Source organism: Hymenobacter cyanobacteriorum, from assembly GCF_022631375.1.
GTDB classification, from domain to species: domain Bacteria; phylum Bacteroidota; class Bacteroidia; order Cytophagales; family Hymenobacteraceae; genus Hymenobacter; species Hymenobacter cyanobacteriorum.
In genome coordinates this window covers 1-228617 of sequence record NZ_JALBGC010000001.1, presented here as the reverse complement: position 1 = coordinate 228617, position 228617 = coordinate 1, and the positions used below count along the sequence as shown (strand labels likewise).

Here is a 228617-nt window from a genome sequence, read left to right as displayed (position 1 = left end):
CCTCGGCCAGGTACAGCTCGTTTTTGCGCTCCTTCAAATCGTAGCGGTGCAGGCGCTGGGTGGGAGCGGCCTGGGGCGCGTCGGGGCCGGCGGCCACGCTGGCGGGCATCTGCTCGAGGCAGAAGATTTTGTCGCCATCGGCCGCCTGCACGTTGCTGAGTTCACCCACCGCCGAGCCGGGCAGGGCCAGAATGCGCTGGCCCAGGCCCACGGTGTCAATCACCACTTTGGCCACCGCTTCGGGCTTTTTGGGCTTTAAATCCTTCACGGCCACCTTGGGCGCGGGGCGGTTGCCCACCGGCTTGCCCACGATAATCGAGTCGGGCTTGGTAATAGCTTCCTTTTCCTCATCACTCTGCGGCGCGAACGGCGAAGCATCGCGCTGGTTGAGCACGGCCACGTACAACGTGCGCTTGCTGTTGCGGTCGTACGACGTCATATCGAGCCAGGTGGCGCGCAGGGCCACGTCATTGCTGGCCGTGAAAAACAGGTACTTGCCGTCGCGGCTGAACGCGGGCGCGGTGGCGTCGCTGCGGCCGTCGCTCACGCGCACACGGCGGCCGCTGGGCAGGTGGTACACCCACACGGTGCGCATGTGGTTGGGCATCTGCTGGGCGTAGGCCAGCCACTGCCCGTCGGGCGACCAGGCGGGGTCGAGGGCCGGCTCACCCAGCAACGGGCCGTAGGTATCGGCCGCCACGCGGGTGGTTTTTTTCGAGCCCAGGTCGAGGTACCACAGGTTCAGTTTCTTGTCGGTGTAGGCAATTTTCCTGCTGTCCGGCGACCACAGCGGCCGGAAGTAGAACGAGTTAGGCCCCAGCGAGTAAGCCTGCGCCGGTTTCAGCCCGCGCTGGTCCTGCACCATCAGCTGGTACTCGCCCGACGCATCGGAGAGGTAGGCGATGTGCGCGCCGTCGGGGGCCCAGGCCGGGTACCGCTCGTGCGAGGTGTCGGAGTGCGTCAGGTTGCGGCTTTCGCCCTTTTTGGCGGGCACCGTGAACACGTCGCCGCGCGCCTCCACCACGGCGCGCACGCCGGTGGGCGAGATGGCCGCCCCGCGCAGCATGCCGGCCACGCTGCGGTACTGCGGCCGCAGGGCCAGCACCTCGGGCGAGATGCTGATTTTGAGGCCAGTTGTCTGGCCCGAGCCGGTGTTCAGCACGTGCAGCCGGCCGGCCTGCTCGTACACCAAATCGGTGCCCTGGCCGCTTAGCGCTTTCACGTCGTAGTCGTTGTGGCGGGTCAGCTGCTCCACTTTTTTGGTGGCCGGGTCGTACACGAACACGTTGTTGGTGCGGGCCCGGTCGCTCAGGAAATACACCTTGCCGCCCAGCCACAGCGGGCTGGTGTCGGTGGCGTTTTCGTGCGGAATCTCCTCGGTGGCCAGCGTCTGCAAATCGGTCAGCCAGATGGGGCCGGTCTGGCCACCGCGGTAGTGCTTCCAGGTGGTGGTGGCATTGGTGATGTGCGTATGAGCCAGGGTTTTGCCATCGGGCGAGTAGCTGCCTTTCTCGCCCATCAATAGCGGCAGGCGCGTGGGCAGCCCGCCGCTCATCGGCACTGTGAAAAGCTGCAACGAGCGCGCGTATGCCTCCTGCGAGCCGCTGAACAGAATGCGCTGGCCATCGGGTGTCCAGTCGCGCACCACTTCGGCCGAAGGATGCCAGGTGAGGCGGCGCGGCTGCCCACCGCTCACGGCTACCACGTACACGTCGGCGTTGCGGTCGTAGTCGCCGGTGAAGGCCAGCCACTGGCCGTCGGGCGAAAAGTGCGGGCTGGTTTCCACGCCCGGCCCCACGGTGAGGCGCTGCGGGTTCGAGCCGTCGCGGTTGGCCAGCCAGATGTCGCCGGCGTAGCTGAAGGCCAGCTTGTCGCGGCTCAGGGCCGGCTCGCGCAGCAACAGGGTTTCGGCGGGGGCGGGCGGAGCGGTTTGGGCGCGCAGGCCCAGGCTGAACAAGGAATTCAGCGCCAATAAGTAAGCGGGTTTAAGCATGGGCTTGCAGAAAAAAAGACGTGTAAAGCTAACCGAAATATCAGCCAAAGCCCGGACATTTAGCCGTTTTTCCGACTGTTAAGTCCTTATTGTTTAATTATTTCGACGTGAAACTTCAACAGCTCGTCTATCAGAGCAAATCCACCATTCCCTTTTCGGCCGAGCAGCTCGAAACCCTGCTGCGGCCCTGGCGCATGCACAACCATGCCCAGCGCATCAGCGGCCTGCTGCTATACGGCGACGATGATATCATCCAGGTCATCGAAGGCCCGGTCGAAAACGTGCACGCCCTCTACCAAACCATTGCCGCCGATGCCCGGCACTACGATGTCATCACCTTGGCCGATGGTCCAATTCCCGAACGCGCCTTCGCCGAATGGAGCATGGGGTTCAGCGCCCTCGATGAATCGCGCCGCGAGCAACTGGCCGGTTACGTTGGCCCAAACCTGGCTGGCCCCGGCACGCCCGTGCACCCCGGCCAGTGGCCCGAGCTCACCGCGTTGCTGCGCGAGTTTGCCGCGCATCAGCTGAGCTGAAAAACGGAAAAATAAAACGTCATGCAGAGCGCCTGCGAAGTATCTCGCCTGCCACCACTAATCCTTTCGATTGGATTGCGTTGTGCAGGTGAGATGCTTCTCAGGCGCTCTGCATGATGTTCTTCTAACTCCTCAAACCCCTACGCCTCCAGCCGCAGCACCGCTCGGCTGTGCTCGCGCACGGCAGCCGCCAGCGCCGGCTTATTGGCCAGCTTCTGCCCGAACGAAGGTACCAGTTGCCGGAACCGGGCCTGCCACTCAAGCGAGGCCGCCCGCTCCGGAAAGCACTTCTGCACCAGCTCCAGCATGATGGCCACGGCCGTGCTGGCGCCCGGCGAAGCGCCCAGCAGCGCGGCAATGGAGCCGTCGGCGGCCGTCACCATCTCGGTGCCAAATTCGAGTACTCCACCCTCTTTCTTATCCTTTTTGATGACCTGCACGCGCTGGCCGGCCACTTCGAGCTGCCAGTCGGCGGGGTTGGCTTCGGGGTAGTATTCGCGCAGGGCGGCGGTGCGCTCCTGCGGCGTTTGCAGCACCTGGCCGATGAGGTATTTCGTCAGGCCCAGGTTGCGCGCCCCGGCGTAGAGCAACGGCCGGATGTTGCCCAACTCGATGGATTTAAACAAGTCGGTGTACGAGCCCTTCTTCAAAAACTTGGTGCTGAAACCGGCGTAGGGCCCGAACAGCAACTCCTTGCGGCCGTTTATCTGGCGCGTGTCGAGGTGGGGCATCGACATGGGCGGCGCGCCCAGCGCGGGTTTGCCGTACACTTTAGCCTCGTGCCGGGCAATCACGGCGGGGTTCTGGCACTTTAGCCACTGCCCGCTCACGGGAAAGCCGCCAAAGCCTTTGGCCTCCGGAATCCCCGACTTTTCGAGCAGCGGCAGCGAGCCCCCACCGGCCCCGATGAACACGAAGCGCCCGCGCGCGATGCGGCTCTGGCCGGTGGCCAAATCCTTCACCTTCACGCGCCAGATGCCGTCGTCCTTGTGCCGGAAGTCCTCCACTTCGTGGCCCAGGTGCAAATCCACGCCCGGCAGGCTTTTCAGGTAATCGGACAGCGCCCGGGTGAGGGCCCCAAAGTTTACGTCGGTGCCCACGGCCATGCGGGTGGCGGCCACGGGCTGGGCCGGGTCGCGGCCGTCCATCACCAGCGGAATCCACTCGGCAATCTGGGCAGGGTCGGTGCTGAATTCCATGCCCTGAAACAGCGGCGAGTGCAGCAGCGCGGCGTGGCGCTTGCGCAGGTAATCCACGTTGGCCGCACCCCACACGAAGCTCATGTGCGGGATGCTGTGGATAAAGGCCGTAGGGTCGGGCAGCGGACCTTCCTGCACCAGCGAGGCCCAGAACTGCTTGCTCAGCTCAAACTGCTCGGCGATTTTATCGGCTTTGCTGATGTCAATGGAGCCATCGGGCCGCTCGGGCGTGTAGTTCAGCTCGCAGAAGGCCGAGTGGCCGGTGCCGGCGTTGTTCCAGGCGTCGGAACTTTCGGCGGCCACGGCATCGAGGCGCTCGTAGCCGCTGATGGTGAGGCTGGGGGCGAGGGCTTTGAGCAGTACGCCGAGCGTGGCGCTCATGATGCCCGCGCCAATGATGATGACGTCGGAAACGGGTTTGACAGGAGAGGAGTCGGTCGAATTCATGAAAATAGGGAAGAGTGCCGCTGGCAATACGGCGGACCGGGAAGCGGGGCTGTTTGTTGCCGAAAAAATCAGGCGCCCTACCTTCGCCACCCCGTATTGCCTCCCTACGCGGGCTTCCCGCTTCCCACCCCCATGCCCGACCTCGACCTGCCGCTGCTGCCCCTGCCCACCCGCGCCGATGCGGCCGATGCCACCGCCCCGCGCCTGCTCATCATCTACACCGGCGGCACCGTGGGCATGGCCCTGAACCGCAAGGGCGGCCTCGTGCCCATGCAGTTCGGCCGGCTCGACCGCAAGATGCCCGAGCTCACCCGCCTGCCCTTCCGGCTGGAGCTGCTGAGCCTGCCCGAACCCATCGACAGCAGCAACGTCACGCCCGCCGACTGGTTATATCTTGCCCAGCTCATCGGCCGGCACTACGCCGACTTTGATGGGTTTGTGGTGTTGCACGGCACCGATACCATGGCCTATTCGGCAGCCGCGCTCAGCTACATTCTCGAGCATCTGGGCAAGCCGGTGGTGTTCACCGGGGCGCAGGTGCCGGTGGGCGCCAACCGCTCCGACGCCCAGCGCAACCTTATTACCGCCCTCGAAATTGCAGCCGCCCGCCACGCCCGGGCCGGCACCGTGCGCGTGCCCGAAGTCTGCGTGTTCTTCAACGATATTCTCATCCGCGGCACCCGGGCCAAAAAGGTCGAAAGCCAGCAGTTTGCCGCCTTCAAAAGCGAAAACTACCCGCCGCTGGCCCGCGCCGGCATCGGGCTGGAATTCGATGATAAAAGCATTCGCCTGCTGCCCGGCGCGCATCTGAAAGTGCACACCCACTTCGAAACTGCCGTGGCCGTGCTTCCGCTGTTCCCGGGCATTACCGAGGCCGTGGTTTCGGCGGTGCTGGGCGTGCCCGGCCTACGTGGCTGCGTGCTCGAAACCTACGGCTCGGGCAACGCGCCCACCGCCGAGTGGTTCCTCAATTGCCTGGCCGAGGCCCGCCGGCGCGGCGTGTGGCTCCTGAACGTGAGCCAGTGCGAGGAAGGCCGCGTGGTGCAGGGCAAGTACGAAACCAGCGCCCGCTTCGCCGAAATGGGCATCGTGGGCGGCGAAGACATCACCACCGAAGCGGCCGTCACCAAGCTCATGTTCGTGCTGGGCCTGGGCCTGGGCGAGGCCCGCACCCGCGAGCTGCTGGCCACCGACTTACGCGGCGAAATCACGCTGTGAAAAGAGTTAAGAGTTAGGAGTTAAGAGTGAAAAGTTGCCGTTTTGAAAGCTCATAACTCCTAACTCTTAACTTTTAACTCTTTTCTCCCCCTATCTTTGCCTCACAAACCACAGCCTTGAGGGGTGTCCGAGTGGTCGAAGGAGCACGCCTGGAAAGTGTGTATGGGTCTCAAGCTCATCGTGGGTTCGAATCCCATCCCCTCAGCGAAAAGCCCGTTTCCAATATGGAAACGGGCTTTTTTTATGTTCTCGCGGGTGGTGCGCGTGGGTGTGCGCTTACCGGTGCAGCAGCCGGCGCAGCTTGGCGTACAGCTCCGGTTCCTCGAAGGGCTTGGCCAGGCAGTCGTTGAGGCCGGCGGCGAGGTAGCGTTCGTGGTCGCTGCGGAAAGCGTTGGCGGTGAGGGCCAGGATGGGCACGCTGGCGCGCACCGGGTCGGGGTGCTGCCGCAGGTGCGCCGACGCCTCCACGCCGCTCATGCCGGGCATCTGAATGTCCATGAGCACAGCGTCGAAGGGGCCGCCGGTTTCGAAAAGCTGCAGGCCGTCGGGGCCGGTTTCGGCTTCCAGCACTTCGATGCCCCAGTTTTGCATCGTCCAGGCCGCCACCATGCGGTTGATTTCGTTGTCTTCGATGAGCAGCACACGGGCCCCCTGCAGCACGCCGGTATCAAAATTATCGGCCGGAATGGGCTCGGGCGCGTGCTGGTCGGCCTTGGGCAGGGTGAGGGTGAAAGCGAAGGTGCTGCCCTGGCCGGGCGTGCTATCGACGGTCAGATTTCCGTTCATCTGTTCAACTAAAGCGCGGCTGATGCTCAGGCCCAGCCCGGTGCCGCCAAATTGCCGGGCGGTATCGGCATAGGCCTGGGTGAAACTCTCAAAAATGCGGGCCACTACTTCGGGAGCCATGCCCACGCCGGTGTCGCTCACCTCAAAGCGCAGGGTCAGCGCGTCGGTGGTTTCGGCCACGGCCTCGCTCGTCACCAGCACCTGTCCGCCGGCGGGCGTGAATTTGATGGCGTTGCTCACCAGGTTGAGCAGCACCTGGTTGAGGCGGTGCGCGTCGCCCACCACGGTCGGGTAGGGGGCGGCGGGCCGGTGCATCACGCAGGCAATGCCTTTCTCGATGGCTTGCAGCGACAGCGGCTTCACGGCTTCCTGAATCGAGGCGCTCACGTCGAAGGGTTCGGGGTTCAGCTCGAGCTTGCCGGAGGTGATTTTGGCCATGTCGAGCACGTCGTTCAGCACCGTGAGCAGGTGCTGGCCCGAACCCCGAATGATGCGGATGTACTCGCGCTGCTCGGGCGTGAGCGAGGTTTTGGCCAGCAGGTTGGCCACGCCCAGCACGCCGTTCATGGGCGTGCGGATTTCGTGGCTCATGTTGGCCAGGAAGTTTTCACGGGCGCGCACGGCGGCCTCGGCGGCTTCCTTGGCACGCTTCATCTCTTTGCTGGCCAACACTCGTTCGGTGATGTCGTGGCCGTGCGACACGATGTAGGGCTCCTGGCCGGGCTCGCGCACCACGTAGTTGTGGTAGTGCAGGTAGCGCAGTTCATGGCTGCCGCGCGGGAACACCGGCAGCACACCCTCGGCCTCGCCGGTGCGCGAAATGTGCTCGAGGTAGTAGGGGAAGCCTTCGCGGTCCTCCGCCGTCATGTGAGCCGTGACGGAGGTGCCCACCATGGCGGCGGCATCTTCGCGCAGCAGGCGGGCCAGGGCCGGATTCACGGTGATGACCGTGCCCTGCATGTCGCACACCCCGATGAGGGCCTGGCCATAAGTCATCAGGTCGCGGTACTGCTTTTCGCTGCGCTCCAGCGTGTGCTGCACAAGTTTCAGCGGCGTAATGTCGGTGCTCACGGCCAGAACCTGCACCGTGCCATCGGGGCGGTGCAGCGGGCGGCGCACGGCGTAAAACCAGCGCACGCTGCCATCGTTGAGCGTGAGCGACTCTTCGAGCGTTACCTCTGCGCCGGTGGCCAGCACCTGCTTATCAAGCTCGGCCGAGCGTTTGAATTCGGCCAGGGTTTGCGGGGGTAAGGGGCGCGGGCCGTTGAAGGGCGACATCTCCCAGTAAGCATGCATGGCCTGGTTGCCGAAAACCAGCCGCTGGTCAGCATCGCGCACCATCACTGCCGACGGGATGGTATCGAGCACCTGCTCCATAAACTGCTGGTTTTCGCGCAGCTGCAAGCGGGCCGCCTCCCGCTCGCTCACGTCGGCAAAGTAGAGGTTGGCGTAGCGCTGCCCCGGCAGCGGCATCACCGATACATCGAAGGTGTAAGCGCCCACCTGAATGGCCAGCAGCTCGGGCGTACCCTGCGCCAGGGCCCTTTGGGTGCCGGCCCGTAGCAGGTGCTGCACCCGCACCCGCTCGGCCCGCGTGAGGTGGCGGCCCAATTCCCGCGCCGCCGAGTTGGCATAAAGCTGCTGCTGGTTGGCCCCGATGCGGACCACCGGGCTGGGGTTTTCGTCGGGCAGATAGGCCAGCGCCTGCACGGCCTGCTCGTTGGCCTGGGCGTAGGCCAGCGCCGCCGTCAGCTCGTTGATGCGCTGCTCGGCGGCGGCCAGCGCGCGCGGGTAATCAATGCCAACAGATGAAGCAGCAGAAGTAGTCATATTCGGCACGGCGGCAATGGGCCGGCTAAATGTACTACCACCACACGATGGTTGCGCTATCCGATGCTAAGTGAAGTAGGGGCGGGGCTCGCTCCCGCCCGTCGTTGAACGGAGGTATTGCAACGAAGCGACAGCCCGGGCGGGGGCAAGCCCCGCCCCTACATCGGTCATCAGGTGCAGCGACTCTGAAACCCGTTCTAGCTCGGCAGCAAATCAATCCAGCCGTCTTCGCTCACCACCACGGCCAGCACCGGGTACTTGCTGCTGTTCACGTAGCGCAGGGCCGAATTGAAGCGCGAGCCTCGTGAGGAATCGCCTTTTTCCGTGGCCAGGCCATCGAGAATGGCCCCGATGGCGTGGCAGATGCCGTTGGGCTCGACGAATACGGCACCGTCGATGTTGGTGACGAGGCGCAGCACGGTGGGCGTCATAATGCGTGGCACCACCCGGAAGCATTGCCGCGTGAGGCGCTGGGCTTCCTGCGCGGCCCCGGCGCTGATTACCAGAATGGTACCGTTGGGCTGCGTGGTGGCTTTCTGGGCCAGGTCCCAGAGGTAGTCGGTGCTGTCCACGCTCAGGTCGGGGAATACGATGCGGATGACGCGCGCGAAATTGTCGGCCGCCACCTGGCCCTGCGGCAGGCGCGGCGTGTTGCTCACCACCCGCATCAGCACGTGGCCGGCGTGGCTCACCTCCCAACTGTAGTGGTTGGTGAAGTGCACCGTCACCAGCGGCTCAAACTGCGCGTCGGACTGCGGCACCAGCTGGCCCAGGCCAAACACGTGCGAGGCGTCCGAAATCAGGGCCGTGTGGCCTTCGCTCAGCTCCAGTAGCTTGCGAATGGAGCGGTGGTCGCGCATGGGCACCGGCGTTTCGAGGGTGAGCACGGGCACCACGGCCGGGTGCAGCCGCCGGCTCACCAGCATGGTGCCAATGGCCTCGTCGCCCTCGTGGCGCAGGGCGGCCACGCCGTTGCAGGCGTCGTACAGGCCGTGGGTACCGGCCGGGGCCACGCGCAGCATCAGGCGGCGGCCGGCCGAGCGCAGCAGCTCGTTGTAGTCGCGGTCGAGCACCGGTTGGTCGTTGTCGGCGGTGTCGGCCTCGCGCAGGGCGCGGGCGCAGTCGTGCATAAACTCGAGCACCGCCGCGTGGGGCAGGTTGATGGGCCGGCCGCCGCCGGGCTTGGGCAGGGCGTAGTAGCCGTCGTAGCAGTCGGCCGCCAGTTGCAGCACCACCGTCACAAGGTAGCCCTGCAGGCTCACCGGACCCGAGCAGAACGAGCGACGGTTTTCGCCCCGGCTGCTCGTCAGTTCGTTCAGCGTGCTCTCGGTGGCCTGGCACACCAGTTCGTACCAGTGCTGTTTTTCGGAGCGGTCGTGGTCGTTGGGGTGCAGGTGGTACACCGAGCCCTGGGGTCCGGCATTGGCTTCCAGCGCGGCAGCGCGGGTTTTTACGTGGCGGAATTCGGCGGGCGCGTAGCGGTGCGAAGCCGGTTCGAGCACCACGGCTTCGGGCGCTTCGGACTCGCGTCCGGCGGCAAAGCCCAGCAAAAAGACCTCGGGCCGCAGGCTGCGGTCGAGCAAATTAAAAACCCCCTCGGCGAAGAGCTGGGCCGAGACGCGAAACAAGCTTTGGTGCTCCCACATGGACGATAACCGAACGGCCGCCCCCCGTTGCGGGCACGACTTCGCCCCGAACTACGGGAAAATCCCATTAATAGTGGCGTTTCCGAACAAATTTCCTTTCTCGGCGCTTCTTTGCCCGCCGCAACCGCCGTATCTTCGGGATACTACCGGCCGCCGTCGGCACCTCACGTTCACCTCCTCACCCCGCCCGCCTATGCTGTTTGTCGACATGCTGTTCGTGATGGCGGTGGCCATTTCGTTTATTCCGATTCTGACGGGCTACTGCGCCCAGAGCCGGGGCCGCTCGTTCTGGCTGTGGTTTGCGCTGGGCTGGCTGCTCCCTTTCGCCTCGTTCTTCCTGCTCTTCGCCCTCATCGCCCGCGACGAGCTTAACCCCGGCCGCCGCCTGCTCGGCGAAGCCCGCCAGATTCTGCGCGAAGCCGAGGAGAAAAGCCGCGTCCGCACGGAATCGTAGAACGGGTTGCAGCGAATTGGTAAAACAGTCATGCAGAGCGCAGCGAAGCATCTCGCGTGCCATCACTAATCCTGTCGATTGGATTGCATTGCGCACGCGAGATGCTTCGCTGCGCTCTGCATGACGTTTTTTGCCTGCAACTAGCCCAGCCCCTCCGCAATGCCCCGCGCCACCCACGCCCCGGTGCTAAAGCAGCCCTGCAGCAGATAGCCGCCCGTCGGCGCTTCCCAATCGAGCATCTCGCCCGCCACGTAAGTGCCCGGGCGCTGCCGTAGCATCAGGTGCTCATCCACCGCCGAAAAGGAAATGCCGCCCGCCGTTGAAATGGCCTCGTCAAGCGGCCGCAGGCCACTAACCGGGATAGGCAGGGCCGTGAGCAACCCGGCCAGCGCCTCGGCATTCAGGTTTGCGCAGTCGGGCCGCAGCTCGCGCAACAGCGTGGGCACTGGCGCGGCCAGGTGCAGCGTGCGTTTCAGAAAATCGGCAAACGAGGCTTTGCCGCGCGGCTGGCGCAGCTTTTGGAGCAGTGCGGCGGGCGGCAGGTCGGGCTTGAGGTTGAGGTGCAGCACGGCCGGGCCACCCGCCGACAGGGCCGCCCGCACGGCCGGCGTGAGGGCGTATACGGGCGTGCCCTCCACTCCGTATTCGGTCAGCAGCAGCTCGCCGCGCACGGCTGGGCCGTCGTTCACGCGCAGGGCAATGTTTTTGAGCGGGACCCGGCCCACTTTCTCCCGGAAGAATTCCGACCACGCGATTTCAGCCCCGCAGTTGGCGGGCGCAAAGGGTACCACAGGCACCCCAATTTCCTGCACCAGCGGCACCCACGCGCCATCGGAACCGGTTTTGGCCCAGCTCGCGCCGCCCAGCGCCAGTACCGTAGCGGTGGGCTTGATAACAAATTCCCGGCCCGTGCCCGGCCCGCTGTTTTCGTCGCGCAGCCGCAGCCCGGCGGCTCCGGCAAAGCCCAGCCAGCGGTGGCGGGTGAAAATTTCTACGCCCAGCGCCCGCAGCCGACCCAGCCAGGCGCGCAGCAAATCGGCCGGCTTGTGGGCCGCTACCGGAAAGATGCGCCCGCTGGTGCCCACAAAGGTTTCGATGCCCAAATCGGCTGCCCAGGCCCGCAAATCATCCGGCGAGAAATGACTCAGCAGCTCCGCAAAACGCGGCTGCTCGGCGCCGTAGCGGCTGGCGAAACCGGCCAGCTCGTCGCTGTTGCTCAGGTTGAAGCCACCGTGCCCGGCCACCAGAAACTTGCGCCCTACGGTAGCCTGCGCCTCAAAAAGCTGCACGCGGTGGCCAGCTTCGGCGAGGCGCTGCGCCGCCATGAGCCCGGCCGGCCCGCCGCCGATGATTACAATGGACAATTAATAACGAGCAATGAGCAGTGAACGATATGCCAAAGAACGTCATGCTGAGCTTGTCGAAGCATCTCTACCGCTTTGTTGCGACGGTCCGAACTGCGTTGCGCGGTAGAGATGCTTCGGCTGCGCTCAGCATGACGTTCTATTATTCAGGCCTATGCCTCATAAGCCCCAAGCATTACGCTTCGCTTTCCTGGATGAGCTGGCGGCGGTAGCGCACCAGAATGGTGGATTTCAGGATGAAGCCGAGGTAGCGGCCATCTTCCTCGCACACGGGCAGGGCCCAAGCCCCGTAGCGGTCCAGCAGGGCCAGGGTGTGCTCCAGGTCGTCGGTGGGGCCAACTACGGCGGGGGCTGGTTTCATCAGCTCGCCCACGGTGGTTGTGGCATAGTGGGCATCGTCGAACAGTGCGTCGCGCACCGAATCGAGCGACACCACGCCCAGCAGCCGCCCGCCCGCCGCCACTACCGGAAACAAGTTGCGCGAGGCGTGCCGGAATACGTCGACCAATTCGCCCAGCGTGGTGGTGGGTCGTACTGGAATGAAGTCGGTTTCGAGCAGCTTGCGCGGGTCGAGCTGGGCCAGCAGGCCGCGGTCGCGGTTGGCATACACATCTACGCCCCGGGCCGTGAGCTTGCGGGTATACACCGAATAAGGCTCGAAGTACTTGGTAATGAGGTAAGAGGAAGAGCTCACCAGCATCAACGGCACGAACAACGCGTAGCCGCCCGTGATTTCGGCAATGAGGAAGATGGCCGTGAGCGGTGCGTGAATGACGCCCGCCAGCGTGCCGGCCATGCCCAGCACCACAAAATGCACCTCCGGAATGTGAATGACGCCGCTCAGGTTGATGAGCCGGGCGAAGAAAAACCCCGCCAGCGCGCCCGCAAACAACGACGAGCCGAACATGCCGCCGTTGCCGCCGCCGCCCACCGTGATGCTCGTCGCCACCACCTTCAGCATCATGCTGAACAGCACCAGCACCAGCAGCAGCCAGGGGTTATTGTCCTGATACACCGAGAAAATGCTGCCGTCGGTGATGTGCTCGGCGTGGCCGCGTAGCAGCAGTTCCACGGTATTGTAACCCTCGCCGTAGAGCGTCGGAAACAGGAAAATCAGCCCGCCCAGCAGGGCGCCGGCTACCAGCACTTTGCGCCAGTTCAGGCCCGGCCAACGCTCGAAAAAATGGTCGAACCAATGGTAGGTCCGAATCATGTACACCGAGAAAAAGGCCGTAAACAAGCCCAGCAATACGTAAAACGGCACCGCATCCACCGGCCAGCTCGTGGTGATGAGCACAAAGGGCTGGCCCGCGTACAGCGCCTTCGATACCACCGTGGCCGTGGCCGACGAAATGAGCAGCGGAATAAAATACTGCGCCGGCAGCTCCAGCAAAATGGTTTCGACCGCAAACAACACCCCCGCGATGGGCGAGTTGAAGATGGCCGCCACGCCCGCTGCCGCCCCGCACCCCGTAAGCAGGCGCCGCCGCCGCCGGTCCAGGTGCAGCACGCGGCCCGCATTGGAGCCCAGCGCCGCGCCCGTCACCGAAATCGGGGCCTCGGTGCCGGCCGAGCCGCCAAACGTAACCGTCAGAAAGGCCGTGACGAGCTGCGAGTAGAGCTTGGAGCGCGGCACCACGCTGCCCTCGCGGGCCGTGTTGTAGATGATGGGCGCAATGCCGCGCCCCAGCTGCCCGCCCAGAAACAGCTTGGTAAACAGCGCCGTGAGCCCAATGCCAATCACCGGATATATCGAGAGGGCAAATACCCGGTTGGGCTCTGTAATACCATCGCGCAGCAATTGCTGGCCCCAGCGCACCGAAGTTTTCAGCGCCACGGCCGCCAGGCCCGCCGAAGCGCCCACCAGAATGCTCAGAATGAGCATGTACATCCGTTCGCTGATGTGGCGCGCGCGCCATACCAGCAGCGGGCGCAACAGGCGGTGAACGGCGTTCTGGGGCATAAGCAGCAGCGGCGGAAAGTGGGCGCATCAACAGCAACGCAAATTTCAGGCCGGCAGATGCGCGCCGGCCCGCTTGTGCTTTCGGTACCTTAGCCCGCGGCCGGCCGGCCCAGGCCGTAGCTATCCTTCAGGTGCCGGGCCAGGTGGGGCAGGTTGGCATCGTGCGGGTAGAGCAGGTTGCGCCACAGGCTCTGAATGAGCAGCAACAGCTGCAGCGTGGTGAGCTCGGGGCTGGGCGCGCCCACTTCGATGAAGGCCTGCTTCAGCAGGTTGTCGATGGGGCTCATGAAGCGCTGAAAATATTTCTGCACCAGCGGCCGGTTAAATTCCTTGTCCTGCACTTTCCAGAAGTCGGGCTCGTCGTGCACCAGCTTGTAGGGCAGGTCGATGACGTTTTCGATGAGCACGCGCGGGTCTTTCTCGGCCAGAATGCCGCGGTTGGCCTCCACGATGCGGCGGAAACCCTGCTTGATGAGGTATTCGAAAAGCTTTTCCTTGCTCAGGAAGTACTTGAACAGCAGAGCCTCCGATACGCCCGCCTGCCGCGCAATCAGGGCCGTGGAGGTATTGTCGTAGCCTTTTTCGCCGAAAAGCTGCAGGGCTGCCTGCTCGATTTTGGAATGACTGGTCATGGCCGGGCCCGGGTAAATGAATCGGCAAATAACGGCCTGGTCGCGCAAAAACAGCATTGCCGGAAGCAAAACCGACCCAGGTGCCCACAGAAGCCCGCTTCAACAACCGCCCGAAAGCGAGACAGCCGGCTGAACCGACGCGGGGTCGACTCAGCCGGCTGTAACACGTTGAAACCCGGGTAACGTAGCTTTCTGCGGACAGAAAGACCGAACGGCTTTCAACAAATATTCTCCGGATGGGGTGGGAGGCACCCGGAAAAAAGAGTAGGAATTATTGGGAATTAGAAACCACCAGTGAACTGGTTTCCGGTACTGCGAGCAAAGGTAGGGCAGGGAAGGCCCGGTCGCGATGAGCACAGCCTCACTTTTAAGTAAGTGCGCACTCACTGTGCTTACGGCCAATACAATAATTTACTGCAATCGTTGGCGGAAGACCTACAGTTCCATGATATCCTCGTTCCAGAGCGTGGGCTCGGCTTCGATGAATTCGTTCATCATGTCCACGCATTCCTGCAAATCGCAGTCGACTACTTCCACGCCGTGGCTTTCGAGGAAAGCGCGCGACTCGCCAAAGGTGCGGCTTTCGCCCACCATCACCTTCGGGATTTTGAACTGGACGATGGTGCCGGCGCACATGTAGCAGGGCATGAGCGTGGTGTAGATGACGGTGTCGCGGTAGCTGCGCTGGCGGCCGGCATTCGTCAAACAGTCCATCTCGCCATGTTTGATGGCGGAGTCTTCCTGCACGCGCTTGTTGTGGCCCTGGCCGATGATTTTACCGTCGCGCACGAGTACCGAGCCGATGGGGATACCGCCCTGCGAGCGGCCCAGGCGGGCTTCGTCGATGGCGGCTTGCATGAATTCGTCTTTGTTGGGGTGGTTTTGCATGGATGTGTGGAGTTAGTTGATTTAAGCTGTCATCCTGAGCGGAGCGAAGGACCTGCTCACGCTGAAGAAAATGCTGCAAGCGTGAACAGGTCCTTCGCTCCGCTCAGGATGACAGACAGGATTAGCGTGCGCAAATGCCTTTATAGGGGCAGTACTCGCACTTGGTGAAGTCGTCGGTTTTGCGGATGGGTTCGGCGGGGTCCAGAATCCGGAGGGCAATTTTACGCACCAGTTCTTCGGAAACCTGCACAAAGTCCTCGCCGCCTTCGGTGAGGAAGCTGAGGTCGGCGGCGAGCAGGCCTTCGTCGATGTTGCGGAGGGAGAGAATGGACGTATCGGCGGTTTCGCGGTTAGCGGTGTGGGCCAGCATGAGGCGGTAGAGCCAGAGTTGGCGCACTTTGTCGGCGCTGCTGCTGGCTTCGTGCAGCAGGCGGTCGACGGCTTCAGCGGGGCTGAGCTTGTCGCGGTAGCCGCGCAGCTGCAGGTCGGCGCGCTTCACGAGGCCCGATTTGTAGTCGACCACGCGCAGGCGACCATCGGGCAACTCGTCCACGCGGTCGGCGAAGCCGAACAGGCGCACGGCCAGTTGCTCGGGCTGGCCCGGCACGTCGACGAAAACGGTGGCGGCCAGCTCTTTTTCGAGGCCGAACAAGCGGATGGGCAGCAGGCCGGGCTGCTCGGTGAGGCTTTCGAGCAACCGCACCACGAGGCGGGTGGCCACCTGGCCGTACACGTGGTTCAGGCCCTCGTCGGCGCGGGCGTGCTTTTCGGTTTCTTCCTGGCGCAGGGCCTTCTGCACCTCGCCGGGGGCTTGGCGAATGAGCTCCGGGATGTCAGCGGACGTAATCGGGCGGGCATCCTGCTCGAAGGGCAGCATCAGGTTCTCCAGCGCCTCGTGCACCATCGTGCCGAAGCTGCTGGCTTCGAGGGTTTCTTCCACCGCGTCGTTTTCGTGGAAGCGGGCCACTTTTGAGAAGTAGAAGCGCAGCGAGCAGGCCAGGAAATCGTTGAGGCGGGAGGGCGAAATGTTGCGTTCGAGCACTCCGCGCAGGGCCGCCAGCATTTCGGGGTCTTTTTCGAGAATCAAATCCCCTTCATAATGATTCACGCCAACTTCCACTTCCGGGCCGGCGACCGAAACGGTGAGGTCTTCCAGCACTAGCTGCGGGTTTTGCGGCAGCAGGTCGTTCTGTAACTGCAGCAGGAAGCGGCTGCGCTCGCCGCTTTTCATGCCTTCGGCGCCGGGCAGCACGTGCACCAAGTCCACGCGTTGGGCGCGTTGCAGCAGGCGCCAGAAGTTGTAGGCCGTGATGGCCTCGGCATCGGCGTAGGTGGGGAGGCCGGCGGTGGTGAGCACGTCATAGGGAAACAGCGACTGCTGGCGCTTGGGGGCAGGCAGCACGCCTTCGTTGCAGCTAAGGATGATGAGGTGGTCGAAATCAAGGGCGCGGGTTTCGAGCAGGCCCATTACCTGCACGTCGGCCAGCGGCTCGCCGGAGAAGGGCAGGCGGGTGCGGCCCATCTGCTCGTAGAGGAAACGGCGGAACGAGCGCACCGACAGGCGCTGCTCGCGACAGTCGAAAGCCGAATCGAGCTGCTTGACGAGGGTGTAGAACAGGTACAGGTATTCGGCCCCAATGCTGGTTTCGCGGTCCGAATCGGCCACTTCAGCGGAGTAAACCTGCCGCAGCAGGTCAATCAGCGTATGGCAGGCCCGAATGATGTCGTCGCAGTTGTCCCAGGTTTTGAACAGCGCTTCGATGAGCGGATGATGCGCACCCATTTTCAGCAACTCCTCGGCGGGCAGCAGCACGGCATTCACGCGCACGATTTCGCGGCAAATCTGGTCCAGAATGCCGTGGTATTGCGGCTGGTCGGCTTGCTGGTCCTGCCACTGCTGGTAACGACGCAGAAAAGGGTGGCTCAGCAGCTTCGTCACGGCCAGGTGGTGGTAGCGGGGCACGCCGTAGCCGGTTTCCCGGCTGCCTTCGCGGATGCCGGTGAGGTGCACCTCGAACAGCAAATCGACCAGGTTGAACAGGGGCGTGGCCTGGAAGCTCAGGCCCATGGTCACGTTGTAGTCGGGCACCTCGTTGGGCGGCAGGCCGTGCAGCACGGGCAGCAGCAGGGTTTCGTCGGGCAGCACCACGGCCACGGTGGCATCGGGGTAGCGCTGGCGGGCTTCGGCCAGCAGCTGGCCGGCCAGCTTGCCCTGCATGCTGGGGTTGGCCACGCCGAGGTAGCGCACGTGGTGGGGCTGGCCGCGCAGGTATTCCACGCCGCCGCCGAAGTTGTCGAGCGGCAGCTTCCACTTCTCGAAGTAGCGGCGCAGGTGCTGGCCGGCGCGGTTGGGCGAGTCTTTTTCGAGGTAGAAGGGGTCGGCGTCGAAGCGGATTTCGGCCCGGCCCACGTTCAGCAGCAGGCGAATGAGCTTTTCTTCCGACTTCGACAAATTGCCCAGCCCCACGAATACGTGCACGGCCGGCGTGGGCGCGGCCGGGTCTTTCAGTTGCTTTTCCAGCTGCTCCACGGCGCGGCGGTAGGCCAGGCCGGGGTAAGCCAGATGGTTGGCCAGCATGCGCTTTTTCAGCTGGTGGTACACCCGTTCCAGCTGGTTCCAGAAGCCGAAGGAGTGGGCGGCGGCCTGGCTTTTGGGCGGCAGCTCGGCCAGGTCCCAGCGCTCCAAGGCCTTGGCTTCGCTCAGGTATTCGAACACCTTGTGGGTGTCGGCCAGGTTCTGGTCGAGGTTGGAGAAGTCGCTCAGCAGCAGCCCGGCCCAGCCCACGAACTTGTCGAAATCGAGCCCGGTGTCGATGCCTTTCAGAATGTCGTAGAGCAGCAGCTGCAGGGCAATGGGCTCTTCGACCTGCACGCCGGCCAGCTCCACCATGTAGTCTTCCATGGCGGCCACGCGCGGGGCCCACAGCGGCGCGCCCATCGGCAGGTTCATCGCCAATTCGTTCTTCAGATACACCACGGCGCGGCGCGTGGGCACAATCACCACGATGTCGGACAGCTCATCGAGCGGGCCCGAGCCGTAGCGGTCGAGCAGCTCACGGGCAGTGGCGGCCAGGAAAGTGCCCGGCGCAACGGGCGGCGCGGCCGAGGCCGCGAAAGGAGCAGGGATGGCAGAAGCAGGCATTGGGGTAAAGATACCGGGCCATAGCGCGAACTTTTAGCTAGCGCCGCTGGGCCCGCGCAGGTTTTGCCGCTGCCCATCCTGCTGCATGCGAACGGAACGTTCGCGCTACAGCCCCACCGGCTCGCCGTGCCGCATGAATTCGAGCAGCAGCTCCACCAGCTCGGGCCGGGTGTGGGGGCGGGGCACGAGCAGGGCCGCCCCGGGCACCGGCACGGGGGCCAGCAGGCGGCGCAGGTCCTGGGCCTGGGCCGGAAAAAACTCCATGGGGCAGCCCGCAAAGCTGGCCACTTCGCTGGGACCTTCGCTCAGTACCTGGCAGTGGTAATGGCGCGGGTCGTGGACCAAGTGCTGGTTATACAGCTCGCGCACGGCCTCGCGCGCACCTTCGAGGAGTTGCAGAAAGCGGCCATCAGGGGTGTAGAGGAGAATGCTGTTGAGGCCGCGCTGCTGGTTGCGGGTGCGGGCGCTGGCCAGCAGCGCATCGAGCTCGCGCGGCTCGAAGGGAATGAGGGAATAGCTTTGGTAAAGGAGTTGGTATGTGCTCATGGGCGGCAACGAAGGGGAAAATGCAGCTGCGTGACGAACAAGAAACCGGTAGCCGACCCTGGGAAAGCAATTGGGCCGGGCTCGGACCACTCCGAGGGTAGCAATATTACCTTAAAATGGTAAGAAGTCAATATCAACCTGCAATAATTTCAGGTGTGCTGGCTGTTACCGGGTCCGGTCGGTATATCGCGGCGAGCGACGCGTACATTTCCGCAGTAATTCTGCTTCTCTTTTTTCCTTTCCGCTATGAAACGCCTTGCCCTGGCCCTGCTGCTGGCTGCGCCCGCCGCCGTGGCCCAAACCACGCCCGCCGTTATTCCGGCCCCCGCGCCGCCCGCGCCCGTGCCCGACCCGGCCTGGCACAAGTCCGTCAAAACCGGCCTGGGCCTGAACGAGTCGGTGCTGAGCTCGAATTGGCAGGGCGGCGGCGTGAACACCATTGGCTTCAATGCGTTGTTCAATGCCAAGGCCAACCGCAAAGTCGGCCCGCACAATTTCGACAACGAAGCCGATTTCCTGTTTGCCTTCTCCCAAACCAAGGGCCTGGGCTACCGCAAGGGGCAGGACCGGCTCTACCTCGATACCAAATACGGCCGCGCCCTCACCGAGCGCTGGGACATGTTTTTGTCCTTGAACCTGCTCACCCAGTTCGCGCCCGGCTACAAGTACGACACCGACGCGGCCGGCAACGCCCGCGCCACGCTCACCTCCGATTTCTTCGCCCCGGCCTTCGTCACGGCCGCCTATGGCTTCGAATACCACCCGGCCACCTACTTCCACGTGCGCCTGTCGCCCTTTGCCCCCCGCCTCACGGTGGTGAACCGCGTCGAGCGCTTCATCCAGAACCCCGGCGACACGCCCTACGGCGTGAACCCCGGCCACAGCACCCGCTTCGAGGTGCTGGCGGCCCAGATTCTGGCCGAGTTCGACAAAAAACTCAGCCCCAACGTTAACCTGAAGGCGCGCTACCTGCTGTTTGCCAACTACCGCAACCTCAACTTTCAGGAAATCGACCACCGCCTCGACGTGGCCCTCACCGCCAAAGTGGGCAAGTACGTGAACGTGGCCCTCAACGGTATCGCCCTCTACGACTACGACCAGGACCATAGCATCCAGTACTCGCAGGGCCTCACGCTGGGCGTGGCCTACGCCTTCCAGAACTACGTGGACGCGAAGAAGTAGCACTGGGTCTGAAGCCGCCTAAGTGACGTCGGCGCGCTCCCCGGAATGCGGCGCTACAGGCTACAGAAAGAAGTTTTCGTCAAGTAACCAAGTGCCTGGTTTGACGAAGGTGTCGAGGGTTTTGGGCACAGGCAGCGCCAAGGTCCTGGTGAGGGTTGGGTCGGCGTCTTCACCCAGGGGGCCCGTGGTGAAGACGCCTTTTCGGGTCAGGAAATTATAGCTGTACTTCTGGAAAGTAAAACTCATGCGGCCCGTAATGGAAATGTCGGCACCAATGAGGACGAACTGGCGGCCATTGTACCGGAATTTGTACGCGCTGGTGGACAGGTCATCGTGAGAATCACTGCGGTTGTATTGGAAGTCGATTTTCAGTACCCCCCGGGTGATGGAAATGCCGGCCAAGGGTTCATCCGTTTCGGGGTCGTCGTGGGTTAAAATGAACGAATTACTTTGTGCGCTCAGGGTATATCCTTGGTTGGCTGGAAGTTTAAATAGCACCACCAGCATTCGGGGCAGCACCGAGTCGGGCTTTCCTTTCCTGGCCGAACGCTCCAACACCAGCGCTTCATCGGCCAGGCCGTCTTTGTTCAGGTCGCCGGTTGCTCCGTCGCGTATTTCCCAGCCCGGTGGTACAAAACCGCCGACCTGTTGCGCTTTGGGTTTGACAGCGGGGTACTGCGCTTGTTGGGCGCAGGCAGCGCTGGCCAAAAAACCGATGGCAAGGGCAAAACCAAGCTTTATAAGCGGCTGATAGGGCTGCGCAACAGCAGTTTGCATGGGAGAAACAGAAAGGTGCCTGGTACTGGTAGCGTCGCTTGCCGCTGCGGGCGCAAGGTTTCCGGATGGTTAATCGACACTACCGCAGCGCGTAAATCCGCTCAATTATTTCTACCACTTTCAGCCCTTCCGCGGCATTGGTGGTGGCGTGACTGCGTTGCTGCACGGTGTCCACCACGTTTTCAATAACCTGCACGTGATTGGCGGCCGAGCCCTGGAACGCGCCGTAATTGTTGGCCGGGTTGGTAGGGGCCAGCTCCGGCATCTGGTAATTTTCCAGATGACAATACTCCACCTTGTCCATATACTGGCCGGCGATGCGCAGGCTGCCGCGCTCGGCCACCACGGTGAGTGAGCTTTCGAGGTTGCGGTCCCACACGGCGGTGCTGTAGCTAAGCGTGCCGCTGCCGCCGCGTACGAGGTCGAAGGTCACGAGGCCGCTGTCCTCGAACTCGGTGAGGCCCTCGTGGGTGAAGTCGCGGAAGCGGCCCGAGATGTTGCTGATGTCGCCAAACACCCAGTACAGCAAATCGACGAAATGACTGAACTGGGTGAAGAGCGTGCCCCCGTCCAGGGCCTGGGTGCCCTTCCAGCCGCCGGGCTGGTAATAGCGCGCGTCGCGGTTCCAGAAGCAGTTCAACTGCACCAGAAACACCCGGCCCAGGCGGCCTTCGTCCACTACCTGCTTCAGCCAGGCGGCCGGGGGCGAGTAGCGGTTCTGCATCACCCCAAAGGCCAGCCGACCGGTTTCGCGGGCCGTGGCCACAATTGCTTCGGCATCAGCCGTGTGCAGGGCAATGGGTTTTTCGATGACGACGTGCAGGCCCGCGCGCAGGCCGGCCACCGCCTGCGCCGCGTGCAGGCCGTTGGGCGTGGCCACGGTGAGGACATCAGCCGCCGGGCCGGCTTGCAGGTAGTCTTCCAGCGAAAGAAAAAACGGCACGCCCGGAAACTCGGCGGCGAGGTCGGCCTGCAGCTCGGAGCGAATGTCAATCAGGGCCACTAGCGCTGCGCCTTGCTGGCGCACTACCATCGCAGCGTGGCGGCGGCCAATGTGGCCCACGCCGCAGATAGCGAAACGAACTTCGGGCGCACTACTCATGCCGACCACACGCAATAGAAGGGGTTGTAGAAAGCAATAAACTCATGTGGTAATATTCAGAATTAGCACCAAAAAGCAGCGATGTAATGCCATTCCAGCCAAGCCAGCCAGCATAATGCGAGGCAGCATAGCAGATAGACTAAATACAATAACTTATATTTTTGCATTGCCTACTCTAACGCCTGAAAGGACTGTACACCAGCCGTAATATACTCCTGCTGCTCGCGCGTCAGCAGCGGATGAATTGGGAGCGACAGCACCGCGCCGCACAGCCGCTCGGCCACCGGGAACTGGCCCGCCTGGTGGCCCAGGTAGGCGTAGGCGGGCTGGGCGTGTACCGGCAGCGGGTAGTAAATCATCGTAGGCACGCCCAGGCGGCGCAGGTGGCCTTGCAGGTCATCGCGCCGGCTGGCGTCTGCCAGCCGGATGGTGTACTGATGGAAGACGTGGCTGCTGCGCGGGTCGCGGGCTGGGATGGTGAGGCCGGGCACGGTGGCCAGGGCTGCATCGTAGCGGGCGGCCACGGCCTGGCGAGCGGCGGTGTTGGCCGGCAGCTGCCGCAGCTTCACGCGCAGCAGGGCGGCTTGCAGGGTATCGAGGCGTGAGTTGAGGCCGATGCGCTGGTGGTGGTATTTCCGGCTCTGGCCGTGGTTGGCGAGCTGGTGCAGCAGGGCGGCCCGGTCGCTGTCGCGGGTGAGGAGCGCGCCGCCGTCGCCGAGGCAGCCGAGGTTTTTGGAGGGGAAAAACGACGTGGTACCTACGTCGCCCACCGCGCCGGCAAAGACGATTTCGCCGCTGGAAAACCGGAACGTGGCCCCGATGGCCTGCGCGTTGTCCTCAATCAACGGAATGCCATGCTGGGTGGAAATCGTGCGCAAGGCCTCCAAATCGGCGCATTGCCCAAACAGGTGCACGGCGATAATGGCCCCGGTGCGCGGCGTTATCGCCGACTCTACGGCGGCGGGGGCGAGGTTGAAAGTATCGGGGTGCACGTCGGCCAGCACCGGGCGCAGGCCCAGCAGGGCGGCGGCTTCCAGCGTGGCCACGTAGGTGAAGGCCGGCACGATGACTTCGGCCCCGTCCGGCAGGTTCAGGCTCATCAGCGCCAGCGTGAGGGCATCGGTGCCGTTGGCGCAGGGGGCAACGTGCGTGCCGCCCAGGTATTCACCCAGCTCGGCGGCAAACTGGCCCACGGCCGGGCCCTGAATGAAGGCTGCCGATTCCAGTACTTCCTGCATGGCCTCGTTCAGGGCTGGTTGCAGCAACGCGTGCTCGGCGGCCAAATCGAGCAGCTGAATGGGGGAGGGCGGAACAGGAAGAATCAAAACAGCGGGGAAGTAGGGCCGCCAAAGATACCGGCCAAACCCGGCCGGCTAAACTACCCTGACCCTTCAAAGAAAAGGAGTTTGCCAAAAAATCAGCCGGCCAGTTCGCGCAGCAGCCAGTGCAGCTTCAGCAAATCGAAAGCACGCAGCTTCGGCTGCGGCGAAAGCAGCTGCCGCCGAAGGGCCGGGGCCGCCGCGCCCAGCGCCAGCCGCGCCGCCGGGGCCGCACCTAGCCGCTGCAGCCGCCGCGCCATTTGCAGCAGCCGCGAATCGGTGCCCAGTCCGTTTTCGCGGTACACGTGGGCCAGGTTGCGCACCGCCTGCTCGCTCTTGGCCAGGAAAATGGCCGCCGGCTCCAGCCCGTCGTGAATGACCGGGTTATCCAGATGCAACACCGAAATGCCCGCCGTTGCCAGCTCAGCGCCGAATTTCGTGTCTTCGTGGCCGTAGCCACTCAGTCGCTCATCAAGCGGAAAGCGCCGGAAAACGTCGGACCGAATCAGCGCGTTGTTAATGGTAAGCTGGGCGTAGGGCGTGGCCTGACGTACGGCGGCGGCCCGCGCCTCGCGGGCCCAGCCGTAGTGCCAGCGCAGGTATAGGCCGGGGTCGGCGGGCGGGGCAGCTTCGTAGGCGGTGCCCCCAATGAGGACTGCCGCCTGGCTGCGGGCTGCTGCGTAACGGGCCAGAAACTGATGGTCGGGCAGTTGGCTGTCGTTGTCGAGCAGCAGCAGCCACTCGTGCCGCGCGGCGGCGGCCAGCTGGTTGCGAATGGCCGCGCGGCCAACATTGTGCGGCAGCTCGCGGTAATGCACACCGGGCAGCGAGCCCAGTGGACGGTTTAATTGGCGAACATCTTCACCAGAAAAATCGTCCAGCAGCAGGATTTCAACCGGGCCGGGCCAGTGCGCAGACTGGTCGAGCAGTGCCCGTATCAATTCCCCAACAGCGCAATTATACACCGGAATCAGAATGGATAATCCGGATGTCATTCAGCTAGAAAAAGTGGGTGACGATACCAATCTCTTCGGCTTATTCTTTTAACTTCGATTCAATCAATTGGATGACTTCTTGATTTTTGCTTTCCTGCGCTGCAGATAGCACCGAGTTACCTTTCCCATCATGTGCTTTCACATCAGCTCCTTTAGAAATCAGGTAGGAAACCAGCTTCTTATTTCCACTATGAGCTGCAAACATCAACGCAGTCATGTTGAAAGCATCTCTAAAATCGACCTCGGCCTGATGGTCGAGCAAAAGCTTAACCGTTGCAAAATCGTTTTTCTGAACGGCCAGAATCAGCAGGCTCATTTCAAAAAAGCCCGCTTTTACCCGAAAATTTGGGTTGGCACCTTTATCTAGCGCAGCCTGCACCTGCGTGGTGTCTTTCGCTGAGACAGCCTCGTAGAGCTTTTTATCTTGCCCTTTACCAGTATTGAAATCTATGCCCTGTCCATGGCCCGCTACGGCAGTTACAGTTAATAGCAAGGACAAAATAGCTACTGCCTTTCGGATGGAAACGATGGTCATATTTGGCAGCTAAGTAGAAGAGCTTTGCTATCAGAACCGTTACCCGCGCGCCGAATCGAGCAATTCCCCGTCCTTGCACGTTAGCACGCGGTGCGGGTACTGCTCGATGAGCTGGAAATTGTGCGTGGCCATCAGAATAGCGGTGCCGGTGTTATTGATTTCGCCAAACAGCTGCATGATGCTCGCTGACACGTCGGGGTCGAGGTTGCCGGTGGGTTCGTCGGCCAGCATCAGCACGGGCTCGTTGAGCATGGCGCGGGCGATGACCACGCGCTGCTGCTCGCCGCCCGAGAGGCGGTGGGGCATGCGGTTGGCGGCCCCGCTCAGGCCCACGCGCACCAGAACATCCGAAATGCGCTGCTGCTTCTGCGACTTGCCTTTCCAGCCGGTGGCGTTGAGCACAAACATCAGGTTTTCGGCCACCGTGCGGTCGCCCAGCAGCTGGAAATCCTGAAACACGATGCCCAGCTTGCGGCGCAAAAACGGGACTTTGCTGGCCGACAGCTTCGGTAGCGAATAGCCGGCCACGGTGCCCATGCCGCTTTGCAGCGGCAGGTCGGCGTACAAAGTCTTCAGCAGCGACGACTTGCCCGAGCCGGTGCGGCCCACCAGGTAAGCAAACGCGCCCTTTTCCAGCGCAAACGACACGCCCTGCAGCACGGCCTGCTGCTCCTGCATTATCGTGGCATCGTGCAGCTCAATAACGTTCTCAACCATACAATTACAGATTCAGCGGCTGCAGCTTGCCAAATTCCAGGCCCGAAATCACGCCAGCCAGTTCGGTTTCCTTGCCCTCGAGGCCGTAGCGGTGCAGGTCCTTCAGCGGCCGGTCGGCCCGGAAATAGGCGATGAGGACAAACGCCTCATCCCGCAGCTGGATGTAGTCCGGAATTTTGGCCTTGCCTTTTACTTTGATGATGTACATGGAACAGTTAAAAGTTAGGAGTTAAAAGTTAGGAGTTAGAGTTTGGCCAGATGGACAACTCTTAACTTTTAACTCTTAACTAAGCGTTTACGCGCTTGTGGTCAGCCAGGAACGTGGCCAGGCCCTTGTCCGTGAGCGGGTGGCTGAGCAAGCCGTTGATGACGCTGAGCGGGCAGGTCACTACGTCGGCCCCGATTTCGGCGCACTGAATGAGGTGCGGCACGTGGCGCACCGAGGCGGCCAGGACTTCGGTGGGGTAGCCGTAGTTGCTGAAAATCTGCACAATCTGTTCTACTAGCTGCAGGCCGTCGGCCCCGATGTCGTCCAGACGACCCACGAAGGGCGACACGTAGGTCGCACCGGCTTTGGCCGCCAGCAAGGCCTGGCCGGCCGTGAAAATCAGGGTGCAGTTGGTTTTGATGCCCTTGTCGGCGAAGTACTTGATGGCCTTCACGCCGTCCTTAATCATGGGCACTTTCACCACGATGTTGGGGTGGAGGTCGGCCAGGGCCTCGCCCTCGCGCACCATGCCGTCGAAATCAGTGGCAATCACTTCGGCCGACACGTCGCCGTCGACCAGCTCGCAAATCTGGCGGTAGTGGGCCATCACGGCGTCGAGGCCTTTGATGCCTTCCTTGGCCATGAGCGAGGGGTTGGTAGTCACGCCGTCGAGGACGCCCAACTCTACGGCTTCGCGGATTTCGGCCAGGTTGGCGGTGTCGATGAAGAATTTCATGCGTTAGCTATTAGCTGATGGCTATTAGCTGCTAGCTGCTTTTTCAAGTCGGCCACCAAGGTAACAGCTAACAGCTAACCGCTATCAGCTAACAGCTAATACAAAAAGAATCGGCCCCAAAGCTACTCAATGGCCCGCCAACATTGCGGAATTGAAGCAGCATCGGGGCCGACGCGAAAGGACAAAAAAAAGCAAGCCAAAATCGCACCGCTACAACCACCTACCCTTGCTACCTTCCGGTCCTGGGGGAGTTCAGCAGGAGCTGGTCGTTCTGACTTGCCGATGCAAAGGTAATCACGGATTCGTCGGATTCGACACGGATTTCCTGGATTTTGTGAACGACGCTTGGCGTTGGCCGGAAGCGCGAGCAGGTAAGGGGCTGATTGTATTCGAAATGCCCCTTGCGGCAACTGCCTGAAAAATATTTTGCCCCTCGGCTAATCGTCCACAAAATCCGGGAAATCCGCAAAATCTGCTTAAATCCGTGGTTAGCTTTGCGGCATGGAACGACTTATCATCCTTGATTTCGGCTCGCAGTACACGCAATTGATAGCCCGGCGCATTCGCGAATTGCACGTGTTCTGCGAAATTCACCCTTACACCTACGCCTCGAAACTCGTTCTCAGCGACGATATTCGGGGCGTTATTCTTTCCGGCTCGCCGTGCTCGGTGCGCGACGCGGACTCGCCCAACCCTGACCTGAGCCATATTCTGGGCCGGGTACCGGTGCTGGGCGTGTGCTACGGCGCGCAGCTGCTGGCCCAGCAGGGCGGGGGCGAAGTGACGCCGGCCACCATTCGCGAGTATGGCCGGGCGCGGCTGTCGTCGCTCGACGCGGCCTCGCCGCTGCTCGATGAAATGCACGTGGATTCGCAGGTTTGGATGTCGCACGGCGATACCATTCAGCGCCTGCCGGCCGGCTACAACATCATTGCCAGCACGCCCGAAGTGGCGGTGGCCGCCTTCAAAATTGAAGGCCAGGAAACCTACGGCATCCAGTTTCATCCCGAAGTAACGCACTCGACCGAGGGCAAGCTGCTGCTGCGCAATTTTGTGGTCGACATCTGCCAGTGCGCCCAAACCTGGACGCCCGACCATTTTGTGGATTCGACCGTGGAGGCCCTGCAAGCCACCATTGGCCCCGACGACCAGGTGATTCTGGGCCTGTCGGGCGGCGTGGACAGCAGCGTGGCGGCCCTGCTGCTGCACCGCGCCATTGGCCCGCGCCTGCACGGCATCTTCGTGGATAACGGCCTGCTGCGGCAGGACGAATTTGCCACCGTGCTTAAAGCCTACGAGGGCCTGGGCCTGAACGTGACCGGCGTGAACGCCGCGCCGGAATTCTACGCCGCGCTGGCGGGCATCAGCGACCCGGAGGGCAAGCGCAAGGCCATTGGCCGCACGTTTATTGAGGTGTTCGACCGCGAGGCGCAGAAAGTGCAGGGCGCGCGCTGGCTGGCCCAGGGCACGATTTACCCCGACGTGATTGAATCGGTGTCCATTCACGGCTCGTCGGTCACCATCAAAAGCCACCACAACGTGGGCGGCCTGCCCGAAAAGATGAACCTGAAAATTGTGGAGCCGCTGCGCATGCTCTTCAAAGACGAGGTGCGCGAGGTGGGCGCGGCGTTGGAACTGCCCGCCGAAATCCTCAACCGGCACCCATTTCCCGGCCCCGGCCTGGGCATCCGCATCCTCGGCGACATCACGCCCGAGAAAGTGGCGCTGCTGCAGCGCGCCGATGGCGTGTTCATTAACCTGCTGAAAGAGCACGGCCTGTACGAGCACGTATGGCAAGCCGGTGCCATGCTACTGCCCGTGCAAAGCGTGGGCGTGATGGGCGACGAGCGCACCTACGAGCGAGTAGTGGCCCTGCGCGCGGTAACCAGCGTGGATGGCATGACGGCCGACTGGGCGCATTTGCCCTACGATTTCCTGGCCGAGGTGAGCAACAAGATTATCAACCAGGTGCGCGGGATTAACCGCGTGGTGTACGATATTTCGAGCAAGCCGCCGGCGACAATTGAGTGGGAGTAAGCACGATGCTTGACGAATAATAGAACGTCATGCTGAGCGCAGCCGAAGCATCTCTACCGCAACAGTAAACAAAATGATTGCGCGGCAGAGATGCTTCGGCTGCGCTCAGCATGACGTTCTTAATTTTTCCTTTAACGAATCAAAAATGCGCTTTCACTGCCTGCAACACCTGCCTCACGAAGGCCCCGGCCACGCGGCCGACTGGCTGGCGGCGCACGGTCACGCGCTCACGTTCACGAAGCTGTTTGAGCCGAACCCGGTTTTTCCGATGCTAGCCGATTTTGATGGGTTGCTGATTCTGGGCGGGGCCATGAGCGTGCACGACACGGACCGGCTGCCCTGGTTGCGGGATGAAAAAGCCTTTATCAACAAAGCGCTGCGGGCGGGCAAGATTACTCTGGCTATTTGCTTAGGGGCGCAGCTGGTGGCCGAGGCGCTGGGCGGCCAGGTGCAGCCCAACCACGCGCCGGAAATCGGCTTCTGGACGGTGCGGTTTTCGGCCAAGTCGCTGGAGCATCCGCTGCTGCGTGGCTGGCCCGAGAAAGCGGCCGTGTTGCACTGGCACCTGGATACATTTACAGTGCCGCCGGGCGCGGTGCGGGTGGGCATGTCGGCCGCCACGGCCACCCAGGGCTTTGTGTGGGGCGATGGCGTAATTGGGCTCCAGTTTCACCCCGAAATGACCGTGCCGATGGTGGAGCAACTCATGGCCGATGAAGAACATGAGCAGGCCACAGAGCAGGAATTTGTGCAGACGGCGGCGCAGATTCGGACCAAGCTGAAATCAGTCTGGAAGGGCCGCAAGCTGCTGGAGACGCTGCTGGAGAATCTGGTGGCGCTGCACGAGAGAGAAACTACCAGCAATTAAGCCCCAGCGGGGCGACCTATCGGTAAAAACGAACTGTGTGGAGAATAGCTAAAAGCCCCAGCGGGGCGACACTCGTTGCAACAAGTGTCGCCCCGCTGGGGCTCATTTTCGCGAAGCAGTATGAATGATTCGCTAAAACCCCTTCGGCAGCTCAATACCCTTGATGGTCTTGTACAAACTCAGTGCGTTCTGGTCAGTCATGCCGGCCACGAAATCGGTGAGCAGCAAGATTTTCTCGTAGGCCGAAACGTGGGCCTGGTGGCCTTCGGCGCGGAATTGTTCGGGGAGCAGCAGGAGTAGCTTGCGGCTGCGGTGGCCCTGGCTTTGGTCGAACACGGCGGCGAGGAAAGCATCGAGCAGGCCGCCGAGGACTTCGAAGCCGGCGGCTTCGATTTCGAGCACCGGGCGGCTGCGGTAAAGCTGGTTGATGCTCAGGCGCTGCACCTCCTGCAAATCGGCCCAGCAGCCGAGCTCTTTGATGAGGGGCTGGTCGTAGGCACCGCGCAGGATGGCGGGGGCGTGCTGCGCAAACAGCCCGGCCAGCTCGTTCACCAGCTTGCCGATGAGGCGGGCGCGGATGTAGCCCAGCTCCTCGCGCCAGTCGTGCCATGAGACGGTGGATTGGCGGGTTGGTGAGTCGTTGAGCATGCGCTTGAGCAGGGGCAGACCGGTTTCGGGCGCGATGAGGCCAAGCTTGAGGCCGTCCTCAAAGTCGATGATGCGGTAGCAGAGGTCGTCGGCGGCTTCGACCAGAAAGGCCAGCGGGTGGCGGTGGTAGAAGCCGGCTTCGGCATCTTTGGGCAGCAGGCCCAGCTCAGCGGCCACGTGCTGGAAGCGCGCGCTTTCGGTTTGGAAATGGCCGTATTTCTTTTCCGATGCGCCCCCCTTTTTCGACGCTTCTGGCACCAGGCTGGGGCGCGGGTACTTGGTGAACGCGCCCAGCGTGGCGTAGGTGAGGCCCAGGCCGGCGGTGCCGGTGCTGTGCGCCGCGTAGGTGTGCGTAAGGATGCGGAAGCCGGCGGCGTTGCCCTCGAAGTGCTGCAAGTCGGCTACTTCGGCGGAAGTGAGCTGCTGCAGGTACGGGGCGGCGGCGGGGCTGAGGAAGTAGCTGCTGATGGCATCTTCGCCGGAATGGCCGAAGGGCGGGTTACCGATGTCGTGGGCCAGGCAGGCGGCGGCCACGATGTCGCCGCAGTCCTGGTCGAGGTTGGGCAGCTGGGCGGCCAGCCCGGCATCGGCCTCCAGGAGGTGGCGGGCGGCGAGGCGGCCCAGGGAGCGGCCCACCACGGCGGTTTCGAGCGAGTGGGTGAGGCGGGTGTGCACGAAATCGGTTTCGGGCAGGGGCATTACCTGGGTTTTGCGCTGCAGGCGGCGGAAGGCCGAGCTGAACACCACGCGGTCGTAGTCCTGCACGAAAGCCCCGCGCACGGGGGCAGTGCTAAGCGGCGGCAGCTGCTGGTCGGGAAAGCGCCGCTGCGAGAGCAGGCGCGGCCAGTGCATCGGCTGAGACTCGGGGGGAGTTGACATTAGAAAGAGAAAGGACCGACATGCTCATCTGGCATTCGCGCAGCCGAAGTATCTTCACCGCAATAGTAAACCCAAGCGGTTGGATTACTCACGCGGCAGAAACGCTTCGACTACGCGGGCCGGATGAGCACGCCGTTCAGACGGCTACTTATTCACCCCTTCATCCAACAGCTTGAAGGGGTTGAGCTTTTCAAAGTGAAGCTGGAAGCGGATACCGTCGGTGAACGCCTGGCGGCTTTCGGGCGTGCCGCTGCTAAACTGCGAACCCACGACCGGGATGTAGAACTGCAGGATTTCGCCAAAGAAGGGCACGGTGAGGCCGGCATCGTAGAACAGGCGCTGGCCCTGGGCGCGGCCGGCTACAAACTGCGTTTCGCCGGTGGCGCCGAAGTCGGCAAATACCGCGAGCTTGGTGATGGGTAGGTCGGCCTGCAGGTTGAGGGTGCTGAGCCAGGAAGTGCTGGCGACGGGCAGGAAGGCTTTAAAAGCGCCGTCGCGGCCGTCGGTCTGGTGCACCTGGGCCGTCAGAGCGGATGAAATCTGCTGGCGGTCGAAGAAGGGCGTTTGGCGGCGGTAGTCGGGGCTGCCGCTCAGGCCGAGCACGAAATCGGACTGCGTCTCGCCCTGCAAAAAGCGCCCGCCGAACAGGCGCGCCTGCACCCGCTTGGTGCGCGAGTAATAGCGCAGATAGCGCGCCTCGGCGCGCAAGAGAATGGCCGAATTTGAGCTGTTGAAAGCGGCCTGCAGCTGGTTCAGCTCGACGTGGGCGCTCCAGTGGTTAAGCGCGTCCTGGTGGTGTGCGCCGTACTCGACGGAGTAGATGCTGCTGGTGCGGGCGCGGTCCTGGTCGCGCACGGAGGTAAGGGCTACGCTGGCCTGCTGCTGCACCGAAGCGCCGGGGCGGTGAGGCAGGTAGAAGGTGAAGGCGGGTTCCAGCTTGAGGTAGCGCTCGAAGCGCTGCACCGTGAAACTGGTGACAAAGCGGCGGACGCGGGAATGCGGCAGGTCGTTGAGCTGGATGCGCCCAATGCCGTTCAGCTCGTTGCGGTTGAAGCTGTACATGGGCATGGCTAGGTACTGCAGCGGCCGGGGAGCGAGCGGATTGTTGTAGAAGGCCGCGCCGAGCATGAACTTATCGGAGGTATTGGCCCCGACTACCGGCAGCCAGCTGATGGTTTTCCGGTCCCAGCGCTCGATGCTGAAGAGCGGGCGCAGGCGCAGGGACTCGGCGCGGGCCAGCGGGCCTTCGAGCTGGAGGCGGTCGTTGCGGCGGTTGAGCTGGGGCGTGAGGTAGCCGGCATCGACGGTGAGTGCGACGACGTTGGCCCGCCTGAAGTTGAGCTGGCTGGTGGCTTCTTCTTCAGCATTGGCGTCGAGGTTGCCGAAGGGCGTGGTCCAGAGGGTTTCGAGCACGTTGCCCTGGGCATCGAGGCTGGAAACGGGCACCGCCCAAGGCACTTCCGAATCGGTGCGCACCAGCACCTTCACTACGTCGTTGAAGAGGGCCACGGCGCTCAGGTCGGCGTCGTAGTGGTGGGTGCCGCCCAGCATGTCGCCGAAAAACCAGCCCAGCTTCTGGCCGGTGCTTTCCTCGAACACGGCCTGCATGTCTTCGGGGTAGGGGTGGCGGAACTGCCAGCGCGTGTAATAGAGGCGCATGGCGTCGTCGAACCTCTCCTGGCCCAGGTAGCCGGCCAGGTAGCGCAGCAGCGAGGCGGTTTTGAAGTACACGCCGCCGTTGTAGTTGAACTGCGTAAAATCGGCCGACGAGGGCCCCTGCACCGGTTGGTCGGCGCCGTGGCTGGCCAGTATCTGGTAGGGCAGCTGGTTGAAGGCCGGGGCGGGCAGGCCGTCGAGGCCAAAGGTTTTCAGCCGCGCCGGCGTGAGGCCCTGGCCCGACATTTCGGGCAGCAGGCCGGCCATCGGGTTGGTCAGGGCCTCGGTGCGGGTGTGCTCGTAGGTGTTCACGCCCTCGTCCATCCACGGAAAGTCGCGCTCATTCGAGCCCAGAATGCCGTAGAACCAGTTGTGGCCCACCTCGTGAATGATGGCCCCGGGTTCGGTCACGGTCACCATCGGGTACTCCATGCCGCTGCCGGCCGTCAGGGCCCCGTCCACGGCCGTCACGGCCGAATAAGGGTACTCGCCCACCCAGCGCGAGTAGCTGCGCAAGGCAGTGTTTACTTCCTCCAAGCCCTGAATCCAGCGCACGGGCTGGCGGTTGGTGAAGAGCACCGTCGTCTGCACGGTGCGGCCCGAGGGCAGGCGCACGGTGTCCTGCAGCACGTTGAAACGCTTATCGGCAAACCAGGCGAAATCGTGCACGCGGTCCTGCACGTAGCGCAGGGTTTTGGTGGTGGGGGCCGAAGCCGGGAATTTCAGGTCGTGGCCGAAGTCGTCGGCGGTTTTTTTGGCGGCCGTGGCGGTGGCCAGCTCGGCCAGGCGGGCGCGCTCGTCGGGGTTCTGCAGCTCGCCGGTGGCGCCCACCACGTAGTTGCTGGGCAGGGTGATGCTGACATCAAACGAGCCATATTCCGAGTAAAACTCGCCCTGGCTGAGGTAGGGGATGGGGTGCCAGCCGCGCCGGTCGAGCACCGCCGGCTTCGGAAACCACTGGCTCACCTGGTAGCTCTGCCCCACGTGGCCCATGCGCGAAAACGAGCCCGGCAGCTTCACCCGAAACGGCGTGGCAATGGTGGCAGCCGCGCCCGGGGCCAGCGGCTGCGGCAGCAGCAGTTTGGCGATATCGGGGTTTTCGGGGTCGTATTCGAGCTTGGCCGCCTGCCCGTTCACCACAAAGCTCAGGCTATCGATAAAGCCGCGCGCCTCGGGTTTGGCAAACAGAAACTCGCGGTTGCCCTGGCGCTGCTGCTCGCGGCCGAAGGCCGTATGGTTGTCGCGGTAGGCATTGGGCCACAGGTGAAACCAGATAAATGGCAGCGCCTGCGGCGAGTTATTGGTGTAGGTCAGCTCTTCCTTGCCGCGCAGAACGTGGGCTTTGTCATCAAGCCGCACGTCAATCGAATACTTCACTTCCTGCTGGAAATAAGGGCTAGCGGAAATTTTGGCGGCGGGCTTGGCTTTGGGCTTGGGGTGGCGCTGGGCCAGCGTGAGGCCAGGCAGCAGGGCCAGCGCGAGGCCGAGAAGTAGGGGTTTGTGCATGGGTAGGCTGTTGGTTGCCGCGAAGCTACGGTGTTGGTGGAAGATGCTTTAAGCTAGAGCAGTTAATTGCTTCTCCAAAACAACCCTAGTTACCAATGTGTGCACGGCTAAAACTAGACTACATTGCTGTTGATTGCCAAAGGCTGGTTGCCGAATAATTACTGCTGTTGGCCAAAATAATATTCCCTATTCGGAGGCAAGCCACCCAATAGTTAGAATACACCATGAAGAAATTATTGCTGTTCTTACTCTTCATTGCTTCATGCCAGAAGATGAAGTCTGGCCAACACGTAGCTCCCGAAACAATTCAATTGGTGGAGTCGATTGGGCTATTGAGTAAGGATGAACACATTGTGCTGTATTACTCGAATTTTCGAGAAAGTAGCACAGGAAGTTTCGTGACCGACAAACGCATTGCACACTACTGGTTAGAAAAAAAGGTGACTAATAATCGAATAGAGTCGGCGTATTATTCAGATATTATTTCAATAATTCCAAGGTATAAAGTGCCCGACTTTGATAGTCCATACATCGAAATCACGAAAAGAAACGGAGACAAGTTTAGGGCCTATATGGAAGGAAGTGATGAAGAGAAATACCTGTTTTATGAGCAGGCACTTGCGCTATGGCATAAGCGCCACGCTGCTGGAGTACAGCCTTAATGCAGGTATTGACGCTTAATTTCCGCATTAATGCCCCAAGCTTATGAAAACCAGTCTCACCCGATTCCTCGAAGCGCAAACCAGCAGCTACCCGGCTGCCCTGGCCGAAATCAAAAACGGCCGCAAGCGCAGCCATTGGATGTGGTTCATCTTTCCGCAAATTCAGGGATTAGGCCTGAGCGAAACGGCCCGCTTTTACGCGATTCAGGATTTACGCGAGGCGGAAGAGTACGCCCGGCACCCGGTGCTGGGGGCGCGGCTGGTTGAAATCAGTACGGCCCTGCTGGGATTGAAATCGAACGACGCGCACGCTATTATGGGCAGCCCGGATGATTTGAAACTGAAATCGTCGATGACGCTATTCGCGGCCGTGCCCGGGGCCGACCCAGTGTTTCAGGCGGTGCTGGCGAAGTTTTTTGGCGGAGCGCAGGACGAGAAGACGATGCGCATTATTGGCCAGAACCGATAAAAACCTTGCTGAATCAATAGCTGCGGCAGTTATTCTCCCTGCGCCCGGCCCAGCACGCGCACCGTGCCGTAGCCCAGCAGCAGAAACAGCCCGAACACCAGCGTCACGCCCCAGGTGCCGGGAAATGAGAACGGGTGCAGCACCCGGTTCATGATGTCAAAAAACAGCGCAATCGGGTTGGTCAGAATGTTCCAGGAGTTGAAGCGCAGGTAGCGGCCCAGGTAGATGCCGAACCCACTAAGCAGCAGCGCCACCGCCGCAAACAGCCAGCCCGGCCAGAAGCCCAGCCGCTGCTGCACCAAGCGCTGCATGTCGGACAGCGAGGCGTAAGCCAGCATCAGGCCGTTCCAGGCGCAGCTTACTATCAGCACCAAATCGTACCAGAGCGGCACGCCGGGCCGCGCTTCGAGGTGGTAAAAATCGGTGAGAATGTAGGGCGCGTTGGGAAAAAACAGCAGCCACGCCGCCCCGGCCGGCACCAGCAGGCGCGCCCGCAGCGGCCCCCGCGCCGCCGTCAGCATCGTGCTGATGGCGTAGGGAACTATGGCCAGCAGCAGGTTCCAGAGCATGAACAGGAAGAACAGGCGGCCGGTGAGGGCCACCCGCCCCGCCACCAGCAGCACGCTCAAGGCCAGCGAAGCTGCCAGCACGAACGTGAGCGCCAGCCGGGCGCGGCTGAAGGGCAGGGACGGAGCAAAGGAGACAGGCATAGGCATAAAGTTAGCGCAGGTTTGGCGCCGGTAAGTCCGTGGCGCGCACCTTACAGTCCGCGGCCCGTTGCGGAGTTCGGGTTTTCGGCCGGGGCGCGAACTGCAAAGTCCGGGCTGCATGTAACGACAACGCAACGACGGCCCGGCTGCGTATGGCCCCGGCTATTTATGGCTAATTTTGCCCCGCCGGCCACGAAGGCCGGTGCGAGTTTCGGTTCCATGACGTTTTCATCTTCGCGGCAGCGGCCGTTGCATTGGCTGTTTGCCGGCCTGCTGCTTAGCGGCAGTGCCCTGGCCCAAACGCCCGCCCGGCCTCAGCCGAACAAACCGGCTGCTACCAGCCCGGCTACACCTGCGCCGGCCGCCAGGCCCATAGCCAAACCGGCCGTTGCGCCAGCGGCCAAACCGGCTGCTACTCCGGCCGCTGCGGTTGCCAAGCCAAAACCTGCGCCCGCGCCGGCCCGCCCAACCGCCATTCCGCCGGCCGAGGCCGCCGTGCGCTACCGGGCCGGTAAAAACCAGCTCGACCAGGGCAACTACGCCGCCGCGCTGGCCCAACTGGAGCCGCTGGCCCAGCCCACCGCCCGCTTCGCCCGCGCCGCCGATGCCGCTTACCTGGCCGCCGTGGCCGAAACCCGCCTCAAGCAGTGGCCCGAGGCCGAGCAGCTGCTCAACCTGCTGCGCACCGAGTACCCCACGTACCCGAACATGCCCGACGTGCTGCTGCTGCAAGGGCAGGTGTCGTTCGAGCTGGAGGATTTCGACACGGCCCTCAAAACCCTGACGATGCTGCCGCCCGACAAGCTGGCAACTGAGCGCGAAAACCTGAAGGCCGCCTACCTGCCCCGCATCCAGGACCGCAACACCTGGCTGCGCAACCTGCGCCGCTACCCCGCCGATGCTACCCTGGGCCGCGCCTACGCCGACCGCCTCGTGCTGGGCGGGGCCTACACCGACGCCGACCGCCCGCAACTCGACGACCTCATCACCCGCTTCAGCCTCGACCGCGCCCGCTACACGCCGCGCCCCCGGCCGGTATCCGTCAAGAAAAGCAGCTACAACGTGGCCGTGCTGCTGCCCTTCGAGCTGGCGGACCCCAGCTGGCAGACCCAGCGCAAAAACCAGTTCGTAACCGACCTCTACGCCGGCCTGCGCCTGGCCCAGGACAGCCTGCAGCGCGCCGGCCGCACCATCCAGCTGTTCGCCTACGACACCGGCGCCGACACGCTGACGCTCAAGCAAACCCTGGCCCTGCCCGAGTTGGCCGGCATGGACATGCTCATCGGCCCGGTGTATAAATCGGGAGCCAAGCTGCTGAGCCGCTACGCCCAGGAGCACCAAATTGTGTGCGTGAATCCACTTTCGCAGGACGGCGACCTCGTGCTCGACAACCCCTGGCACTACCTCTACGCGCCCAGCGCCGCCACCCAGGGCCGCACCGCTGCGCAGTTTGCCGCCGGTGCATTCGGCACCGGTCGCCCGGCCCTGGTGCTTTACGAAGACAGTAAGGACGACGCCGCTTTCGCCGCTGCCTACAAAGCCGCGCTCGAAGAACAGGGCGGCAAAGTCAGCGGCCTGCGCCGCTTCAATCCTGACATCGACGCCAGCCTGGCCACCGCCTTCGCTGGTCCCGATTTGGCCGCCGCCGGCCACGTCGTCGTGGTTTCCGACGACAAGCGCGTGGGCCCGTACGCGCTGCGCCTCGTGCAGCAGCAGCCCGCCGCCACCCGGCCCGGCCTGCTGGCCCCCGGCTCCTGGCTCGATAATCCGCGCCTCGACGTGAGCCAGCTGAACGGCGCCGGCACCTACTTCATCCAGCCCAAGTATTACGACGAGCAAAGCCTTGGCTTCCGCCGTTTCCGCTCGCTGTACTTGCAGCGCCAGCACCTGCCGCCCTCGGTATTTGCCAACCAGGGCTTCGAATTGCTGTTGTATTTCGGCAACGCGCTGTTTCAGTATGGCCCTGCGTTTCAGACCGGCCTGGCCGGAGCCAGCCAAACGCCCGGGGCCATTTTTGAAGGCGCGAGCTACCTCGGCGGCGCGCACGACAACCAGGTGGTGCCCATCATCAAACTCAGCGGCCTGGAGTACCAGGTGCTGCGCTAGAGGGAGCGTGTAGCTCCATCCGTCATCCTGAGCTTGCGAAGGACCTTATCACGTCTGCGCCATCTGATTTTGCTGCAAACCTTTCTTCGGTAATAAGGTCCTTCGCAAGCTCAGGATGACAGACAAGTAACCTGCTAAATTCAATTCCCAGTTTCATGCTCAACCTCACCACTTCCGCTGCCCTTTTCGAACGCGCCAAAACCCTCATTCCCGGCGGCGTCAACTCGCCCGTGCGGGCCTTCCGCTCGGTGGGCGGCTCGCCGGTGTTCATGGCCAGCGCCGAGGGTGCCTGGCTCACCGACGTGGATGGCAACCGCTACGTCGACTTCATCAACTCCTGGGGCCCGATGATTCTGGGCCACGCGCCGGCCGTGGTGCTCGACGCCGTGCGCGAGGCCCTGCCGCATTCGCTCAGTTTCGGGGCGCCCACGCACCGCGAAGTCGAAATGGCTGAGTTGATTCGCCAGATGGTGCCCAGCATCGAGAAAGTGCGCCTCGTGAACTCCGGCACCGAAGCCTGCATGTCGGCCATTCGCGCGGCCCGCGGCTACACCGGCCGCGCCAAAATCATCAAATTTGAAGGCTGCTACCACGGCCACGGCGATGCATTTCTGATTGCCGCCGGCAGCGGCGCGCTCACCGCCGGCGAGCCCGACTCGGCCGGCGTCACCCAGGGCGTAGCCCAGGACACCCTCACCGCGCCCTACAACGACCTGCCCGCTGTGGAAGCCCTCATCGCCGCCAACCCGGGCCAGATTGCGGCCCTCATCCTGGAGCCCGTGGTGGGCAACATGGGCCTCGTGGAACCCGCCAAAAACTTCCTGCAGTCCCTGCGCGACCTGTGCACCCAGCACGGCATCGTGCTCATTTTTGATGAGGTAATGACCGGCTTCCGCCTCGCCCAGGGCGGCGCGCAGGAGCTCTACGGCATCAAAGCCGACATGACGACGCTGGGCAAAATCATCGGCGGCGGCCTGCCTGTGGGCGCTTACGGCGGCCGCGAAGACATTATGAACTGCGTAGCCCCCGCCGGCAAAGTGTACCAGGCGGGCACGCTCTCGGGCAACCCCATGGCCACCGCCGCCGGCATGGCCCAGCTGCGCTACCTGCACGAGCACCCCGAACTCTACACCGCCCTCGAAGCCACCAGCGCCCGCCTCGCCGACGGCACCCGCCAGATTGCCGCCGAACTGGGCCTGAACTACACCGTGAACCGCGTAGGCTCGATGTTCAGCCTGTTCTTCACCAACAAGCCGGTGAACAACCTCGATGATGCCAAGCACTGCGATACCGCCGCGTTCGGCCGCTATTTCCATGCCATGCTGAACCGCGGCATCTACCTCGCACCCTCGCAGTTCGAGGCCCTGTTCGTGTCCACGGCCATCAGCGACGAGCTGGTGGAGAAATACCTCACGGCCTGCCGCGAGTCGTTGGTAGAAGCTCATAAGTTGTAGGTCCCGTTTGTCATGCTGAACGCAGGGAAGCACCTTATCACGCTTGAACATTCCGTTCGGACGTGGTAGGGTGCTTCCCTGCGTTCAGCATGACAGACGAAAACCTTGCGAAACCTTTTTTCGCATCGCGCAACCTTGCGCTTTACCTTTGCCCGATGTTGAAACTCCGTCTGCTTGCCCTTTTTCTGCTGTTTACAACGCTGGCCCACGCCGAAACCCCGGCCCAGGCCAACAAGCGCCTCTTCGATAAAACCATTGATGAGCTGAACTTCCGCACCATGGAAACGGTGTACGACAAGTCGTTCACCCGGGGCAAGTTTCCACTCACGTTGCGCACCGCCGCCGCCCGCCGCAGCTTCGACGGCTTCGGGAGCAATACTGCACTCAAGCAGCTGTTTCTGAACTATAACGGCATTGCCGAGCGCTACAAAAACCGTTTCGGCAATGGCTCGCTCACGCTGGCCGAGTTCGACAAGCAGCTGAAATCGGTACTGCTGGATAAGAACTTCGAGTTCTTCATCCACAACCTGCCGCGCGACGAGCGGGTGGCCCTCATCCGGGCCGAGCAGCGGCTCATTCAGCAGGCCAGCGCCCAGTTCAACGACTCCGGTGCGCCCGCCGATGCCTTGCCCGCCGCCACCAACGAGGCCCAGCCCGAGGCGCCCGTGACGGCCCCGCTCACTACCAACGGCAACGATGGCAGCGACGGCTCCGCCGCCCCCGAGCCCGCCGCCACGGCCGACAACGAAGAAGCGCCCCTCACCAGTGCGCCCGCCGAGCCCGTCGGCCCTGCGCCACGCCACGACTGGGTCGACTATCTCACGCTGCTGCTGAGCCTGGGCAGCGCCGGCCTGCTTTTTTATTTGGTTACCAACGTTCTGCCCGGTTTAAGCCGCCGCATCAACAACCTCGCGCCCGACCCCGAGCCGGAGCCCGAACCCCGCAGCCTCGCCAGCCGTCTGCGCCCCACGCGCCGCCCCGGCCTGCGCGAGGACCGCTACGAAGACGACGAGGATGAGGACGAAGCCGACGGCGAGCCCGCCGCGCCCTACCGCCACGACGACGACTAAACGGGCGGTCATGCAGAGCGCAGCGGAGCATCTCGCGTGCCACCACTAATTCTTACGATTGATTTACTACCACACGCGAGATGCTTCGTTGCGCACCCGCTGGCCGCAGTTTAGCGCGCAGCGCATAACTGCAGGCCCTTCGTAACGCGAGTTTGCAACTCGCTGCCGCAAAGCAGTAATCTCAACTTGGCTGCCAATCGGCGAGTTGCAAACTCGCCTCACCCAAGGCCAGCAGTTACGCGCTGCGCGCTAAACTGCGGCCAGCACTACCCGCTTCGCATTATCAAAATCACCACTCCAACTACATGATTCTCACCGACCAGCAAATCCTCGCGGAAATCGAGAAAGGCACCATCGTTATCGAGCCTTACGACCGCAGCTGCCTGGGCACCAATTCCTACGACGTGCACCTCGGCCCGTATCTGGCCACCTACCGCGACGCGGTGCTGGACGCGCGCAAGCACAACGAAATCGACCATTTCGAAATCCCCGAAGAAGGCTTTGTGCTGCAGCCCGGCAAGCTTTACCTGGGTGTAACGCAGGAGTATACCGAAACCCACGCTACCGTACCCTTCCTCGAAGGCAAGAGCAGCGTGGGCCGGCTCGGCATCGACATTCACGCCACCGCCGGCAAGGGCGATGTGGGATTTTGCAACTACTGGACACTGGAAATCAGCGTGTCGATGCCCGTGCGCGTGTACCGTCACATGCCCATTGGCCAGCTCATCTACTTCACCGTGCAGGGCGACGTGAACAACTACTACAACCGCAAGCAGAACGCCAAATACAACGACCGCACCGACCGCCCGGTGGAGTCGATGATGTGGAAAAACCAGTGGTAGGGTATAGCCAACGCGCTATACTGCAAAGCTGAACCCGAACCGCAGCAAGCTTTTCTACGTTATCCGAGCGTTACCGGGCTGCCGCTGGCTGGCCCGGTCCTTGCGTAAGTGTCCTACCAAAACCCTACGACCATGACGACGAAAACAGCTTTTGCTTCTTTGGTGCTGGCGCTGCTGGCTGGCGCCGCCTCGGCTCAGCAGGCCCCCAACTCCCCGGTTGCCGTGCAGGACAAAACCCAGCCCAGCAACCGCCTCAACCCCACGGCCTCGCGCGCCGACCAGCTCAGCAACCAAATGGTGCGCGACCTGCGCCTCAACGGCTACCAGGCTGCCAAAGTCCGCGCCATCAACGCCGACAAGGTGGCGAAAATGGCCGCTATCCAGCGCAAAAACGCGGGTAACCAGCAGTTGATTGACGAGCAGTGCAACGGCGTGTGCAAGGAACGTGACAAGGAATTCCAGGATTTCCTCAGCACCGACCAGTACAGCACGTACTACGGTGCCCGCAACGCCTACAACAGAATGGGCCGCGACTATGCCGCCAGCGCCTCCAGCATCCTGCTGACCGATGCGGTGCAAAATCCGGCTCCCTCGCGGGCCAATGATGCCTCAGTGGGCCCGGCCGCTGCCAAGCCTGCTAACCGCCCCGCTGGCAACTTAGGCCGCAACGCTCGATAGGTTTATAGCGCACAATTCAGCCTGCGTCCCGCATATAAAAAGCCCCACTGGATATTTCCAGCGGGGCTTTTCTATGTTACTCAATTCAGCCAATGCACCATATGAAGCATGTACAATATGCTTACTGGCCTTGTTCCTGCTTGTCGAGGTAGTCCGACAACTCCTTGCACAGCGCGCGCATCTTGGCGGCCATTTCCTTGTCGTCAGTCGCCGTGACGATGTTCTCGGCCATCGAGCCAATGTTGTCGACCACGAAGCGCTTCATCTCGTCCACGGGCATGTCCTTGGTCCAGAGGTCGATTTTCATGGTGCCGGCCTGCTCCCGGTCCCACAGCGCGATGTTGATAGCCTTGGCGAAGTGAATATCTGGCCCCGCATCGGTGGCCGACCAGCTGATGGCCTCCGGCACTTTCTTGTCGTCGAGGGCAATGCTGAAGCGAATTTCTGATTTTTTCATATTTGGGTAAAAATGTGTCATCCTGAGCGTAGCGAAGGACCTTATCCAGTCAGAACGTTTGTCGTTCAGCGGTTATAAGGTCCTTCGCTGCGCTCAGGATGACAGTTTTGGAGGCAAAAAGTTAAACGTAGTTGTTCAGCATCACCGGCATCACCAGCATCAGGATGCTTTCGTTGTCGTCGGGGGTGGTGGGCATCAGCAGGCCAGCGCGGTTGGGCGTGCTCAACTCCAGGGTGATTTCCTCAGAGTCGATGTTCGACAGCATTTCGAGCAGAAAGCGGGCGTTGAAGCCGATTTCCATGTCCTCGCCGTCGTACTGGCAGGTGAGGGTTTCCTTGGCTTCGTTGCTGAAGTCCAGGTCTTCGGCCGAAACCACCAGCTCGGAGCCGGCCAGGCGCAGGCGTACCTGGTGGGTGGTTTTGTTGGAGTAGATGCTGATGCGGCGCACCGAATTCAGTAGCTCGGCGCGGTTGATGATGAGCTTGTTGGGGTTGCTCACCGGAATTACATTCTCGTAGTCCGGGTACCGCTCGTCAATCAGGCGGCACACGAGGCGCATCTGGTTGAAGGAAAAGAAGGCGTTGCTCTGGTTGAACTCCATCTTCACTGGCGTGGCCTCCGAAGGCAACGTGCCTTTCAGCAGGTTGAAGGCTTTGCGTGGGATAATGAGGTTGGCGGTTTGGCCGGCGCCCACGTCCTGGCGGCGGTAGCGGAGCAGGCGGTGCCCGTCGGTAGCCACGAAGGTCACCTGCGAGTCGGCCAGTTGCACGAGGATGCCGGTCATGGCGGGGCGTAGCTCGTCGGTGCTCACCGCGAAAATGGTTTTGTTGATGGCGCGGGCCAGCGACGACGAGGGCATCTCAATCGGGGCCGAGCCCTTCACCACCGGCACGCGGGGGAAGTCGGCGGCATTCTCGCCGGCCAGCTTGTAGCGGCCGTTGGCCGAGCTGATTTCGATGGTGTAGGTTTCCTCATCCAGCGTGAAGGTCACGGGCTGGTCGGGCAGGTTTTTGAGGGTGTCGAGTAGGATGCGGGCGGGCGCGGCAATGCGGCCGGTGTCGCGCGCCTCTACGGGCAGCTCGGTAATCATGCTCGTCTCCAGGTCGGAGGCAGTGATGGTGAGCTTACCGGCCTCAATCTCGAAGAGAAAATTCTCCAGAATGGGCACCACGGGGTTGTTCGTGACCACGCCGTTGATGCTTTGCAGCTGCTTGAGCAGCGCGGAGGAGGATACGATGAATTTCATGGTGCGAGGCTAGGGCTGGGATTAAGGGAGGGCAAAGATAGGGGGTGCGGTTGGGCTTTGGAAGGGCGGCCGGGATTTGTGAACGGCTATTCCGGCAATGCCGTTTCTTTGAAGGCAGACTGTATATTTAACCAATTAAATAGCCTTCATCATGACCAGAGAAGAAGTAATCGAAGCAATGAATACCCTGCCCGAAAAATTCGACCTTGATGCCTTGGTTGAACGCCTTATTCACGTTGAGAAAGTGGAAGAAGGCTTCGCGGCAATTGAGCGCGGAGAATTCAAGACGCACGAAGAAGTAAAAGATTTAGTGAAGTCATGGCGCAAATAATCTGGTCGAATCCGGCGATTGAGGATTTGCACCAGCTGCGCGAATTTTACTCGCAGTTCTCTGAGGGCTATGCCGACCGGCTTATCGACAAGCTGATTGCGCGAGTGGACATTTTGATAAATTTCCCGCAGAGCGGCCGCATGGCTCCGCAATTCAGGGACGGACTTACGCGGGAATTGGTAAGCGGGGACTACAGCATCATTTACCGTATTCAGAATGCCGATACGGTCACTATTTCCCGGATTCAGAATAATTCTAAGCCGCTTACGAGGCTGAATTAGCCGTGTAGCCACTCCCTTATCTGTACTACAACAGCGAGAATTATTAAACTGGATACCGCCAATGCTCCCAACGCTGCTATCGTATTCGCCAATATAGCACTGCCTGCATTGGCGTAGCTGTCCTCATATTCTTGAGCGAGGGCTTGTGCTACTCGTATTCGGTGGCGAAAGCGTAGCCACAAATACACAAAGCCTATCGGGACAAGTAGCAAACTGGCAAACAGCTGCTCGATGATTCCGGTCAAAAAGTCTTCCATTTTGCTGCGTTTGGTTATGCAGATGGTGAAGCCCGGCTATATCCGTTAGCTCGCAAATCCCGCATACCGCCGCTTGCGCCGCCACGCCCGCACGGCCCCGAAAGCCCCCAGCAGCAGCAGCGGCGCGCCGAGGTTCAGCAGCTGCCAGCGGCGGCGCTGCTCGGCGAGCTTCACTTTGTCGAGGGGGCGGAGGGTGATTTGCTTGCCGCGCACGGCGATGAGGCCGGTTTCGTCGAGCAGGTAGTCGGTGGCGTTGAGGACCAACTCGCGGTTGGCGAATTCGGTGTTGGCGAGGCGGTCGAAGCCCAGGCGGTAGGGGTTGCCGGTTTTGGGGTCGACTTCGGAGCGAATGAAGTCACCGTCGGACACGACCAGAATTTTGCTGGGCTTGGCGTTGGCCGGCTTTTCGGGCTGGAATTGCAGGGTGCCGGGCCGGGCGCGGTTGGCGAAGAGCGAGGTGAACTGCCCTTCGAGCAGGTAGCCCACTGGCTGGAAACCCTTCTGGTAGAGCTTGGGGTTGGGCTCGAGGCGGGCGTCGTTGAAGTTGATGGGCACCGGCGCGGGCAGCACACGAGTGTAGCGCGAGGTGGTCATCAGCGCGGTTTTGCGGATGCCGGTGGCCTTCACCGTGTCAAGGTTGCCCACGAATTTCAGGTACACCGCGTCGAGGTTGCGGGTGATGGGGTGGGGGCTGAACCGGTTGATGAGCGGGTAGAGCTGCCAGGGCATGGGCTCGATTTTGGGCTTGTTGCCGTCCATGCCCGTCACGAGCGGAATCTGGCCGCTGTTCAGGTCGAGGAGCAAGTTCTGGTTCAGGCGCAGGCCGTATTTGAAGAAGAGGTCGTCGAGGTTGAGATTGTAGGGCGTCGCCAGCGAGGCGCCGTTGCGGCTCACGCTGTCGAGGTCGACGCGCAGGGCATCGACGAAGAACATGGCCCGGCCGCCCTGGGTGATGAACTGGTCGAGTTTGAACTTGTCGTCTTCGGAGTAGGGCGTTTTGGGCTGGGCCACCACGATGGCATCGAGGGCGCTTAGGTCCTTCACTTTGCTCAGCGTCACGCGGAACACGTCGTACTGCTGTTGCCAGCTGCCGAGCATGTCGCCGGCCTGCACGTTATCGAGCTCGCCGTGGCCTTCGACCACGCCGATGCGCTTGCGCATGCTCGGCACCAGTCCGCGGATGGTGCTGGCCAGCTCATATTCCAGCCCTTCGATGCTTTGGTTGAGGCGCACTTCGGCTGGGGCGGCCTGGTTGCCGCGCAGCAGCAGTACGTTTTTATCGTGCCCGCCCGAGCTCACCACGGCGTAGGGGAAAATGATTTTCTCGACGCGCTTGCCGTTTTCGGTGGCCCCGAGGTTGGTGGGTTTCAGGCCCTTTTTGAAGAGGGTTTGATAGAAGGCATTGCGGGCGGCTTCGGTGCTGCCGGCGCTGGGGTCGATGAAAATGTAGTTCAGGTTGGCCCCGCCGTACACCTGGAATTCGGTGAGCGTTTCGCGTACGCCCTGCTCCAGGCGGCGGAAGGCGGGCGGGAAGTCGCCGGTGAGGTACACCGTCACGGTGACTGGCTGCTTGAGGTCGCGCAGCAGCTTTTTGGTTGCGTCCGACATGGTGTAGCGCTTTTCTTCCGTCATATCAATGCGGAAGAAGAAGCGCTGGGCAATGAAATTGAACAGCAATAGCCCGCCGATGATGGCGGCGAAGGTGAGCAGGTCGCGCTGCTTGCGCGAGGATGGGGCAGGAACCGCAGCCGGAGTAGTAGTCAACGTATTTTCCATTACCAATTACGACTCCGTAAAGCCAGGCGCGTGGCTTGCAGCGCCACCGCCACCACGCTGAAGAAATAAACCAAGTCCCGCGAGTCAACCAGTCCCTTGCTCAGGTCGCGGTAGTGCGCTGCAATGCCCAGCTGGCTCACATAGTAAGCCGAGCTGCCCTGTAGCACCGAGGCCAGCGAATCGAACCCCGAATACACCAGAAAGCAGCCCACCACGGCCACCAGAAAGGCGATAATCTGGTCGCGCGTGAGGGCCGAGGCCAGCACGCCAATGGCCGCGAACACCGCCGCCAGCAGCGCCAGCCCCAGGTAGGAGCCCACCGTGGCGGCCGAGTCGATGTTGCCCTCGGGACTGCCCAACTGGTACACCGAGTAGTAGTAGAGCAGCGTGGGGACCAGCGCCAGCAGGGCCAGCAGCAGGCAGGCCAGGTACTTGCCGCCGATAATCTGCCCATCCGTCAGCGGCCGGGTGAGCAGCAGTTCGATGGTGCCGGCCTTTTTCTCCTCAGCAAACGTGCGCATGGTGAGGGCCGGAATCAGGAACAGGAAAATCCACGGAGCCAGGTTGAACAGCGTCTGCAGGTCGGCGTAGCCGTAGTCGAGCACGCTGCTATCGGGGAAAACCCAGACGAACAGGCCCGTCGCAATCAGGAATACCCCCAGCACCACGTAGGCTACGGGGGAGTTCAGGAAGGCGTTGAATTCTTTTTGAAGGATGGTGAGCATTCTGGTTTTTTGAACGTCATGCTGAGCGCAGCCGAAGCATCTCTACTGCGCAAGTAATTAATTAGTATTGAGGTAGAGATGCTTCGGCTGCGCGGACGCTAGATGAAGCATGACGTTCCTCTTTGTCGGCTCAGATATCAGTTCATTACTTCGTCAGTTCCCCAAACACCTCCTCCAGGCTCTGCTGCTCCTGCCGCAGCCCCAGCAGAATCCACCCTTCCTGCCCGGCCAGGCGCGACACGGCGGCGCGCACATCGGTGCCCGGCGCGGTGCGCAGCAATACCGCGCCATCGGGGGCCAGCTCAACGTGGCGCACGTTGGGTAGTTTAGCTAACTTGGCAGTGTCTACCGCGCCTTCGAATTCTGCGCGCACCACGGTTTCGCCGGCGGCGCGGGCGGCCAGCTCAGCCACCGGGCTGTCGGCCACCAGCTTGCCCCGGCTGATGATGAGTACGCGGGAGCACAGGGCGGTGACTTCGGGCAGAATGTGGGTGCTGAAAATGACCGTTTTATCCTCGCCCACCTCGCGAATGAGCTGGCGGATTTCCAGAATCTGGTTGGGGTCAAGGCCGGTGGTGGGCTCGTCGAGAATGAGCACGTCGGGGTCGTGGATGAGGGCCTGGGCCAAGCCCACGCGCTGCCGGTAGCCCTTGCTAAGCGCCCCGATTTGCTTGTTCTGCTCGCGGCTAAGGCCCACGCGGCGCACCAGCTCGGCCACGCGGGTACGCAGGCCGGCGCCGCGCAGCCCGTGCACCGAGCCAATGAATTCGAGGTACTCGTGCACGTACATGTCGAGGTAGAGCGGGTTGTGCTCGGGCAGGTAGCCCACGTGGCGGCGCACTTCCAGGCTGTCGGCGAGCACGTCGTAGCCGGCCACGCGCACGGTGCCGGCAGTGGGAGGGAGGTAACCGGTGGCAATTTTCATAGTTGTGCTCTTGCCCGCGCCATTCGGCCCGAGGAAGCCCACGATTTCACCCTTACCCGCCGTGAAGCTGATGTTGTCCACGGCGTTTTGGGTGCCGTAGGTTTTGGTCAGGTGTTCGATTTCTACCATTGGTTAGTTGTCAGTTGTTGGTTGTCAATTGTTAGAGTTTTCGATTGTCAAATTATCAGCGCCTGACAACTGACAACGAGCAACTGACAACTCATTTCACATTCGCCGGCCGCAGCTGAATCTCCGAAATCATCGTCGTGTCCGGTGCTTCAATTGCGTGCACAATGGCGGCCGCAATGTCTTCGGGCTGCATCTTGTGCGGGTCGGGGGTAACACCGGGTTCTTTGCCGTTAAAATTGGTTTCGACCGAGCCGGGCATCACGCACGTTACACGAATACCTGCCGGCCGCAGTTCCTTAAATAACGCATCCGAAAAGCCGCGCACGGCAAACTTGGTGGCGCAGTAGCCCGACATGCCGGCCGTGCCCGCGGTGCCGGCCAGCGAAGCCACGTTCACAATGTGCCCTTGTTTCTGCTGCTTCATTTGCTGCAGCACGGCGCGGGTGCAGAGGAAGGTGCCCAACACGTTGGTGTCGAACATCGTTTTCCAGTCCTCGGTTTTGAAGCCGTCGACATCGCCCATAATGCCCAGGCCGGCGTTGTTCACCAGCACGTGGATTTCGGGGCCCAGCTCGCGCAGGGTGTTAGTGAAGGCTTCGGTGATGGAATGCTCGTCCTGCACGTCGCACTCGAAAAACTGGAACCGGTCGTGCGTCAGGCCCTCGGGCGCGGTGCGGGCCCAGCCGGCCACGGCGGCACCGCGTGCCAGCAGCACTTCCACGGTGGCGCGGCCAATTCCTTTGCTCGCGCCGGTTACGATGGCGACTTTACCGGTGAGGTCCATTTATCTTTGGGAAAAGTAAGAGGGATTATGTGCAATACGAATTTGCGGCCGCAAGTTAGCGGCTTGGGAGGGTTTGGGGTACTGCGCACGATGGGCCGCATCGGTTTCGGCCTCTCATTGAGCCTCGGTTTCAGTACCTGCGGCCCGGGCCATGGCACCGACTGCATCAAGAGCACCGGCACCATTATTACCCAACGGCGCGAGGTAGTGGCGGGCCTTGTTACCGTCACCGCCTACGACAACGTGGACCTGCGTCTCGTGCAGGACACTCAAACCTACGCCGAAGTGCGGGCCGGCGAGAACCTGATTGACGATATCGAATTCACCCGCAAAGGCGATGCCCTCGAAATTGCCAACACCAGCCGCTGCAACTGGGCCCGCAGCTACGACACGCCCCGCGAAGTAACCTTGCACCTGCCCAGTATCACTAACCTGTTTCTGCGTGGGCAGGGCAATGTGAGCACCGTGGGGCCTTTTGTGCAGGACCAGGCCTTCTGCCACCTCGTCGGGGCCGGCGATTTCGACCTCGACTTTCGGGCCCGCTACCTCAACATCGACCAGTACGAGCTGGGCGATTTCAACCTGCGCGGCTCGGTCGACGAGCTCAACTTCACCGTCGGCGGCTCGGGCCGGCTCTTCGCCCAGAGCCTGGCGCTGAAACGCTGCTACTTCAAGATGACGCGCGACAGCGACGGCGATGCCCACGTGCGCCCCACCGACGTGCTCGACGGCCTCGTGGCCGGCACCGGTACCCTTTACTACACCGGCAACCCGCCCGGCGGCGGTGTCCGCATCACCGGCACTGGCGGCAAAAAGCAGGAGTAATTATTTCAACAATCCAAGCCGCGCATGTCTGACTTTATCGCTACTTGGGCCGCCACGCCGCTGGCCATTCTGAAATGGGTGCTGCTGGGCCTGTTGCTCACCAGCAGCGGCATCTGGAACAACACCCGGTTGGCAATTGGGCTCGGCCTGGGGCTGGCATTGGTGGGCGTAGGGGCTTTATTTAAGATTGAACATTGGGTGTTTGGCGACCAGTTGCTTATCGGTGGTGCCCTAGCCGTAGCAATTGCCTACAGCCTCTGGTTTCGCACCAAATCGCAGCGTGAGTTGCTTGACTACCTGAAACTCGCCTGGGTGCTGGCCGCCATGAGCGCCGTGGTGGCCATGTCCCTGTTCCGTCCGTGGCTGAAGCCGCTTGCCAGCATTGCCGAAGCCCTGTTCTGGGCCGTAGCGCTGCTGTTCGTTTACCAACGCTGGATTCGCCGGCCTGCGCCGGATTCCGAATAGCTCGCGCCTACAAGTCGCCCAGCTGCGGCCGAATCAGCAGTTCCTCCACCACGGCGTGGGCCGACATCGAGTAGGCCGCTAATACCGCCTTCGCCACGTCTTCGGCTTGCACGAACCGCTCGCGGGGCAGGTCCACGCCCTCCCAGCTAGCCGTGAGGGTGGGGCCGGGCAGCACCGCCGTCACGCGCACGCCGGCCGGCTTCAGCTCCTCGCGGAGGTTGCGGGTGAAGCCCAGCAGCGCGTGCTTGGCAATGCCGTACGAGCCACCGTTGGGGTAAGCCGTGATGCTGGCCGTGGAGCAGATGGTGAAAATGTGGCCGCGCTGCCGCGCAATCAGGCCCGGCAGCAGGGGCAGGGTTACGTCATAGGCGCTGAGCAGATTCACGGCTAGCATCTGGCGCAGCTGCGAGCCGTCGGCGGGCTCGTCCTGCAGGCGGCCGGGTACGAAGGCCCCGGCGTTGTTCACCAGCACTTCTACCGGCAGCCCCAGCGCCAGCACAAAGGCGGCGAAGCGGGCGCAGTCGTCCGGCTGGCTCAGGTCGGCGGGCAGGGTGTGGAGCTGGGCTCCGGGTAGCTCCGCCGTCAACTCGGCGCTGAGCGCGGCCAGGTCGACGGCCGAGCGGGCGCAGGTGGCAACCGGAAATCCGGCGCGCAGGAAGCGCGCCACCACGGCGCGGCCAATACCTTTGCTGCCGCCGGTCACGACGATTAAATTTTCGTTGGTTTGCACTATCGGTTTGCGTTTTTACGTATGGGGGCCAACCGCCCTTCGGCCCGGTTATCATAACCTGCGGCCCCAAACTTCGGTTTTTATTTCCCAACCTTACTCTATGCTCACCACTTTCGGCTCGTTCGTTCTCTTTCTGCGCGGCATGGTCACGCGCACCGAGCGGCTCAGCGTCCTCTGGAACCGCACCATCGACGAAGCCATCCTCATCGGCGTCGACTCCATTGTCATCGTCTCCATCGTGTCGGCCTTCATTGGGGCCGTTACCTGCGTCCAGATTGCCTATAACCTCACCAACCCGCTCATTCCGCAGTCCACCATCGGCTACATGGTGCGCGAAATGACCATTCTCGAGCTTGCGCCCACCATCACCAGCATCGTGCTGGCCGGCAAGGTGGGTTCCAGCATCGCTGGCGGCCTGGGCACCATGCGTATCACCGAGCAGATTTCGGCCCTTGAAGTTATGGGCATCAACTCCACGTCCTACCTCGTGCTGCCCCGCATTCTGGCCGCCCTCCTCATGTTCCCGATGCTGGTAATTCTGGCCATGTTGCTCTCCATTCTGGGCGGCTACTTGGCTGGCACCCTCACCGGCGTGATGACGGCTCAGGACTACATCGAAGGCATCCGCACCGATTTCATCCCCTACAACATCGTTTTCGCCCTCATCAAAGCGGTAGTTTTCGCTTTCCTCGTGTCGGGCATCTCGGCCTTCAAAGGCTACTTCACCACCGGCGGCGCACTCGAAGTAGGTGCGGCCAGCACCGGCGCCGTAACCAACTCCATCATCGCCATCCTCATCGCCGACTTCGCCCTGGCGGCGCTGCTGTTGTAAGCTTTTAGCTAATAGCCGTTAGCTGTTAGCTGCTCAACTTTTGACTTGAAAAAGCTAATAGCTACCAGCTGTTAGCTAACAGCTAAAAATATGATTGAAGTATCCAATATCGAGAAGTCGTTCAACGGCACGCAGGTGCTCAAGGGCATTTCGTGCGTGTTCGAAACCGGCAAGTGCAACCTGCTGCTCGGCGGCTCGGGCACCGGCAAAAGCGTGCTGCTGCAGTGCATTGTGGGCCTGATGAAGCCCGACATGGGCTCCATCACCTTCGACGGTACCGTTTATACGAACAGTAAAATCGACATCCGGCAGGAAATCCGCCGCAAAATTGGTATGCTGTTCCAGGGCTCCGCCCTGTTTGACTCCATGACCGTGGCCCAGAACGTGGAATTTCCGCTCCAGATGCTGACGCCCGAAATGAGCGTGGAGGAGCGCCGCGAGCGAGTCGAATTCTGCCTCAAGCGCGTGGGCCTTGAAAACGCCGGTAAAAAGATGCCCGCCGAAATATCAGGCGGCATGAAAAAGCGTGTCGGCATTGCCCGCGCCATCGCTCCGCAGTGTACTTATCTGTTCTGCGACGAGCCCAACTCGGGCCTCGACCCGCTCACCAGCATCAAAATCGACGAGCTGATTCACGAAATCACCCACGAATACGGCATCACCACCGTCATCGTGACGCACGACATGAACTCGGTCATCGAAATCGGCGAGCACATCATCTTCCTCCACCAGGGCAAAAAACTCTGGGACGGCACCAAGGATGAAATCCTGAACGCCGAAGTTCCCGAGCTCAAAGACTTTATCTTCAGCAGCAGCCTCGTCCGTGCCGCCAAGCGCATCGACGAAGAAACCGAAGGCGGCATGGCCGCTTTTGCCGAAGGCAGCGAATCGGGCGGCGGCATTTAAAGGAGGCATATAGCTTATACGCAGAACGTCATGCTGAGCGCAGTCGAAGCATCTCTACCGCCATACTAATCTTAATTGGTATGGCGGTAGAGATGCTTCGACTGCGCTCAGCATGACGTTCTATTTTATTCTGCCAAGTTTTATTCCTTCGGCAGCAGTAGCTTCAAATGCCCCAGATGGTGCCGCCCATGCCACGCATACAGCGCCAGCGTCTGCTCCAGCGTGGAGTTGCGCTGGTTGCCAGGATGGAAGAAGGTGCGCTGCCACTGCGCATCGGTAAGGTGATGCAGCAGGTTCACCCAGCGGGTATGCAGCGCCTCCAGCAGCGTCAGCGACACGGTGATGGGCGTCGCGGCCACATCGGGCAACTCGGCCCAGGCGCTTTCCTCATAAGGCTTGATGGTAGGGTTGTCCTCCGTCAGGGCCAGCCGGAAGCGCACGTAGGCATTCATGTGCGAGTCGGCCACGTGATGAATGACTTGCCGGCCGTTCCAGCCACCGGGGCGGTAGGGTTGCTCCAAGCCTACGCCGCCCACGGCCTTTGCGACGGCGGTAAGCTGGGCTGGTAGTTCGGCAATTTGTTGGATGAGTGTGGTGCGCTCGGCGCTGCTTAGCGGTTCGCTCGGTAGCTGCGGCCGACCGATGGGGTATTTCAAGGAGTCGTCCATGAAGGAGTTAAAAATTGAGAGTTAAAAGTGAAAAGCGCGAAAAGCAAAAAGTGAAGAGCCAATCGGGACAAGCCCTTTTAACTCTTCACTTTTTGCTTTTAACTTCAAAATCAGCCGTTGCGCTTGTTGAGTTCGTCGCGGATTTTGGCGGCTTTTTCGTAGTCCTCTTTGTCGAGGGCCTGGGCCAGCATTTTGGTCAACTCTTCCACTGGTACCTGGCCGCTGGGCTCGCGGGGCTCTGGCTGAGCCCGCGTGGCGCGGGGCGATTCGGTTTCGGCGTCGTCGTCATCCTCGTCGTCATCGTCCTCGGCGTCGCTTTCTGCTTCGTCAAGGTCGGATAGAATAATGCCGGCTTCACTCAGCACGCTTTCCACGGTGTAGATGGGCACGCCGAAGCGCAGGCCGATGGCAATGGCATCGGAAGGGCGGGCGTCGATGTCGAAGGTCGTCGCGCCATCCGAGCACACGATGCGCGAGTAGAACACGCCTTCCTTCAAGTCCGAAATCACGACTTCCAGAATCACCACGTGCACGTGTTCGGCAAACGATTTGAACAGGTCGTGGGTGAGGGGTCGGTTTGGGCTGATTTTTTCAATTTGAATAGCAATGCTTTGCGCTTCGAACATGCCAATGATAATGGGCAGGCGGCGGTTGCCGCCCTTCTCGCCCAGAATCAGCGCGAAGGAGCCAGACTGCGACTGGCTGGACGACAGGCCCAGGATTTCAAGCTGGATTTTTTTCAAGGTAATACGAGGTGCTAGGTGTCGGGGGAGGGGAAGAGCAGGCCCGGGAAAGGCCCGCCTGGGGTGGTCCATCGGGATGGACGTGCAAATAAAGAAAAGTCCGGGCATCTGCCGCCCGAAACTGCTGCTGAAACCAAGATAGCCCCAAAAAGATTAGGGACCCAGCCGGTAGCTTCCCGAGGAAAGCCGACCGCCTGGGTCCCCAACTCGCCCGCCGGGGCGGGGCTTTTTTGGTTAGTTCAGCGCCTTCACGGCGGCCGTCAGCTTGGGCAGTACGTCAAAAACGTCGCCCACGATGCCATAATCGGCCGCTTTAAAGAAGGGAGCCTCGGGGTCTTTGTTGATGACCACAATCACCTTCGAGCTGTTCACGCCGGCCAGGTGCTGGATAGCCCCCGAAATGCCGCAGGCAATGTACAGGTTCGGCGATACGGTGATGCCCGTCTGACCCACGTGCTCGTGGTGGGGGCGCCAGTCCACGTCCGACACCGGCTTCGAGCAGGCCGTAGCCGCGCCCAAGGCCTTCGCCAGGTCCTCAATCAGGCCCCAGTTCTCGGGGCCCTTCATGCCGCGGCCACCCGATACCACGCGGTCGGCCTCGGGCAGCAGAATGCCGCCGGCTTGGTCCTGCATCACCACCTGCTTGGGCGCATCGGCGAAGTCGGCATCGCCGAGCTGGGCCGAGAAGCTGGCCACTTCGGCCGTTTTGCCGGCTTCGTGCTTGGCTTCGGTCGAGTTTTTCTTCACGGCGATGATTTTGCGGTCGCCGCTCAGCACTACGTCCGAAAACGCCTTGCCCGAGAACGCACCGCGCTTCACCGTGAACTGGTCGCCGCTGATTTTGGGCAACTCCACCACGTTGGTAGCGAGGCTGGTCTTCAGGCGTACCGACAGACGCGAGCCCACGGCCGCGCCGATGTTGCTGTTGGCCAGCACAATAATCTTCGCGCTTTCCTGCTCGGCCGCCGTGGCGATGAGCTTGGTATAGGCGTTGTTCACGAAATCCTTGAGGCGGGGCTCGGCATCGTACAGCACTTTCGTGATGCCCTGCTCGCCCAGCTTGGCCAGGTTGGCCTCGTTGGCTTCGCCCACGGCGATGGCCGTGGCGGTGGTGCCCAGCATGGCGGCCACATCAGCCCCGTAGGAGGCCACTTCTAGCGACGACTTTTTTACTTCGCCGTCGGCGCATTCAACTACAACTAATACAGACATTTCTTTCAGTTAAGAGTTAAAAGTTATGAATTAAGAGTTGCCAGTTGAAGAATCAGAATTGACCAGTAGCCAATTCTTAACTCATAACTTTTAACTCTTAACTCCCTTTAGATGACTTTGGCTTCGTTGCGGAGCAGCTTGATGAGCTCGCCAGCGTTTTCCGCGTCGATGAGCTTCACGCCCTGCTTCTTGGGGGGCAGCGCGTACTCGGCCACGGTGGTGCGGGCGGGCTCGCCCACGGCGGGCACTACTTTCAGGGGCTTGGTGCGGGCCGTCATGATGCCGCGCATGTTGGGGATGCGGGGCTCGCACATGGGCTGCTGGCACGAGGCCACGAAGGGCGTATTCACGCTCACAATCTCCTTGCCGCCTTCAATCTCGCGCTCCAGGGTGGCGGTGTTGCCGCTCATGTCCAGCTTCATGGCCGGGGCCACGGTCGGGATGCCGAGCATTTCGCCCACCATGCCGTGCACCTGAAAACCGTTGTAGTCAATGCTTTCCTTGCCCATCAGAATCACGTCGTAGGCACCTTCCTTGGCGATGGCGGCAATCTGCTCGGCCACGAAGTAGGCGTCCTGCGGCACGGCATCGACGCGGATGGCGTCGTCGGCGCCAATGGCCAGGGCCTTGCGTATGTTGGGCTCGGTGTCGGCCTGGCCCACGTTTAGTACCGTCACGGTGCCGCTGCCGGCGGCTTCCTTCAGCTCGATGGCGCGGGTGAGGGCGTATTCGTCCCAGGGGTTAATCACGAACTGCACCCCGGCCTTGTTGAACTCCTTGTTATCGGGCGTAAAGGCAATTTTGGTGGTCGTGTCGGGCACGTTGGAAATGCAAACCAGAAACTTCATCTAGGCGGGAATAAGGTGGCGAAATCGGAGAAAAAAGGCTGCATGCATAACAACCTTCGAAAAGCGTACGGGTTTTGACAAAAAACAGCGGTTTCAGGCCGGGCCGCGAAAAAGCCGCAATTTTGCCCCAAAGGTAAACAAATCTCCCCGCCGAATGAACACTCCCGCCACCCGATTGCAGCAACTCCTGGCCTTTTACGCCGACGACCCCACCGACGCCTTCACCATTTATGCGCTGGCTACCGAATACCGTGCCCAGGAGCCCGAGCGCGCCTGGGAATTTTATCAAAACCTGCTGAATGAACACGCTGATTACGTGGGTACTTACTACCACGCCGGCAAGTTGCTGGAAGAATTCGGCCGCAAAGACGAAGCCGAGCAGGTGTACCGCAAAGGCCTATTGGTGGCCAAAAAAGCCGGCCAGCAGCACGCCGCCAGCGAAATCCGCCAAGCCCTGAACAGCTGCCTGGGGCTGGATTACGAAGACGAGTAAGAAGACGCGGACTATGCTTCGAAAGCATCATCATGGATACTGCCCTAGTTCGAGGGCTGGAATACCTGATTCGACCGGATGGGAACTTGATTTGTCGTTTTTCAGGAATTAATTGTTCGATAGGGCGCAGTTTTGTATCATTGACGCCTGATTGTGCAGTTTAAACAGTCTGGTGTTCTGGTACTACCGCCATGAAAAACTGCTTACAGGCCATTCGGCAGGCATTTTCCCGAGAACTGGTGCGGCATTTGGCCGCCCGGCTGGGGGAGCGCGAAAAAGCAGTCGGTAAAGCCCTGAAAGGAATGGTACCCATGGTGTTGTGTCAGCTGCTGATTCGGGCCGGCGAAGGGGAGGGGCGCGCCCTGCTTGCGCCGATAATGAAGGACGACTGGCCCGTGATTCGGGAAAGCCGGAACCTGACGGAAGTGCTGGCATTGCTGGGCGGCGGCCCCAACCACAGCGCGGCGTTGGATGCCGGCGAAAACTGGCTGAGCCACCTGTTTGGCGAAAGCCGGCCGGGGCTGGACGCGTTGATGAGCCTCTATGCCGGGCTCCGTCCCGATTCGGCCGTTACGCTGCTGCGGCTGGCGGCGGCCGTGGTGACGGCTGTGCTGGCGCAATATGCCAGGCGGCAGCATCTCACTGCCCTGCGCCTGAGCGAAGAGCTGGCCACTGCCAAAAATCAGATTTATAAATGGCTGCCGGCCGACCTGCCTCGCTGGCCGGGTTTCCGGCGGCGGGGGGCGGTGAAGGCTCCACACGCGGCGTGGGCCGCCGAACTGGCGAGGCCCTATTGGGTGCTGGTGCTGGCAACAGCGGCAGTAGCGGTGGTGGCGCTGCTGGTGCTGAGCGCGCTGGCCGGCCCAGCCCAACGGCCCGCGCCAACCAGGACGCTGCTGGCGGTGGCCCGCCTCGACTCGATGCGGCAAACAATGCCTGAAACGGCTGATTCGACCGCTGTGGCAGGGCCGGAGCCCACCCGGCTTGCGCCAGCCACTTGGTAAACCAGCCCGTTGGCCGAGGAAAAACCCGACTTCAACGCATGAATTTCAGGTTCATTTTATCCTCACGGAAGGCCGCCAACCTTTGTCGGGTAATCCAACTGACCCATGTTCCGCAACGTCCTTTTGCTGGTGCTGGCCCTGGCGGCCACCAGTGCCCAGGCCCAGGTAGCAAGCCCCGCCACCAGCCCGGCCCCCGCAACTACCCTGCCCGTGGCTACGGCCGATACGCTCCGCCTCACGCTGCCGCAGGCCGAGCAGCAGTTCTTTCAGAATAACCTGGCCGTGCTGGCCCAGCAGTACAATGTGACGGTGGCCCAGGCCCAGGCCGTGCAGGCCCGTCTGATTGACAACCCCTCGCTGTATGTGGAGCAAGATGTGCTGCGCCGCCGCATCAGCCGGCCCACGGTACCCGAAGGCACGGTCGGCAGCGAGGCCATCGTGACGGTGCAACAGCTGTTTTCGTTGGCGGGCCGCCGCAAGGCTGCCGGCCTGGCCGCCCAACAGGGCGCGGTGGTGGAGCAGTACAATCTGCAGGACTTGCTGCGCAACCTGCGCTACCAGCTGCGCACCACTTTCTACGACCTGTATTTCAAGCAGCGCACGCTTACCGCCTATGCCACGGAAATTTCGTCGCTGACGCGCACGGTGGGCCTGTACCAGACGCAGTTTGAGAAGGGCAACATTGCGCTGAAAGAGGTGATTCGCCTGCGGGCCTTCCTGTTCACGCTGCAAAGCGAGCGGCAGAACCTGCTGAACGACGTGGCTTCGGACCAGACGGACCTGCACGTGCTGCTGCGCGATGCCACTGGCAGCCAGTATGTGCCCGTGGCCGACCTGGGCCGCACCCGCGACCTCACGCTGAACGGCTACTCCGAGCAGGCCCTGATTGATACAGCATTGGTGCGCCGCACCGACCTCAACGCCCGTCGCGCCACCCTGCAGCAGCAAAACCTGAACCTGAAGCTGCAGCAGAAGCTGGCCGTGCCCGACCTGGCCGTGGGCTACACCTACGACAAAGCCGGTTCCTACATCAACAACTACAATGCCCTGACGCTGGGCATGGCCGTGCCCATCTTCAACCGCAACCAGGGCAACATTCAGGCGGCCAAAGCTCAGATTGCCGGCAGCCAGCTGTTGGTGGACCAGCAGCAGTTGGTGGTACAGAATGAGGTACATCAGGCTTACCAGCTGGCGGCGCGCAACGACGAGTTGTTCCAGAACACCGACCGCGACACGGCCCCGTTTGCCCGGCTGATGGTGGGCATCGAGCAGAGCTACGCCAAGCGCATCCTGAGCGTGGTGGAATACCTCGACTTTTTCGAGTCCTACAAGAACAACCTTGTGCAGCTGAATACTTTGCGGGCCAACCGCGTGCGGGCCTTCGAGCAACTGAATTTTGCCGTGGGCAAGCAGGTGTTCCGCGCCGACCAATAGCTTGTTAAGCCGTTAGCTTCTAGCTGTTAGCTATTAGCTTATCATCCCAAAAACTTCTATCAATCATCAAACGCTAACAGCTATCAGCTGATGGCTAACAGCTCACTACAATGAACCGCTCCTTTCTGGCATTGCTGACCGCCGTAACCTTGGTTGGCTGCTCCAAACCCGAAGTTAAAGAAGAAAAGAAGGAGGGCTTTCGCCTGTCCGACACGATGATGTCGCAGATTGTGCTGGATACCGTGCGCCTGCGCCCGGTGCAGGACGAGCTGGTGCTGACCGGCGAAATCGCCACCGACGGCGACAAAACCGTGAAAGTATACCCGCTGGTGGGCGGCGTGGTGGAGCAGCTGAAGGTGCAGCTCGGCGACAAGGTGACCAAGGGCCAGGTGCTGGCCGTCATCAAATCGGGCGAGATTGCCGACGTGCAGAACCAGACCACCGCCGCCAGCTCCGACCTCGACATTGCCCGCAAGAACCTGGCCGTGGCCGAGGATATGTTCAAAGCCGGCCTAAACTCCGAGCGCGACGTGGTACTGGCTCGCGCCGAAGTGACCAAAGCCCGTGGCACCGTGGGCAAGAACGTGAAGCAGCTCAGCGTCTACGGCATTGGGGCCGATGGCATGTACACGCTGCGGGCGCCCATTTCGGGCTTTATCACGGAAAAGAATGCAACGGACCACGAGCAGTTCAACAACGACAACGTGGGCAACCTGTTCACGGTGAGCGACCTGGACGATGTCTGGATTATGGCCAACGTGTTCGAGTCGGACATTTCGAAAGTGAAGGAAGGCTACTCGGCCGACGTAACCACGCTGAGCTACCCGGACAAGCATTTCCGAGGCAAAATCGACAAGGTGTTCAACGTACTGGACCCCGACAGCAAGGTGATGAAGGTCCGCGTGCGCCTGGAGAACCCCGGCTACCTGCTCAAGCCGGAGATGTACGCCCAGGTGCGCGTCGAGAACACGGAAGGGGCGAAGGCCCTGGCCGTGCCCGCCAAATCGGTGGTGTTTGATAAGGACCGCAACTTCGTGATGGTGTACCGAGACCGCACCCACGTCGAAACCCGGCCCGTCACCATCAGCAAAACGGTAGGCGACTACAGCTACGTGACCTCGGGCCTGAAGCCCGGCGATGTGGTCATTGCCAAAGACCAGCTGCTGGTGTACGACGAGCTGAACGACTAAATCGACAAGGCGGGGATTGACTTCGGGCAATGGCATTTTCGCCTTGCTCCGGGTCGATACTGCCTTTTAATTCTGCCCATAATTCACCGTTTCTTCACTGTTAGAAACTGAAAATGAACAAGTTCATTCAAGGCATTATCGCCTTTTCGCTCAAGAACAAGGGCTTCATCTTCCTCATGACCCTGGTGGTAGTGGTGATGGGCGTGGTGAGCTACCGGAACACGCCCATCGAGGCGTTTCCGGACGTGACGAACACCGAAATTACCATCATCACGCAGTGGCCCGGCCGCTCGGCCGAGGAGATGGAGAAGTTCGTGACCGTGCCCATCGAAATTGCCCTGAACCCAGTGCAGAAAAAGGCTTCGGTACGCAGCACCACGCTGTTTGGGCTGTCGGTGGTGAAGGTGATTTTTGACGATGGCGTGGACGACGCCTTTGCCCGCCCGCAGGTGAACAACCTGCTGCGTGAGGTGGACCTGCCCGATGGCATCACGCCCGACGTGCAGCCGCCCTACGGCCCCACCGGCGAAATCTACCGCTACACGTTGGAAAGCAAAACCAAAACCGTGCGCGAGCTCAAAACCCTGCAGGACTGGGTAATTGAGCGTAACCTGAAGGCCGTGCCCGGCGTGGCCGACGTGAACAGCTTCGGCGGCGAGGTGAAGGACTACGAAATTGCGGTGAACCCCGGCAAGCTGCAGGATTTCGGCCTCACGCCGCTCGACCTGTACAATGCCGTGCAGCGTTCCAACATCAACGTGGGCGGCGACGTGATAAACCAGGGCCAGCAGAACTACGTGGTGCGCGGCATCGGCCTGCTGAACAACATCTCCGACATCACCAACACGGTGATTAAGAATGTGAACGGCGTGCCCATTCTGGTGCGCGACGTGGCCAAAGTGACTGAAAGCGCCCTGCCGCGTTTGGGCCAGGTCGGCCGCGGGTTTGAGGACGACAAGCTGGAAGGCATTGTGGTGATGCGCAAGGGCGAAAACCCCTCGGAAGTTATTGCCCGCCTGCACGATAAAGTGGCCGAGCTGAACTCGAAAATCCTGCCGCCCGACGTGAAGATGAAAACCTTCTACGACCGCCAGCAGCTCATCGATTTTTCCACGGAAACGGTGATTCACAACCTGATGGAAGGCATCGTGCTGGTCACGCTCATTGTCTTCCTGTTCATGGCCGACTGGCGGACGACGGTGATTGTGTCGGTGATTATCCCGCTGGCGCTGCTGTTTGCCTTCATCTGCCTGCGGCTGCGCGGCATGAGTGCCAACCTGCTGAGCATGGGCGCCATCGACTTCGGTATCATCATCGACGGCGCGGTGGTGATGGTGGAAGGCCTGTTCGTGGCCCTCGACCACAAGGCGCACGAGCTGGGCATGGAGCGGTTCAACAAGCTTTCCAAGCTGGGGCTCATCAAGAAGTCGGGCCGCGACATGGGCAAGTCCATCTTCTTTGCCAAAGCCATTATTATCACGGCGTTGCTACCCATTTTCTCCTTCGAGAAAGTGGAGGGCAAGGTGTTCTCACCGCTGGCCTGGACGCTGGGCTTCGCCCTGCTGGGTGCGCTGATTTTCACCCTCACGCTGGTGCCGGTGCTGGTGAGCATCCTGCTGAAAAAGAACGTGAAGGAGAAGGACAACTTCTTCGTGCGCGGCGTGAACAACGGGGCCAACCGCTTCTTTCGCTTCACCTACGCCCGCAAAACGGCCACGCTCATCATCGCCTTCGTGGTAACGGCGCTGGGCCTGTATTCCTTCTCGTTTCTGGGTTCGGAATTCCTGCCGGAGCTGAACGAAGGCTCGATTTACGTACGGGCGCAGTTGCCGCTCAGCATCAGCCTGGAATCATCGAACGAGCTGTGCAACCAGATGCGGCGTGACTTCCTGAGCTTCCCCGAGGTGAGCGACGTAGTGAGCCAGACTGGCCGCCCCAACGACGGCACCGACCCCACGGGCTTCTACAACAACGAGTTTCTGGTGCAGCTCAAGCACACGCCCGAGGTGGAGAAGAAGATGAAGTCCAAGGCTTACCGCGAAGATTTGGTGGAGCGGATGAAGGCCAAGCTCGACAAGTTTACGGGTGTCGATTTCAACTTCTCGCAGCCCATCACCGACAACGTGGAAGAAGCCGCCTCGGGCGTGAAGGGCTCGATTGCGGTGAAAATCTACGGTACCGACCTGGCCACGCTGGAGGCCAAGGCCCGCGAGGTGTACGAGGTGCTGAAAACCGTGAAGGGCATCGATGACCTCGGCGTGCTGCGCAACATCGGCCAGCCCGAGTTCCACGTCGACCTCGACGAGCGCCGCATGGCCAGCTACGGCGTGGATAAATCGGATGCCAACTCGGTGCTCGAAATGGCCGTGGGCGGCAAGGAAGCCACGCAACTGTATGAGGGCGAGCGCAAATTCCCCATTCGGGTGCGCTACGAGCCCCAGTTCCGCCAGACGCCCACCGAAATTGCGGCCCTGATGGTGCCCACCCAGAGCGGCAAAACCATTCCGCTTTCCGAAATCGCCAACATCGGCTCCGTCACCGGCCCCAGCCTGATTTACCGCGACGACAACCGCCGCTTCGCCGCCGTCAAGTTCAGTATTCGCGGCCGCGACATGGGCTCGACCATCGCCGAGGCCCAGGAAAAAGTGAACCGCCACGTGAAGCTGCCCACCGGCTACGAGCAGAAATGGACCGGCGACTTCGAGAACCAGCGCCGCGCCACGCAGCGCCTCTCGCAGGTGGTGCCCATTTCGCTGGGGCTTATCTTTTTCATCCTGTTTATCCTCTTCGGCAACCTGAAAGATGCCGGGCTGGTGCTGCTCAACGTGCCGTTCGCCATCATCGGCGGCATCGCGGCGCTACTCATCACGCACACCAACTTCTCGATTTCGGCCGGTATTGGCTTCATTGCCTTGTTCGGTATTTGTATTCAGAACGGCGTGATTTTGATATCCGTATTCAAGCAGAACTTGGTGAAAAAGCACTCGCTCGACCACAGCATCAACGAAGGGGTGATTTCGCGGGTGCGCCCCGTAGTGATGACGGCCCTCATGGCCACCATCGGCCTGATGCCGGCTGCCATCTCCACGGGCATCGGCTCGGAGACGTCGAAGCCGTTGGCCATCGTAGTAATTGGTGGCCTGATAACGGGTACCATCCTCACGCTCTTCGTGTTCCCGCTGGTGTTCGAGCGCTTCTACCGCGCGGAACACACCAAGTACGTGCCGCTGCCCGGCGAAAAAGGCTACGTGGAGCCGGTGGCCGCGCATTAATGTAGCGTGGACTCTGCGAGTCCGCGTCCGCCCGAATGACTCCCGCCAAGCGTGGACTCGCAGAGTCCACGCTACAGAAAAGCCCGCTGCCTCATCAGGTAGCGGGCTTTTTCGTGCCCGGCTCTTCATAAAACACTCATTGTTTTCTCATCAACTTTTCACCAGATTCTCATTTTACGGCCGGGCCCAACGCCATTTCGCCGGTACCGCTGCCCAACTTCTCACCTCGCACTTGCATGAATAAGTTTATATCCGGTATCGTCGGTTTCTCGCTGAAGAACCGCTTCTTCATCTTTTTCATGACGGCGCTGCTGGTGGCGGGCGGCAGCTACAGCTACCTGCACACGCCCATCGAGGCGTTTCCCGACGTTACGAATACCCAGATGATTATCGTGAGCCTCTGGCCCGGCCGCTCGGCCGAAGAGGTGGAGCGGTTCGTGAGCACGCCAATTGAGGTGGCCATGAACTCGGTGCAGATGAAAAGCAACATGCGGAGCATCAGCATGTTTGGCTTGTCGGTGCTCAAGATAAACTTCGAGGACAACGTGGAGGACTTCTTCGCCCGGCAGCAGGTGAACAACCTGTTGAGCGGCGTGAACCTACCGGCCGGCTGCGACTCGCACGTGCAGCCGCCGTACGGGCCGACGGGCGAGATTTTCCGCTACACGGTGCAGAGCCGGACCCCGCGCACCACCAATGAGTTGCTCGCCATTCAGGACTGGACGGTGGAGCGGCAGCTGAAATCGGTGCCCGGTGTGGCCGACATTGCGGCCTTCGGCGGCACGCGTAAGGTGTACGAAATCAGTGTGAACCCTGCGATGCTGGCCAAGTACGACATGACCCCGCTGGAGGTGTACGACGCCGTGCAGAAATCGAACCTGAACGTGGGCGGCGACGTGATTGAGAAGAACTCGCAGAGCTACGTGGTGCGCGGCATCGGCCTGCTAACCAAGCCGGAGGATATCGGCAACATCATCGTCAAGGACATCAACAACGTGCCCGTGCTGGTGCGCAACGTAGCCCGCGTGACCGAAAGCAACGCCCCGCGCGTGGGCCAGGCCGGCCTCGACGACCAGGGCGACGTGGTGGAGGGCATCGTGATTATGCGCAAGGGCGAGAACCCCGCCGAGGTGCTGGGCCGCGTGAAAGCCAAAATCGCGGAGCTCAACGAGAAAGTGCTGCCCAGCGGCGTCTACCTCAAGACGTTCTACGACCGCGACGTGCTGATGGAGCACTGCACGCACACCGTGATTCACAACCTGATTGAGGGCATTGTGCTGGTGACGCTCATTGTGCTCCTATTTATGGCCGACTGGCGCACCACGCTCATCGTGGGCGTGGTGGTGCCGCTGGCGCTGCTATTCGCCTTCGTATGCCTGCGGCTGAAGGGCATGAGCGCCAACCTGCTCAGTATGGGCGCAATTGACTTCGGCATCATCATCGATGGGGCGGTGGTGATGGTGGAGGGCATTTTCGTAGTGCTCGACCACAAGGCCGAGAAGGTGGGGATGGAGAAGTTCAACAAGCTGGCCAAGCTCGGGCTGATTCGCAAGACCGGCGGCGAGCTGGGCAAGGCCGTGTTCTTCGCCAAGCTCATCATCCTGACCTGTTTGCTGCCGATTTTTGCCTTCGAGAAAGTGGAGGGCAAGATGTTCAGTCCACTAGCCTACACGCTGGGCTTTGCGCTGGTGGGCGCGCTGATTCTGACGCTCACGCTGGTGCCGGTGCTGTGCTCGCTGCTGCTGAACAAGAACGTGAAGGAGAAGCACAACCCGATTGTGAGCTTCTTTGACAATATCGTGACGAGTGCTTTCGGCTTCACTTACCGCCACAAGCTGCTGAGCTTCGGCGTGACGATGGCCGTGGTGGTGGCGGGCTTGTACTCGTTCAATTTCCTGGGTTCGGAGTTTCTGCCGGAGCTGAACGAGGGCGCGCTGTGGGTAGAAACCAAGCTGCCCATGTCATCTTCTTTGACGGAAACGAACAAGATGGCAGCTAACTACCGCCGCATCCTGCGCTCGTTTCCGGAAGTAACGTCGGTGCTGAGCCAGACCGGTCGCTCCAATGATGGCACCGACCCTTCGGGCATCTACTACGTGCAGGCGCAGGTCAACCTCAAGCCCAAGGAGGAGTGGAAGCGTAACATCACCAAGGAGCAGCTGATTGACGAGATGGACAAGAAGTTGAAGGAGTACCCCGGCATCATTTTCAACTATTCGCAGCCCATCATCGACAACGTGGAGGAGGCCGTGGCGGGCATTAATGCGGCGCTGGCCGTAAAGATTTTCGGCAATGACCTGAAGGAACTCGACGGCAAGGCCAACGAGGTGATGAAGGTGCTCGGCGGCGTGCGCGGCGTGAAGGACCTCGGCATTCTGCGCAACTTGGGCCAGCCCGAAATGAGCGTGCGCCTCGACCAGACCCGCATGGCTGCCTACGGGGTGCAAACGGCTGATGCCCAAACGGTAGTGGAGATGGCCGTGGGCGGCAAAGCTGCGACTCAGATTTACGAGGGCGAGCGCAAGTTCGACGTGACGGTGCGCTACCCCAAGCAGGACCGCGACAGCGAAGGCAAAATCGGCGAACTGCGCGTGCCCACCATTCGCGGCAGCAAGGTGGCGCTGAAGGAAATTGCCGACATCGGCACCAGCAACGGCCCGGCCTTCGTGTACCACGACAACGGCCAGCGCTTTATCGCGGTGAAGTTCTCCATCCGCGACCGCGACATGGGCTCTACCATCGCCGAGGCGCAGAAGAAAATGGACCAGACCATCAAGCTCGGCAAGGGATACCGCATTGAGTGGGCCGGCGAATTTGAGAACCAGGTGCGGGCGACCAAGCGCCTTTCGCAGGTAGTGCCGGTGTCGCTGGTCATCATCTTCATCCTGTTATTCATCACCTTCGGCAACGGCAAAGACGCCGCGCTGGTGCTGGCCAACGTGCCCTTTGCCCTCATCGGCGGCATCGCGGCGCTGCACCTCACGGGCGTGAACTTCTCGATTTCGGCTGGCATTGGCTTCATCGCCTTGCTCGGGATATGTATTCAGAACGGCATCGTGCTCATCACCGTGTTCAAGGAAAACCTGCGCAAGAAAATGAGCCTCGCCGACAGCCTGCGCCTGGGCGTGGCCTCCCGCGTGCGCCCCGTGGTGATGACGGCCCTTATGGCGATGATTGGCCTGTTTCCGGCGGCCCTCAGCACCGGCATCGGCTCCGAAACGCAGAAACCGCTGGCCATCGTCGTCATCGGCGGGCTGGTAACGGCCACGGTACTCACGCTGCTGATTTTCCCGCTCATCTTCGCCTTCTTCTACCGCGAGATGAACCAGAACGGGCCGGCCCCGAAACGGCGGAAGCGGGAGGAGCCGGTGCTGGTAGGCGCATAGGCCTGTAGCGCGGACTCTGTAGTCCGCGCTACTGCTTGCGCTAATGAAAGAACTTCGGGCCGCCAAACCAGTTGTTCCCAACGCAACGTATTTTCGGCCTCAACTATCGAATTCCCCTACTACATATGGCTTCTCCCGAAACCCGCGCCCAGGTACAGGACTACTACGGCAACCAGCTGCAAACCAGCCAGGACCTGCTCACCAACGCCTGCTGCACCGATGATATTCCGCTGGCCCACCGCCGCATTCTGTCGCAGTTGGAGCCCGAGGTGCTCGACAAATACTACGGCTGCGGCGTGTGCATTCCCGAAGCCATCGAAGGCATCACGGTGCTGGATTTGGGCTCCGGCTCGGGCCGCGATGCGTACCTGCTCTCGAAGCTGGTGGGGGAAAACGGCTACGTTATCGGCGTTGACATGACCGAGGAGCAACTTGACGTGGCCCGGCGCCACATCGACGCGCACACCGTTACCTTCGGCTATTCGAAGCCCAACGTGGAGTTCCGCCACGGCTACATCGAAGACCTGAAATCGGCCAACATCGCCGACAACAGCGTGGACTTGGTGGTGAGCAATTGCGTGCTCAACCTGAGCACCGATAAGGAAGCCACCTACCGCGAGATTTTTCGGGTGCTGAAGCCCGGCGGCGAGCTGTTCATCGCCGACGTATTTGCCGACCGCCGCGTGCCCGAAACCCTGCGCCAGGACCCCGTACTGTACGGCGAATGCCTGAGCGGCGCGATGTACACCGAAGACTTCCGCCGCCTGCTGCTGCGCTTGGGCATCAACGACTACCGCCTGATGAGCAGCCGTCGCCTCACCATCAACAATCCCGAGATTGAGGCCAAGGTGGGCAATATCGGCTTCTATTCGCTCACGGTGCGCGCCTTCAAACTCGACATCGAAGACAAGTGCGAGGACCACGGCCAGGTGGCTACTTACCTCGGCACTGTGCCCGGCCAGCCCCACCAGTTCGTGCTCGACGACCATCACACCTTCGAAACCGGCCGTCCCATGCTCGTGTGCGGCAATACTGCCGCCATGGTGGCCGATACCCGCTACGCCCCCCACTTCAAAGTGCTGGGTGATACCAGCCAGCACTTCGGCCTGTTCGACTGCGGCCCTTCGCCAGTAGCCGTGGCCGCGGGCGAGGCAGTGAGCGGCAGCTGCTGCTAGATGGAGTTAAAAGTTAAAAGAGAGGAGTTAAAAGTTGAACCAGCCACGGGTTTAATTTTTAACTCCTCTCTTTTAACTTTTAACTGAATACACAGAGCAAGGGGCAAGCTCAACGGCGGCGCACCTTCGTCCATAGCTCCATTGCTTCCGGTGCGGTGCCAGTGAGCAAAACGCCTGCGCCATAAAGCGCTGTGAGCACGCCGCCGCGCATGAGCAGCGTAAGAAAAGCGTTGCCGGTATCGGGCAGCACCCAGGCCACGAAACCAGCGCCGACGGCCACGGCCAGAATGCGGATGGTGCTGCCATCGAAGGGCTGCATGCCGTATTTGCGCCACACAAACCACGTTCGGGCCGTATTGATGCTAACCAGCGCGATGCAGTAGGCCAGCGCCGCGCCGGCCAGTTCCAGGCGCGGAATCAGGAGCCAGTTGAGGGCCACTACTGCGGCGGCGAGTGAGATATTGAAAACCAAATCGAAGCGGTAGCGCGGCGAGGTGGCCACGATAATGCCATTGACGCCAGTGATGCCATCGAACAGCCGGCCGGCCAGCAGCAGGAGCACGGCCGTGGTGCCCACCGCGTATTCGGGCCGATGGATGAGGCCGTAGATGAAGTTAAGATTCAGGCCGATGCCCAGCGCCAGGTAGCAGCCGAGCAGCGTGTTGATGCGGGTGCTGCGGCGGTAGAAGTCGGCCATCCTGGCCATGTTGCCCTCTTTCCAGTATTCAGCAATGAGGGAGTAAGCCGTTTTGTAGAGCGCCCGGAAGGGCAGGACCAGGGCCGTGCTCACGTTGGTGGCAATGAGGTAGATGCCGGCCGCCGCCAGGCTGACTTTAGTGCCCACCATCAAACTGTCGATGTTGAGCAGGACTGTGCCCGAAATGTTGCTCAGCAGCACGAAGCCCCCAAAACCCAGCATCTCGCGCAAGGGCTTGATGCGCAGCGCGGCCCGCGTGGGCCGCAGGTGCAACTCGCCGATGGCGGCCAGGTAAATGGCCAGCAGCACGGCCACCACTGCATATGCCCCCACGTAGGCCAGCACGAAGCCGTGGAAGCTGATAACGCCCTGGCTATAAGCCACGGCCGCGCCCACGAGCATCAGGCGCAGCAGGATTTCCTGGCAGAATGAGGAAAAGGACGTGTGGTAAAGCGCCCGCAGGTAAGCATCCTGCAACGAGCCCAGCATGATGCAGCCTGCCAGCGCAATAGCTGCCAGGTAGTGCGGTGCCAGCAAAGCCGCGTCGCCTTTGGCGTACCATTGCAGCAGCAGCGGCTTACTCAGCAGCAGCGCCAGCGCCACCACCACAAAACCCAGCAGCGGCGGCCCCAGCAACAGCGGCAGGAAGCCTGCATGGTTGCGCCCCTGGTTCCGGAAAAACGGAAAATACCGGATGCCCATGTTGGCAAACCCAAACGAAGCCACCTGCGCCCCAATGGTGGCCAGCGGCAGCAACACGCTGGCCGTGAGGCCAATCTGGGCGGGCGAAAGTAGGCGCGGCAGCACCAGAATGGTGTTAGCAAAGCCGATGGCCAGGCCGACGTAGGAAATCAGGGTGTTGCGGATGCCCTGGCGTTGAACGATGCCCAAACGGTTAGTTGGTAAATGAGTAATTGCGCAAAGGTTGCTTCAGCCTGCCTGCTGGAAATGATGCAAGCGAAAGCAAGCGCTACGCGCCGCAAAGGTCGGCCACAATCTGGCTTCCGGTGAGAAAAGCCGCGCCGCGCTGCTGCAAATAGGCCATAATTTCGGCGAACTGGCGCGGGCCCGTGAGAATATTGGCCGGGTCGAAATGGTCGTTGTGCCAGAGGATGCTGGCTACACCGCCGAACTTCTCAATCTCAGCCAACATCGGCTGAAGCGCGGGTAAAATTTCGTCGGCCCGTAGCTGTAAGTAGTTCGGATGGTGCAAGGTAGCATCCATGACCTGAAGCGGAATTTCAAGAAAGGAGTGGGGCTGCCCTCGGGTAAAATCGAACGGATAGAAGGGGTGACAGTACGAATGCCGAAAGCCGTAGTGCTCGGCAAAGCCTAAGGCCGCATCGTAGCGCAGGCCAGCCATAACCAGCGCTTCTAACTGCATTGGCGTTTGGCGGGGTTCCCACCGCAGGTAGTGGAAGCGGATGCCGGAGGCAGGCTCGGCAAACGTTTCGCTTTGCTCCGACGAAAGGCGGGCAAAGTCCGTGGCGGTACCGATGCTGCCGTGCAACGCCAGTTCGAACCCCTGCGAAGCCAAATGAAGGAAGCGCCGCCACAAGGGTCGGTCAATTCGGTAGTCAGCATTTGGGGTGCCGTCGGCTCCGGGCCGGTGCTCGGGCAGGATGAAGAACGTGGAGCGTGCCCCGTAGCTGGCGACAGTAGCGGCCACGGTTTCCAGGTTGTCCCAGGCATCGGGCTGCGTCAGGTGCCGCCACAGCCGCCGGCCGAAGCGCAGGAGGCGGACGGCTTTCAGGTCGGCTTTGGCCGGCACTTTCCAGGAACTGCGCAGGTTGTCGATGTCGTGGCTGATGAAGGCGGCGACAGGTGCGCCGCCGGCCCAGCGACGGGGCCGCAGCGGTTGGCCGGTTACGTACTCTACGGCTGCCCGCAACACGTCGAAGTAGTAGTTCACCACCGGCAACGCCACGAATCCGTAGCGCTTCTGCACACTAGCTGCGTAGGGGAAGCGCCCGTGTCGGTCGCGGGAATCGGAATAATATTCCTGCCAGCCGCTGAGCAGGTAGAAGGCGGCTGATATCAGGTCCGCATTGATGCGGCAGCGGCCCGGCGCCAACTCAAGCAAGGGTAAAGCCGGTTGAGCGTCGAAGAAAACAGGCACTCGCTGGCCCGCCCACTCCCGGTAATTCGGAGCCGCCGGGTAAGGCTCCTGAGCCTGAAAAAAACCAGCCGCCGCATCCGCAACCGTAATGGATTGTTGAGTATCGGCGTAACCAATCAGTCCTGCAGGCACGGCCTCGTACGCTAGTGCAAAGTGACGCAGCACGTAGTGCAGCCGCGCATCGGCCAACACCGGAGCAGCATTGATGGCGGGCAATAAAGATGCGGAGCTAATAGTTGACATGAAATCAAAAGTAATCGAATGTCAGTTGTTTGGCTTATTCTCGTTCAGCCATTCATTTAACACACTGGCAGTGCGTTCGCGGCTGTGGCCTTCGTCGGGCGTGCCCAGCGTGGCGTTGTAGTAATTGGCGCGCTGGTAAAGGTCGACGGGTTTGTGGTGGGCGTAGCGGCGCAGCGCCTCGGCCAGCTCGGCGGGCGTGTCGGCTCGCTCCACGAGGCCGCGGGTGGCGTAGCCGTAGTAGTCGTCCGTGAGTGGGTTGGCGGCGAAGCGGAAGTAGAGGCTGGCCACGTTCAGCATCACGGCTTCGAGGTGGGTAGAGGTGTCGGCAGCGACCAAGGCGTCCTGCCGCAGCAGGAAGTCGAACACGTTTTCCTGCCGGGCATCCGACCATTGCAAGCCCGGCAGCAGCTGCCGCAGCGGGCCGAAGTCGCGCCCGTCGCTGGGGTGCGGGCGCAGGGTGAACGTCAGCTCCGGCAACTCGCGCGTCAGGTACACCAGTGTCTCGGTGAGGGCCGGCAGCGGGTCGTGGATGTTGCAAGCTAGGCCCACGCGGCGCACGGCCGGGGCGGTGTTGCGGCGGCCGAGGTAGGCATCGGCTTTGGGCATGCCCACCAGCGCCACGCGGCCGGCAATGGGGCCGCACTGCCGGTACTTATCTAGCGCATCCTGGCCTTCGAGCAAACTCAAATCGAAGCCCAGCGGGGGGAAGTTGGTGCTCACGCTGGCGTGCTGCACGTAGGCCGTGGGCACGCCTTCGGCCCGACAGGCCAGCAGCAGCGAGCGGGTGTCGTCGTTGTGGTCGTTGGAAAACACCACCGCCCGCGGCCGGTAGTGGCGCAGGGCTCGCCGGTACACCTCATAATAACCGATGGCGTAAAAAATGAAGTCAAAAAACCGCGTAGCCCGCCCGCCCACCTGCCGCCGTAGCCCCAGGTAGGCCCCCGGAAACCGCCAGTAGTAGAGTAGCTTGCGCCGCAAAGACAGCCGGTTCACTACCGCGTTGTAGCGGCCGATGTGCTTGGCCTGCCCGGCCACCAGCACGGCATCAGTACGCGCCTCGGCCAGGAAGGCCAGGGCGTCGTAGTTGTTGGCGCTCACCACGTACAGCCACACTTTCCCGCGCAGGTCGTCGCGGTTTTTGATAGGCTGGAAGATGTTGCCCACCAGCCGCAGGCCGGCGTAGCCCAGCACCCGCGCCAGCCGCTTCAGCGGGTTAGCTGGCGAAATAGCCGCCAGTGCGGCCGGCGACAGCGCCGCGAAAATATCGGTGAACCGCAACTGCAGAATGTCGCGCAGCCGCGGAATCAAGGGCAATTCCGAGCCCGGCATTACAACGAATTCCAGGTAAGAGGGGTGCCCGGCTTCAGGTCCTTCACCGCTTTGCGGCCCAGTACCGTTTCCCAATGGCGGGGCCAGAGGCCGTCGCCAGGGCGAATGATTTTCAGGTTGTCGGTAGTGAATGCTTCGCCCGCTGCGATGGGCTTAGCCACGTAAATGCTACGCTTGTACATGCGGCTTTTCTCCTCAGCCGCCTGAATGCAGAGCTGCACTGTGCCGAGAGCCAATTGAGCGCGCTCGGTTTCCTCCACCAGCATTTTCAATTCCTGCGGCTCCATCGAAAAGGCCGAGTCGACGCCGCCCTCGGAACGAAGCAGGGTGAAGTGCTTTTCGATAACGCACGCACCGAGGGCCACGGCGGCCACGCTAGCGCCAATGCCCATGGTGTGGTCGCTGAGGCCGATGGGGCAGTTGAAGGTTTCGGCCAGCACCGGTATGGTGCGCAGGTTGGTGTTTTCAGGCGTTGCGGGGTAGGTGCTGGTGCATTTCAGCAGCACCAGCTCGCGGCAGCCGGCGGCGCGCAGCACCCGCACGGCCTCATCAATCTCGGCCAGCGTAGCCGCGCCCGTGCTGATAATGACCGGCTTGCCCGTGGCGGCCACCTTGCGCAGCAGCGGCCAGTGGGCATTCTCAAACGACGCAATTTTATACGCCGGCACGTCCAGCGACTCCAGAAAATCCACCGCCGTCTCATCAAACGGCGTGCTGAAGGCCAGCATGCCGTGCTGCCGGGCCCGGGCAAACAGCTCGGCGTGCCACTCCCAGGGTGTGTGTGCCTCCTGGTAAAGCTGATACAGGTTTTTGCCTTCCCACAGCGAGCGGCCTTCTTCGTCAATCGCGAAGCCGGTGTCCATCGTAATGGTATCGGCGGTATAGGTTTGAAGCTTAAGCGCATCCACGCCGGTGGCAGCAGCGGCATCTACCAAAGCCAGGGCACGCTCTAGGCTCTGGTTGTGGTTGCCCGACATCTCGGCGATGATGAACGGCTTGTGGGCGGGGCCAACCCGGCGGCCGCCAATGGTGATTTCAGTCATGGAAAAGCAAAGCGAAGGCGAAGGCGCAAAGGTACTGTAGCGTGGACTCTGCGAGTCCGCGCATTGGCAGAACGTTCGCCCAGGCGCGGACTCGCAGAGTCCGCGCTACAATTCGTCCAGCGACTGAATAATTCGCGCGGCTTCGTGCGCTTCATCGGCTATGTAATGCGCGTAGTTGCCCCGCGCAACCCGCACCGTGTTAAAGCCCAGCGGCTTAATGCCCACGAAATCCTTTTTGATATTGTCGCCCACGTACGTCACTTCGGCCGGGCTCACGCCTTCGCGCTGGCAAATGAGCTGGAAAACGTGCGGATTAGGCTTGGCACGATGGCGGCCGTAACGGTTGGTGAGGTAGGCGTGGCGTACCCGCCCGGACAGGCTCAGCGCGGTCACTTTGCGGGCCTGCACTTCCTTGTGCCCGTCGGTTACGATGTAAAGCGGTAAGTCGGCGAAGCGAGCAAGGGCACGTTCGGCATCCGGAAACAGGCTGATTTTGGGTCGGTGCTGGCGGTAGGCGCGCAGGCTGGCCGCCACCAAGGCCTTGCTCCAGCGGCCGTGCTGGCGTAGCACATTGTCGAATACCTGGCCCCGGCCGTGGGCGGCTTCCTCGGCAATCATTCCGGCGGCCAGCGCATCGGCCGGCACACTCAGTAGCGGGCTCAGAAAGGCCGCCACGGCCCGGAAGCCGCTGTGCACGTAGCTCAGCTCAGGGTAAAGGGTGTCGTCGAGGTCGAAAACGAGAACGGGCATGGAAGGGGTGTTGGATTAGGTCGAAGCTGCTGGCCGCAGTTTAATTGCCTCCTACCACAAATACATTGTCCGAAGCTACTCGCACTTGGCGTAAGGGAATAGCTGCCGGCACGAATGGAAACGCCTGCAAATCATTCCCGCCGGATTCCTGCAAAAACCAGTAGAACGAATCCACGCCCGCCGCGATGCCCAGCGTGGAAGCCCCGCCGAAACGGCAGTTGCACTCGATGAGGTGCAGGCCATCATCCTCCGTGAGCAGGGCCTGCAGCACGAATGGGCCGTAGAGGCCGAGCTTTTCGACGATGGGCGTGAGGCGGGCCAGCAGCGCTGCATCGAGTAGTGTAGTGGTTACCTGCGACTCGCCGCGCACTACCACGTCGCGGATGCGGGCCACGAGGCCGTGCACCCGGCCCGTGCGGTCCACGTAGCCATCCACACTAATTTCGCGGCCATGAATGAAGGGTTGAAAAACAGGTTCTTGCAGCGTGCGGGCATGGGCCAGCGCGGCGGCGGCGGGTAGGTTCAGGCCCAGGCTAAGCGAGCCCGCACCGTGGCGCTCCTTTACCACAAAGGCCGTGGGCGGCTGGGACTGCCGCTCGGTCAGGCTATCGATGTCGCGGGCAGTGGCAATGATGGGCAGGCCGTGCTGCAGCCCGAAGGCGGTAAATTCCAGTTTGTCGAGGCAGCGGTGCACGGCTTCGGGCGCGCTCACCAGCACGGCCACGCCGGCGGCGGCTAAGGCGGCGCGGTGGCGGCTCCAGAAGGCCAGCTCGCCGTCGCGGGTGGGGATGAGGTAGGCAATGCCGCGCGCCTGCAGGCCGGCCAGCAGCTCTGGCAGCAGCTCGTCGCGCAACGGGGGCATGAGCCAGAAATCGTCGGCCAGCGGGCGGGCCAGCGCTTGCGGATTCAAATCAGCCCCAATGACTTTGGTGGCGTAATGCAGGCGGCGAGCGGCGGCCTGCACGGCGCGCAGCAACGGCGCTTTGCCCGCCAGACTGGTTATCAGCACATGGCCCCGGAAGGCTCCAGTGGGTCGGAAGCAGCTGTGAAATACGGTATCAACCAATTGCCCGGCTACCTGCACGTGGCGCGGCAGGCGTGCTTCCTCGGCAAAGCCCTCGGCTGCGAGCACCTCGGTGAGATAGGGGCGCACGTCGTAGGCTTCGGTGTTAATTTTCTGGAGGTTCAAATCCTCGAAAGCAACCTGGCGCAGCAGGTGGAGGTAGGCGGCAAAGTCGGCCTGGAAGGTGGGAATGTGGGCGTTGCGGCCGGTTTCGAGCAGGAAGGAAATCTCAGCCCGGCCCGCCAGCCAGTCGATGTGCACCAGCCCGCCGTAGCCAATCAGCTCCTCATCGAGCAGCAGCGAAAACAGTAGTTGCCCCGGCTGCTCCGCTTCGAACAGGGGTGCTACCACGTCGTGGAAATATCGGTCCTGGGCCTCAGCCGTGAGGGGCGCGCTCTGGCGCAGAACGTCCAGCTGCGCGTTGCGCCACTGGCGGATATCCTCCCGGTCGTCGGGACGGATGGGCAGCAGGCGGTAGCGGCCGTGGCGGTAGTCGTTCAGGCGCAGAATGCGGTAGGCGGCGGGCATGGTGGCAGCAGGTGAGGTTGAGCAGAATTCACCACGTCATGCCGAGCGCAGCGAAGCATCTTTACCACAGTAGTAAACCAAACGAATGAATTACTTACTGCGGTAAAGATGCTTCGCGGCGCTCGGCATGACGTTCAATCACACAATCAAATACGAAATCAGCGGGTTGAGCGGGCTACGACGCAGGGCGTAGTTGGCCACCCCGAATACTTCGTCGAATGCCAGCGTTTCGCCCGGGAACTCGGGGCAGTTCAGCTCATCGAAGGCCACCACGGCCCCTTTGGTGAGGCGCGGGCGGATGGCTTCGAGGCAGGCTTTGGTGGGGGCGTAGATGTCGAAGTCGAAGTAGGCGAAGGCGATGATGGTTTCGGGATGGTCGCGCAGGTAGCGGGGCACGGTTTCGGTGGCATCGCCGGCCACGAGTTCAAACTTACGCTTGTGCGGAATGGGGCTGTCGGCCTCGTGCAGGGCCAGAATGTCGGTAAGCTGGCGCTGGTAGTCCTCACTCACGCCGTAGTCGCCGGCTTTCACGCGGTCGCCATCCTTCTCATCCACCGATGGGAAGCCGCCGAACGTATCGAACCCGATGATTTTCCGGTTGTAGTTGAACGGCTCGTAGATGCCGCGCAGGGCGTGCAGTAGCGCCAGGTTCTGGCCCCAGCGCACGCCAAATTCCATGGCCACGCCGTGCACCGGAATGATGTGCTGGTAGAGCTCGGCCATGAACAGCAAGCGCGAAAACGTCTGGCGGTTCAGGTACAGGCCCAGGTTGCTCAGCAGCTCGGTATTGGGAATGGGCGACTCGCGCAGGCTTTGGGCGAAGTTTTCGCGGCGCAGTTGCTCGGCGGGCAGCGCGCCGCTGAGCACGGAAATGGGGGAGGACATGGGTGTTATTTGAGTAATCGAACGCAAAAGAACGTCATGCAGAGCGCAGCGAAGCATCTCGCGTGCGCAACGCAATCCATTCAATAGAATTAGTGGTGGCGGGCAAGATGCTTCGCTGCACTCTGCATGACGTTCTTATTAGTCTGCCTGCGGCTGCAAAAACGCCACTACGCTCCGGCCTAAACCCACGCCGGCCATTGCCTCATAGTAGGCCGCCACGGCGGGCAGCGGGGCCTTGCGCAGCAGAAAGTTGTCCTGCTCCAGGCGCGACTGATGGGCACCCTTGCCCGCGCTTTTGTCCATCACGTAGTTGGTGGCGGGGTTGAAGAGGTTGAGGTCAATGGGCTGGTCGCCAAGAATTTTTGCGGTGCGCCAACCGGTGGCGGCAGCTAGGTTGCGCAGGCCCTCGGCCCCGAAATACGAGAGGTGGTCGGGCAGGGCCACCCAGAAGGGGCGGTCGATGTGGCCGGTAGCCAGCAGGTGCTGTTGCAGGGGCGAGAAGTCGTTGGGCACGTCCACCATTAGCACGCCGCCGGGGCGAGTGAGGGTGCGGCAGCGGCGCAGTAACTCGGCGGGGTCGAGCACGTGTTCGAGCACATTATCGAGCCAGAGCACGTCGAACTGCCGGCCTTCAGTTATCAAATCCTGTAGGCCGTCGTAGAGGTCGCCGGCGCGCAGGCGGCCGCGCAAGCCCGGGTGAAACTGCTCCAGACTGAAGCTGCTGAAGTCGAGCCCCAGCACATCCCAACCCTGGCGCTGGAAGTAGTCGAGCGCCCAGCCCTCCCCGCAGCCTACGTCGAGGAAGGTGCGGGCGGGTGCGGTTAGAACAGGAGCATCGGCCGGGACTTGAGCTGCGGCCGATGCAGCGTTATCGGTAGGGCCAGCCGGATTCAGCAGCTGCTCCAATACCCAGTGGCGCAGCCGCAGCTTGCCTTCGATGTGCTCGCGCTCGGCTTCCGAATACGTGGGCTGGTAGCTGCTACGGTTTTCCTGGTAGTAGCGCTGGGCGTAGTAGTCGCGCAGCTCCTCGGGGGTGGGCTTGCGGGTTACTTCGTAGTAACCCAGCTCGTTCAGGTGCACGAGGTCGGCCGGGTTGGGTTGCGGTTGCTCGCTCATGCTCAGGTGGTTTTCTGTTCGACGCTGGCGTTCAGGGCCATGATTTCGGGGTGAGCTTCGAGTAGGGCCAGCAGTGCGGACAGGGCTAGCTGGTCGGCGCGATGCTCCTCAATCAGGCGGCGCAGCACTTTGTAATCCTCCGGCGTGTCGAGCGTGATGCGGAAGCCACTGAAGTCGCCACCGGGCCACACCTCATCCACGTTGCGAAAGCGGTGGGCGGCGGGACCGGTTTTCAGGTAGGGCGTCACGTGCTCGCGCTCGTAGGGCGTGGCGGCGCGCTCGTAAGCTTCGGTCAGCATCGCCATCGAGAAAATCTCGAAATCGAGCCCCCGCGGAAAGCTGCGGATGATGGAATTGGAGCGGAATTCGAGCGGGTCGGCATCGGCCAGGTAGCGGGCCACGGCGGCTCCAATCAGCGGGCCGTCCACCAGCGGGCAGTCGGAAGTGACGCGCACCACCACGTCGAGGCCGAATTTTACGGCCGTTTCGTAGTAGCGGGCCAGCACGTCAGTTTCGGAGCCGCGGTGGTAGGGCAGGCCCTGAGTTTCGGCGTAAGTGGCCAGGGCGTCGTCGGCGGGCTCGGTGGTGGTGGCCAGGTACAGCGGCAGGCCGCTCTGGGCCAGGCGCGCCACGTGGTAGTCGAGCAACGGGCGGCTGGCGGCCGCCAGCAGCACCTTGCCCGGCAGCCGCGTGCTGCCCATGCGCACCTGCGAGATGATTCCGGCCTTCTGCATCAGCTCTGCACCTTTTCAAGCAGGAACATCACGTCCTGGTTGCCCTGCTCGGCATCGTTGATGTAGGGGTAGAGGTGCTGCTTCACCAGCCGCAGCTCGGGGTAGTTTTCCAGAAACACGCGGGCGAAATCGGTCTTCCACAGAAAGCCTTCGTTGCCGCGGTAGTTGATGGCCGTGGTGTCGGGCGCAAAGTATTCGTAGCCCATGATGTAGCGCTTCGAGGTGCGCACCATTTCGCCCATGATGCGCGGCAAATCCTTGGGCGCGATGTGGATGAGCACGCCGTTGGTGCACACCAAATCGAAGTAGTTGTCCTTGAAAGGCAAGTCGAAGCCGCTGCCCTGCAGGATATTTACGCCGCGCACAAACTCGCGGGCTTTCTCCACCGCGTAGTGCTGCAGTTCGATGCCGTACAGGTTCTGGAAACCCATGGCCTGCAGGCCCACCAGTTGCATGCCGGTGTTGCAGCCCACCTCCAGCAGGCGCGCCTCACGCGGCAGCTCGCCGATGAACTCGGCGTTCATTTCCAGCTTGGTGTGGCCGTAGATGCCGCGGTAAAACTCATTCCACTCGTCGAGGGGCCGCGAGTTGCGGTCGGTGTATTCGCGGCCGAAGTCGCCGGCCCAGAAGTCTTCTTGTTGGGTGTGCTGCAAGGGTTGGAAGTGTTGAATGTTGAGGGTTGAGTGTTGAATTGAATGTTCAGCGGCCTACTGTTGAAATGTCAGCCAACTCAACATTCAACCCTCAACACTCACAAATTCCTTGATGCACGCCACCACATATGCCTGTTCCTCGTCCGTCAGCGTCGGGAAAAGCGGGATGCTGAGGCAGTGCGCGTAGTATTCCTCGGCCAGCGGAAAGTCGCCTTCGCGCCAGCCCAGGCCTTCGTAGTAGGGCATGCGATGCACCGGAATGTAGTGTACCTGGGCGAATATCTGCTTGGTTTTGAGGAAGTCGTAGAGGCCCTTGCGGTCAGCTACCTGCACCACGTAGAGGTGGTAGGCGTGCCCGGGGCGGCCGGGGGCCAGCACCGTGAGGCCCGGCAGGTTGGCAAAAGCCGCATCGTATTGCTCAGCCAGCTGGCGGCGGCGGGCGAGGCCCTCGTCGGCGCGGGCGAGCTGGCTCAGGCCGAGGGCGCAGTTGAGGTCGGGCAGGCGGTAGTTGTAGCCGAGCTCCTGCATTTCCATGTACCAGCCGCCGTCGGGCTCGCGCACCAGGTCGGCCGGGTCGCGGGTGATGCCGTGGGTGCGCAGGCGCAGCAAGTGGTGAAACAGGCGCTCGTCGTTGGTGGTAATCATGCCGCCTTCGCCGCAGGCAATGTGCTTCACGGGGTGGAAGCTGAAGATGGCGAGCTCGGCGAAGCGGCCGTTGCCGCAGCGCTGCTCCTGGCCCTGCGAGTCGACAAAAAAGCCGCCCGGCGCGTGGCAGGCATCCTCAATAATCCAAAGGCCATGCGCATCGGCCAACTGGCGGACCTGCTCTAGGTTCACGGCCAGCCCGGCGAAGTCCACCGGAATCAAACCTGTGAAATAGCCCTTGGGGTGCGCTTCGAGCAGGGCCTGAACTTTTGCTAAATCAATCAGCCCGGTTTCCGGGTCGATGTCGGCGAAGTGCACCTCGCCGCCGCAGTAACGCACGCAGTTGGCCGAAGCCGAAAAGGTGATGGGCGTGGTGATGACGCGCTGCCCCGGCTGCACGTTCAGCGCCAGGGCGCAGAGGTGCAGGGCGGCGGTGCCATTGCTCACGGCCACAGCGTATTTGGCCCCCACATACTTCGCAAACTGCTGCTCAAACTCGCCCACGGTGGGGCCTTGGGTGAGGTAGTCGGCGTGCAGGCTGGCCACCACGGCGGCCACGTCGGCCTCCGAGATGAACTGGCGGCCGTAGGGCAGCGGGCGGTTTGGTAAGCTGTTAGCCATTGGCTGTTAGCTGTTAGCTTGGATATGGAAAAGGCTAACAGCTAACAGCTGTCAGCGAATAGCTTAGCGAAAACTAAACTGTAAAGTCAGCATCGACGTGCAGCCGGATTTCCTCGCGAATCTGCTCCGCATCGAGCCACTCCTCGTTGTTGAATGAGTCGTACTGAAAGCCGAGCGGTACGCGTTTGCCGTTGAATTCGGCGATGAACTTATCGACGTTCCAATTCGGAGTGGAGGGCAGGATGACGTAGTAGCGGTCGAGCTCGACGGTGCTCAGCGCGTCGGTTTCGGTAATCATGGCCTCGTGCAGCTTCTCGCCGGGGCGGATGCCCACGATTTTCTGCTCGCACTCGGGACCAATGGCGCGGGCAACTTCCGTGATTTTGTAAGAAGGAATTTTGGGTACAAAAATCTCACCGCCCCAGGCGTGCTCCAGCGCATACAGCACCAAATCAACGCCTTCTTCGAGCGAGATGTTGAAGCGCGTCATGTCGGGGTGGGTGATGGGCAGCACGCCCTTGTGGCGCTCCTGCAAAAAGAAGGGCACCACCGAGCCGCGCGAGCCAATTACGTTGCCGTAGCGCACCACCGAAAAGCGCAAATCGCGCGCGCCCTTCATGTTATTGGCCGCCACGAAGAGCTTGTCGGAGCACAGTTTCGTCGCGCCGTAGAGGTTGATGGGGGCGGCGGCCTTATCGGTGCTCAGCGCCACTACCTCCTTCACACCCGAGTCGAGGGCGGCGTTGATGACGTTCTCGGCCCCGAAAATGTTGGTTTTGATGCACTCCATCGGGTTGTACTCGGCGGCGGGCACCTGCTTGAGGGCAGCGGCGTGAATCACGATGTCGATGCCCTCGCAGGCGCGGTGCAGGCGCTGGGCATCGCGCACATCGCCAATGAAATAGCGGATGGCCGGGTACTTGGCGGGGCTGAATTCCTGGCTCATCTCGTACTGCTTCAGCTCGTCGCGCGAGAACACCACCAGGCGTTTCACCTGCGGAAACAGCTCGAAAACGGTGCGAACGAATTGCTTGCCGAAGGAGCCGGTGCCGCCCGTAACAAGAATGGATTTGTGGTTGAGGTCGAGAGCCATGAAAATAGGTAAGCCGAAAACAGGACTGCAAAAGTAGGGCTTTTGGGGTTGGTTTGGCCTGTGGGAAAACGAGAACGTCATGCTGAGCGCAGCCGAAGCATCTCTACCGCGCAAGCAATTTCATTTACTCTCTCGGTAGAGATGCTTCGGCTGCGCTCAGCATGACGTTCTTTTGAAACCCTGCTGCCCGCAAAGCGCCCGCCACCTCCGACCTTTGCCGGCCGTCGCGCCGCGTATGCTCTTCAATTCGCTTCACTTTCTCGTCTTCTTTCCGCTGGTTGTGGGCCTGTACTACGGCCTGCCGCCGCGTTGGCGCGGGGCCTTGCTGCTGCTGGCCAGCTACTACTTCTACATGAGCTGGCGGGCCGAATACGCCCTACTGCTGCTCGCCACCACCGCCCTCGACTACTACAGCGGCGTGCGCATGAGCCGCCTGCCCGACAAGCGCCAGCGCCGCCCATGGCTGGCCTTGAGCCTGATTAGCAACCTTGGCACGCTGTTCATTTTCAAATATTTCAACTTCTTTCGGGATGCGGCCGTGGCGCTGGCCGGGACGCTGCACCTGCCGGTGGGCGCGGGGCCGGCGCTGGGCCTGCTGCTGCCCGTGGGCGTGTCATTCTACACGTTTCAAAGCGTTGGCTACATCATTGACGTGTACCAGGGCCGGCTGGCGGCAGAGCAGAATTTTGGGCGGTTCGCGTTGTTCGTGGCTTTTTTCCCGCAGCTGGTGGCGGGCCCGATTGAGCGCGGCGGGCACATGCTGCCGCAGTTTCGGCGCGAGCATGACTTTGATTATGGGCGCATCGTGAGCGGGCTGCGGCTCATGGCGTGGGGCTTGTTCAAGAAAGTGGTGGTGGCCGACCGGCTGGCCCTGCTCGTGAACCCGGTGTTCAACAGCCCGCGCCAGCACCCCGAGGGGCCGCTGCTGGTGCTGGCCACGCTGGCCTTTACGTTCCAGATTTACGGCGACTTTTCGGGCTACACCGACCTGGCCCGGGGCGCGGCCCGCGTGCTGGGCTTCGATTTCAACCTGAACTTCCGGCAGCCCTACCAATCGGCTTCGGTGCCCGAGTTCTGGCGGCGCTGGCATATTTCGCTCTCCAGCTGGTTTCGCGATTACGTGTACATCCCGCTGGGCGGTAGCCGCGTGGCCCCGGCCCGGGCCTACTTCAACCTGCTGGCCGTGTTCCTCATCAGCGGGCTCTGGCACGGGGCCAATTTCACGTTTGTGGTGTGGGGCGGTTTGCATGGCCTGTACCTGGTGCTCAGCACCTGGGCGCGGCCGGCCCGCGAGTGGCTGGCGCAACGCACGGGACTGGCGGCGCACCCGGGCCTGCGGCGCGGGTTAGGCGTGGCTATTACGTTTGTACTGGTGGCTTACGCCTGGATTTTCTTCCGGGCCAATACGCTTGATGACGCACTATTTATCAGTAGGCACTTGCTTACCGGCTGGCAGCTGAATGGCCACCAGGTCGCCACACTGTTGCTCGATTTCTCGCAGCACTACCGCCCCGAACTGGCCGTGGCCGCCTTCGCCGTGGGCCTGATGCTGGCCGTGGAATACTTCGGCAGCCGGCACAGCCCGCAGGCCTGGGTAGCGGCGCAACCGTGGGCTACGCGCTGGGTGGGCTACGTGGGGCTGGCACTGCTTATTCTGTATCTGGGTATTTTCAATAGCACCTCGTTCATCTACTTCCAGTTTTGAAAATGCCTGTGCAAGCTGCTGTTTCGAAGTTGCTGATGCGCCTGCTGCTGCTGGCGGTAGCGGGTGCGCTGGGCGCGGCGCTGCTGCTGCCGGTGGTACTGCGCGGCGGCGTCGATGCGTTCTATGGCCGCTTTGCGAGTCCAGCGGCGGGCTCACTCATTTTGGGCACGTCGCGGGCGGCGCAGGGTATCCGGCCGGCGGTGCTGGCGGCGCGGCTGGGGGGGCAGTTTGAGGGGCCGTTGTTGAATTACGCCTTCACCCTCACGCACTCGCCCTACGGTACGGCCTACCTGGCCAGCATCCGGCGTAAGCTGCGGCCGGACGTGCGCCACGGGCTGTTTATCGTGGCCGTCGACCCGTGGTCGCTGTCGGCCGCCGGGCGCGCTGATACGGTGACGAACGAGGTTTTTCCAGAAGAAAAGTCTTTCATCGGTCAGCTGCACGAAGTCAGCCAAAGCCCCAACCTGGCCTACCTCACGCGCTACCAGACCAAACCGCTTTACCGCCTGCCGCTCGACTTCGCTACCGCCACCGAGCGCCTGCACCCTGATGGCTGGCTTGAAGTCAACATTGGCCTTGATAATGCCCAGGTGCGCGCCCGCACCGCCCGCAAGCTACTCGACTACCAGAAGCTGGCTGCCACCCAGCACCTCTCGGCCGGCCGCTTCGCCGCCCTGCGCCAAACCATCGACTTCCTGAAACGCCACGGTCGCGTGGTGCTTGTGCGCCTGCCCGTGGGCCAGGGTCTGCGGGCGCTGGAGCAGCAGTATCAGCCGGATTTTGAGCAGCAGATGCAGCAGTTGAGTACTGATTTTGCGGTTTCTTTCTTTGATTACAGCGCCGGGCCCTACGCCACCACCGACGGCAACCACCTGCAAAAAGCCGCTAGCCAGCAATTCAGCCAGCAACTGGCCAATGATTTAGCGCGGTAGCCGGCGCTTTGCATAAAAGGCTATGGTTTCGTGTGTTTTGCGCGGTCTAAGAAACTGCGGCAGGGGCCACCAGCCTCGCCAGCGCCCCCGTCAGCCCGCGCCGCGAGTATTTCGCGTTACCCAGCGCGGGCAAATCCAGGTTCGGGTGCTGCTGCCAGCGGGCCACCAGTTGCTCCAGCGTCTGGCGCATCAGGGCCGCGTCTTCGTAGGGGAGGGCCTGGCCGGCACCGCACTCGCGCAGCAGGTTGTCGGCATCGCAGCCGTCCGGCCCTACGCACAGGATGGGCTTGCCGGCCGCCAGGTACTCGAACACCTTGCCCGGCAAAATGCCCAGGTTTCGCGGCACGTCGGGAATGGCCATCAGCAGCACCGACGACTGCATTAAATACGCCACTGACTGCTCGTGTGGCACGAAATCAATGTATTCGGTAATATCGCCGAGGCTAGCCGCCGCAATTTGTCCGCGTAGCTGGGCCGATACCTGGCCCACGAAGCGCAGGCGCAGTGGTACCGCCGGGTGCGCCGCCGCGCAGGCCGCTACTGCTTCGAGCAGGCGGTTGATGTGGTAGAGTTCGGTGATGGTGCCGGTGTGCGTGATGCGCAGGCAGTCGACGGGCGGCTGCGAGGGCTGGCGGAAATCCGACTCGTCGTAGCCATTGGGCAGCACGTGGAATTTGGCGGCTGGCAGCGTGGGGTTTTTGGCCGAAAACAGCCGCTTGGTTTCGGGCGAAGTTACCAGCACGGCATCGGCGCGGGCCAGTACCTGGCGCTCGTAGCGCGCATCGAGCCAGGAGGCCAGCGGCGTGTGGTGCAGGTCCTTGTAATAGTAAATGTCCGTCCACGGGTCGCGCAGGTCGGCCAGCCAGCGCAGGCCGTGGCGGCGCTGCAGTTCCAGGCCGATAAGCTGGGTGGAGTGCGGTGGCGACGACGTGAGCACGGCATCGAACTGCTCGCCAGCCGCCAGCAGCCGCTCCACGGCGGCCAGGGCGTGGCGGTTCCATCCCCGGCGCGGGTCCGGAATGAACAGGTTGCCGCGTACGAAGCGCAGCACCTGCTGCACCGGGCCGGGTTTGCCCTCGTTGGCGAAGCCGCCGTAGGGCACGGCACGGCCCGTGAGGCGCTTGTAGCTTTCGAACGGCTCGGTGGTGCCGGTGTGGATGACGCGCACGCCCGGCGGCACCTCGGCCAGCAGGCTTTCGTCGCGCACGGGGTAGCTGGCCTGGGCCGGGTCCACGGTTATCACGGTGGGCTCCACGTTGAAATGGCCGAGGTGCTTCACGAACTTCAGGCAGCGCTGCACGCCGGCCCCGCCCGAAGGCGGCCAGTAGTAAGTAATGACGAGCAGGCGCAGCGGACGGGAAGCAGACACGGAAATCAGGTTCAGAAAGCGGGCCGCGAAGGTACGCCGGCTGCCGGTTTTCGGCCTTTTGTGGTTACTTTTGAGGTCAGTTCACCCCTTGGTGCCGGGCCTGCGGGCCGCGACGGCATCGGTGAAAAACGCTAAATCCGCCAAATCAGCGATACATGTTTGACAATCTCTCCAATAAGCTCGACCGGGCCATCAAAACCCTCAAGGGCCAGGGCAGCATTTCCGAAATCAACGTTGCGGCCACCATCAAGGAAATCCGCCGTGCGCTGGTCGATGCCGACGTTAACTACAAGGTTGCCAAGGATGTAACCGATAAGATTAAGGATGCCGCCATGGGCCGCGACGTGCTCACGGCCGTGTCGCCGGGCCAGCTCATGGTCAAAATCGTCTATGATGAGCTCACCGAGCTCATGGGCGGCGAGAAGAAGGACATCGTCATCAAAGGCGACCCGGCCGTGATTCTGCTTTCGGGCTTGCAGGGCTCGGGCAAAACCACTTTCGCTGGCAAGCTGGCCAACTATGTTAAAAAGCAGGGCCGCAACGTGTTGTTGGTGGCCTGCGACGTGTACCGCCCGGCCGCTATCGACCAGCTGAAGGTGCTCGGCGAGCAGATTGGCGTGGAAGTGTACTCGGAAGTCGAGAACAAGAACCCCGTCGAAATTTCGCGCAACGCCATCGAGCACGCCCGCAAAACGGGTAAGAAAGTCGTCATCATCGACACCGCCGGCCGCCTGGCCGTGGACGAGCAGATGATGCGCGAGATTGAGGCTGTGAAGTCGGCCATCAACCCCAGCGAAACGCTGTTTGTGGTGGACTCGATGACCGGCCAGGACGCCGTGAACACTGCCAAAACCTTCAACGACCGCCTGAATTTCGACGGCGTAGTGCTTACCAAGCTCGACGGCGACTCGCGTGGCGGGGCGGCCCTCTCGATTCGCGCGGTGGTCGAAAAGCCCATCAAGTTCATTTCGACGGGCGAGAAGATGGACGCGCTCGACCTATTCTACCCCGACCGCATGGCCCAGCGCATTCTGGGTATGGGCGACGTGATTTCGCTGGTTGAGCGCGCGCAGCAGCAGTTCGACGAGGACGAAGCCAAGCGCATCGAGAAGAAAATCCGGAAGAACCAGTTCGACTTCAACGACTTCCTCGGCCAACTCGAGCAAATCAAGAAGATGGGCAACATCAAGGATTTGATGGGCATGATTCCGGGCATGAGCAAGGCCATGAAGGACGTGGAAATCGACGACGACGCCTTCAAGCCCGTCGAAGCCATCATCCGGAGCATGACCAAGCAGGAGCGCGCCAACCCCGACCTGCTGAACGCCTCGCGCAAGCGCCGCGTGGCCAAAGGCTCGGGCACCGAGCTGCAGCAGGTGAACGACCTGATGAAGCAGTTCGAGCAGATGCGCAAAATGATGCGCACCATGAACAAGATGAGCCAGACCAAAGGCGGCCTCGCCCAGATGCAGAAAATGATGGGCGGCATGCGCGGCGGTGGCGGCGGCATGATGGGCCGGTAGTCAGGCGGTTATGAATAAAAAGCCAGCCTTGCGGTACTATTTCTGGAAAATCAGGGAGCTAACCCATTCGACTGAAATATTTTGAAAAATTCTGCGGCCTCGCGGAATCTTTTGGTTCAGTTATTGTTGGCTTCCTCGTGAAAGAATAGTTTTTTAAGGTGTTTTGGTATGGAAAGAGGCGCTCCTTTGGGGCGCCCCTTTTTTTTGCCCGGTTGGGGCTGTAAGGTTGGTGTCAGGAAGCCGTCAGGCAGGGTAGGACACAAGGGCCGCAGTACCTTGCGGCGGTTTCCAGCCTCACCCCGAATTCTATGAAACAGCTTGTCGAAAAGCATCCGCTGGCCATTCGCTGGTTTCACTGGGTCAATTTCCCGGTGCTCAGTCTGATGATTTGGAGCGGCCTGTGGATTTACTGGGCCAACGACGTGTACCGCCTCGGCTGGGGCAAAACTACGCTGCTCAAGTTCTTCCCGCAGTCGTTCTACCAGGCCCTTCACCTCGACCACAAGCTGGCCCAGGGCATGAGCTGGCATTTCGTGCTGATGTGGGTGTTTTTCCTGAACGGGCTGCTGTATGTGCTCTACACGATTTTCTCGGGCGAGTGGCGCTACCTGCTGCCCACCCGGCATTCCTTCCGCGAGGCCGTGCTGGTGACGATGCATGACCTCGGGCTGTATAAAAAGCCGCTGCCAATACGCAAATTCAACGGCGCGCAGCAGATTGCCTACACCGCCGTTATTCTGATGGGCTTGGGCTCGCTACTCACGGGGCTGGCCATTTACAAGCCCACGCAATTTGGCTGGCTCACGCAGCTACTCGGTGGATACGAGTTTGCCCGCGTCATCCACTTCGCGCTCACGATTGGCTACGTGCTGTTTTTCATCGTGCACATTGCCCAGGTGGTGCGCGCCGGCTGGAATAATTTCCGGGCCATGGTGGCCGGTTTTGAGATTGTCGAAGTTGACCCCGCCACCCGGCAGGTGGTGGCCGGCCCCACCTCGCTGCCCGCCGCCGATGCTTCGCTCACGCCCAACCCTTCGCTCCGCTCGTGATGACGACTAACCCGAACAACGCGCCCGTTCCTACAGATTCCCCGCTCCGACCCGAAGCCGAGGTGCTGGCCGAAGCCCGCCGCCGCTCGCGCCGCTCGTTCATTGGCTTGGGCTTAGCCGGGCTGGCGGGCTTGGGGACCTGGAAATGGCTGATTTCGCAGCCTGATGACCAAGGCATTCCGCATCCACTGCGTAAGGTGCTGGATGCCAACGGCCGCCTAAGTCAGGCATACCTTAAGGAAACGCGACTGGCCCCCGAGTTTGCCCGCAGCCGTGCGAAGGAGCCGCGCGTAAATGGCCGCGTGGGCCTTGAAGAAGCACTCGACCCGGCCGCATGGCGCCTGCTCGTGCAGGGCTACGGCTCGGGCAAAACGCAGGAGTTTACGCTGGCCGATATTCAGGCCCTGCCCAAAGTGGAAATGACCACCGAACTCAAATGCATTGAGGGCTGGAGCATTGTGGTGCACTGGGCCGGGGCGCGCTTGTCCGATTTTTTGGCGAAGTACCCGTTGGCTACCCGCAGCGGCCAGCCCGCCGACCCGCTGAATCCGCCCGCCGACCTTGCGCCTTACGTTGGGATGGTTACACCCAATGAGAAATATTACGTGGGCCTCGACATTGCCAGCGCGCTGCATCCGCAAACGCTGCTGTGCTATGAGATGAACGGCCAGCCACTCACCGCCGCCCACGGCGCGCCGCTGCGGCTGGTTACGCCCCTCAAATACGGCATCAAGCACCTCAAGCGCATCGGCACCATCGCCTTCGCGGATGCCCGCCCGAAAGATTACTGGGCCGAACTGGGCTACGACTGGGACTCGGGACATTGATTGGATGGATGCATTGTTGAATGGGTGAATTGTTGAAATGGGCAAAACGGTTTGTAACTAACTTGTCCTATTTCAACAATTCACCCATCCACCCATTCAACAATTCACCCATTTAATCAATGCACCACCCGCAACTCGTAACGGGCGGGCTCACTGCCCGTAGCGGGCACCTGCCAGGCCCCGACGCGGCTGGGGCCATAGCCCAGGTTCACCTTCACCCACTCATCCCGGGTAGGAAGCAGGGCAATAATTTCGCTTTCCAGCTGCGCAAGCTGCTGGCGTAGCTGCCCAGGGTCTTCGGAAATTCCGTTGGCGCTGGGCGAATTGGTCTGGGTAGCGTGCCGCAACGATTTTTCGGCTTCGAGGTAAGCGTTTACTTTTTCTTCGAGCGGAAGAAGCGAGGGGTCTAGGTAGTCGAGGTTGGAGGCCATGAGCGGGGAGGGGTAAGCGGAATAAAGGAGAGGCAGCAAAGCCAGCTGTTGGGTTCGCGAACGGCAGATGGTGCCGAAAAGATACAGCGACTGCGGGCGTACCTTATGCTGCCGTGGCAGTAGCCCCACCAGCGGCCGGGCGGTTGCGCTGGCACTTTTCGCCGCAGTACTTCACCTCGTCCCAATTGGCGCGCCACTTTTTGCGGTACTCGAACGGGCGGCCGCAGGTAACGCAGATTTTGGTGGGCAGCTGGCCTTTGCGCAGTTTGGCGGGCAGCATGGCAAGGGTTGGAATGATGAGTAGTAGCCAAACGGCCGCACCCGGCGCGAAGTTTTGGGTAATTTTGCCCGGCCTCGGCCCTGCGGGGCCGTATGAGCAGTGGCAATGTGCTGCTCCGGCCGTACCGGCCCGCTTTCATTCCTCGATTTATGACCACAACTTCCGCTCCCGACATTCTGGGCCAGGCCCTGCTGGATTACCACCACGGCAAAGCCAAAGCCACCGTGACGGTGCACTGCTCGGCCGCCGACGACGAGCCGCTGCCGGCCTCCTATTTCTTCCGCACGCTCATGCAAATGCCTGAGCTGGAGCGCCTGGCCCTCGACGAAAGCCGCGGCCGCGTGCTCGACCTCGGGGCCGGGGCCGGCTGCCACAGCCTGGAGCTGCAAAGCCGCGGCTTCGATTTCGTGAAGGCCGTGGACATATCGGCCGGGGCTGCGCAGGTGATGACCGAGCGCGGCGTGCAGGTAGTAGCCCGCCACGACTTATTTGCCCCGCTGCCCGCCACCGAGCTGCCGTACGACACCATTCTGTTGCTGATGAACGGCTTGGGCCTGACCGGTACCCTCGAAGGCCTCGATAAATTTCTGGCCCACGCCCGCACGCTGCTGGCCCCCGGCGGCCAGATTCTGGCCACGTCTTCCGACGTGCGTTACCTCTACGAAGACGAGGACGGCGCGCTGGTTATCAACCTCAATGGCCCGTATTATGGCGAAGTCGAGTACACCCTCAGCTACCAGGGCAAGTCGGGCGAGCCGTTCCCCTGGCTGTTCGTGGATGCGGCCTTGTTGAACGACGCGGCCGAAACCGCCGGCTACACCGCCGAGTTTCTCAGCGAAGACGAAAACGACCAGTACCTCGTGCGTCTGATGCCCATGGGCGCTTAGTTGTCGGTTGGTTGTTATCAGTAAAAAAACTGCTAATAGGACGCTAACAACTGACAACCTGTAACTAACAACCAAAGAATGACCAACGCCATTACCTACCGCACCCGCTGGGCCGACATGGACCCCAACGGCCACATGCGCCACTCCGCCTACGCCGACTATGCCGCCGACCAGCGCCTCGTGCTGCTGGCTGAATGGGGCTACGACATCAAGGAATTTGCCCGGCTGCGCCTCGGCCCCATTCTGTTCCGTGAAGAAACGGTATTTTTGAAAGAAGTGCACATCGGCGAAGAAATTCGCGTGGATAGCCGCCTACGCAGCGTGAACGACGACGGTACCCGCTGGAGCATAACCCATACCATCTACAAGGCCGATGGCCGTGTGGCCGCCACCGTGGCCGTCGATGGCGCCTGGCTCGACCTTGACAAGCGCAAGCTCACTACCCCACCGGTCGTGCTGGCCGACAGCTTCCGGGCATTGCCGCTATACGAGGCTCCGGTGAAGTAACGCTCGGCTATTTTATAGCCATGCTGAACGCAATGAAGCACCTTATCACGCCTGAACAAACCGTTCAAACGTAGTAAGGTGCTTCACTGCGTTCAGCATGACAACGATTATGCCTGCGCGTCGGCAGTACGTACCGCCCCGGCCGGCCGCAGGGCCTTGGTGATGCGCGACATTTGCTGCTGATGGTGCAGCAGGTGGTCGACCAGATGCTCCATTACCTGATAAATGGTAATGCGGCCCGAGCGGGGGTGCGGAAACACGGCCCGGTTCAGCTGCCGGCTGGGGAATTCGTTGAGCAGGCGTTCGAGCTGGCGGCGCGAGGCTTCCCAGGTTTTGCGCATTTCGGGCAGCGTGGGCACTTCGCCGGTATCGGTGAGGGTGGCTACGCCGCGCGGCGCTTTAAACTTGAGGCCGGGCAGGCGCAGCAGCAGGCGCACAAACTGCACCCGCAGCCGGGTAAAAAGGCTGATTTTGGGCAGCAGTTCCTCCGATTGCATCTTCTTCTGCACGTACTGAACGATGTTGCCTTCGATAAAAAGCAAGTGGTGCACCACCTGCACCGCCGACCATTGGCCGGCCGCCGGGGCCTTGGTTTTATCCGCGCCCAGCGCTTCGGCCGAGGCTAGCAGGCGTTCAGTGGCTCGTTCGAGCTGCTCAAATTTGAGGTGCAGGCGGTGGTTCATGCGGCGAGAAAAGCAGTTGGGCGGCGCGCGGGCCGGGTGGGATGGAAAAGGTACGGCGACAATTCGGTTGCCGGTAGGGGCTGAATAGGACGGGCCGCGGCCGAAACCGTGCCAGCCCCGGCCGGGTAGCTAGTTTTACGGCGCATATGCCCAAATTTTCCTCCTTTTTCCATGCGCCGTGGCCCTGGTACTGGCGGGTGCTGGCCACGCTGGCCCTCTACGCTGCCTACCTGCCCCTGAGCGGCTACGGCCCCGGCCAGTTCCGCTTCGACGCGGCCGAATACTGGGAACTGTCGCTGAAATTCACCCCGCCCGGGGGCTTTTCGTTGCTGGCTTTCGATGAACCCCTGCGCGGCTACCTGGGGCCGCTGCTGGTGCTACCGGCGCGGCTGCTGTGCCACTTCACCGGCTGGAGCATGCTCACCGGGGCGCGGGTGCTGGGCGCGGGCTGGGCGGAGCTGCTTTTCGGCGTCGCCATTCCGGAGCTGTGGGCCCGCACCACCGGTCGGGCAATTAGCGGCGGCCGCTGGCTGGCGCTGCTGGGGCTGGGCTTCGTTTTCTGGCGCGACTATTTTAACTTCACGCTTAGTGATATGCCGGCCCTTGCGCTGCTGCTGCTGGGGCTGGCGGCACTGGGCCGGCGCGGGTGGCTTTGGGCCGGCGCGGCGGGGTTGTTGCTGGCGGCTTCAATCAATATCCGGCCCATTTACGTGGCGTGTTTGCCCGGCGTACTGTGGCTGCTGGCGGATAACGGCAGATTTGTATCGCGCCGGCAATTTGCGAAATCACTGGCTGCCGTAGTGGCGGGCGCGGCGCTGGTGCTGCTGCCGCAGCTGCTTATCAATCAGCGGCATTTCAACCAAAGCAGCCCGTTGGTGCTGGCCCAGCGGCCGGGTAAGGAGCCGTTGTATCTGCGCCAGCTGGCGTGGGGCACAGCGTTTCAGCGCTACGAAACCAGCCTCGTGCCGGGCATTCCCCGTTCGCTTGTTTACGCCGATTCGGTGGGGCAGCGGGCGGTGGCAGCGGTGCCTGGCGGCCGCTTCGGCAGCTACGGCGAGTTTCTGCAGTTTCTGGCCCAGCAGCCGTTCAGCAGCACTGCGCGCTATGCCCGCCACCTGTTCAACGGCCTCGATGTCCGCTACCCCACGCCGTACCCCACGCGCCTGCACCCGCCCGGCCAAGCGGCGTTGCGGCTGCTAAATTATGCTTTGCTGGGGCTGGGCATCTGGCTGGCGTGGGCGCGCTGGCAAACCTCCCGAGCGCAGCCACTGGTTGTTGAGGCCTTCGTTGCTATTGCGCCTGGTGCGGTGTTACTGGCCCTGTTGCTGCCCTGTCTGCTTGTGCTGCCCACGCTGATGGAGTGCCGCTTCCTGCTGCCGCTGCACCTGCTGCTGCTCACGGGCATTGCTGCCACCTGGCAGCCGCTGGCGTGGTGGCGCAGCTTGGGCGGGCCGATGCGGCAATTGGCCGTGCTAGCGTTGGCAGCGGGCTGGCTCTGGGGCTGCTGGCAGCTATCGGAAGCTACCGCCGGGCAGTTGCGGCCGCCGAGCGAGGCACCGCAGTAGTCGCGTTGAGCTTAACGCAGAAGGAGGCGGGAAGAACTGTCCGACCGACAATTCTTCCCGCCTCCTTCTGCGTTAAGCGAGCGAGATGGAGCCTCGCGTTACGCCTTGGCGTAGGTCACTTCCTTCACGGCTTTCACCACGCGGGCCACGTTGGGCAGCGAGGCTTCGATGAGCGTAGGAGCGTAGGGCAGGGGCACGTCGGCGCAGGTGATGCGGATGACGGGCGCATCGAGGTGGTCGAAGGCGCGGCGCTGCACGATGTAGGCCAACTCGCCCGAGATGCTGGCCAGCGGCCAGGCTTCCTCAATCACCACCATGCGGTTGGTTTTCTTCACCGAGTTGATGAGCGTGTCGTAGTCAATCGGGCGCACTGAGCGCAGGTCGATAACTTCGGCTTCGATGCCTTCTTTAAGCAATTCATCGGCGGCGGCGTAAGCTACTTTCATCATCTTGCCGAAGCTCACCAGGGTCACGTGCTTGCCCTGGCGCACGATGTTGGCTTTGCCGATTTCGAGCAGGTACTCTTCCTCGGGCACTTCGCCCTTGTCGCCGTACATCAGCTCCGACTCCATGAAAATCACCGGGTCGGGGTCGCGGATGGCCGATTTCAGCAGGCCTTTGGCGTCGTAGGGGTTCGAGGGAATGACTACTTTCAGGCCGGGCGTGTTGGCGTACCAGTTCTCGAAGTTCTGCGAGTGCTGGCTGCTGAGCATGCCGGCGTTGCCCGTCGGGCCGCGGAACACGATGGGGCAGGAGTACTGGCCGCCCGACATCGAATACAGCTTGGCCGCCGAGTTAATCACCTGGTCGATAGCCACCAGCGAAAAGTTGAAGGTCATGAATTCGATGACCGGAATCAGCCCGTTGGCCGCCGCGCCCACGCCTATGCCGGCGAAGCCGAGCTCGGCAATCGGGGTGTCAATTACGCGCTCGGGGCCGAACTCGTCGAGCATGCCCTGGCTTACTTTGTAGGCACCGTTGTACTGGGCCACTTCTTCGCCCATGAGGAACACCCGCGGGTCGCGGCGCATTTCTTCGGACAGGGCCTCGCGCAAGGCCTCACGAAATTGAATCTGACGCATGTTTTTCGTTTGGGTAAAGCCGCAATTGGGCCGTTTGGCAAAGCTACGACAAGCCGGGGCGTTGGGCCAAGTTTACCGCAACGCTTCCTTGAATACCTTGCCCTGCGCGTAATCCTGAAACTCCAGGTCCTCGACGGCGCGCTGGGCGTAGTTGCGGTCGAGGGCCACGGCTTGCTTGAGCAGGGTGCCGGCGGCGGCTTCGTCCTTCTGGCGGGCGGCCACCACGGCCAGGCCGTAAATGGGCGCGGCGGCCGTGGGGCGCAGCGTTTGGGCCAGGCGGTACTGCTCCTGGGCCAGCTCATAGTGCTCGCGGCCCACTTCGATGAGGGCGCGGTTGAGGGCGTTCTGGTAGCTGGGGCCGGCGTATTGCAGGCTGCGCAGGGCTTCGTCGGGCTGGCCAACTTCGATTTCGAGCGCGGCGCGGTCGGAAAATACTTTGCGCAGCAGCGGCCGCTCGCCGCCGAGCTTGATGGCGTAGTCGTAGTTCTGGAGGGCTTCGAGGCGGTCGCCGGCGCGGTGGTAGGTGGTGGCGGCGTGGTAGAAGAACTCGGCCGTGGGGTGGCGGTGGGCGGCCAGCGTGAAATTGGTAGCCGCGCGGCGGTAATAAGCTTTCTGGATTTTATCGGTAGGCTCCTTTTCGGCGCGTTGCAGCAAGATGACACCGAGGTTATGGAAGGCTTCCCAGCTGTTGGTGTTGGCGGCCGATACTTCGTAGATGCGCTGTTTTTCGGCCAGCAGCGGCGTGAGGTTGGCCGAATAGCGCAGTTCCTCGGGCGTGAGGGCGTCAGCTTCGGTCTGCTTTTCCACAATCTTTTTCGAGAGCAGGTACAGCTCCGAATTGTAGCGCGGCGGCGCGGTGTACGTCACGGCCACGGTGCCGAAGCGTAGGACGGGGTAGATGTACTGCTCGATGTAATCGAAGTAGGAAAGGCGGTGCAGGGCCTTTTCCTTGGTTTCGAAACTACCCTTGGTGTCGTTGATGATGGTGACGACGGAGTCAATCTGGTCGGGCTTGAGGGCTGAGGTCGTCACCTTCTGCAGAAAGGTGTCCCACTTGCGCACGTAGGCCAGGGTGTCGAAACGAATGGCCTCATTCTTATTCAGATACGAGAAATTCTTGACGCGCTGCTTGTAATAATAGAGCAGCATGCGCACGCGCTTGCTGGCCAACAGGCGGTTGTGCGCGTCGGTCGAGTCGGGCGAGTGTCCGGCGATGATAAGTACCTGCCGGGTGTGCTGGTTGGCATCAATGAGGTCCTCCAGCGCCTGCACGTTGGTGCCCAGGTAGCCGCGGATAAACCACGCATTCTCATCGAAAAAGAAGGGCAGCACGCGGGTGCCGCTCATCACGTTGCTGGCTTTTTCGGGCAGCAGGGCCAGCACGGTGTCTTCGCGCGTCACGAGGCGGGCCGGGTCGGCAATGCCGCGGGCCACGCGCACATCGTCGGCGGAGCGCAGGGTTTTGCCGTTTTTCTTCAGCTCGCGCACCTGGCCGTGGGCCAGCAGCTCTCCGGGGTTGCGGCCGGGCGTGTTGGGGATGGTGAAGCGCTGGGTGGCGACGAGTAGCTTCTTGTTCTCGTCGTCGTACACGTAGTTGCCCGGCGTGAAGGTGAGGCGGCCGAGCGTGTCTTCGCGCAGGCCGTGTTCGTAGCGGTAGCGCAGCAGCAACTCGTAGGCCACGCCCTTGCGCAGGTGGGCGGCGGGCACGCGGGCCACTACTTCGAAAGGCACGGCCTCGCCCGAGGCCGTGAGCACCGGCGGGCGGGTGCCAACGGAGCGGCCGGTTTCGGCCTGCTTGAGCACCTTGGGCAGGGGGGAGCAAGCGGCCAGCCCGGCGGTGGCGGCCAGCAGCCCGTGGGCCAGCGGCCGCAAAGAAATACGCATCAAATCGTGCAAACCAGAAAATAAAATCCAGCCCTAACAACGAAAAATCCGTTGAATTAGTCGAAACCGGGCCGGCGAAATTACACTGCCCAGCTTGCCCTGGCCCGGCCAATGCCTTATCTTAGCCCAAGTAAACTGTTTTTCGCTAGCCGATTTTGCTCATGAAACGCTTCACCGACTACCTCGAATCGCAGTCTTTCGGCCTTTGCTCGGCCCTGGCCCAGAAGTGGGGTTTCAGCACCCGCAGCGTGCGGCTGTCGTTCGTGTACGCTTCCTTTTTCACGTTTGGCTCGCCCATTGTGCTCTATTTCGCCGGGGCATTCTGGATGAACGTGCGCCGGGCCATGCGCCAGCAGCGCAGCACCGTGTGGGATTTGTAGTAGCGCGTTACCAACTACTTACGGCGTTGTTTTCTCCAGTTCGGGAGCAGCTTCTGGCTCCTTGGCGGCTGGTTGCAGGCGCGGGCCTTCGGCGCGACGCTTCTCTTGGCGCTTGGCCTCCCTGCGGCGTTGGCGCTCGTCGTGCTTGGGGTTGCGCTTCTTGGTTTTGTGCTTATCGGCGTGCTTGAGGCGCTTGTTGGAGTGCTCCGATTTTTTGGTTTTCGACTTGGCCACGTGGCCGATGCGGTGAAACCACTGCGCCGCTGCCGGGGCCACCGAAGTCAGAATCAGCAAAAGGCTGGCAACGAGCAGGAGGAGTGGTTTTTTCATTTTGAGATTGAAGCGGGATTGGCGGAGGGGCAAATTTAACTTCGGAAAAGGGCTGCTGTCATTCCGACGCAGGAGGAATCTGAGTGAATTTGTGAGAATACCTTTGTTCAGATTCCTTCTGCGTCGGAATGACAGCGGCCCGTAATCTATTTCAGGCGCAGCTCTGAAAACTTGCGTTTGCCCCGGGCAAAATACGCCCACACCAAGCTGCCGTTGTATACCCCGGTCCGGTCGCGCACGCGCAGGTGAGGCCGCGCCGCGGCCCGCCGGGCGCGCCAGTAGCCTAGCTTGCCATAGAAGCTGAAGTGCGCCCGCAGCACCGCCCGAAAGTTTCCAAACTCGCCAGCCAGCAGGAAGCGCAGCCCCGCTACACCATCGAGCACGAGGCGCTGAAACATAGGGCCGAGCAGCTCGCCGGGCGCGGCGTTTTTGTAGAGCAGCGCCAGGCCGTTGCGGAAGTTGAGGTAGGTTTTGCGGGGGTTGGTTTTGGGCAGGGTGCCACCACCCACGTGGTGCACGGCGCTGCCGCCGTGATACCACACTTCGTGGCCTGCGTTCTGCAGGCGCCAGCAGAAGTCAATTTCCTCCATGTGCGCGAAAAAAGCGGGCTCGAAGCCGCCCAGCTCCAGCCAGGCGGCGCGACGCAACAGCACGCAGGCCCCGCTGGCCCAGGCCACCGGGCGCGGGTCGTCGTACTGGCCGAGGTCTTTTTCGAGCGTGTCGAACAGGCGGCCGCGGCAGAAGGGGTAAGCCAGGCGGTCGAGGTAGCCGCCCCCGCCGCCGGCGTGCTCAAACAGCGTGGGGTCGGCGTGAGCTAATACTTTTGGCTGCACCGCGGCGATGCGCGGGTTAGCTTCGAGTAGGCCGCGCAGGGGGCGCAGCCAGCCCAGCGTCACTTCCACATCGGAATTCAGCAGCACGAAAAACGGGCTGTCGACTTGCGCCAGTGCCTGGTTATAGCCTTCGCAGAAGCCGAAATTGCGCTCCAGCAGCAGCAACTCCACGGTAGGAAAGTCACGGGCCAGCAGCTCGATGGAGTCGTCGGTGGACGCATTATCGGCCACGATGACGCGCGCGCCGTCGGCGTGGGCCAGCACGCCCGGCAGGAAGCGGGCCAGAAAGCCCGCTCCGTTCCAGTTCAGAATGACGATGGCCACGTCGGCGCAGGCGCCGCCGGTGGCCGCAGCGTTAGGCCCCAAAACCGCTCAAATCGAGGCCGGGCACGTTGGGCATCAGGCCGCTGGTTTTGCGCTTCAGCTCCTGGGCGGCCAGTTCGGCGGCTTCGTCAAGGGCCTTGTTCACGGCAGCTACCACGAGGTCGGCCAGCATGTCGCGGTCCTGCGGGGTGAGCAGGCTTTCGTCGATTTCGAGCTTGAGAATTTTACGGTGGCCGCTGGCCGTGGCGCGCACCAGGCCGCCGCCGGCTTCGCCCGTAGCGGTGAGGTGCTGGATTTCCTGCTGGGCCTGCTGCATTTTGTCCTGCAGCTCTTTCACTTTGCCCATCATGCCGGTGATATCGAATGCCATATTGCTAGTTGTCAGTTATTGGTTGTCCGTAGCCTGTGAACAGCGGGCAGGCCCAAAAGGATGCCCGGCCCTGTAAATGGATACGGAATTTCCCCACAAAGTTGGTGGGCGGGCCAGATTTTACTTCAAAATCGTGACCGCGCCCGAGCGCACAAACGGTTGACCGTCGTCGGACGGCTGTTGGAAGCGCCACACGTAGCTGCCGAGCACGGGGGCGCGGCCGGCAATGCGGCCGTCCCACACGTCGCTGCGCTGCGTGCCCCGGAAAACCTCCTGCCCATTGCGGTCGACTACCACAAACGTGTAGTTGCCCAGAAAGCGGCCTTTCACTTCGAGCACATCGTTCAGGCCGTCGCCGTTGGGCGTGAAGGCGGTGGGAATGGTGAGGCTCGGCTGCCGCGTCACGCTGGCCACATTGGAATAGCTGAACATGCCGGCTGGCAACCCCGCCCCGCTGATTTGCAGGCGGTAGCGGATGGTTTGGTCGTTGGTGGTGGCGAGGTCGGAATAGGTGCTGCCATTCACGGGCTGGGTGCTGCGCACGGTGCCATCGGGGTTCAGGCGCTGCAGCGTGTATATAGCCGGCTGGCTGGGTTCGGGCCCGCTGAACGGCGTCCAGGTGAGGTCGGCGGCGGTGCCATCGGGGCCGGCGGCGGTGGCCGTAAGCAAGCTGGGGCAGGCTGGCGCACTTACCGGCGAGGCATTGCCGCATACGTCGAGCAGGCGCACGGTGTAGCAGGGCAGGGCAGCACGCAAAACTTCCAGTTCGGCCGAGTCGCGGGGGGCACGCAGGGTAGTAGCGGTGCCGAAATCGGTCGTCGTGATGCCAGTGGTACGGAAGTAGCGCAGGCTGCTGCCGGCCGGTAGGGCCGGGGGCGTGAGCAGCGGCGTCAGTTCCACCACGTTGCGCAGGTTAAAGCTGGCTACCAGCCTGGGCTGCTGCGGCGGCAGTGCCGACACGGTGGTGATAATCACCGGGTTCGAAACAGCATCGCCGCCGCCGGGCTGCCGGGCCGTCACCACGTAGGTGTACTTGCTGCCGCACTGCACGTCGGCATCTTCCAGCCCGCCGAGAATGGGGGTGAGCGTGGTAATAGCCTGCCCGTTGCGCGTCACGGAATACGTGTTGCCCGAGCCGGCATCGGCCAGCAGCAGTTGGTTGCGGTTGTTGCTGGAGGTGCCGCTCAGGCTAAGGGTGCAGATGAGGGGCGAAGCATCGGGGCTGGTGCCGCACAAGTCGGTGCGCGCCAGCCGGTAGCAGCCCGCCGCGGGGGCCGGCAGGCTGAGGCTGGTGCTGCCCGGGGCTACTGGCACCACGTCGCGAAAGCCGCCGGGGGCGCTGCCGTCGGCAATTTGCAGGGTGTATTGGTAATCGGCCGGTAATTGGCTAACGATGAGCGTGGCTGCACCACCAGGCAACGGCCCGGCCAGCGTGAGGCTGCTGAAGACTGGCTTGACCGGCGCGGCGGCCGCCCGAATGGGTTGGGTGTTCACGCCTTCGCACACTTCCGGCACGGCGTAGCGGCCGTTTACGGTGATGGTCGTCGTGCCGGGCGGCAGGGATAAAACAGTTGGCTGATTTCGGGTAATGGCCTGCGGAACGCCGCTGCCCGCCTGTACCAGGTAAGAATCGAATTTAGTATCCGTAACTGTGACCAACGCCGAGCCGGTGGGACAGGGCGCGATGGTGAAGGGCGGCGGCGTGGTGTCGTAGACCCGGAAAGTGCGGATGTAATATTTACTGCCGTTGTCGTTCGTAAGCTCCGACACGGTCACCATGCCTACATCGGCGAGAGTGGGCGTGTAGTAGGCCGGATAAATTTGGTTTGGCGTACAGGTGAGCGGAGTAGAATTGATGAAGGTGGTGCCAACACCGGGAAGGACGCCATAGCGAATATCATTCTTATAAATACGACTGTCGCGACTTGCACAGGGCTGGAATTTGACCCGCTTTCCGACGCATAGGGCATTTACTGACAAGCCATTATCATCAATAAGCTCAAACGTGCATGCGGGTGGGTTGGAGCTGACGCAGGACTGCGCCCGCACGACACCAGTTCCTGCCATCCACAGCAGCATCGTGACGAAAAAGCAATACTTCAAAAGTCTCATAAGCAGCAGTTGCGGCATTAACGCGCCACCGGCCAAAATCGCGTCTCTGGATGGGCGGTAGCGCGCAGTTTGTAGTTCGCGTCTCGAAACGAACTGGCGGCGTGGGGACGCGGACTGCAAAGTTGGCGCTACAGCACCCCCGCCCAGTCAAACTTACGGACGAAGGCGGCGGCTTGGTGCAGGTCGGGATAAAGCACTCGGTCGCGGCCCACAAATTCCACTTCTTGGCGGAAGGCCGCATACACCGCTTCGAGCGCGGCCGAGCTGCGGGCTGGCCGGCGGAAGGCCAGCGCCTGGCAAGCCGTGAGTAGCTCAATGCCCAGCACCTGCTCGGCGTTGTCGAGCACGCGGCGGCTCTTGGTGGCGGCGTTGGCGCCCATGCTCACGTGGTCTTCCTGGCCGTTGCTGCTCACGATACTGTCGACCGACGCCGGCGTGCAGAGCTGCTTGTTCTGGCTCACGATGCCGGCGGCGGTGTACTGCGGAATCATCAGGCCCGAGTTCAGGCCGGGCTCGGCCACCAGGTAGGTGGGCAGGCCGCGCTGGCCCGAAATCAGCTGGTAGGTGCGGCGTTCCGAGATGCTGCCCAGCTCGGCCACGGCCACTGCCAGGTGGTCGAGCGCCAGGGCCAGCGGCTGGCCGTGGAAGTTGCCGCCGCTTAGTATCAGGTCTTCGTCGGGGAAGATGTTGGGGTTGTCGGTCACGGAGTTGCACTCGGTTTCCACCACCTGGGCCACGTAGGCCAGCGCATCGCGCGAGGCCCCGTGCACCTGCGGCTGGCAGCGGAAGGAGTAGGGGTCCTGCACGGCGTGGCGCGGCAGCGTCTGCAGCTCCGAGCCGGCCAGCAGCCCACGCAACCGCTTGGCCACCAGTACCTGCCCGGCGTGCGGCCGGATGCGGTGCAGGTTTTCGTTGAACGGGTCGGTGCAGCCGCCAAAGGCTTCGGTCGAAAGCGCGCCGATGACGTCGGCCGCATCGGCCAGGCGCTGGGCGCGCAGCACGCCATCCACGGCGTAGGCCAGCATGAACTGGGTGCCGTTCAGCAGGGCCAGGCCTTCTTTGGCCTGCAGCGCCAGCGGCTCCCAGCTGAACAAGCTCATGGCGTCAGCGGCTTTAAGTCGATACCCCTGATAGTTCACATCGCCCAGGCCCAGCAGCGGCAGGCAGAGGTGAGCCAGCGGGGCCAGGTCGCCGCTCGCGCCCAGGCTGCCCTGCTCGTACACCACGGGCAGCAGCTCGCGGTTGTACATGGCTACCAGCCGCTCGGCGGTGGCGGGCTGCACGCCGCTGTGGCCGTAGCTCAGGCTCTGGGCCTTGAGGAACAGCATGAGGCGCACCAGGTACTGTGGTACTTCGGCCCCGGTGCCGCAGGCGTGCGACATCATCAGGTTTACCTGCAGCTGGGCGCGCTCGTCGGGCGCGATGCCCACGTTGTATAAGGAGCCGAAGCCGGTGTTGATGCCGTAAATCGGCTTGTCGTCGTGGGCCAGGCGCTGGTGCAGGTAGGCGTGGCAGGCGGCAATCTGAGCTTTGGCGTCGTCGCCGAGCTGCACGGGGCGGCCGTCGGCCAGCAGGGTGGCCAGCGCGGCCAGGGTGAGGGGCTGCGCGGGCGAAATAATGTGGGTGGGCATTGCGGGGGAAACGGGTGGGTTGGGGGTGGCTGCAAAACTAGGGGTATTTCGGCAGCCCGCCCACCGTAGGGCACGATAGCGCATTGGGTCTTTGCATGCTTTCAGGCGGCTGATTAATATATGATATGTGGTATATTGTAGCTGGTTTCCCACCCGGGGCCGCGCTTTTCTCACCTCTTTCTGCTTAAAACTATGGAAACACCTTCTTTTTTCCGACTCTTTTTGCGGCTTCCGTATCATTGGGGGCTGCTGCTGCTTGGGCTGCTGGCCGGCCCGGCCCGGGCGCAGTTTTCCACCACGCCGGCCGCTTCGCAATTCGTGAGCAATGCGCCCGGCAACCAGTTTGGCGTGCAGGCCGTGGCCGATGGCGCGGGCGGCTCCTTCGTGGTCTGGATTGACAAGCGCAATGGCAATAATTCCGGCCTCGGCACCGGCATCTACGCCCAGCACCTGAACGCAGCCGGGGTGCCGCTGCTGGCGGCCAACGGCAAGCGCCTGTTCCAAACCGGCAGCCGCGACATTTTTGGGATGAAGGTGGTCCCTTGGCAGTACGGCTACCTGGTGGCCTGGGTGCAGGGGGCGTTTGGCGTGGGCGGCGACACCGTGCGCTGCCAGTTCTACAGCGCCAACGGCGACCAGCAATGGTCCATTCCCACGGTGGTGGCCTACCGCACGCTGCCCACGGTCATCTACGAAAGCGAGCAGGGGCTCAACATTGTGCCCACCAGCACGGGCGCCACCATCACCCACGCCCTGGCCCTGAACGGCGGCAGCGCTCGCTTCACCTTCAATAAAATCGGCCCGACCGGCGTGCTGAGCTACCCCAACAACGACCGGCAGGTGGTGGTATCGCCCAACAGCATTTTCGCTTCCGATTATTACCACACGGTGAGCGACGGGGCCGACGGCTTTTATATGGTGGCCAGCGCCGGCGGGTTTAGCTCGCCCATTTATGCCCAGCACTTCAGCGCGGCCGGTGCCGCCACCTGGGCCAACTACACTACGATTTCAGCCGGTGGGGCGTCGGGGCGCGGCTCCGACTGGCAGCCCCTCATCGACCCGGCCGGTAACCTCTACGTGGCCTGGACGTCGAACGGCGGCGACCCGCTGGTGTCGAAGGTGCTGCCCTCGGGCGCGCTGGGCTGGGCCGGTGCGGGCTACGTGGCCCTAAGCACCGACCCGGCCTATCAAACCAACCCCTACGCCATCTGGCACAACAACGCGCTGTGGATGATTTGGGAGGACGCCCGCGGCGGCTCGGGTAGTTTCGATTACAAGTGTTACGCTCAAAAAATCGACGCTGCCGGTGCTCTGGCCTGGGACCCCAACGGCGTGCCCGTTTATTCTTTGTCGGCCGCTTATCCCCGGCCCAAGCTCGCACCTTCCGACAACGGCTCGGTCATGGCCTTCTACAGCACCGATACTAATGCGGCCAATTTCCGCGCCCAGAAAATCCTGCCCACCGGCAGCCTCGCGTTCGCGGCCCCCGGCGTTATCCTTCATTCGGTGGCCGACAACCGTCCTTATGAGCTTGATTACGTGCCCGTGGGCCAGCCCAACGGCTCTGTGCAGGTGTACTGGTCGTCGCCCGGTGCGGCTCCCACGGGGCGCGATATCGTCGCGGGCCGCATGCAGAACTCCGGTACGCTACTCAGTAGCGAGCGCGCCGCTGAGGCATTGGGCTTCGTAGTATATCCCAACCCGGCTGCTACGGAACTGAAGCTGCAATTCCCGGCGGCCGACCGGCCCACCGGCCTGCACCTATATGATGGCCAGGGCCGGCTGGTGCGCGCGTTTGCGGATGCGGCAATGCCACTGTCGCTGCGCGGGCTGCCGGTGGGGCTGTATGTGCTGCGGGCCACTATGGACGGGCAGGAGGTGAGCCGGCGCGTGGTGGTGGAATAAAGACAGGAAGGAAAAAAGCAGAACGTCATGCTGAGCTTGTCGAAGCGTCTATACCGCAGTAGTAAATGAATTACTTACGCGGTAGAGATGCTTCGACAAGCTCAGCATGACGTTCCTGTTTTTGGGCTGGCTAAGTACTTACTCCGCCGTGAGGGCCGCTACCACTTCGCCCAGCGGGAGCACGCGCTCCACGCCGGTTTGCATGATTTTGACCTTCACTACGCCGGCCGCTACTTCCTCCGGGCCCATGATGAGGACCAGCGGAATGCCCTTGGCATCGGCGTATTTGAACTGCACGCCCAGCTTTTTGGCATCGGGGTAGAGCTCGGCCGGTATGCCGGCGGCGCGTAGCTGCGCCAGCAGTGGCAGGGCCGCTCGGCCGCTCTCCGCGTCGAAGTGGGTGATGAGGCAGCGGGTTGGCGTTTCGCCCGTCACGGTGAACAGGTCCAGCGCCTCCAGGCAGTCGTATAATCTATCCACGCCGAATGAGAAGCCCACGCCCGACACGCCCGGCAGCCCGAACGAGCCGGTGAGGTTGTCGTAGCGCCCGCCGCCGCTCACGCTGCCCATCTGCACGTTGTTGATTTTGACTTCAAAAATGCAGCCCGTGTAATAAGAGAGGCCCCGCGCCAGCGTGGGGTCAAACTCCAGCCGGTCGAACTGCCGGAAGCCCGAGGCCACCAGCAGGTCGCGTACCTGCGCCAGCTCGGTGAGGCCGCGGTAGTTGGCGGCGGCGTCCTCGTCGGCCGCGTCGGGGCGGGCACCGTCGGGCTCCACGCCGGCCGTGACGAAGCCGGCCAGCAGGCGCTGCAGCTTCTCTTCGTAGGTGCCTTCCACCGTCAGCAGTGCAAACAGGGTTTCGATAGTGGGTTCCGAAAAGCCGCGCTCCAGCAACTCCTTGTTCACGCCGTCGCGCCCGATTTTGTCGAGCTTGTCGATGGCTACGAACAGGTCGGTTTCGCGGCTCTCGCCGCCCAGCGCCTGATAGATGTTGCGCAGCACCCCGCGGTGGTTGATTTTGATGGTGAAATCGTGCAGGCCGAGGCCACCGAGCACCTGGGCCATCATCAGCACGATTTCGGCTTCGCACAGCAGCGAGTCGGTGCCCACCACGTCGGCGTCGCACTGGTAAAACTCGCGGTAGCGGCCGCGCTGGGGGCGGTCGGCGCGCCACACGGGCTGCATCTGGTAGCGCTTGAAGGGGAAGGTGAGGGTGCCGCGGTTCATGGCCACGTAGCGGGCGAAGGGCACGGTGAGGTCGTAGCGCAGGCCCTTTTCGGCCACTTTAGGCAGCAGGGCTTTCGAGCCGGTAGCCAGGTCATCGGCCGTCACGTCCTTGGCAAAGTCGCCGGAGTTCAGCACTTTGAACAGCAACTGGTCGCCCTCGTCGCCGTACTTGCCCGTCAGCACCGACAGGTTCTCCAGCGTCGGTGTTTCGAGCGGCGCGAAGCCAAACGATTCAAACGTGCGGCGGATAACGTTGAAAATGTGCTGGCGGCGCGCCACCTGCGCGGGGCCAAAGTCGCGGGTGCCCTTGGGAATACTCGGTTTTTGCATAACGGGGCAAAGGTAGGCAGGGCCGGGAACGAAAAAGCCGCTTCCCCCGGGTGGGAGAAGCGGCGGCCAGCCAAAACCAGTCGGGAAATCAGGGTTTGGTGGTCTTGGCTTTGGGCGTCGGCTTCTTGCGGTCGCTTTCGCGCACGCCGCCGGCCTGCTCGTACTCGCTGCTGTCTTTCGTGAATTTCTGTCCCACGCCCGTGAGCATGGCGCTCGACTTCTTGCGTAGTACTTCTTCGGAAGCGTCGAGCGTGTTTTTCAGCGCATCGAGCTCCTTGCGGGCTTTGTTGTAGTTGTCGAGGTTGGTTTTCACCGTATCCATCTGGTCTTGGTAGGAGGCGATGGTGTGGCCGTTGCCCAGGTCGAGTTGGCCGGTGGAGTCGATGGCTTTCAGGCCATTCATGCGTTTGGTGGCGTCGGCGTGCTCCGCCGATTCGCGTTGTTGAGTTGCCATGTTCGTAGAGGGAAGGGAAAAAGTGGTGGATAGAAGGCGGTCCCGGCCTGGCTGTTGCAAACTACTGAATATCCGGCTGATTGCCAAGTCCCATGGCCCTCAATTCGCTGCCCCGGCCCGGGCGTTTCGGCCGCCGCGCCGGGCGGCGCTGGCGGCGGCCACGGGGCTGCGCGCGCCGGCCCGGCTTCCTGGGGCAGCGGCCGGCCAATGGCCCGGGCCGGTAGCGCCCGCGCCGGCCCGGGCAACCCCTTTTCATCCTGCTCCTCGGGCTTCGCCAGCTCCGGCAGCCTCTTTCCCGAAGCAGGCGAAGCCTTTACCAGGGGTAGCGAAGACTTTACCCGTGCTGATAAAGGCTTTGCCGGCATTGGTAAAGGCTTATCCAGCCTTGACAAAGACTTCACCAGCTTCGCAAAAGACTTGTCGGGCCTTGGAAAAGACTTCGCCAGCATTAGCAAAGGCTTTTCCAGACCTGAAAAAGCCTTGTGCCGGCCTGGGAAAGCCGTTGCGCCTGCATCTGAAGCAGCAGAAAGCCGCTCCAGGTGCGTTGGAGCGGCTTTGCGGCGGTGGTTTCTCGCGGCTACTTAAATAAATCGGGTGTAACGACCATAAAACTTCCTTAAAGCTATTGCCACGCCAAAGCTTCTGGCACGGCTGCGAACAACGTGTTGGTTTTGGGCAGCGATAAACGTTGTCGCTGCATTTCGCGCCAAACGGTCGGGTGGGCGTGGCTTAGGATGCTTTGTTGCAAGGCCGTTAGCATCTGCTGTTGCTCTGCCGCAAAAGTATTGGCAGTGTCCACCAAGTCAGGGTCTTCAACGAGGCGTTCGAGGTCGGCAAGTGTAGTGGAATCACGAACATCGCGATAGCGCTCTAACCGGCTTTGAAAAAAACGAAAAGCTGCTTTTCGTGCTGCAGCCAATGCTGCTCTTTTTCCGATTTGCAATACGTTGAGCGTGTGGGTAGCTTTGGCAATATCTCGCGGGTCTGTCAGATTGGGGCAGGGCTCTAAGAAAAAGGATTGGTTCGTGAAGTTGAGGGCTAGGAAAACCAATGGGTCTTCTACACGCGGGTCGATAAAGGCCGCGTCGGTAGAAGTTGGCACCTTCTTGCGCTGCATGGTAGTCGCATTGGCCGAAAGCGCCGGGGTGAATACCGCGAACTTGTCGAGCTTGTAGTGGGTGTTGCAGGTTTTGCAAGCCAGTAAATAGTTCAGCCATGTGAAGGCACGTTCCGGAAAGAATGATTTGGGGTAAATGTGCTCAATGTCGCTTGCTTCGTTGCTCTCGCAGTAGTTGCATAGCTCCGTCCCAACGCACATTTCCAATAGCGTCTGCTTAATCTCCGCGAATGCGGTTTTCCCTCCACTCCCAATATTATTTTTTGCATCCCAAAGTGTTTCGGCCATCGCAGGGCGTTGGCCAACTGGTAGTGCATCAATGGTGGCTTGTTGGGTTGCCAGATGCTGGAGCGTGGTTGTTCCCGGAGAATCAGAGTTCAACTTCAGCATCGACCGAGGAGAATAGGTTACGTAGTTCGCGTAAGCGCTTCAATTCCTCCGGCGAGGCTTTGCCAGCCGATTCCCGGGCGCTTAGGCGAGCGCGCTCGGCGAACAGGTCAGCGGCTTCGGCTGATTGTTCAACCTCCTCCCCTCCAAATAGGCCGGTGCCATAAGCATCAAGTACGTTGCCCAGCCGCAGTTGCAGCCTTCTTGAGCCCGTCACTTCTTCTAGTTTTTGGCCTTGCCCAGGAGCGGGAAGTCGCCAGATACTGCCGGATGTTTCACCCACGGCCCGACAAATAAGAGGGGTGTGCGTGGTTACAATAAATTGAATTTGGGGGAAGCACTCAGTAAACCACTGGCCAATGCGTGTCTGCCAAGTGGGATGCAAGTGCGTATCCACTTCGTCAATGAGTACTACGCCCGGTAATTCAATTACGCCACTCTTTCCGTTGAGCGGGAAAACAGAGGCTAAGCCATATACTCGAACGAGTTGGCGAATCAACTCAAAGGCTAGACTTAGAATTGAGCGAAAGCCGTCGGATAGTTCCGTAACTGCTACAAGTTGCCCGTTGCTGTCGCGGAAAACTGGTCCATCGGCCGATATTTCTTTAAACTCAGTGCCGTTCGGCAAAAGCCTACTTTCGTTAATAAATGCACGCAGCCGAAGGGCCAACCAAGCATTATCATTAAGTGGCAGTTTAGGAGTAGTAGAAGTTGTCCTTTCGGTGACTGATATAGCAGGCAAAGCCGCCAGTTTGGCTTGATACTGCTGAACCAACACGCTAGCAGCATCTATTCCATGAGTATCTTGAATTAGTTGAGCTAAGCTTTTAACTTGTATAGCTACTCTAGGGTGTTCAGGGCCGAAGCTTTCTTCGTAGATAGACAATGCGCGGCGCATAAGCGGTTCGGCCTCGGCCAACCGATTGGTTTCCTGAAGCAACTGAGCTAGATTGCTGAGTCCCATTGCTATGTCGGGGTGCTCAGAATTAAGACTTGCCTCTTTTATCGCTAAGGCGCGGCGCATAATTAGTTCTGCTTCAGTTAACCGATTGGTATCCTGAAGCAATAAGGCTAAGTTGTTAAGAACTGTGGCAACGTTAGGATGTTCGGGGCCGAGGCTGGTTTCGTTAATGGCCAGGGCACGGCGCATAAGCGGCTCGGCCTCGGACATACGATTGGTGTTCTGAAGTAAAGATGCTAGGTTACTCAGACCTGTAGCTACACTGGGGTGATTAGGGCCGAGGCTGGCTTCGTTAATGGCCAAGGCACGGCGCATAAGCGGCTCGGCCTCGGGCATACGATTGGTGTTCTGAAGCAATAAGGCTAAGTTGCTTAGCCGAATGGCCACGCTGGGGTGCTCAGGGCCAAATCTGGCCTCACCAATGGCCAGGGCACGGCGCAAAAGCGGCTCGGCCTCGGACATACGATTGGTGTCCTGAAGCAATAAGGCTAGGTTGTTAAGCCGGATGGCCACATCAGGATGCTCAGGGCCCAGACTAGCCTCACCAATGGCCAGGGCACGGCGCAAAAGCGGCTCGGCCTCGGACATACGATTGGTGTCCTGAAGCAATAAGGCTAGGTTGTTAAGCCGGATGGCCACATCAGGATGCTCAGGGCCGAGACTAGCCTCACCAATGGACAAAGCACGGCGCATAAGTGCCTCGGCTTCAGCCAACCGGTTCACGTCTTGGAGTAGCTGGGCTAGGTTACTAAGGCCAATGGCCACACTGGGATGTTCCGAACCGAAACTAGTCTCTTTAATAGCTAATGCGCGACGCATAAGTGGTTCGGCCTCGGCTATTCTGTTGGTTGCCTTAAGCAACATGGCCAAATTGCTAAGGCCCGTGGCCACATTTGGATGCTCAGGGCCAAAAACAGTTTCGTCGATAGCTAGGGCACGGCGCAAGAGTGAATCGGCCTCTGCTAGCTGGTTAGTGTCCTGAAGCAATAAAGCTAGGTTGCTAAGTCCCACCGCTACGCTAGGATGCTCTGGACCAGAAATTTTTTCCGTGATAGCCAATGCCCGCCTAAGCAATGATTCTGCTTCGGTAAATAGACCACTGGTTCGTAACCTAGCTGCCATTTCCCAGAGTTGGGTTACTTCACCTAATATCTCACTCTCCGAACCAGCCGGCAAGCTGTCGCCATCAGCTAGATTGAGATTGATAGGACTAGCATTCTGGCGGATTTTTTTCTCTCTCGCTTTTAATTGCTGGTAGTCAATTTCCTTCAACCAGTTGAGTACTTCACTCAGAGCTACGTCTTCACCAAATACCGAAAGATGAGCTCCGCAACGGGGCGATGACAGGTATACTTTGTCAAGTTCGGTATCACCTCCGGTGAACCGCCGGAAAGGGCCAAATCCCGCCGAGAACCAACCCTTTGCGGTACTGCTCCAGAGATATTTGTCGGGCGATATCTTGGCGTGGTCGTTCGCGATGGCTTCTACTAGTGGCGTGCCACCCCGCAGGCCACTAAGTGAGTTGGCAGACTGTAGCAGCACCTTCGAGGTCAGTTTGCCCGTCTTGCCCAACTTGGTGACAAAGTCATGCTGCTTATCGCCAAGTAGAGCTAATTCCACGAACCCCTTCTTCTCGCCTTTGCGCAGCCACTCCGCGAAATTGGGATGCGCAGCCCTCACCTCGTTCGGCCCAATCAAACCCAACGAAATAGCCCGAATCAAAGTCGATTTCCCCGCGCCGTTGTCGCCTATGATGACGTGCCAGCCGGCGGGGTTATCAGGAAAGGTCATCTCGAAGTGCTTCAGCCCTCGGATGTTTTCAATGGTAAGTTTCTGTATGTACATATTCAGTGGCCATAGGCCGAAGAAGGCTGCAAAGTAAGCACCCTATCCGATGAGTCTAATTGTGCAGGAAATAGGTGTAGCTTCTGAGATATCAGTTTCTACAAGTCAGCTTCAGCACGACTTACCACATAACAGCAAAACCCCGCCGTCGGACGAACCGACGACGGGGCCTTTTCTGCAGAAAGGAAGGTGGAAGCTACTCTTTCTTGAACTCGAACTCGCCGCCGCCCTGCTTAAGCTTAAACGTGGGCTGGTCGGCCGCGAACTCCATGCGCAGGCCGGCCGCATCGAATTTGAACACGCCCTGGCTCACGGCATCAACCGCAATGGCGGGCTGGCCGGTGGCCTGCACCTTGAGGCCGGTGCCCTCGTGCGTTACCACGATTTTGAGCGGAATCTGGCCGCTGCCGTAGGTGCCGGCGTAACGGTCGAGGTCGGCCGCGGCGGGGGTGAAGCCGGTTTTGATGAACTCCGGCTTCAGCGCCACGCGGGCGTCGCGTTCGGCCAGGGCCCAGGCCGTGTGGAAGATGAGTTGGTCGCGCCGGGCCATGGCCGGGAAGTCGATAAACTCCACGTCATCCGTAGCCTTGTGGTACTGCGGGTGCAGGCCGCTGGTGTAGAAGATAATCGGCACGTTGTGCTTGGCGAAGTTATAGTGGTCCGAGCGGTAGTAAATCTGCTCGGGGTCGGCCGGGTCGTTGTATTTGTAGTCGAGAGCTACCGGGTTGTACTGCTGGTTGGTGGCTTCGCTCAGGGTGTGTAGCTCGGTGCTTAGGCGGTCGTCGCCCACCAGGTACACGTAGTCGCCTTTGCCCTGGTGCAGGCTATCCACGCGGCCCACCATGTCGATGTTGAGGTCCGTTACGGTCTTTTCGAGCGGGAACACGGGGTGGTCGGTGTAGTACTGCGAGCCGAGCAGGCCCTCTTCCTCGCCGGTGTTGGCCAGAAACAGGATGCTGCGGCGCGGGCCGTGCCCGTCCTTCTTGGCCTGCGAGAAGGCGCGGGCCATCGCCAGCACGCTCACCGTGCCCGAGCCGTCGTCATCAGCGCCGTTGAACACCACGCCGTCCTTCACGCCGAGGTGGTCGTAGTGGGCCGACACCACGATGATTTCGTCCTTTTTGTCGCCGCCTTCGAGGTAGCCCAGCACGTTTTCGGTGGTGAAGGGCTCCGTGTTCAGCTTGGTTTGGGCCGTGGCGTTGGCCACCGGCTTGAAGGGCGAGGCCACGGCCTTACCGGCTTTGGCCACGCTCTGGCGGTACTTGTCGAGGCCGGCCGGGGTGGTGCCGAGCAGCTTGGCTCCCATCTCGGGCGAAACCACGATAATGTTGAAGCCGGATTTCTTCTTTTCCGCGCCATCGAAGGTGAGGTCTTCGTGGCCCATAATCTGCTCGAACGTCTTCGGCACGGCCGTATGGGCGGCCGCCGTCGGCATCACCAGGATGATGGAACGCGCCCCGAGCGGGAAGATGGACTTGCGCCGGGCTCCCAGGCCTTCCAGCGTGGCGGGGGCGTAGGGGCTGGCCTTGCCATCGGCCCCAATTAGCGACTTGCCCTGGGCATTCAGCGGCTCGCCGGCCAGCAGAATTACGTCTTTGCCCTTGTAGTCGGCCGGCGTGGCAAAGTCCGAATACTTGTCTTCCTTGATGCCGTAGCCTACAAATACGGGCTGCAGCGGGGTGGCCGTGGCGAAGGCATCAGTCAGCAAGCCATAGTAGTCGCGCTGGCCCTGGAAGGTCTGGCTGCCCACTTTCACGGTGCTGGCGGCCAGGTCGACTTTGGTGCGCTTCATGCCGAAGTGCTGGATGTAGGGGTTGTCGGAACCCGCCACGGGGCCGGCCAGGCCATCGGCCGCGAAGGCTTTGGCGATGTAGTCGGCGGCCATTTTCTGGCCTTTCTTGCCGGTTTCGCGACCCTCGTAGGCATCCGAAGCCAGCACATCAAGGTCGGCTTTGAGCGCAGCGGGCGTGATGGTGGCGGCGTAGGGCAGCGACCAGTCGGTAGCGGCGGCAGCCACCGGGGTCGTACTCGGTAGGGCGGGCGCGGCCGCCTCGGTGCGGCCAGGCTTCACCTTGACCTTGACTTTGCCCGATTGGGCCGAAACGGTGCCGACGGTCAGCAACAGCGCGACGGCGAGGGGAAGTTGTTTTGACATAGAAGTCAGAAAGAGTGAAAAAAGAGTTGCAGAAAAAACGGAATATATGGGCGGATTTCAGGCCCGGCGGCGAAACTACGGCGACGGCGGCACTTGCAGCCGCTGCAGCAGCAAAAAGCTATTGGGTGAATCGCGCGGGTGCGCCGGGCATTACAGCTGCCGCCACACTCAATGGTCGTAGCTCACGATGCGCACAATTTGCCAACGGCCCTTGGCCAGCTGCCACACGTGCACGAAGCGGGGCTCGGCCACCAGCTTTTCGGGCTGGCTGGGGTCGGTTTGGTAGAAGCGGTGCGTCCCGATTTCAATGGCCCCAAAACCCGCAATGGGGTATACTTCGAGGCTGCCGGGGGCTAGCTCGCGCCGCATCCGGGTGGGCTTGGCAAAGTTTTCCTTGAAGCGGCGGGCATTGTCCGGGTAAGTCGTGAAGCCGGTCTGGTCGTGGTAAAACTCCAGCGTGGGCGCGAAGTAAGCCAGCAGGGCCGGCAGGTCGCGGCGGTTGTAAGCGCCATACAACAGGCTGTCGAGGTGCAGCACCGTGTCGTAGAGCTCCACCGGCTGGGCCTGGGTGCGGGTGGCGCGCATGTCGTGGCCGCCCTGGTGCAGCACCAGCGTCTGGTAGCGGCCGGCGGCATCGCGCACAAACTCCAGCTCGGCTGGCATTGCTTTCAGGAAAAACCGGTTGGCCTGTTTGGGAAAAAGCTGAAACCGCTCCGCATCGCCCACGCGCTGCCCATAATACTTGTTGTTTTCGCTGAAGATGCGCATCGTGAAGTTGGGCTCGAACTGGTAGCTGCCGAAGAACCGGCGGGCACTGTCGCGGGGCATCGCAATTTCCACGTTGGCCGGGGCGGCAGAAGTAGTCTGGGCCAGAGCAGGAGCCGCCGCCCACAGCATGAGGGGCAGCAGCGGGGTTAGCATTTTTATCATGGAAAGGAGAACTGTTAAGAAACCATAAGCCCCGCCGCCGAACGAGCGGACGACGGGGCTGTTTGCAGAAAAGGAAAGGCGAGAAAAGCGCGGGCATTTCGGGAGTGGTAAAAATCAGCCGCCGAAGCCGCCGCCGCCCTGGGGTGCGGCCTCGATGCGGCCGGGCTTGGCCTTGCTGGCCCCGATGTACCAGGTGAAGCCCAGCCAGCCCACGCGGCTTTCGTCTTTCGAGTAGCGGGTGCTGCTCAGGGCGTCGGTGGCAATTTCGTTGCGGTACTGCTGGGTGTTCAGCAGGTCGGCGATGCGCAGGGTGAGGGCGGCGCGGTCGGAGAACAGGCGCTGGCGCAGGGCCAGGTCAATTTGCCCCTGGGCCAGCTGCCGGCCCTGGGCCGTGAGCTGGGCCGAGCGCACGTTGCCGCTCAGCTGCACATCCAGCGTGGGCCGGATGGTGAAATTGTTGGTGAGGCGGGCCGTGGCGATGAAAGCCGTGCGGTTGTTGCCCACGCCGTTGCCGGCAATCTGGGCGCGGTAGAGGCTGGTGCTGGCGTTCAGGCGCCACCACTTGGCCAGCGGCTGGTTCAGGCTGAATTCGGCCCCGAGGTTGGTGGTGGTGCCCAGGTTGTCGTAGGTTTCGGCGGTCACGAGGCCCGCGCCGGCCCCGGCCAGGCGGGTAGCGGTGGTATCCACAAAGCGCAGGCGCTGGATGGAGTTAGTGGTGATGCGGGCAAAGCCGGTGCTGGTGATGGTGGCCTGCCCGATGGTGATTTGGTGGCCCAGCTCAATGTTGTGGCTGAATTCGGCCTGCAAACGCGGGTTGCCGAGGCGGTAGCTGCGCGGGTCCTGGTAAATGGCCAGCGGCAGCTGCTGCATAAAGTTGGGGCGGTTCAGGCGGCGGGCGTAGCTCAGTTGCAGGCGGTTCTGGCCGGCTTCCTTGCCCAGCTCGCGGCTGATGAGGGCCGAAGGGAAGAAGCTCAGGTAGTCCTGCTGCAGGCTGCCGCGCTGGGCAATGCCCGCGCCACCTTCGATACTGCCACTCAGGTAGGTATACTCGGCCCGCAGGCCGGCCTGGGCGTTCCACTTGCTGCCGAGGCTGTGCTGGGCGGTCACGTAGGCGGCGGGCACCACCTGGTTGGAGGTGTAGGTGAGCGAGCGGGCGGGGTCGTTCACGAAATCGTTGGGACGGGTTTCGCTGGCGGCGTAGCCGAAGCTGTTGCTGCCGTGGTTGCCCTGGCGCTCTAGTTTAGCGCCGGTTTCGAGGCGGCCCTTGCCGTCGGCCAGCGGGTGCACGTAGTCCACCTGCCCGTACTGGATGTTGGCCAGCAAGTCGAGCTGCTGCCGGGTACCCGGCTGCGGCACGCCCGCCGAGCCAGCCTCGGCGTACTGCCGCTGCACCACCGGCACGTTGGCATCGATGATGATGCTGCCGAAGTTGGCCGTCAGCTCGCGGCCTTTGTGGGCCTCCCAGGTGCGGCGGTAGTTGCCATCGGCTTCCAGAATCTTCACTTTCACGTCGAGGTCCTGGCGGCCGCGGGTGCGCTGCACCGGGCCGTTGTTGGTTTGCTGGGTCAGGTCCTGGCCTTCGCCTTCGAGGTTGCGCTCGGTGCCGGGGCTCACGTTCAGGCTCAGGCTCTGGTTTTTGGGCAGTTCCAGCTCCACGCCCACGCGCACCGAGTGGTTGCGGTGGGTTTCGCTACCTACGCCCTGCTGGGTGGTACGCACGGTTTCAGTGGGGCTCAGCACGGCGGTTTGCTCGCTGTGGCCGTGGCTGCGGTAGGTCACGTCGCGGCCATCGTAGCCGGCGGTCCAGGTGGCTTTGCCCACCTTGCGGCTCAGGTTCAGCGTGCCGCTGTATTTGTCGGCCGTGCCCAGGTTGATGGCGGCCGTGCCGTTGGTGCCCGTGCGGGTTTCCTTTTTGGTAATCAGGTTGATAACCCCGCCGCCGCCGGCCGCGTCGTACTTGGCCGAAGGGTTGGTAATCACCTCCACCTGGGCAATGCGCGAGGCCGGAATCTGGTCGAGGCGGGGGCCGCCGGTGCCACCGTTGCTCACGCCGGCCGGCTTGCCATCAATCAGAATGGTCACGTTGGAAGTGCCGCGCATCGAAACCGTGCCGTTCACGTCCACGCTCACCGAGGGCACGTTTTGCAGCACGTTGGCCGCCGTGCCGCCCACGCTGCCCAGGTCCTTGTCCACGTTAATCACGCGCTTGCCGAGGTCTTCCACCACGGCCGCCTTCTGGCCCGTTACCACCACTTCGCTCAGCTTGGTAGCAGCGGCAGCCGCCATTTCAAACGTAGGGAATTCGATGGTGGGCGCGCTGGCCGTGAGGTTGAAGCGGCGGCGCAACACGCGGTAGTTCAAATCCTGCACGCGCAGCAGGTAAGTGCCATACGGCAGGTTCAGGGCCCTAAAGCCGCCCTGCTCGGTGGTCTGGGCCACGGCCACGAAGGTGGAATCGGCGGCGCGCAACAGCAGCACGTCGGAGAAGGGCACGGGCGTTTTCGTGCCGGCTTCCACCAGGCGGCCGCTGATGCTGCCGGCCCCGGCGGTTTGGGCAGTAGCTGCGCCCAGCGGAAAAATCGTGACAGCGGCCGCGCCCAGCAACAGGCGGCTCAGGGAAGATGCGGTGAAGGCGGTGAAAAGGGTTTTCATGGTGCAGCAAAAAAGATGAGGTCGGGCGAGGGGCGGCTCAGGTCCGGCAGCGGCCGCGGTTCCGCTGGGGGAGGGAGGAGTCCGGGGCCCGAAACCCCGGTGAGTGAAAATCCGCGCCAGCTAGCGGGCCGTCTTTGGTACAAGCTTTCGGCAGCTACTAGGCGTTGGATGGAACAAATGTAGAACAGGTACTTTGTAACGCAAGGTACTGGTAAAATAAATTTCTGTTAAGCCACGCTTTCGAAATTGTTACCAGTTGAAATTCAGATTGTAAGCGTTGAAAATATTTTTTCAACGTTTGGTGCGCCCAACCGTTTTGCGGGCTTGGGGTTCGGGATGTCAGATGCAGGGTTGCTTTTCACGGTTGCCCGGGCAACTCCAAAATCTTTCTAAAAGCAAAAAAGCCCCGACCAATTGGTCGGAGCCTGCGCGCAGGTGGTTGTTTAGCGTCCGTTATGCAGAGCGTAGCATCTTTACCGCCCAACGCAATTCGAACGCAAGAAAAGAGCGGTGACGGGCAAGATGCTTCGCTGCGCTCTGCATAACATTTCGAACGAATCCAGCTTCACCACTACTTCCGCTTCAGCGGCGCGCGGGGCTTGGCTTTAGGCTGCTTCACGGGGTCCGTCACCTGCTGGCCGTTGCGGTAGGTCACGGTGCGGTCCACGGTGGTGCCGTCGGCTTGGTAGTAGGTCCACACGCCGCTTTGGCGGCTGTTGCGGTACTGGCCACTCACGGCCACGGTGCCATCCTCGCGCAGCTCTCGGAAGGGGCCCTGAATCTGGCTGCGCACGTAGGTGGTTTCCTTGCGCAGCTTGCCCGAGGGGAAATATTCCTGCCCCACGCCACCCAGAAAGCCGTTCAGGTAGGGCTGGCGGTTCTGCACTTGGCCATTCTCGAAATAGGTAATGCGGTCGCCCACCAGCCGGCCGCTGGGGCCGTAGGTTTCGGTTTTGCGCGGGGATTTTCCATCAGGATAGAACTCGCGCCAAGTACCGGCCGGCCGGTTGTTCTTATACTGCTCCTCTGCCTGCACCAGCTTGCCGGCGGCATCCTGGTAGCGCGTGATTTTGCGGTCCTTGCCGGCGTTGCTGTAGTCGGTTTCCTCGTGTGGGTTGCCGCTCACGAAGTACTCCACGCCCTTGCCCGTCGGGATGCCGTTGCGGTAGGTGAGCTTGCTTTTTACCTGGCCGCTCTCAAAGTAGCTGGTGGCCGGCCCATCGAGGGCGGTAGTGCCGGTGGGTGGCATCACGCGCTTGGTGAGGTCGTCGCCGAGCTGGTTTTTCACCGGGCGCTGCGCCAGCGGAGCGGGGGCGTAGGTGCTCTCGGTCTGCAGCTTGCCGCTCTGGTAGTAGCTGCGGTAGCGGCCGCGCCCGTTCTTATCGGCCAGCACCTCCACCTCAATCTGGTTATTGGGGTAGCGCGTGATGTAAGGCCCCGATAACAACCCTTTTGTGAAAGTGCCCTCGCTCTGCACCACACCGTTGGGGTAGTAAAACTTCACCGCACCATTGGGCTGGCCGTTCTCGTAGTTCACTTCCGCCTGGGTTTTACCATCGGGGTACACGGCCTTCAGCGCGCCGTTGGGCTGGCCCTTCACCAAGGTGGTTTTCAGGCGAACCGAGCCATCCGGATGATAATAAGTGAGCTCTCCGTTAGGCTCGTCGTCTACGAAAAAACCGGCCTGGGCCACTTTCCCGTCATCGTAATACGTTTTGAACGGCCCCTGGCGAATCCCGTCCACGTAAGTAGCCTCCAGCCGCCGCGTGCCCGTCGGGTGAAACTCTACATAAGCAGAGTCGCGCTTGCCCTGCCGGAAACTGGTTTGCTGCTCCAGCTTGCCGTTGCGGTAAAACCGCTTGTACGAGCCCTGCGGCACGGTATCGGCTGCCACCAGCGCCGAATACACCTCATGCTTGTGTACCTTCAGCGAGTCGTAGTAGGTAATCAAACGTTTCAGCCGCTGCCCGTGCGAAGGCACCGCCAGCAGCAGCAGAAAAAAAGGCAGTAAGTATTTCATAGGCGAAAGAACGCAGGAATTGCTATTTCCGTGCAGATGGAAGGGCTTGCTAAAATTCAGGCCAAAAAAAGCCCCGCCGATTTTATCCGGCGGGGCTTTTTTAAATCAGTAGTGCAAAAACTAGAGCGCTTCCACCACAATGGCGCTGGCACCGCCGCCGCCGTTGCAGATGCCCGTGACGCCGATTTTACCGCCTTCGTTCTTCAGCACGCTCATCAACGTGGTCACAATGCGCGCACCCGACGCACCCAGCGGGTGGCCCAGGCTCACGGCGCCGCCGTAGGCATTCACCTTGGTGCCTTCCAGATTCAATAGCTTATTATTGGCCAGGCTTACCACCGAGAAAGCTTCGTTGATTTCGTAGAAATCCACGTCGGCGGCTGTTTTGCCAGCGTTTTTCAACGCCTTCGGAATCGCCAGCGAGGGCGAAGTCGTGAACCACTCCGGCGCCTGCTCGGCATCGGCGAAGCCTAGGATGCGGCCGATGGGCTTCAGACCCAGCTCGTCGGCTTTCTCGCGGCTCATCAGCAGTACAGCGGCGGCGCCGTCGTTCAGGGTCGAAGCGTTGGCGGCCGTCACGGTGCCGTCCTTGGTGAAGGCCGGGCGCAGGCCGGGCAACTTGGCGAAATCCACTTTCAGGTACTCCTCATCGTCCTCAATCACCGTGGTTTTGCCGCGGCTCTCGATGCTCACGGGCACGATTTCGTCCTTCTTCTTGCCGGCTTTGGCGGCGGCGGCGCTGCGGGTGTAGCTCTCGATGGCGAAGGCATCCTGCTGCTCGCGGGTGATGCCCATTTCCTTGGCCGTGTTCTCGGCCGCGTTGCCCATGGCGTAGTCGTTGTAGGGGTCCCAGAGGCCGTCGCGCACGAGGCCGTCAATCACCTGCCCGTTGCCGTATTTGGCCCCGAAACGGTTTTTGTCGAGGTAGTAGGGCACGTTGCTCATACTCTCCATGCCGCCGGCCAGCACCACGTCCGATTGCCCCAGCATGATGCTCTGGGCGGCCATCATAATGGCTTTCGAACCTGAGGCGCACACCTTGTTCACGGTCGTGCACTCCACAGTATCGGGCAGGCCGGCTTTCTTGGCCGCCTGGCGGGCCGGCGCCTGGCCCAGGTTGGCCGAAATCACGTTGCCCATAATCACCTGGTTCACTTCCGAACCGGCCACGCCGGCCTTGTCGAGCGCGCCCTTCAAGGCAATGCCGCCCAGCTCGGTAGCCGACAACGAAGCGAGGGCCCCGCCAAACGAGCCAATCGGCGTGCGTACGGCCGAGATGATGACAACTTCTTTAATCTGCATAATCAGGAAACTGAAAGGGTTGGGGGTGGGAGGTTGAATCTGGCCGCAAAAGTACGGAGAATGCCGCCGTGGCCCGGCGTTAGGGTTAGATGTTTAAACTGAACCAGTATAAAACGTCATGCTGAGCGTAGCCGAAGCATCTCGCGTGCCGCTAATAATTCAATCGTTAGTTAAGGGAATTACTACTACAAGCGAGATGCTTCGACTGCGCTCAGCATGACGCTCAATGAAATCTGTCCAACACCCTACCACGTCGGCCGGTTCGGGTCTGCCTTTTGCGCCGCCGGGCGCGGGCGCTGCTGCAGGTACTGCTGCTCCTGTGCCCGCAGCGTCTCCAGTAGTTGGCGGGCCTGCGCTGGGCTCAAACTCATGGCTTGCAGCCGCTCGCGCTGCGTTTGCAGCGACAAATCTGCTCCCGTGGCTGCTTCCGAGCCGGGCCGGTTGCTCCGGTTGTTGGGTGTGGTGCCGCCAGTTGCTGCGCTGCGGTCGAGCCCGCGTTGGGTGCCGGGCGTGTCGCCGCTGGCAGTGGGCTGTGGCGTGCCATCCCCGGGCGTGCGGTTGCCGGCCGCCGCGCCCGGCAGCGCCGAAGGCTGGCGGTTGTCGGGCTGCCCGGCTGCATCGGGGCGTGGGGCGGGCGGCGTGTTGGCGTCGGGGGCCGGCTTTGTGTCGTTGACTTCGCCCTTGCGGTCGGTGCCTTCTTTTTCAGCGGGATTATTAGGCTGCGCACCGTTCTTCTCCGGGGCCGCTTTGGGGGCTGCATCCTTCGACGCGCCGGGTGGGAGCGGTGGAGGCAGCTGCGGGCGGTTGGGCCGTCGGGCCAGATAGTCGCTCACCACCTCGAAATCGTAGCGCGCGCCGGCGTTGGTGGGGTCCAGAATAATGGCCTGGCGCAGCAGACTGGCCGCCTGCGCCAGCTCGCCGCGCCCGGCCGCCAGCACCGCCAACTGCTGGCGGGCCACGCTGCTCAGGCGGGCCGGGCTGCCCGTCAGCAGTCGCCCATAGGTGGCTTGCGCCGCGCCAAACAGCCCGGCGCGGGTCTGCGCGTGTCCTAAGTTTAGCACCAGGCGCGGGTCGGGCGTGGTGCGCGGGCTGGCTGTAGCCAAGGCATTTTCGAATTGGTGAGCAGCTAACAGCGCCTCACCTTGCCGGTAAGCAGCGGTGGCATCGGCTACCGCCACATTGCGGTCGCGCACCATCGTGAGCAGCCGCAGGCCCGGCACACCCAGCACCAATAACAGTAGTAACGCACCGGTTTTCATGGGCGAATAACAGTTACGGTGAGCACCACGTCCAGCGCCAGCAGCAACAGCGCGGCGGCCAGCGGGTAGCGGTAGCGGTTGTCGGCCACGGCTACGGTGCGCACCTGCTCGGCCGGGCCCTGCATCGCCCGCAGTGCCCGCAGCAGCGGCTCGAAGCCGTTGGCCTGATTATTCAAGGCGAAATACTGTCCGCCGGTCTGTGCCGCCAGTTGCAGCAGCGGAGCCTCGCGCAGCCGCGTCAGGGCCGGCTGGCCCCGGCCATCCACGATGAAGCCGCCGCTGGCTGTGGGAATCTTGCTGCCCACCGCCGTGCCCACGCCCACCGGGTACACCCGCGCCCCGGTGCGGGCCAGCGCCCGCAGCGTCGGCTCCAGGTTTTCGCCGAAATCTTCGCCATCACTGGCCACCACCAGCGCCGTGGCCCGGGGCGGCGTGGCCGTCGCCGAAGTCGCTGCCGGCCGCACCGGAGTCGCGCTCAACCTAGCCAGTACCAGTTCCAATGGCGCGCGCAGGGTGGTGGGACCGGGCGGCAGCAGCCCCGTGCGCAGCGTGCCCAGAAACGTGAGTACGGCCTCCTGGTCATAAGTCAGCGGGCACTGCACCACGGCTTCCGCCCCAAACGCCACCACGCCCAGCCGGTCGGCCGGGAACTGGGCCACCAGCTCGCGCAGCTCGGCCTGGGTGCGCAGCAGGCGAGAGGGGGCCACGTCGGGCGCGTCCATCGAGCGCGATACATCCACTAATAGCCACACGTCTTTGCCGGCGGTGCGCACGGTGCTCTGGCTCACGCCCAGCGACGGGCCCAGCGCCGCCGCCAGCAGCAGCGCGCCGGCTGCTACTCGCAGCACGGTTTTCCAGCCGCGGTGCCGGGCGCGGCTGCCCAGCAAGCGCGCCAGCCGGCCGCCGCGCTGCCAGTGCCACCCCAGCAGGAGCAGGGCCACGGCCAGTGCCAGCGCGGCCGCGGTAAAATCAGGATACGCCCAGTTCAGCAAGTTACGTTTTGTTAGGCCCCAATATTACGGCCGAATGGCTGGTCAGGCCCTCGGAAGTAGCCAAACGGGGCCGACATCTTTTTTCGATTTTCTGATAAATTTTTCGCAAAAAGTGCGGCTCTTTGATATCGGCCCGTATATTTGCACCCGCTTCGAACGGAAGCGAAGACAGCCGGAGAAGTGGGTGAGTGGCTGAAACCAGTAGTTTGCTAAACTGCCGTAGCTCTAAAGGTTACCGGGGGTTCGAATCCCCCCTTCTCCACTATAATGTTGGGTTGCGAAAGCAGCTCGTTGGGGCTCCAACCAACAAGTCGCTTTTCTGACTCAACATTATTTTTTTCGGGGTGTAGCGTAGCCCGGTATCGCGCCTGGTTTGGGACCAGGAGGTCGTAGGTTCGAATCCTGCCACCCCGACTTGTTGCCCCGTTTTCGACCCCGTAGCTCAGCTGGATAGAGCAACTACCTTCTAAGTAGTCGGTCTTTGGTTCGAATCCAAACGGGGCCACCAAGTCCTAGCAAAAGCCACCCCACCGGGGTGGCTTTTGTCGTTTCCGGGCCCTGTGGCGGCTCCTAACCGGTGAGCCTGAAATACTTGGCGTCAACGCCTTGAAAAGCAAGGATAAAAATGAAAAAATCCCGGGAAAAAAACCGCGAAAACTACTTAAAATGGGATTAAATATGTACTTTTGAGTGTTCAGTACCTGGCAGCCTATTAGGCTGTTTAACGACCTGATTTAATCCCGCCCTCATGAGCGAAACCACCGCAAACATTCCCCAGTCGGACTATTCAGCCGACAGCATTCAAGTACTCGAAGGGCTGGAGGCCGTGCGCAAACGGCCCAGCATGTACATCGGCGACACCGGCCTCAAAGGCCTGCACCACCTGGTGTGGGAAGTGGTCGATAACTCCATCGACGAAGCCCTCGCCGGGCACTGCGACCTGATTAACGTTACCATCAACGAAAACAACTCCATCACCGTCCGCGACAACGGCCGCGGCATCCCCGTCGACTGGCACGCTAAGGAGGGCAAGTCGGCCCTCGAAGTGGTGCTGACCGTGTTGCACGCCGGCGGCAAGTTTGACAAGGGCTCCTACAAGGTGTCCGGCGGCCTGCACGGCGTGGGCGTGAGCTGCGTGAACGCGCTGAGCACCGACCTGAAGGTAACTGTGCGCCGCAACGGCCACAAGTACGAGCAAGAGTATAAAATCGGCTTCCCGCAGTACCCGGTGAAGGAAGTGGGCGACACCGCCGAACACGGCACCGAGGTGCAGTTCCTGCCCGACGCCAGCATCTTCTCCGAAACCGAGTACCGCTACGACACCGTGGCCTCGCGCCTGCGCGACCTTTCGTACCTCAACAAGGGCATTCGCATTACGCTTACCGACCGGCGCGAAACGCTGCCCGACGGTAGCTTCCGCGGCGAAGAGTTTTACTCGACCGGCGGCCTGCGCGACTTTGTGCAGTACCTCGACGGCGAGCAGCGGCCTTCGCTGCTCTCGGAGCCTATTTACGTGGAGAGCGAGAAGGGCGGCACGCCCGTGGAAGTGGCCCTGCAGTACAATACCTCGTACCAGGAAAACGTCTATTCCTACGTCAACAACATCAACACCATCGAGGGTGGCACGCACGTGGCGGGCTTCCGCTCGGCCGTGACGCGGGTGCTGAAAAACTACGGCGACAAGAACAAGCTGTTCGAAAAAGCCAAAGTAGAAATCACCGGCGACGACTTCCGCGAGGGCCTCACGGCCGTTATCTCGGTGAAGGTGATGGAGCCGCAGTTCGAAGGCCAGACCAAAACCAAGCTCGGCAACTCCGAAGTGAGCGGCGCCGTGAACTCGGTGGTGGGCGAAATCCTGACGCAGTACCTGGACGAGAACCCCAACCAGGCCAACCGCATCATGGAGAAGGTAATTCTGGCCGCTAAAGCTCGCATCGCCGCCCGCAAGGCCAAGGACATGGTGCAGCGCAAGGGTGTGCTTTCCTCGAACAGCCTGCCGGGCAAGCTGGCCGACTGCTCGGAGTCGGACCCCGCCATCTGCGAACTGTACCTCGTCGAAGGTGACTCGGCTGGCGGCACCGCCAAGCAGGGACGTAACCGTGCGTTCCAGGCCATCATGCCGCTGCGCGGCAAAATCCTGAACGTGGAAAAAGCCCAGGAGCACCGCATTCTGGAAAACGAGGAAATCCGGAACATGATTACCGCGTTGGGCGTGAGCTTCAACGAGCGCAAGTCGCTGGCCTTCACCACCGATGATACGGGCGTGGAAACCGGCCCGCTGAACTTCGACAAGCTGCGCTACCATAAGGTCATCATCATGACCGACGCCGACATCGACGGCTCGCACATCCGCACGCTGATTCTGACCTTCTTCTTCCGCTACATGCGCGAGCTGGTGGACCGGGGCTACATCTACATCGCCCTGCCGCCGCTCTACCTCGTGAAGCGCGGCAAGGAGGAGCGCTACTGTTGGACCGAAGAGGAGCGCCAGCAGGCTCAGGAAGACCTCGGCCGCGGCAAGCCCGAAACGGTGAATGTGCAGCGCTACAAAGGCCTCGGCGAGATGAATGCCGAGCAGCTCTGGACGACCACCATGCAGCCCATTACCCGCACCCTGAAGCAGGTAACGGTAGAGTCGGCCGCCGAAGCCGACCACCTGTTCTCGATGCTGATGGGCGACGAAGTGGCCCCGCGCCGCGACTTCATTGAGCGCAACGCCAAATACGCCAAGCTGGACGTCTAGACCGCAGATTTAACGGATTTTGTGGATTCAGGAAGGGTAGCCGCATGCGGCTGCCCTTCCTTTTTTGGCTTGTTTTGTGACGGGATGCTTCATGTGAAGCAGAAGCAACTTTAGGAACTGATGCGACAACTAATTTCTTCCGGCGCGCTTTGGGAGCCCATCGTGGGCTACTCCCGTGCCGTGCGCGTGGGCAACGTGGTGGAAGTGGCCGGCACCACCGCGCAGGACGGCGACGTGGTTACGGGCGGGGCTGACATTTATGCTCAGGCTAAGCGGGTGCTGGAGAAAATCGGCGAGGCACTGAAAGCGGCCGGTGCCACGTTTGAAGACGTGGTACGCACGCGCATTTTCGTGACGGACATTGCGCAATGGGAAGCTGTGGGGCGGGCGCACGGCGAAGTGTTCGGGGAAATCCGACCGGTGACTTCGATGGTGGAAGTGCGGGCGCTGATTGACCCGCGATTGTTGGTGGAAATTGAGGCCACGGCCATTATTTCCACGTAATAGCTTATTTACGGGCGGCGGCTAGCGTATTTTGCCCCGCATTCCACTATCCACTTTATGAAGCTCTTCAAGTCCTCCGACCTTATCCGCAAAAGCAAGTACATCAGCCGCGATTTAAGCTGGCTGCGGTTCAACTACCGGGTGCTCGACCAGGTGCAGGACGCCGGCCGGGGCCTGTTTGATAAGCTGAAGTTTCTGGCCATCACCAGCTCCAACCTCGACGAGTTTTTCATGATTCGGGTGGGCTCGCTGTATAATTACCTCGATTACGGTAAGGAGCGCATCGACTACTCGGGATTGCGCGAGCTGCCGTTTCGGCGCAAGCTGCTCGATTTTGCGCACCGTTTCGTGAACGACCAGAGCCTGACGTATCTGAATGAGCTGAAGCCCAATTTCGAGAAGAACGGCTTCAATATCCTGAAGATGAGTGACCTCACGGAGCTGGAAGTGAAGAAGGCCGACGGCTACTTCAAAAACACCGTGTTTCCGCTCCTCACGCCGATGGTGTACGACTCGTACCACGGCTTCCCGCTGATGATGAACCAGATGCTCATCTTCGGGGTCGTCACGCGCATCGGTAACGGCCTGGCCGTGGGGCTCGATGGCGAGGCCGAGAAAGGGCAGGAGCGCCTCACCTTCGTGCAGATTCCGCAGAACCTGACGCGGTTTTTCGAGCTCACGCGCAAGGATAAGGTGATTTTTGTGCCGATTGAGGAAGTGGTGCGCGAGTTTCTGCCGCGCCTGTTCCGCAACGTGGAGATTGTGTCGGCCGACTTGTTCCGCATTACCCGCAACGGGGATTTCACGCTGGAAGAGTCGGATGATATCGATAACGACTTCATCAAGGAAATCCAGGTGGGCCTGAAAACCCGCAAGCGCGGCCGCGTGGTGCGCGTGGAAGTGGAGCCCAACGCCTCACCAGTGCTGATGAACGTGCTGCGCGAGCGGTGGAACATCGACAACGGCAACGTCTTCGTTATCAATTCATTGATTGACTTGAAGGGCCTGTGGCAGATTGTGCGCCACCCCAACTTCCGGGGCCGCGCGGCCAAGATGCCCGCCTCGGTGCAGCCGCTGAGTTTGCCCGAGGGTGCTGATGAGAACCTATTTGAATACCTCAAGCACCACGATGTGCTGCTGCACCACCCCTATAACAGCATCGAGCCGATGGTGCGGCTGCTGGAACAGGCGGCCGTGGACCCGCACGTGCTGGGCATCAAGCAAACCATTTACCGGCTGGCCGACGACTCGCGCGTATCGGCCGCGCTGCTGAAGGCGGCGGAGAACGGCAAGCACGTGTCGGTGCTGTTTGAGGTGAAGGCGCGTTTTGATGAGGAGAAGAACATTCGGGAAGGCGCGCGGCTGGAAAAGGCCGGCTGCTTCGTGATTTATGGGGTAAGCAAGTACAAGACGCACACCAAGCTGCTCATGATTATCCGCAAGGAGGGCGAAAAGGTGACGCGCTACGTGCACATCGGCTCGGGCAACTACAACGAGCAAACCTCGCGCCTCTACACTGACGTTAGCTTGCTGACTACCAATGATGTGTACGGGCACGATGTGTCGGAATTCTTCAACGTAATCACCGGCCACTCGCAGCCCGACGACTACGAATACCTCATCACGGCGCCCAAGGACATGCGCCAGCAGCTCATTCACCTCATTCGCGAGGAAGTGAAGCATGCGAAGAAAGGCCACGAAAGCGGCATCGTGATGAAGATGAACTCCCTGGAGGACAAGGAGATTATCGACGAGTTTTACAAGGCGGCGAAGGCGGGCGTACCCATTCGCTTCATCGTGCGCGGCATTTGCTGCCTGCGCCCGGGGCGGCCGGGGCTGAGCGAGAACATCGAGGTGCGCAGCATTGTGGGCGAATACCTGGAGCACACGCGCCTGTTCTACTTCCACAACGGTGGCGATGCCAAGGTGTACGCCGGTTCGGCCGATATTATGGTGCGCTCGTTTGACCGGCGCATTGAGGCGCTGTTCCTGATTGTGAACCCGCAGCTGCGGCGGGAAGCCATTAATATTCTGATGATGAACATGATGGACAATCAGAATAGCTACGTGATGCGAGAGGATGGCGCGTATATTCGCCAGCGCCCCGCGCCCGGCGAACCGGTGGTGAACGTGCACAAGGACTTCTTTAAGCGCGACGAGGCCCAACTAGCTACTGCCACGCCCGAAGGCCTGCTGGCGCTGTTGGGCGTGCAGGACCAGCGCCGGATTGATGTAGCCGCTGCGCTGCAGGCCTCGGAAGATGCGGCGGCGCTATCGGTGCTGGAGGCCATGGAAGCCAAAGCATCAGAAGTGACGGATGATTCGTTCGGCGAGGGCGGCGACTGCGAGCCGGATGAAGCCTGCGACGACGATGCTACGCCCGTGGGACATATTGACGAGGCAGCCGTGGGCGCGACGAAGGCGTAGCGGCTCGTTTAGCATTGCGAGCGGAGCGTGACGGCACGCGGCAAACGAAGTGCATTGCTAATCCTGCCGCTCACTGCAACCAGCTATGCAAAAAGCCCCGACGTTTGGTAACGTCGGGGCTTTTGTGTTTCAAGGGGAGTTTGTCACATCCCTGGGCGTTCTGCACCGAGAGGAATAATTAGCTGCGCTGCACTTCGGATGCCACGGGTTGTGGCCTCGCAATGGCCGACGACTACTCCATTTCCGCCGGGCTGTTTTGCACGTCGGGTACGGGTGGGTGGGCGTTGTGGCCGCCATCGGGGTTCATCTCGTCGAAGAACTCTTCGAATAGCGCTTGCAGCATGCCATCCTTCAGGCCGATGTCGGGCACGACCATCGTGCTGACGTTGGCCCACTGCATGGCGGCGAGGTAGATGTGGCCGGCGGGAATGATGACGTCGGCGCGGTCGGGGTTGAGCATGGCCACGTTCACGCGCTCGGTCATGCTCAGGCCGGCGAGGCGGTTGAGCGTGGTTTCGATGGCGCGGCGGGTGATGTGCTTGTCGGGGTCGGACGACGTGAGGCTGAAGATTTTGTTGATGTTGCCGCCCGTGCCGATGGCGCGCGTGACGTGGTACTGGCGGGCGTTGTGGCGCACCCAGGCTTCCATGCGGGCCCAGAGCTCGGCTTGGGCTTCGGTGCCGGCCTCGCCGCTTTCTTCCTGCTGCATGCGGCGGATGGAGCCGATTTCGAACGACTGCGCGGCCACCTTGCGGCGGTCGTGGTAGATGTTGAACTCAGTGCTGCCGCCGCCGACGTCGATGTGCAGGTAGTGGCGCTTGTCTTCCAGCACGTGCTCGATGACGCGGTTGATGTAGAAGGCTTCGTCTTGGCCGTCGATGACCTTGATTTCCATGCCGAGCTCCTGGCGCACGCGGGCGGCAATGGCCGCGCCGTTGGCCGCCGAGCGCATGGCCGAGGTGGCGCACACAAGGTAATGGGCCACGTCGTGCACTTCCATCAGCAGGCGCAGCGAGTGCAGGAACTTGACGAATTTCTCTTCCTTGGCGGGCGAAATCTCGCCGCTGGCAAACACGTCTTCGCCCAGCCGCATCGGAAATCGCACGTACTCGACGCGCTTGAGACGGTAGCGCCCTTCGTAATACAGCACGGCCGATATCTGACAACGAACGGCGTTGGACCCAATATCAATGGCGGCGAGCTTGCGAAGGGGAAAATTCATGCAGGAATGGGGGAGTGAGGAAACCCCAAAGGTAAGCCGATTGGCGGGGCTTTGGGAAGTAGGTTTGGGGGTTTGGGCAACTGCCTAGCCAATAAGTATTTGAACGTCATGCTGAGCGCAGCCGAAGCATCTCGCGTGTGGCAGTAACCCAATCAATTGAATTACTGCCACACGCGAGATGCTTCAGCTGCGCTCAGCATGACGTTCTTTCAACCTGCTGCGTTTACTCAAAACACCTCGCCCAGGTTCAGGCTGAGGCCGTGCGAGCCGTCGGCCCCGAAGCCGTAGTCGACGGCCAGGTTGGTGTTGGACACCTTGTTGAGCCGTAGGCGCAGGCCGGCACCGGCGGCGGGCATGACGCGCTCGAAGCGGCGGCTTTCCTGCTCGGTCACGCTCTGGGCGTTGGCGAAGACCACGCCGCCCAGCAAATGGTTGCGGGTGATGCCGTAGCGGTACTCGACTTCGCCATAGAGCAGGTCATCGCCCCGAAAGCGGCCCTGGATGAAGCCGCGGCCGGTGTTGCTGTAGGTGTCCCAGCCGGTGCTGGGCAGGTCGAGGAAGGGCGGGTTGCCGGCAATGGTGACGGCGTTATAAGACCAGAAAGCCAGAATATTGGCGGAATGCGCCGACGGATGCAGGTAAGTGCGCGCATCGATGAGCAGCATTTCGGAGGCGGTGGTGCTGCCCAGGGCTTTCAGGTTGGTGCGCAGCTGGGTGCTGAGGTAGCGGCCGCCCTGCGGGTTGATGGCGTTGGCGCGGCTATCGTGCAACAGCGCCAGCACCGGGCCGGATGATACGGATGTGCCCTCGACCCCGAAACGGTAGCGCGAAATCCGGCTCACTTCGCGGAAGTTATTGCGGCTCACGATGTCCCAGTGATAGTCGAGCTGGTAGCCCAGGCCTGCGTACCAGGCGGGCGCCACGCGCCGCAGCGCGCTTTCGTAGATGCGCAGGTAATCGTAGTTCATGCTCACCACGCGGTCGGTGGTGCTGGTGTACATGCCCAGGCCGTAGGTGCTTTGCGGGTAGCGCATCAGTCGCCAGTCGCCTACGAAGTACCAGCGGTTGTCGGGCAGCCAGATGGATGAGGTGGCGGTGAGAATAAGCTGGTCGTGGGCGGTGTAGGCCGCCCCGGCCAGCACCGTTGACACGTTGGCGCCCGGTCGGGCAAAAGCCAGGCTGAAGGCCAGTTGCGCAATGCCGCCGGTTTGCTGGGTGTAGCCGAGCACGGGGACTACCAACAGCGCCTTCTGGCCGTGCTGCATGGAAAGCGAATCGTGAGGGGCCAGCTGCGGGAAGGCCAGCCGGGCCACGTCCACTACATCGGCCGAAGGCGGTAGGGGCGGAGCATCCTGGGCACGGGCGGGACGCGCGACGCTCAGTCCAAATACGAGGACCGCAACAAACCACTGCCAGGCCCGGTGGCGGTAGCGGGGCTTTCCCGAAAAAATGGAGTTGTTCAAGGCAAGAAGGCCGCGGGCTATTGCCGCCCGGCGGAGCGGCTTATAGACAACCCAGCCGGCTAAAAGTTAACGCCCGCCCCTGAATAAAGGAGCGGGCGTTTGATGCGGTGGTAGAAAGGGCCGGCTATTTATCAATCCGGAAACCCAGCCCAAACTGTATCAACGTGCTTTCAACCGACTTCTGGTAGGAGATGGCGAAGGCCAGGGTTTCGGCCACCGGCGCGATGTAGACACCGCCGCCGTACCCCGTGTGCCAGCCGCCGGGCGAGGCGCCCTGGTAGTACACGCGGCCCTGGTCGTAGAAGCCGAACACACCGTAGTAGAAGGGCAGGAAGCCATTTTTGACCTGGCCTAAGGCCAGGCGCAGTTCTGTGTTGTAGTACAGGCTGGCGTCGCCGCTGAAGCGGTTGCGGTAGTAGCCGCGCAGGCCCTCGCGCAGGCCCAGCGAGGCGAATTTGTAAAACGGAATGTCGGCGTCGGGGCCGTAGTTTTTGGCGCCGCCGCCTTTGAGCACCAGCGTGACGGGAATACCGATTTTGGCCGTGCCGTAGTATTCGGCAAAGCCTTGGGTGAGGCCGAAGGTGCGCTCGGCGCCCGACAGCTGGCGGTAGGTGTCGTGCTGGGCGCGCAGGCGCACGCCGCGGCGGGCAAAGGCCTGACGGTCGCGTAGGTCGAGGTCGAACACCCCATTGATACCGAGCAGGTTCTGGGTGCTGCTGTTGGGGCGAATGTCCGAAGCGCCGGGCGTTTGGTTGAGCACGCCGAGGTAGCTGTCGTTGGCAAAGTCGGTGACGTAGTATTCAAACGTCGGCCCCACCCGCAGCACGCTGCGTTGCAGAAACACCCGCTCCAGGAAGCCATTCAGGGTGACGCCGCGGTAGCGGGCGCGGTAGAATTTCACGTCGTACTTGTCCTGGTCGAGGGGCGTGTTGTTGCCCAGGCCGAAGAAGTTGTAGAACGGGAAATAACTGCCGTAGCTGGCTGCCGCGCCCGCGTCGATTTTGCCGATGGCGTAGCGGTGGCGGGTGCTGAGCGTGAGCTGGCGCTGGCCGCCGGTGCTCACCTCCCCGAGGATGGAATACTGGTTCTTGAAGCCCGGCTTGCGGAAGCCCTGGGTGAGGAAGGTGATGCCCGCGCTGGCCGTGAAACCGTCGTTGCGGTTGTAGCCCAGGCCGATGGTGGGGCGGTAGGAGTTGAATTCGAACTGCTCGCGGTCGTAGGCATTCACGCCGGGGCGGGTGCTGGTGTGGTTGTCCGATTCCGGGCCGAGCTGCAGGTCGGTATCGGGCACGTCGTACACTTTGGTAAGGGTGCGCAGGCCGGCAGCCGTGGAGTTGTCGGCAATCCTGTCCTTGCCGTCGCCGCCAATCACGCGCACCAGAATGCTGTGGCTGCCGCCGTCGCCCGTCACGGTGAATACGTCCCGGCCGCCGAGGCCGTAGAGGCAGACTTCGGCGGTTTCGTTGGGCTTGAAGGTGCGGTCGAACAGGGCCGTGCCTTTGGGGGCTTCGGTATCGCCGGCGCGGTCGAACATCTGCACGCGCACCTGGCCATCGGGCAGGCGGTTCACCTGGAACACTTCGCCCTTGTTCGAGCCTACCACATCCACACGGCGGGCCAGCAACAGGTAGTATTCGTCGATGGCCTTGGGCAGCTCCTGAATGCGGGCCTTGAGCTTGCGGTTGATGTCGTTGCCGGACTTATCCTGGATTTCGGGGGGTAGCTGGGCCGTAGCGCCATCGATGACGGCGGGCGTGATTTTGCCTTGCAGATACTTGGCGGTTTCCTGCCACTGCTCGCGGGTGAGGCTTTGCAGCAGGAACCTGTCGAGGTGGCGGGCAGGCCAGTTCAGGCTCTTCATGTCCCGAAACTCGGTGTTGAAGCCTTCGATGCTGGGCACGGCCCACTCGCGGTTGGCGAGGTAGGTAAGCAGGCCGTTCCACTGCGTGAAGCTCTGGTCGCGGTCGCGCGGGATGGGGCGGTAAAGTACGCCTCCATTGGCCTGCTTGTAGCCGGCCCATTTCCAGTTGTCTTCGTGCTTGCCGAAGTCGGCCACCAGCATGTCGAAGGCGCGGGCTCGGGCCAGGGCGGGGGCGTCCACGTGGTTGTCGTGGTCCTTATAGAGCTTGCGGAACAGGCCGAAGCTCCGCGTCACCTCATCGGAGTCGCCGAAGCCGGGCAGGTTCTTCTTGGGGTCTTTGGGCGAGTCTTCGAGGGTGCCGAGCAGGTTGGCGTAGTCGGCGCGGTAGGGGCCGAGCTGCTGGTTATCGGGTAGGCGGAACAGGCGCGGGCGGGCGTGCAGAATGTCCGTCTGGTCGAGCATGTAACTGATGGGCAGGTTCGAGTACGGGTTAGCCGTGGCCGTCACGTCGCGCAGAATATCCGAGGCAATGGAGTTGCGCAGCTCGGGCGGCAGAATCTTGGTCACGTCCTTATCAACGGAACGGAAAACGTACTCCGAGCTGTCGGCCGCGATGAGCTTGAGCGAAGTCGTCTGGCGCCCGCCGCCTTTGCCGGTAGGGCGCAGGCCGCCTTTCTCGGTGCCCAAATCCAGTGTCTTCACCGTCACCGGCTGCAGCCACGACGAACGGTAGATTTTGCCAATGAAGAAGTTTTTGCTCGCCGTAGGCTTGTATTCCGGGCCGGGCACCACCGTAGTGGTAGCCTGATAGGGGGCATCGGGCTTGGCCTCGGCTACCGTTTTGGTGGCGCCGGGGCAGTTGGTGATGAAAGGGTTGGCCGGAGCCTTTTGGTCGCCGCCATCGGCACAGGCCGAGCGGAAAAGCGTGCCGGTGTAGGCGTCCTTGGCCGCCTGGCCATTGTCATCGAAGGTGAAAATGTGGGTTTTCACCGTGCCATCGGCGAAGTATTCGAGGGTGGTGTAGCCCTCCTCGCTCTTGCTGTAGAGCGACTGGCCTTTAGCGCCCACATGCTCATCTTCCACAAAGCTGCCACTGACAATGTGGTAGTTGCCCTGGAAGGGCGTGAGCTGCAGGCTGTAGTCGTGCGCGGCGGCGTAAATCACGCCGGGGTTGCTTTGCAGGGTGTTCAGCAGCTCCTTGCGCAGCTCCTGGTAGCCGGGGCTGGCCAGGTCGCGCGGGGTGCCCACGTTCTGGCGGTAGGCCGCGTAGATGGTGCCGAACACGGGCGGGCTGAGGTGGCGCGACAGCGGCTCGTGGCCGCCGTAAACGCCGTTGCTCACCACCGGGTGGTGCCCCAGCAGCAGCACGTTCTTGTTCTTGGTGTCGTCTATCAGGTCCTGAATCTGCTCGCGGAATTCCTCTTTGGTGAGGGTCTTGCAGTCGCTGTCGGGCGCCTCGGGGCGGTCGAAGGGGTGGGTGAACCAGGGCGTGTTGATGGCCACGAGGCGCACCAGCGGGGCCACGTCGACCACCTCCGGGCCGGGGCAGCCGTTGGTAGGCACGAAGGCGTTCTGGCCGGGCAGCTGCTTCTCGATGTACTTTTCGAGGCGGCGCACGGCTTTGAGGCCATCGCGGCCGGAGTTGGCCCAGTCCTTATCGCCGGGCAGGAAGTAGATTTTGCCCTGAGGCAGACCCTTTACCAAGGCAATGAGCTGGTCGGCGCGGTCGCGCTCGGCCTGGGCCAAGGCGGTGTCGCCTTTAGCCACCAGGCCGGTATTGCCCACAATGTCGCCGAGGTGCACCACGGTGAAGGGGCCGGTTTGCTGCTCCAGCGTGGCGCGCAGCAGCTTGAGGCGGGCAGCGGGCAAGGTAGCCTGGGCGGTGTTGCCCAGCAGGAAAACGGTGTGGGCCGGGGGCGCGGTTTGGGCGGAAAGTGTACCAGCGGTGAGTCCGAGCGCGGCCAGCGCGGAGAGGAATTGTAGGCGCATAAAGAATGGATATGCACCGGAATACGCAGAACGCGGGGTAAAGTATGCGCCCTTGCTGCGGCGCGGCTAGTTTTCTGCCGCAGACGGGGCCACGCCGCGCCACCATCGCTGCCCCAACAGCAGCAACAAGCACGGCAGTCCGACCCAAATGGTCTCGCTGGCCAGCACCCGTAGCCCTTTAGTCCCAAAAAAGCCCCGGATGCTCAGCGGAGAAACTTTGATGGGACGCAGGGGAAAGAAATACCGCTCCAGGTGCCAGGGGCTGAAGAACGCCACACCCAGCCCGCCGGTCGTCAGCGCATCGAGCAGGCCGTGCGAGGCGGTGGCCAGAAACAGCAGCAGCGCCAGCCGCCCGACCGATGGGCGCTGTTGCGCCCGCACCAGCTGGGCGAATAAGGTGCCGACGGCCGCTACCACGGCAGCCGCCAGCAGCGAATGCGTGAGGCCCCGATGGCCCCAGAGGCTGTCGTAGGGCACACCCAGGCGGTAGCCAATGGAGTCGATGTCGGGCAAGGCGGCGCAAATGCCCGCCGCTACCCAGTAGGGCCAGTGGCGGCGCTGGGGGAGCAGGAGCTTGCCGAGGGTGACCCCGAGGGCGGCGTGGGCGAAGGCAGAAGCCATAGAGAAATTACCAGCGGCGGATGATGCCGTAGTGTTCGAGCAGCCACAGCGCCAGCACGACACCGGCAATGACGAGGGCTTTGGGCCAGAATTCGCGCCAGAAGCTGCGGTTGGGAGGAGGGTGCATCGGGGGGAGAGGGAGAAACGAAGGTAGCGTAAGCAACGAAAACGCCTGTCATCCTGAGCGCAGCGAAGGGCCTTATCACGTCAAAACGAAAGCTCGTCGAACGTGGTAAGGTCCTTCGCTGCGCTCAGGATGACAGGACGGGTCTAGGCTACCCGGCCAGCTCCCGCAGCACTTTGGGCACGCCAGTGCTGGCGGGCTCGGCGATGTAGCGCACGCCGCGGCGGCCGGCTTCGGGCTGGTGCGGGTCGATGACGAAGACGGGGCAGGTGGCGGGGGCGTAGTGCAGCAGGCCGGCGGCGGGGTACACCTGCAGGCTGGTGCCCACGATGAGCAGCACGTCGGCGGTGCTCACGGTTTCGGCGGCTTCTTCGATGGCGGGCACCATTTCGCCGAACCAGACGATGTGGGGGCGCAGCTGGGAGCCGTCGGGGGCGAGGTCGCCCACGTGGATGTCGCCTTCGCAGTGGTACACGGTGGCTTCGTCGGCCACCGAGCGCATCTCGTTCAGCATGCCGTGCAGGTGCAGCACGTCGGTGGAGCCGGCGCGCTCGTGCAGGTCGTCGACGTTCTGGGTGATAATGCTGACGCGCCAGTCGGGTTCTTCCTCGAAGCCGGCCAGGGCCAGGTGGGCGGCGTTGGGCTGCACGGTGCGGGCCTGGGCGCGGCGCTGGTTGTAAAAATCGAGCACCAGAGCCGGGTTACGCGCAAAACCTTCGGGCGAGGCTACGTCTTCGACGCGGTGGTCTTCCCAGAGGCCGTTGGTGTCGCGGAAGGTGCGGATGCCGGACTCGGCCGAGACGCCGGCGCCGGTGAGGACGACGAGGTGTTTCATTTGGTAGGGATTTGGGGTCTTAGTTGAACGATGCTTAAAGCACGTCATGCAGAGCGCAGCGAAGCATCTCGCGTGCAATAGTAACCCCTGACTATTGGATTGCTACCACACGCGAGATGCTTCGCTGCGCTCTGCATGACGCGCTATTTGTTCGGAGATACTGACCCCTACAGCGTCACTTCGCCATCCTCTTCGCCGTGCCAGAACTTGATGCGTTTGGCCTGCACGCGAATGAGCACGATGCCGGGCGTATCGATGCCGTCCTTGAACCAGCGTTTGAGCTCGGGCAGCCAGTGCTTTTCGAGGGTGGCCTTTTGGCGGATGAGGGTGGCGTTGCCGACGACGGACACGTACAAATAATCGGGACCCGAAAAGCCGAGGCTGACGTGCGGGTTTTCGGTAATATCGTTCACCGTGCGGGAGCCTTCGTAGGTGAAATAGTAGGAATTGCCGTCGTATTCCACGTCGCCGTTGTTGCTCATGGGGCGGGTGCTGAGCTGGCCGCGGCTGGTGTGAGTGGTGAGCATCGTGATGTCGAGATTCGCCATTTTGGCGGCGACGGCTTTGAGGGAGGTTTCGGCCATGAGGAGGGGAGTGGGAATGCGTGAGGTTGGCGTACGGCGGGCCGGGCGCGGTAGTTATCAACGGAGAAGGATTAGAACGTCATGCTTCAACTGCGCTCAGCATGACGTTCTTTTCAGGACGTTTTGTTTCCGAACAATGCGCTCAATCGAAAATGACCGTCTTGTTGCGGTTCACGAAGACGTGGCCGTCGAACACGAGGTTGAGGGAGCGGGCCAGCACGATTTTTTCCACGTCGCGGCCGGCCTGGGCCATGTCGCGGGCGCTCTGGGTGTGGTCGATGGGGATGACGCTTTGGGCGATGATGGGGCCCTGGTCGAGCTGCTCGTTGACGAAATGGGCGGTGGCCCCGATGATTTTCACGCCCCGCTCGTAGGCCTGGGCGTAGGGGTTGGCCCCCACGAAGGCGGGCAGAAACGAGTGGTGAATGTTGATGAGCCGGTTGGAGTAGTGGGCCACGAACTCCGACGACAAAATGCGCATGTATTTGGCCAGCACCACGAACTCAGGCCGGTACTGGGCCAGGGTGGCGAGCACGGCGGCTTCGTGGGCCTCGCGCGTGAGGCCCTGGTGCGAGATGCAATGGAAGGGAATGTCGAAGCGCCGGGCCAAGTCGCCGAGGACTTCGTGGTTGCTGACGACGGCCAGCACGCGGGCGTTGAGCTCGCCAAAGGCGTGGCGCACCAGCAGCTCGCTGAGGCAGTGGTGCTCCTTGGTGGCCATAAGCACGATGTCCTTGGGGCGGGTGTCGGAGAAGCGGATGCTGGCGCCGGCCGGCAGCAGGGCCTGCAATTCGGCGTGCAGCTGGGCGGGGTCGAAGTCGCCGGCAAACTCGGTGCGCATGAAAAACTGGCTGGTTTCGCGCTCCACGAATTCGCCGTTGCGCAGGATGTTGAGGCCGTGCCCGTAGAGCACGCCCGTGATTTTATAGACCAGCCCCGGCTCGTCGGGGCATTGAATGAGGAGGAATTGCGCCATGAAATAGGGAATTGCGGGAGGCGTAAATGTAGCCGCTGGCAGCGCAGGGCGTCTGGGCTGGCCGCAAAAAAAAAGCCGTTGCTTTCAAGCGCTACGCAAAACGCGCCGCCGCTCCCGTAACCGGAGCAGCGGCGCGTTTTGCGTAGCGCGATGGAGCGCGGACTATGTAGTCCGTGACCCAGAACGATGGATGAACGATATCCGTACGGCGCGGGGCCGCGGACTACAAAGTCCGCGCTACAGGTGGGAAGGCCCTCAATGATTAATCGGGCACTCAATCAGTAAAAACCGCGTGCCGGCAGCGGCTTCGATGCTCACGCTGTCGGTTTCCCAGATGCCGAGGCTGTCGCGGGTGTTTACTTCCTGGCTGGCCACCGTGACGCTGCCGCTGATGACGAACAGAAACAGCAGCTTATTCAGCGGCTTGAAGGTGTAATCGACGGTTTGGGCTTCGGTATAGTAGCCGAGGGAGAGCTTGGCGTTCTGGTTTATCCAGCAGTGGGCCTGGCCTTCTTCGTTGCTTACGATGGTGGTGAGCTGGTTCTCGCGCTTCGCCTCCGGGAACTGGCGGCGCTGGTAGCGCGGGCCCACGTTCTGGAGCTTGGGCTCAATCCAGATTTGCAGGAAATTCACGTCGGTGTCGCCCACGTTGTGCTCTTCGTGGCGCAGGCCCGAGCCGGCGCTCATGATTTGCACCCAGTCCTGGTGCACCACTTCGGTATAGCCGAGGGTGTCCTTGTGGTTTATACTGCCGGCCAGCATCACCGAGATGATTTCCATGTTGGCGTGGCCGTGGATGCCGAAGCCACCGCCGGGCTGCACCACGTCGTCGTTGAACACGCGGAGCAGGCCGAAGCCCGTGCGCTCGGGGTCGGGGTAGGGCCCGAAGCTGAGCGAAAGGTGACTTTTCAGCCAGCCAATGTCTTTGATGCCGCGGTCGGCGGCGCGGGTGAGGCGGGTTTTCATTGAGCGGCGGGCAGTTCGTTCTGGAAGGCAAACTCGGCCACCGGCTTGCGGCTGCGGGCTGATTTTTCACGGCTCAGGAAGGGCTCTTCGAGCTGCTCGGCTTCGCCGATGTAGCCCAGGGCCATCACCACGGCCGGCGTCAGGTTGTCGGGCAGGTTGAAATCGCGGCGGGTTTTGTCGCGGTCGAAGCCGCCCATGAGGTGGCCGTAGAGGCCCAGCGCAGTGGCTTCGAGCATGAGGGTGGCGTTGGCGGCGCCCAGGTCGTGCATGGCCGCGCCGTTGGGCTGGCCGTCGGCGTTGGCGGTTTGGGCCAGGGCGATGATGAGCACGGGCGCATTTTTAGCCCAGGGCTGGTTGCCGGGCACCAGGCAATCGAGGATTTTCTGGAAGGCGGCGGTGTCGGCCTTGTGGGCGTAGATGTACTGCCAGGGCTGCAAATTCATGGCGCTGAAGGCCCAGGAGGCGGCTTCAAACACCTGGTTCAGCTTTTCGGGCTCCACGGGCTGGGCCGCGAAGGAGCGCGGGCTCCAGCGGTTGCGGATGAGTTCGTGAACGGGGTAGGTAGTGGCAGCGGGTTTCATAAGGTTGGGTTGGCTTTAGTACAGTTTAAGAATGTCTTTAGAATGTCATGCAGAGCGTAGCGAAGCATCTTTACCTCAATACTAATCCTGATGATTGAATTGCATTGTGCGGTAAAGATGCTTCGCTGCGCTCTGCATGACCGTTCTTTCTATTCGATATGCCAGTTAAAATTCCATCGGTACTTCCATCAGCAGCAGCTCGGCGTTGCTGTCGGCGCTGATGGCTAGCTTGTCAGTTTCCCAGATGCCGAAACCGTCGCGCCGGTGCAGGGCCTGGCCGTTGATGGTTACGTCGCCTTCCAGCACGAAGGCGTAGACGCCGTTGCCGGCTTTTTTTATGACGTAATCCGTCGTGAAGCCCTTATCCAAGTTGCCGATGTGGAACCAGGCATCCTGGTTGATGTGCGGGTTGGTGCCCTCGCCGGCGGGCGACACCACTTGCAGCAGCTGGTTGTGGCGAGCTTCCGGGGCGAAGGTTTCCTGGCCGTAGTTGGGCTTGATGCCGCGCTCCTTCGGGAATACCCAGATTTGCAGGAATTTCACTTCCTGCTTTGGGTTGTGGTTCTTTTCGGAGTGGGCTACGCCGGTGCCGGCGCTCATCACCTGCACGTCGTGCTGGCGGATGACGGTTTTGTTGCCCATCGAATCCTGGTGCTCCAAATCACCTGACAGCGGGATGGAGATAATCTCCATATTGTCGTGCGGGTGCTTGCCGAAGCCCATGCCGCCGGCCACGGTGTCGTCGTTCAGCACGCGCAGGGCGCCGAAGTGCACGCGCTCGGGGTTATTGTAGCCGGCGAAGCTGAAGGTGTGAAAGGAATTGAGCCAGCCGTGGTTGGCGTGGCCGCGGGTATTGGCGAGGTGCAGAACGGTGCGGGCCATGATAGGGGCGGTAATTAGAAGCGTTGGCAATACAAATGTAGGTACATTTGATGTATATACATCATTGACCGCTGAAAAGTTTTCGGACTGCTATTATTTCCCCGTAAGTGGGAGCAGGGCAGCCAGCCGGTACCTTTGCCCGACAGTATTTCATTGCTTCCGCATTCATGATTCGTACGGTCATCTTCGACATGGACGGCGTCATCATCGACACCGAACCGCTCCATCACCACGCTTTTTTCGCAGAGTTTGCCGAACTGGGCATTGCCGTTTCAGATGCCGAGTATGCCACCTTTCTGGGCAAGTCGACGCGCAACGTGTTTCAGCGGCTCAAGCAGCAATACGGCCTAACCCAGGATGTTGAAGCTATGGTAGACCGCAAGCGCGAGCTATTCAATAAGGCCTTCGACGAAGACGCGAACCTTGACCTGCTGCCCGGTGTGCGCCACCTGATTGAGGACCTGCGCCGCCACGACATTCAATTGGTCGTGGCATCGTCGGCCTCGAAAGCCACCATCGCGCGGGTGTTCGACCGATTTGGCCTGGGCGATTACTTCGCCTACCGCGTCAGCGGGGAGGATTTTGCCGAATCCAAGCCCCACCCGGCCATTTTCCTGCGCGCCGCTGAGCTCGCTCGCACTCCCGTCGCCAATTGCATCGTCATCGAAGATGCGGCCAATGGCGTGGCCGCCGCCAAAGCAGCCGGCATCTACTGCATCGGCTACGCCAGCCCGCATTCCGAAGGCCAGAACCTGCACCAGGCCGACCGCATTATTCGCAGTTTTGATGAGTTGAGTGCGGTGAGTATTGAAGCTATTGAGCCGAGATAATTAGCACCGTTGAACGGCGTAGGGGCGGGGCTTGCCCCCGCCCGGGCGGTCGTACTGTTCAACGAATTCTCTCAACGATGCGAACAGGCGGGCAGGGGCAAGCCCTGCCCCTACATCTGATTACTCAAACCGTTTCAGTTCTTCGCGGGCAAACGTCCACTCCGGTGTGTCAAACTCCGCCTCAGCCGGTCCGGGCACCTCAAACCACGCCCCGAGCCCGGGCGCATCCACGTTGCGCAGCACGTGGATGCTCTGCGCCGGCATGTAGCTTTGGGCCAGCAGCACGTATTTCTGGTGCGAGGCCGGGTTTTCGGCTACATCCACCACCAGCACCGCGTGGCCAGGCGCGCCGCCGTGGATGAGCACGTCGCCGGGCTGCACCTGCGGCAGCGGCACGGGCCTCAGCTCCCGGCTCAGCGATTTGGTGCCCGCGTAGCCGAATGTGGGCACGAGGTAGCGGGCCAGCGCCGCGTGGGTAGGCGCTTCGGCCGGCCGGGTGGCGGGCAGCACTTCCTCATTCACCACCCGAAAGGTGCGGCCGGCCACGAAATCCGAAAACCAGAAATCATAGCCCGTGGTGAGGTGAAAGTGCACCTTGTTCGGGTCGTGGCTGAACACGTACTCGGCCCGCAGCCGAATCACGGCGTCGGCGCACTGCTGCAAGTCCTGGGGCGGCACGTCGATGTCAACCACGGCGGCCACCACGTTTTGCGGGGTTTTCAGCTGGCCGTTGTAAAGGCGGGCCTTGGTGCCGGCCGGTTTCAGGGGCAGCCAGCGCAGCCACTCGCCCCAGGAGCCCTGCGCCACCGCCACGCGCCGGCTGCCCGCTGGCGCGGGAAAACGGGCGGCCAGGCTTTGCTCCGCCGCGCCGGGCCGCGCCTGCCAGGCATAAACCGCGCCCGACGGCCGAGATGGCCCGGTTTCGGCGCTCGGATTATTGAAGCTGCAACAGGCGGCACTTAGCCACATAAGTGGGGGGAGACAACACATAACGTCCGGCAAAAGAAAAAGCCCGCAATTTGCGGGCTCTTTCCTGGCAATTCCAACGCGGTAGCGCCGCTGATTATTTTGCTTTGGCCGTCGTCTTTTTCGCCGCGGCGGTTTTGGTAGACGGTTTCTTGGCCGCCGAAGCTTTAGCCGCGGGCTTTTTCGCTGCTGGTTTCTTGGCGGTAGCGGTTTTGGCAGCCTTTTTAGCCGGCGCGTCCGAGTCCTTTTCCTCCTTAGTTGGGGCAGCTTTCTTGCCGAAACGGCCGCCCTTGGGCTTATCAGGCGTGGCGTCGGCCAGCTCAATGCAGCGCTCCAGGGTCAGCTCCGTGGGCTCTTCGCCTTTGGGGATTTTTACATTCTTCTTGCCCGCCACGATGTAGGGACCGAAGCGGCCGTTCAACACCTGGATGTCGGGGTTTTCTGGGAAGGCTTTGATGAGGCGCTCGGCGTCGGCCTTGCGCTTGCCCTCAATCAGGGCCACCGCCTCTTCGGCCGTGATGGTGTGCGGGTCCTGCTCCTTGGTGAGGGAGTAGAATTTGCTGTCGTGGCGCACGTAGGGGCCAAAGCGGCCGAGGTTGGCCGTCATGGCTTTGTCTTCGAACTCGCCCACGTTGCGCGGCAGCTTGAACAGCTCCAGCGCGTCTTCCAAGGTGATGCTTTCGATGAACTGGCCCTTGCGCAGATTGGCGTAGGCAGGCTTGGTTTCGCCCTCAGTGTCGCCCAGGGCCACGTAGGGGCCGTATTTGCCCAGGCGGGCCGAGATGCGCTCACCGGTTTCGGGGTGCACGCCCAGCTCGCGGGTGGCACCCACGGTGCTGCGGTCGATGTCCTGCCCGGCCTCGATGGTCGCGTGGAACTTGCCGTAGAAGCCGGTCAGCATCTGCGTCCAGTTCTCGTGGCCGTTGGCAATCTGGTCGAACTCATCTTCCACCTTGGCCGTGAACTGATAGTCCACAATCACCGGGAAGTGGGCCACCAGAAAGTCGTTCACCACCATGGCCGTATCGGTCGGGAAAAGCTTGGCTTTCTCCGCGCCGTAGTTCTCGGTTTTTACCTCGGTGTTCACTGTGCCGCCGTCCAGCGTCAGCACATGGAATTTGCGCTCCTTGCCTTCGCGCGAGTCCTTTTCCACGTAGCCGCGCTTCTGCACGGTGCTGATGGTGGGGGCGTAAGTTGAAGGTCGACCGATGCCCATTTCCTCCAGCTTTTTCACCAGTGAAGCCTCGGTGTAGCGGGCGGGCGGCGACGAGAAACGCTCCGTTGCGCTCAGGCGCTGCAACGGCAGGGCCTGCCCCACGCTCAGCGGCGGCAGGCCGCGCGAGAAGCTGCTTTCGCCGTTGCTGGCGTCTTCTTCTTCCTCCTCGTCCTTGCTTTCGGCATACACTTTCAGGAAGCCCTCGAAGGTGATGACCTCGCCGCTGGCCGTGAGCGTCACGCCCGGCTGGGTGCTGATGCCGATAACGGCTGTGGTGCGCTCAATCACTGCCTCTGCCATCTGCGAAGCCATGGCCCGCTTGCGGATGAGGTCGTACAGGCGCTGCTCCGAGGCATCCGAGCCGGCTTTCACGGCGCTGAAATCGGTGGGGCGAATGGCTTCGTGGGCCTCCTGGGCCGAGGCCGACTTGGTTTTGAAGGTGCGAATCTGGTGGTACTCGGCGCCGTAGGAAGCCGTAATGGCTGCCTGCGCGCCCGCTAGCGCCTCCTGGCTTAGGTTCACCGAATCCGTCCGCATGTAGCTGATTTTACCGGCTTCGTACAGCTTCTGGGCCACGCTCATCGTCTGCGCCACCGAGAATCCAAGCTTGCGCGAGGCCTCCTGCTGTAGCGTGGACGTTGTAAACGGGGCGGCCGGGCTGCGCTTGCCGGGCTTCTTGTCGAGGCTTTCAATCTGATAGGAAGCGCCCACACAACGCTCCAGAAAGGCTTCGGCTTCCTCACGCGTTTTGTAGCGGGTGGGCAGTTCGGCTTCCAGCACGGCGCCGCGGCCGGCATCGAAGCGGGCCACAATGCGGTAAGCGCTGGCCCGCAGGAAGCTGGCTACCTCGCGCTCGCGCTCTACCACCAGCCGCACGGCCACGCTCTGCACGCGGCCGGCACTGAGGCCGGGCTTCACCTTTTTCCAGAGTACGGGGCTTAGCTCAAAGCCCACGAGGCGGTCGAGCACGCGCCGGGCCTGCTGGGCATTCACTAAGTCCTGGTTCACCGTGCGCGGGTCGGCAATGGCGGCCAGAATGGCGTTTTTGGTGATTTCGCGGAATACGATGCGCTTGGTTTTGGTTTCCGGCAGGTTCAGCGTTTCGGCCAAGTGCCACGAAATGGCCTCGCCTTCGCGGTCATCGTCACTTGCCAACCACACGGTTTCGGCTTCCTTCGAAAGTTTTTTTAGCTGCGCGATGAGCTCGCGCTTATCGGCCGAAACAACATAAGTAGGCTTGAAACCATTGGCGATATCGATGGCGTTGTTGTCCTTGGGCAGGTCGCGGACGTGCCCGTAGCTCGAGCGCACCACAAAGTCCTGACCGAGGTAGCCCTCGATGGTTTTGGCTTTGGCGGGCGATTCGACGATTACTAAATTCTTGACCATGTGGGCGGGGAGAGGTTGCGGCCGGCTAGTAGTGGCGGGAAGTTGTGAAACGGCCCGCCGCCGCGAAAAGTTGAAAGCGGCCGCAAAGATGTCGGAATATTCCTGCCAACCACGCAACCCGATTCCATAAAGCCCGTTTGGGCCGGCATCCACCGACCCGGCCTAACAAGGCCAATTGTTCCTTTTTTCGTTACCGCCCGGCCCGGCCCGGGCGGCGCTTATCTTTGGTTGTTCGCGGCCCAACGCCGTACTTCGTCCCCCCAATCTGCCCCCATCCCCCCCGCCCGATACGTTCCTTCTTATATGGCATCTCCCAAGACTACGCAATCCAAGGCCCGCCCGGCTGCTGCGCCGGCTAATTCGTCGGTGCCTTCGGCCGACATGCCGGATTCCGGCGCCGTATCGGCCCTCGATGTGGTGCGGACCAATAACGACCTGACCCGCAAGCGCGGCGGCGAGCGCGGCTCGATTGATACCCAGGACCCGGGCTACGTCAACGACCAGCTCAACCGCGTGCTCTACGCCCTCGATGCCTTTAAGAAAGGCGACGTATCCGTACGCCTCACCAAGCAGAACGACGACATTTTCGCCGAAATCGCGGAGGCATACAACTCGATGGTGGACATGATTGCCGGGGTAGGGGGCGAGGTGTCGCGCATCTCGAAAGTGGCCGGGGTAGAAGGCAACCTGAAAGCCCGCGCCTCGTCGGACGGCGCGGCGGGCTTCTGGCGCGACATGGTGAACAACATCAACGGTCTCGTTGACAGCATCGCCGTACCGGTACTCGAAGTAGGCAAGGTACTGAAGAACATCAGCCGCGGCAATCTGGATGAAAGCTTCCAGATTCCGGTGTCGGGTGACTTCAAGCTGATGGCCGAAACCATCAACAAAACCATTGACAACCTGAACGTTTTCGCCAGCGAGGTAACCCGCGTGGCGCAGGAAGTAGGCACCGAAGGCAAACTCGGCGGCCAGGCCAGCGTGCCCAACGTGGGCGGCATCTGGAAGGACCTGACCGACAACGTGAACAACATGGCCTCGAACCTCACCGTGCAGGTACGGGACATTGCCAACGTAGCCACGGCCGTAGCCAAAGGCGACCTTTCGCAGAAAATTACGGTTGACGTAAAAGGCGAGTTCCTGCAGCTGAAGCAGAACCTGAACCAGATGGTGGACTCGCTGAACCTGTTCGCCGGCGAAGTAACCCGCGTGGCCCAGGAAGTAGGCACCGAGGGCAAGCTCGGCGGTCAGGCCTCTGTACCCAACGTGGCCGGCGTGTGGAAGGAGCTGACTGACAACGTAAATAATATGGCCAGCAACCTGACGAGTCAGGTGCGGGACATTGCCAACGTAGCCACCGCCGTAGCTAAAGGCGACCTGAGCCAGAAAGTAACTGTCGATGTAAAAGGCGAGCTGCTCCAGTTGAAGCAGAACCTGAACCAGATGGTGGACTCGCTGAACCTGTTTGCCGGCGAGGTAACCCGCGTGGCGCAGGAAGTAGGTACCGAGGGTAAACTCGGCGGCCAGGCCGTGGTACCGAACGTCGCTGGTGTCTGGAAAGACCTCACCGACAACGTAAACTACATGGCCAGCAACCTGACCTCGCAGGTACGGGACATTGCCAACGTGGCCACGGCCGTAGCCAAAGGCGACCTGACCCAGACGGTGACAGTCGATGTAAAAGGCGAATTCCTGCAGCTGAAGGAAAACCTGAATCAAATGGTGGCCTCGCTGAACCTGTTCGCTGGTGAAGTAACCCGCGTAGCGCAGGAAGTAGGCACCGAAGGCAAGCTCGGCGGCCAGGCATCGGTGCCCAACGTGGCCGGTGTGTGGAAGGCGCTGACCGACAACGTAAACGACATGGCCTCGGCTCTCACCTCGCAGGTACGCGACATTGCCAACGTGGCAACGGCCGTAGCCCGCGGCGACCTGAGCCAGAAGATGACGGTGAACGTGAAGGGCGAAATCCTGGAGCTGAAGAACATCCTCAACCAGATGGTAGACTCGCTCAACATCTTCGGCGACGAGGTAACCCGCGTGGCCCGCGAAGTAGGTACCGAAGGCAAACTCGGCGGCCAGGCCGTAGTGCCCCGCGTCGGTGGCACCTGGAAGGAACTGACGGACAACGTAAACACGATGGCCAGCAACCTGACGAGTCAGGTGCGCGACATTGCCAACGTGGCCACCGCCGTATCGAAAGGCGACTTGTCGCAGAAAATCACGGTTGACGTAAAAGGCGAGCTGCTCGACCTGAAGGACAACCTGAACCAGATGGTGGACTCGCTCAACATCTTCGCCGGCGAGGTAACCCGCGTGGCGCGCGAAGTGGGCACCGAAGGGATTCTGGGCGGCCAGGCCAACGTACCCAAAGTATCGGGCACTTGGAAAGACCTCACGGACAACGTGAACACGATGGCCAGCAACCTGACCTCGCAGATGCGGGACATTGCTAACGTAGCCACCGCCGTAGCTAAAGGTGACCTTTCGCAGAAAATCACGGTGAACGTGCGCGGCGAGCTGTTGCAGTTGAAGGAAAACCTCAACGAAATGGTGGACTCGCTCAACATCTTCGGCGACGAAGTAACCCGCGTGGCCCGCGAAGTAGGTACCGAAGGCAAGCTCGGCGGCCAGGCCAAAGTGCCTAACGTGCGCGGTACCTGGAAAGACCTCACCGACAACGTAAACACGATGGCCAGCAACCTGACGAGTCAGGTACGAGACATTGCCAACGTGGCCACCGCCGTATCGCGCGGCGACCTGAGCCAGAAAGTGTCGGTAAACGTCAACGGCGAGCTGCTGGACCTGAAGGACAACCTGAACCAGATGGTGGACTCGCTCAACATCTTCGCCGGCGAGGTAACCCGCGTGGCCCAGGAAGTGGGCACCGAAGGTAAGCTCGGCGGCCAGGCCAGCGTGCCCAACGTTGCCGGCGTGTGGAAGGACCTCACCGACAACGTAAACTACATGGCGTCCAACCTCACCACGCAGGTGCGGGGACTGGTGAAAGTAGTAACCGCCGTATCGAAGGGTGACTTGACGCAGAAGCTGACCCTCGAAGCCAAAGGCGAAGTGGCCGACCTGGCCGACACCATCAACAGCATGGTGGACGACCTAAACCGCCTCGCGTCGGAAGTAAGCCGCGTGGCGAAAGTGGCCGGGGTAGAAGGCAAGCTTACCGAGCGCGCCACCGTGGGCGGCGTGTCGGGCTCCTGGAAAGAATTGGTGGACACGCTGAACCAGCTTATCGAAAGCATCGCCTCGCCGGTACTCGAAGTGAGCCGCGTGGTACGTGCCATCTCGGAAGGCGACCTGACCCAGCGCGTGGAAGTGCCCACCACCGGCGACATTCTCGCGATGTCGAACGCGCTTAACCTCGCCGTCGAAAACCTGAACGAGCTACTCGGTGAAATCAACGACTCGTCGCAGATTGTAGGGACTTCTTCGGAAGAAATGGCCGGCAAGGGCCAGGAAATGAGCCGGGTAACTGTCGATGTGGCCCTGGCCATGCAGCAGATGGCCGAAGGTGCCCAGAACCAAGCTCTCAAGACCGACCAGGCCTTCAAGCTGATTGAAGAAATCATGCAGGCTACCAAGGAAACGGCCAATAAGGCCGACGTGGTGAACAAATCGGCAATCTTGGGTGAGCAAACCTCGCAGCTCGGTCTGAAAACGGTGGCCGAGGTGGTGAAGAACATGGAGGAAATCTCCAGCGCGGCTTCGCAGACCTCGCGCACCATCGAAGTACTGAGCACGCGTTCGGGCGAAATCAGCAAGTCGCTGGGTGTGATTACCGACATTGCCTCGCAAACCAACCTGCTGGCTCTGAACGCCGCCATCGAAGCGGCCCGCGCCGGTGAGGCCGGCCGCGGCTTCGCCGTAGTAGCTGAGGAAATCCGCAAGCTGGCCGAGGGCTCCCGCAAGTCGGCCAACGAAATTGCCACGCTGGTAGAAGATGTTCGGAAGGACACCACCTCGGCCGCCACGGCTATTTCGACCATGGAAAACCGGGTATTGAAGGGCAAGAATGCCACCTTCGAAGCCAGCTCGGCCTTTAAGAACATTGCCACCAGCTCGGGCGAAACGCTGCGCACCTCGCGCGACATTCTCACGGCTACCGAGGTGCAGAAAGCCTCGATTGGCGACGTGGTGAAGTACGTGGAAGAAGTGGTAGCCATTGCCGAGCAGACGGCTACCGGCACCCAGCAAGTGGCCGGCACCGCCAAGCAGCTCTCCACGGCCATGCAGGAACTCACGACCAGCTCGCAGCGCCTCACCGACATTGCCGACGACCTGCAGGCCGGCCTCGAAACCTTCCAGCTCAGCTCCTACGAGCCCGAGCCGGAGCCCGAGCCGGAACCCGTACGTCGCGGTATGGGCTCGCGCGGTTACCGCCCCCGCGAAACCTACGCGGCCCCAGCCGCTCCCGCCGCCAATGGCATGGCTGCCCGCCGCACCAGCACCCGTACCGAAAATACCGCGGCTAATCAGGGTTCGACGGGGAACGGTTCGGCAAATGGCTACGGCGCGAATGATGGCGGTGGCATGCGGCGCCGCGTAATGCGGCAGGAAGAAGCCGCTGCCCAGGCCGCCCCGGCCGAGCGTCGGGTACGCGCGCCGCGCGCCGAAGCGTCGGCTTCTGCTGCCCCGGCTCGCTCCAATGCCCCTCGTGGGGCAGCGGCTCGTGCGGCCAGCCAGCCAGCGGCCTCGAATGGCAACGGGCAGGCCAAGGCTGCCCCGGCCAAAGCCAAGCCCGCGGCTGCTAAACCCAAAGCCAAATAATCAGGCCGCTCAACCAGCTGCCTTCTTACTCCCAATTACCTGACGCATGGCCCAGTCCGTTGCCGCAACATCCACCGCCAAACCCGAGCGTGCCAAACCGGCCGAACTGGTGCAGCTCATCGTATTCCGCCTTGGCGACGAGGACTACGGCATCCGCATCGAGCAGGTGAAGGAGGTGACCGTGACGCCCGAAGTGGCCCGGATGCCCAAAACGCCGCCTTTTATCAAAGGCATCGCCAACCTACGCGGCGACATCATCGCCATCATCGACTTGGAGGAACGGTTCCGGCTGCGCCCGGCCGGCCGCGAGCTGCCCGAGCGCAGCTACACCGTGGCCGTGGAAGCCGCCGACTACACCCTCGGCTTGGTGGTGCGCGAAGTGCCCCGTCCGTTCACGCTTCCTTTGAGCCAGATTGAGCCGGCCCCGGAATTCGTCCAGGATTCGAGCACCCGCGACAAGTACCTCGAAGGCATTGCCAAGCTGCCCGAAGGCGGTATTATTATCGTACTCGACATGCGCAAGCTGCTAACGCCCAGCGAAGTAATGAAGCTGCCCACGAAAACAACATCTTCGTAGGCCCCGGGCCGTACACAGGCGGCAGGCTGCTCCGGGCGGAGCGGCCGCATTCCCTTAAAAATTCTCACGTTACCCAATTCCATGAATAAGCGCATCCTCATCGTCGACGACTCTTTTTACATGCGCACGATGCTCAAGAACATGCTGACCGATGCCGGCTACGAAGTAGTAGGCGAGGCAGCCAATGGGGCGCAGGCCGTGGAAATGGCCGCTTCGACCAACCCCGACCTCATCACGCTCGACGTGATTCTGCCAGATAACACCGGCCTCGACGTGCTCAAGAGCCTCCGCCAGATTCAGCCCAGCGCCAAAGTGGTGATGTGCAGCGCCGTGGGCCAGGAGGTTATTGTAACCGAAGCCATCGAAAACGGGGCCTTGGCCTACATCGTGAAGCCCTTCTCGGAAGAGAAAGTGCTGGAAATCGTGGGCGCGGCGCTGCAAAACGACGCTGCTGAATCGGCCGCGTAAGGTGACGGGCCAACGCTTCGCTCTGGCTTGCCGGCCCGCCAATTCTGGCGGGTGGTGCCTGCGCGTAGTTAATGGTCAGGTAGATTTTTTACTTTCAATCGGCTTATGAAAACCCGCGACCAGGAATACCGCGAGATGTTCATGGCCGAGGCCCTGGAGTATTACGACTCCATGAGCCGGCACTTGAGCGAGCTGGAACGCAACACCGACGCCGGCCCGGCGCTAAACGAGCTGTTCCGCCTCATGCACAATCTCAAGGCCAACGCCCGGGCCATGGGGTTCACTGACCTCGGCGAAGTGGCCCACCACTTGGAAACGCTGTTTGGCCTGATTCGGGACAAGCAGCGCGAGTTTGGCGGTGCGCTGGCCAAGGTGGTTTTCACGGGCGTTGACGTGATGGGCACAATGATTCGGGCAATCGGGGCCAGCCAGCCCCTGCCCGATGCCACGGCCCTGCTTGATAACCTCGACCGCCTAGTGCGGGGCGAAGCCCCCATCATCGACGCCGAGGAAGAAGCCGAATCAGAAGAGGAAGCCGGCAAGAAAATGGAGCTGTCGGACCTGGTGTACATCCAGGTGAAGAAACTCGATAACCTGCTAAACCTCGTGGGCGAGCTGGTGATTGACCGTGACCGCGTGATGACCCTCGCGCAGGAGCTTGGCAACCCGGCGCTGCTGGCCACCGCCCAGCACCTGTTCCGCATTTCCGACGACCTGCAGTACAGCGTGATGGATGCCCGCCTGGTAGGTGTGGGGGTTCTGCTGAACAAATTCCCCCGTGTGGTGCGCGACGTGGCGACTGCCGAAAACAAAGAGGTTGAGCTGATTTTGAGCGGGCAGGATGTACAGATTGACCGCAACATCCTGCAAATCATCACCGACGCGCTGCTGCACCTTGTGCGCAACGCCGTCAGCCACGGTCTCGAAACGCCCGAGCAACGCCAGAAAGCCGGCAAGCCCGCCGTCGGCCACCTCACCCTCTCGGCCCTGACCGACCGCGAAGACGTACTCATTCAGGTGCGCGACGATGGCCGGGGCATCAACACCGAAGCCGTCCGCAAAAAGGCCGTGGAACGGGGCCTCGTAAGCGCCGCCGAAGCGCCGAAGCTCGATGAGCAGCAGGTATGGGCGCTGCTGTTTGAGCCCGGCTTTTCGATGGCCGAAAAAATTACCGACATCTCGGGCCGCGGCGTGGGCCTCGATGTGGTGAAGCTGGCGCTTGATTCGCTCGGTGGGCAGCTGCGCGTGGAATCGGAACTGGGCGTGGGCACTACGTTCACATTAGTACTACCGACCTCAATTGCCGTGAAAGGCGCTTTGTTGGTGGAAGTGGAGGACCGGCCCTACGCCGTGCCCCTCATGCACACCGATACGGTACTGGCGCTGCACCCGGGCCAGCTTTCGGTAGTTGGCGGGCTGCTTGTGACGCATTTTCAGGAGCAGGCGGTGCCTTTGGTACCACTGCGCCAACTGCTGTATGATGAGGGCGACGAACCGCTGCCCCTTGCTACCAAAGACAACCTGCACGGCACCCAGCAAGTGCTCGTCGTCAACTACAACAACCGCCGCCTGGGCCTAATCGTCGACCGATTTATCCGGCAGCAAAACATTGTCATCAAACCCCTTAGCAAGCCGCTGGATACCATCGATTTGTTTGGGGGCGTCACGCTGCTTGGCAGCGGGCAGGTGTGCCTGGTACTCGATGTGCCGGCGCTTACTCGCCTGTTCCTGGCCAAGCGCGCTTAACTTTCCTTTTCTTTCACATCAGTCCTCGCCGCTGCACTTCCCCTATTTTCGCCGTTATGGATTTATCGATGACCGAGTTAGAGCGTGATATAATCCGCGAGATTTTGAACATTGGCCTGGCTCGCGCCGCCGATTCGTTCGCCGTTATTGCCCAGGAGCGGGTATTGTTGGAAGTTCCCAGCATCGACCTGTTGATGAGCAACGACATCCTGTCGAAAGTGCGCGAGTACCAGTCGCGGCACGTCGCCATTCAGTCCGACATCCGCGGCGACTTCAACGGCACCACCCTGATGTTCTTCTCGGGCCAGCACGTGCAGCGCCTGTCGCGGGTCTGCCTGCGCATGCAAACTTCCGAAACCCTTGAAGTAAACGAGTTGCAGGAGTCGCTGCTGCTGGAAATCAGCAACATCATCACCGGCGCGCTCGTCACGCAATTGGCCAATATCCTCAAGGCCAATATCTACGGCGCGCCGCCCGTTGCGCCGCGCGGCGACATTGCCGAGTCGATGCAGAACCTCGTGCCTGAGCAGCAGCTCCAGCCGCTCATCTTCTCGGTTATCACGCAGTTCTCGGACCGTGACAACATGGTGGAGCTGCCGCTGATGCTGTTTTTCGACCGCGTGACGTTTGAGAAAATCCTCGAAATCATTCGCAGCTACGACTTCCTGGGCCGCCAGATGTCGGCGTAGGTCGACAATGGCCTGCACCTGAACGTCATGCTGAGCGTAGCCGAAGCATCTCTACCGCGCAAGTAACTTGATTACTGCAGCACGCGAGATGCTTCGGCTACGCTCAGCATGACGTTCTTTTTATTCCCTTCTAAACTACTTTGATTCTCCATTTTATGTCTAAAGCTGACGCCCTCGCCCAAAAAATTGCTTCCTTCGACCCCAACGCACCCGGCGAAGCCGAAGGCGGCCTGTTTGGCCTGCCTTTCACCGCCGACGAGGCCCAAGTAGTGGTAGTGCCCGTGCCGTGGGAAGTGACCGTGAGCTACCGGGCCGGCACCGCCCAGGGCCCGGCCGCCATCCACGAAGCCTCGCTGCAGGTCGACCTCTACGATTCCGACATTCCGCACGCCTGGAAGCTGGGCTTAGCCATGGATGAAGCCGATGCCACCATTGCTGCTGCCAGCCAGGAACTACGCCCACTGGCCGCCGAATACATCGGCTGGCTCGAAGAAGGCCGGCCCGAAGAAGGCCGCAAAAAGCATGAAGGCGTGCCCGCGCAGGTGACCACCGCTGGCCAGAAAATGATGCAGAGCCTGAAGGAGCGCACCGGCGCGCTGCTCGATGCCGGCAAGGGCGTGGTGCTGCTGGGCGGCGACCACAGCACGCCGCTGGGCTTCCTGCACGCACTGGCCGAGCGGCACGAGGAGTTCGCCATTCTGCAGTTCGACGCGCACTGCGACCTGCGGCCATCCTACGAGGGATTCCAGTACTCGCACGCCAGCATCATGCACAATGCCCTGGAACTGCCGCAGGTGAAGAAGCTGGTGCAGGTGGGCATCCGCGATTTCTGCCAGCAGGAGGCCGAGCTGATTGAGCATTCCAACGGCCGGGTGGCGCTGTTCAGCCAGCGCTTCCTAAGCGACGAGAAGTTTGCCAAGAAGTCGTGGAAGAAGGTCTGCGGTAAAATCATCGCCCAACTGCCTAAAAAAGTATACATCAGCTTCGACATTGATGGCCTCGACCCCAAACTGTGCCCCGGTACCGGCACGCCCGTGCCCGGCGGCTTGGAGTTTGAGGAAGCGACTTATCTGATTCGCGCCATCGTGCGCGAAGGCATCGAAATTATTGGCTGCGATTTGAATGAGGTAGCCCCAGGCGATACCGAGTGGAACGCCATAGTGGGCGCGCGCCTGCTCTACCAACTTTGCAACTGGATGGCCGTATCGCAAGGGCGGCTCACGGCGAAAGGCGTGCACGCCGAGTAAGCTTTTCTCACCCTCATTCCCTTCCTTCTCATGCTGAGCTTCATTCTCAAATTCATCCTGTCGGCCGTGCTGGTGTATGGCCTGAGCCTGATTCTGCCGGGCGTAACCCTGAGTGGCGTAGGCGGCGCGGCCATCCTCATCGTCGTGCTGGCCATTCTGAATGCCATTGTGAAGCCCATCCTGCAGATTCTGGGCCTGCCCATTACCATCCTCACGCTGGGCTTGTTTCTGCTGGTTATCAACGTCATCATCGTAAAGCTGGCCGACTACCTGATGAGCAGTTTCGACGTGCACGGTTTCCTGAACGCGCTGCTTTTCAGCCTCGCGCTGTCGGTGGTGAATGCCGTGGTTGATATGATTATCGACTAAATAGCCATTTCGCTAATGCATAAAAAAGGCCTCTCACGCACGTGAGAGGCCTTTTTCATGCCCGATAGATTCCTAAGCTGCGAGTTGCCGCTTACGCCACCGGCGCAGCCACCACCACGTCACCGGGGCCAGCAGCCAAAGCGGCCAGATGGCTACCAGACCGATAAACAGGCCCGTGAGCAGCGTCCAGCCGGTGTAGAATGACTCGACCACGCGGCTGGCAAACGATACTACCGGGGCTTCGGGCACCGGCTGCGGCAGCACCTGGTAACAGGCCAGCGAGATGGTAGAGTAGCCCACCTCGTCGTCGAGGGTTTTGAGGCGGCTTTCGGTGCTTTCGATTTCCTCGCGCACTTCGCCAATCTTGCCTTCAATTTCCAGGATTTCGCTGATTTTGCGGGCCCTGCCTAGCAAGTCAATGTAACGCTTCTCCACAGCACGCTTGGTGGCCAGGCGGGCGGCTACGTCGGCATGCTGAGCGGTTACGTCGTCGGTGGTGAGCTTCTTTTCCTCCACAGTACCCAAGCCGCCGAGGGCTGCCAACAGCGCATGGAAGCGGGCCGGCCGCACCCGAATGGTCATAAATTGCCGCCATTCGCCATCGGCCCGGGTTTCGGTAGCGGCGCTTAGGAAGCCCTCGTTGCGGCGCACGAGGCTGTCGAGGCTGGCGCTGGCGCGGGGCAGGCTGGGCACTTTCAGGCGCAGGTCGGCGTGGTAGATGAGCAGGCGGGAGGGCGCCACTACGCCGGTAGGAATGGGCAGCGGGGCCGCTACGCCGGGAGCTGCGGCATCTTCGGCGGCGTCATCGGGGGCACTGGGTGGGGGCGGGGCCATGCTGAGGGCTGCTGGTTCCGCCATCATCACGTTGTGAGCTACACCTTCTGTTTTGTGAGCTGCCTCGCTACAGCCACTCAATAGCGCCGCCAGCAGAAGCGCAAATCCCCCAATAGTTTTCATGGTAAATGAATATTTTGCTGTGCCGAATACGAAAGCCTGATGAGCAGCCAACGCAACATGCTTTCGAATTCATATAGCCATGCTGGAAAATAATGCGGCAGCTCTGGCATAGCCGCCACGTTGGCCAGGAGGATGGCTACGCGGGCAGCGACTGCCGCAAGCGCCAGCGGTGCAACGCCCAGGCCCCGAGCGCGGCCAGCAGCAAAGCCGGCCAGGCATAAACCAGTCCCACGGCCAGTTCCATCACCAAATTCCAACCCCAGCCAAAGGCCTGCCGAAAGCGCGGTGCAACCGGCGGTTCCGGAGTTGTAAGCTCGGTAGTGGGCAGCACCTGGTAGTAGCGTAAGGTGAGGGAAGCCCAGTTAGCACGGTTGCTGAATTGCTGGAGTTGCCCCTTCATTACTTCCGTTTCGACCCGCTGCCGACGGGCTTCGCCTTCAAGCCGGGTACGCTCGGCAGGCGTGCCGGCCTTTGTTAGCTGCTGGCGGGTCTGAGCTTCGGCGGCTTGCTGCGCGTCGAACTGGGCAGCGGCGGCCAGTGCGTCGGCCGTGATGTCGGCGGCAGCAATGTCCTTGGCTTCGATGTGGCCTAGCTTGCCGAGGGCCGACACCAGCGCCACAAATTGCCGGGGCGGTACTTGCAGCTTCATTTCCTGGCGGCGCTGGCCATCGGCGCGGGTTTCGTGCGCGGCGCCTAAGTAGGCCCCGTAGCGCTCCAGCAACTCGTTCACATGGTCGGTGGCTTTATCAAAGTCATTCACGGCCATTCGTAGCTCGGCCTGGTAGGCGACCGAATGGCCGGGCTGTGCTTTGGCGGTTGCAACGCTTTCGGTTGGTTGCTCTTCCGGGGCTGTTGGCGTTGCTACCGGGGTGGACGAAGCCACCGCTGTTGTGCCCGGAGCATGCTGTGCCTGGGCAGTTGGTGGGGCATCGGCAAAGGTTTCGTCGGATTTGGCTTGGCTGCACCCGGCCAGCCCCAGTCCGAGCAGGACGGGAATTATCAGGTATTTCATCGGAAATGGAGAGGGGAAAGCTGAATGAAAAAAGACTCAGCGGCGCAGCTGTCGCTTTATCCGAATTCCAGTTTTCGGTAACCCAACAACACAAAAAAGCAGCCCGACCGGTGAGGGTCGGGCTGCCGAAAAAACTGCGTTTGAATATCAGAAATGCCCTTTTCAGGTGCTGATAAAAAATTACAAGCGGCGAATGTCGGCCCCCAGCGCGTTTAGGCGCGTGTCGATGTTCTGGTAGCCGCGGTCAATCTGCTCCACGTTTTCGATGGTGCTTTTGCCTTCGGCCGACAGCGCGGCGATGAGCAGCGCCACCCCGGCCCGAATGTCAGGCGAGGTCATCGTGATGCCGCGCAGGCGGGTGCGCTGGTCGAGACCGATGACGGTGGCGCGGTGTGGGTCGCAGAGAATAACCTGTGCGCCCATGTCGATGAGCTTATCAACGAAGAACAGGCGCGACTCGAACATTTTCTGGTGAATTAGCACCGTGCCCTTGGCCTGGCAGGCCACCACCAGCACAATGCTCAGCAAATCGGGCGTGAAGCCGGGCCAGGTGTGGTCGCTCACCGTCAGGATGGAGCCGTCGAGGTAGGTGGCGATTTCGTAGTGCGGCTGGGCCGGAATGTGAATGTCGTCGCCCCGGAATTCCAGCTGAATGCCCAGCTTGCGGAAGGTGTCGGGGATGAGGCCGAGCTCCGGAATCTGGCAGTCCTTGATTGTGATTTCGGAACCCGTCATGGCCGCGAGGCCGATGAAAGAACCAATCTCAATCATGTCCGGCAGCATGCGGTGCTCGGTGCCGCCCAGCTTCTCCACGCCCACAATGGTGAGCAGGTTAGAGCCGATGCCCTGGATATTGGCGCCCATGCGCACCAGCATGCGGCACAGCTGCTGCAGGTAGGGCTCGCAGGCCGCGTTGTAAATCGTGGTAGTGCCCTCGGCCAGCACGGCGGCCATCAGGATGTTGGCGGTGCCGGTAACTGATGCCTCATCGAGCAGCATGTGGGTGCCCTGCAGCTTGCCGTCGACTTTGATGCGGTAGAAATCAGTGCCTTCGAGCGTGAGCTTGCCGCCCAGCTTTTCGAGGCCCAGAAAGTGCGTATCCATCGGCCGGCGGCCAATTTTGTCACCGCCCGGCTTGGGGAGCTGGCAGCGGCCGTAGCGCCCGAGCATGGGGCCGAGAATCATCACCGAGCCGCGCAGCGCGCCGGCCTGGGCCACGAATTCGGGCGTGTCCATGTAGTCGAGGTTCACATTCTCGGCCTGAAACATGTAGGTGTCGGTGGCCAGCTTGCCCACTTTTACGCCCATGTCGCGCAGCAGCTCAATGAGCTTATTCACGTCGCGGATATCCGGAATGTTGCTGATGGTAACGGGCTCCGGCGTCAACAATACCGCGCAGAGAATCTGGAGGGCTTCGTTTTTGGCGCCCTGGGGCGTGATTTCGCCGCGCAGGGGTTTGCCGCCGCGTACTTCAAATGCAGCCATATTTGATTGAGCTGTTAGCTACTAGCTGTTGGCTGTTAGCTATTAAAAAAAAGCAGCTGAATAAAGTCCGAAAGACCTTAGCTAATAGCCAACAGCTAGTAGCTAACAGCTAAAAAAACTACTGGGGCGGCTGCTGCGGTTCCTGGCTGCGGCCTTTCTTGCGCTTCTTACCGTTTTTGCCACCAAAGCCATTGCCCCGGTCGCGGTTGTCGCGGTCACGCTCCCGGTCGCGGCGGTCGCGGCCCTGGCCGTCGCGCTGCGTGGGTTGGGGCACGATGAACGGCTTGCTGCCCGCTGGTGCAGCCGGCATCTCAAACAGGTTTTCGCTGTCGACCAGCGCCGCATCGAGCTTAAGCTGGCCGCCCGACAGCTCGCCCATGTGGCGCAGAATGGTCACGTCCTTAGCATTTTCCTTGTTGTGCTGGCGGTAGAGGAATTTCATCGTGCGGCCAATCTGGATGGTGGCCTGCTCGCGTTCAGCGGCATCCTCAATGGTAATGGCTTTGGCGATGAGGGCTTCGATGGCCGCGCCGTAGGCCCGCAGCTTCGGTGCCGTGCGGGGGTAGGGCACGCGGCTGGGCTTCTCGGTGCGCACCGTGAGGCTGCGCAGGGCCACGGGCGCTTCCAAAGCAACGTCTTCGCCAGCCATGGCGTGCAGGTGGTTCCAGAGGCGGGTCTGAATTTCGGGCAAATCACGCAGCGCTGGCTGCAGGCGCAGCATCAGCTGCACAATGGCGGTAGCGCGCTTGGTGCGCTCGGCCACGTCCTCAATGTTCTTGAGGCCCTGAATGAGCTGGTAAGTGCTGTGCCCGTATTCGCGCACCAGCAGCTGCAGGTGGAAGGGCAGGGAATTAATATCGGTCATAAAAAGCAGGAGGGAGGCCGCCAGGGGCAGGGCTCAGGCCAAAGATACGGCGCAGGGGCTGTCGTGTGGTGCAGAAAAGCACGTCATGCTGAGCTTGTCGAAGCATCTCTACCGCGCAACTAATCTTAAAAGTTGCAACGTAGCGATAGAGATGCTTCGACAAGCTCAGCATGACGTTTCTAAATAAGCAAGCGTGAGCATGTGAGCCTAATGCACCCGCAGCTTGGCGAAGTTCAGCAGCAGTACTTTCTCGCCCACTTCTTCGAACTGAATGGTGGCTTTGGTGGTGCCCTGCTGGCTTTCGAGCGCGCTCACGGTGCCGAAGCCGAACTTGGCGTGCTCCACACGCTGGCCGGTTTGCAGCTTCGAGGTGTCGGAAGGAGCGAAGTCGGCCGGAGCCACGTATTTGGTGGCCTGCACTTTGCGTGGCGGCGTCGGAATTAGGTTCGAGCGGCGCTCGAACACGTGCTGGAACGGCGCGCCTTCGCCCGCGCCCGGCCCGGCGGCAAACTTGAAGTTGACGTACTGCGGGTCAATCTCATCCAGGAAACGGCTTTTTTCGCAGCTGCGCAGGTTGCCCCACTGGTAGCGCGAGGTAGCGTAGCTCAGCGTGAGCTTCTTCTCGGCCCGCGTGATGGCTACGTAGAACAGCCGGCGCTCCTCCTCCAAATCGGCCCGTGAGGTAATCATCATCTGGCTGGGAAACAGGTTTTCCTCCATGCCCACGATGTACACGTTGCGGAATTCCAGGCCTTTGGCCGAGTGAATCGTCATTAGCGTCACGGCCTCGCCTTCCTGGGCGGCGTCCTTCAGGTCGGAGTCCGTCACCAGCGCAATATCCTGCAGGAACGCGCCAAGGCTTTTGTCCTCCCGCTCGGGGTCGTCGACGTATTCCTTGATGCCGTTCAGCAATTCCTGAATGTTCTCGTAGCGCGACAGGCCTTCGATGCTTTTATCGGCATACAACTCCTCCAGCATGCCCGAGTTTTTGGCGATGAATTTGGCCGCTTCAAACGCGTCCTCCTTTTCGGCAATCACCATGTAGCTTTTGATTTTTTCGGCAAAGCCCACCACTGGGTTGCTCACGCGGGCCGGCATAAACTGGTCGGCGTTCGACACCACTTCCCACAGCGTATGGTTGGCCTCGTCAGCGGTGGTAATCAATTTGCTGATGGTCGTATCACCGATGCCGCGCTTGGGGTAATTAATTACCCGACGAATGGCCTGCTCGTCGTTTTGGTTGACCGTGAGGCGCAGATAAGCCACCAAATCCTTGATTTCCTTGCGCTGATAAAACGAGAGGCCGCCAACAATTTTGTATTTGATATTTAATTTCCGCAACGATTCTTCCATTGCGCGACTTTGCGCGTTGGTGCGGTAAAGAATAGCGAAATTGTCGTACGACAAATGCCCGTTCATCTTGTCTTCGAAGATGGAATTGGCAATTAATTTCCCCTCTTCGTTGTCGGAAGCGGCTTTCAGGACCTCAATCAGCGGGCCTTCCTCGTTTTCCGAAAATACGTCCTTGCGCAATTGCGCCTGGTTATTTTTAATCACCGAATTGGCGGCCCATACGATATTTTTCGTAGAGCGGTAATTCTGCTCCAATTTAAATACCTGCAATTCCGGATAATCCTTTTCGAAATTCAGAATATTGGAAATATCCGCGCCGCGGAAGGCGTAAATACTCTGCGCATCGTCGCCCACCACGCAAATATTCCGCTCCTTGGCCGCCAGCTTGCGGGTAATCAAATACTGCGAATAGTTGGTGTCCTGGTACTCGTCCACCATCACGTACTTAAACATATTCTGATACTTATTCAGAATATCGACGTGGTCGCGAAACAATACGTTGGTGTTGAACAACAGGTCGTCGAAATCCATTGCGCCAGCCTTGAGGCAGCGCTGGTAGTACTGCTGGTAGATGACCCCGATTTTGGGCCGCAGTGCCGCCTCATCGTCGGCTTTGATGCTCGGGTCGTTGAGGTATTGGTTGTGCGAGATGAGCTTGTTTTTGGCAGCTGAGATGCGACCGAGCACCAGGTTGGGCTTGTAGAGCTTGTCATCAAGCTCCAGCTCTTTCACAATCTGGCCAATCAGGGTTTTCGAGTCCTGCGTATCGTAGATGGTGAAGCTGCGCGGAAAGCCGATTTTGTCGGCCTCGGAACGTAGGATTTTGGCAAACACTGAGTGAAAGGTGCCCATCCAGAGGCTGCGGGCGGCGGGGCCAACCACTTTCTCCACGCGGGCGCGCATCTCCTTAGCGGCCTTGTTGGTGAAGGTGAGGGCGAGGATGTTGAACGGGTCGACGCCCTTTTCGAGCAGGTGGGCAATGCGGTAGGTGAGCACCCGGGTTTTGCCCGAGCCGGCGCCGGCGATAATCATGCACGGGCCATCGGTTTGCATCACCGCGGCGCCTTGCGACGGATTCAGGAGGGAAAGATAATCTAGTGCCATATGCGAAATAAGCCGCCTTTTGGGCGGGTCTACAAAGGTACGGAGCCCCAATGCAAAGCCTGTCGCCATTCAGCAGGGCTTATCTTTGCATTGGTTGCTGTAGGGTGCGGGGCTTGCCCCCGCCCGGCGTCTGCGCCACTATACAAGTCGTTCAACGACGGGCGGGGGCAAGCCCCGCACCCTACTCACAATGATTATTATCCAGGAAACGGTCATTTCCGACGACATCGCCGACCATTTTTTCGTTTGCAACCTCGAGGCCTGCAAGGGCGCCTGCTGCGTGGAGGGCGACCTCGGAGCGCCACTCGAAGAGCCCGAATTGAAGATTCTGGAGCAGGAATACGCCAATATTAAGCCCTTCCTCACCGAGGCCGGGCAGGCCGCTATCGAGGCCCAGGGCCTGTATATTAAGGATTGGGAAGGCGACTATAGCACTACGACCATAGATGATAAAGAGTGCGCCTACGCCCTCTACGACGAGCGTGGCATCCTGAAATGCGGCATCGAGCAGGCGTATCTGGCCGGGGCTACCACGTTCAAAAAGCCCATCAGCTGCCACTTGTATCCCATTCGCATCACGAAGTACGAAGGGTTTGATGCGCTGAACTACGACCGGTGGGGCATCTGCAACCCGGCCTGTTCGTTCGGCTCGACGCTGGGCGTGCGCATCTACCAGTTTCTCAAGGAGCCGCTGATTCGCAAGTACGGCGAGGGCTGGTACGGGCAGCTGGTGCAGGAAATTGAGAAGCCGTCGGCGGAAGGGAAGTAATAACAGCTGTCATCCTGAACGCAGTGAAGGACCTTATCACGCTAGAACGGCTTGTTCTGACGTGATAAGGTCCTTCACTGCGTTCAGGAGAAGCGCTTACGCCTCCGTCACCACGATTTTCTCGATTTCGTCGTTGGGCGTAATCTTGTCGATAACGTCCACGCCTTCGACTACTTTGCCGAATACGGTATGCACGCGGTCGAGGTGAGCGGTGTTCTGACGGTCGTGCACGATGAAGAACTGCGAGCCGCCGGTGTTTTTGCCGGCGTGGGCCATGCTCAGCGCGCCACGCTCGTGGTACTGGTTGCCGCCGCTGGTTTCGCAGTCGATTTTGTAGCCGGGGCCGCCGGTGCCGGGCATGCCCTTGGCGCCTTCGCGGGTATTGGGGCAGCCGCCCTGAATCACGAAATTCGGGATGACGCGGTGGAATTTCAGGCCGTCGTAGTAGCCTTTTTTGGCGAGGTCGGTGAAGTTCTTGACGGTGTTCGGAGCGTCCTGCTCGTAGAACTCAACTTTCATAACACCTTTTTTGGTGTGAATTTCGGCAGTTTTCATGAATCGCGGATTGTTAGCGGGTTAAACAGATTTTCGAATGCCAGTACGGCTTTCGGCGGGCGAAGGTAAGAATTTGACTGCCGTGCAAAACATCTGAAGCAGCTATTGGCTTCGTAAGCTCACAGCTGTAAGCGCATTTACGGCGCTAACTATTTTTCGCTTGCCTCGTTTCTCTTCTTTCAACCCCCTTACACCCGTTTCTTTCACCTTATCTGTTTCATGAAAAAATCTTTTGCTCCCCTGTTCGCTGCCTTTGCCACTACCGTGATGTTGGCTAGCTGCAACACCGAAACCACCAAAACGGAAACCGAAACCACCAGCACCGTCAACCCCGCCGATTCTATCGCCGCGGTGGCTGGCGACTCGGCCCGCATGGCCAAGCCCGAAGGCGTGATGGTGGACGGCGTGGCCATGACGGCCGACAAAGACATCGTGGACAATGCCATGGGCGCCAAAAGCGTGAGCACGCTGGTGGCCGCCGTGAAGCAGGCCGGCCTCGTTGAAACGCTGAAAGGCGCGGGCCCCTTCACCGTATTTGCCCCCACCAACGCTGCCTTCGACAAACTGCCCAAAGGCGCCGTAGCCGGCCTGATGGACCCCGCCAGCAAAGAGAACCTGAAAGGCGTGCTCACTTACCACGTCATCCCCGGCCGCCTCGTGGCCGCCGACCTGAAAGACGGCCAGGAGCTGACCACCGTCAACGGCGAAAAGCTGCACATCTCGGTGAAGGATGGCAAGGTGATGGTGAGCAACGGCAAAGATGCTCCTGCCACCGTGCAAATCGCCGACGTGATTTCGAGCAACGGCGTAACGCACGTGATTGACGGTGTGGTGCTGCCGCTGGCCAAGTAAGACGCTGCGGCTCAATAAAGAGTGAGGAGTGAAAAAATGTCGCGGCGACATTTTTTCACTCCTCACTCTTTATTGAGCCGCAGACGTTTAGTGCCGATTATCCTCGCCGGCCAGCATGCTTAGGTAGCTATCGTAGCGGGGCAGGGCAATGCGGCCCTGGTCCACGGCTTCGCGCACGGCGCAGCCGGGCTCGTGGGTGTGCTGGCAGTTGTGGTAGCGGCACTGGCCCAGCAGGGCGCGGAACTCGGGGAAGTAGCCGGCCAGCTCGGCGGGCGGCAAATCCACGAGGCCCAGCTCCTTGATGCCGGGCGTGTCGATGATGAAGGTGCCGGGGCGCACTTCGAGCATCTCGGCGAAGGTGGTAGTGTGCACGCCTTTGTCAGAAAATTCGCTGATTTCGGCGGTTTTCAGGTCGAGGTCGGGCACCAGGGCGTTGATGAGGGTACTTTTGCCCACGCCCGAGTGGCCCGCCAGCAGGCTCACTTTGCCGTCGAGCAGCTGGTCGATTTCGGCCACGCCCTCGCCGGTGGTGGCGGCGCAGGTCCGGCTGGGGTAACCCAGGCTGGCGTACATGCCCGCGATTTCGGCCTGGTACTCGAAGCCTTCCGCGTCGTACAAATCGGTTTTGTTGAAGAGCAGCGTGACGGGAATGTGATACGCCTCGGCCGTGACCAGAAACCGGTCGATAAAGCCAAACGACGTGGCCGGCGACACCAGCGTGACGACCAGCAACGCCTGGTCCAGATTCGCCGCTACGATGTGCACGTGGCCGGTTTTGTGCACCGACTTGCGCACGATGTAGTTGCGGCGCTTTGCGATATGCGAGATAACGCCCGCGCCCTCGGTCTGGGCCTCGATGCTGAACTCGACGTGGTCGCCCACAGCCAGTGGGTTGCTGGCTTTCAGGCCCTTTATCTTGAATTTGCCGCGTAGCCGGCAGCGGTACAGCTCGCCGGTTTCGAGGCCGCGCACCACGTACCACGAGCCCGTGGATTTGACCACGATGCCGTGCAGCAGGCCGGTCGGGCCATCGGGAAGGTAGGAATCAGCGGAGGTTTTCATCGGACGGCGGGGGTGAGGTGGCGCAGGGCGGCCATGATGGTGCGCGTGGCCCCGGCCTGGTCGTGCACGTAGTCCAAAATCGTGTCCTGCAGGCGCAGGCGGGCATCGTCGTTGTTCCAGAGGTAGGTGAAAGCGGCTTCCAGCTCGGCCCCGTTGTGCACCGGGAACGCGCCCTTCATTTCTACTAATTCCACGGCTTCCTGAAACTTGCCATAAGTTGGCCCGAAAAACAGCGGCAGGCCAAAAGCCGCGGCCTCCAGCGTGTTGTGCAGGCCCTTGCCAAATGCGCCGCCCACGTAGGCGTACTCGCCAAAGCGGTAGAGCTGGCTTAGCAATCCCACATTATCGAACAGTAGTACGCGCGCCTCGGCCACGGTAGTTTCCTCCGCGAGCGAGTAGCGCTGCACCGGGCCGGGTAACAGCGCTTCCACCTGCCGCAGGTTAGCTTCGGTTACTTCGTGCGGGGCGATGAGCACACGCAGCTCGCGACCATAGCGCTCCAGCAGCGGGCGCAAAACCGGCAGGTCCTCGTTCCAGCTGCTGCCTACTACCAATACCGGCGCGCCGTCGGACACGAAGGCATCTACCAGCGGCAACGAGCGGGCCGGGGCCAGCGCGGTAGCCACCACGGTATCAAAACGGGTGTCGCCGGCCACGCTCACCTTCTTAATTCCCACGCTTCGTAGAAGCTTGGCTGATGCCTCGTTCTGCGTAAAAATGTGCGCGAACCGGCCCAGGATTTTCCGGAAGAACCCGCCCCAGGGCTTAAAAAATACTTGCTCGGGCCGAAAAATGGCCGATACCACCACCGCCGGAATCTGCCGCTGAAATGCCTCGTTCAGGAAGTGGTACCAGAATTCGTACTTCACAAACACCACCAGCCGGGGCTGCACCACGTCCAGAAAGGCGCGGGCGTTGGCGCGGGTGTCCAGCGGCAGGTAGAAGATGTAGTCGGCCCCCGGCCAGTTCTTACGCACCTCGTAGCCCGAGGGCGAGAAGAACGTGAGCACGACTTTGGTACCGGGGTGGGCCTGCCGGTACGCATCAATCAGTGGGCGGCCCTGCTCGAACTCGCCCAACGAGGCGCAATGAAACCACGCGCGGGGCGCGGCATCGGCCCCAATCGTGTCGCGGATGTGGGCCAGCAGGCCCTGCCGGCCCGCCACCCAGGCGGCCGCTTTCGGCACAAACGGCGCTAACAGTCGGAGCAGCAGGCCATATAGGCCCAGGGCGATATCGTAGAGGAAAAGCAAGCCCCAAAATTACGCCATCGGCGCGCAGAATGCGATTTTAATGGGCATCAGACGTTTTTGTCGGCCTGCCAGTCTACCGGGCACACCTCGCCTTCGGTTTCGTAGTGCTGCAGCGCATCAATCATGCGCAGTGCTTCGGTGAGGCTGCGGCCCAGCGGCCGGTCGTTCACCAACTGGTGGCGCACGATGCCGTCCTGGTCAATCAGAAACAGGCCGCGGTAAGCTACGGGAGAGCCCACATAGGTCATTTCGCCCTCGGGCGTGTAGTCGTAGTGGCCGCCCAGCACATCGTAATTGGCCGAGATGGTTTTGGTCGAATCGGCCACCAGCGGGTAGCGCACGCCGCAGATGCCACCTTTGTCGCGTGGCTGCAGCTGCCAGGCCAGGTGGGCGTGCTGCGAATCGGTCGAGCAGCCTACCACGGCCACGTTGCGCTCCTCAAACTCGGCCAGCCGGTCCTGAAACGCCAGAATCTCGGTGGGGCACACCCGGCTGAAATCGGCTGGGTAGAAGTAAAACAGCACGTATTTCTTGCCCAGGTAGCGGTCGAGCGAGAATTCTTCTTCGATTTTGCCATCGACCACCGCTGGGGCGCGGAAGGAGGGAGCCCGTTTGCCTACGAGAACTGCCATTTTGGAGAATTAAAAGGTAAAAGTTGAGAGTTAAACGCAGACAGCCAAAAGGGTTTTAACTTTTAACTCTCAACTTTTAACTTTTTTAGATTACCGCCCCTTAAATGCCGGCTTGCGCTTCTCCACAAACGCCGCCATGCCTTCCTTCTGGTCTTCGGAAGCAAACGTGAGGTAGAAGTTCTTGCGCTCGAAATGCAGCCCTTCATCAAGGTGCGTCTCAAACGACCGATTCACCGATTCCTTGGCCAGACGAGCGGCCACGGGGCTCATGCCGGCGATGGTGGCGGCCAGGCGGTAAGCCTCTTCTAAATACTGGCCCACGGGCACCACGCGGTTCACGAGGCCCACGCGGTGCGCCTCCTGGGCCGAGATGAACTCGCCGGTAAGCACCATTTCCATCGCCTTGGCCTTGCCCACGGCGCGGGTGAGGCGCTGGGTGCCGCCCGCGCCCGGCATGGTGCCGATGCGGATTTCGGGTTGCCCGAACTGCGCCGTTTCCGAAGCTACCAGCATATCACAAGTCATGGCCAGCTCGCATCCTCCCCCCAGCGCGAATCCTGACACCGCCCCAATCAGCGGCTTGCGGAACTTGCGAATCTGGTCCCAGGTGCTGAACTGGTCGGTGATAAGCATATCAATAGCCGTTTTGCCCGCCATCTGCTTGATGTCGGCCCCAGCCGCGAAGGCCCGCTCGTTGCCGGTGAGAATGACCACGCGCACCGCGTCGTCCTCGTCCAGCGCCTTCAGCGCATCGCGGATTTCGAGCATCAGTTGCAGGTTCAAAGCATTCAGCTCTTTGGGGCGGTTGAGCTGAATAAGGGCCACGCCGGGGCGCGACTGGGGCGTAACGAGAATGAATTCCATGGGGAAGAGGTGGTGGGATTTTTAATGGTTAAAAGCGCGTCATGCAGAGCGCAGCGAAGCATCTTTACTGCAGTAGTAAATCAAACAATTGAATTGCGTTGCGCGGTAAAGATGCTTCGCTGCGCTCTGCATGACCGTTCTGGATTTATTCAGCTACGCCGCGCACACGAACTGAAACGTGCCCCGCGTGCGCTGCTCCAGCAGCAGCCGCTTGCCCTTGGTGAGCTGCGCAATGCTGGCCGCATCGTAGTTTCTGATGGTAAAGAGCATCAGCCCGGTGTTGTAGTGCAGTAGAAACTGCTCGCGCAGCAAATCGAGCAATTGGTGCACGCGCCGCTCCGAAAAATCGACGCACACCGAGAAACTGATGGCCGAATTCTGCATCACGTTAATCTTGAGCTTGGCCTGGGCCAACGCCGCAAAAATCACCGCCAGGTTTTCCTCCGAGATAAACGAAAAGTCCTTGCTGGCGAAGGAGAGCAGGCACTGGTCCGTTTTGCGGATGAAGGCCGGGGCCAGCGCCGGGTGCTGACAGTCGTGGATAATGGTACCCTCGGCCGCCGGGTCCAGAAACGACTTTACGCGCAGCGGAATGTTGCGGTCGGCTAGTGGTTTTAGCGTTTTGGGGTGGATGACCGACGCACCGTAGTAGGCCATCTCGATGGTTTCGCGGTAGCTGATTTCGGGGTAGCGCACCGTGTCCGGAAATATCTTGGGGTCGGCGTTGAGCAGGCCCGCCACGTCCTTCCAGATGGTTACCGCCTCGGCCCGCAGGCAGTAGGCCAGGATGGCGGCCGTGTAGTCGGAACCCTCGCGGCCCAGGGTGGTGGTGCGGCCGTCGGTAGTGCTGCCAATAAAGCCTTCGGTTACAATGATTTTGGCGCCGATAGCTACGGCTTTGCCAACGGCTTTTTGCACAAGTTGTGTGGTTGTAGACCAATCTACGCGGCCTTCGCGCCAATTTTCATCGGTTCTCAACCATTCGGTGGCTGGCAAGTAAGCAACAGCGTCGCTTCCCCAATACCCACTTAAAACACCGCTGACTAATTGGGCAGATAGACGCTCACCGAGACTTACTACCTGGTCGTATGCTTGGTCATAGTCCGTATTATTGGCATCAGCTAAATCGGCGGTAGCGCGATTAAGCTGATAGGAATGGTTTTCTATCACACTTGCCGCGGAAAGCGCAGTTGGAATGGCATTGGATGCTTCTTGATTGAGCAGTTCCCCAGTAGTTGCGTGATATTGAAAAAGCGCTTGCTTCTGACCTTCATTGTCCTGGTCTGACCAAGCCAGATTAAATATCTCCTCCAGCGCGTTTGTGGTCTTGCCCATCGCCGACACCACAATCACCAGCGGCCCCTGCGGACCAAAGTCCCGCACGATGCGGCAGAGGTTGAGAATGGCCGCCGCATCCTTCACCGATGCCCCGCCGAATTTGTACACCTGCACTTTTTCCATGGCCGGCAAAGGTAGGAGCGCCCGCAAGTATCGCCTAAACCCTGGGGCAAACTTTGCAGTATGGGCCAATATGGAGGCCTAGCTGCAACCGATTGCGCGCGCCCGGCGGTAACTTTACGGCCCGTGGCGAGTAGCTTTGTGCTGCGTTCCCAACCCGCCATTTCGCTAGCACCTCCCCATATGGACCACAATAAACTGGCCCTGCCCGTCGGCACTACCCTCGACCGTTTCATCATGCGCAAGCAGGAAGATTTCCCCTACGCCACTGGGGAACTCTCGCAATTGCTGCGCGATATCGCTCTGGCCGCCAAGATTGTCAACCGCGAAATCAACCGTTCCGGCCTTATCGATATTGCCGGCGCCTACGGCAGCCAGAACGTGCAGGGCGAAGACCAACAAAAGCTCGACGTCATCGCCAACATCCGCTTCATCCGCGCCCTGCGCAACGGCGGCGAAGTCTGCACCATCATCTCCGAAGAAGACGACGAGATGATTCAGACCGGCAACAACCAAGGCAAATACGTGGTCGCCATCGACCCGCTCGACGGTTCGTCGAACATCGACGTCAACGTCAGCATCGGCACCATTTTCAGTATCTACCGCCGCGTGTCGCCCACCGGCCGCGAGGGCACCGCTGCCGACTGCCTGCAGCCCGGCACCCACCAGGTGGCGGCCGGCTACGTCATCTACGGTTCCAGCACTATGATGGTGTATACGACCGGCAACGGCGTGAACGGCTTCACCTACGAGCATTCGCTGGGCGAATTTTTCCTCTCGCACCCCGACATTCAAACGCCCAAAACCGGCGCTATCTACTCCATCAACGAGGGGAGCTCCGACTCGTTCTCGCCCGGCGTGGCCGCCTTTGTGCAGCAGTGCAAGGACCAGAACTTCTCGGCCCGCTACATTGGCTCGCTGGTGGCCGATTTCCACCGCAACCTGCTCAAAGGCGGCATCTACGTGTACCCCGCCACCGCCAAAAACCAGAACGGTAAACTACGCCTCATGTACGAGTGCAACCCGCTGGCTTTCATCGTGGAACAGGCCGGTGGCAAAAGTAGCAACGGCCGCCAGCGCACCATGGAAATCGAGCCCAAAGTGCCGCACGAGCGTTGCCCCGTCTTCATTGGCAGCAAAGAACTGGTCGAGCAGGCCGAGGCTTGCCTCGCTCAGGAAGCCGTAGAAGCCGCCGAGGCCGCCACTGTAGCCAAGTAGGTTTTAAGAAACTCATTGAACGTCATGCAGAGCGTAGCGAAGCATCTCTACCGCAGCAGTAAACTCCATCGAAAGGATTTGTTACGCGGTAGAGATGCTTCGACTGCGCTCAGCATGACGCTCTGAATTACTCAGCCATTCCCACACAAAAAAGCCGCTTCGGAACCCCGAAGCGGCTTTTTGCATCTTGAAGAAACCCGAAACTACTCGGCCTTCTTGCGGCTTTTTTTGGCCGGCGCGGCAGCCTCGGGGTTGCCTTCGGCAGCCGGAGCTTCATCAGCAGCGCCAATGACGCCACCGGTGCTCAGGGGCTCGCCGGCGGCGGGCTCTTCGGTTTTAGCGGCTTTGGCCTTTTTGGCTTTGGGGGCAGGCTTTTCAGCAGCTTCCGTTTCCGTGGCAGCCGCCGAATTGTCAGCGGTTTCCGAAGCGGCGGGAGCGGCTTCCGCGGCCACGTAGGGGCGGTGCTTGCTCACGATGCCGTACCACGAGGCCAGTTTCTTGATATCGGACAGATACACGCGGTCGCGGTCGTAGTCCGGAATCACGCCGGCCAGAAAATCGGTCAGCTCGCTCTCGCTCGACTTCGCTGTCACCGGCGAGGCCGCGCCGTGCTTCTGGTAAATGCGCTCGAAAACTTCCGTCAGCGGCACAGTTTCGTCGGCATCCTGGGTGTAAATCGAAATTTCCGACAGCAGCGACACCTTGTTGCGGGCCGGCGCCAGCGTGCGGGTGGCTTTCTCGTCGAGGCTTTCGACGAGCACGCCGTGGCGCGCGGCGCGCACCAGGCGGTACAGGCCGGGCATGCCGCTGATGGCGGCCAACTCTTGCAGTTCGTAGGGCATTCTTTTGGGAATGAGGGATGGGAAAAAAGAGGAGTGAGGAATAAAAAACAACCGCTGCCCGGGGGCCCTGCGTCAGTTTCCATTCCTCACTCTTCGGGGCAAAATTACAAAGGTTTGTTATTCCGTAACGTTCGAGCCGGGCTTGGTCAGCTTGAAGGTGATGGGCAGGCTGGCCCGAATGGGCAGCTCGGGCTTTTTAAACTTCAGTAGCTTCACCACGCGCAGGGCTTCTTCGCCGGTGCCGCCGCCCAGCTGCTTCACAATGCGCATGTCCTGCATCGTGCCGTCGGCATTCAGCTGGAAGCTGATAATGCACTGGCCCTGAATGCGGTTGCGCCGGGCCATCACCGGGTACACCATCTCTTTGGCGATGAAGTCATACATGGCCGTCTGGCCGCCTTCGTAGTACTCGGCCACCGGAATCGTCTTGCCGGCACCGACGCTGCCTGCACCTTGGTCGGGCTGTGGAGCGGGCGTTTTAGGGGTTTGGGCCAGCGCCGGAGCGGCGGCGGCCAGCAGCAGGCCCAGGGCCAGCGGCGCAATCGCGGAAACGTGTTTAGCGAATTTCATAAATAGGGGAGTGAAACAGGAAATAAGACGCAAAGCAACCCTGCGGGCAGGTGGCGCGCCAAAGGCAATTACGGGGCCAATTTACGCCCCGGCGGCGGCATCGGCCTGCCATTGCTGGTTTATTTCGGCAATAAACTCCAGCACCTCTTCGCGGCCCCGCGCCGTTTCGGCCGAGGTGAGGAAATAGCGCGGCAGTTCGTCCCATATTTCGCTCATCTTGCGCAGGTATTCGGTAATCAGGGCTTTGGTCTGGGCCGTCGACTGCTTGTCGGTTTTCGTGAAAATCATCACGAACGGAATGCCTTCTTCGCCGAGCTTTTCCATGAATTCCAAATCAACCGCCTGCGGGGCGTGGCGCGAGTCGATGAGCACGCACACGCACATCAGGTTGGGGCGGTTGCGCAGGTAGTAATTAATCATCTTGGCCCACTCGGCGCGCGATACTTTGCTGACTTTGGCATAGCCGTAACCCGGCAAATCGACCAGAAACCAGTCGTCGTTGATGATGAAATGGTTAATTAACTGCGTTTTTCCCGGCGAGGCCGACGTTTTAGCCAAGCCATTGCGGCCCGTGAGCATGTTAATGAGCGAGGACTTGCCCACGTTGGAACGGCCAATAAACGCGTATTCCGGCAGCGTGGGGGCAGGGCAGAGGTCGGCGCGGGAATTACTGGTCAGAAAGCGGGCATCGCGGATAATCATGGGTAACGGGCACCAGAAATGAAAAAATAAGGGGCCGCAAAATTACACCCTAACCCGCCGCCCGCCCCGGAGTTAAAAAAAACACCGTTCAGTTGCTATTTCGTTGAGGCTTCTATATTTGCGCGGTCCCCCGGTTTCTGCAACCGGTGTCGGGCACCGCACCAGCTTGCCCCCAGAATGGCTCCCAAACCCTCTTTTTGCCGGTTTCGTACACAATCAGCCTATCTTTGCCCGCCGGGCACTGCTGCACTTTTGTTGGCATCGGCGGCAAATAGACGGTTACCTTCGGCGCAATTCGGCATTAAGCCCTAACCCTGCGGCGCTTTTTCAGTATAAGCCCAAAAATGACCGCGGCGGCGGCGGTAGTCCGTTTGGGCCGCATTTTCTTCTATAACCCCTTCAGAAATCTTTTTTTCTCAAACCTCTCCTCCAATGGACAACTTATCCAGAAGGTTACTGCAAGCGTCGTGCGCCGTTGCCCTCACCGCCTCCGTGGCTGCTCCGGCTCAAGCGCAAAGCACGCGCAAAGACCTCAAGACCGGCAACAAGTTCTTCGAGCAGGAAAACTACCGCGCTGCCATTCCTTACTACGAGAAGGTATTGGCCAAAGACCCGAACAACGCCAAAGCGCTGTTCAACGCAGGTATTTCCTACATGTCGTTCGACAAGGAGAAGGCCAGCGACTACATCTACAAAGCGCAGAAGCTGAAGCCGAAGGTTTCGAAGGACGTGGACTACTGGCTGGGCCGGGTCGACCACCTGAACTACAACTTCGACGAGGCCATTGCCCACTACCAGGCCTACAACGCCACGCTGAAGAAAAACGACCAGCGCAAGGACGAACTCGCCCAGCTTATTGCTCATAGCAAAAACGCCAAGGTGCAGTTCAACTCGCCGAAGGACATCTTCGTGAAGAACCTGGGCCCGACCATCAACACGCAGTACTCGGAGCACAGCCCGGTTATTTCGTCGGATGACAAAATTCTGATTTTCACCTCGCGCGGTGAGAACGTGACCGGTGCCAGCGGCAGCGTGAGCGACAAAAAGAACAAAAGCGTAGCCGCCGACGGCGAGTATTACGAAGACGTTTTCGAAGCCACCCGCGTCGACGACGAGAACTGGCAGAAGCCCCGCTCGCTGAGCGGCGTGCTGAACGGCAAAGGCCACGATGCTTCGATTCAGCTCTTCGACAACGATACGAAGATGCTGATGTATCGCAACGACAACAACGGCGACATTTTCGTGACCGATAAGTCGGGCGGCGACTGGACGGCTCCCAAGCCCCTGGACGGCAACATCAACTCGAAAGCCTTCGAATCGGATGCCTTCATCACGCCGGACGGCCTGACCATCTACTTCTCGACCGGTAAGTTCTCGGAAGACGGCACGCTGGACCTGTACACGGCCACGCGTTCGGCTATTGGTTCGGATTGGGGCACGCCCCGCTCGCTGGGCGCCAACATCAACACTAAATACGACGACGACAGCCCCTACCTGAGCAAGGACGGCAAGACGCTGTATTTCTCGTCGCGCGGCCACAACACCATGGGCGGCTACGACATCTTCAAGTCGGAGTACGACGAAGCTGGCCGCAAGTGGGGCCCGGCTCAGAACATGGGCTACCCGGTGAACACGCCGGATGATGACTCCTACTACCGCCTAAGCCCGGATGGCTCGTATGCTTACCTGAGCTCGTACCGCATTGGTGGCTACGGTGAGAAGGACATTTACACCATCAACTACATCAAAAACGCCAACATCGTTGGCAAGGTGTTCTCGAAGCGCGATAGCACCACGGTAATCCCGGGTGTGGAGCTGGTGTTCAGCGGGCAGCAGGCCGACAAAACGGCCCTGAGCTTCCGCGACGTAACCAAGCCCGATGGCGCTTACCAGGTGGCCGTGCTTTCGGGCCGTACCTACCAGGTAGCGGTGAGCAAGGATGGCAAAAACATCGAAACGCAGGAGTTCCCGGTGCCGGTGTCGACCAACGATTCGACCACCATCACCAAGAACTTCTACATCGATTACATCGATACTGCTTACGCTGGCGGTGGCACGTTCAAGAACATCTACTTCGATACCGACAAGTATAAGCTGCGTCCGGAGTCGATTACCGAGCTGAACAACATCAGCCAGGCGCTGATGGCTAACACCGGGATGAACATCTCGATTGAAGGCCACTGCGACTCGCGCAACACCGACGAGTACAACATGGTGCTCGGCCAGAACCGCGCCGATGCTGCCAAGAACTACCTCGTGAAGCAGGGCATTGCCGACTCGCGCCTGACCACGGTGAGCTACGGCGAGCGTCGTCCGGCCGCGCCGAACGATTCGCCTGAGAACATGCAGCTGAACCGTCGCGACGAGTTCAAGGCCGTACGGACCGAAGGCTCGATGGGCACCGGCACGATGGGTACTGGCGCCACCGGCACCAGCACGATGGGTACCTCGACCACCACGACTACGACTACTGCTGCTCCGCTGGTTCCCGGCAAGAGCAAGGTGAAAATGGCCGATGGCACCAAGGTGAAAACCAAAGTGGACGAGAATTCGGACAAAGTGAAGGTGAAAACCAAAGGTGCCGACGGCAGCGAAACCAAAACGAAATCGGCTAACGGCGAAATCGATGGCAAAGCCAAGGACGCCAATGGCGAAAAAACCAAAGTGAAGGCCAAAAACTAATTCGGTTTTTGACTCTCCATACACGGAGAAGCGGGCCGGGCACCATGCCTGGCCCGCTTTTTTTGTGGCCTTGGCGCTCAGGCTGTGGCATTTGCCGCCGGGGCCTAACAAACCATTGGGTTTGGGCGTTGGAGAGAGACAATTTTTCCGCTTCACTTCCGTTCTTTGCGCCCCACATGGCCGTCGTACCCTACAAAGACAATTCCGCCGATAAGAAATCGCAGGTTGCCCAGATGTTTAACTCCATCGCGGGCAAGTACGATTTCCTCAATCATTTCCTGAGCGTCGGCACCGACATTTACTGGCGCCGCAAGGCCGTGGACGAGCTCAAGGCCCTGCGCCCGGCCCGCATTCTAGACATTGCCACCGGCACCGCCGATTTCGCCATCGAAACGCTACGGGCTGCCGCCCCCAATGCGCAGGTGACGGGCGTAGATATTTCGGAAGGCATGCTGGAGGTGGGCCGCCGCAAGCTGGCCGCCAAAGGCCTCGGCCACCGTATTCAGCTGGAGCTGGGCGACTCGGAAAACCTGCCGTTTGCCGATGGCGAGTTTGATGCCGTGACGGCCTCGTTTGGGGTGCGCAACTTTGCACACCTCGAGAAAGGGCTGGCCGAGATGCGCCGCGTGCTGCGGCCAGGCGGCAAACTGGTGGTGCTGGAGTTCAGCAAACCCACGGCTTTTCCGCTTAAACAAGCGTATAATTTTTATTTCAGCCGGGTGCTGCCGGTTTTTGGCAAGATGATTTCCAAGGACCAGTCAGCATACACGTACCTGCCCGAATCGGTGCAGGCTTTCCCGGATGGCCCCGAGTTTTTGGCGATTCTCGCCAAAGTCGGCTTCAAAGAACCTGCATGGCAACCCCTCACTTTCGGCATCAGCTCCATCTACACGGCGCACAACTAATTCGGCTGGCCTTGGTGGCGGGCTTGCTGGCCTTGCTGCCTTCGGCGGCACAGGCCCAGCGCAAGGCGCGCTCGCGCGTGAGCCGCAGTTCCAAAGGCGTGGTGAAATCGGTGACGGTGCAAAACCTGCCGGCCTACGACGAGCGCTGGTTTCACCCGGGCATGTACCTCAGCTTTTCGGGCTCGAAATTCAACATCGAACAGTCGGATTATTACGTGGCCAATAAATGGGTGACGGCCAACTCCATCATCAGCCCGAGCCTTGGCGTGGGCTTTATTGCCGACGCGCGGTTGGGCGGGCCCGAGTCGCCGTTTATTCTGCGGTTTGCGCCGGGCGTGAATTTTCAGACGCGCAGTATTGAGTTTCGGCCTGACGGCTATCCGAAACCTGACTCGATTGTGACGCAGAATATCACGTCGACCATCGTGCAGTTTCCGGTGTTGCTGAAGTATCAGTCGAACCGTCGGCGCAACTCGCGCATGTACATGATTGCGGGCCTGAACCCGACCCTGACGGCCAGCAACCGCCGCAACGACCCGCTGCACAACGTGCTGCGTGCCGAAGGCAGCGACCTGACGCTGGAGTATGGCGTGGGCCTGGAGTTGTTCTACCCGTTGTTTAAGCTGGCACCCGAAATTCGGTTTTCGCACGGCCTGAAAAACCTGCTGGTGCCGCGCAACGACGTGTTCAGCCGCAGCCTGCAGTACATGAGCACCAATGCGGTGACGTTGTATATTAATATCCAAAACTAAGGTTAGTTGTCCGTTGCTCGTTGTCAGTTGTTAGCCAAACTGCTGCTGAACCAGCCTAACGACGGGCAACTAAAAACTGACAACTAATCATGAAAACTGCTTTTGTAACCGGCGCCTCGTCGGGCATTGGCCGGGCTACGGCCGTGGCATTGGCTAAGGCGGGCTATGAGCTGGTGGTGACCGGGCGGCGGCGCGAGCGGCTCGATGAGTTGGCCGCCGAGCTGGCCCCGGTGCCAGTGCACGTGCTGGCGTTTGATGTGCGCGACCGGGCAGCCGTGGATGCGGCCGTGGCCTCGCTGCCGGAAGCATTGCGCGCGCCGGATATTCTGGTGAACAATGCCGGCGGCGCGCACGGCCTAAGCCCCATTCAAGCCGGCGACCCGGCCGACTGGGACCAGATGCTGGACGCCAACGTGCGTGGCCTCCTGAACGTGACGCATGCGCTGCTGCCGGGCATGACGGCTCGAAAAACCGGCTTTATTCTGAACGTGGGTTCGATTGCCGGCCAGGAAGCTTATGCGAATGGCAACGTGTATTGCGCCAGCAAAGCTGCCGTGCAGATGCTGACCAAAACCATGCGCCTCGACCTGCTGCCCACCGGCGTGCGCGTGGCCGAAGTGAACCCGGGCGCGGTAGAAACCGAGTTTTCGCAGGTGCGCTTCAAGGGCGACGAGGCGCGGGCGGCGAAGGTGTACGAAGGCTTCGAGCCGCTGAAGGCCGAGGATATTGCCGACGTTATTGTGTTCATGGTGACGCGGCCGCCGCACGTAACCATTGCCGAAGTGCTGGTGCTGGCTGGCGCGCAAGGCGCGGCTACCACAATCAACCGGAAGTAAGATAGAAGTAAAGCACGTCATGCCGAGCTTGTCGAAGCATCTTTACCGCAATAGTAACTGAATACTTGCCCGGTAGAGATGCTTCGATAAGCTCAGCATGACGTTCCTTTTTTTAGGTCCTATTGCGTTAGCTTTTCCAGCATGGCCCGGTTCAATTCGTGCTTTCCGACGAAAGTGCGCAACTGCGCTTCGGCCCCTAGCTGCTGTAGCTGCTGGTGTTGCTGTTTGGCCTGCGCCAGGGAAATATATTCATCGTTGTTGCCAACCACCACTGATAAAGGCAGGCCTTGCAGGAGCTTTTGAGCAGTTTCAGCGGCAATATCTTCGGGGAAGCCGCCGGCCCAGAGGATGAGGTGCGCGGGCCGGAAATGGGCGCGGGTAAGCCAGCGGCTGACGGTAGCTGTGCCCTGCGAGAAACCTAACACGGTGGTTTCGATATCGGCCGGACATTGCCCTAGCACTACCGCCGCCAGCTGGTTGAGGAAGCACACGTGGTCGTCGATTTCGGCGAGGCGGTCGTCGCGCGTCATCCAACTGGCGCCCACGCGGCCGCCGTTGCCCTGCAGGTAAAAGCGGGAGAGGCCTTCGGGGGCAATGATGACGGTATCGTCGCGGTTTTCAACCAAAAATGCAAAGTGGCGCACGAAATACGCCGCCAGCTGCCCGTAGCCGTGGCACACGAACCAGACGCGCCGGGTGCGGGCCGACAGCTCGCCCAATTGCTGGTAGCGCGCCGTGCGGGCCACGGTGAGGTGGTGCTCCATTGGTGAAAACGCCCCTACACCGTGGGCAGGTCGTCGGGCGAGAAATTGAAAGGCATGATGGCGCTGAGGCTGCTGAAGCGCAGAATGTTGCCGTCGCGGCCGGGCAACAGCAGCGGAATGGCCTGGCCCTGGCGCGACTCGTACTCCAGCATCACCTGGCGGCAGGCCCCGCAGGGGAGGGCCGGGCCGAAATCGCCGCCGCTGGGGCGGGCGGCCACGGCCATGCCCACGATGGGCGCGTGGCCGGGCTGAGCCGCCGCGAGGCCGAACAGCGCCGTGCGCTCGGCGCAGAGGCCCGAAGGGTAAGCCGCGTTTTCCTGGTTGGTGCCCTTGAACACGGTGCCATCGGCCAGCAGCAGGGCCGCGCCCACGTGAAAGCCCGAATAGGGCGCGTAGGCGTGGTTGGTGGCGTCGCGGGCGGCCTGCCAGGTGGTTTGTTCGGCCGGGGTGAGGTCGGTAACGGCGTCCAGCTCTTCGAAGTCAATAAGATGCTGGCGGGAATTGCGAGCCATGCGGATGGGATTAGGGGGCGGCGAAGGTAATACGCTGCGGCCAATCGAGAATTAAAAATTACTAATTTTTAGGTAATAGGTAGTTGCATCAATTGTAAATCCTCATTCTCAATCCCTCATTAAGCGCAGCGTTCTACTTTTGCCGCATGACTTCCCGCCTGTTGCTTCTCGGGGCCGGCCGCTCGGCCTCGTCCCTCATTCAATACCTGCTGCGCCACGCGCCCACCGAAAACTGGTTTCTGACCGTGGCCGACGTGAACCCGGCCCACCTCGCGCCGGTGCTGGCCGCGCACTCGCAATACGCCCGCGCCGTGCCCTTCGACCTGGCCAACGAGGCCCAGCTGGAAGAGCTGGTGAGCCAAGCCGATGCCGTGATTTCGATGCTGCCCGCTGCCCTGCACCCGGTGGTGGCGCGGGCCTGCGTGCGCCAGGGCCGCCACCTGGCCACGGCCAGCTACGTGAGCCCCGAGATTCGGGCGCTACACGAGGAAGCGCAGGCCGCCGGCGTGACGCTGCTGATGGAATGTGGGCTCGACCCGGGGCTGGACCATATGTCGGCTATGCGGGCCATTGCGCACATCCGGGCGCGGGGCGGGGTTGTTACCAGTTTCAAAAGCTACTGCGGCGGGCTGCTGGCCCCGGCGGCGGAGGGCGACAATCCGTGGAAATATAAGTTCACCTGGAACCCGCGCAACGTGGTACTGGCGGGCCAAAGCACGGCTAAATTTCTGGAAAACGGACTGCCACGTTTCATCCCATACCAGCAATTATTTGCCCGCACCGAAACGCTGACAGTGCCCGAGTATGGCGACTTTGAAGGCTACGCCAACCGCGACTCGCTGAGCTACCGCGCCCCGTACGGCTTGGAGGAGATTCCAACCATTCTGCGCGGCACGCTGCGGCGGCCGGGCTACTGCGCTGCCTGGCACGCGCTGGTGCGCCTGGGCCTCACCGACGATTCGGTGAACCTCGACAACCCCGAAACCCTGACTTGGGCCGAGCTGGTGGCTGCCTACCTGCCCGCCTCGCACATCCCGCACCTCGACCTGGCCCAGCGCACGGCCACCTACCTCGGCCTGAACCCCACCGGCGAGGAAATGGGCCGCCTGAATTGGCTGGGCCTGTTTTCAGACCGGCCCGTGGGCCATGCTCAGGCTACGCCCGCGCAGTTGCTGGAGCGCCTGCTGGCCGAAAAATGGCAACTGCAACCCCACGACCACGACCTGATTGTGATGCAGCACCTCTTCGAGTTTGAGCTGGATGGAATCACGCACCGCCTCACATCGTCGCTGGCCGTGGAGGGCGACGACGCCACCCACACCGGTATGGCCAAAACCGTGGGCCTGCCGCTGGGCATGGCTGTGCGCCGCCTGCTGCGCGGCGAAGTGCCCCAGCGCGGCGTGCTGATTCCGGTGCAGGCCGACTTGTACGAGCCCATTCTGGAGGAGCTGGCGGCCGATTATGGCATTCGCTTCCACGAGGAAGAGGCATAGCCGAAATGGCCGGGCAATACGCGGCCGCTGAAAGGCGTTGGAGCGCGGCATGAGGGCACTTCGGGCTTATTTATCGCTGCGCGGCAAACTGCTGTTTCGGCTGCTGCGCGAAATCGGGGTGTTGCGGTTGGCGCTGCTGCTGCCGGTGGTAGTAGCAGCGTTGGGACGGGCGCTGGTGCTGGCCGCCCGGCACCCGGTAGCCCAATGGGCGGTGCCGCTGCTGGTAGCCGGGCAAGTAGCCGCCATGCACCGCCAGCGGGCCGACTTACGGTTTCTGGCCACCAGCGCGCCGCATTTTCGCCGCTGGCTGGCCGTGGAATACGGACTGGTGGCGCTGCCGGTGGCGGTCGCATTAGCTGGGTTTCACGACTGGGGCGCGGCTTTGCTGACGGTGGCCCTTGCGCCTTGGGCGGCGCTGCTGCCGGCGGCGCGGGATAACCAGCGCACCCGGCACCGCACCCGCAGCCAGTTTCGCAGCGAGGCATTTGAGTGGGTGAGTGGGCTGCGGGCCGGCGGGCTTTGGGCCTGGCCGGTGTTGCTGGCCGGCGCGCTGTGGCAGCACGCTGCGCCGCTGGGGCCAGGGGCGGCGCTGCTGGTGTGGCTGCTGGTGCTGCTGGCCTGCTACGGCACGCCCGAGCCCATCAGCATGCTGGTGCTGGCGGCGCGCACGCCCCGGCAGTTTCTGCGGCGGCGGCTGGGGCTGGGCATGGGCTACGCGGCGCTCACGGCCGCGCCGTTTTTCTGGCTGCTGGCGGTGGGGCCGGCGGGCGTGGCCGGCACAGTGGCCGTGGCCGTGTTCTGGCTGGGCCTGGTGGCGTTGCTGATTCTCACCAAATATGCGTTCTATCCCAATGCTGTGCACATTCGCACCACGCAGGCGCTGGTGGTGGGCGTGGCACTGCTCCTCGTGGCCCATCCCATATATCCGGTGCTGCTGCTGGTGGCGGTGGGCGGGCTCATCTGGCAGAGCCAGCGGCGGCTGCGGGCCGTGCTGGGGCAGGCTGAGTTAAGCGTTGAAAGTTAGGAGTTAAGAGTTGGCCATTGGCCTGGCATAAGGGCAGAATCTGATTGAACGGTATGCTGGAAATTTTGAATTTGCGCAAGGCTTACGGTTCGCACGTCGTGTTGCACGAGGTGAGCCTGAACCTACTTCCCGGCACCATTCACGGGCTGGTGGGGGCCAACGGCGCGGGCAAAACCACGCTCATCAACTGCCTGTATGGGCTGGAAAGCGACTTTGCCGGTACCATCCGCGACACGGCGGGCACGCCCGTGCGGGAGCAGACGGGCCTGCTGCCCTACGAGCCGTACTTCTACCCGCGCCTAACCGGGCGCGAGTACCTGGAATTCTGCCTGCAGGCCCGGGGCCGGCCGGTGCTTGACTTTACGGGCTGGAATCAGTTGCTGGAGCTGCCCCTCGACCAGTATGCCGACGAATACTCGGCCGGCATGCGCAAGAAGCTGGCCCTGCTCGCGCTGCTGGTGCAGCCCTTCGGCTACCTTATTCTCGATGAGCCCTTCAATGGCCTCGACCTGGAAGCCAATCTGCTGCTGAAGGAAATTCTGAAGCGCCTGCGCGACCGGGGCACGGGCATTCTGCTCACCTCGCACATCCTGGGCGCGCTCACCGAAACCTGCGACGAAATCTCGGTGCTGGTGGGTGGGCGCGTGCAGCGGCACTATGCGGCGACCGAGTTTGGTACGCTGGAGCATGACTTGCTGGATACTCTGCACCGTGAGAAGCTTGGCCTTCTGGCCGGGCTGGTGTAGCGCATAAAGTAGCGCGGATTCGCAGAGCCCGCGCTACAGCGCCAGATAAAACCCCGCCAGCAGCGCCCGAAACTGTGCCGAATATTCCGCGTCATTTTCCGCTGTGCGGATAATCAGTTCCGTTTCCTGCACTTTCACAGCCACCCGCCGAAACCCGGTGATGTGCCGCAACGGCTTGCTGCCCGGCCGGTGCCGCACCACCAACCGCGCGGCCGCGTGCAGGCCAGTCATTGCAGCCACTTGCTCAAATGCCCGCATCTCAGGTGGCGGTAGCAGCACGGTGAGCAGGCCTGTGGGCAAGAGAAACTCCGCTGCGAAAGCCGCTAGTGCTGCGAAGGAAAGCGACTCGGCATCTTCGTGGCGGGCGGTGGTACGGGCCGCATCGGGCGAGCGCAGCGACTGCCGGAAGAAGGGCGGGTTGCAGATGATGTGGCTGAATGGCGCGGGCTGCGTGGCGGCGTAATCCGCCAAACTCAGCGCCCGAACTTCAATGCGACTGGCCCACGGACTGGCCGCACTGTTGGCCGCCGCCTGGGCTGCGGCCGCCGCGTCAATCTCCACCGCTTCGATTGCGACGGTGGCGTGGCGCTGGGCGGCCATGAGCGCCAGCAGGCCGGTGCCAGTGCCGATGTCGAGCAGGCGCGTGGCCCCCGCGAGGTCGGCCGCCGCACCGAGCAGGCAGGCATCGGTGCTCACCTTCATGGCGCAGGCGCCTTGCCCGATGCGGAACTGCTGAAACTGGAAATAGTCGTTGGGCATGAAACGGCTACAGCAGCGACTTACTGGCTTCGATGGTTTCGTACCCCTCATCCACCAACAACCCTTTGCCCAGCGCGCTTTGCACGGCCAGCACGTCGCAACGCTCGTTTTCGGCGTGGCCGGCGTGGCCTTTTATCCAGTGGAAGCTGACTTTGCGCTGCTTGTAGATGCGCAGGAAGCGCCGCCACAGGTCTTCGTTGGCTTTTTTGCCGAAATCGGACTTGGCGGCCCATCCAAAAACCCACTTCTTTTCCACGGCATCGACCACGTACTTGGAATCGGACACCACGCGAATGGGCAGTTCGGGGCGCGTCACGGCTTCGAGGCCGACTATCACGGCCAGCAGTTCCATGCGGTTGTTGGTGGTGCGGCGGAAGCCCTGGGTGAGCTCCTTCTCGTGGGGGCCGTAGCGCAGAATAGCGCCGTAGCCGCCCGGGCCGGGGTTGCCGCGCGCCGAGCCGTCGGTGAACAGGTGAATCATGGTTTGTCGGGGTAAAAGAACGTCATGCAGAGCGCAGCGAAGCATCTTTACCGCGCAATGCAATCAGTTACTATTGCGGTAAAGATGCTTCGCTGCGCTCTGCATGACGTTCAACAGTTAAAAATTCGCCTTAAATAGCTTGATGGCGATGGCGAGCAGAATGACGCCGAACACGCGGCGCAGCACGTCCTCGCCGGCTTTGCCGAGTTGGCGCTCAATCCAGGGGCTGGTTTTGAGCACGGCGTAGACGAACACCAGGTTGAGCAGGATGCCGACCAGGATGTTGGGCAGCGTGTAGGCGGCGCGCAGCGAGAGCAGCGTCGTCATGGTGCCGGCCCCGGTGATGAGCGGAAACGCCAGCGGCACAATGGAGCCGGTGCTGGCCGTGAGGTCGGAATGAAACAGCTGGATACCGAGTATCATTTCGAGCCCGATGAGGAAGATGATGACCGCGCCGGCCAGCGCAAAGCTCTCGTTATCGACCCCAAACAACCGCAGAATGCTCTGGCCCAGAAACAGGAAGGCCACCATCAGGCAGCCCGCCACGAAGGTGGCCAGCTCGGCCTTAATCTGCCCCTCGCGCTGCCGAATCTGGATGATAATCGGGATGGAGCCCACGATGTCAATCACGGCAAAAAGCGTGAGCGTGACGGAGAAGATTTGCTGGAGGTTGAGCATGAGTCGGGGGCGTTTGTCATCCTGAGCGCAGCGAAGGACCTTATCACGTTTGGCGACGTTTGCATTACGGCCTGCAGTTCTTCCGTGATAAGGTCCTTCGCTACGCTCAGGATGACAGGCGTAATTCCAATGACCAACTACCCCGGGTATTCCTTGGCGAAAAACTGCACCAGGGCTTCCATGGCGGCATCGGGCACGGCGGGAAAGTTGGCGATGCGGATGGTGGTGTTTTTGAGCGGACCGTAGCCGCTGCCCAGCTGCAGGCCGGCTTCCTTGGCTTTGGCTTTGATTTCTTCGATGAGCGCGGCCTCGCCGGCCAGGCCGATGACGGTGGTGCTGCGCGTTTCGGGGTTGTGCACGAAGGGCTGAAGCGGGGTGGCCTGGTCGAAGAAAGCATAGAGCTTTTCGGCGCGGTCGGCCAGGTGCTGGGCCACGGCTTTGATGGGCTCGCGGTCGGCCAGCACGCGGCTCATCAGGTAAATGCCCAGCACGTTGGGCGTGTAGTTGGTTTGGTGGTTCAGCATCTGGCTTAGCATGGCGGGCAGCGCGTTGTAGTGGGCGCGGTCGTTCACGAGCTTGGCCTGGGCCACGGCGCGGGGCGACAGTATCATCACGCCCAGGCCGGCGGGCAGCCCGAAGCACTTCTGCACCGAGCCGTACCAGATGTCGGCCTTGATGTATTTCAGGTTCAGGCCGGCCAGCGAGCTGGTGGCATCCACGGCCAGCAGGGCCCCGCCGAGGCGGTTATACAGGTTCAGGATGAAGCCTTCGCGCAGCTGGGTGGCGGTGCTGGTTTCGTTCTGGGTGATGCAGACGAGGTCGGTATCGTCGGGAGCGAAGGGCAGGCTGGCGATGTCGGGCAACTCATCGAGCCCGAAGCTGAGGCCCGTGCTGGCCGGCCGCAAAGCCTTGGCGTACTTATACCACTTCTCGCCGAAGTCGCCGTTGTAGAGGTGAAACGAACGGCGCGGCGTCAGGCTCTGGGCCAGGATTTCCCAGCACTCGGTGGCCGAGCCGGTGAACAGGACGGTGTAGTCCTGCGGCACGTTGAGCTTGCTTTTGAGGTCGGCCACGGTCTGGCGGACCAAGGCCGTCACCTTTTCGGAGCGGTGCGGGGCAGAGAGCCAGCCCTCGTCAAAGGCATCGGTGAGGTATTGCCGAACGGCGGGATATACGGCCGAAGGCCCGGGATTGAAGGTATACATGGGAAGGAAAGTCGGGAAGGTGAGGCGCCGCCGCCGCAAAGGTAGCGGCTGGTATCAGGGGCGAAAGCAGGACGCCAACGATAAATGGAGGGCCGCATTGCCCCTAAGCCCGTTCTCACCCCTCAGACCTGGGTTTCTGGCATTCCGATGCGTCTTCCCGAGTTAGGTAACACCAATCGAAATGCCGGGAGCCCGCGTCGGAACGGCCCTCACACGCGAAACCCGACGCGCTTGGGCTGCTGGTTCACAAACCACTGCACGGCCAGCCGGTAGCTCTCCAGCCCAAAGCCGCTGATGCTGCCCACGCAGTTGCGGCCCAGCAGGCTTTTCTGCCGGAACTCCTCGCGGGCGTGCAGGTTGCTCAGGTGCACCTCCACCACGGGCGTGTTGATGGCGGCCACGGCATCGGCCAGGGCCACGCTGGTGTGGGTGTAGCCGCCGGCATTCAGCACGATGCCGTGGTGGCTGAAGCCAACTTCGTGCAACTTATCGAGCATCGCACCCTCGTGGTTGCTCTGAAACTGTGTGAGCGTGAGTTGCGGAAAGGCTTCCTGCAGCTCCGGGAAGAAGTCGTCGAACGAGCGGTTGCCGTAGATGCCGGGTTCGCGGCGGCCGAGCAGGTTGAGGTTGGGGCCGTTGAGGATGAGGATATTCAATTGAATTATGAATTAGAAATTATAAATTATGAATTGGGGCTGGCATGTGTTTTTGCATTGGTTTTGGTCGAAAGCAGAATGCTGGACAGCAGCTTGCTGATTTCGAGATTATGAAAGTGAATAGAATCAAAAGCCTCAGTGGGCAAAAAGTCGTTGTCATGCAGCAGGCGCAGCCAGTAGGAGGTTTCCCGCGCTTCCTTTGCAGCGATATTGAGCTTATTGATGAAATCGGCAGTAGAGCTGGCTGCCAGCGCCTCCTTGACATTGGCCCCAATGGAAGTGCCACTTCGCAGGAGTTGTTTTGACAACACAAACTCGCGTTGCTCACTGGTTAGGTATTTATAGGCTTTGATGATACGTGAGGCAAAAGCGTACGATTTCTGCTGAATTATATTCTCCTTCATCCCGCAAATAACTCATAATTCATAATTCCGAATTCATAATTAAATATGACCTGGCCCCAAGCCCTCAAGCAGTTCGATGGCTACCTGCGCCTCGAAAAGTCGCTCTCGCCCAACTCAGTGGAGGCTTATGTGCGCGACATCAGCAAGCTCCAGCAGTTTCTCATCATCCAGAAGCTGTCCCTCGGCCCCACGCAGGTGAGCACCGAAGTGCTGCGCGAATTCCTGGCCACGCTGCAAGGGCTGGGCCTGAGCGCCACCTCGCAGGCGCGCACGCTCTCAGGCCTGAAGGCGTTTTTTAGCTTCCTCATCATGGAAGACCTGCTGAAAATTGACCCCACCGACACCCTCGAAGCCCCTAAAACCGGCCGCCACCTGCCCGATACCCTCAGCTACCCCGAAGTGGAGCAGCTGCTGGCCGCCATCGACCTGAGCACCGACGAGGGCCTGCGCACCCGCGCCCTGCTCGAAGTGCTGTACTCCTCGGGCCTGCGCGTGAGCGAGCTCTGCGACCTGCGCCTGAGCAACATCTACGCCGACGAAGGCTTTATGAAAGTGGTGGGCAAGGGCAACAAGGAACGCCTCGTGCCCGTGGGCCGCGAAGCCCTCAAGCACCTCAACTTCTACCTCAGCGGCGTGCGCGGCCACCTGGATATAAAACCCGGGGCCGAAGATGTTGCCTTTCTGAGCAAGAACGGCCGGCCGCTCTCCCGCATCACCGTCTTCACCACGCTCAAGAAGCTGGCCGAACAGGCGGGCTTGCGCAAAACCATCAGCCCGCACACGCTGCGGCATTCCTTCGCCACCCATCTGATTGAGGGCGGGGCCGACCTGCGCGCCGTGCAGGAGATGCTGGGCCACGCCAGCATCACGACCACGGAAATTTATACGCACCTCGACCGCGACTTCCTGCGGCAGGTGATTACCGAGTTTCACCCGCGCAGCTAGGGTGGGGTAGGAGAGGCGATTAAATGGTCGGAAGGAAAAAAGAACGTCATGCTGAGCGTAGCCGAAGCATGACGTTCGGAATTGCCCACCTGAATTCACCTCCTACATCCCGCCCGCATTGTGTAAATTTGACCTTTCTGCAACCGTCGAATGGCCGATAATCGTTATAAAAACCCTCCCGCCGGTCCCTCGGCCAACCGCCCGAACGAGCCCAAGGCCAACCGCCGCAACGAGCCCCGGGCCAACGGCCCTGCGCCCGAGCCCGCCGCCCGGCCGGAGCCCCGCCCCGCCGCCGCCAACGTGCCAAAAGCCGCCCGCGCCGCTCAACAAGCTCCAACCGCCAAACCTACCAAGCCGCCCCGTGGCCCGCTACCCGGCGTAGGCAACCTGCTGAGCTTGCTGCGCGACCGCCGCTTTCACCTGTTCGTGGGGTTTGGGCTGCTGCTGGGCAGCCTCTACCTCACCATTGCTTTCACGTCTTTCCTCTTCACCGGCCACGCCGACCAGAGCGTGGTGGGCGCTATGAGCACCATTCCGGTGAAAGAAGCCGGCGCGGAGTCGCACAACTGGCTGGGCCTGCTCGGGGCCTGGGCCGCTGAGCTGTTCATCTACAAGCTGTTTGGCGTAGCGGCGTTTGCGCTGATTCCCGTGGTGTTTTTCCTCGGATACAAGATTGTGTTCCGCACAACACCTGTTTCGGTGAGCTACACGCTGGCCCTGGGGCTGTTCACGATGGCCTGGCTGAGCATTCTGATGGGCTACGTGGTGGTTACCCTCGACGGGGCCGACCCGGTGCTGGCCCACCGGCTCGATTTCCTGTGCGGTGGCGTGGGCTTTGAAGCCGCCTCGTGGCTCAACAGCCTCATTGGCTGGGGCACGGTGCTGCTGCTGGCTTTCCTGCTGATTTCGTTCGTGGTGTTCTTCTTCAACGTGACGAGCCTCAACCTGGGCAGCTTCCGCCGCCTCAGCACCGAAGACGACCCCGAGGAAGACGCCGAGCTCGAAGCCGAAATTGCCGCCGAGCAGGCTGCCGCCGTTCGCCCGGCGCCCGCGCCCGCCGCCCTGGCCATGACGCTCAAAACCCGCCCCGGCGCTCCCGATTCGGTCGTTTCAGCATCCGCTACAGTCGCCGCCGGCGGGGCTCAGGCCGCAGCCAGCCTCGCGCTGGAACTCGCTGATGATACCGAAGACGAAGAGGCTTTCGAAGCGCCCGCGCCGGCTGTTAAAGAATATGAGCCCGCCCCGCGCCCCGGCGCCGGCCTGCCGCTGAGCGTGGCCGGTACCGTAGCGGCCGGCGCGCTGGGCACAGCGGCCGCGGCTTCGTCGCTGGGCACATCGGTGGCGGGTGGCGCCCTGGCGGCGGCTGTTCCGCTGGCTGCCAGCGGCCCGGCCTTTTCCATCGAAATGCCCACCGCCGACGAACCCGCCGCGGCTCCGGCCACGCCGGTTTCCACGGTGCCCACGCCGCTCTCGCTGGCCGACTTAGCCGACGACGACGCGCCACTGCCGGCCTCGCGCCCGGTGCTCCCCATGCCCGCCGCGCGTCCGCTCGAAATCACCGTGCCCGGCCGCGATGACCTCGACCCCAACGCCGGAGCCGCTATTGCCGCCGTGGTGGATGAGGACGAGGATGCCGACGCCATGCCGCCCGGCAACTACGACCCCACGCTGGAACTCTCGCGCTTCCAGTTTCCGACGCTGGAGCTGCTCAACGACTACGGCATCGCCAAGGCCCAGGTAACCAAGGAGGAGCTGGAAGCCAACAAGGACCGCATCGTGGAGACGCTGGGGCACTACAGCATCGCCATCGCCAGCATTAAGGCCACCATCGGGCCCACGGTCACGCTCTATGAAATTGTGCCCGAGGCCGGCGTGCGCATCTCCAAAATCAAAAGCCTGGAAGACGACATTGCCCTAAGCCTGGCCGCGCTCGGCATTCGCATCATCGCCCCCATTCCAGGCAAGGGCACTATCGGCATCGAGGTGCCGAACACGAAGAAGGAAATGGTGAGCATCCGCTCGGTGCTGGGCTCGGAGAAGTTCGCCCGCTCGGAAATGGACCTGCCCATTGCCTTCGGCCGCACCATCACCAACGAAGTATTCGTGGCCGACTTGGCCAAAATGCCCCACCTGCTGATGGCCGGCGCCACGGGCCAGGGTAAGTCGGTGGGCTTGAACGTGATTCTGGCCTCGCTGCTCTACAAGCGCCACCCCGCGCAGCTGAAGTTCGTGCTGGTCGACCCCAAAAAGGTGGAATTGAGCATCTTCAACAAGATTGAGCGCCACTACCTGGCCAAGCTGCCCGACACCGACGAGGCCATCATCACCGATACCAAGAAGGTGGTGAACACGCTGAATTCGCTGTGCATGGAGATGGACCGGCGCTACGATTTGCTGAAGGAAGCCGGCTGCCGCAACCTGAAGGAGTACAACGCCAAATTCATCGAGCGCCGCCTCAATCCCAAGAAAGGCCACCGCTTCCTGCCGTTCATCGTGCTGGTAATTGATGAATTGGCCGACCTGATGATGACGGCCGGCAAGGAAGTGGAAACGCCCATTGCCCGCCTGGCCCAGCTCGCCCGTGCCATCGGCATTCACCTCATCGTGGCCACCCAGCGCCCCTCGGTGAACGTGATTACCGGCATCATCAAGGCCAACTTCCCCTGCCGCATCTCCTTCAAGGTGACCAGCAAAATCGACTCGCGCACCATTCTCGACACCGGCGGGGCCGACCAGCTCATCGGCCAGGGCGACATGCTGTTCTCGGCCGGCTCGGACCTGATTCGCGTGCAGTGCGCCTTCATCGACACGCCCGAAGTGGACCGCGTCTGCGATTTCATCGGCGAACAGCAGGGCTACTCCGATGCCTACCTGCTGCCCGAAGTGGCCGGGGCCGACGGCGACGCCGGCAGCGGCAACGAGGAAATGGACCCCTCGGAGCGCGACTCCATGTTTGAGGACGCGGCCCGCTGCATTGTGCTGCACCAACAGGGCAGTACCTCGCTGCTGCAGCGCAAGCTCAAGCTCGGCTACAACCGGGCAGGACGCCTGATTGACCAGCTCCAACATGCCGGAATCGTGGGCCCATTCGAGGGCAGCAAGGCCCGCGACGTGCTTATTCCGGATGAATACCAGCTGGAGCAATTGCTCAATTCGATGAAATAACCCCATCAGTAGCGTAGGCCGAAAGCTTACGCTACTTTTTTTGGCTTCATTTGCATTTCATTGGCAATCTGGCCGGACGTTTGTTATCCAACTTCCGTATCAGGCATTCCAAGCGAGGCTCCTGCGCCTCTTGACCCTTACCCTTCACATGAAAAAGACCCTCTCTCTGCTGATGTTCGCGGCTACGCTGGCCTTGCCCGCCGCCGCCCAGCAAGACCCCAAAGCCGGTAAAATCCTCGACCAGATGAGCGCCAAATACCAGGCGTTGAAAGCCTTCCAGGCCACGTTTACGCAGACGCTGGAAAACCCCAGCGCCAAGGTGAAGCAGAACATCAACGGCGACATCGTGGTGAGCGGCCAGAAATTCCGCCTAAAAATCAGCGGCCAGGAAGTCATCAACGACGGCAAAACCACCTGGACTTACCTGAAAAACGAAAACGAGGTGAACATCTCCGATTCGGACCCGGACGCCCAAGAGCTGTCGCCCTCCCAGATTTATACGATGTACAAGAAGGGCTACAAGTACACCTACGTGCAGCAGGTGACGGAAAGTGGTGAGCCCCTCGATGTGATTGAGCTGGCCCCCGAAAACCGTAGCAACGACGTGTTCAAAGTGCGCCTGAAGGTGCGAAAGAAGGATGCGTCGGTGAAAAGCTGGCAGATGTTCAAGAAGAACGGCAACCAGTACACCTTCCTCATCAAGAACTTCAAGCCCAATCCGCCCACCGATGCCACCACGTTTGCCTTTGATAAGGCCAAGTACAAGGGCGTGAAAGTGGTGGACCTGCGCTAGGTTTCAGAAATGATTTGAATTGCGAAACGGCCCGCTCCGAAAGAGGCGGGCCGTTTTACATTTGCCTTATGCGCGAAGATTTCTACCATTACGTCTGGCAGCACCAGTATTTCGACAAAGCCGACCTGCGCACAGCCGCTGGCGAGGAAATTCAGGTGCTCAAGCCCGGCCATCGCAACGCCGATGCCGGGCCCGACTTCCTGAACGCCCGCCTGCGCGTGGGCGACGTGGAGTGGAACGGCGCCGTGGAAATTCATCTGCGCGCCTCCGACTGGACCCGCCACCAGCACCAGACCGACCCCAAGTACGACCAGGTGATTCTGCACGTCGTAGGCCAGCACGATGCTGACGTGGCCCGTACCAACGGCAGCCTGATTCCAACGCTGGCGCTGCAAACGCGCATTGCGCCCGAGCTGCTGGCCCGCTACCAGACACTGGTTGAAGCGCCCGCCGCCGCGCCGCTGCCCTGCGCCCCGCTGCTGCACCTGGTACCTGAAATCACCCGCACGATGATGGTTGAGCGGGCCTTGCTGGAGCGCGTCGAGCGCAAGGCCGACGACGTGCTGGCCCTGCACCAGCGCCTGGGCCAAGACTGGGAAGCCACCGCCTACCACGCCCTGATGACGGCTTTCGGCTTCCAGAAAAACAGCGAACCGTTGGCGCGCCTGGCCAAGGCCCTCCCGCTCAGCGTGCTGCGCCGCCATCGCCACGACCAGCGCCAACTCGAAGCATTGCTGTTCGGGCAGGCCGGTTTTCTGGTGGAAAGCGACGAAACGGCGGCCGATGATTACATCCGCGACCTGCGGCAGGAGCATGAGTTTCTGCGCCACAAATACCAGCTACAGGATGCCGCGCTGGCCGTGCACGAGTGGAACTACCTGCGCCTGCGGCCGGCCAACTTTCCGCCGGTGCGGCTGGGCCAGTTGGCGGGGCTGCTGCATGCGCGCCCGGCCCTGTTCGACGCCCTGCTCACGGCCCAAAGCGTGGCCGCGCTCACCGAGTTTTTTCAAGCCCCTGCGCCGGAATACTGGCGCACACACTTCCGGCCCGGGCGCACCGGGAAAGTGCCCGGGTTGGGCAAAGGCAGCATCGACCTGCTTATAACGAACGTGGTGGTACCGCTGCGCGTGGCCTACGCTCGGCACGTGGGGCAGCCCGAAGTTGTGGAAAGCAGCGTGGCGCTGCTCAGCGAATTGCCCGCCGAGCATAACCGATATACCGACGTGTATGAGGCCCTGGGCTTCGCGCACCATACCGCCGCCGACTCGCAGGGCCTGTTGGCGCTGCACAAATCATACTGCGCCCCACGCCGCTGCCTGCACTGCGCCATCGGAAACAGGTTGGTGCAGCAACCCCGCCCGGCCCGATGAGAATTGCTTTAGCCATTTTGCTGAACGCGGCCCTGCTGGCCATGCTGCTGCCATGGCTGCGGCGGCAGTGGCACTGGGCCACTGCCAATGGCTGGCGCTGGATATTTACAGTGGGGCTAGGGCTCCGCGTGGGCGTCGGTTTATGGCGAGGCCTAACGCTTAAATTCGACGCGGCATATATGACTCAGGTTGGCAATACGGTAACGCGATTGCTGTGGGATGGGGAACTTTATATTCTTGTCCAGTCAATTACTACTTTTCCGGATGGACATGGGGCTATGATATATCAGTCTACCTCGAATACTTGGATGCTGATAAAGGTGCTTGCTCTGCTTAATTTTCTTTCAGTAAGCCAAGGCTGGCTAAATGCACTCTATCTAAGCTTGTTTGCCTTTATAGGCTGTTGGGTATTATCCCGCATACTGGCTGAGCGGTTTCTCCCAACGGGGGCCGGGGTCGTAGCGTTTCTATTGTGGCCTTCGGTGTGGTTTTGGGCCACCGGCATTAGTAAAGAAGCTGCATTGCTCGGCAGTGGAGCTTGGCTGACGGCTCGTGTTGTGGAAAGGCTTTACCCAATTCCCAATTGCGGGGAGGCCAAATCTACAAGCTTGTTTTGGTGGTGGTTGGGAACTTTAGCGCTGGCCTACTTGCATTTCCATATGCGCTACTTTTTTGCAACCCCGTTGCTGGTGGTACTCTGCAGCATAGCCTTTAGCCATTGGCTTCGCCGGTACCGTCTCACCCGCCCTTACAGGGTGCAGGTAATAGCATTGGCTACTGCGCTGGGGGCCATAGCTTGGCTGGCTCCCCAAGTTAGTGTGGCTTTTAGAATGAATAAATTCACGAGCCAAGTAGTGCGAGTGTACGCTTTTGAGGTCTCACACACAATAGGCCGGCCGCATTTAGAATACCCCAATCTGCATCCTACTATTGAAAGTATTGCTGCTCACGCCCCGCTAGCAGTAGTGAATGCCCTGACCCGACCTTGGCTTGGTGAAACCAAGCAGACATTTTACTTAGCAGCTGGGCTCGAAAATGCGGCACTATTAATTCTATTTGCCCTGTTTGGCTTGGCTGCAATGCATGGCTGTATAGGTAAACTACCGGTCGGCTTAAGTATAGGGCTGGGGCTGTTTTGTTTAATGGTTGCATTTCTCATCGGCTTAACAACACCAAATCTAGGGTCACTCAGCCGCTATCGAAGCGAATTACTGCCGTTCTTGCTGCTTTTACTATTGCAAAATAACTATGCTGTAAAGCTGTTAAAATATCTGCGCTTAAATCGAGTGAACATGAATAGATTGAGATAGCCTGAAAAGACCTCCCGGCGTGCGGCGTAACTTTGCAGTGTGCTTCACCAATACTTAGGGAGCTTTCCTATGGCATAAACGCCAAATAGCCAACATCATTATCATGGAAAACCCCGTTATCATTCTCGGTGCCCAAACTGTGGGTACCGCCGCCCTCGACGCCTTTCTTTCCAACGACGTCGTGGTGTATTGCCTGCTCGACGACGACCAGAAACTGCAGGGCACCGAGCTGCTCGATGTGCCCGTGATGGGCAACACCGACGACGGCGAACTGCTGAAGCTGCTCGGCAAAAAGTGCGAGGTATTTGTGGCTACTGAAGACACCGCCAGCCGCCGCAGCCTCACCCAGATGCTGCGCACCGAGTACGAAGCCGTGCCCGTCAACGCCATTCACGAGCGCGCCAGCGTATCCAATCATGCTACCCTGGGCCACGGCAACTACGTGGGCCCCAATGCTGTGGTAGCTGCTACCGCCACGCTCGGCAACGGCTGCCTGCTCGGTCCTAATTCGGTAGTGGAAGCCCGCGCCACCGTGGGCGACTATGCCCAGCTTGGCAGCGGGGCTTTGCTCGGCGCCGACGTGCAGGTGGGCGAACAGGCCTTTGTGGGCGCCGGCGCCGTAATAGTGGCCGGCGTAAAAATCGGCGACAAAGCCCGGGTGGGGGCCGGCTCGGTGGTAGTGGCCGACGTGCCGAATGGCCAGACGGTGTTTGGCAACCCGGCGGTTAAGGTTTAATTAAAAATTAAGAATTATGAATTAAAAATTGTCCTTCAGGCTATTGTGTAACGAGGCTGTCGATAAGAAAATAATTCATAATTTTTAATTCATAATTTTTAATTACCAATGTATCAGGTTCTTCTCTATTACTGCTACAGCCCCATTGCCGACCCCGACGCATTTCGCGACGAGCACCACCGCCTGTGCCTGGCGCTCGACTTGCGCGGCCGCATCATCGTAGCTGCCGAAGGGCTGAACGGCACCGTATCGGGCACACGCGAAAGCTGCGCCACCTACATGGCCGCCGTGAAGGCCGACCCGCGCTTCGCTGCCTTGGAATTCAAGATTGACGAAGTCGAAGGCCACACCTTCCAGAAGTTGCACGTGCGCGTGAAGCCCGAAATCGTGCACAGCAGCCTGCGCCACGTGCGGCCCCACGAGAAAACCGGCCAGCACCTCTCGCCCGCCGAATTCAAGGCCCTGAAGGACCGCGACGACGTGGTGGTCGTCGACGTGCGCTCCGACTACGAGTATAACCTCGGTCGCTTCAAAAACGCCGTGACGCTGGATATCGAGAATTTCCGCGACTTTCCCGACCGCATTGAGCGCCTCAAGGAATTCAAGGACAAGAAGATTCTCACCTACTGCACCGGCGGTGTGAAGTGCGAGAAAGCCAGTGCCTTCCTGCTCGAGCAAGGCTTCGAAAACGTGTACCAGCTGCACGGCGGCATCATCAAGTACGGCATCGAAGCCGGCGGTGAAGATTTCGACGGCCAGTGCTACGTGTTCGACAACCGCGTGGCCGTGGATGTGAACCGTGTGAACCCGACCGTGATTTCGCGCTGCCACCACTGCCAGCAGCCCAGCCCGCGTCTCATCAACTGCGCCAACCCGCACTGCAACGCCCACCTGCCCCTATGCGAAGCCTGCGGCGAAACCTTGCAAGGTGCCTGTTCCGAAGCCTGCGCCCAGCATCCGGACAAGCGCGCCTACGATGGCACCGGCACCTACCCCAAGCTCAGCAACCACTACAATCCGGCCCAGGGGCTGGCCTCTTACAAAGCCTAAATTTAGTAGTCGGTACAGAGTGGCCAGGAGGCAGGATTTGCTGTCGTTTGTCTTTTCTTGCCGGTTATTTCGCTGTCTGATTTCTGACTACTCAATACCGACTACAAGCAATGTCAATTCCCAATTCCGAGCTCATCCTCAATCCCGACGGCAGCATATACCATCTCAATCTGCTGCCCGACCATATTTCCGACACCATCCTGACCGTGGGCGACCCCGCCCGCGTAGCCCAGGTGAGCCGGCATTTCGATTCCATCGAGTTCGAAACTACGCACCGCGAGTTCGTCACGCACGTGGGCTACTACCGCGGCAAGCGCCTCACCGTACTCAGCACCGGCATGGGCACCGACAACATTGACATTGTGATGAACGAGCTCGACGCCCTCGTCAACATCGATTTTATGGCCCGCGAGGTGCGCCCGGCCGAGGAGCGCATGAGTTTGCGCATCATCCGCATCGGCACCAGCGGCAGCCTGCAGGCCGATGTGCCCGTGGGCACCATGCTGGCCACCGAGCACGCCGTGGGCCTCGACAGCCTCATGCAGTTCTACCCGTTGATGGAAACCGGCCTCGAAACCGAAATTGCCACCGAGCTGCAGCAAACGCTCGCACTGCCCTTCGCGCCGTACGTGGTGCGCGGCTCCGACCTGCTGCGCGAGCAGGTGGGCGCGGGCATGGCCGTGGGCAATACGCTCACCTGCCCCGGTTTCTACGGCCCCCAGGGCCGCCGCCTGCGCCTCGACCTGCGCCAGCCCGACTACATCGAGCGCCTGCAAAATTTCCGCCACCAGAGCGCCGAAGGTCCTTTCCGCCTGAGCAATTTCGAGATGGAAACCGCCGGCTATTACTCGCTGGGCCGCCTGCTGGGCCACGAAGTCCTGTCGCTGAACGCCATCGTGGCCAACCGCGCCACCGGCGAGTTTGCCGAAAATGCCGGCGGCATCGTCGATGCCATGATTGAGCGTACCCTGCAGCAGTTGATAGCCGCTAACCAAGCTTAAACGGCTTCCATTTTAAACGAAGAAGCCGGACTGCCACAGGGCAGTCCGGCTTTTTTGATAAAGTAATTTGAGAAAATATAATATCGGAAAAATTATACAGGAAGATTGATAGTGGAAATCGCCATTTCTAGTAAAAGTCGAAGCCGACTACGGCGCGCAAAGGCAGGCTGGTTCCGGACTTTAACGTAAGATGCTCGTTCGAATTGGCCCAGACCGTGGTATATACCCGGTGGGCGTTGCCATCGGCCGTTTTAAAATAAATGTCGAGTTTGCCCTGGTAGTTATTGCCCAGCATGGTGGCCCGATTCGCATCATGCTGCCGTTGACGGCGCTCTTCGGCCGAATCCAGCACATCATGGGCAGGGAAGAGGAGGTAGGGCAGATATTCCTTTTCAACCGTGTCCGTGAGTTCCAACTGAGCAGTAGTCATAACGAAAGGGGATGGGTGGGGTGGAAGAAAGAGCCGGCGAATTCACTCGTTTTTGAATTGCTCCTGAAAGGTAGCTTTTCCAGTTGCGCGTGGTTGGCTTTATCGGCAGAATGCAAAAACGGCTCGGTCAGTGCGGGCTTCTGAACGATGAAGGGCTAACCTACTTCGGCGGCCAGAAATTCCATCGTATCCACGCCATCGGCAAAATCAGCTACGCCCGGCTCCTGCGCGCGGCCAAACGGCACGCTGCCGGCAAAGCGCCCGGCCGCCGATACTACGCACTGCGTTTGGGCCGCCACATCAGTAAGCTGGTCCACCAATTCAACTTCCGAGGCATACTCGGCATAGTGCAGGACTGAAATGGGCGATACCAGAGCGGTATTGCGAGTAAGAAGCAAAAAGCCAGTGTCATAATGATGCACGGCGTTCACCAGCAGAATGCTTTTGTTGTAATCGTAATTGTTCTGGTATTTGTGGTGGTTAAGTACTCCCTCACCAATCTGCAGCGCATCAAGCAGCGGAATGAAATCGTAACCTTCGGGCACGTAGAGCTTGCTCACGTTACGGCAGCCCAGGCCGTAGTACTGAAAAATATCGGGGGCCAGCAAAGCCAGTTCCGAGCTGGTTTCGCGGCCCGTTAGCACGGCCACGCTGGTGCGGTTGCGCCGGATAAGGTGCGGGCGCTTGCCGAAATAATATTCGAAGTAGCGCGCCGTGTTGTCCGAGCCGGTGGCGATGAAAGCATCGGCCGCGTTCAGGCGTGGCACTACTTTGATGTAATCGGCAAAGCGGGGCTCCAGCGTCAATAGTTCTTCCATTACCCAGGTCATCAGTACCGTGTCGTCGGCGCTGAGCTTAGCCAGCAGCACGTGGCCGCTCAGCAGCACGCACAGCAGGTCGTGAAAGCCTACCAGCGGGATGTTGCCGGCCATTACCACGCCAATCTGGCGCACGGTGCGCGGTTCGGGTGGGTAGCGGGCAGCCCACTGGCGCAGGGGCGTTTCGGCCAGCAGGTGGGCAATGCCGGCCACGGCGGCACGCACGTTGGGCAGGTCGAACCAGGCGTTCTGGTTGCGGGCACGGGCGGCGTGGGTGGCCAGCTCGTCGGCGGGCAGGTGGGTGAGGCGGTGGCCCAGGGCCACAAAGGCAGCCAGGCGTTCGGAATGGGTCATGCTACTAAAAGGAGGGAGGGGCGCCGGCCACCGGCCGGCGGGCTATTTGCCAGCAAAATTGGCTGAAACCGTGCGAACCCCGCCGTTGTTGGTTAATTTTGCCGGGCCGAAGCACGGCGGCTGGTTCCAGTTTTACGTAAAGCCCGCCCGAAACGCTTTGGTTTTTTCCTCTACAACTTCCTGACCCCCGACATCTCATGGCCATCATGATAACCGACGAGTGCATCAATTGTGGTGCCTGCGAGCCGGAATGCCCCAACAACGCGATTTACGAAGGCGGCGCGCAGTGGCGCTGGGCCGATGGCACCTCGCTGAAAGAAGCCGCTCTGGCCGACGGTACCGTGGAGCCGGGGACGTTGCCCCACACGCCGGTTTCGGATGAGTATTACTACATCGTATCGGATAAGTGCACCGAGTGCGTAGGCTTCCACGAGGAGCCGCAGTGCGCCGCCGTGTGCCCCGTCGACTGCTGCGTGGACGACCCCGACCACCGCGAAACCCGCGAGCGACTGCTCGAGAAAAAGGAGTGGCTGCACATTGCAGCTTAAGACGCAACGAGCTAAGAATCGAATTAAAAGCTGAACGGGAAGCATTAGAAGGCCGTCGTGCCTTTTAATGCTTCCCGTTCAGCTTTTAACGCAAAAACCTAAGTGCCGCAGTTGAAAAACTTGTCGTAGGCCGACTCCGGAATGAGGTTGAGCCGGCTCATCAGCCAAATAGGTCCGCGGACCAAGCGCAGCACGGCGTAGCTGTTAGGGTAGTCGTGGAAGGTTTTGGGCGGGGCGGCCACCATTGCTTCAAATTCAGCGCGTGTGAGGCCCAGACGCTTAATGCAAAGCGCAATCACCGCTTCGTCCTCAATGGCGTTGACGTGCGATACCCGTTCGAGTGCCTCTTCGCGGCTCATCTGGCCCGAGCGAATAAGTGCGGAGTAGTTGAACAGGCGCCGGTCGATGTTGAACTTGACGCGGTTGAGGTAATAAATCAGGCTCTGGTAGAGGTCGTCGAAATAATGCGCGCCGGGATTTTGCCAGGCCAGCTCGCGCTCAATTATTTCGTCCACTTCGCTGCGCACGTAGTCGAGGTGGTAAAGCAGCGTTACGGTTTTGATGCGGCGCACAAAGGCGTAGTAAAACATTTCCTTCAGGCCCAGATTGAAGCCGGGGTCGGCGGGTTGCCAGGGGCGCAGCGGCACGGTGCCAAACTGGCGGTGCACGGCGCGCAGGTAGCGGCCATCCAGAAAATTCCAGCTCAGCGGGGCAATGCCCTCGGTGCGAAACGACTGGCCGATGACCACGTGCCGAATGTTTTCCTTGGCCGCCACGCCGTAGAGCGCCGTGGCAATGCCCAGGTCGGTGCCTTCCTCCATATCGGGCACTGAGGCTTTGAGAAACGCAATTTTGAGGTCTTTCGACTCGCGCCAGTCCGACGTAATGGTGCGCAACTCCACCCCCAGGCGCTGGCAGGCGCGCACCATGTTTTCGCCCGCCACGGGGTTGCCGAAGCCGTCGTTGAAGTGCACGGCCAAGGGCCGCAGCTTCAGTTGGGTGACGCAGTACCACAGCGTGTAGGTGCTGTCGCGGCCGCCGCTGAGGCCGAGCACGCAGTCGTAGCGGCGGTTGCGGCCGGCGCGGCGCATGGCCTGGGCGTGGCGCTGCACCGTGCGCAGGCCGGCCTGGCCCAGCGGGAAAGCCGCTTCCATGCGGTCGTGCACCGCGCAGAAGGAACAAGTGCCGTGGTCATCGAAATGAATGCCGGGGGCCGTGGTGTCCATAATGCAACGGCTACACCGCTGGTAAGCCGGGTCCATTTCGGTGGGGGCGGAGGTTTCAGCGGGAAGTACGAGAGAAGGCAAAGGCAACGGGTGGTTGTAAAAGCGGCGCGGCCAACCAATGAGCACGCAACAGCAGATGAGGAAGGGGAAATGGGAGGAGGGTGGGAATCGGTCGCGGAGGCAGGGTGAAATGTATTACGGCAATTGGTCGAACCGGTAGCCTTTGCGTTGCAGCGCGACCCCGATGTCGGTGCCGCGCTCGGGCCGGTGCGGGCGGTTGAGGGTGGCTACCACCAACTGGCTGGCAAACTCGTTGAACGTGCCCCGGGCCTGCACACCGTGGGCATCTACGGCCAGCGAGCAGCCCACGCTTTTCTTGCCCTCGTAAGGCCCGCCCACAATATAGCCCACCGAAGTGGTGCTAACTACTACCACGTTGTAGAGCTGCGCCAGAATGGAAAACGGCTTCAGCCATTTTTCGCGGTACGGGTCGTGCTCTTCCGTAATGGAGTAGTCAACCGTCCAGGAAGCGGGGGCAATGATGAACTCGGCCCCCATCCGGGCCAGGGTGTGGCCAATGGGCAGGGCATCGAGGTAGTTATCTGCGCAGATGTTGACGCCGATTTTACCCAGCGGCGTGTCAACCACATTCAGCGTCTGGCCCACGGCGTAGAAAGGCTGTTCAACGCTCAGTAAGTTGATTTTGTGGTATTTGAGAATGATTCGGCCCTGCGGGTCGATGAGAATGGCGGCGTTGTAATTGCGGCCATCGGCCGCACGCTCGGTGAGGCCGGCGCATACGTAGACGCCGTGCTGCATTGCCGCAGCGCATAGCTGGTCGCTGAATGGGCCCGGAATGGGTTGAGCTTCGAGCAGGGCGCTGGGGTGCGTCCAGGCGAAGTCGAGGGTTTCGGGCAGCAGCACGAGGTCGCAGTTTTCGGCCGAAGCCTGGGCGATGAGGGCAGTGGCGCGGGCCAGATTGCGGGCCGGCTCACCACCTTCAACCAGAAGCTGCCCCAGGCCGATGCGCAAGGTGCCCACTGGTGGCGGCACTACTGGCGCAACATTGGCCGGAAGAGGCGCAGGCTTTCGAAAAGAAAAGAGCGTAGCCATTGACGAACAGTAGGGTATCGGTTGCAAACATTTGGAAGGTACAAAGAGAACGTTAAACTTTCACCGGTCAACTTTGTCGGGAGAAGCGGCAATGATGAGCTGCTGGCTTGATAAAATGCCATGTCTCGGCCAAGGGCTGTTCATACCCAATTGATTATCAAAAGCGCCTTGGTACACTTTACCAATTTCAGTGCAAAAAGGGTTTTCCTTTAAACCCGGCTATTTCATAAGTGAAGTTTTTATGAAGAAGCCCGTTAGCTGCCACAACCTGTGCGCATAGCCCGGCTGGTAGCATGGCGGATGGTCCGCCGCCCGGCTTATGCCTATTTTTGCCCTATCTGCACTCTGCAATTCCCCATTATGTCGCTCGCCACCACCTACTCGCCCACCGACGTTGAAGCCAAATGGTACCAACGCTGGCAGGAGCAGGGCTTTTTCAAAGCCAAACCCAACCCGAAAAAGAAGCCTTATACCGTCGTCATTCCACCGCCGAACGTGACGGGCGTGCTCCACATGGGGCATATGCTGAACAATACGATTCAGGATGTGCTGGTGCGCCGCGCGCGCATGCAGGGCAAGGAAGCCTGCTGGGTGCCCGGCACCGACCACGCCAGCATCGCCACCGAGGCCAAAGTGGTAGCCCAACTCAAGGAGCAGGGCATCAACAAAACCGACCTCACCCGCGAGCAATTTCTGGCCCACGCCTTCGAGTGGAAGGACAAATACGGCGGCATCATTCTGGAGCAGCTCAAGCAGCTCGGTGCTTCCTGCGACTGGGACCGCACGCGCTTCACCATGGAGCCGGATTTGACCGACGCCGTGCTCCGTGTTTTCGTGGACCTGTATAACAAAGGCCTGATTTACCGCGGCGTGCGCATGGTGAACTGGGACCCCGAAGGCCGCACCGCCATTTCCGACGAAGAGGTGATTGCCAAGGACGTGCAGGCCAAGATGTACTACCTGAAATACGCCGTGGTAGGGCAGGAGGGTCAGTTTCTGACCGTGGCCACCTCGCGGCCCGAAACCATTATGGCCGACGTGGCCGTGGCCGTGAACCCCAACGACCCGCGCTACGCCCACCTGGCCGCCGCCCAGGTGCGCATCCCGTTGCTGGGCCGTGAAATCCCGGTGATTTTCGACGAGTACGTGTCGACCGATTTCGGTACCGGCGCGCTGAAGGTGACGCCCGCCCACGACCTGAACGACTACGAGTTGGGCGTGAAGCACAACCTGCCCGTTATCGACATTTTGGCCGACAACGGCACGCTGAACGAGAAAGCCATGCTCTACGTGGGGCAGGACCGGTTTGCCGTGCGCAAGCAGATTGCCAAGGATTTGCAGGAAGCCGGCTTGCTCGATAAAATCGAGGAGTACGCCAGCATTGTGCAAACGTCGGAGCGCACCAAAGCCGTGATTGAGCCCAAGCTCTCGCTGCAGTGGTTTATGAAGATGGAGCAGATGGCTAAGCCTGCGCTCGACGTGGTGGAAAATGACACCGTGAAGCTGCACCCTCCCAAGTTCAAGAACATGTATCGGGCCTGGATGGAGAATGTGCGCGACTGGTGCATCTCGCGCCAGCTCTGGTGGGGACAGCAGATTCCGGCCTACTACCTGCCCGATGGCTCGTTCGTAGTGGCCCTCACCGCCGAGGATGCCCTGCAGCAAGCCATTGCCCAAACCGGTAAGGCCGACCTGCAACTGAGCGACCTGCGCCAGGACGAGGACGTGCTCGATACCTGGTTTTCGTCGTGGCTGTGGCCCATTTCGGTGTTCGATGGCTTTAAAGACCCCGACAACGCCGACATCAATTATTTCTACCCCACCAACGACCTGGTGACGGGGCCGGACATCCTGTTCTTCTGGGTGGCCCGCATGATTATGGCCGGCCTGGAATACCGCCAGGAAGTGCCGTTTAAAAACGTTTACCTCACCGGCATCGTGCGCGACGCGCAGGGCCGCAAGATGAGCAAGCAGCTCGGCAACTCGCCCGACCCGCTCGACCTCATTGCCCAGTACGGCGCCGACGGCGTGCGCACCGGCATGCTGTTTTCGGCCCCAGCCGGCAACGACCTGCTGTATGACGTGAAGCTGGTGGAGCAGGGCCGCAACTTCTCCAACAAGCTCTGGAATGCCTTCCGCCTCGTGAAGGGCTGGGAAGCCGATGCCTCGCTGCCCTTCGTGAATGAGAAGGCGGTGACTTGGTTCAATGCCAAGTTGCAAGCTGCCATCGTTGAGATGGACGACCATTTCGAGAAATTCCGGATGTCGGATGCGCTGATGACCATCTACAAGCTGGTGTGGGATGATTTCTGCGCCCAGTACCTGGAAATGGTGAAGCCTGCCTACCAGCATCCCATCGATACTGAGACGCTTCGCCACACCACGGCCTACCTCGAAACGCTGCTCAAGCTGCTGCATCCGTTCATGCCCTTCATCACCGAAGAGCTGTGGCACGAGCTGGCCGAGCGCGGCCCCCGCGACTACGTGACCGTGGCCCCCTGGCCCCGCGCCATTGCCCCCGCCAACAGCGCCGAAACCCTGGCCAGCATGGATAAGGCGCTGGCCATCGTGGCCGGCATCCGCGCCGTGCGCAACCAGAAAAACCTCGGCCCCAATAAGCCCCTCACGCTGGTAGCCAAAACCGACGAGCCGCAGCTGGTGACCGACTATGAAGGCATCATCCGCAAGCTGGGCAGCATTTCGGAGGTGAGCTTCGCCGATGCCGGCCCCGCCGCTTCGGTGAGCTTTGTGCTAGGCGGCAGCGAGTTCTTCATCCCGCTCGAAGGCCACATTGACATGGCCGCCGAGCGTGCCCGCCTCGAAAAAGAACTCGAATACGCCCAGGGCTTTCGCGACTCGGTGTTGAAGAAATTGGGTAACGAGAAGTTCGCTCAGAATGCCAAGCCCGAAGTGCTGGAAAAGGAGCGCCAGAAACTGGCCGATGCCGAAGCCAAAATTGCCGCGCTGGAACAGGCGCTGAAAAGCTTGTAAGCCTAGTCAGTAAAAAGAAAAAGCCGCTTCCTGATTCAGAAAGCGGCTTTTTTAATGCGGTACATTCAACTCTACTGCGGAATTCCACCCGGCTGCTTTTTCTGCAAGGGAGCGAGTTGGTTTTGCAGCTGAAAAGTAACTTTCTGGCAATCGGCAAAGCGCTGCTCCGATGCTTGCAAAGCCTTTTCGGTGGCATTGAGCTGCTGATATAGGTAGCCGATGAGGCCCAGCGCTAGCACCAGTGCGCCGAGGTAAATAAGGTTTTTCATAAACAAATTGCTAGAAATAAGAACGTCATGCTGAGCGCAGTCGAAGCATCTCTACCGCGCAACTAACCCTTTCGACTGGGTTACTTCTGCGGTAGAGATGCTTCGACTGCGCTCAGCATGACGTTCTAGGAATGGTCGGTTAAGACCGAAAATTAAATCGCCGTGTTCGGGTCGAACTGCTCCAGGTAGTCAGCCACTTTGCGCACGAACATGCCGCCGAGCGAGCCGTCTACCACGCGGTGGTCATAACTGTGGCTCAGGAACATGAAGTGACGAATACCAATAAGGTCACCCTGCGGCGTCTCAATCACGGCCGGCTTTTTCTTGATAGCGCCCACGGCCATGATGGCTACCTGCGGCTGCATGATGATGGGCGTGCCCATCACGTTGCCGAACGAACCCACGTTGCTCAGCGTGTAGGTGCCGCCTTCGAGGTCGGCGGGCGTGAGCTTATTGATGCGGGCGCGGTTGGCCAAGTCGTTCACCTTCTTGGTCAGGCCGTTCAGGTTGAGCTGGTCGGCGTTGTGGATGACCGGCACAATGAGATTGCCCGAGGGCAGGGCCACGGCTACACCGATGTTGATGTCGCGCTTCTTGATGATGTAGTCGCCATCAATCGACACGTTAATCAGCGGGAAATCCTGGATGGCGCGGGCCACGGCCTGGATGAAGATGGGCGTGAACGTTAGGTTCTCGCCTTCGCGCTTTTTGTAGGCATCCTTGTGCTTGTTGCGCCAGTTCACGATGTCTGTCACGTCGGCTTCCACGAAGCTGGTCACGTGCGGCGAAATGCGCTTCGAATCTACCATGCGCTGCGCAATCATCTTGCGCATGCGGTCCATCTCAATCAGCTCCTGGCCGCCGCTTACGCTCGGGGCCGGCTTGGTGCTGGCTACCGAAGCGGCGGGAGCCGTAGCCGGCGTGGCCTGCGGCTGTGGTGCGGGAGTAGCAGCGGGGGCCGGAGTCGTGGCTGGAGCAGCCGTTGCAGCCGCAGCCGTGAACGACGGCTTGCCAGCGGCTACGTAGTCTAGAATGTCCTTCTTCGTCACGCGGCCTTCCTTGCCAGTGCCGGGCAGGTATTCGAGGTCCGTCATGCTCACGCCTTCTTCGCGGGCAATGCTCAGCACTAGCGGCGAGAGGAAGCGGCCGGGCTGATGCTCGGCGCCGGCCACTGGGGCAGCGGCGGGCGCAACAGCCTCGGGCACGTAGGGCACGGCGCTGCCGTTGCTCGAAGGGGCGGGAGTGGCTTGCGGCGCGGCCGGGGCACCGGCGGAGGCAGTGGCGCCTGCACCAGCGGCATCCGTTTCCATAATGGCAATGGGGGCGCCTACGGCCACCACCTGGCCTTCCTGCACCAGAATTTCCTGCAACACACCGGCGTAGATGGCCGGCACTTCGGTATCAACTTTATCGGTGGCTACTTCCAGCACTGATTCATCCTGCTCAATGGTATCGCCAACTTGCTTGAGCCATTTCAGGACAGTGCCTTCCATGATGCTTTCGCCCATCTTGGGCATCGTCATTTCCACTCGTGCCATATATCGGAGGGGTATTTGGGGGTAAGTAAGGGTGGGGTGGGAGTTTAGTGCCGCAAAGGTAGCCCAAAAGCCGAACGCCCCCGGCGCAATGTGCGGCGGGGGCGATTAAGAAAAAGCTAGTCGTGCCTGGCCACGCTTGCCCGCGAGGTAAGTACTTGTAAAACGGCTATCTGATGGTGAAGCGAAAGGTATAATATCCCGTAGTTCGGCGCGGTGATATACCCACTTGGACGAAGTGAGCGGCCAGTAACGCGTCGCGGCACAGTTTTTCCTGCGCCGCCGACACCGTGCTCGACACCGAAGTAACCGATTCGACCCCTCCGTTTTCATTCACCACTAGTCGAAAGCGAACCACGCCCGACTGCTCATCGATGGCGCTTACCCGCGGCGGCGTAGCAAAGCGCCAGCCGGAGCTGTCCAGCATGGCGCCTTGGCGCGGGCCTGGTCGGTTGTCGGTAAATGCTGGCGGACTCGCCAGCTCGCGCTGAGTCGGTGCAGATTGTGCGTACGCCAAACCACTCAGTAGCATGAGGCTACTCAAAATCCACAGAGTTTGCATATGCGCTATTGAATGGGAGGTAAAGACTTTACGATTACATCGCCCGGAAGTATTTCGGCTTCAGCCGGCGACGTACTTCCGGCGGCAGGGGCCAGCCCTGCTCGTACTGCCGCAGCAGGGCCTGCTCGTGGTCAGGGCTGTAGCGCAGGGCCTGCCGTAGCCCCACCGCCGTGGCCACCACGGTGATGAGCGCATTCGCGCTCACCAGCTCTTTTTCGCCCCGCGCCGAGCTGGTGAATATCCCCACGATGCTGGCCGCCCCGGTAGCCAGCGCCCCCTCGGCCGCGTGGCGGTGCTTCTTGAACAGCTGGTGCACGGCAAACGCCGAGTCGTGCACCGGGCGGGGTGGCAACGGAGGAATCGTTTGGGCCGTGCCCAACTTTGGTAGGGCTGCCAGCAACAGCCCGCCGATAAACATAGGTAAACGCATCAAGCAGGAAAGGAAATGGCCGGAACTCCCGTGCAGGAGCCCCAGCCATTGCGGTCGGTTGCACGGTGGGCAGCTATTCCGTCACCGTAATTTCCGGCAGGCCTTCTTCCGTCAAATCCCCACCCGTGGCGGCCGCGTTCTGCTTAAACTTCGAGAAGCAGATGCTGCGGTTCGAAGCAAAGCGGCTGGTGGGGTCGTTAATGATGACCACGTGCGGGAACGTGCCAAATTCCTTGCCCTCATAAAGCAGGGTTTTCTTCACGCCCAAGTCGGGCTTGTTCACCACGTCGACGTAGATGTTGCGCCCCACGCCGCCCGGTCCCGGTTTGGCAAACAGCACCGTGGTTTCGATGCTGCCGTTGCAGGCCGGTGAGCAGGAGGTGATAATAAAATAAATACAGATAGAACTAAAGGCAGAAATTTTGAACATAATCAATTATAGAGGCTTGTGCGTTTTTCAGCGCGGGGTGAATTAATGATATAGCTGTATTTCTGGCAAGCCTTCGTCATTCATTTTCGCACCATCAGTTGGCTGCATCCTCATAAAATCACTGAAACATATTTTCTTGCGATTTGTGAATCTGCTCTCGAAATCGCGTATAACCACCACATTATCAAAGGTGCCTACAATGCCATTCGCACATTGTAGCGTTTTTCTTACGCCTATTTGCCCCCGATTTTTGACATCAACATAAATTCTCTCACCCCCATATGTTGGCTCAGATTTAGACAGCAATACGACGCTTTCAATACTACCATTGCAAGCGTCGTCACTACAGCCTTGGAATAAAAGCAAAGCAGCACCCATTATTATCCTCAATGTTCTGCTTTGAGAATAACAGTGGGTGCTGTTCATGCTTAATTTCTGACTAAATCGTCGAGAAGTCGAACGACTGCTCAATAAACGCCGTCGTGAAATTTCCGGCCTTGAAATCCTCATTATCCATCAGCGCCAGGTGGAAGGGGATGGTCGTTTTCACACCTTCCACCACGAACTCGCTCAGGGCGCGCTTCATTTTCACGATGCACTCCTCGCGGGTCTGGGCCACGGTGATGAGCTTGGCAATCATCGAATCGTAGTTCGGCGGAATCTGGTAGCCGGCATACACGTGCGTATCCACGCGCACGCCGTGGCCGCCGGGAATGTGCAGCGTGGTAATGCGGCCGGGGGCGGGCCGGAAGCCGTTGCGCGGGTCTTCGGCGTTGATGCGGCACTCCATTGCGTGCATCTTCGGGAAGTAGTTTTTGCCCGAAATCGGGATGCCCGCCGCTACCTTGATTTGCTCCTTAATCAGGTCATAGTTGATGATTTCCTCCGTCACCGGGTGCTCCACCTGGATGCGGGTGTTCATCTCCATGAAGTAGAAATCCCGGTTGGCGTCCACCAAAAACTCAATCGTGCCCACGCCCTCGTAACCAATGGCTGAAGCGCCCGCAATGGCCGCCTTGCCCATTTTCTCGCGCAGCGCGTCCGTCATAAATGGCGAAGGAGCCTCTTCCACCAGCTTCTGGTGGCGACGCTGGATGCTGCAGTCGCGCTCCGACAAGTGGCAGACGTGCCCGAACTGGTCGCCCACAATCTGCACCTCAATGTGGCGCGGCTCCACCACGTATTTCTCCAGGTACATGCCGTCGTTGCCAAACGCCGCCTTCGATTCCGTGCGCGCATCGTCCCAGGCTTTCTGAAACTCGTCGTCGCCGTGAATGATGCGCATGCCGCGCCCGCCCCCACCGGCCGTGGCCTTAATGATGACGGGGTATTTTATCTTGTTGGCGATTTTCTTGCCCTGCTCCACCGATTCGAGCAGGCCCTGCGAGCCCGGTACCACCGGCACGCCGGCTTTAATCATAGTCGCCTTAGCCGTGGCCTTGTCGCCCATCTGGTTAATCATCTCGGGCGAAGCGCCGATGAACTTGATGCCATTTTCGGCGCAGATGCGCGAGAATTCCGCATTTTCCGAGAGGAAGCCGTAGCCGGGGTGAATGGCGTCGGCGTTGGTGATTTCGCAGGCCGCAATCAGGTTGGGCATGCTCAGATAGCTGTCCTTCGAGGCCGGCGGGCCAATGCACACAGCCTCATCGGCAAACTTCACGTGCAGGCTTTCCCGGTCGGCAGTCGAGTACACGGCTACCGTTTTGATGCCCATTTCCTTGCAGGTGCGGATAATGCGCAGGGCAATTTCGCCCCGGTTGGCGATGAGTATTTTCTTGAACATGAGAGGGTGGGGTCTTGGGGACTTAGGGTCTTGGGAACTTAGTTTCCGGCGCCAAAACTGTGGCGCTAAGAAAAGGGCTTGGGAACCTGAAGCCGGTGCTTCGCCCTGCGGCGAACAACCAAGTCCCCAAGTTCCCAAGCCCCGAAGTCCCGACTATTCAATCAAAAACAGCGGCTGGTCGTATTCAACCGGCGTGGCGTTGTCCACCAACGCCTTCACGATGCGGCCGCTTTCCTCGGCTTCAATCTCATTGAACAGCTTCATCGCCTCGATGATGCAGATAACCTGGCCTTTCTCCACCATGTCACCCACCTGCACGAAGGCCGGGGCATCCGGGCCGCTGCTGCGGTAGAAGGTGCCAATCATGGGTGCTTTCAGGGCCTTGTGGCTGGCCGCCGAAGCTTCGGTGGCAGCCGGAGCAGCAGCGGGGGCTGCGGCCGGAGCAGGCGCAGGGGCAGCGGCTACCGGAGCCGGAGCGGCCGGCGCTGCTGCCGGGGCGGCCTGGCTGAATACGGTTTTGGTGTTGGGGTCGCGCTGCACCGAGATTTTAAATTCCTCGGTTTCAATGTTCACCTTATTCAGGCCCGATTTCGCGATAAAATCGAGCAGTTCCTGGAGTTCTTTGGCTTTCATGGCAGCGTCCTTTTCCTTTTTGGGCGAGTTTGACATCTTGTTTAGCTGCTAGCTATTAGCTGCTAGCTGTTAGCTTTTTTTAGAACGTCAGCTAACAGCTAGTCGCTATCAGCTAACAGCTCAATAAAGGGCTATTTTACGCGCTCTACGTAGCTGTAGTCGCTGGTCTTGATGCGGATTTTGGTGTCCACATCCACGAACAGCGGCACCTGGATGCGAGCGCCGGTTTCTACCGTGGCGGGCTTCAGGGTGTTGGTGGCGGTGTCGCCGCGCAGGCCGGGCTCGGTGTAGGTCACCACGAGGTCGACGGTGGTGGGCAGTTCGGCCGTCAGGGGCTGCTCGGTTTCGGCGTGCATGAGGATGGTCACTTCCTGGCCCTCCTTCATGATGTCGGCGAAGGGAACCAGCTCCTCGGGCAGCGTTATCTGCTCGAAGGTCGAATTGTCCATGAAATTATAGCCGTAGTCGTCCTTGAAAAGGAACTGGTGCGGGCGCTGCTCCACGCGGGCCGTTTCTACTTTCACCCCCGCGTTGAAGGTGTTGTCGATGGTGCGGCCGGTTTTGATGTTGCGCATCTTGGTGCGTACGAAGGCGGGGCCTTTGCCGGGCTTCACGTGCTGAAACTCGGTGATGACGTGCAGCTCGTTGTTGTAGTTCAGAACGAGGCCGTTGCGGAAGTCGGCGGTTGATGCCATTTTAATTTAGCTATTAGCCAATAGCTGTTAGCTATTAGCTGATGTTATGTGGGTGTTTTGTAAATGAACTTGTTTGCCAAGTCGGAAGCTCTCGCAATTCAACTCCAAAATTAGGGCAGAATGAGCGAAGCAAATGGCTAACAGCTATTAGCTAGCAGCTAATGAGCCATCATAAGCCCATTTTATGTAGATAGAGCCCCAGGTGAAGCCGCCGCCGAAGGCCGCCAGCACGAGGTTGTCGCCGCGGCGTAGCTTCGTTTCGTAGTCGGCCAGGCACAGCGGAATGGTAGCGTTGGTGGTGTTGCCGTAGCGGTCGATGTTGAGCATCACCTTCTCCGGCCCCACGCCCATGCGGTTGGCCGTGGCGTCGATGATGCGCTTGTTGGCCTGGTGCGGCACCAGGAAAGCCACGTCGTCCTTGCTCAGGTGGTTGCGCTCCATTACCTGGGCGGCCACGTCGGCCATGCTTTTTACGGCAAATTTGAAAACCGTGGCGCCCTCCTGGTAGATGTAGTGCTCCTTGGCATCCACGGTGGCGTGCGTTGGGGGGCGGCGGCTGCCACCGGCTTTCTGGTGCAGGTAGGCTTCGCCCGAGCCGTCGGTGCGCAGTACCTGGTCGAGGATGCCGAAGCCGTCGGTGCTGGGTTCGAGCAACACGGCCGCCGCGCCGTCGCCAAACAGGATGCAGTTGGCGCGGTCGGTGTAGTCTACAATGGCCGACATTTTATCGGCGCCCACCACAATCACCTTTTTGTGCGTGCCGGCCTGAATGTATTGCGCGCCCGTGGCCAGCGCAAACAGGAAGGTCGAGCAGGCCGCGTTCATGTCAAAACTGAACGCCTTGGTGATGCCCACGCCGTTGGAAATGATGTTGGCCGTGGCCGGAAACAGCATGTCGGGGGTGGTGGTGGCACAAATCAGCAACTCCACGTCCTCGGGGTTGGTGCCGGTTTTGGCCAGCAACTGCTGCACCGCCTTGATGCCCATCACCGAAGTACCCTGGTTCTCGCCCTTCAGAATGCGTCGCTCTCGAATGCCGGTGCGCGACATAATCCATTCGTCGTTGGTATCCACCAGCTTTTCAAGCTCGGCATTGGTTAGCACATAGTCGGGCACATAAGAGCCCACACCAGTGATGGCGGCAGTAATCTTCATACGGGCAAAAGTAGGCGGGGCAAGCGTAAAATGGGAATGCGGGCGGGGGCGCGGCCGGTTTTGGCCGCCCAACGCTCCGGCAATGAGCACCCAAGCGTCTAAAAAAAATCCGGCCGAAGCCGGAGGTTTTTCACCGCCGGGAACCGGGGCTAGGACTTAAAAGTAGCCTTAATTTGGTCAACAATGCCCGAGTCGGCCATGTTGAAGCCCTGCATCAGCATATTGCCGATGGCGCGCGGCGTACTGCGGCCGTGCCCGATGATGGCGTTGTCGTTGATGCCCAGAATGGGCGAGCCGCCCACCGCCTCGTAGTTGAACTTGTCGAAAAACGGGTCCTGAATCTTCTTCTCGTCCATGGCGTCGTAAATCGATTCGGCCATTTTCAGGATGATGTTGCCCGTGAAGCCGTCGCACACAATCACGTCGGCCTTGTCGTTGAACAGGTCGCGGCCTTCAATATTGCCCACGAAATGAATGTGCGGGTTGGCCTTCAGGCGCTGGTGGGCTTCCTGAATAATGGGTGTGCCCTTGCCTTCTTCCTCACCGATGTTCATCAGGCCCACCTGTGGGCGGGCGATGCCCAGAACGTGTTGGGCATACAAGGAACCAAGCTCGCCGAACTGCTCCAGCATTTCGGGCTTGCACTCGGCGTTGGCGCCCACGTCAAGTAGAATGCCCACGTTGTTGTGCAGCTTGGGCAGGAAGTTGGCAATGGCCGGGCGCATTACGCCGGGCACGGTTTTCACGGTAAACATGGCTCCGACGAGCATGGCGCCCGTGTTGCCGGCCGAGCAAAAGGCATCGACTTCGCCTGCGAGGAGCATTTTGTAGCCCACGGCAATGCTCGAATCCTGCTTCTGCTGGAAAGCTTTGGCGGGGTGCTCGCCCATGTCGATAACCTGCGACGCGGGGACGAACTCGAGCACGTTGGCAGCGGGGCCAGCGGCCTGGAGCAGGGGACGCACGGCGTCTTCCTGGCCGATGAGGACAATGGTGGCCCGGCCGGCGAGTTGCTCGGCAGCCAGTAGGGCACCCGCCACGGCGGCTTGGGGGGCGAAATCGCCGCCCATTGCGTCGAGGGCTATTTTCATGAAAGAGGTGTTTGGAGGGAGGTCAGCGGAAAGTCAAAAGTACCAAAAATCCGGCCCCGCTGGCTTAAAAAAGGAGCGAAGCCGGACCATGTGGTGCCGCGAAGTAACAACCAAACGCGCTATTCGTCGTCTTCGGCAACGTCGGCTGCCGGGGCAGCGTTGGTTTTAGCGTAGTTTTTGATGGCCAGCTGGCCGTTGTGGTACAGGTCGCCGTCGACCACGTACGCCTTGTGGCGCAGGTGCAGCTCGCCCGTGTTGGGGCACAAGGTCACGGCCTTAGGGGTCAGCTTGTAGTGGGTACGACGCTTGTCGCGAACGGCGGAAGAGGTGCGGCGCTTAGGATGTGCCATGGTTTAGTTGAAATTAGGGGAGTTAATGTTGCGGTTGTCGAGTGGGGAGCGACTCGGGGCACTGACGGATTAATTCAGATTGCGCAGCGCGGCCCAGCGCGGGTCGGCCGGCTCGTCGTCGTCCGGTTCATCATCGGCAGGACGGGTGCTGAAGATGAGCTTGGTCGGCGCGTCGGGGTTGTCGTCGGCCTCGTCCTGGAAGCGCGGGTGCAGCTTCTTCATAGGCAGGGCCAGACCGATGTAGTCGTAGAGGTGCTGGGCGAGGGGCAGGGTCTGGGTTTCGGGCGTGATTTGCAGCACGTTGTCGTCCAGCTCCTTGGCTTCGTCGCCGAAGCGCACCAGCAGTTGTTCGTGAATGTCCAGCGGCTGCGCAAACTCATCAAGGCTGCGGTCGCAGGTGAGCTGCACGGTGCCGGTGATGTGAAAGTTCAGCGTCATCAGCCGCTCGGTTTTAATGAGCTCCACGTCGGCGTGCAGGTGGCCTTGCTCCACCAAAGGCTGGTCGAATAAGGCGAAGAATTCGGGACCCAACTCGAACTCAAAGTGGTGCGTTTTCAGCGCCAGCTTGGCTAAGTTGAGGTCGTATTTGCTTTCTTTTTTCACGGTCGCTTGGATAGCAGGGGGCAAAAGTAGTGAAAATCCGGCTTTTTGCCAAAAAAACGGCTAAGTTTCTCGGTGGCAATGTGCCGGGAAAGCCCTTGTACGGCTACCGCGCCGAGCGGGGCTGAGCATCTTCCCAACGCTGCTTCCAGATGTCGCAGGCCAGATACACGGCCGCGCGGAAGGACGATTCGTCGGCCTTGTACTGGCCGGCGAGGCCGTAAGCCGTGCCGTGGTCGGGCGAGGTGCGCACCACGGGCAGGCCGGCGGTGAAGTTTACACCGCGCTCGAAGGCCATGAGCTTGAAGGGAATCAGGCCCTGGTCGTGGTATAGCGCCAGCGTAGCATCGAACTGGCGGAATTGCTGGGTGCCGAAGTAGCCATCGGCCGGGAAAGGGCCGACGACGAGGTGGCCATCATGGGCAAACTGCTGGATAACGGGTGTTACAATATCACCTTCCTCTTTGCCCAGTAGGCCGTTTTCGCCGGCGTGGGGGTTGAGGCCAAGCACGGCAATGCGCGGCTTGAGAATGCCGAAATCGTTTTTCAGCGACTTCAGTAGCAGCGTGATTTTGGTGCGCAGCAGCTCGGCGGTCAGCTTGGCGGGCACGTCCTTTAGCGGCACGTGGCCGGTGACGGTGGCAATGCGCAGGCCGGCATCCTCATCTACCAGAAACATGAGGCTCTCGGGGGCCTCGAAGAAGCTGGTGAGAAACTCGGTGTGGCCCGGGTAGCGGAAGTTGTCGGACTGGGTGTTGTCTTTGCTGATGGGGGCTGTCACGATGCCGTCGAGCTTGCCGGCTTTGAGGTCGCGGGCGGCGCAGAGCAGGCTCTCGCGGGCCGCGGCGCCGGTGGCGGGAGAAGGTTGGCCGGGAGCTAAGGCGAAGTCTTCGTCCCAGCAAGTCACGGCGTTAAGGCGGCCGGGAGCAATGTCAGCCGCGTCGCGCAGCTGGCGAAACTGCAGGTGCTCGGTATCGGCGGGGGTGGGGAAGTCGTCGAATAGCGCCGTGGCCGTGCCGTAGATGACGGGCGTGCAGATTTTCAGCAGGCGCTCATCGAGCAGGGTTTTGTAAATGACTTCGGGGCCGATGCCGGCGAGGTCGCCCACGGAAAAGCCGAGGCGGGGAAGGGTTTGGGGCATTGTCAGGAGCGGAACGTCATGCAGAGCGCAGCGAAGCATCTCGCGTGCTCAAGTAAATCTAATCGATTAGAATTAGTGGTGGCACGCGAGATGCTTCGCTGCGCTCTGCATGACGTTTCCTTAGCCAAGTTGCTTGGTAAGGAACTCATACAGCAGGCGCACGCCCACGCCGGTGCCGCCTTTGCCGCGGTAGCTCTCGGGCACGGTTAGGTAGGCGGGACCAGCGATGTCGAGATGAATCCAAGGGTAGCCGATGGCGAAGCGCTCCAGAAATTTGGCAGCCGAAATATGGCCGGCTTCACCCTTTCCCAAATTGCTGAGGTCAGCGATGTCGGACTTGATGTGGTCGGCGTACTCATCCCAGAGCGGAAACTCCACGAGGCGCTCGTGCACGGTATAGCCGGCTTCGGAGAGCTTTTGCATCGTGGCGGGCTCGGCGGTGCCCATCGAGGCGCTTGCTTCGGTGCCGAGGGCGCGCACGGCGGCGCCGGTAAGGGTAGCCAAGTCGATAACCAGTTGGGGCTCGTAGCGCTTGGCGAAGCTGAGGGCATCGGCGAGGAGCAGACGGCCTTCGGCGTCGGTGTTTTTTACTTCGACGGTGAGGCCGGAGTGCATGGTGATGACGTCGCCGGGGGCGTAGGCGAGGCCGCCGGGGCGGTTGTCGGTGGCGGGCACGAGGCCGATGACGTGCAGCGGCACCTGGTTTTTAGCCAGGGCGAAGAGCGTGCCGGCCACGGCCGCGCCGCCGGCCATGTCGCATTTCATCAGGTCCATACTGTTGGGCGTGGGCTTGAGGCTGAGACCGCCGGTATCGAACACCACGCCTTTGCCGACGAGGACGTAGGGCTTAACGTTTTTGGCGTTGGCGGGCTTGTATTCGAGGATGCTGAAGGTGGGCGGCTCGGGCGAACCGAGGTTCACGGCGAGCAGGCCGCCCATGCGCAGGGCTTCGATTTTGGCCAGGTCGAGGATATCGGTAGTGTAACCGGCCTTGTCGCCGGCCTGGGCCATGCGCTCGGCAAATTGCACGGCGTTGAGCTTATTGAGCGGCGCATTCACGAGGTCGCGGGCTAGGATGACACCTTGCAGCAGACCGTCGAGCTCGTGGATTTGGGCGGCGCTGGCGGCGTTGCCGACCAGGTAAACTTCTTTCAGGGCCGGGGCTTTGCGCGATTTCTCGTCGGTTTTGTAGCCTTCGAACTGGTAGGCGGTCAGGGCCAGACCCTCGGCGAGCAGGAGAGCAGCGTTGGCAGTTTCGCTGTGGTTTTCGATGAATACCTCGGCTACTTTTTCGGCCTTAAACTGGGCGTGGAGGGTGTGGCCGGCGCGGCGCAGCTGCTCAGCTATCTGGACGGTGGTGGGCTTATCGGCGAGCACCACGAAGTAGTGGTGGTGGCTGAAATGGTTGAGGTGAACGAGTTTCTGGTCGTCGGCGAGGGCGGCGTCTACGTACTGGCGGGCGGCGGCCGAAAGGTCGCCGGCGGCGGCATAGGGCAGGGTGGTGGTGCCAGCGGGCAGGATGAAAACCTGCGTGGACTGGGCCGGCGCGGCGGCCGCGTGAGCGAGGGCTAAGGACATAAGCGGAGTTGAAGGCCGTAGATTTGAGGCCGCAAGGTAGAGGTGAGGTGGTGAAATGGTGAGGTGGTGGGTTTTCAATCCATCCTTCCGGTCGCTTCAATATCCTCACCACCTCACTATTTCACCACTTCACCACTCCGTGAATACCGTTCGCCCCAAAAAGCACTTAGGCCAGCACTTTCTGGCCGACCCGAATATTGCCCGCAACATCGTGGGCGCGTTGCAACTGCCAGATGGCGTGAAAGAGGTGCTCGAAATCGGGCCGGGCATGGGCGTGCTCACGCAGTACCTGCTCCAGAACCCGGCCTACCAGACCAGCGTGGTCGAGATTGATACCGAGTCGGTGGCTTACCTGAAAGTGCACTACCCGGCGCTGGCCGACCGCATCTACGCCACCGATTTTCTGAAGCAGAGCCTGGCCACGATGTTCCCGGACCAGCCGCTGGCCATCATCGGCAACTTTCCCTACAACATCAGCAGCCAGATTTTTTTCGCCGTGCTCAACAACCGCCAGCAGGTGCGCGAGGTGGTGGGCATGATTCAGAAGGAAGTGGCCCAGCGCCTGGCCGAGCCGCCCGGCTCGAAAACCTACGGCATCCTGAGCGTGCTGCTGCAGGCGTTCTATACCATTGAGTACCTGTTCACGGTGCCGCCGCACGTTTTCAACCCGCCGCCCAAAGTGGAGTCGGCCGTGGTGCGCCTCACGCGCAACGACGTGCAGCAACTCGACTGCGACGAGAAGCTATTCTTCCGGGTAGTGAAGCAGGCGTTTCAGACGCGCCGCAAGACGCTGCGCAATGCGCTGAAACCGTTTGGGATGCCCGCCGAAGCGACGACGGAACCCATTTTCGAGAAGCGCGCCGAGCAACTGGGCGTAGCTGATTTCGTGAGGTTGACCCAGCACGTAGGCCAGCACATGGCGGGTGGGGCAGCGTTGCCGGACCTGGATATTAGTGATGTGGCTGAGTAAATGTCTTTAAAATCTATGAGTATCTGCCTCGTCGTTGACGAAATGCACCCCTCGCTGCAGCCGCTGCTCCAAAGCATCGGGGTCGAAATAGATTACCAACCCAACCTCACCGCCGCCGAAGTACCCACTGCTCTCGCTGCCAAGCCATACGAAGGCCTGGTGGTTCGCAGCAAGCTGCGCGTGACTGCCGACCTGCTGGCCCACGGCCCGCACCTGCGTTACGTGGCCCGCGCCGGGGCCGGCACCGATAATATTGACGAAGCCGCAATGGCGGCGGCCAGCGTTACGCTGTTGAACGCGCCGGAAGGCAACCGCGACGCGGTGGGCGAATTTGCCGTGGGGCTGCTGCTGGGGCTGCTGCGTAACATCGTGCGGGCCGACCACGAGGTGCGCCAGGGCCAGTGGCGGCGCGAGGCTAGCCGGGGCACTGAAATCGGCGGCAAGACCATTGGGCTGCTAGGGTATGGGCACATGGGGCGGGCGTTTGCGCGGCGGCTGGGGGCATTTGGCTGCATCGTGCTGGCGCATGATAGTGACCCGGCCGTGACCACCGACGGCCACGCCACGCTGGTGCCGTTGGCCGAGTTGCAGGCCCGTGCCGATGTGCTCAGCCTGCACATTCCGTACTCAGTGGCTAATCACCATTTTGTGGATGAATCCTTCCTGGCGAGCTTCGCTAAGCCGATTTGGGTAATGAATACGGCCCGGGGCGAAGTGGTGGACCAGGCTGCGTTGGTGCGGGCGTTGCAGGCCGGCATGGTGCGTGGCGCGGCGCTCGACGTGCTTGACAACGAGAAGCTGAATAGCCTCAGCCCGGCGCAGCAGGCCACGTTCGATTTCCTGAAAGCCGCTCCCAATGTGGTGCTCACGCCGCACGTAGGCGGCTGGACGTTTGAGAGCTACGCCCGCATCAACGAGGTGCTGGTGGAGAAAATTCGGGCTTTTCGGGCCGGGGCGTTGGGGGCAAACGCGGGGAGCTAATTCGTTTTGCGTATCTTTGCCAGGAACCTAAGAAGGGAGAACGGTTGGCAGTGCCAGCCGTTCTCCTTGCTTTTTAGCCAAACCGTCAAGCATCTACTCCCATGGCCAGCACCATCAATTATTACACCCCCGAAGGCCTGCAAAAACTGAAGGACGAGCTCCAGGACCTCAAAATTCGGGGTCGGGCCAAGGCCGCTGAAGACCTGCGCGAAGCCCGCGACAAAGGCGACCTGAGCGAAAACGCCGAATACGACGCCGCCAAGGACGCCCAAGGCCTGCTGGAACTCAAAATATCAAAGCTCGAAGAGGTATTGGGCAATGCCCGCCTCATCGACGAAACCAATATGGATTTCAGCAAGGTGCTCATCATGAGCAAGGTGAAACTGAAAAACCTGAAAAATAATATGGTGCTCGACTACACCCTGGTGGCCGAGGAAGAAGCCAACCTGGCCGCCGGCAAAATCTCGGTGAAGTCGCCCATCGGCAAAGGCCTGCTGGGCAAATCGGCCGGCGACACGGCCGAAATCACGGTGCCCGCCGGCAAGCTGCAATTTCAGATTCTGGAGATAAGCCGGTAGCGTTTTTTAAGCTGCAAGCCTCAAGCTATAAGCCGCAAGCATCTTTTGGTGCTTGCGGCTTTATTGTTCCGAGAGTTCTTGCTTGCTGGATTATTTGCGAAAAAGCTTGCAGCTTGCAGCCTAAAGCTTGTAGCCCCAATCCCCATGCCTTCGATTTTCTCCCGCATCGTTTCCGGCGAATTGCCGGCGTATAAAGTGGCCGAGGACGGCCGCCACCTCGCGTTTCTCGACATCACCCCGCTGGTGGAAGGCCACGCGCTGGTGATTCCGAAAAAGGAAGTCGACTACATTTTCGACCTGCCGGCCGATGAACTGGCCGCCCTGCACGTGTTTGCGCAGCGCGTGGCCAAGGCCGTGCAGGCGGCCGTGCCGTGCAAGCGCATCGGCGTGGCCGTGATTGGGCTGGAAGTGCCGCACGCCCACATTCACCTCATTCCGATGAACAAGGTGGCGGATATGAATTTCGCCAACCCCAAAATCAAAGTGCCCGAGGAGCGCATGAAGGAGCTAGCCGCCGCCATAGCGGCCAAAGTGGAAGGCGGCAGCGGCCTGGCCGAAGCCAAGCCTGCCGGGGCCAGTGCCGGCGCGGCTGTGCCGGCCGAGCTGCAAAAGCAGGTAGCCGGCCTGCACTTCCTGAGCGAATCGGATGCGCCGCTCGAAGCCGTAACTTATACCGCGCCGGGCGGCGAGCTGAGCAACGCCGCGCTGCTGAAGCTGCTGGGCGAGCCCGCCGGTGCCAAAGTGGAAGCCGTGGAGCTGACCCAGTTTCTGCGCAACCACACGGCCGATGATGGTGTGCTGGACGACGTGGCGCTGTCGAACCGCTACAAAGCCCTGCAGATGTTCATGAAGCAGGACATGGATGGGGTGCAGGTGTATCGCGTGGGCTCGGGGCCGAAAATCAATGCCTACGCCTTGGGCCGAATGGCGGATGGCACGCTGGCCGGCTTCAAAACCGTGCTCACGGAAACCTGATAATGATACTGACGCAGTAGCTCGCCTTGTGGACGAACGGCTGCAACGGTGGGGATGAAAGACTGTCTGTAGCGGCAGTCTTTCATCCCCATTTTAGTGTCCCGTCTATGCGCCGCGTACTTCTGCTAAGCTGTTTCTTATTGCTCAACACATGGGCGTGGGCGCTCAGGCCTACCCGCGAGTGGATTGGCACACCCGATTCGCTGGGCCTGCGCTACCAAACCACTGCCCTCGCCACGCCCGACCATGCCCGGCTGACGGGCTGGATTGTGGAGCCCGCCGCCAACGCGCCCGACCAGCACACCACGATGGTGCTGGCCTACGGCGATGCCAACAATATGTCGTACTGGCTCTGGCAGGCGCGCGCGCTGAGCCAGGGCGGCTACCGGGTGTACCTGTTCGACTACCGCGGCTTCGGGCACAGCAGCGACTTTGCCATCGAGCCGCAGCGGCTCTACTACCCCGAATTCAGCACCGACCTGCGCACCGTGCTGGCCGATGCCCGGCAGCGCTACCCGCGCAGCCGTACGGGCATCATGGGCTTCTCGATGGGCACCATCATGGGCTCGGAAGTGGCGGCCACCAGCAAGTGCGACTTTTTCATTGCCGAGGGCTACGTGACCAGCCCGCAGCGCATTGTGGCCGAGCAATTCGGGCGCTACCAGAAAACCGTGACGCTGCCCGCCGAGGCGGCCGACTACGCCCGCGTGGCGCGCCGCGTGTATTGCCCCTGGCTGCTGGTGGGCGGTACGGGCGACATCCAAACGCCCCTGGCCGACTCGGTACTGGTAGCCCGGCAAGCCCGGTGGCGGCAGCGCCGGCAGGTGCTGTGCTTCGAGGGCGGGCACCTGGCGGGGTTTTATAAACTAACCGAGGCCGCGTACGGCGACAAGTACGTGCGGGAGGTGACGCGCTTTCTGGCGGCCAGGCGAAGCTAAAGCGGCGGCTAAAGTCAGCCGTCGCCCAGCCCGACCAGCAGAAACAAGGCACTCAGGTAGCTCCAGAAGCCGATGAACACGACGTGCACGCCGGTTTCGAAGCGCTTGCCGCGCCAGAGCTCGGGCGAGTAACCGAAGAATTGCATGAACAGCCGCGCCAGCCAGAACACGCCGCAGCCCAGGGCCACCCGGCGGCCCAGCGGCGTGCCCACCAGCTCGGGGGCCGAGGTGAGGCAGAGCACGCCCATGAGCAGCACGGTGAAAGCGACGAAAAAGGTGTGCACGTACATCATTTGCCGGTTTATCAGGCTGACGGGCGCGAATTCGGTGCGCCAGTTGAAATAGCGGGCAAAACCGGCGTGCAGCAGTGCCAGAACGACGAGAAAAAAGCCCACGAGCTTAAGCTGCAGAACCATGTTTGCGCAGGATGAAGGCGATGATGAAAGGCGTGATGCTGACCTCGCGCTCCACCCGCAGCCCGGCCGCCCGGAAAGTAGCCCGCCAGGCGCGGCGCGAATGAAAGTGCAGAAAACCGATGGTATAGGCCAGAAAATTGGCCGGGTCGCGCAGGTGTTCCGTCACCACCACGGTGCCGGTGGGGGCCAGCACCCGCGCAATTTCCTGAAAAAAAGCGGCCCGTTCGGCGGCATCGCGGATTTCGTGGGCGGCCAGAAAAGCCACTGCTAAGTCGATGGAAGCATTGGCCAGCGGCAGGGCGGCGCGGGTGTCCACGGTGCGGGTGCCGGGGTAGGGTGGGTAGGCCCGCCGGGCCCGCTGGATGGACGGCTCGGTGTGCCGGGCCGCATCGTAGAAATCGGCCGCCAGCAGGCTGGCCGTTGGGTACAGATGCGCGAGCGGCGCGCTGATTTCATCGAAGCCCGCGCTGAGCGTGAGCAGCGCCGTTGGCGCTGGCCCCAACTCCGGCAGCCACTGGAACCGGTACAGCGCAGAAAAATCGTAGATGTAGGCCGTGATGAGCAGCGACAGCAGCATCGGCAGCAGCGCCAGGGCCAGCAGCAGCGCGGCATACGGGCGCAAGGCGGCCGGGCCGGCCAGCCCCACGCCCGCCAAGCTCAGCGCGGCGGCACCGGCCCCGAGGTAGAACGGCCAGTTGAACCGCACCACGTTCCAGACACCCTGCAGCGGGGTTCTTAGCGGCGCCATTGCTCGGTGCGTCCTTTTTTCCACGAATACGGAATGTCGCGCACCGCAAAGGCATTGGCCAGCCGCAGCTCGCTGAAGTTTAATTGCTCCAGAAAACCGGCGTGCCAGCTTTCCACGGCCACGGGTTGCGGCTGCCAGTGTTCGCGCACGCCTTCCACAATCAGCATGTGGCCCGTGCCGGCATCGGCCGAGAAGGTGAAGGGCAGCGGCCCGGCAAAGCGGCGGGCTTCGGCCCAGGTGGCAAAGGGCGAACCCGGCGGCAGCGCAACTTCCGGTTCCGGCGGGGCCAGCGTGACGTGGAAATTGGCTCGCCGGGAGCTGATGTGCCGGCGGCCGGCGGTGTGCCGCTGTGCGATATCGACGGTGTGATACTGGTAGTGCGTGAACAGGTTGCCCAGGGCCGTCATGCGCTTTTTATCGGTTTCGGAGCGCAGGATGTAGAGGCCACGCAGGCGCTTGCCGGTGGGCGAGGGGTAGCGCACGAAGGCGCGGTAGCCAATCAGAAAAAAGTCCTGCCCCAGCCAGGCGGGGAAGCCTTTGGGCCGCAGGTGCCGCGTCTGGACCAGCGCCACGGCCAGAAAGCCCCAATCGTCGGCAAACGTGTCGGGCACCAGCGGCGCGGGCAGCAAGGCCGCCAGCTCGGCCCGCGGCACGGCGAAGGTGAGCACCAGCGAATGCTCGAAAAACGCTTCGACGGGGAAGGGATGGGTTCTGAGCCAGGCCAGCATAAGTGAAAATCAGCGCCCGGCGAGCCGGGCCGGCCGCAGGCTGTGGAAGTAAATAACACCGCAGAACAGCACGGCAAACAGTGCGTTGAGGCGGCCCCACAGCAGCAGGTCGGGCGCCAGCACGGCTTCAAGCGTGTTCATCGACAGGATGAGCACAATCTGCGCCCCCGCGCACCAGCGGGCTCGGATGCCGCTGAGCACCCACACCGCCATCCCGATTTCGCCCACGCCAATCAGGCGCGTGAGCACCCCGGCATGCGCCGGCCCCAGAATGCGCGCCACGATGGCCACGTGGCGCGGCACCAGCAGCAGCACCTTGCAGAGCAGGCCGTTGGCCAGCCATACCAGGGTAATAAGTAAGGTTAGGAGGCGATGCATCATGTAGCGCGGAATCTGTAGTCCGCGAATAAACAAACTTGGTTGGCTCGCGGACTACAGAGTCCGCGCTACAATTATTCGGCCCGGCCGGTATCGACCAGCTTTTGCAGGCGGGCCTGGGCGGGGCGGGGCAGGGCGCTGAGCAAATCGAGGCCGGTGGCGGCTTCGATTTTATCCACCGAAGTCAGGTATTGCCGCCAGTCGGGGTTCACGGTGTTGTTGTCGTTGGGCGTGTCGATGGCCAGCACGCGCACGGTGGGGTCGGTGGCGATGCGCTGCAGGTCGTTGAGGCCGTCGGGCAAAATCACCATGACTTTCCAGATGCGGGCCGGCACCGTGACGCGGCCCTGGTCGAGGGTTTGCACGAAGCCGTTGGCGCCGGTGCCGCCGCGCCCGTAGCTGCCCATGATGACGTAGATTTCCTGGCCGCGCTGGATTTGCGAGCGGCCGTATTCTTCGAGGTGGGCCCAGGTTTGCTGGTTGTTGTGCGGGGCCTGGGGCACCATGTTGGTCATCAGGAAGGTGTTGGAGTTGGCGTCGAGGTCGGCGGTGCGGTCGCCGCTGGGGCAGTTGTGGCCTTTGTCGAAGCCCGAGCGGGCGTAGCTGGCGGGCGTCACCTGATAAAACTGGCGGGGCAGGGCGGCATCGGGGCGGAAGTTGTTTTGGCGCGGGGCTTGGCCGAGGTCGGCTTTGTCGAGGTGCCAGCTCACCCAGTTCGGAATACCGCGCGGGGCGTTGTAGCCGATGGTGAATTCGGGGTGAACGAGCAGGTAGTTGCTCGCGTTGGTGGGGTCGGAAGTGGCGCCGCTGGGGTTGCCCAGGGCCAGGTTGGCATCGTTCGGGTCCTGCGCTTGGCCCGTGCCGGTGCCGGCCGGGTACTGCGTGGGGGCCGGCTTGGGCGACGTGGCTGGCGCTTGCGGCTGGTTCCGATTCTCAAAATAGCCGCCCGTGGCTCCTGCGCCCACGGCTACGGCGGGGCCGGCGGCGGTTTCGAGGGTGATGTCGTCGATGTCGAGCCGGTTTTTGGGGCCGCTGGTTTTGCGGATTTCCAGGCGCAATGGCTCATTGGCCAGGCCGGCGAACACGTGGGGCACCAGCGCCGGGCCGCTCGTGACCACCGGCGCGCCGGTGCGGGCGTAGGTGCGGCCGCCGTCGCGGCTCAGCCACAACTCCCAGGTGCTGGGGCCATCGGTGCCGTAGGCAGCCGCCGAGATGGTGATGCGCCGCACTCCGGCCTTGGCATCGAAGCGCATGGCAATGCGGCCCAGGTTGCGCAGGCGGGCGGCCCGCTCGCCGTGGGCGTGGTCCTGCGGGCTGCTGCCGATGAGGGCATCCTGAAAGTGCCAGGTCCCGGTAGCCAGCGGCTCGTCAGTTTCCTGGTAAGCGCCTTTCGAGCCAGCCTCGAAGGTTTCGGGGAAGGGCGCGGGGACGGGTTGCTGTGTGGAGGAAGCTTGTGGAACGCGGGCGGTGGCGGTTTCGGCGGGCTGCTGCGAGCAGGCCAGGAGGCCAAGCGCGGCGAGGGTGAGGTAGGCGGAGGCGTGCATGGGGCGAAGATATGCGCCGGCCCGGCCCCGCTTGGCCAAGTGAAAAACCATTGCGTAGCTTCGCCTCACTTATTCATCTTTCCACGCTTTCACCACCATTGGTTTATGGAAGACAATCAATTTTCGCCGCCGCCGCGGCAGATTCAAATTTCGGCCGAAGAAGCCGCCGAAATTCAGTCCCGCTTCTTTGCTCAGGTATATGGCTGGATGGCCGCCGGGCTGGGCCTCACGGGCGGCATTGCCATGTTCGCCTCCACCTCGCCGGAGCTGCTCAACTTCGTTTTTGGTACCCGGTTCGTGTTTCTGGGGCTGATAATCCTGGAGTTGGTCATCGTGGGCTTTCTCTCGGCCCGCATTTTCGACTGGAGCCTGGGCCAGGTGCAGGCCGCCTTCGTGGGCTACGCCGTGCTGAACGGCGTGACGCTGAGCTGCGTGTTTCTGGCCTACACCTCCGGCTCCATCGCCTCTACGTTCTTCGTCACGGCGGGCACGTTTGGCGTGATGAGCCTCTTCGGCTACTTCACCAAGGCTGATTTGTCGGGCTGGGGCAAGCTCCTGAGCATGGCCGTTATTGGCCTGGCCATTGCCCTGGTGGTCAATTTATTTCTCAATAACTCCATCCTGGAAATCGTCACGTCTTTCATCGGGGTGCTGCTTTTCACCGCCCTCACGGCCTACGACACCCAAAAGCTGAAGCAGCTGGCGCTGCTGGGCGTGACCGAAGGCGAGGAGATGAGCAATAAAGCATCCATCCTGGGTGCGCTCACGCTGTACCTCGATTTTGTGAATCTGTTCCTGTTTTTGCTGCGCATTTTCGGGCGTCGGCGGTAAGCGTTTTTTCTAATCGTTTCTACTTGAAAAGGCCCCGTTGGCATTGCCAACGGGGCCTTTTCTATGTATATGCAACTGGTTTCACACCCTCGCGCTACTGCCCCGTTGTCATATCCACCTGCCCCTGGGTGCCGCCGTTGCTGATGGCGTTGACTTCGGCACCTTTGGGCATGCCTTTTTTGTAATGGTCGTAGCGGCGGGCGCGGTCGGTTGTGTCTTTAGACTGTTCTTGGGCGATTTTGGCCGGGTTCACGCCGTAGGGAGTACCGTCGGGCTTGTTGCCGCAGCCGGCGAGCAGGGCCAGCAGCAGCAGGCGCGGGAAAAGGGTGGTGAGCATGGGCGGAGAGGCTGATGAATTTGCCCCGGTATAACGGCCGCCCGGCCCCGGGAGGTGCATTTTAAGCCCGATTTAATGTGGCACCATCGTGCCGTTGGCTTGCAGCACATTGGTCAGGAAAAGCACCTGGTAGGGCAGGGCCGTTTGCCAGTATTCCCAGGTGTGGGTGCCGGGGCGCTCGGTGTAGTCGTGCGGCGTGTGGGCGTACACGAGGCGGCGGTGCAGTTCGCGGTTGATGTCGATGAGGCCGTCGTCGACGCCGCAATCGATGATGAGGGGCAGGCCGTTGCGCTGCAGCTGGGGCAGCAGGTTGATGACGGAATTGGCGGCAAAACGCTCGGGGTTATCCGTTTCGGACCCCAGCACCGGGGCCCAGAGCTTGTTGCGCTGGGCCACCTCGGCGGGCGAGAGCTTGCGGTTGAGGCTCGTCAAATCGAGTGCGCCGCTCATGCTGCCGGCGGCGCAATACAGCTCGGGGTGGCGGGCCGAGAGGTAGAGCGCGCCGTGCCCGCCCATGCTCAGGCCGGCAATGAGGCGGCCCTTGCGGTCGGCCACGGTGCGGTAGGTCTGGTCGATTTTCTGGATGATTTCCTGGGTCAGGTAGGTTTCGAACTGGCTGTCGGGGCTTACGGGGCTGTTGAGGTAGAAGCTGAAGGTTTCGCCCTCGGGGTTCACGATAATCAGGTTGTACTGGTCGGCCAGGCGGTGCAGCAGCTGCTTGTCGGGCGTCTTGTTCAGCCAGTCGCCGAAGTGGCCCCAGGCCCCGTGCAGCAGGTAGAGCACCGGGTAATTGACCTTTTTATTCTTGGCGTAGGAAGCCGGGAGCACCACGGCGGCGCGGTAGGTTTTGTGCATGGCCGCGCTGGGAATGGCCAGCGTATCGACGCGGGCGGCGCGGGCCGCGGTGGCCGTTAGCAAGAGGCAACATGCGAGGAACAGGAGGCGGAAGTGGGGCATAGTTATGTTGAGGATGGGTTGGGTGAAGAGGAACGTCATGCCGAGCGTAGCCGAGGCATCTCGCGTGCAATAGTAATTCAATCAGTCAACGGTTTTGATCACCGCCCCGAGCGAGATGCCTCGGCTACGCTCGGCATGACGTTTACGTGCCCCCACGGCGTACCTTTAAGCTTTGATTCTAACTGAGGAGTACTCAATGAAATTTCGCTTACTCGCTATTGCGCTGCTGGCCGGTTTGGGCGGCGTGCAGGCCAACCAGCTTACCTTCCGGGTCGATATGGGCACCACGACCGTGCCCGCCGGCGGCGTGCACGTAGCCGGCAACTTCCAGGCCGCTGCCGGCTTTCCGGCCGACTGGAACCCGGCCACTACAGCCCTGACCGATGCCGACGGTGACCACGTGTGGGAGGCCACCGTGAACGTACCGGCCGGCACCTATCTCTACAAATTCGTGGACGGCAACGGCTGGAACGCCGCTGAAATCGTGCCCGGTACCTGCGGCATTGCCGATGCCAGCGGCAACGTGAACCGGCAGGTGGTGGTGGGCGGCTCGGCCGTGCGCCTGCCCATCGTGGCCTTCGCTGGCTGCGCCCCGCAGCTGCGCTTCGCCGTGGACATGACCGGCCAGACCGTGGCCCGCACCGGCGTGCACGTGGTGGGCAATTTCCAAGCCATCGCCGGCTACGGCGCCGTTAACGACGCCACCGCCTTGCCCCTGACCGACGACAACAGCGACGGCATTTACGAAGTCACGATTTCGCTGCCGGCCCCCGGCATGTTCCAGTACCGCTTCGTGAACGGCAACACCCTGGCCGGGGCCGAAACCGTGCCCGCCGCCTGCGGCACCGCCGATGCCAGCGGCACCCTTACCCGCGTAGTGAACGCCACGGCCGCCGTGAACACCACGCCGAGCTACTGCTTCGGCACCTGCACGGCCTGCAACGGGGCCACACTCACCAATTATTCCACATACTGGTGGAATGATGCCGTGTTTTACGAGGTATTCGTGCGCAGCTTTTACGACAGCAGCGGCGACGGGAAGGGGGATTTCGCGGGCCTGACCCAGAAGCTGGACTACCTGAACGACGGCAACCCCGCCACCACCACCGACCTGGGCGTAACCGGCCTGTGGCTGATGCCCATCATGGACTCGCCCAGCTACCACGGCTACGACATCAGCGACTACAAAGCCGTAGAGCCCGATTATGGCACGATGGCCCAGTTCGATGCCTTCCTGGCCGCCGCCCACCAGCGCGGTATTAAGGTGATTCTGGACATGGTCCTGAACCACTCGTCGAGCCAGCATCCGTGGTTCACGCAGTCGGCGGCCAGCACCACCAGCTCGTACCGCAACTGGTACCTGTGGTCGCCCACCGATTTGGGCTACGGGCCATTTGGCGGCAGCGGCTGGCACCCGCGCAACGGCCAGTATTTCTACGGTGCCTTCTGGGAAGGCATGCCCGATTTGAACTGGCGCAACCCCCAGCTGCGCGCCGCCATGTGGGATGCGGACCGGTTCTGGCTGCGCAAGGGCGTGGATGGCTTCCGCCTCGATGCCGTGCGCTACCTCGTGGAAACCGGCAGCACGACGGCCGACACGCCCGAAACCCTCGGGGTGCTGGAAGAATTTCAGGATTCGCTGAAGGCGGTGAGCCCAAACGCCCTCTCCGTAGGCGAGGCCTGGACCAACACCAGCGCCGTGATTCCCTACGTGCGCAACCGCCGGCTGGACCTGTGCTTCGAGTTTGACCTGGCCAGTAGCATTGTCGGGGCCCTGACAGCGGGCAGCCCCACCGCGCTGCGCACCCAGCTCAACCTCGTAACCAGCCTCTACCCGCGCCTGCAATACGCCACTTTTCTCACCAACCACGACCAGAATCGGGTGTTTGACGTTCTCGGCAGCAATGTGGCCCGCATGAAGCAGGCCGCGGCGCTCTACCTCACCATGCCCGGCGTGCCGTTCATTTACTACGGCGAGGAAGTGGGCATGGCCGGCACCGGCGCCGACGAAGACAAGCGCAAGCCCATGCAGTGGACGGCCGGCACGCAGGCAGGCTTCACCACCGGCACGCCCTGGCGCGGCATCAATTCCAACTTCGGTACCTACAACGTGGCTTCCGAGCAGGCCGACCAAAACTCGCTGCTGAGCCACTACAAAAAGCTCATTGGCCTGCGCACCGCCAACGAAACCCTGCGCAAGGGCTACTACCTGCCCGCCACGTCGTCGGCTACTTCGGTACTGGCCTACGCCCGCGTGTTCAATCAGGAAGCCACGCTTATTGCTGCCAACCTGGGCAGCACGGCGGTTAGCAGCTCCACGCTTTCGCTCACGATGTCAACGCTGGCCCCTGGCACCTACCAAGTGACCGAGCTGTATAGCGGCCAAACCGCCGGCACCGTCACGGTGAACGCGCAGGGCGGTTTCAGCAGCTTCTCCACCATGCTGCCCGCCCTGGCCGCCAACCAGACCTGGGTGCTGCGCCTGCGCTCCACCACAGCCACCGGCACGGCCAGTGCCCAGCCCACCTTCGCCGTGGCGCTCTACCCGAACCCCACGGCCGGCGCGGTGCGCTTGGCCTTGGCCGCCGCGCCGGCCGCCCAAAGCCAATTGCAGGTATTCGACCTCACCGGCCGCCTGCTGCAAACCCGCAGCTTCGGCGGCAATAGCTACGCATTGGAAACCGCCGGTTGGGCCGCCGGCACGTATTTCGTGCGGGTGCAGTCGGGTTCGGCCGTGGCCGTGCAGCGGCTGGTGGTGGATTAGGAGGGCCGAAGGGCTGACCTCAGCCAAGCTAGCCAAAAAAAGGCCGTCATGCTGAGCGCAGCCGAAGCATCTCTACCGAGGAAGTAACTAGGAAGTGTTAACAATCGCGCAACCAGAGCACGGTTGCTGCCAAGTGAATAAAAGCCAGAAAATGCCGGTCCAACTTGTCGTAGCGCGTGGCCACGCGGCGAAACTGCTTGAGGCGGCTAA

At 61.3% G+C, this 228617-nt stretch carries 200 protein-coding genes, 4 tRNA genes, 1 other RNA gene and 2 pseudogenes (1 of these 207 running past the window's edge); 79 read left to right on the top strand and 128 right to left on the bottom strand.

All coding sequences use genetic code 11. From position 1 onward, the window contains the following. On the bottom strand, window positions 1-1993 hold the 5' portion of the coding sequence (locus MON38_RS01040; protein WP_241934275.1) for a S41 family peptidase. The gene continues 1349 nt to the left of window position 1, outside the view; 1993 of the gene's 3342 nt are visible here — the first part of the coding sequence; the start codon lies at window positions 1991-1993; its stop codon lies off the left edge, out of view. Window positions 1994-2100: 107 nt separating this feature from the next. Here MON38_RS01040 and MON38_RS01035 point away from each other — a divergent pair, with 107 nt between their 5' ends. Then, window positions 2101-2529: a BLUF domain-containing protein gene (locus MON38_RS01035; protein ID WP_241934274.1), complete on the top strand. Its 429-nt coding sequence runs from the start codon at window positions 2101-2103 to the stop codon at window positions 2527-2529. Window positions 2530-2669: 140 nt separating this feature from the next. Here the strand turns inward: MON38_RS01035 and MON38_RS01030 are convergent, their stop codons facing one another. Then, complete coding sequence (locus MON38_RS01030; protein ID WP_338423750.1) at window positions 2670-4181, bottom strand: malate:quinone oxidoreductase; 1512 nt, start codon at window positions 4179-4181, stop codon at window positions 2670-2672. Window positions 4182-4307: 126 nt separating this feature from the next. On the opposite strand from MON38_RS01030, the gene MON38_RS01025 reads away from it, so the two are divergent. Both MON38_RS01025 and MON38_RS01020 read left to right on the top strand, forming a co-directional pair. Continuing rightward, window positions 4308-5393 (top strand): asparaginase, encoded by a 1086-nt coding sequence (locus tag MON38_RS01025; RefSeq protein ID WP_241934272.1) that lies wholly within the window; start codon window positions 4308-4310, stop codon window positions 5391-5393. 117 nt (window positions 5394-5510) lie between these two features. Beyond that, window positions 5511-5598 (top strand) — tRNA-Ser (locus MON38_RS01020). Window positions 5599-5669: 71 nt separating this feature from the next. On the opposite strand, the gene MON38_RS01015 is transcribed toward MON38_RS01020, so the two are convergent. Both MON38_RS01015 and MON38_RS01010 read right to left on the bottom strand, forming a co-directional pair. Next, a complete protein-coding gene (locus MON38_RS01015) occupies window positions 5670-8009 on the bottom strand; it encodes a PAS domain-containing hybrid sensor histidine kinase/response regulator (RefSeq protein ID WP_241934271.1) in 2340 nt (779 codons plus the stop codon). 197 nt (window positions 8010-8206) lie between these two features. After that, on the bottom strand, window positions 8207-9655 hold the full coding sequence (locus tag MON38_RS01010) for a diadenylate cyclase (RefSeq protein WP_241934270.1): 1449 nt from the start codon (window positions 9653-9655) through the stop codon (window positions 8207-8209). A gap of 193 nt (window positions 9656-9848) precedes the next feature. Here MON38_RS01010 and MON38_RS01005 point away from each other — a divergent pair, with 193 nt between their 5' ends. Next, window positions 9849-10109 carry a hypothetical protein gene (locus tag MON38_RS01005; RefSeq protein ID WP_241934269.1) on the top strand — a complete coding sequence of 87 codons (261 nt, stop codon included), beginning with the start codon at window positions 9849-9851 and terminating at the stop codon, window positions 10107-10109. A gap of 140 nt (window positions 10110-10249) precedes the next feature. Here MON38_RS01005 and MON38_RS01000 read toward each other — a convergent pair whose 3' ends face one another. From MON38_RS01000 to MON38_RS00975, 6 genes are all read right to left on the bottom strand, one after another. Continuing rightward, a complete protein-coding gene (locus tag MON38_RS01000) occupies window positions 10250-11473 on the bottom strand; it encodes a BaiN/RdsA family NAD(P)/FAD-dependent oxidoreductase (protein ID WP_241934268.1) in 1224 nt (407 codons plus the stop codon). Window positions 11474-11648: 175 nt separating this feature from the next. Further along, complete coding sequence (locus MON38_RS00995) at window positions 11649-13436, bottom strand: chloride channel protein (RefSeq protein WP_241934267.1); 1788 nt, start codon at window positions 13434-13436, stop codon at window positions 11649-11651. Window positions 13437-13525: 89 nt separating this feature from the next. Continuing rightward, window positions 13526-14068: a TetR/AcrR family transcriptional regulator gene (locus MON38_RS00990; protein WP_241934266.1), complete on the bottom strand. Its 543-nt coding sequence runs from the start codon at window positions 14066-14068 to the stop codon at window positions 13526-13528. A 435-nt stretch (window positions 14069-14503) separates the two neighbouring features. Next, window positions 14504-14956 (bottom strand): nucleoside deaminase, encoded by a 453-nt coding sequence (locus tag MON38_RS00985; protein ID WP_241934265.1) that lies wholly within the window; start codon window positions 14954-14956, stop codon window positions 14504-14506. A 121-nt stretch (window positions 14957-15077) separates the two neighbouring features. Then, window positions 15078-18098, bottom strand: coding sequence for a PD-(D/E)XK nuclease family protein (locus tag MON38_RS00980; protein ID WP_241934264.1), 3021 nt, complete (start codon window positions 18096-18098; stop codon window positions 15078-15080). A gap of 105 nt (window positions 18099-18203) precedes the next feature. Then, window positions 18204-18644 (bottom strand): BLUF domain-containing protein, encoded by a 441-nt coding sequence (locus MON38_RS00975; protein ID WP_241934263.1) that lies wholly within the window; start codon window positions 18642-18644, stop codon window positions 18204-18206. Window positions 18645-18890: 246 nt separating this feature from the next. Here MON38_RS00975 and MON38_RS00970 point away from each other — a divergent pair, with 246 nt between their 5' ends. Beyond that, window positions 18891-19826, top strand: a complete 936-nt coding sequence (locus MON38_RS00970) for a DUF3078 domain-containing protein (protein WP_241934262.1) — start codon at window positions 18891-18893, stop codon at window positions 19824-19826. A 60-nt stretch (window positions 19827-19886) separates the two neighbouring features. Here MON38_RS00970 and MON38_RS00965 read toward each other — a convergent pair whose 3' ends face one another. The 9 genes from MON38_RS00965 to ffs all read right to left on the bottom strand — a co-directional run bounded on the left by MON38_RS00965 (window position 19887) and on the right by ffs (window position 26498). Further along, window positions 19887-20603, bottom strand: a complete 717-nt coding sequence (locus MON38_RS00965) for a hypothetical protein (RefSeq protein WP_241934261.1) — start codon at window positions 20601-20603, stop codon at window positions 19887-19889. Between the two features lie 79 nt (window positions 20604-20682). After that, window positions 20683-21705, bottom strand: a complete 1023-nt coding sequence (locus tag MON38_RS00960) for a Gfo/Idh/MocA family protein (RefSeq protein ID WP_241934260.1) — start codon at window positions 21703-21705, stop codon at window positions 20683-20685. A 170-nt stretch (window positions 21706-21875) separates the two neighbouring features. Continuing rightward, entirely contained in the window at window positions 21876-23030 is a 1155-nt protein-coding gene (locus MON38_RS00955) for a DegT/DnrJ/EryC1/StrS family aminotransferase (RefSeq protein ID WP_241934259.1), read from the bottom strand. A gap of 92 nt (window positions 23031-23122) precedes the next feature. Next, window positions 23123-24019, bottom strand: a complete 897-nt coding sequence (locus MON38_RS00950; RefSeq protein WP_241934258.1) for a glycosyltransferase family 2 protein — start codon at window positions 24017-24019, stop codon at window positions 23123-23125. Window positions 24020-24059: 40 nt separating this feature from the next. Then, the gene (locus MON38_RS00945) at window positions 24060-24554 is read right to left on the bottom strand and encodes an ankyrin repeat domain-containing protein (RefSeq protein ID WP_241934257.1); all 495 of its coding nucleotides are present in this window, start codon (window positions 24552-24554) and stop codon (window positions 24060-24062) included. Between the two features lie 39 nt (window positions 24555-24593). Beyond that, window positions 24594-25271, bottom strand: coding sequence for a cell division ATP-binding protein FtsE (locus MON38_RS00940; protein WP_241934256.1), 678 nt, complete (start codon window positions 25269-25271; stop codon window positions 24594-24596). Between the two features lie 4 nt (window positions 25272-25275). Next, window positions 25276-25479, bottom strand: coding sequence for a fructose-6-phosphate aldolase (locus MON38_RS00935; protein WP_241934255.1), 204 nt, complete (start codon window positions 25477-25479; stop codon window positions 25276-25278). A 79-nt stretch (window positions 25480-25558) separates the two neighbouring features. After that, window positions 25559-26215 carry a fructose-6-phosphate aldolase gene (fsa, locus tag MON38_RS00930; protein ID WP_241934254.1) on the bottom strand — a complete coding sequence of 219 codons (657 nt, stop codon included), beginning with the start codon at window positions 26213-26215 and terminating at the stop codon, window positions 25559-25561. 185 nt (window positions 26216-26400) lie between these two features. Next, window positions 26401-26498, bottom strand: an RNA gene (gene ffs, locus MON38_RS00925) — signal recognition particle sRNA small type. Window positions 26499-26716: 218 nt separating this feature from the next. On the opposite strand from ffs, the gene guaA reads away from it, so the two are divergent. Continuing rightward, window positions 26717-28252 carry a glutamine-hydrolyzing GMP synthase gene (gene guaA / locus MON38_RS00920; protein ID WP_241934253.1) on the top strand — a complete coding sequence of 512 codons (1536 nt, stop codon included), beginning with the start codon at window positions 26717-26719 and terminating at the stop codon, window positions 28250-28252. A 145-nt stretch (window positions 28253-28397) separates the two neighbouring features. Continuing rightward, entirely contained in the window at window positions 28398-29120 is a 723-nt protein-coding gene (locus MON38_RS00915) for a type 1 glutamine amidotransferase (protein ID WP_241934252.1), read from the top strand. Between the two features lie 132 nt (window positions 29121-29252). Here the strand turns inward: MON38_RS00915 and dgt are convergent, their stop codons facing one another. Both dgt and MON38_RS00905 read right to left on the bottom strand, forming a co-directional pair. Next, the gene (dgt, locus tag MON38_RS00910) at window positions 29253-30647 is read right to left on the bottom strand and encodes a dGTP triphosphohydrolase (protein ID WP_241934251.1); all 1395 of its coding nucleotides are present in this window, start codon (window positions 30645-30647) and stop codon (window positions 29253-29255) included. Between the two features lie 144 nt (window positions 30648-30791). Beyond that, on the bottom strand, window positions 30792-33809 hold the full coding sequence (locus tag MON38_RS00905) for a M1 family metallopeptidase (protein ID WP_241934250.1): 3018 nt from the start codon (window positions 33807-33809) through the stop codon (window positions 30792-30794). Between the two features lie 224 nt (window positions 33810-34033). Here MON38_RS00905 and MON38_RS00900 point away from each other — a divergent pair, with 224 nt between their 5' ends. After that, window positions 34034-34471, top strand: coding sequence for a hypothetical protein (locus MON38_RS00900; RefSeq protein ID WP_241934249.1), 438 nt, complete (start codon window positions 34034-34036; stop codon window positions 34469-34471). A gap of 43 nt (window positions 34472-34514) precedes the next feature. Then, a complete protein-coding gene (locus MON38_RS00895) occupies window positions 34515-34940 on the top strand; it encodes a DUF1810 domain-containing protein (protein ID WP_241934248.1) in 426 nt (141 codons plus the stop codon). 29 nt (window positions 34941-34969) lie between these two features. Here the strand turns inward: MON38_RS00895 and MON38_RS00890 are convergent, their stop codons facing one another. Then, the gene (locus MON38_RS00890; protein WP_241934247.1) at window positions 34970-35650 is read right to left on the bottom strand and encodes a DUF1361 domain-containing protein; all 681 of its coding nucleotides are present in this window, start codon (window positions 35648-35650) and stop codon (window positions 34970-34972) included. Window positions 35651-35869: 219 nt separating this feature from the next. On the opposite strand from MON38_RS00890, the gene MON38_RS00885 reads away from it, so the two are divergent. The 5 genes from MON38_RS00885 (at window position 35870) to MON38_RS00865 (ending at window position 41800) form a co-directional block, all read left to right on the top strand. Continuing rightward, window positions 35870-37756, top strand: a complete 1887-nt coding sequence (locus MON38_RS00885; RefSeq protein WP_241934246.1) for an ABC transporter substrate-binding protein — start codon at window positions 35870-35872, stop codon at window positions 37754-37756. Between the two features lie 155 nt (window positions 37757-37911). Then, window positions 37912-39210: a glutamate-1-semialdehyde 2,1-aminomutase gene (hemL, locus tag MON38_RS00880; protein WP_241934245.1), complete on the top strand. Its 1299-nt coding sequence runs from the start codon at window positions 37912-37914 to the stop codon at window positions 39208-39210. Between the two features lie 155 nt (window positions 39211-39365). After that, a complete protein-coding gene (locus tag MON38_RS00875; RefSeq protein ID WP_241934244.1) occupies window positions 39366-40280 on the top strand; it encodes a hypothetical protein in 915 nt (304 codons plus the stop codon). Between the two features lie 305 nt (window positions 40281-40585). Beyond that, the gene (gene dcd, locus MON38_RS00870; protein WP_241934243.1) at window positions 40586-41122 is read left to right on the top strand and encodes a dCTP deaminase; all 537 of its coding nucleotides are present in this window, start codon (window positions 40586-40588) and stop codon (window positions 41120-41122) included. 132 nt (window positions 41123-41254) lie between these two features. Continuing rightward, entirely contained in the window at window positions 41255-41800 is a 546-nt protein-coding gene (locus tag MON38_RS00865) for a hypothetical protein (protein WP_241934242.1), read from the top strand. Window positions 41801-41921: 121 nt separating this feature from the next. Here MON38_RS00865 and gldC read toward each other — a convergent pair whose 3' ends face one another. Together gldC and dnaN are read right to left on the bottom strand one after the other, a co-directional pair. Next, complete coding sequence (gene gldC, locus MON38_RS00860; protein WP_241934241.1) at window positions 41922-42257, bottom strand: gliding motility protein GldC; 336 nt, start codon at window positions 42255-42257, stop codon at window positions 41922-41924. 121 nt (window positions 42258-42378) lie between these two features. Continuing rightward, window positions 42379-43503, bottom strand: coding sequence for a DNA polymerase III subunit beta (dnaN, locus tag MON38_RS00855; RefSeq protein WP_035567181.1), 1125 nt, complete (start codon window positions 43501-43503; stop codon window positions 42379-42381). 151 nt (window positions 43504-43654) lie between these two features. Between dnaN and MON38_RS00850 the strand changes: the two genes are divergently transcribed. Both MON38_RS00850 and MON38_RS00845 read left to right on the top strand, forming a co-directional pair. After that, complete coding sequence (locus MON38_RS00850) at window positions 43655-43834, top strand: hypothetical protein (protein ID WP_241934240.1); 180 nt, start codon at window positions 43655-43657, stop codon at window positions 43832-43834. Continuing rightward, entirely contained in the window at window positions 43822-44115 is a 294-nt protein-coding gene (locus MON38_RS00845) for a type II toxin-antitoxin system RelE/ParE family toxin (protein WP_241934239.1), read from the top strand. Before MON38_RS00850 ends, MON38_RS00845 begins: the two co-directional genes overlap by 13 nt. Here MON38_RS00845 and MON38_RS00840 read toward each other — a convergent pair. The 5 genes from MON38_RS00840 to MON38_RS00820 form a co-directional block, all read right to left on the bottom strand. Beyond that, complete coding sequence (locus MON38_RS00840) at window positions 44112-44372, bottom strand: hypothetical protein (RefSeq protein WP_241934238.1); 261 nt, start codon at window positions 44370-44372, stop codon at window positions 44112-44114. The genes MON38_RS00845 and MON38_RS00840 overlap by 4 nt on opposite strands. Before the next feature lie 45 nt (window positions 44373-44417). Next, window positions 44418-46148, bottom strand: a complete 1731-nt coding sequence (gldG, locus tag MON38_RS00835; protein ID WP_241934237.1) for a gliding motility-associated ABC transporter substrate-binding protein GldG — start codon at window positions 46146-46148, stop codon at window positions 44418-44420. After that, the gene (gene gldF / locus MON38_RS00830; protein WP_241934236.1) at window positions 46148-46873 is read right to left on the bottom strand and encodes a gliding motility-associated ABC transporter permease subunit GldF; all 726 of its coding nucleotides are present in this window, start codon (window positions 46871-46873) and stop codon (window positions 46148-46150) included. The genes gldG and gldF overlap by 1 nt, the downstream gene beginning before the upstream one ends. A 145-nt stretch (window positions 46874-47018) precedes the next feature. Further along, a complete protein-coding gene (gldA, locus tag MON38_RS00825) occupies window positions 47019-47927 on the bottom strand; it encodes a gliding motility-associated ABC transporter ATP-binding subunit GldA (protein ID WP_241934235.1) in 909 nt (302 codons plus the stop codon). Between the two features lie 91 nt (window positions 47928-48018). Next, window positions 48019-48711, bottom strand: coding sequence for an SDR family oxidoreductase (locus MON38_RS00820; protein ID WP_241934234.1), 693 nt, complete (start codon window positions 48709-48711; stop codon window positions 48019-48021). A gap of 42 nt (window positions 48712-48753) precedes the next feature. On the opposite strand from MON38_RS00820, the gene MON38_RS00815 reads away from it, so the two are divergent. Further along, window positions 48754-49536, top strand: a complete 783-nt coding sequence (locus MON38_RS00815) for a GIN domain-containing protein (protein ID WP_241934233.1) — start codon at window positions 48754-48756, stop codon at window positions 49534-49536. Between the two features lie 24 nt (window positions 49537-49560). Then, complete coding sequence (locus tag MON38_RS00810; protein WP_241934232.1) at window positions 49561-50001, top strand: GldL-related protein; 441 nt, start codon at window positions 49561-49563, stop codon at window positions 49999-50001. A 7-nt stretch (window positions 50002-50008) separates the two neighbouring features. On the opposite strand, the gene MON38_RS00805 is transcribed toward MON38_RS00810, so the two are convergent. Then, window positions 50009-50731: an SDR family oxidoreductase gene (locus MON38_RS00805; protein WP_338423742.1), complete on the bottom strand. Its 723-nt coding sequence runs from the start codon at window positions 50729-50731 to the stop codon at window positions 50009-50011. 100 nt (window positions 50732-50831) lie between these two features. On the opposite strand from MON38_RS00805, the gene MON38_RS00800 reads away from it, so the two are divergent. Together MON38_RS00800 and MON38_RS00795 are read left to right on the top strand one after the other, a co-directional pair. Continuing rightward, window positions 50832-51563, top strand: a complete 732-nt coding sequence (locus MON38_RS00800) for an MlaE family ABC transporter permease (protein WP_241934231.1) — start codon at window positions 50832-50834, stop codon at window positions 51561-51563. Window positions 51564-51653: 90 nt separating this feature from the next. Next, entirely contained in the window at window positions 51654-52469 is an 816-nt protein-coding gene (locus tag MON38_RS00795) for an ABC transporter ATP-binding protein (protein ID WP_241934230.1), read from the top strand. A 140-nt stretch (window positions 52470-52609) separates the two neighbouring features. On the opposite strand, the gene MON38_RS00790 is transcribed toward MON38_RS00795, so the two are convergent. The 4 genes from MON38_RS00790 to MON38_RS00775 all read right to left on the bottom strand — a co-directional run bounded on the left by MON38_RS00790 (window position 52610) and on the right by MON38_RS00775 (window position 55940). After that, a complete protein-coding gene (locus tag MON38_RS00790; protein ID WP_241934229.1) occupies window positions 52610-53137 on the bottom strand; it encodes a YfiT family bacillithiol transferase in 528 nt (175 codons plus the stop codon). A gap of 110 nt (window positions 53138-53247) precedes the next feature. Next, a complete protein-coding gene (locus MON38_RS00785; protein WP_241934228.1) occupies window positions 53248-53880 on the bottom strand; it encodes a bifunctional nuclease family protein in 633 nt (210 codons plus the stop codon). A gap of 234 nt (window positions 53881-54114) precedes the next feature. Further along, complete coding sequence (locus MON38_RS00780; RefSeq protein ID WP_241934227.1) at window positions 54115-55092, bottom strand: electron transfer flavoprotein subunit alpha/FixB family protein; 978 nt, start codon at window positions 55090-55092, stop codon at window positions 54115-54117. A gap of 107 nt (window positions 55093-55199) precedes the next feature. Further along, entirely contained in the window at window positions 55200-55940 is a 741-nt protein-coding gene (locus MON38_RS00775) for an electron transfer flavoprotein subunit beta/FixA family protein (protein WP_241934226.1), read from the bottom strand. A gap of 154 nt (window positions 55941-56094) precedes the next feature. Between MON38_RS00775 and MON38_RS00770 the strand changes: the two genes are divergently transcribed. The 7 genes from MON38_RS00770 (at window position 56095) to MON38_RS00740 (ending at window position 67894) form a co-directional block, all read left to right on the top strand. Next, window positions 56095-56433 (top strand): tetratricopeptide repeat protein, encoded by a 339-nt coding sequence (locus tag MON38_RS00770; protein WP_241934225.1) that lies wholly within the window; start codon window positions 56095-56097, stop codon window positions 56431-56433. A gap of 191 nt (window positions 56434-56624) precedes the next feature. Continuing rightward, window positions 56625-57437 carry a DUF937 domain-containing protein gene (locus tag MON38_RS00765; RefSeq protein WP_241934224.1) on the top strand — a complete coding sequence of 271 codons (813 nt, stop codon included), beginning with the start codon at window positions 56625-56627 and terminating at the stop codon, window positions 57435-57437. Window positions 57438-57542: 105 nt separating this feature from the next. Then, window positions 57543-58871: a TolC family protein gene (locus tag MON38_RS00760; RefSeq protein ID WP_241934223.1), complete on the top strand. Its 1329-nt coding sequence runs from the start codon at window positions 57543-57545 to the stop codon at window positions 58869-58871. A 110-nt stretch (window positions 58872-58981) separates the two neighbouring features. Further along, window positions 58982-60061: an efflux RND transporter periplasmic adaptor subunit gene (locus MON38_RS00755; RefSeq protein ID WP_241934222.1), complete on the top strand. Its 1080-nt coding sequence runs from the start codon at window positions 58982-58984 to the stop codon at window positions 60059-60061. A gap of 113 nt (window positions 60062-60174) precedes the next feature. Then, a complete protein-coding gene (locus MON38_RS00750; protein ID WP_241934221.1) occupies window positions 60175-63333 on the top strand; it encodes an efflux RND transporter permease subunit in 3159 nt (1052 codons plus the stop codon). 236 nt (window positions 63334-63569) lie between these two features. Then, window positions 63570-66719, top strand: a complete 3150-nt coding sequence (locus MON38_RS00745; protein ID WP_241934220.1) for an efflux RND transporter permease subunit — start codon at window positions 63570-63572, stop codon at window positions 66717-66719. 125 nt (window positions 66720-66844) lie between these two features. Then, window positions 66845-67894: a methyltransferase domain-containing protein gene (locus tag MON38_RS00740; protein ID WP_241934219.1), complete on the top strand. Its 1050-nt coding sequence runs from the start codon at window positions 66845-66847 to the stop codon at window positions 67892-67894. A 109-nt stretch (window positions 67895-68003) separates the two neighbouring features. On the opposite strand, the gene MON38_RS00735 is transcribed toward MON38_RS00740, so the two are convergent. The 12 genes from MON38_RS00735 to pseB all read right to left on the bottom strand — a co-directional run bounded on the left by MON38_RS00735 (window position 68004) and on the right by pseB (window position 81413). After that, the gene (locus MON38_RS00735) at window positions 68004-69482 is read right to left on the bottom strand and encodes an oligosaccharide flippase family protein (protein ID WP_241934218.1); all 1479 of its coding nucleotides are present in this window, start codon (window positions 69480-69482) and stop codon (window positions 68004-68006) included. Window positions 69483-69561: 79 nt separating this feature from the next. Continuing rightward, entirely contained in the window at window positions 69562-70953 is a 1392-nt protein-coding gene (locus tag MON38_RS00730; protein ID WP_241934217.1) for a DUF7033 domain-containing protein, read from the bottom strand. A 21-nt stretch (window positions 70954-70974) separates the two neighbouring features. Beyond that, window positions 70975-72267 (bottom strand): glycosyltransferase family protein, encoded by a 1293-nt coding sequence (locus MON38_RS00725; protein WP_241934216.1) that lies wholly within the window; start codon window positions 72265-72267, stop codon window positions 70975-70977. 14 nt (window positions 72268-72281) lie between these two features. Further along, the gene (pseI, locus tag MON38_RS00720; protein ID WP_241934215.1) at window positions 72282-73325 is read right to left on the bottom strand and encodes a pseudaminic acid synthase; all 1044 of its coding nucleotides are present in this window, start codon (window positions 73323-73325) and stop codon (window positions 72282-72284) included. Window positions 73326-73430: 105 nt separating this feature from the next. After that, window positions 73431-74075, bottom strand: coding sequence for an HAD family hydrolase (locus MON38_RS00715; RefSeq protein ID WP_241934214.1), 645 nt, complete (start codon window positions 74073-74075; stop codon window positions 73431-73433). A gap of 40 nt (window positions 74076-74115) precedes the next feature. After that, window positions 74116-75666: a GNAT family N-acetyltransferase gene (locus MON38_RS00710; protein WP_241934213.1), complete on the bottom strand. Its 1551-nt coding sequence runs from the start codon at window positions 75664-75666 to the stop codon at window positions 74116-74118. A gap of 138 nt (window positions 75667-75804) precedes the next feature. Further along, window positions 75805-76551 carry a class I SAM-dependent methyltransferase gene (locus tag MON38_RS00705; RefSeq protein WP_241934212.1) on the bottom strand — a complete coding sequence of 249 codons (747 nt, stop codon included), beginning with the start codon at window positions 76549-76551 and terminating at the stop codon, window positions 75805-75807. Between the two features lie 138 nt (window positions 76552-76689). Further along, window positions 76690-77667, bottom strand: a complete 978-nt coding sequence (locus MON38_RS00700; RefSeq protein WP_241934211.1) for a class I SAM-dependent methyltransferase — start codon at window positions 77665-77667, stop codon at window positions 76690-76692. 2 nt (window positions 77668-77669) lie between these two features. Beyond that, window positions 77670-78401, bottom strand: coding sequence for a cytidylyltransferase domain-containing protein (locus MON38_RS00695; RefSeq protein ID WP_241934210.1), 732 nt, complete (start codon window positions 78399-78401; stop codon window positions 77670-77672). Further along, window positions 78401-79054 (bottom strand): pseudaminic acid biosynthesis-associated methylase, encoded by a 654-nt coding sequence (locus MON38_RS00690; protein WP_241934209.1) that lies wholly within the window; start codon window positions 79052-79054, stop codon window positions 78401-78403. The genes MON38_RS00695 and MON38_RS00690 overlap by 1 nt, the downstream gene beginning before the upstream one ends. A gap of 84 nt (window positions 79055-79138) precedes the next feature. Beyond that, complete coding sequence (gene pseC / locus MON38_RS00685) at window positions 79139-80320, bottom strand: UDP-4-amino-4,6-dideoxy-N-acetyl-beta-L-altrosamine transaminase (RefSeq protein WP_241934208.1); 1182 nt, start codon at window positions 80318-80320, stop codon at window positions 79139-79141. A gap of 73 nt (window positions 80321-80393) precedes the next feature. After that, window positions 80394-81413: a UDP-N-acetylglucosamine 4,6-dehydratase (inverting) gene (gene pseB, locus MON38_RS00680; RefSeq protein ID WP_241934207.1), complete on the bottom strand. Its 1020-nt coding sequence runs from the start codon at window positions 81411-81413 to the stop codon at window positions 80394-80396. Between the two features lie 235 nt (window positions 81414-81648). Here pseB and MON38_RS00675 point away from each other — a divergent pair, with 235 nt between their 5' ends. Both MON38_RS00675 and MON38_RS00670 read left to right on the top strand, forming a co-directional pair. Then, window positions 81649-83118, top strand: coding sequence for an MBOAT family O-acyltransferase (locus MON38_RS00675; RefSeq protein ID WP_241934206.1), 1470 nt, complete (start codon window positions 81649-81651; stop codon window positions 83116-83118). 2 nt (window positions 83119-83120) lie between these two features. Continuing rightward, window positions 83121-84050 carry a hypothetical protein gene (locus tag MON38_RS00670; RefSeq protein ID WP_241934205.1) on the top strand — a complete coding sequence of 310 codons (930 nt, stop codon included), beginning with the start codon at window positions 83121-83123 and terminating at the stop codon, window positions 84048-84050. Between the two features lie 46 nt (window positions 84051-84096). Here MON38_RS00670 and MON38_RS00665 read toward each other — a convergent pair whose 3' ends face one another. Then, on the bottom strand, window positions 84097-85419 hold the full coding sequence (locus tag MON38_RS00665) for a glycosyltransferase family 4 protein (protein ID WP_241934204.1): 1323 nt from the start codon (window positions 85417-85419) through the stop codon (window positions 84097-84099). A gap of 155 nt (window positions 85420-85574) precedes the next feature. Between MON38_RS00665 and ffh the strand changes: the two genes are divergently transcribed. From ffh to MON38_RS00650, 3 genes are all read left to right on the top strand, one after another. Continuing rightward, a complete protein-coding gene (gene ffh / locus MON38_RS00660) occupies window positions 85575-86942 on the top strand; it encodes a signal recognition particle protein (RefSeq protein WP_241934203.1) in 1368 nt (455 codons plus the stop codon). A gap of 308 nt (window positions 86943-87250) precedes the next feature. Then, window positions 87251-87991, top strand: a complete 741-nt coding sequence (locus MON38_RS00655; RefSeq protein ID WP_241934202.1) for a cytochrome b/b6 domain-containing protein — start codon at window positions 87251-87253, stop codon at window positions 87989-87991. Further along, window positions 87991-88818: a molybdopterin-dependent oxidoreductase gene (locus tag MON38_RS00650; protein WP_241935083.1), complete on the top strand. Its 828-nt coding sequence runs from the start codon at window positions 87991-87993 to the stop codon at window positions 88816-88818. The genes MON38_RS00655 and MON38_RS00650 overlap by 1 nt, the downstream gene beginning before the upstream one ends. A 116-nt stretch (window positions 88819-88934) precedes the next feature. Here the strand turns inward: MON38_RS00650 and MON38_RS00645 are convergent, their stop codons facing one another. Both MON38_RS00645 and MON38_RS00640 read right to left on the bottom strand, forming a co-directional pair. Next, window positions 88935-89249: a hypothetical protein gene (locus MON38_RS00645; RefSeq protein WP_241934201.1), complete on the bottom strand. Its 315-nt coding sequence runs from the start codon at window positions 89247-89249 to the stop codon at window positions 88935-88937. 103 nt (window positions 89250-89352) lie between these two features. Then, window positions 89353-89529, bottom strand: a complete 177-nt coding sequence (locus MON38_RS00640) for a DUF2256 domain-containing protein (RefSeq protein WP_241934200.1) — start codon at window positions 89527-89529, stop codon at window positions 89353-89355. A 149-nt stretch (window positions 89530-89678) separates the two neighbouring features. Here MON38_RS00640 and MON38_RS00635 point away from each other — a divergent pair, with 149 nt between their 5' ends. Further along, window positions 89679-90416, top strand: a complete 738-nt coding sequence (locus MON38_RS00635) for a class I SAM-dependent methyltransferase (protein ID WP_241934199.1) — start codon at window positions 89679-89681, stop codon at window positions 90414-90416. Between the two features lie 78 nt (window positions 90417-90494). Continuing rightward, a complete protein-coding gene (locus tag MON38_RS00630; RefSeq protein WP_241934198.1) occupies window positions 90495-90923 on the top strand; it encodes an acyl-CoA thioesterase in 429 nt (142 codons plus the stop codon). Between the two features lie 107 nt (window positions 90924-91030). On the opposite strand, the gene MON38_RS00625 is transcribed toward MON38_RS00630, so the two are convergent. Then, window positions 91031-91606 (bottom strand): DinB family protein, encoded by a 576-nt coding sequence (locus tag MON38_RS00625; protein WP_241934197.1) that lies wholly within the window; start codon window positions 91604-91606, stop codon window positions 91031-91033. 146 nt (window positions 91607-91752) lie between these two features. Here MON38_RS00625 and MON38_RS00620 point away from each other — a divergent pair, with 146 nt between their 5' ends. Further along, entirely contained in the window at window positions 91753-93171 is a 1419-nt protein-coding gene (locus tag MON38_RS00620; RefSeq protein ID WP_241934196.1) for a hypothetical protein, read from the top strand. Window positions 93172-93269: 98 nt separating this feature from the next. Here the strand turns inward: MON38_RS00620 and MON38_RS00615 are convergent. Together MON38_RS00615 and MON38_RS00610 are read right to left on the bottom strand one after the other, a co-directional pair. Beyond that, window positions 93270-94268: pseudogene (locus MON38_RS00615) on the bottom strand (pyruvate dehydrogenase complex E1 component subunit beta); the annotation flags it as partial. A gap of 57 nt (window positions 94269-94325) precedes the next feature. After that, the gene (locus MON38_RS00610) at window positions 94326-96137 is read right to left on the bottom strand and encodes a tetratricopeptide repeat protein (RefSeq protein ID WP_241934194.1); all 1812 of its coding nucleotides are present in this window, start codon (window positions 96135-96137) and stop codon (window positions 94326-94328) included. Between the two features lie 161 nt (window positions 96138-96298). On the opposite strand from MON38_RS00610, the gene MON38_RS00605 reads away from it, so the two are divergent. After that, window positions 96299-96517 carry a PspC domain-containing protein gene (locus MON38_RS00605; RefSeq protein WP_241934193.1) on the top strand — a complete coding sequence of 73 codons (219 nt, stop codon included), beginning with the start codon at window positions 96299-96301 and terminating at the stop codon, window positions 96515-96517. Between the two features lie 18 nt (window positions 96518-96535). Here the strand turns inward: MON38_RS00605 and MON38_RS00600 are convergent, their stop codons facing one another. The 5 genes from MON38_RS00600 to hutH form a co-directional block, all read right to left on the bottom strand. Next, window positions 96536-96847, bottom strand: a complete 312-nt coding sequence (locus MON38_RS00600) for a hypothetical protein (protein ID WP_241934192.1) — start codon at window positions 96845-96847, stop codon at window positions 96536-96538. A gap of 146 nt (window positions 96848-96993) precedes the next feature. After that, the gene (locus MON38_RS00595; RefSeq protein WP_241934191.1) at window positions 96994-98046 is read right to left on the bottom strand and encodes a glycosyltransferase family 2 protein; all 1053 of its coding nucleotides are present in this window, start codon (window positions 98044-98046) and stop codon (window positions 96994-96996) included. Beyond that, window positions 98036-98374 (bottom strand): YbaB/EbfC family nucleoid-associated protein, encoded by a 339-nt coding sequence (locus MON38_RS00590; RefSeq protein WP_241934190.1) that lies wholly within the window; start codon window positions 98372-98374, stop codon window positions 98036-98038. Before MON38_RS00590 ends, MON38_RS00595 begins: the two co-directional genes overlap by 11 nt. Window positions 98375-98494: 120 nt before the next feature. Next, the gene (locus MON38_RS22805; RefSeq protein WP_241934189.1) at window positions 98495-100144 is read right to left on the bottom strand and encodes a T9SS type B sorting domain-containing protein; all 1650 of its coding nucleotides are present in this window, start codon (window positions 100142-100144) and stop codon (window positions 98495-98497) included. Window positions 100145-100614: 470 nt separating this feature from the next. Beyond that, complete coding sequence (hutH, locus tag MON38_RS00580; RefSeq protein ID WP_241934188.1) at window positions 100615-102117, bottom strand: histidine ammonia-lyase; 1503 nt, start codon at window positions 102115-102117, stop codon at window positions 100615-100617. A gap of 192 nt (window positions 102118-102309) precedes the next feature. Between hutH and MON38_RS00575 the strand changes: the two genes are divergently transcribed. Continuing rightward, entirely contained in the window at window positions 102310-104022 is a 1713-nt protein-coding gene (locus MON38_RS00575; RefSeq protein WP_241934187.1) for a T9SS type A sorting domain-containing protein, read from the top strand. Window positions 104023-104160: 138 nt separating this feature from the next. Here MON38_RS00575 and hisS read toward each other — a convergent pair whose 3' ends face one another. Continuing rightward, window positions 104161-105579, bottom strand: coding sequence for a histidine--tRNA ligase (gene hisS, locus MON38_RS00570; RefSeq protein ID WP_241934186.1), 1419 nt, complete (start codon window positions 105577-105579; stop codon window positions 104161-104163). 88 nt (window positions 105580-105667) lie between these two features. Then, a complete protein-coding gene (locus tag MON38_RS00565; RefSeq protein ID WP_241934185.1) occupies window positions 105668-106033 on the bottom strand; it encodes a hypothetical protein in 366 nt (121 codons plus the stop codon). A gap of 340 nt (window positions 106034-106373) precedes the next feature. Between MON38_RS00565 and MON38_RS00560 the strand changes: the two genes are divergently transcribed. Then, a complete protein-coding gene (locus tag MON38_RS00560; RefSeq protein ID WP_241934184.1) occupies window positions 106374-106622 on the top strand; it encodes a hypothetical protein in 249 nt (82 codons plus the stop codon). A gap of 33 nt (window positions 106623-106655) precedes the next feature. Here the strand turns inward: MON38_RS00560 and MON38_RS00555 are convergent, their stop codons facing one another. From MON38_RS00555 to MON38_RS00515, 9 genes are all read right to left on the bottom strand, one after another. Continuing rightward, window positions 106656-107540: an HNH endonuclease gene (locus MON38_RS00555; protein ID WP_241934183.1), complete on the bottom strand. Its 885-nt coding sequence runs from the start codon at window positions 107538-107540 to the stop codon at window positions 106656-106658. Next, window positions 107521-110343: a tetratricopeptide repeat protein gene (locus MON38_RS00550; RefSeq protein ID WP_241934182.1), complete on the bottom strand. Its 2823-nt coding sequence runs from the start codon at window positions 110341-110343 to the stop codon at window positions 107521-107523. The genes MON38_RS00555 and MON38_RS00550 overlap by 20 nt, the downstream gene beginning before the upstream one ends. Before the next feature lie 196 nt (window positions 110344-110539). After that, window positions 110540-112498 carry a M28 family peptidase gene (locus MON38_RS00545; RefSeq protein WP_241934181.1) on the bottom strand — a complete coding sequence of 653 codons (1959 nt, stop codon included), beginning with the start codon at window positions 112496-112498 and terminating at the stop codon, window positions 110540-110542. A 168-nt stretch (window positions 112499-112666) separates the two neighbouring features. After that, window positions 112667-113428: a nuclear transport factor 2 family protein gene (locus tag MON38_RS00540; protein ID WP_241934180.1), complete on the bottom strand. Its 762-nt coding sequence runs from the start codon at window positions 113426-113428 to the stop codon at window positions 112667-112669. Between the two features lie 114 nt (window positions 113429-113542). Continuing rightward, window positions 113543-116080: a TonB-dependent receptor gene (locus tag MON38_RS00535; RefSeq protein ID WP_241934179.1), complete on the bottom strand. Its 2538-nt coding sequence runs from the start codon at window positions 116078-116080 to the stop codon at window positions 113543-113545. A gap of 571 nt (window positions 116081-116651) precedes the next feature. Beyond that, complete coding sequence (locus MON38_RS00530) at window positions 116652-118100, bottom strand: toxin-antitoxin system YwqK family antitoxin (RefSeq protein ID WP_241934178.1); 1449 nt, start codon at window positions 118098-118100, stop codon at window positions 116652-116654. 120 nt (window positions 118101-118220) lie between these two features. Next, window positions 118221-119402 (bottom strand): acetyl-CoA C-acyltransferase, encoded by a 1182-nt coding sequence (locus MON38_RS00525; protein ID WP_241934177.1) that lies wholly within the window; start codon window positions 119400-119402, stop codon window positions 118221-118223. Window positions 119403-119647: 245 nt separating this feature from the next. Beyond that, window positions 119648-120661, bottom strand: a complete 1014-nt coding sequence (locus tag MON38_RS00520; protein ID WP_241934176.1) for a hypothetical protein — start codon at window positions 120659-120661, stop codon at window positions 119648-119650. Then, the gene (locus MON38_RS00515; protein ID WP_241934175.1) at window positions 120658-121653 is read right to left on the bottom strand and encodes a VWA domain-containing protein; all 996 of its coding nucleotides are present in this window, start codon (window positions 121651-121653) and stop codon (window positions 120658-120660) included. The genes MON38_RS00520 and MON38_RS00515 overlap by 4 nt, the downstream gene beginning before the upstream one ends. A 174-nt stretch (window positions 121654-121827) precedes the next feature. On the opposite strand from MON38_RS00515, the gene MON38_RS00510 reads away from it, so the two are divergent. The 6 genes from MON38_RS00510 to ppk1 all read left to right on the top strand — a co-directional run bounded on the left by MON38_RS00510 (window position 121828) and on the right by ppk1 (window position 127327). Further along, window positions 121828-121915 (top strand) — tRNA-Ser (locus tag MON38_RS00510). A 78-nt stretch (window positions 121916-121993) separates the two neighbouring features. Then, window positions 121994-122067, top strand: a tRNA-Pro gene (locus tag MON38_RS00505). 17 nt (window positions 122068-122084) lie between these two features. Continuing rightward, window positions 122085-122161 (top strand) — tRNA-Arg (locus MON38_RS00500). 240 nt (window positions 122162-122401) lie between these two features. Continuing rightward, window positions 122402-124396 carry a DNA topoisomerase (ATP-hydrolyzing) subunit B gene (gene gyrB, locus MON38_RS00495; RefSeq protein WP_241934174.1) on the top strand — a complete coding sequence of 665 codons (1995 nt, stop codon included), beginning with the start codon at window positions 122402-122404 and terminating at the stop codon, window positions 124394-124396. A 120-nt stretch (window positions 124397-124516) separates the two neighbouring features. Then, the gene (locus MON38_RS00490; protein ID WP_338423741.1) at window positions 124517-124900 is read left to right on the top strand and encodes a RidA family protein; all 384 of its coding nucleotides are present in this window, start codon (window positions 124517-124519) and stop codon (window positions 124898-124900) included. A 57-nt stretch (window positions 124901-124957) separates the two neighbouring features. Continuing rightward, window positions 124958-127327, top strand: coding sequence for a polyphosphate kinase 1 (gene ppk1, locus MON38_RS00485; protein WP_241934173.1), 2370 nt, complete (start codon window positions 124958-124960; stop codon window positions 127325-127327). Window positions 127328-127559: 232 nt separating this feature from the next. On the opposite strand, the gene MON38_RS00480 is transcribed toward ppk1, so the two are convergent. From MON38_RS00480 to MON38_RS00435, 10 genes are all read right to left on the bottom strand, one after another. Continuing rightward, window positions 127560-128549, bottom strand: coding sequence for a Ppx/GppA phosphatase family protein (locus tag MON38_RS00480; RefSeq protein ID WP_241934172.1), 990 nt, complete (start codon window positions 128547-128549; stop codon window positions 127560-127562). 227 nt (window positions 128550-128776) lie between these two features. Further along, window positions 128777-130012 (bottom strand): BamA/TamA family outer membrane protein, encoded by a 1236-nt coding sequence (locus MON38_RS00475; RefSeq protein WP_241934171.1) that lies wholly within the window; start codon window positions 130010-130012, stop codon window positions 128777-128779. A gap of 124 nt (window positions 130013-130136) precedes the next feature. Continuing rightward, window positions 130137-133862: a BamA/TamA family outer membrane protein gene (locus MON38_RS00470; protein ID WP_241934170.1), complete on the bottom strand. Its 3726-nt coding sequence runs from the start codon at window positions 133860-133862 to the stop codon at window positions 130137-130139. Between the two features lie 66 nt (window positions 133863-133928). Continuing rightward, window positions 133929-134483 (bottom strand): metal-dependent hydrolase, encoded by a 555-nt coding sequence (locus MON38_RS00465; RefSeq protein ID WP_241934169.1) that lies wholly within the window; start codon window positions 134481-134483, stop codon window positions 133929-133931. A gap of 275 nt (window positions 134484-134758) precedes the next feature. Beyond that, on the bottom strand, window positions 134759-135442 hold the full coding sequence (locus tag MON38_RS00460) for an SIR2 family NAD-dependent protein deacylase (protein WP_241934168.1): 684 nt from the start codon (window positions 135440-135442) through the stop codon (window positions 134759-134761). Between the two features lie 167 nt (window positions 135443-135609). Continuing rightward, window positions 135610-136026: a pyridoxamine 5'-phosphate oxidase family protein gene (locus tag MON38_RS00455; RefSeq protein ID WP_241934167.1), complete on the bottom strand. Its 417-nt coding sequence runs from the start codon at window positions 136024-136026 to the stop codon at window positions 135610-135612. Between the two features lie 142 nt (window positions 136027-136168). Beyond that, window positions 136169-137002 (bottom strand): formyltetrahydrofolate deformylase, encoded by an 834-nt coding sequence (gene purU, locus MON38_RS00450; protein ID WP_241934166.1) that lies wholly within the window; start codon window positions 137000-137002, stop codon window positions 136169-136171. Window positions 137003-137257: 255 nt separating this feature from the next. Then, on the bottom strand, window positions 137258-137968 hold the full coding sequence (locus MON38_RS00445; RefSeq protein ID WP_241934165.1) for a pirin family protein: 711 nt from the start codon (window positions 137966-137968) through the stop codon (window positions 137258-137260). Next, on the bottom strand, window positions 137965-138549 hold the full coding sequence (locus tag MON38_RS00440; RefSeq protein WP_241934164.1) for a nitroreductase family protein: 585 nt from the start codon (window positions 138547-138549) through the stop codon (window positions 137965-137967). Before MON38_RS00440 ends, MON38_RS00445 begins: the two co-directional genes overlap by 4 nt. 165 nt (window positions 138550-138714) lie before the next feature. Further along, window positions 138715-139431 (bottom strand): pirin family protein, encoded by a 717-nt coding sequence (locus MON38_RS00435; protein WP_241934163.1) that lies wholly within the window; start codon window positions 139429-139431, stop codon window positions 138715-138717. Window positions 139432-139598: 167 nt separating this feature from the next. Between MON38_RS00435 and MON38_RS00430 the strand changes: the two genes are divergently transcribed. Continuing rightward, window positions 139599-140261, top strand: coding sequence for an HAD family hydrolase (locus tag MON38_RS00430; protein ID WP_241934162.1), 663 nt, complete (start codon window positions 139599-139601; stop codon window positions 140259-140261). Window positions 140262-140381: 120 nt separating this feature from the next. Here the strand turns inward: MON38_RS00430 and MON38_RS00425 are convergent, their stop codons facing one another. Next, window positions 140382-141230, bottom strand: coding sequence for a DUF4846 domain-containing protein (locus MON38_RS00425; RefSeq protein WP_241934161.1), 849 nt, complete (start codon window positions 141228-141230; stop codon window positions 140382-140384). A gap of 94 nt (window positions 141231-141324) precedes the next feature. Then, on the bottom strand, window positions 141325-143832 hold the full coding sequence (topA, locus tag MON38_RS00420) for a type I DNA topoisomerase (protein ID WP_241934160.1): 2508 nt from the start codon (window positions 143830-143832) through the stop codon (window positions 141325-141327). A gap of 303 nt (window positions 143833-144135) precedes the next feature. Between topA and MON38_RS00415 the strand changes: the two genes are divergently transcribed. From MON38_RS00415 to MON38_RS00385, 7 genes are all read left to right on the top strand, one after another. Continuing rightward, window positions 144136-148611, top strand: a complete 4476-nt coding sequence (locus MON38_RS00415; RefSeq protein ID WP_241934159.1) for a methyl-accepting chemotaxis protein — start codon at window positions 144136-144138, stop codon at window positions 148609-148611. 46 nt (window positions 148612-148657) lie between these two features. Beyond that, a complete protein-coding gene (locus MON38_RS00410) occupies window positions 148658-149188 on the top strand; it encodes a chemotaxis protein CheW (protein WP_241934158.1) in 531 nt (176 codons plus the stop codon). Between the two features lie 81 nt (window positions 149189-149269). Then, window positions 149270-149656: a response regulator gene (locus MON38_RS00405; RefSeq protein ID WP_241934157.1), complete on the top strand. Its 387-nt coding sequence runs from the start codon at window positions 149270-149272 to the stop codon at window positions 149654-149656. Between the two features lie 105 nt (window positions 149657-149761). Next, window positions 149762-151402, top strand: a complete 1641-nt coding sequence (locus MON38_RS00400) for a chemotaxis protein CheA (protein ID WP_241934156.1) — start codon at window positions 149762-149764, stop codon at window positions 151400-151402. Window positions 151403-151458: 56 nt separating this feature from the next. Next, window positions 151459-152091, top strand: coding sequence for a chemotaxis protein CheC (locus MON38_RS00395; protein ID WP_241934155.1), 633 nt, complete (start codon window positions 151459-151461; stop codon window positions 152089-152091). 155 nt (window positions 152092-152246) lie between these two features. After that, window positions 152247-153338 carry an agmatinase family protein gene (locus MON38_RS00390; protein ID WP_241934154.1) on the top strand — a complete coding sequence of 364 codons (1092 nt, stop codon included), beginning with the start codon at window positions 152247-152249 and terminating at the stop codon, window positions 153336-153338. 30 nt (window positions 153339-153368) lie between these two features. Further along, entirely contained in the window at window positions 153369-153707 is a 339-nt protein-coding gene (locus tag MON38_RS00385; RefSeq protein ID WP_338423740.1) for a phage holin family protein, read from the top strand. A gap of 72 nt (window positions 153708-153779) precedes the next feature. Here the strand turns inward: MON38_RS00385 and MON38_RS00380 are convergent, their stop codons facing one another. The 5 genes from MON38_RS00380 to MON38_RS00360 all read right to left on the bottom strand — a co-directional run bounded on the left by MON38_RS00380 (window position 153780) and on the right by MON38_RS00360 (window position 160483). After that, window positions 153780-154541 (bottom strand): DUF4349 domain-containing protein, encoded by a 762-nt coding sequence (locus MON38_RS00380; protein ID WP_241934153.1) that lies wholly within the window; start codon window positions 154539-154541, stop codon window positions 153780-153782. Window positions 154542-154800: 259 nt separating this feature from the next. After that, entirely contained in the window at window positions 154801-155676 is an 876-nt protein-coding gene (locus MON38_RS00375; protein WP_241934152.1) for a DUF4349 domain-containing protein, read from the bottom strand. 180 nt (window positions 155677-155856) lie between these two features. Further along, window positions 155857-157161, bottom strand: coding sequence for a UDP-N-acetylglucosamine 1-carboxyvinyltransferase (gene murA, locus MON38_RS00370; RefSeq protein WP_241934151.1), 1305 nt, complete (start codon window positions 157159-157161; stop codon window positions 155857-155859). A gap of 118 nt (window positions 157162-157279) precedes the next feature. Further along, a complete protein-coding gene (locus MON38_RS00365; protein ID WP_241934150.1) occupies window positions 157280-158026 on the bottom strand; it encodes a DUF4290 domain-containing protein in 747 nt (248 codons plus the stop codon). A 207-nt stretch (window positions 158027-158233) separates the two neighbouring features. Further along, on the bottom strand, window positions 158234-160483 hold the full coding sequence (locus MON38_RS00360; protein ID WP_241934149.1) for an ATP-dependent helicase: 2250 nt from the start codon (window positions 160481-160483) through the stop codon (window positions 158234-158236). 190 nt (window positions 160484-160673) lie between these two features. Between MON38_RS00360 and MON38_RS00355 the strand changes: the two genes are divergently transcribed. Beyond that, a complete protein-coding gene (locus MON38_RS00355) occupies window positions 160674-161252 on the top strand; it encodes a DUF3109 family protein (protein ID WP_241934148.1) in 579 nt (192 codons plus the stop codon). A 96-nt stretch (window positions 161253-161348) separates the two neighbouring features. On the opposite strand, the gene MON38_RS00350 is transcribed toward MON38_RS00355, so the two are convergent. Beyond that, window positions 161349-161807 (bottom strand): peptidylprolyl isomerase, encoded by a 459-nt coding sequence (locus MON38_RS00350; protein WP_241934147.1) that lies wholly within the window; start codon window positions 161805-161807, stop codon window positions 161349-161351. Window positions 161808-162026: 219 nt separating this feature from the next. Between MON38_RS00350 and MON38_RS00345 the strand changes: the two genes are divergently transcribed. Further along, window positions 162027-162659: a fasciclin domain-containing protein gene (locus tag MON38_RS00345; protein WP_241934146.1), complete on the top strand. Its 633-nt coding sequence runs from the start codon at window positions 162027-162029 to the stop codon at window positions 162657-162659. Window positions 162660-162746: 87 nt separating this feature from the next. Here MON38_RS00345 and rsgA read toward each other — a convergent pair whose 3' ends face one another. The 5 genes from rsgA to MON38_RS00320 all read right to left on the bottom strand — a co-directional run bounded on the left by rsgA (window position 162747) and on the right by MON38_RS00320 (window position 167931). After that, window positions 162747-163721, bottom strand: coding sequence for a ribosome small subunit-dependent GTPase A (rsgA, locus tag MON38_RS00340; RefSeq protein ID WP_241934145.1), 975 nt, complete (start codon window positions 163719-163721; stop codon window positions 162747-162749). Then, window positions 163718-164974, bottom strand: a complete 1257-nt coding sequence (locus MON38_RS00335; RefSeq protein WP_241934144.1) for a 3-deoxy-D-manno-octulosonic acid transferase — start codon at window positions 164972-164974, stop codon at window positions 163718-163720. The genes rsgA and MON38_RS00335 overlap by 4 nt, the downstream gene beginning before the upstream one ends. Before the next feature lie 47 nt (window positions 164975-165021). Beyond that, the gene (locus MON38_RS00330) at window positions 165022-165606 is read right to left on the bottom strand and encodes a peroxiredoxin (protein ID WP_241934143.1); all 585 of its coding nucleotides are present in this window, start codon (window positions 165604-165606) and stop codon (window positions 165022-165024) included. 90 nt (window positions 165607-165696) lie between these two features. Next, on the bottom strand, window positions 165697-166470 hold the full coding sequence (locus MON38_RS00325) for an enoyl-CoA hydratase-related protein (RefSeq protein WP_241934142.1): 774 nt from the start codon (window positions 166468-166470) through the stop codon (window positions 165697-165699). 153 nt (window positions 166471-166623) lie between these two features. Then, window positions 166624-167931 carry an aspartate kinase gene (locus tag MON38_RS00320; protein ID WP_241934141.1) on the bottom strand — a complete coding sequence of 436 codons (1308 nt, stop codon included), beginning with the start codon at window positions 167929-167931 and terminating at the stop codon, window positions 166624-166626. A 180-nt stretch (window positions 167932-168111) separates the two neighbouring features. Here MON38_RS00320 and fbp point away from each other — a divergent pair, with 180 nt between their 5' ends. Next, window positions 168112-169146: a class 1 fructose-bisphosphatase gene (gene fbp, locus MON38_RS00315; protein ID WP_241934140.1), complete on the top strand. Its 1035-nt coding sequence runs from the start codon at window positions 168112-168114 to the stop codon at window positions 169144-169146. A 203-nt stretch (window positions 169147-169349) separates the two neighbouring features. Here fbp and MON38_RS00310 read toward each other — a convergent pair whose 3' ends face one another. From MON38_RS00310 to yihA, 3 genes are all read right to left on the bottom strand, one after another. Beyond that, window positions 169350-169988 carry a DUF5606 family protein gene (locus MON38_RS00310; protein WP_241934139.1) on the bottom strand — a complete coding sequence of 213 codons (639 nt, stop codon included), beginning with the start codon at window positions 169986-169988 and terminating at the stop codon, window positions 169350-169352. A 117-nt stretch (window positions 169989-170105) separates the two neighbouring features. Then, a complete protein-coding gene (locus tag MON38_RS00305; RefSeq protein ID WP_241934138.1) occupies window positions 170106-170558 on the bottom strand; it encodes an energy transducer TonB in 453 nt (150 codons plus the stop codon). Between the two features lie 81 nt (window positions 170559-170639). Continuing rightward, window positions 170640-171260 carry a ribosome biogenesis GTP-binding protein YihA/YsxC gene (yihA, locus tag MON38_RS00300; protein ID WP_241934137.1) on the bottom strand — a complete coding sequence of 207 codons (621 nt, stop codon included), beginning with the start codon at window positions 171258-171260 and terminating at the stop codon, window positions 170640-170642. 432 nt (window positions 171261-171692) lie between these two features. On the opposite strand from yihA, the gene MON38_RS00295 reads away from it, so the two are divergent. The 4 genes from MON38_RS00295 to MON38_RS00280 all read left to right on the top strand — a co-directional run bounded on the left by MON38_RS00295 (window position 171693) and on the right by MON38_RS00280 (window position 176435). Continuing rightward, a complete protein-coding gene (locus MON38_RS00295; protein ID WP_241934136.1) occupies window positions 171693-173942 on the top strand; it encodes an OmpA family protein in 2250 nt (749 codons plus the stop codon). 176 nt (window positions 173943-174118) lie between these two features. After that, a complete protein-coding gene (gene ubiE, locus MON38_RS00290; RefSeq protein ID WP_241934135.1) occupies window positions 174119-174847 on the top strand; it encodes a bifunctional demethylmenaquinone methyltransferase/2-methoxy-6-polyprenyl-1,4-benzoquinol methylase UbiE in 729 nt (242 codons plus the stop codon). Next, the gene (porT, locus tag MON38_RS00285; protein WP_241934134.1) at window positions 174796-175599 is read left to right on the top strand and encodes a type IX secretion/gliding motility protein PorT/SprT; all 804 of its coding nucleotides are present in this window, start codon (window positions 174796-174798) and stop codon (window positions 175597-175599) included. Before ubiE ends, porT begins: the two co-directional genes overlap by 52 nt. Window positions 175600-175688: 89 nt before the next feature. Further along, complete coding sequence (locus tag MON38_RS00280) at window positions 175689-176435, top strand: SDR family NAD(P)-dependent oxidoreductase (protein WP_241934133.1); 747 nt, start codon at window positions 175689-175691, stop codon at window positions 176433-176435. A 119-nt stretch (window positions 176436-176554) separates the two neighbouring features. On the opposite strand, the gene MON38_RS00275 is transcribed toward MON38_RS00280, so the two are convergent. Then, complete coding sequence (locus tag MON38_RS00275; protein WP_241934132.1) at window positions 176555-177199, bottom strand: alpha/beta hydrolase; 645 nt, start codon at window positions 177197-177199, stop codon at window positions 176555-176557. Between the two features lie 14 nt (window positions 177200-177213). Then, window positions 177214-177711: a cytidine deaminase gene (locus MON38_RS00270; protein WP_241934131.1), complete on the bottom strand. Its 498-nt coding sequence runs from the start codon at window positions 177709-177711 to the stop codon at window positions 177214-177216. A 146-nt stretch (window positions 177712-177857) separates the two neighbouring features. Between MON38_RS00270 and MON38_RS00265 the strand changes: the two genes are divergently transcribed. The 3 genes from MON38_RS00265 to MON38_RS00255 are packed head-to-tail and all read left to right on the top strand — an operon-like array spanning window position 177858 to window position 180974. Further along, window positions 177858-179204 (top strand): saccharopine dehydrogenase family protein, encoded by a 1347-nt coding sequence (locus MON38_RS00265; protein ID WP_241934130.1) that lies wholly within the window; start codon window positions 177858-177860, stop codon window positions 179202-179204. Between the two features lie 49 nt (window positions 179205-179253). Beyond that, window positions 179254-180228, top strand: coding sequence for a hypothetical protein (locus tag MON38_RS00260; protein ID WP_241934129.1), 975 nt, complete (start codon window positions 179254-179256; stop codon window positions 180226-180228). 53 nt (window positions 180229-180281) lie between these two features. After that, complete coding sequence (locus tag MON38_RS00255; RefSeq protein ID WP_241934128.1) at window positions 180282-180974, top strand: ATP-binding cassette domain-containing protein; 693 nt, start codon at window positions 180282-180284, stop codon at window positions 180972-180974. 33 nt (window positions 180975-181007) lie between these two features. Here the strand turns inward: MON38_RS00255 and MON38_RS00250 are convergent, their stop codons facing one another. From MON38_RS00250 to MON38_RS00225, 6 genes are all read right to left on the bottom strand, one after another. Beyond that, window positions 181008-181733, bottom strand: a complete 726-nt coding sequence (locus MON38_RS00250) for a tRNA1(Val) (adenine(37)-N6)-methyltransferase (RefSeq protein WP_241934127.1) — start codon at window positions 181731-181733, stop codon at window positions 181008-181010. 7 nt (window positions 181734-181740) lie between these two features. After that, on the bottom strand, window positions 181741-182214 hold the full coding sequence (gene rnhA / locus MON38_RS00245) for a ribonuclease HI (protein WP_241934126.1): 474 nt from the start codon (window positions 182212-182214) through the stop codon (window positions 181741-181743). A gap of 117 nt (window positions 182215-182331) precedes the next feature. Continuing rightward, entirely contained in the window at window positions 182332-182892 is a 561-nt protein-coding gene (locus MON38_RS00240; RefSeq protein WP_241934125.1) for a MarC family protein, read from the bottom strand. Between the two features lie 137 nt (window positions 182893-183029). Further along, on the bottom strand, window positions 183030-184097 hold the full coding sequence (locus tag MON38_RS00235; RefSeq protein WP_241934124.1) for an aminotransferase class V-fold PLP-dependent enzyme: 1068 nt from the start codon (window positions 184095-184097) through the stop codon (window positions 183030-183032). A gap of 209 nt (window positions 184098-184306) precedes the next feature. Next, complete coding sequence (gene aroQ / locus MON38_RS00230) at window positions 184307-184753, bottom strand: type II 3-dehydroquinate dehydratase (protein WP_241934123.1); 447 nt, start codon at window positions 184751-184753, stop codon at window positions 184307-184309. 26 nt (window positions 184754-184779) lie between these two features. Next, the gene (locus tag MON38_RS00225; protein ID WP_241934122.1) at window positions 184780-185157 is read right to left on the bottom strand and encodes a four helix bundle protein; all 378 of its coding nucleotides are present in this window, start codon (window positions 185155-185157) and stop codon (window positions 184780-184782) included. 45 nt (window positions 185158-185202) lie between these two features. Here MON38_RS00225 and xerD point away from each other — a divergent pair, with 45 nt between their 5' ends. From xerD to MON38_RS00185, 8 genes are all read left to right on the top strand, one after another. Beyond that, window positions 185203-186102 (top strand): site-specific tyrosine recombinase XerD, encoded by a 900-nt coding sequence (xerD, locus tag MON38_RS00220; protein WP_241934121.1) that lies wholly within the window; start codon window positions 185203-185205, stop codon window positions 186100-186102. Between the two features lie 150 nt (window positions 186103-186252). After that, window positions 186253-189267, top strand: coding sequence for an FtsK/SpoIIIE family DNA translocase (locus MON38_RS00215; protein WP_241934120.1), 3015 nt, complete (start codon window positions 186253-186255; stop codon window positions 189265-189267). A gap of 148 nt (window positions 189268-189415) precedes the next feature. Beyond that, window positions 189416-190060, top strand: coding sequence for an outer membrane lipoprotein periplasmic chaperone LolA1 (gene lolA1, locus MON38_RS00210; RefSeq protein ID WP_241934119.1), 645 nt, complete (start codon window positions 189416-189418; stop codon window positions 190058-190060). 68 nt (window positions 190061-190128) lie between these two features. Further along, a complete protein-coding gene (locus MON38_RS00205; RefSeq protein WP_241934118.1) occupies window positions 190129-191430 on the top strand; it encodes a DUF2851 family protein in 1302 nt (433 codons plus the stop codon). Beyond that, window positions 191427-192740 carry a hypothetical protein gene (locus MON38_RS00200; RefSeq protein WP_241934117.1) on the top strand — a complete coding sequence of 438 codons (1314 nt, stop codon included), beginning with the start codon at window positions 191427-191429 and terminating at the stop codon, window positions 192738-192740. The genes MON38_RS00205 and MON38_RS00200 overlap by 4 nt, the downstream gene beginning before the upstream one ends. A 103-nt stretch (window positions 192741-192843) precedes the next feature. Continuing rightward, window positions 192844-193476 carry a NeuD/PglB/VioB family sugar acetyltransferase gene (locus MON38_RS00195; RefSeq protein WP_241934116.1) on the top strand — a complete coding sequence of 211 codons (633 nt, stop codon included), beginning with the start codon at window positions 192844-192846 and terminating at the stop codon, window positions 193474-193476. A gap of 108 nt (window positions 193477-193584) precedes the next feature. Further along, window positions 193585-194526, top strand: coding sequence for an oxygen-dependent tRNA uridine(34) hydroxylase TrhO (trhO, locus tag MON38_RS00190; RefSeq protein WP_241934115.1), 942 nt, complete (start codon window positions 193585-193587; stop codon window positions 194524-194526). A 110-nt stretch (window positions 194527-194636) separates the two neighbouring features. Beyond that, window positions 194637-195527 carry a nucleoside phosphorylase gene (locus MON38_RS00185; RefSeq protein WP_241934114.1) on the top strand — a complete coding sequence of 297 codons (891 nt, stop codon included), beginning with the start codon at window positions 194637-194639 and terminating at the stop codon, window positions 195525-195527. Between the two features lie 127 nt (window positions 195528-195654). On the opposite strand, the gene MON38_RS00180 is transcribed toward MON38_RS00185, so the two are convergent. After that, window positions 195655-195957, bottom strand: a complete 303-nt coding sequence (locus MON38_RS00180) for a hypothetical protein (protein WP_241934113.1) — start codon at window positions 195955-195957, stop codon at window positions 195655-195657. A 155-nt stretch (window positions 195958-196112) separates the two neighbouring features. Beyond that, window positions 196113-197129, bottom strand: coding sequence for an acyl-CoA reductase (locus MON38_RS00175; RefSeq protein ID WP_241934112.1), 1017 nt, complete (start codon window positions 197127-197129; stop codon window positions 196113-196115). A 197-nt stretch (window positions 197130-197326) separates the two neighbouring features. Here MON38_RS00175 and MON38_RS00170 point away from each other — a divergent pair, with 197 nt between their 5' ends. Further along, the gene (locus MON38_RS00170; RefSeq protein WP_241934111.1) at window positions 197327-197677 is read left to right on the top strand and encodes a 4Fe-4S dicluster domain-containing protein; all 351 of its coding nucleotides are present in this window, start codon (window positions 197327-197329) and stop codon (window positions 197675-197677) included. 98 nt (window positions 197678-197775) lie between these two features. On the opposite strand, the gene MON38_RS00165 is transcribed toward MON38_RS00170, so the two are convergent. Then, a complete protein-coding gene (locus MON38_RS00165) occupies window positions 197776-198939 on the bottom strand; it encodes an N-acetyl sugar amidotransferase (protein WP_277881356.1) in 1164 nt (387 codons plus the stop codon). A gap of 159 nt (window positions 198940-199098) precedes the next feature. Next, window positions 199099-200016, bottom strand: coding sequence for a carbon-nitrogen hydrolase family protein (locus MON38_RS00160; RefSeq protein ID WP_241934109.1), 918 nt, complete (start codon window positions 200014-200016; stop codon window positions 199099-199101). Between the two features lie 360 nt (window positions 200017-200376). On the opposite strand from MON38_RS00160, the gene MON38_RS00155 reads away from it, so the two are divergent. Further along, complete coding sequence (locus tag MON38_RS00155) at window positions 200377-203007, top strand: valine--tRNA ligase (protein ID WP_241934108.1); 2631 nt, start codon at window positions 200377-200379, stop codon at window positions 203005-203007. Window positions 203008-203078: 71 nt separating this feature from the next. Here MON38_RS00155 and MON38_RS00150 read toward each other — a convergent pair whose 3' ends face one another. The 14 genes from MON38_RS00150 to MON38_RS00085 form a co-directional block, all read right to left on the bottom strand. Continuing rightward, window positions 203079-203276, bottom strand: coding sequence for a hypothetical protein (locus tag MON38_RS00150; RefSeq protein WP_241934107.1), 198 nt, complete (start codon window positions 203274-203276; stop codon window positions 203079-203081). 152 nt (window positions 203277-203428) lie between these two features. Beyond that, complete coding sequence (locus MON38_RS00145) at window positions 203429-204814, bottom strand: dihydrolipoamide acetyltransferase family protein (RefSeq protein WP_241934106.1); 1386 nt, start codon at window positions 204812-204814, stop codon at window positions 203429-203431. A 593-nt stretch (window positions 204815-205407) separates the two neighbouring features. Beyond that, window positions 205408-205803 (bottom strand): hypothetical protein, encoded by a 396-nt coding sequence (locus tag MON38_RS00140; protein ID WP_241934105.1) that lies wholly within the window; start codon window positions 205801-205803, stop codon window positions 205408-205410. Between the two features lie 73 nt (window positions 205804-205876). Further along, window positions 205877-206233 carry a hypothetical protein gene (locus MON38_RS00135; protein WP_241934104.1) on the bottom strand — a complete coding sequence of 119 codons (357 nt, stop codon included), beginning with the start codon at window positions 206231-206233 and terminating at the stop codon, window positions 205877-205879. A 42-nt stretch (window positions 206234-206275) separates the two neighbouring features. Beyond that, a complete protein-coding gene (locus tag MON38_RS00130) occupies window positions 206276-206659 on the bottom strand; it encodes a hypothetical protein (RefSeq protein ID WP_241934103.1) in 384 nt (127 codons plus the stop codon). Between the two features lie 13 nt (window positions 206660-206672). Next, window positions 206673-208019, bottom strand: a complete 1347-nt coding sequence (gene accC, locus MON38_RS00125; RefSeq protein WP_241934102.1) for an acetyl-CoA carboxylase biotin carboxylase subunit — start codon at window positions 208017-208019, stop codon at window positions 206673-206675. Window positions 208020-208172: 153 nt separating this feature from the next. After that, window positions 208173-208652, bottom strand: coding sequence for an acetyl-CoA carboxylase biotin carboxyl carrier protein (gene accB, locus MON38_RS00120; RefSeq protein ID WP_241935080.1), 480 nt, complete (start codon window positions 208650-208652; stop codon window positions 208173-208175). 131 nt (window positions 208653-208783) lie between these two features. Beyond that, window positions 208784-209347 carry an elongation factor P gene (gene efp, locus MON38_RS00115; RefSeq protein WP_241934101.1) on the bottom strand — a complete coding sequence of 188 codons (564 nt, stop codon included), beginning with the start codon at window positions 209345-209347 and terminating at the stop codon, window positions 208784-208786. Between the two features lie 147 nt (window positions 209348-209494). Next, window positions 209495-210502 carry a beta-ketoacyl-ACP synthase III gene (locus tag MON38_RS00110; protein WP_241934100.1) on the bottom strand — a complete coding sequence of 336 codons (1008 nt, stop codon included), beginning with the start codon at window positions 210500-210502 and terminating at the stop codon, window positions 209495-209497. A gap of 149 nt (window positions 210503-210651) precedes the next feature. Beyond that, complete coding sequence (plsX, locus tag MON38_RS00105; protein ID WP_241934099.1) at window positions 210652-211593, bottom strand: phosphate acyltransferase PlsX; 942 nt, start codon at window positions 211591-211593, stop codon at window positions 210652-210654. Window positions 211594-211712: 119 nt separating this feature from the next. After that, window positions 211713-211943 (bottom strand): 50S ribosomal protein L32, encoded by a 231-nt coding sequence (gene rpmF, locus MON38_RS00100; protein ID WP_241934098.1) that lies wholly within the window; start codon window positions 211941-211943, stop codon window positions 211713-211715. A gap of 69 nt (window positions 211944-212012) precedes the next feature. Next, window positions 212013-212546, bottom strand: a complete 534-nt coding sequence (locus MON38_RS00095) for a YceD family protein (RefSeq protein ID WP_241934097.1) — start codon at window positions 212544-212546, stop codon at window positions 212013-212015. Between the two features lie 103 nt (window positions 212547-212649). Next, window positions 212650-213684: a 4-hydroxythreonine-4-phosphate dehydrogenase PdxA gene (gene pdxA, locus MON38_RS00090; protein ID WP_241934096.1), complete on the bottom strand. Its 1035-nt coding sequence runs from the start codon at window positions 213682-213684 to the stop codon at window positions 212650-212652. A 120-nt stretch (window positions 213685-213804) separates the two neighbouring features. Then, window positions 213805-215262 carry a leucyl aminopeptidase family protein gene (locus tag MON38_RS00085; RefSeq protein ID WP_241934095.1) on the bottom strand — a complete coding sequence of 486 codons (1458 nt, stop codon included), beginning with the start codon at window positions 215260-215262 and terminating at the stop codon, window positions 213805-213807. A 139-nt stretch (window positions 215263-215401) separates the two neighbouring features. Here MON38_RS00085 and rsmA point away from each other — a divergent pair, with 139 nt between their 5' ends. From rsmA to MON38_RS00055, 5 genes are all read left to right on the top strand, one after another. Beyond that, on the top strand, window positions 215402-216232 hold the full coding sequence (gene rsmA / locus MON38_RS00080; protein ID WP_241934094.1) for a 16S rRNA (adenine(1518)-N(6)/adenine(1519)-N(6))-dimethyltransferase RsmA: 831 nt from the start codon (window positions 215402-215404) through the stop codon (window positions 216230-216232). Between the two features lie 15 nt (window positions 216233-216247). Beyond that, on the top strand, window positions 216248-217213 hold the full coding sequence (locus tag MON38_RS00075; RefSeq protein ID WP_241934093.1) for an NAD(P)-dependent oxidoreductase: 966 nt from the start codon (window positions 216248-216250) through the stop codon (window positions 217211-217213). Window positions 217214-217314: 101 nt separating this feature from the next. Then, window positions 217315-217791, top strand: a complete 477-nt coding sequence (gene greA, locus MON38_RS00070; protein ID WP_241934092.1) for a transcription elongation factor GreA — start codon at window positions 217315-217317, stop codon at window positions 217789-217791. Window positions 217792-217935: 144 nt separating this feature from the next. Next, window positions 217936-218766 carry a nuclease A inhibitor family protein gene (locus tag MON38_RS22800; protein WP_338423739.1) on the top strand — a complete coding sequence of 277 codons (831 nt, stop codon included), beginning with the start codon at window positions 217936-217938 and terminating at the stop codon, window positions 218764-218766. 140 nt (window positions 218767-218906) lie between these two features. Beyond that, window positions 218907-219704: an alpha/beta hydrolase family protein gene (locus MON38_RS00055; RefSeq protein ID WP_241934091.1), complete on the top strand. Its 798-nt coding sequence runs from the start codon at window positions 218907-218909 to the stop codon at window positions 219702-219704. A gap of 14 nt (window positions 219705-219718) precedes the next feature. On the opposite strand, the gene MON38_RS00050 is transcribed toward MON38_RS00055, so the two are convergent. The 5 genes from MON38_RS00050 to MON38_RS00030 form a co-directional block, all read right to left on the bottom strand. Then, window positions 219719-220120 (bottom strand): hypothetical protein, encoded by a 402-nt coding sequence (locus MON38_RS00050; RefSeq protein ID WP_241934090.1) that lies wholly within the window; start codon window positions 220118-220120, stop codon window positions 219719-219721. Beyond that, complete coding sequence (locus MON38_RS00045; protein ID WP_241934089.1) at window positions 220104-220868, bottom strand: class I SAM-dependent methyltransferase; 765 nt, start codon at window positions 220866-220868, stop codon at window positions 220104-220106. Before MON38_RS00045 ends, MON38_RS00050 begins: the two co-directional genes overlap by 17 nt. Beyond that, entirely contained in the window at window positions 220856-221596 is a 741-nt protein-coding gene (locus MON38_RS00040) for a DUF2071 domain-containing protein (RefSeq protein ID WP_241934088.1), read from the bottom strand. The genes MON38_RS00045 and MON38_RS00040 overlap by 13 nt, the downstream gene beginning before the upstream one ends. Window positions 221597-221605: 9 nt before the next feature. Next, on the bottom strand, window positions 221606-221977 hold the full coding sequence (locus MON38_RS00035) for a DoxX-like family protein (RefSeq protein ID WP_241934087.1): 372 nt from the start codon (window positions 221975-221977) through the stop codon (window positions 221606-221608). A gap of 71 nt (window positions 221978-222048) precedes the next feature. After that, the gene (locus tag MON38_RS00030; protein ID WP_241934086.1) at window positions 222049-223518 is read right to left on the bottom strand and encodes a DNA/RNA non-specific endonuclease; all 1470 of its coding nucleotides are present in this window, start codon (window positions 223516-223518) and stop codon (window positions 222049-222051) included. Between the two features lie 105 nt (window positions 223519-223623). Here MON38_RS00030 and MON38_RS00025 point away from each other — a divergent pair, with 105 nt between their 5' ends. Further along, window positions 223624-224349: a Bax inhibitor-1/YccA family protein gene (locus tag MON38_RS00025; RefSeq protein WP_241934085.1), complete on the top strand. Its 726-nt coding sequence runs from the start codon at window positions 223624-223626 to the stop codon at window positions 224347-224349. A 94-nt stretch (window positions 224350-224443) separates the two neighbouring features. On the opposite strand, the gene MON38_RS00020 is transcribed toward MON38_RS00025, so the two are convergent. Further along, entirely contained in the window at window positions 224444-224686 is a 243-nt protein-coding gene (locus MON38_RS00020; protein WP_241934084.1) for a hypothetical protein, read from the bottom strand. Between the two features lie 72 nt (window positions 224687-224758). Further along, window positions 224759-225643: an alpha/beta hydrolase gene (locus MON38_RS00015; protein ID WP_241934083.1), complete on the bottom strand. Its 885-nt coding sequence runs from the start codon at window positions 225641-225643 to the stop codon at window positions 224759-224761. A gap of 196 nt (window positions 225644-225839) precedes the next feature. Between MON38_RS00015 and MON38_RS00010 the strand changes: the two genes are divergently transcribed. Then, the gene (locus MON38_RS00010) at window positions 225840-228407 is read left to right on the top strand and encodes an alpha-amylase family glycosyl hydrolase (protein WP_241934082.1); all 2568 of its coding nucleotides are present in this window, start codon (window positions 225840-225842) and stop codon (window positions 228405-228407) included. 97 nt (window positions 228408-228504) lie between these two features. On the opposite strand, the pseudogene MON38_RS00005 reads toward MON38_RS00010, so the two are convergent. Next, window positions 228505-228617: pseudogene (locus MON38_RS00005) on the bottom strand (IS5/IS1182 family transposase); the annotation flags it as partial.

Excerpts from the sequence above, each read along its gene's own strand:
- MON38_RS01025 (WP_241934272.1), top strand. The coding sequence starts at position 4,308 with ATGCCCGACCTCGACCTGCCGCTGCTGCCCCTGCCCACCCGCGCCGAT.
- MON38_RS01015 (WP_241934271.1), bottom strand. The coding sequence starts at position 8,009 with ATGACTACTTCTGCTGCTTCATCTGTTGGCATTGATTACCCGCGCGCG.
- MON38_RS01010 (WP_241934270.1), bottom strand. The coding sequence starts at position 9,655 with ATGTGGGAGCACCAAAGCTTGTTTCGCGTCTCGGCCCAGCTCTTCGCC.
- MON38_RS01005 (WP_241934269.1), top strand. The coding sequence starts at position 9,849 with ATGCTGTTTGTCGACATGCTGTTCGTGATGGCGGTGGCCATTTCGTTT.
- MON38_RS00995 (WP_241934267.1), bottom strand. The coding sequence starts at position 13,436 with ATGCCCCAGAACGCCGTTCACCGCCTGTTGCGCCCGCTGCTGGTATGG.
- MON38_RS00990 (WP_241934266.1), bottom strand. The coding sequence starts at position 14,068 with ATGACCAGTCATTCCAAAATCGAGCAGGCAGCCCTGCAGCTTTTCGGC.
- MON38_RS00985 (WP_241934265.1), bottom strand. The coding sequence starts at position 14,956 with ATGCAAAACCACCCCAACAAAGACGAATTCATGCAAGCCGCCATCGAC.
- MON38_RS00980 (WP_241934264.1), bottom strand. The coding sequence starts at position 18,098 with ATGCCTGCTTCTGCCATCCCTGCTCCTTTCGCGGCCTCGGCCGCGCCG.
- MON38_RS00975 (WP_241934263.1), bottom strand. The coding sequence starts at position 18,644 with ATGAGCACATACCAACTCCTTTACCAAAGCTATTCCCTCATTCCCTTC.
- MON38_RS00970 (WP_241934262.1), top strand. The coding sequence starts at position 18,891 with ATGAAACGCCTTGCCCTGGCCCTGCTGCTGGCTGCGCCCGCCGCCGTG.
- MON38_RS00965 (WP_241934261.1), bottom strand. The coding sequence starts at position 20,603 with ATGCAAACTGCTGTTGCGCAGCCCTATCAGCCGCTTATAAAGCTTGGT.
- MON38_RS00960 (WP_241934260.1), bottom strand. The coding sequence starts at position 21,705 with ATGAGTAGTGCGCCCGAAGTTCGTTTCGCTATCTGCGGCGTGGGCCAC.
- MON38_RS00950 (WP_241934258.1), bottom strand. The coding sequence starts at position 24,019 with ATGACATCCGGATTATCCATTCTGATTCCGGTGTATAATTGCGCTGTT.
- MON38_RS00945 (WP_241934257.1), bottom strand. The coding sequence starts at position 24,554 with ATGACCATCGTTTCCATCCGAAAGGCAGTAGCTATTTTGTCCTTGCTA.
- MON38_RS00940 (WP_241934256.1), bottom strand. The coding sequence starts at position 25,271 with ATGGTTGAGAACGTTATTGAGCTGCACGATGCCACGATAATGCAGGAG.
- MON38_RS00935 (WP_241934255.1), bottom strand. The coding sequence starts at position 25,479 with ATGTACATCATCAAAGTAAAAGGCAAGGCCAAAATTCCGGACTACATC.
- fsa (WP_241934254.1), bottom strand. The coding sequence starts at position 26,215 with ATGAAATTCTTCATCGACACCGCCAACCTGGCCGAAATCCGCGAAGCC.
- guaA (WP_241934253.1), top strand. The coding sequence starts at position 26,717 with ATGGAACGACTTATCATCCTTGATTTCGGCTCGCAGTACACGCAATTG.
- MON38_RS00915 (WP_241934252.1), top strand. The coding sequence starts at position 28,398 with ATGCGCTTTCACTGCCTGCAACACCTGCCTCACGAAGGCCCCGGCCAC.
- dgt (WP_241934251.1), bottom strand. The coding sequence starts at position 30,647 with ATGTCAACTCCCCCCGAGTCTCAGCCGATGCACTGGCCGCGCCTGCTC.
- MON38_RS00905 (WP_241934250.1), bottom strand. The coding sequence starts at position 33,809 with ATGCACAAACCCCTACTTCTCGGCCTCGCGCTGGCCCTGCTGCCTGGC.
- MON38_RS00900 (WP_241934249.1), top strand. The coding sequence starts at position 34,034 with ATGAAGAAATTATTGCTGTTCTTACTCTTCATTGCTTCATGCCAGAAG.
- MON38_RS00895 (WP_241934248.1), top strand. The coding sequence starts at position 34,515 with ATGAAAACCAGTCTCACCCGATTCCTCGAAGCGCAAACCAGCAGCTAC.
- MON38_RS00890 (WP_241934247.1), bottom strand. The coding sequence starts at position 35,650 with ATGCCTGTCTCCTTTGCTCCGTCCCTGCCCTTCAGCCGCGCCCGGCTG.
- MON38_RS00885 (WP_241934246.1), top strand. The coding sequence starts at position 35,870 with ATGACGTTTTCATCTTCGCGGCAGCGGCCGTTGCATTGGCTGTTTGCC.
- hemL (WP_241934245.1), top strand. The coding sequence starts at position 37,912 with ATGCTCAACCTCACCACTTCCGCTGCCCTTTTCGAACGCGCCAAAACC.
- MON38_RS00875 (WP_241934244.1), top strand. The coding sequence starts at position 39,366 with ATGTTGAAACTCCGTCTGCTTGCCCTTTTTCTGCTGTTTACAACGCTG.
- dcd (WP_241934243.1), top strand. The coding sequence starts at position 40,586 with ATGATTCTCACCGACCAGCAAATCCTCGCGGAAATCGAGAAAGGCACC.
- MON38_RS00865 (WP_241934242.1), top strand. The coding sequence starts at position 41,255 with ATGACGACGAAAACAGCTTTTGCTTCTTTGGTGCTGGCGCTGCTGGCT.
- gldC (WP_241934241.1), bottom strand. The coding sequence starts at position 42,257 with ATGAAAAAATCAGAAATTCGCTTCAGCATTGCCCTCGACGACAAGAAA.
- dnaN (WP_035567181.1), bottom strand. The coding sequence starts at position 43,503 with ATGAAATTCATCGTATCCTCCTCCGCGCTGCTCAAGCAGCTGCAAAGC.
- MON38_RS00850 (WP_241934240.1), top strand. The coding sequence starts at position 43,655 with ATGACCAGAGAAGAAGTAATCGAAGCAATGAATACCCTGCCCGAAAAA.
- MON38_RS00845 (WP_241934239.1), top strand. The coding sequence starts at position 43,822 with ATGGCGCAAATAATCTGGTCGAATCCGGCGATTGAGGATTTGCACCAG.
- MON38_RS00840 (WP_241934238.1), bottom strand. The coding sequence starts at position 44,372 with ATGGAAGACTTTTTGACCGGAATCATCGAGCAGCTGTTTGCCAGTTTG.
- gldG (WP_241934237.1), bottom strand. The coding sequence starts at position 46,148 with ATGGAAAATACGTTGACTACTACTCCGGCTGCGGTTCCTGCCCCATCC.
- gldF (WP_241934236.1), bottom strand. The coding sequence starts at position 46,873 with ATGCTCACCATCCTTCAAAAAGAATTCAACGCCTTCCTGAACTCCCCC.
- gldA (WP_241934235.1), bottom strand. The coding sequence starts at position 47,927 with ATGGTAGAAATCGAACACCTGACCAAAACCTACGGCACCCAAAACGCC.
- MON38_RS00820 (WP_241934234.1), bottom strand. The coding sequence starts at position 48,711 with ATGGACCTCACCGGTAAAGTCGCCATCGTAACCGGCGCGAGCAAAGGA.
- MON38_RS00810 (WP_241934232.1), top strand. The coding sequence starts at position 49,561 with ATGTCTGACTTTATCGCTACTTGGGCCGCCACGCCGCTGGCCATTCTG.
- MON38_RS00800 (WP_241934231.1), top strand. The coding sequence starts at position 50,832 with ATGCTCACCACTTTCGGCTCGTTCGTTCTCTTTCTGCGCGGCATGGTC.
- MON38_RS00795 (WP_241934230.1), top strand. The coding sequence starts at position 51,654 with ATGATTGAAGTATCCAATATCGAGAAGTCGTTCAACGGCACGCAGGTG.
- MON38_RS00790 (WP_241934229.1), bottom strand. The coding sequence starts at position 53,137 with ATGGACGACTCCTTGAAATACCCCATCGGTCGGCCGCAGCTACCGAGC.
- MON38_RS00780 (WP_241934227.1), bottom strand. The coding sequence starts at position 55,092 with ATGTCTGTATTAGTTGTAGTTGAATGCGCCGACGGCGAAGTAAAAAAG.
- MON38_RS00775 (WP_241934226.1), bottom strand. The coding sequence starts at position 55,940 with ATGAAGTTTCTGGTTTGCATTTCCAACGTGCCCGACACGACCACCAAA.
- MON38_RS00770 (WP_241934225.1), top strand. The coding sequence starts at position 56,095 with ATGAACACTCCCGCCACCCGATTGCAGCAACTCCTGGCCTTTTACGCC.
- MON38_RS00765 (WP_241934224.1), top strand. The coding sequence starts at position 56,625 with ATGAAAAACTGCTTACAGGCCATTCGGCAGGCATTTTCCCGAGAACTG.
- MON38_RS00760 (WP_241934223.1), top strand. The coding sequence starts at position 57,543 with ATGTTCCGCAACGTCCTTTTGCTGGTGCTGGCCCTGGCGGCCACCAGT.
- MON38_RS00755 (WP_241934222.1), top strand. The coding sequence starts at position 58,982 with ATGAACCGCTCCTTTCTGGCATTGCTGACCGCCGTAACCTTGGTTGGC.
- MON38_RS00750 (WP_241934221.1), top strand. The coding sequence starts at position 60,175 with ATGAACAAGTTCATTCAAGGCATTATCGCCTTTTCGCTCAAGAACAAG.
- MON38_RS00745 (WP_241934220.1), top strand. The coding sequence starts at position 63,570 with ATGAATAAGTTTATATCCGGTATCGTCGGTTTCTCGCTGAAGAACCGC.
- MON38_RS00740 (WP_241934219.1), top strand. The coding sequence starts at position 66,845 with ATGGCTTCTCCCGAAACCCGCGCCCAGGTACAGGACTACTACGGCAAC.
- MON38_RS00730 (WP_241934217.1), bottom strand. The coding sequence starts at position 70,953 with ATGTCAACTATTAGCTCCGCATCTTTATTGCCCGCCATCAATGCTGCT.
- pseI (WP_241934215.1), bottom strand. The coding sequence starts at position 73,325 with ATGACTGAAATCACCATTGGCGGCCGCCGGGTTGGCCCCGCCCACAAG.
- MON38_RS00715 (WP_241934214.1), bottom strand. The coding sequence starts at position 74,075 with ATGCCCGTTCTCGTTTTCGACCTCGACGACACCCTTTACCCTGAGCTG.
- MON38_RS00710 (WP_241934213.1), bottom strand. The coding sequence starts at position 75,666 with ATGCCCGCCGCCTACCGCATTCTGCGCCTGAACGACTACCGCCACGGC.
- MON38_RS00705 (WP_241934212.1), bottom strand. The coding sequence starts at position 76,551 with ATGTCCTCCCCCATTTCCGTGCTCAGCGGCGCGCTGCCCGCCGAGCAA.
- MON38_RS00700 (WP_241934211.1), bottom strand. The coding sequence starts at position 77,667 with ATGAGCGAGCAACCGCAACCCAACCCGGCCGACCTCGTGCACCTGAAC.
- MON38_RS00695 (WP_241934210.1), bottom strand. The coding sequence starts at position 78,401 with ATGCAGAAGGCCGGAATCATCTCGCAGGTGCGCATGGGCAGCACGCGG.
- pseC (WP_241934208.1), bottom strand. The coding sequence starts at position 80,320 with ATGGCTAACAGCTTACCAAACCGCCCGCTGCCCTACGGCCGCCAGTTC.
- pseB (WP_241934207.1), bottom strand. The coding sequence starts at position 81,413 with ATGGCTCTCGACCTCAACCACAAATCCATTCTTGTTACGGGCGGCACC.
- MON38_RS00675 (WP_241934206.1), top strand. The coding sequence starts at position 81,649 with ATGCTCTTCAATTCGCTTCACTTTCTCGTCTTCTTTCCGCTGGTTGTG.
- MON38_RS00670 (WP_241934205.1), top strand. The coding sequence starts at position 83,121 with ATGCCTGTGCAAGCTGCTGTTTCGAAGTTGCTGATGCGCCTGCTGCTG.
- ffh (WP_241934203.1), top strand. The coding sequence starts at position 85,575 with ATGTTTGACAATCTCTCCAATAAGCTCGACCGGGCCATCAAAACCCTC.
- MON38_RS00655 (WP_241934202.1), top strand. The coding sequence starts at position 87,251 with ATGAAACAGCTTGTCGAAAAGCATCCGCTGGCCATTCGCTGGTTTCAC.
- MON38_RS00650 (WP_241935083.1), top strand. The coding sequence starts at position 87,991 with ATGACGACTAACCCGAACAACGCGCCCGTTCCTACAGATTCCCCGCTC.
- MON38_RS00645 (WP_241934201.1), bottom strand. The coding sequence starts at position 89,249 with ATGGCCTCCAACCTCGACTACCTAGACCCCTCGCTTCTTCCGCTCGAA.
- MON38_RS00640 (WP_241934200.1), bottom strand. The coding sequence starts at position 89,529 with ATGCTGCCCGCCAAACTGCGCAAAGGCCAGCTGCCCACCAAAATCTGC.
- MON38_RS00635 (WP_241934199.1), top strand. The coding sequence starts at position 89,679 with ATGACCACAACTTCCGCTCCCGACATTCTGGGCCAGGCCCTGCTGGAT.
- MON38_RS00630 (WP_241934198.1), top strand. The coding sequence starts at position 90,495 with ATGACCAACGCCATTACCTACCGCACCCGCTGGGCCGACATGGACCCC.
- MON38_RS00625 (WP_241934197.1), bottom strand. The coding sequence starts at position 91,606 with ATGAACCACCGCCTGCACCTCAAATTTGAGCAGCTCGAACGAGCCACT.
- MON38_RS00620 (WP_241934196.1), top strand. The coding sequence starts at position 91,753 with ATGCCCAAATTTTCCTCCTTTTTCCATGCGCCGTGGCCCTGGTACTGG.
- MON38_RS00610 (WP_241934194.1), bottom strand. The coding sequence starts at position 96,137 with ATGCGTATTTCTTTGCGGCCGCTGGCCCACGGGCTGCTGGCCGCCACC.
- MON38_RS00605 (WP_241934193.1), top strand. The coding sequence starts at position 96,299 with ATGAAACGCTTCACCGACTACCTCGAATCGCAGTCTTTCGGCCTTTGC.
- MON38_RS00600 (WP_241934192.1), bottom strand. The coding sequence starts at position 96,847 with ATGAAAAAACCACTCCTCCTGCTCGTTGCCAGCCTTTTGCTGATTCTG.
- MON38_RS00590 (WP_241934190.1), bottom strand. The coding sequence starts at position 98,374 with ATGGCATTCGATATCACCGGCATGATGGGCAAAGTGAAAGAGCTGCAG.
- hutH (WP_241934188.1), bottom strand. The coding sequence starts at position 102,117 with ATGCCCACCCACATTATTTCGCCCGCGCAGCCCCTCACCCTGGCCGCG.
- MON38_RS00575 (WP_241934187.1), top strand. The coding sequence starts at position 102,310 with ATGGAAACACCTTCTTTTTTCCGACTCTTTTTGCGGCTTCCGTATCAT.
- hisS (WP_241934186.1), bottom strand. The coding sequence starts at position 105,579 with ATGCAAAAACCGAGTATTCCCAAGGGCACCCGCGACTTTGGCCCCGCG.
- MON38_RS00565 (WP_241934185.1), bottom strand. The coding sequence starts at position 106,033 with ATGGCAACTCAACAACGCGAATCGGCGGAGCACGCCGACGCCACCAAA.
- MON38_RS00555 (WP_241934183.1), bottom strand. The coding sequence starts at position 107,540 with ATGCTGAAGTTGAACTCTGATTCTCCGGGAACAACCACGCTCCAGCAT.
- MON38_RS00550 (WP_241934182.1), bottom strand. The coding sequence starts at position 110,343 with ATGTACATACAGAAACTTACCATTGAAAACATCCGAGGGCTGAAGCAC.
- MON38_RS00545 (WP_241934181.1), bottom strand. The coding sequence starts at position 112,498 with ATGTCAAAACAACTTCCCCTCGCCGTCGCGCTGTTGCTGACCGTCGGC.
- MON38_RS00540 (WP_241934180.1), bottom strand. The coding sequence starts at position 113,428 with ATGATAAAAATGCTAACCCCGCTGCTGCCCCTCATGCTGTGGGCGGCG.
- MON38_RS00535 (WP_241934179.1), bottom strand. The coding sequence starts at position 116,080 with ATGAAAACCCTTTTCACCGCCTTCACCGCATCTTCCCTGAGCCGCCTG.
- MON38_RS00530 (WP_241934178.1), bottom strand. The coding sequence starts at position 118,100 with ATGAAATACTTACTGCCTTTTTTTCTGCTGCTGCTGGCGGTGCCTTCG.
- MON38_RS00525 (WP_241934177.1), bottom strand. The coding sequence starts at position 119,402 with ATGCAGATTAAAGAAGTTGTCATCATCTCGGCCGTACGCACGCCGATT.
- MON38_RS00520 (WP_241934176.1), bottom strand. The coding sequence starts at position 120,661 with ATGAAAACCGGTGCGTTACTACTGTTATTGGTGCTGGGTGTGCCGGGC.
- gyrB (WP_241934174.1), top strand. The coding sequence starts at position 122,402 with ATGAGCGAAACCACCGCAAACATTCCCCAGTCGGACTATTCAGCCGAC.
- MON38_RS00490 (WP_338423741.1), top strand. The coding sequence starts at position 124,517 with ATGCGACAACTAATTTCTTCCGGCGCGCTTTGGGAGCCCATCGTGGGC.
- ppk1 (WP_241934173.1), top strand. The coding sequence starts at position 124,958 with ATGAAGCTCTTCAAGTCCTCCGACCTTATCCGCAAAAGCAAGTACATC.
- MON38_RS00480 (WP_241934172.1), bottom strand. The coding sequence starts at position 128,549 with ATGAATTTTCCCCTTCGCAAGCTCGCCGCCATTGATATTGGGTCCAAC.
- MON38_RS00470 (WP_241934170.1), bottom strand. The coding sequence starts at position 133,862 with ATGCGCCTACAATTCCTCTCCGCGCTGGCCGCGCTCGGACTCACCGCT.
- MON38_RS00465 (WP_241934169.1), bottom strand. The coding sequence starts at position 134,483 with ATGGCTTCTGCCTTCGCCCACGCCGCCCTCGGGGTCACCCTCGGCAAG.
- MON38_RS00460 (WP_241934168.1), bottom strand. The coding sequence starts at position 135,442 with ATGAAACACCTCGTCGTCCTCACCGGCGCCGGCGTCTCGGCCGAGTCC.
- MON38_RS00455 (WP_241934167.1), bottom strand. The coding sequence starts at position 136,026 with ATGGCCGAAACCTCCCTCAAAGCCGTCGCCGCCAAAATGGCGAATCTC.
- purU (WP_241934166.1), bottom strand. The coding sequence starts at position 137,002 with ATGGCGCAATTCCTCCTCATTCAATGCCCCGACGAGCCGGGGCTGGTC.
- MON38_RS00445 (WP_241934165.1), bottom strand. The coding sequence starts at position 137,968 with ATGAAAACCCGCCTCACCCGCGCCGCCGACCGCGGCATCAAAGACATT.
- MON38_RS00440 (WP_241934164.1), bottom strand. The coding sequence starts at position 138,549 with ATGAAACCCGCTGCCACTACCTACCCCGTTCACGAACTCATCCGCAAC.
- MON38_RS00435 (WP_241934163.1), bottom strand. The coding sequence starts at position 139,431 with ATGGCCCGCACCGTTCTGCACCTCGCCAATACCCGCGGCCACGCCAAC.
- MON38_RS00430 (WP_241934162.1), top strand. The coding sequence starts at position 139,599 with ATGATTCGTACGGTCATCTTCGACATGGACGGCGTCATCATCGACACC.
- MON38_RS00425 (WP_241934161.1), bottom strand. The coding sequence starts at position 141,230 with ATGTGGCTAAGTGCCGCCTGTTGCAGCTTCAATAATCCGAGCGCCGAA.
- topA (WP_241934160.1), bottom strand. The coding sequence starts at position 143,832 with ATGGTCAAGAATTTAGTAATCGTCGAATCGCCCGCCAAAGCCAAAACC.
- MON38_RS00415 (WP_241934159.1), top strand. The coding sequence starts at position 144,136 with ATGGCATCTCCCAAGACTACGCAATCCAAGGCCCGCCCGGCTGCTGCG.
- MON38_RS00410 (WP_241934158.1), top strand. The coding sequence starts at position 148,658 with ATGGCCCAGTCCGTTGCCGCAACATCCACCGCCAAACCCGAGCGTGCC.
- MON38_RS00405 (WP_241934157.1), top strand. The coding sequence starts at position 149,270 with ATGAATAAGCGCATCCTCATCGTCGACGACTCTTTTTACATGCGCACG.
- MON38_RS00400 (WP_241934156.1), top strand. The coding sequence starts at position 149,762 with ATGAAAACCCGCGACCAGGAATACCGCGAGATGTTCATGGCCGAGGCC.
- MON38_RS00395 (WP_241934155.1), top strand. The coding sequence starts at position 151,459 with ATGGATTTATCGATGACCGAGTTAGAGCGTGATATAATCCGCGAGATT.
- MON38_RS00390 (WP_241934154.1), top strand. The coding sequence starts at position 152,247 with ATGTCTAAAGCTGACGCCCTCGCCCAAAAAATTGCTTCCTTCGACCCC.
- MON38_RS00385 (WP_338423740.1), top strand. The coding sequence starts at position 153,369 with ATGCTGAGCTTCATTCTCAAATTCATCCTGTCGGCCGTGCTGGTGTAT.
- MON38_RS00380 (WP_241934153.1), bottom strand. The coding sequence starts at position 154,541 with ATGGCCCCGCCCCCACCCAGTGCCCCCGATGACGCCGCCGAAGATGCC.
- MON38_RS00375 (WP_241934152.1), bottom strand. The coding sequence starts at position 155,676 with ATGAAATACCTGATAATTCCCGTCCTGCTCGGACTGGGGCTGGCCGGG.
- murA (WP_241934151.1), bottom strand. The coding sequence starts at position 157,161 with ATGGCTGCATTTGAAGTACGCGGCGGCAAACCCCTGCGCGGCGAAATC.
- MON38_RS00365 (WP_241934150.1), bottom strand. The coding sequence starts at position 158,026 with ATGACCGATATTAATTCCCTGCCCTTCCACCTGCAGCTGCTGGTGCGC.
- MON38_RS00360 (WP_241934149.1), bottom strand. The coding sequence starts at position 160,483 with ATGGCACTAGATTATCTTTCCCTCCTGAATCCGTCGCAAGGCGCCGCG.
- MON38_RS00355 (WP_241934148.1), top strand. The coding sequence starts at position 160,674 with ATGATTATTATCCAGGAAACGGTCATTTCCGACGACATCGCCGACCAT.
- MON38_RS00350 (WP_241934147.1), bottom strand. The coding sequence starts at position 161,807 with ATGAAAACTGCCGAAATTCACACCAAAAAAGGTGTTATGAAAGTTGAG.
- MON38_RS00345 (WP_241934146.1), top strand. The coding sequence starts at position 162,027 with ATGAAAAAATCTTTTGCTCCCCTGTTCGCTGCCTTTGCCACTACCGTG.
- rsgA (WP_241934145.1), bottom strand. The coding sequence starts at position 163,721 with ATGAAAACCTCCGCTGATTCCTACCTTCCCGATGGCCCGACCGGCCTG.
- MON38_RS00330 (WP_241934143.1), bottom strand. The coding sequence starts at position 165,606 with ATGGCAGTTCTCGTAGGCAAACGGGCTCCCTCCTTCCGCGCCCCAGCG.
- MON38_RS00325 (WP_241934142.1), bottom strand. The coding sequence starts at position 166,470 with ATGGAATTCATTCTCGTTACGCCCCAGTCGCGCCCCGGCGTGGCCCTT.
- MON38_RS00320 (WP_241934141.1), bottom strand. The coding sequence starts at position 167,931 with ATGGAAAAAGTGCAGGTGTACAAATTCGGCGGGGCATCGGTGAAGGAT.
- fbp (WP_241934140.1), top strand. The coding sequence starts at position 168,112 with ATGGACCACAATAAACTGGCCCTGCCCGTCGGCACTACCCTCGACCGT.
- MON38_RS00310 (WP_241934139.1), bottom strand. The coding sequence starts at position 169,988 with ATGCCCTACGAACTGCAAGAGTTGGCCGCCATCAGCGGCATGCCCGGC.
- MON38_RS00305 (WP_241934138.1), bottom strand. The coding sequence starts at position 170,558 with ATGAAATTCGCTAAACACGTTTCCGCGATTGCGCCGCTGGCCCTGGGC.
- yihA (WP_241934137.1), bottom strand. The coding sequence starts at position 171,260 with ATGATTATCCGCGATGCCCGCTTTCTGACCAGTAATTCCCGCGCCGAC.
- MON38_RS00295 (WP_241934136.1), top strand. The coding sequence starts at position 171,693 with ATGGACAACTTATCCAGAAGGTTACTGCAAGCGTCGTGCGCCGTTGCC.
- ubiE (WP_241934135.1), top strand. The coding sequence starts at position 174,119 with ATGGCCGTCGTACCCTACAAAGACAATTCCGCCGATAAGAAATCGCAG.
- porT (WP_241934134.1), top strand. The coding sequence starts at position 174,796 with ATGGCAACCCCTCACTTTCGGCATCAGCTCCATCTACACGGCGCACAA.
- MON38_RS00280 (WP_241934133.1), top strand. The coding sequence starts at position 175,689 with ATGAAAACTGCTTTTGTAACCGGCGCCTCGTCGGGCATTGGCCGGGCT.
- MON38_RS00275 (WP_241934132.1), bottom strand. The coding sequence starts at position 177,199 with ATGGAGCACCACCTCACCGTGGCCCGCACGGCGCGCTACCAGCAATTG.
- MON38_RS00270 (WP_241934131.1), bottom strand. The coding sequence starts at position 177,711 with ATGGCTCGCAATTCCCGCCAGCATCTTATTGACTTCGAAGAGCTGGAC.
- MON38_RS00265 (WP_241934130.1), top strand. The coding sequence starts at position 177,858 with ATGACTTCCCGCCTGTTGCTTCTCGGGGCCGGCCGCTCGGCCTCGTCC.
- MON38_RS00260 (WP_241934129.1), top strand. The coding sequence starts at position 179,254 with ATGAGGGCACTTCGGGCTTATTTATCGCTGCGCGGCAAACTGCTGTTT.
- MON38_RS00255 (WP_241934128.1), top strand. The coding sequence starts at position 180,282 with ATGCTGGAAATTTTGAATTTGCGCAAGGCTTACGGTTCGCACGTCGTG.
- MON38_RS00250 (WP_241934127.1), bottom strand. The coding sequence starts at position 181,733 with ATGCCCAACGACTATTTCCAGTTTCAGCAGTTCCGCATCGGGCAAGGC.
- rnhA (WP_241934126.1), bottom strand. The coding sequence starts at position 182,214 with ATGATTCACCTGTTCACCGACGGCTCGGCGCGCGGCAACCCCGGCCCG.
- MON38_RS00240 (WP_241934125.1), bottom strand. The coding sequence starts at position 182,892 with ATGCTCAACCTCCAGCAAATCTTCTCCGTCACGCTCACGCTTTTTGCC.
- MON38_RS00235 (WP_241934124.1), bottom strand. The coding sequence starts at position 184,097 with ATGTATACCTTCAATCCCGGGCCTTCGGCCGTATATCCCGCCGTTCGG.
- MON38_RS00225 (WP_241934122.1), bottom strand. The coding sequence starts at position 185,157 with ATGAAGGAGAATATAATTCAGCAGAAATCGTACGCTTTTGCCTCACGT.
- xerD (WP_241934121.1), top strand. The coding sequence starts at position 185,203 with ATGACCTGGCCCCAAGCCCTCAAGCAGTTCGATGGCTACCTGCGCCTC.
- MON38_RS00215 (WP_241934120.1), top strand. The coding sequence starts at position 186,253 with ATGGCCGATAATCGTTATAAAAACCCTCCCGCCGGTCCCTCGGCCAAC.
- lolA1 (WP_241934119.1), top strand. The coding sequence starts at position 189,416 with ATGAAAAAGACCCTCTCTCTGCTGATGTTCGCGGCTACGCTGGCCTTG.
- MON38_RS00205 (WP_241934118.1), top strand. The coding sequence starts at position 190,129 with ATGCGCGAAGATTTCTACCATTACGTCTGGCAGCACCAGTATTTCGAC.
- MON38_RS00200 (WP_241934117.1), top strand. The coding sequence starts at position 191,427 with ATGAGAATTGCTTTAGCCATTTTGCTGAACGCGGCCCTGCTGGCCATG.
- MON38_RS00195 (WP_241934116.1), top strand. The coding sequence starts at position 192,844 with ATGGAAAACCCCGTTATCATTCTCGGTGCCCAAACTGTGGGTACCGCC.
- trhO (WP_241934115.1), top strand. The coding sequence starts at position 193,585 with ATGTATCAGGTTCTTCTCTATTACTGCTACAGCCCCATTGCCGACCCC.
- MON38_RS00185 (WP_241934114.1), top strand. The coding sequence starts at position 194,637 with ATGTCAATTCCCAATTCCGAGCTCATCCTCAATCCCGACGGCAGCATA.
- MON38_RS00180 (WP_241934113.1), bottom strand. The coding sequence starts at position 195,957 with ATGACTACTGCTCAGTTGGAACTCACGGACACGGTTGAAAAGGAATAT.
- MON38_RS00175 (WP_241934112.1), bottom strand. The coding sequence starts at position 197,129 with ATGACCCATTCCGAACGCCTGGCTGCCTTTGTGGCCCTGGGCCACCGC.
- MON38_RS00170 (WP_241934111.1), top strand. The coding sequence starts at position 197,327 with ATGGCCATCATGATAACCGACGAGTGCATCAATTGTGGTGCCTGCGAG.
- MON38_RS00165 (WP_277881356.1), bottom strand. The coding sequence starts at position 198,939 with ATGGACCCGGCTTACCAGCGGTGTAGCCGTTGCATTATGGACACCACG.
- MON38_RS00160 (WP_241934109.1), bottom strand. The coding sequence starts at position 200,016 with ATGGCTACGCTCTTTTCTTTTCGAAAGCCTGCGCCTCTTCCGGCCAAT.
- MON38_RS00155 (WP_241934108.1), top strand. The coding sequence starts at position 200,377 with ATGTCGCTCGCCACCACCTACTCGCCCACCGACGTTGAAGCCAAATGG.
- MON38_RS00150 (WP_241934107.1), bottom strand. The coding sequence starts at position 203,276 with ATGAAAAACCTTATTTACCTCGGCGCACTGGTGCTAGCGCTGGGCCTC.
- MON38_RS00145 (WP_241934106.1), bottom strand. The coding sequence starts at position 204,814 with ATGGCACGAGTGGAAATGACGATGCCCAAGATGGGCGAAAGCATCATG.
- MON38_RS00140 (WP_241934105.1), bottom strand. The coding sequence starts at position 205,803 with ATGCGTTTACCTATGTTTATCGGCGGGCTGTTGCTGGCAGCCCTACCA.
- MON38_RS00135 (WP_241934104.1), bottom strand. The coding sequence starts at position 206,233 with ATGTTCAAAATTTCTGCCTTTAGTTCTATCTGTATTTATTTTATTATC.
- MON38_RS00130 (WP_241934103.1), bottom strand. The coding sequence starts at position 206,659 with ATGAACAGCACCCACTGTTATTCTCAAAGCAGAACATTGAGGATAATA.
- accC (WP_241934102.1), bottom strand. The coding sequence starts at position 208,019 with ATGTTCAAGAAAATACTCATCGCCAACCGGGGCGAAATTGCCCTGCGC.
- accB (WP_241935080.1), bottom strand. The coding sequence starts at position 208,652 with ATGAAAGCCAAAGAACTCCAGGAACTGCTCGATTTTATCGCGAAATCG.
- efp (WP_241934101.1), bottom strand. The coding sequence starts at position 209,347 with ATGGCATCAACCGCCGACTTCCGCAACGGCCTCGTTCTGAACTACAAC.
- MON38_RS00110 (WP_241934100.1), bottom strand. The coding sequence starts at position 210,502 with ATGAAGATTACTGCCGCCATCACTGGTGTGGGCTCTTATGTGCCCGAC.
- plsX (WP_241934099.1), bottom strand. The coding sequence starts at position 211,593 with ATGAAAATAGCCCTCGACGCAATGGGCGGCGATTTCGCCCCCCAAGCC.
- rpmF (WP_241934098.1), bottom strand. The coding sequence starts at position 211,943 with ATGGCACATCCTAAGCGCCGCACCTCTTCCGCCGTTCGCGACAAGCGT.
- pdxA (WP_241934096.1), bottom strand. The coding sequence starts at position 213,684 with ATGCCCCAAACCCTTCCCCGCCTCGGCTTTTCCGTGGGCGACCTCGCC.
- MON38_RS00085 (WP_241934095.1), bottom strand. The coding sequence starts at position 215,262 with ATGTCCTTAGCCCTCGCTCACGCGGCCGCCGCGCCGGCCCAGTCCACG.
- MON38_RS00075 (WP_241934093.1), top strand. The coding sequence starts at position 216,248 with ATGAGTATCTGCCTCGTCGTTGACGAAATGCACCCCTCGCTGCAGCCG.
- greA (WP_241934092.1), top strand. The coding sequence starts at position 217,315 with ATGGCCAGCACCATCAATTATTACACCCCCGAAGGCCTGCAAAAACTG.
- MON38_RS22800 (WP_338423739.1), top strand. The coding sequence starts at position 217,936 with ATGCCTTCGATTTTCTCCCGCATCGTTTCCGGCGAATTGCCGGCGTAT.
- MON38_RS00050 (WP_241934090.1), bottom strand. The coding sequence starts at position 220,120 with ATGGTTCTGCAGCTTAAGCTCGTGGGCTTTTTTCTCGTCGTTCTGGCA.
- MON38_RS00045 (WP_241934089.1), bottom strand. The coding sequence starts at position 220,868 with ATGGCGCCGCTAAGAACCCCGCTGCAGGGTGTCTGGAACGTGGTGCGG.
- MON38_RS00040 (WP_241934088.1), bottom strand. The coding sequence starts at position 221,596 with ATGCTGGCCTGGCTCAGAACCCATCCCTTCCCCGTCGAAGCGTTTTTC.
- MON38_RS00035 (WP_241934087.1), bottom strand. The coding sequence starts at position 221,977 with ATGATGCATCGCCTCCTAACCTTACTTATTACCCTGGTATGGCTGGCC.
- MON38_RS00030 (WP_241934086.1), bottom strand. The coding sequence starts at position 223,518 with ATGCACGCCTCCGCCTACCTCACCCTCGCCGCGCTTGGCCTCCTGGCC.
- MON38_RS00025 (WP_241934085.1), top strand. The coding sequence starts at position 223,624 with ATGGAAGACAATCAATTTTCGCCGCCGCCGCGGCAGATTCAAATTTCG.
- MON38_RS00020 (WP_241934084.1), bottom strand. The coding sequence starts at position 224,686 with ATGCTCACCACCCTTTTCCCGCGCCTGCTGCTGCTGGCCCTGCTCGCC.
- MON38_RS00015 (WP_241934083.1), bottom strand. The coding sequence starts at position 225,643 with ATGCCCCACTTCCGCCTCCTGTTCCTCGCATGTTGCCTCTTGCTAACG.
- MON38_RS00010 (WP_241934082.1), top strand. The coding sequence starts at position 225,840 with ATGAAATTTCGCTTACTCGCTATTGCGCTGCTGGCCGGTTTGGGCGGC.